Here is a 230686-nt window from a genome sequence, read left to right as displayed (position 1 = left end):
TCATGGATTTAGGCACCAAATGAGTTCAATACTCAATGAACATGGCTTCGAAGGTGATTGGGTGGAGAGGCAGCTTGCGCATCTGGACAAAAGTAAAATCAGAGGTGTGTATAACCACGCCCAATACATTGATGATCGCAAACGCATGATGCAGTGGTATGCGGACTATATTGATTCGATGATAGCTAAGTAAAAGTAAGTGGCGTTATTCAGCGCCACCACCTCATAGGCATCCCTGCCCGTCATCAAATCCTTATCTGTGAAGTGAAAAAATAATGATTATCATTTAAAATAAACCCCATTTATTTGCCATGACACCTTTTTTAGTCTATGACTTAAATTCAATAATTTCTTAGAGAGAAAGAAAGAATGACTATAGCGGGTTTACAGATGCTTTCTGAGGAGGATCGTAAGGATAAGATCTTGCAAGGAATTAACATTACTCTTCCTGGCTTAGAAATCTCCCCATTATATAGGCCTGTAACAGACAAAAAAAAGCACAACGTCTGCTATACCGATTATACATCAGCAGAAGAGTCAAGAATAAAACATGCTGACTATGAGCACCCTGAAATCATGGAATTAGATTTCATTTGGCACCCAAATAACTCATTAATTAGCTGCGTCCCTGATGAGAAGAAATTTGATTGGGCAGTGGCATCGCATGTATTTGAGCATATTCCTGATCCATTAGGGTGGATGCTTGAGGTTTTCGATGTTTTAAATGTCGGCGCCACCTTCTCTCTCGTACTTCCTCATAAAGACCATTGCTTTGACAGGTATAGAAGAGTTACTGAAGTTTCAGATATAATTAACCTATGGCTTCACCAGCAACGAATACCAAGCCCTTATCAATTATATGATTTCCTGAGGAATTCCGCATCAGAAGGTGTAACTGCAAAAAAAGTTGACGAGAATATTGACAGGCATTATACAAAAGAGCAAGCGTTAGAATTCGTGCTAAATGCATGGACAACAGGAACCTACTTTGACGCCCATTGTTCTGTATTCACACCTAAAACATTTTACGAATTATTTAGAGAGATTAGCTCACTTGGGCTTATTTCTGTAGAAATACAAGACCCGATAGATAATGGTAGTGAGTTTTTTATTAAATTAATCAAAACTGGCGAACCATCAATCAGGCACCCAGGCTCGTTTAATGATGGTCAGCAAAACAAAAAACAGGATTTAAACCATGAATTACTACATGCAAAAAAAGCATTTTTAGAAGCGATTGATGTGCAGAATGAGCTAAAAAAACGAATTAATGACCTTGAAAGTGACTCTCTAGGGCTTTTGAAACGTTGTCTTTTAAAGTTCAATAAATAGATTGTGGCCCATGACCTGCCTAGTCGGCGTAAATTCCTTCCATAGATGACGGACTAGGCAGTTTGCAGATATTAAGCAGACTGCCTCCATACCCACGCGGGGATGGTAGAATAGGTTATAGAAATCGTGTCAGCCGGTCTCACTGTCAATTATGGTCTAAAAATGAGCCACAGTTATGCTTTAAAAGTGCACCACTTTAAGACCGGTTTTTGAACCTAAATGATTCATTACCTGTTTCAATAATGTCACAATGATGAACCAGTCTATCCAATAAGGCTGCGGTCATCTTTTCATCGGCAAATAGTTTTACCCATTCAGAAAACACCAAATTAGTTGTGATCATAATACTGGTATTTTCATGCAACCGACTGATTAAATGAAATAATAAAGCCCCTCCTTTTTGACTAAAAGGCAAATACCCCAGTTCATCTAAAATAATTAAATCCAGCTTTGTTAGTTGATTGGTTAATTTAAATTGTTTACTTTCTTTGTCCAGTTCCAGTTTATTGACCAGATCTAATACATTCCAGAAGCGAACTTTAAACCCATTAGTGGCCGCATTTATCCCTAAAGCGGTGGCCAGATGCGTTTTACCTGTACCAGGACCACCAACGAATATGAGGTTGCGTTTTTCTCTGATGTAATCACAGTCATTCAGAAGCTCAATGCTAGGTTTATTTAATGGGCTTTGTTCAAACTCAAAATCAGACAGTGTTTTATGCTGGGGGAATCTGGCTTGATTAATACGGTAACCAATACTGCGGATGTGTCTTTGTGTTTGCTCTGTGGTTAATAAATTTCCAATAATATCCATCGTGGAACGCTTACGGCGTATGCCATCAATAACTACGTCATCAAAGCTTTCAGCCATGGCTGTAAGCTTTAATTGTTTAAGTATTTCAATACATTCATGCCGTTCCATTTGGTACCCCTTTTAATAACGTGTTGTAACGCTGACAATTAGCCTGGGGTGGGATGTGCAGTGGAATATCATTTATTTTGAGCGTAGGTATTACGGGTTCAGTGAGTCGATGAATAATATTGAGTACTGCCTCCACCGTAGGCACCCCTTCGTCTAACGCTATAGCTGCCGCGGTTACGCCTAAATCTTCACCATAATCAGCGATTAAAGACAGCAACTGCACCATCGCTCTATCACCTTTCGGACGCTTGAGCAGATGTTGCTGGAGTTCTTTAACCGGTTTAGGTAAATCCCAATTAATAAAAGGTTCACCGTTTCTTAGGGCCCCCGGTTTCCGTTTTAATGCAGACAGATAATGCCAGGGATTATAGGTTGTTTGGTTTTTAACGAAACTGCGTTGATGTTGAGCGACACACTCACCATCGGCAATAATTTTAATTTCTGTTGCAGTCGTTTTTAATGTCACTTTCTTACCCGCTAAGTCATTGGGAACGCTGTATTTATGCCCATCAAAACAGAATAAGGATAAGGAGTTGATATGGACTATTGCAAATTGCCCTCCCGTATAAGGGAAATAAGGAGCCAGCTGGATTTTCTCTACACAAAATAACTCGTTAATGACTTTGCTTCTGTCTTCTGGGTGTGTGGCGGTTTGGATGATCTGATGACATTGGTCCAATAGAAAACTGTTTAACTCATCAATACTATTAAAAGCCAGGGTCGGTTCAAACAGTTGTTTTCGTAATGTTCTCACTTGGCGCTCGACCTGTCCTTTCTCCCATCCAGACGCTGGCGTACAGGCAACCGGTTCGATCATGAAATGATTCATCATGCTTAAGAATTTATCATTAAAAATTCGTTCTTTACCCATTCCTATATGCTTAACAGCCGTCTTCATATTGTCATAAATACCTCTATTGGGTGTGCCACCAAAATAGGCAAAGGCGTGATTATGAGCATCAATAAGCATATCTAGTTTCTCGTTTGGATACGCTCGAATAAAAAATGCTCTGCTGTGACATAAACGAAAATGGGCAACTTTAAGTTTAACTAATAACCCATTTAATTTGACTGTTTCAAAACTCCAATCAAATTGATAGGCATCTGCAGCACTGAATCGTTGGGGAATAAAAACAACTTGGGGCGTGGGTTGATATTGTTCTTTGAACTGTCTAATAAAAGAGGCAACTGCACAATAAGCGCCTTGGTACCCCTCTGTTCTAAGTTTTTCAAAGTGACGTCTGGCAGTTAATCGTTGTTTGGCAGGGAGTTTGGCCTCATCAATTAACCGTTGTGTTAATGCCGGGATGAATTCACCCAGTTTGGGATAGTGCGTTTGCGTCCGGTTGTATGTTGGCGGTTCTTTGGTTTCGATAGCGAGATATTTTCTAACAGTACGACGAGATATTTGTAGCTGTTTGGCTATGGCTCTCTGAGAGAGCCCCTGTTTAAGAGAAAGCCTTCTGACTTTAAGTATGGTTTCCATGCACAGCATCCAAGGAAATCTCCGTAAAAACGGAGAGTTTATCAATAATCAGGGTGGCGCACTTTTACACCATAATCCCCCGATCCCTTGGTCTACTTTTGCACAATATTTAACAGCAGTATGATGCGTTCTGATGTCGCACCAGAGCAGGTTTTACGCATTAACGCCGCACTACTGGCGGCGGTAGAAGTGATTGAAAAAGAGTTAGCACCGCCTTCGGCTACAACTGATGAAAAAGATCAGGAGAAAAGCTGATGCCGGGATATCGTTATCGCATCACCATTGAGCCGCTGACCGACCGCAAAGGTGACGCTATTGAGAAAACCCCGCTAACGTTCGAAGCCGAGAATCATGACGAGATCCTCGGCATCATCGAACGGTTACAAATGCGGGAAGATATAGACTTCGGCAAAGAGAAAACCGCAGCATTTGCTCTCGGGCTGAAACTGTTTTCAGAAACGATGCTGGAGAACCGTAAACACCCGCTGTTTGCACCGCTGCGCACCGCATTTACCGATTTCATGATTCATCTGAAGAAAGGCCCGCACGATAGTAATGATAGTGCCGGGTAATACGTCATAAGGAGAAAATGGACCCGCTCCCGACTATATTTATCCACTGGGGATATCGGCTATAGACGATATCCCGGCAGATGACTTAATCCAAATCGGCACCGTTACTGGCAATAACTTTTTTGTACCAATAAAAGGATTTCTTTCTCTTACGGGCTAAAGAGCCCTTGCCCTGATCATCACGGTCAACATAAACAAAACCATAGCGCTTGCTCATTTCACCGGTAGAAGCAGAAACCAGATCAATACAACCCCATGAGGTATAACCCATTACCGGAATGCCATCAACAATGGCCTCCCCCATAGCTTTGATATGCTCACGCAAATAACTGATGCGATAATCATCTTCAATCTCGCCTTGCGGGTTAATTTCATCCTTGGCACCTAACCCATTCTCAACCAAAAATAGTGGTTTCTGATAGCGGTCGTACATCATATTCATGGTGATGCGTAAACCTAAAGGATCAATACCCCACCCCCATTCACTGGCCTCAATGTGAGGATTTTTCAGCGATTTTACGATATTCGCCGCACTGCTGTTATGGTCGTTCATATCGGCCGACGCACAGCGGGAGGCATAATAACTAAAGGAGACAAAATCCACTGTATGCTTGAGTATCTCGTCGTCACCCGTTTCAGTAACAATTGAAATCCCTTTCTCCCTGAAAAGCCGTTTGGTATAAGCCGGATAAGCACCTCGGGCCTGTACATCAATGAAAAACAGATTTTCACGGTCTTTCTCCAGCGCGGCCCACACATCCTCGGGTTTACAAGTGCGCGGATAAAAGTTCCCCCCCGCCAGCATGCACCCCACCTGATTATTCGGATTAACCTCATGGGCAATTTTTGTCGCCAAGGCACTGGCAAGCAACTCATGATGAGCAGCCTGATACTTTACTTGCTCCTGATTTTCCTGTTGCTCAAACACCAGCCCGGCGCCAGAGAACGGACTGTGCAGCAGGATATTAATTTCGTTAAAAGTGAGCCAGTACTTAACTAATCCATCAAACGCCGTAAAACATGTGCGCGCATAACGAGCGAAGAAATCAACCATCTTCCGGTTACGCCACGAGCCGTATTCTGTGACCAGATGCATGGGAACATCAAAGTGGCACAGCGTCACCAGTGGCTCAATATTGTACTTTTTACACTCGGCGAAAAGGTCGCGGTAAAATGCAATGCCCTGTGCATTCGGGGTTAACTCATCACCGTTAGGGTAAATCCGACTCCATGCGATTGAGGTACGAAATACGGTGAACCCCATTTCAGCCATTAACGCGATATCATCTTTATAACGATGATAGAAATCGATCGCTTGATGACTGGGATAAAACTCATCATCTCTTAGGGTAAAACGCTTCTCCTGCCCCAGCTTTACTGCCAAACGGTGTGGTCCATGAGGGATCATATCAACCGTCGTCAGCCCTTTTCCACCTTCAAAGCAAGCACCTTCGGCCTGGTTTGCGGCTAATGCGCCGCCCCATAAGAAACCGTCGGGAAATGTTGATACTGGCATTACATACCTCGTATTTAGTTAATTTTTACTGCGCTTGGCGCAACAGCAGAATGGGCGGTATCACTTTCGCTATTTTCAACCGGGATATCTTCAAAACCCAGCAACAGCGTGGTAATAAACGAAATCACGATGGCCAGAATCATCACACCAAACACCCATACGATACTCATTGGATTGGCCGGATCGAAGAACTGGACACTGGTAAATAATCCAGGGGACGCCATCGAATGACTTGCCAGCCCACCGATTCCGGCGACTGCACCACAAATAAAACCACTAATAAGACTGGCGATCAGCGGGCGTTTAAGACGCAATGCCACCCCATAAAGTGCCGGTTCAGAGATACCCGCGACAATCGCTGATGCGGCAGCAGCCAGCGCCGTTTGGCGCAATTCCGGGTTTTTGGTTCGCCATGCGACAGCCAACGATGAGCCACCCAGTGAAAGATTAGCGCCAATCTCTGATGGCATAACCATGCCCTCTTTGCCGGTCTCCGCAATGGTCTGAATAATGGTTGGGGTAAAGACACGGTGCATGCCGGTCATAACCAATAAAGGCCAGAGTGCCCCCATAATCGCTACCGAGAGCCAGCCCAGATAGTCATGAACGGTGTACACTAACGAAGAAATACCGCTGCCGATCCAAATTCCCAGAGGGCCAATAAACATGATGGCAATAGGCGCGGAAATCAGCACAATTAACATTGGTTTAAGGAAGTTTTTGGTCACCGCCGGTGTAATGCGATCCACCCATCTTTCAATATAAGACAGCAGCCAGGTCATACATAATGCCGGAATAACGGTATAGGTATACTTCACCGCCGTGACCGAAATGCCCATAAACTCAACTTGTTGGCCTTGTGCAGCTTTGGCCATTAAATCAATAAAGGCGGGATGAACCAACACCCCGGCAATGGCGATAGCCAGTGACATATTGGTTTTAAATTTGAGTGCGGCAGAAGCAGCAACCATAACCGGAAGGAAGAAGAACGCCCCGTCACCAATGACATTGAGAATAATCAGTGTCGATGAGCCTTTGCCAAAAACACCGGTCATATCCAGAATCATGGCCAACAGTTTGACCATTGAACCACCGATAATGGCAGGAATCAGAGGTGACATGGTGCCAATCAGCGCATCAAGGATCCCCGCGCCGATGCGTTTCAAGGTTATTTTATTTTTTTGCGGCAGCGTATTTTCAGCTACCAGGCCTTCCGGCAGCAGTTTTAGCACTTCAGCATAGGCATATGAAACGTTATTACCAATAATGACCTGACACTGGTTTTCATTGCGCACCACACCCAGCACACCGGTGATGGACTTCAACTTCGCCAGATCAACCGCACTATCATCGTTAAGCACAAAGCGTAAACGCGTCATACAGTGGGTCACCGCCGCGATGTTATTCGCCCCACCAATGGCATCGACTATCGATGCAGATACTGCGGCATAATTCTTTGACATGAGTAGCAACTCCCCGTAATGACGCACGCCGAGCTAAGCAAACCATTTGCCATCGAAGAGGGACTATCCTCACCAGCATGAATGGTAATTAGCTATTATATTCATAGTGTTATTTAAATATTACCTGCCGATACACCCTTGCTTTTAGTTATTATCAGGCAACTAGGTAACCGGTTCCACACGAGAATCTTAAATTACTGACTGCAATTCAATAGATGGAGTAATTAAATTCTTATTTTGTGATAACGATCAGCATTAATTAGGCGTGTTATTGTGCACGACAGTAGTTGTGAGCCTAAAGAACTGAGTATTGCCAGTCAGCCGCCAGTCTATAGCGCATGGGCCAGAACCCAATTGGAACAGCATGTCTACCCGCCCATAGGGTAAGTGAATATTGCTAACAGCCGTGCAGTTTCGAGGGCGAAAGGTATAGAATGACAATAATTTTCAACGGGTAGGAAAGACCTATGTCTACAATGCTAGAAGTGGCAAAAAAAGCAGGTGTCTCGAAAGCCACTGTTTCGCGTGTTCTGTCAGGCAAAGGCTATGTCAGTGAAGTGACTAAAGCGCAGGTATATAAAGCGATTGAAGAGAGCGGATATCGACCAAACTTGCTGGCAAGAAATCTGGCGACCAATAAATCACAATGCATTGGTTTGGTGGTGACCAATACTCTTTATAATGGTAACTACTTTAATGAAATACTGTCTCAAGCGGCCAAAAAATTAGAGAATAATGGCCGTCAACTGGTGCTGGTTGACGGGAAACACAGCGCGGAAGAGGAACAAGAAGCAATCCAATTCCTGCTCGACTTACGTTGCGACGCAATAATAATTTATCCCCGATTTTTAACTGTGGATGATATGGATCTTATTATTGATAAATATAAGCAGCCCATTATGGTGGTCAACAGAAAATTAAGAAAAAACCACAGCCACTGTACTTTCTGCGATCATAAAGGGTCCAGTTATAATGCGACAAAATATCTCATTGAGCGGGGCCATCAGGATATTGCATTTATCACCGGCTCACTGGATTCACCAACAGCGATTGAGCGCCTTTCTGGATATAAAGAAGCATTAAATGCATTTTCTCTTCCGCTGCGCGATAACCTTATTATTCAAGGAAAATGGACCCCGCTCAGTGGTGCAACTGCGGTAGAATCGTTATTAGCCAGCCAACAACCATTTAGTGCGATTATCGCCAGCAATGATGATATGGCAATTGGCGCCATGAAAAGATTAAATCAGGCAGGGATCAGCGTACCTGAAGCGGTCTCTCTTATTGGCTTCGACAATATCCCCATTGCACCTTTTCTAAGTCCATCGTTATCCAGTATTAAAGACCCCGTCAGCGGTATGATAAATGACGTCATTAATCGGCTAATTTCAATGCTGGACGGAGGATATTTATCAACTGAAAATATATTTCAGTCCGAACTGATTATCAGGGATTCAATCAGTGACGGGCCATATTTAAGCCAATTAGCGCTCAACCATCAATAAAGCGCCCAGTTCACTGGGCGTATATTGGGCATAGCAAGGGACAGCTGGTGTTTATAGCCCATCCTCTCGGCGATCACTAGCTATTGGTGGCACCGATGATGCTCTCTCAACCACAATACGGCGGACCTTATAGCCGGTGATACCCAGTATTAGCGTGACTATCGGCGCGGCAATATTAAATACCGCAAATGGCAGATAGCCCATGGTGGATACACCCAATACCGCCGCCATATAAGCACCGCAAGAATTCCAGGGAATCAACGGAGAGGTGACGATACCGGCATCCCCCACCAGGCGTGAGAGATTTTCAGGTGCTAACCCGCGTTTGGCAAATTCACCGTGGAATAACCGTGTTGGCAGCAATAAAGCAATATATTGATCACCCGCGACGATATTAAGCCCAATGGCCGTAGCAACCGCCGAAGCAAAAAGTTGCCCAACAGTTTTAGCCCGCAACAAAATCGGGGTTACCAGTTTATTAAGCAGGCCAAAGTCATCCACCATAATACCGAATGTCACTGCACCGATAATCAACCAGATAGTCAGCAGCATGCTGTCCATTCCCCCACGCGACAACAATGCATCCATCTGTGGAATACCGGAGTTCTCCTGAAAACCATTAGCCATCGCCAACCAAACGCCCTTCACCGCAGCAATGGGTAACGCGGTATCAGGTTCAGCAATAAAGCGCGCAATGGCCTGCGGCTGAATAAATGCTGCCATCACACCAGCCAATAACGCCGCGCTAATAATGGCCAACGGTGCCGGGACTTTACCGACGGATAATCCAAGTAAGAATACCAGTGGCAGTAAATTCCAAGGCGTAATGTTGAATAACTCATCAAATCGGGCTAATTCGGCGTGCGTAATTGTGGCATCAAAGCTGGCTTGTTGATTGATACCCAATATGATGAATGCTACCAAAGCAACCAATGCGGCAGGAATTGTGGTCCAAAGTTGTGCCTGTATATGGCGATACAATTCAACACCATTCAACTGTGCGGCCAACACAGTACTTTCGGATAATGGCGAGATTTTATCACCCACATAGGCACCAGAAATCACGGCACCTGCGGTTATCTCTGGTGAGACACCAATCATATTGGATAACCCAACCAACCCTACCCCAATGGTTCCCGCCGTTGTCCAGGAGCTGCCAATACTTAGAGAAACCCCGACACAAACAAGAAATGTAATGGGGAAAAACCAATTTGGTGTAATCAGAATAATGCCGTAATAAACTAAAGTCGGTATCGTCCCCGACATGTTCCAGGTCCCAATTAATGCACCAACAGCAAGTAAGATAAATATCGCGCCAACCACTGTTGATATTCCCTTACGCGTGGATTGGGCAATATCCTCCCATACATGACCATTCTTCATAATGATTACAGCGGTAATCATGGTGCAAAGAATAAGCGCGACCTGTAATGGTCCATTGACGGCATTTAGGCCAAACAGAGCGACAGATGCGCCGACGAGTAACACCAACGACAACATCGGAATAATGGCATCTAAATAGGAGGGAGGCTTGATAGTGCGCGTTTTTTTGGGAACATTGGCCATATATACCCCACAAACAATTAAATACGACTAGTGAGTCAGATCAATCTTTTAATGATGCTTGCACGCTACGGCTCGTTTTTTTAAGTATAGTCATTGGAAAGATATCTGATTAATTAGTTTAGCATTTAACGCCAGAAGTCAGCGCGAAGTAGCACCCAAAGAAAAGGAGCACAAGGCTCCTTTAGGTCAAACAACGACGGTATTGGTATCGCTCTGACTATTTGGCGCGAACACCTTCGACTGACAAAATCAGTTCGACTTCCTGTGATGCCGGGCCTAAATCAGTGGTGATATTAAAGTCTTTCAGCTTGATAGTACCATTTGCTTCAAAGCCAGCACGATAACCGCCCCAAGGATCACTACCTTGACCAGTCAACTTGCTTTCCAATGTCACCGGCTTAGTGACACCATTTAATGTCAGGTTACCCACGACCGAATAGCCTTCTGCATTTTTCTTAACGTCAGTCGACTCAAACGTTGCCTGTGGGAATTTACCGACATTCAGGAAATCTTTACTACGCAGATGTTTGTCACGCTCTGCATGGTTGGTATCAACACTATTGGTATTGATCACCACATTAACTTTATCAGCGGCCGGATTTTTCTCATCAAAAGTGAAAGAACCGTCAAAATCATTAAAACTGCCGTATAACCAGCTATATCCTAAATGTTTAATCCTGAATTCGATAAAGGCATGCTGCCCTTCTTTATCGATTTTATATTCGGCGGCTACGGCACTGCCTGCGGTAAACATCAGTGCACCTACAGCCAGGCCCAACAGGGTCTTATTAAACATATTTAATTCTCCATAATACAGTTGGTTAATCGGTGCTACGTCCCAGCATCCGCTTAAGGGTTACATCACCATCAATAAAGTGGTGCTTAATCGCGGCCAGTCCATGCAACAGTGAAAGCACGACGACTGCCCAAGCCAAATAGAGATGTACAGTTCCGGCAGTATCTGCCTGGTCAGGTAGATTGGTCAGTGTTGCAGGGACATTGAACCAACCAAATACATTGATTGGTTGCCCATCTGCTGTTGAGATCAAATAACCGCTGAACATGATACAAAATAGGACAATATATAAAATCAAATGCGCCAATATCGCGCTTACCCGAGTTAAGCGGCTATAACTCAATAAGGGTTTGGGGGGCGGCGAAATAAAGCGCCAAATCACCCGAAATAACATCACCGCAAACAGTATGCATCCGATGCTTTTATGTATTTCAGGTGCCTGATGATACCAGCCATCGTAGTAGCCCAGAGTTACCATCCATAAACCCAGGGCAAACAACGCATACACCGTAAATGCCACTAACCAGTGGATAGCAATAGTCATGCGCCCGAACTGCTCCCTGGTATTTTTCCAAAGCATAATGATTCCCTTTTGCTCAATTTACAGAACAATAGTCAAACATTTCGAAACATAAAATCAACACTTATTTTATATAAGATATATTTTTCCAACCGCCGTCAGTTATTTTGCGGGAGTCGATAATTACTCGGTCAGTTTAATTGTTGGACTTTACTTAACCTGACATAAGCACAGTAAGCAAGCAGGTAAATACAGCAGAAATAAAAGCGGTGAATTCATTAAATTAAGCATTTCCAGCGGGAAATAGCAGGAGTTAAAAGCAGAAATAATGCCATTACAAATATTTATAATGGCATTATTTGGAGTGGTATCCGTTGACCATTCTTATCTAACAGTAAGATAGAAGGCCATCAGGTTATACCGTAAAACCGAGATAGAGATAGATTGCCAAAACAATACTTGCAGTTGCAATGGCATAGGGCATTTGTGTTCGAATATGCTCAATATGGTCACAATCCGTCGCCATAGACGCCACAATGGCATCACCAGAGATAGGCGATGTCATGTCACCAAAAATAGAACCTGCAATGGCCGCACCAATCATATATTCCACTGGCATCCCCAAAGAAACCCCAAGCTGAACACCTATGGGGATCATAATGGCAAACGTGCCCCATGACGTCCCCGTAGCTAGCGACATAATTGCACTGATAATAAAAATAAAGCCAATTGAGAATCCAGGAGAAATAACACCGGAGGTGATAGTGGCAATATATTGCCCGGTATTGAGATCAGCAGAGACATTCCCCATCAAAAATGCCAATACCATTATTGAGCTGATTTTCACCATACTGGCGTAACCGATATACAACTCTTTAAAAAAGGATTCTATATTCAGGATCCGTCGCCCACAGAACCAAACAAAAGAAACCGTTGTCCCAAACATCACGGCGCTATATACCGACATAGAGCCGCTGCCTTTAGTGAAATCACCGTCCCCTGTAACATAAAGGGCAACCGGAACCGCAATAACTGTCGATAAGATAGGGATGAGGAAGTTAAGCAATGAATTACACGCCGGATGATCAATGACTTCATCTTTTTCTTTCTCAACGTGCAGATCCTGCTTGCTGGTGAAATTCACCTCAGCTTTTCTCATCGGTCCCCAAGATGCCCCGGAGAAAATATAGAACAGCACTGACGCCAACGAGAACCATGCCATCAGATTCCATACCATCGATCTGGCCAGAATCTCAAAAGGCTGTCCATCAATGTACCCTTTGGCGATCTGGACACCGATAACCCCCATCATTGCCGCCCCCCAACCATTAATCATTGCTGAAGAACAGACCGATACACAGGAGGTTTGGACAATATAAGACATTTTCTCTGGTGATAGACCGTATCTTTTTGCCAGATCTTTGGTCGATGCACCGGCAATAAGTTGGTTGATCGAACTTTCAATGAAAATAATTGACGTAATCACCATCGCCAACAACTGCACTGCTTTTTTATTGGTAACAAACTGAGTTTTTTCTGTTAAGGCGCGAACTAAACTTCGAACGCCCCCGGTCACGACAATTAAGCGCATGATCCCGCCAATCATCACCATAAAAATAACGGTACGAGTATTACCTGGAGAAGAGAATGTATCAATAATTCCATTTAAAGTGCCACTGATCCCCTGAAGTAGATTGTGATCATTAATAACCGTAAATCCAACAACTATCCCCATTAATAACGACAATATTACCTGCCGAGTAAAAATCGCCAAACAAATAGTTACCAGTGGAGTTATAATTGTCCACACGCCATAATCATGCATATGACTACCCTATTAATTATTGTATAAAGGAAAGGGCTTGCTCTGCGTCTGCTATTAAATCATTAATATCTTCGATACCGATTGAAAGCCGTAGTGTTGTATCGTATATGCCTATATTTTCCCTCTCTTCTTGAGACATTGAACCATGCGACATTGAAGCAGAATGGTTAACCATACTTTCAACACCCCCCAGTGATTCGGCTAAAACAAAATAATTTAACTTGGCAATAAAGGTTTTCACCGCTGTTATATCGCCTTTTAACCGGATACTGACTACCGCCCCGCCAGAACGCATCTGTTTTTTACATAATTGATATTGAGGATGAGATTCCAGACCAGGGTAATGCACATCCAGCACCTTAGGATGTTGCTCTAAAAACTGAGCAATTTTTAAAGCATTACTGCATTGACGTTCCATACGAACATCAAGTGTTTTCATGCCGCGCAATGCCAAATAGGCATCAAACGGCGAAGCAATAGCCCCAACGGTGGTTTTACAAAAATCCAGTTGGTCGGCAATATTCTGCACATTGGTAATAACTGCACCGCCAATTAAATCTGAATGCCCACCAATATATTTACTGGTAGAGAGCATAACAATATCAGCACCTAAAGTGAGCGGCCGTTGGTTCCAGGCACTGGCAAAGGTATTATCCACGCAGCTCATTATTCCCCTGCTTTTGGCAACCTGGCATACCGCTTCAATATCAACTAATTCCAACAGTGGGTTAGTGGGCGTTTCAATCCAGATTAAAGCTGTATTCTTCTGAATATGGCTATTTACTGACGCCAGATCGTTAAGATCGACATAACTGAATGTGGTGCCTGAAGTGTGTTTACGCAGACGTTCAAACAACCGATAAGTACCGCCATAGACCCCTTTCATTACTAATACATGGGAATCTTTAGGTAGCAACTCCAATATAAGTGCAGTTGCTGCCATACCGGAAGCGGTCGCTGTGGCATAGATACCACCTTCTAACTCAGCCAAGGCGGTTTCATACGCATATCTTGTCGGGTTACTGCAACGGGAATAACAAAACTCCCCTTCTTCGCCTAAATTGGGTTGAATGAAAGAACTGGCAGTAGTAATTGGTGGAAAAATAGCATTATTGCCCCGGTCAACTTGATCTCCGGCATGGATAACCAGAGTCGCGATCGATTTTGACTTATTCATTATTTGTCCCTTTAAATTTTTACGATAACCCACCGATCATTATTAATAATGACATTAGGCCACGCAGTTAAACCGTAATATTTATTTACGTGTCATTATACTGATAATTTCTTTATCTGTTTGCCTCATCGGCGATAACACTAATTTACATAAATTGTTGATAGAACCTTCAACATTACAAGAAACAATGCCATCACGCTCCCCTGCAACGCTATTTTGTTGCGCCATCAACACCGACTTAAATGCGCAGGCGGTGGCAGTAGACACTTTCATCGCACAACTATTTGATGCACCATCACAAATAATCCCACTGATATCACTGATCATATTACTGACCGCGTAGGAGATAGTCTGAAAATCTTGGGTCAATAACCAACTCATACCTGCCGCTGCGCCCATTGCTGCCGTTGAAGCCGCACACAATGCAGACAATCGGGTATAACGCATATGAATTGAAATTGCAGCCAAATGAGCCAATGCTAATGCCCTGGCCAGGGTTTCATCATCGGTATTTAGATGTCTGGCAAGTGTCACTACCGGCATTGTCACGGTAATCCCTTGATTACCTGAGCCATAATTTGACATCGCGGGTAAGGGTGCGCCTCCCATACGGGCATCTGACGCCGCAGTGGTGTTGATCAACATTTGGCTCAGTAAGTCAGTGCTGATAAAGCCGTTTTTCCTGGCCTGCGACAGCGCCCCACTCACGTTCAAACCATAGCTCTTCCTTTGCCCCTCATCAGAAAGCGCAGTATTAATCTCAGCACTTTTCAACATAAACATAATATCTTTAGCACCAACATCGGTCACAAATTTAAATGCGTCGTTAAGTGAAAATTCGGGTAGTGCGCCCTTTTCATTGTCGGTGATTAAGTCTCGGGCTAATATTTGTTTTATATTATTAATATATACTTGCGTGACATTGGTATGGCCACCTTGAATCACAACCCGGCAGTGTTCATCAAGGCTATATAACGTAATATCAATAAAAATAAAGTCCGCAGCATCTACTGCGTTTAAACACACTTTACCTGATTCATTGAACATATAAGCTTGGGTAATTTGTGCCGCAGTAATGTCTTTCAATACTTCTAAATCGGCATCCGCGTTACCGCCAATAGCCCCTATCGCCGCCGCAAGAGTCACTCCGCAATAAGTTGTTCCCGGGATAGTGACCCCCATCGCATTTTTATACAGATTCTCCGATATCTCCCCCGTTATTTTTAATATCGGTGCGTTGAGATATTTGGCAGCCACCGCAGCAGCATACGCAATAGCAATAGGTTCAGTACAACCTAATGAAAGTTTTACTTCTTTTCTCAACCAATCGAGCAACTGTTGATGCGTAATTTTTTGCATTTGAAATAATTAATCAGTGATTTTATTTATTTTTATCTTATGGTTTTAATGGGAGAAATACTTTTCATATTTTCCTGTTGTTTTTAATAGCTGGAGAATATTATTCTCTTTAATGAAAAATTCAAATACAGATAAATTTAATTAAAAATACATGAAATACAACAAGTTAAATAATTTACTTACCATAAGTACTACACCCAATGAGATACTAGTCACAAAACAATAAAGAGAATATTTTCCCCCTTGGGCGAGATTCTTTCTCTGAATCCATAAACCGCCGATTAAAAAGGCGAGTTAGCTACTGCCAACTCGCCTAAAATAAAACCTAAGCTATCACGATATTCTCGCTTCAACCTGTCCTAGTTTGATAACCCGTGCTACTGAGGAGACTGCTGCATGGTCCAGTTGAGCACTTGGGTGGCTAACTGGTCACTGGCCAGGCCAAAGGCCTGAATCACCTCATTCATCTCGCTACCTGTTATCGGTTGGCGAATTTCAAACTGGCGGGTCGCAATAATCCTACGGTCCGAAATTCTTACCAGCCGGGCATCAAAGCGGATCAGCACTTCGCTGCTACCAACATGATATACCCCTTGGAACGCAGACAAATCACCACTCAACTCCACATCAGCCTGTAGGCTGTCATCATCGCTACTGACTGCGCGGATTCGTCCATCACTACGGAACGCCTGAATAAGACGATTGCGCACCAGAATCGGCGCTGAATCACTCCAACGAGAGTTTTTATAAACTGCAATCTCCTGGCCCTGAGGCTGCACCGCTATGCGTGAGCTATTAAGAAACTGGTTCGTCGCCGGTTGTGAAACCCGTAATGACCAGTTTACTGTCTGCGCGCGCGGCGCACTCACTGCTGGTGGCACCGGCAGAAGATAAACTTGTGATACGGGGGCCGAGGGTAAAATGGTACAGGCAGAGAGCAGTATCGCCCCGCCAGATATCATCAATAGCCACACACGGCGGCCTGCATAGCGCATTAGATTAAGAGAGAGCATTAAGGCGTAAACTCCTGTGTTCTTTCACGGCCGCGCAACAAGGCCGCTGGGTTTTCTTCCAAACGAGAAACGGCGGCACGTAATGTCGCTAATGTTCTGCGCAGCTCATCCACAGCCGGCCCCAGCTCATTCATCCCTTGCATCCCGTTATTGAGTGAGGTTTTATTTTCATTCACCAATTTATTGAGGATGGTACTGGTATTTTGCAACGATGCCATGGTCTTGGCGGCATCATTGACCAGTTGTTTCCCCTGCCCATCCATTAAGCCGTTAGCATTACGCAGCAGGCGATTAGTTTGGGCCAGTGTCTCATTAGCCTGTTTACTGGCCTGCGCCAACTGCTGCAACAGGGTACGAAGATCGCCACGTTGATCAGCCACGGTTTGAGTGACCAGCGCGAGATTATCCAGTGTCGTTATCAGGCGCTGCTGGTTATCCGGTGCCAGCAACTGGTTCAAGCGCACCAACACTTCATTAGCATTGGTCATGAAATTCTCACCGTTAGCCAGTAACTGACTCATCGGCGAAGGGGTGGCAATAATGATAGGAACATCGCCATCTTTGCCTTCCAACAACGGGCTGTCCTGGCTGCCACTGCTGAATTGAATATTTGAAGTGCCGGTAATACCCGCAACTGTCAGGCGGGCTTGAGTATCCTCGCGTATCGGAGTAGATGCAGAGACGCGGATACGTGCCCAAACCTTATTAGGATTCTCTCGGTCCAACCGCAATTGTGTCACCTCACCGACTCGAATCCCGCTGTACTGAACGGTGCTGCCCTGTGACAGGCCACTCACCGGTTCATTGAAAACGATATCGTACAATTTGAACTGGCGGTCAGAACCGGAATTTGTCAGCCATAGGCAAAACAGCAGCGCGGCACTCACCACAATAAGAGTGAACAAACCAATAACAACATGATGAGCGCGGGTTTCCATATTACCACCTCTCTCCACTGTTAATTGCCGCTGCCTGATAAGCAGCCCGGCCTCGTGGGCCATGAAAATACGCCTGAATCCAGGCATCATCAGTCACCGCAACTTTATCCAGAGTATCAACCACCAGCACTTTTTTCTGCGAAAGCACCGCCACACGATCACACAACGTATACAGCGTATCCAGATCGTGAGTTACCAAAAATACCGTCAGATTGAGGGCATCCCGCAGGGTGCGGATCAAACTGTCGAACGCCGCCGCACCGATGGGATCAAGGCCCGCTGTCGGTTCATCAAGAAACAGAATATCTGGGTCCAGCGCCAAGGCACGGGCTAACGCAACACGTTTGACCATGCCACCCGACAGTGATGCCGGATACTTACTGCCAGTGCCCGGCGGTAACCCGGCCAGTGCCAGTTTAACCTGAGCCAGACGCTCAGCCTCAGCCCGGGGTAACCCGGCGTTTTCTATTAATGGCAACGCCACGTTTTCGGTCACGGTTAGAGAGCTGAACAGTGCGCCTCGTTGAAATAATACGCCAAATCGGCGCTCGACCATGGAGCGGGATTGACCTGACAGTGTCATTAAATCTTCACCAAAAACATGAATTTGCCCGTCAGTCGGACGACGTAGCCCAACAATACTGCGTAACAGAACCGATTTACCGGTACCCGAGCCGCCAACCACGCCCAAAACCTCGCCGCGCTTAACATCAAGATTTAACCCTTGATGCACGCACTGTGCGCCAAAGCAGTTAACCAGAGAGCGAATTTGAATAATTGCATCTTGCGTCATTTGGCTCACCACCCCATTTCCATGAAAAATAGCGCTGCCACGGCATCAAGCAAAATCACCACAAAGATCGAATGCACCACACTGGTGGTGGTATGGACCCCGACAGATTCAGCGCTACCCGTCACTTTGAACCCCTCCAGACAGCCAATAATAGCAATCAGGAAAGCAAAAATAGGGGCTTTGCTTATACCCACCAGAAAATGCTGCAACCCATTACTGTTTTGCATAATCGACAAAAACATGGTTGGAGAGATATCCAGTGTTAAGGCGCACACCACCATGCCACCAAAAATACCACAAACCATACCAATAAAGGTCAGCATCGGCAGAGAAATCAATAGTGCCAAGACGCGCGGTAGCACCAGCAATTCGACCGGATTCAAGCCCAGCGTCTGGATAGCATCAATCTCTTCATTGGCTTTCATCAAGCCAATTTCAGCGGTAAAAGCACTGGCTGTCCGCCCTGCCATCAGGATAGCGGTAAGCAGTACCGCAAATTCACGTAAAAAAGAAAATACCACCAAATCGACGGTAAAAATGCCCGCGCCGAAGGTAGTGAGTACGGTGGCACCGAGAAAAGCGATAACTGCCCCCACCAAAAAGGTGAGCAACATAATGATCGGTACAGCATTGAGGCCAATCTGTTGAATATTGGCAATTAATGAGGTAATGCGCCAGCGTGAGGGCCGAAAGAGTGTTCCCAGCAAGGTTTCCAGCGTCAGGCCAATAAAGCCCAATAGTGACTTAATATCTTGCCATAAGTTATCTACCGAACGGCCGGTGTTAGCCAGCATCTCCAGCCAAAATCGTGCGGGTTTTTCTGACGGCTCAGGCGCTAAGTCAGGCAATACATGGCTTACCGTTTCAAGTAAGGTTCGCCGTTCTTCTGGCAATTTAGGCGCAAGTTCGCGTAAATTTGCCACACGATCCTCACCCATAAGTAGAGCTAGCAACGTTGCACCGGCGGTATCTAACGCCCCGAGTTGGTTGAGGTCAAATACTACGCCACTGGGCATATTCGCGCGCAACTGCGCCACTTGGGGTTCCAAAAAGCGATAATGCGCCAGTACCCAATCCCCCCTGATATACACTATGGGAGGCTGAGCCGCGCTATCGAGATCAAGTTGTACGGAGGACGTTTGCTCAGTCATTGCTCAGACCTTACCTATTTCAAACCCTAATGTTTCAAACCCTAAATAGGTATATCACACAGTTAAGTAAGAGTAATGACTGTTTAATTAATGAAGTGTTAACCACCCGCTAATCAGTGAGGTGTGGCACTCTGTTTGCCCAATTGCCGTATTTTTTTCCCCGGCAGGGTAAACCACACCACCACCGCCAGCAGAATTAACAGTGCGCTGGCAGTACCTAATACCAAACTATGCGAGGCAGAAAAGGCAAGTTTGGCGCTGGTCAGTAGATGCTCATTCCCACCAAGGCTATTGACCACCTGAATAGTTTCACTGATAGAAGCACTGGCCTGCTCAACCAGATCAGCAGGTAAATCTGCTGGTAATTCAATAGACGTGGTATAGGCCCGCGATAACATCAAACCAAATATTGCCACCCCGAATCCCGCCCCCAGCTCATAAGCCATACCCTCAACCGCCCCTGCCGCACTGGCTTTTTCCGGGGGAGCCGCACTCATAATCGCCGCAGTAGAAGCTAATAACGAGGCTTCAATACTGAACCCCAGCACTATCATCCATCCCCATGCCAGATAAACTTGCGTGGCAAAATCGGTCCAGGCCAGGCCGAGAAAACTCAATGAGCTAAATGCAATACCCGCGCTTGCGACGGTACGTAACCCCAATTTAGCCACCAGCCAACCGGATATCGGCCCGCTAACACCACTGGCAATCATCAATGGCATTAGAAATATACCCGCTTCGAGTGGGCTTTTACCTAACACAAACTGCAATTCCTGTGTCAGCAGCAATTCAAAACCAACCAGCGTTATCATTGCCGTCATGGCCATTGCCATACCAACAGCGATCACCCGCTGGCTTATCAGGCGAAAATCGATCATTGGAGCTGTCGTTGATAACTGGTGACGAACAAAAGCAAACAGCATCGCGCCCCCGATACACGCGGTTAGGAAAGTTACCCTTATATCTCCCCCACCGCGCAGCCCGGTTTTCGCCGCATAGACCAGCAATAGGATCGCAGTAATCAATACCAGTGCCGGAGCCAATCTCCATGACTGTTCCACCCGCACTGGCTGGCTCGGTATAACCAGCAGCGTGGCAATAACCACTGCAATAATAATAGGGATATTGATCAGGAAGACTGAACCCCAGTAGAAATATTCCATCAATAATCCACCAACCAGTGGCCCCATCGCGGCACCCGTCGTTCCGATGGCAACCCATATCCCCAGCGCCAATGCCCTTTCTCGTTCATCGGTAAAGATATGGCGCACCGCCGACAAGGTTGCCGGCAGGATCATCGCCGCACCTATCGCCAAGAAAGCGCGTGCCGCAATGAGCGCGGCAACCGATGGTGCAAAAGCCGCCGCCAGTGAAGCAAGCCCGAACAGTACCGACCCCAACAACGCCAACCGTTTGAAACCGATGCGATCCCCCAGCGCCCCCATTGGCAGCAGCAAACAGGCCATAACCAGTGAGTAAATATCAATAATCCACAGCAATTCACTGCCCGTGGCTGACAGTGCAATACCCAGCCGTGGGGCGGCCACATGTAATACAGTTGCATCAATAGAAACTGGGAGATACATCAGAATAATAACGTAGAAAATCATCCACTTTTTAGACATACAAAACGCTCAAATAAGGCATATATTAATGTTGAACACCTGTTCAATATGTCAATAATAGCGGAAAGTTGAACTAGCGTCCAATTCATCACATAATGGCTGAAACACTAATAAGTCAGATAAGGAGTCTCTTTGGCCTATTTGAACCGTGAGGAACGCCACGACACCCTTTTGCAGGCTGCGATGCGTGTCGCGATAAGTGAAGGGATGGCGGCAACCACTGTACGTCGTGTTGCCAGCGAAGCCGGCGTGGCTGTTGGGCAAGTTCATCACCATTTCACATCAGTCTCACGACTACGCGCAGATGCTTTTCTACTCTTAGTTAAACAGTCGTTATCTGCTTTTGCGCTAAACAGTCAAAACTTACCTGCCGTTGAACGGATACAGCAAGTGTTGGGCTATCCACAAGATGAAGCCGGCCGAAGAGAAACCCGGTTGTGGAATGAAATTTCAATGCTAGCCGAGCGCGATGAACTTATTAAGGAAGCCTATGCGGCGTCGATGTCAGACTGGCATGCGGCTACCGTGGCGGTGATCCATACCGGCATTACCTGCGATGAATTTCGCTCAGATATCAATGCCAGTGATGTTGCCTGGCGGCTGATCGGGCTGGTGTGCGGTCTGGATGGTCTAACCCAGTTTACCGAGTTAGGTTTTTCAGAAGCAGAAATCTTGCGCCATCTGGCCGCAATGATGAGAAGCGAGTTATTGAAAAACCATTAATAGATTCTCACCTTGGCCGGTACTTAACTCAGAGAGTTTTCCCTGATAGGACAGGCTATAATGATTATCTGATTCCTCAAATCCCCAACGTCATTGGCGTGGCAGCACAGCAACCAATCCCGATGAGCTGACAGAGGTTAGCAATTCAGGTGATAAACATGCCGGGAGCAGCTAACGTCAAGGAAGAAGGGACATATTATAAAGTACATAACATGACTAAACAGACTCCTGTCGCCGACAGTATTTATTACAACGGCACAATTTATACGGCAGATGCTGATAATACGGTTTGCAGTGCCATCGCCATCGGCCAGGGCTATATTCTGGCCACGGGCGGTGAGGAGATCAAACAGCAATTCGCTAGCGCGCATACTCAACTTATCGATCTGGCGGGTAAGTTTATGATGCCCGGCCTGATTGACAGCCATATGCACCCGTTTTGGGGCGGGAAACAACTGATTGGTTGTAACCTCAATTACGCTGCGCTAAGTGTTGAACAGACACTGGATATTATCCAGCAACACCTCGATAGCGATCCTTTTAACGGTGAAAATGACTGGCTGACCGTGCGCGCCTGGCAGCGTCAGGCGATGACACCCGTCGGCGCTGATATGAGCCGAAAGGCCTTGGATTCGCTCAATACCTGCCGTCCAATCGCATTGTTCTCCAATGACTGCCACACGCTGGCGGCCAACAGCCGCGCGCTGGAATTGCTGGGTATTGATGAACACACCCCAGTACCGCCAGATGGCAAAATTGCCCGCGATACCCACGGTAAATTGACCGGTATTTTGGAAGATGCGCCCGCCATGCGCGCCTTTGACAGTATCCCCTCCGCCACAGCGGAAAAGAATGTGCAAATTGCGGCCCATGTGCAGCAAGTACTTAATGCGCAAGGTGTCACTACCGTGATGGATACTCGTGTTTTTGCCGAACAGTTACTGGCTTTCCGTCGCTTGCATGAACGTGACGCATTAACCTTACGGGTACTGGGTGCTAAAGAAGTGACCCCTGATAGCCTGCAAGGCCCACAGGACGCCGCTCGCGTGGTACAAGAGGTGCTAGAGTTCGCCCACCAATGGGGAAGCCAAGCATGGACACCCGCACCGGGTTTCGCCGTCGATCACCTGAAATTGTTTATCGACGGGGTATTGCAACCCCCAACCATGACCGCTGCATTACTGGAGGCGTATCGTGCCAACCAGGGTTCAGCACAACAACCTGACTGGCAAGATACCGAGCGCTATGGCGACCTCTATTTTAGCGCGCCAGTAGTCAATGCCGTGATTCTGGAGTGCGCCCGCGCAGGTCTTCATCCACACACTCATACCGTGGGTGATGGGGCCATCGAGATGGTGCTGGATGCAGTGGAACAGATGCGCGCCGCCTTGCCGGGCAAAGATATCCGCCCAGGATTAGCACATAACGAGCTGGTTGCCCCCCATCAATATGATCGTTTTGCCAAACTGGGAGCAACAGCAGTGCTTTCCTTCCAGTGGGCCGGCTTACCGGGGGTACTAATTGATGAAGAGCGTGAGATGTTGGGCGAGGCCCGTTTCCTGCATATGGAGCCAGCAGCACGCTTCCTTGATGCTGGCGCACGTATTGCGTATGGCAGTGACTGGCCCATTGACCGGCTAGATGAATGGTACAACCTGCAAGTGGGTATGACCCGTCGTGCATGGGATCTCGACGGTCATCCGGCTGGCCCACGGCTGGATAATGATCGTGACCTGACGCTGATTGAAACATTACGTTCTGCCACTATTGATGCCGCTTATATGATTGCCAAAGAGCAATATATCGGCTCACTGGAAGCAGGGAAGTTCGCCGATATTATCATTCTGAAAAATAACCTGTTTGAGCAGTCGCCAAACGCTATTTACCAGACACAGGTGGACTCTACGCTGATCGGCGGTAATGTGGTTTATCAAGCCTAGTGAATGCCCCGCATCATTGATTCACGTCGGTGATGCGGGGGGCAAATCTGTCAGGAGCAGAGTTGAGCACGACAACATAGGCTAAGAAGGAAGTCATTGGCGTTACAGCGACCCTTATGTCAAAATCCGCTCCTTTATGTTCTATAGCTGCATAAAAATGCAGCGTAACGGTGCTTTTTCTCACCAGGAGATGATACGGTAATGCCACAAAATATTCAGTTGCGCAGAGTGCTTAAAACCCCCGCGCTGGTCGCTTTCGGGCTTGCCTATATGGTGCCTTTAGGCGTATTCACTACCTATGGACAGGTGACCGTATTAAGTCAGGGGCATTTGCCCGTTGCCTATCTGGTGACTGTTGCCACCATTCTGTTTACCGCCCTCAGTTATTGCCGGATGACCAGCGCCATGCCGCTGTCTGGCTCCGCCTATTCCTATGTTCAGCGTAGTTTTGGCGGGAAAACCGGTTTTCTGGTGGGTTGGGCGCAAATTTTGGATTATCTGTTCCTGCCAATCCTTAATTATTTAGTTTTAGGCATTTTCTTGCATGAGGCATTTCCGGCTATCCCTGCTCCGGTATTTATTATTGCGTCTATCATCAGTGTCAGTCTGCTTAATATTCTGGGCGTGCGTTTACTCACCTCAGTTAATTTCTCGCTGATCGCAGCACAGATGGTCTTTATCATATTATTTATTGCGCTCTCTTTCAGTCAGGCCGATTTAAGCCCGGAAGCGTTAATGAAGCCACTTCTGGTGAATGCCGGTGACCTATCCGGGTTACTCTCTGGTGCGGCAGTGCTCTGTTTGGCCTTCCTCGGTTTTGATGCCATCGCGACTATGGCCGAAGAGGCGCACGACGCCAAACGCACTCTGCCACGGGCCATTCTCTTTACGGTGATCAGCGCCGGTGCTATTTTTATCGCCGTTTCCTATGCTGCCCATTTGGCCTATCCCGATTGGAAATTGTTGATTCCACATCAGGATACCGCCAGCCTGATTATCTCCGAGCATGTCGGTGGTAAGTGGATGTATAACTTCTTTATGGCCACCTATTTGACCGGCGTTTATGCCTCCGCAATGACCGCGCAGACCAGTGTGTCACGTATTTTCTATGCCATGGGGCGTGAAGGTGTACTGCCACGCAAAGTGTTCTTTCATCTGCATCGCAAATTCCACACACCGTGGCGGGCCATTTTATTCGTTGCCACCATCTCGCTGCTGGCCCTGTTCCTTGACCTGAACTTAGTGGTATCGATGATAAGCTTTGGTGCCCTCGGTGCCTTCACCTTTGTTAATTTGAGTGTGATAAAACATTTTATTATCAATGAGAAACGCCGCGGTACTGCGGCTATGTTTAAGTACGGGCTATTACCCATGATGGGATTCGTCATGTCGGTGTGGCTGTGGGTTCACCTTGAGCAACGGGCGCTTGAAGTCGGCTTATTGTGGCTATTGGCAGGCTTTATCTACTTGCTGTGGCTGACTCGCGGCTGGCGTAAATCGCCGCCATCCGTTAATCCAGATGATATTTCACACCTGTTGTAAGAAGCACCAACCACTAATAGAAAAGGGCCACATCGTAACATGTGGCCCTTTTACTACTTGCCATAACGACGCTAACCGTCGGCAACGCCTTTCACTCACCATTTACTGTATTGAACGTGCCCTGCCTACTGCCTCACCTAGCTGCCATACCGCCATCGCGTAATGGGTGCTGTGGTTGTAGCGGGTAATCGTGTAGAAATTGGGTAACCCGTACCAATACTGATAACCGGTGCCGACATCCAGACGCAGTAAGCTGGCCTCTTGATAACCCTCTAGCGAACCAGACGGACTTAGCCCTGCGGCAGATAACGTCGAGATAGGGTATTTCGTCTTAAAGCCATTATCAAGGTACGGCGCTTGCCCATTAGCGGGCACCGCGACCATCGCACCTTTGGTCCAGCCATGGGATTTGAAGTAGTTAGCGACACTGCCGATGGCATCTTCCGGATCCCATAAATTGATGTGGCCGTTACCATTAAAATCAACAGCATAGCTTTTAAATGACGATGGCATAAATTGGCCGTACCCCATCGCGCCCGCATAAGACCCCCGCAAGCTGAGCGGATCATTACCCTCCGCACGAGCCATCAACAGGAAGGTTTCCAGCTCGCCAGAAAAGTACTCAGCACGGCGTGGATAAGCAAAGGAGAGTGTTGCCAGGGCATCAATGATGCGCGTTTTACCCATCACCCGGCCCCAGCGAGTCTCAACCCCAATGATTCCGACGATAATCTCTGGTGGCACGCCGTAAACCTCATAGGCGCGTTGCAACGCCTCTTGATGTTGGTTCCAGAAGTTAACACCGTTTTGCACATTATCCGGGGTAATAAACTGTTTGCGATAGCGGTTCCACGCACCATTAGGGCCGGAAGGACGGCCTGCCGATGGCGCTTGTTTATCCATCAAGCGGATAACAAAATCCAGTTTTTTAGTTTGGGCTAATACATCATGCAGTTGTTGAGGCTCAAAACCGTGTTCACGCACCATTTTGTCAACAAATCGGGCTGTGTCGGCGTTATAAGCAAAATCACCGTTTTGCAAATGCCCCACATGTTGCGGCTCAAGCAAGAAACCGCTCTGTATCAGGCCCGCCGATGGCTCGGCAGCAACAGGAGGTGTCGGTTTGCTACTACAGGCAGAGAGCAACGTAAGTAAGGGAACAATAATAGCCAAGTAGCGCATCGAATACCCATAAACCATACAAAAAAGTGATAGCTATGTTAAGTCATTGTCTGCCACGAACAAACAGGAAAATTCGAACAATAAAGGAGGTACGATGCATTTATAAATCAGAACCCACGGCCACAACTGGCGATTAAGGAAAGATGACTGGAGCCGCTCAGATTTACCACCAGGCAGAAGATCGAAGTGATCACAGAACTGGGTCAGTTGATCATACAACAGGTACTATGGCTAAGCGTGATTGTAAGTCAGAACAGGCAGCAACTGAAGAAAAAGAAAATAAGCCAATGATTATACAGTGTATTATTTACCTAGTGGCGGTAAAAAGCACCCTCAGCCTAAACTTATCCTAAGCGGTAAGTGGCAGGAAGCCTTGGGATTTACTACCGGCTAGCACGTTACTGTTACCCCCGAACACGGCCAGTTGATTATCCGCACCGCGCCCGCCACGGAGGGGAATGTATGAACATCACTTTTACCCCTGAGCCGATCCCTGAACTGACGATCGAAAGCGTGACGTTGGCCAAGCTCGGTTTTACCGCTGCAACTGACGCTCCAACATCACCAGCTCTGGATCACTGTCGTCACCGACGCCACCACCTGGGACGCGCTGTGCGAAGCCAGCCAAGACCGGCAAGATTTGGGGGCGGATTGGGTGCGGGAGAACGGCGAGGTGATTATCGGTAGGGATTGGATCACCGATTCTGGGATCACTGACGCGGAACAACTGGAGGTGACCGCCGCGCCCGGTGTTATTCGGTTGTGGCGGCGGGAAGTGTGGGGATTTAGGGCTTAGAAGTAGTAACCCCCAGCCAAGGCTGGGGTTGCTACTTTTAGTTGTAGTAGCTTAGACCTGATCTAACAGTCACCACCATTTAGGATAATCATTAAACGCTGCATATATTGCAGATTTCGCATCGTCCGTTAACTTTTCTCTGCCTTTTGATACTGTGGTATATCCATGCAGATCTTCTTTAGCACATGACCATTCAAGCCATCCTAAAACTGGATTTACAATCAACTCAAAACATCCATTCATATCTTTAAGATGGGCTATATCATCATTCCGTATATTGTCGATAAATTCATCAAAGCATTGGCATTCAAGCCATACCTGGGAACTGACATTCAAACTATAACTAAATTTATCTACTTGAATCGCCAGATTAAACTTCAATGATGGAATATGTTCATCAAGTTCTATTACGTCCAATGTGATATTGATCGGACTTGTAATTTCTATATCCATTTAATTTGCCCCTAGATAACGAGCATGAATGACTGTTGGCAACTCACCAGCAGCACGCGGAGGTTTGATTTCCAGTTGCCAACCATCGACTGTTATACGCCCATATGACATACCGTTCTTTGTCGCGGTATCTAACGCAGCTTGAAAACTTCTGAGTTCTGTCTGGCTGGCAAGTCTGACCGCCTCTGGCGTATTAGTTACGGCTTTAGATGCCGCATATTCTGCCATGTGTTCTGTAGCATTGCCATGTACCCACACTTTTTGACCGTTAGGTAGTGTCATTTCAAAAGATTTCGGTATAACAGAACCAGGGTAAACAGGCTGGGTCCCTTTTATAGAATCAAATACAGTACCAGTTTTGCCTATATCAGCAGCAATAGACTCGGCCTTACCAGCAACACCATCAGGTAGTTTCTTGCCTGGTAGAAGAATACCTGCCAGCATTCCACCTGTGGCTTCCAGAGCAAGCTGGTTACCTTGAGCCGCTTCTTTCACCTGTCCTGCAACCGCTGACCAGGTTTCACTCTTCATCAGGGCTTTCAGCGTATCTGCCGCTGCCTGATTTTTACCCGCCAGATCGTTCAATGCCTGAGTGCAGTAACTGTCTCCCATGGCGCATGAGGTGAGCGCCATCGCCGCATCAGCACCGTAATCCGCTCCACCTAATAACGCATCACCGCTATCTGCCGCCGCACCGATAATGCTGTTAACAATAGCAGACAATGTCCCTTCACCAAGTTTATCCCTGACCTGATCTTTCAGGTTGGCCGTCACCTGTTTAACTGTTTCACGCGCCGCATCACCACTCAGCGAGTTATTCTCCACCGCGTTCTTCCCAGCCTGCGCGCCGATGAGAAGGCCGGTGCTGCTATCAGTACTTAAGCCACCCAGGATACCGGCAGTTAAGGTACTAATCGCACTAATAATTCTCTTATCAGGTTCGGACAAATCAGCGATTTTCTTGCCTGGATGCACCTCATCCATATAGATGTTGGCTGCCCACACTACCAGTGGCGGAAATTATACAGACACTGCGCAAAACCTGTAAGTTACCGAACCGTAAGCAGCAGTCCACTGATTTTATTGAGATGATGCTGGCTAAGAAACCGCCTGGCAGGAAGTGGACTTGATGAGTTGACTGGCAGGTAAAAAAATCCCAGCTTGCATTTGTCTGGGATTTTTTATTATGAACCGAGTTACCCATACAAAAAATAGTACTGAAAATGAAACATTTGGTAGCAAATAACGCGAATGATTTTCACTATCATTGTTAATTTCTTTCTATACAATTGCTCTGTTTTGCGGTTGCCTGACAATCTCGTTTTCTTCTTTGAGCTTTTAAAAGGATCTCAGTTTATGAAGTTACGTTTCCCCTCTTTCGGCCCTGTCGCCCTACTGGCTTCCTCAATGATGCTGGCGTTCTCCGTCAATGCCGCATCAAATGATGAAGGTATCGTGATTTATAATGCTCAACACGAAAATCTGGTGAAATCCTGGGTTGACGGTTTTACCAAAGATACCGGCATCAAAGTGACTCTGCGTAATGGCGGCGACAGCGAGTTAGGTAATCAACTGGTTCAGGAAGGCAACTCATCTCCCGCCGACGTTTTCCTGACTGAAAACTCGCCGGCAATGGTGCTGGTCGATAACGCCAAATTGTTCGCACCACTGGATGCCGCCACACAAGCACAGGTTGCGAAAGAGTATCGCCCTGAACATGGTCGTTGGACCGGTATTGCGGCTCGTAGCACCGTGTTTGTCTATAACCCGGATAAAATCAGCGAAGCCGAATTACCTAAATCCATTATGGATTTGGCAAAACCTGAATGGAAAGGCCGTTGGGCTGCCTCACCATCGGGTGCCGACTTCCAGGCCATTGTCAGTGCCATGCTGGAATTGAAAGGCGAAAAAGCCACGTTGGAATGGCTAAAAGCCATGAAAACCAACTTCACAGCTTACAAAGGTAATAGCACCGTGATGAAAGCGGTGAATGCGGGCCAAATCGATGGCGGAGTTATCTATCACTATTACCGTTTCGTCGATCAGGCCAAAACAGGTGAGAACAGCGGTAAAACCAAACTGCATTATTTCAAACATCAAGACCCTGGCGCATTTGTGAGTATCTCCGGCGGCGGTGTTCTGGCCTCCAGTAAGCACCAGAAACAAGCGCAGGAATTCGTCAAATGGATCACCAGCAAATCAGGCCAGGATATATTGCGTACCAACACCGCATTTGAGTATGCCGTTGGTGTCGATGCCGCTTCAAACCCTAAATTGGTGCCACTGAAAGACCTGCAAGCACCGAACGTTGAGCCGTCTAAACTCAACAGTAAAAAAGTTGTTGAGTTAATGACTGAAGCCGGTCTGCTGTAATAAGGACAACCGACTGATAGAATGCATTTTTAGCCCGTCACATCACTATGGCGACGGGTATTTAACAAGCCGAGCGCCTTGACTATTATGGCTAATATAAGCACCGATATTGTATCGGTTCCACTGCATAAGGCAGCCCAACGGCAGTATAACCATCGCCCGGGGTTTGGGATTGTGGCTATTGCGATTCTGTTGTCACTGCTATCCCTGCTGCCATTAGGGTTTGTTATTGGTATCGCTATTGATACCGGTTGGCCAACAGTCAAAGCCCTGGTTTTTCGCCCCCGCGTGGGCGAACTACTGATTAACACCGCGCTCCTGGTGCTCTTTACCTTACCGCTTTGTGCCATTATTGGCGTTGCACTGGCATGGCTGACCGAGCGTACGGCCCTGCCCGGCAGGCGGATTTGGTCACTATTGGCTATTGCACCGCTAGCCGTACCTGCTTTTGTACAAAGTTATGCATGGATTAGTCTGGTGCCATCAATGCATGGCCTTGCCGCTGGCGTGTTTATCTCAGTAATTGCCTATTTCCCCTTTATTTATCTGCCCGCATCCGCTGTATTACGCCGCCTTGATCCCGGCCTTGAAGACGCAGCATCATCATTGGGTAGTCCCCCAACAGTGGTCTTCTTTCGCGTGGTTCTGCCGCAACTAAAATTAGCCGTATGGGGCGGTTCGATACTGATTGCGCTGCATCTATTAGCGGAATATGGCTTGTATGCCATGATCCGTTTCGATACTTTTACCACCGCTATTTTTGACCAATTTCAATCCACGTTTAATGGTCCGGCGGCCAATATGTTGGCAGGGGTTCTGGCGTTATGTTGCCTGGGGCTATTGTTAATCGAAGCCACCAGCCGTGGCTACAACCGCTATGCTCGGGTCGGCTCCGGTAGCGCCAGGCGCCAAACTGCATATTCAATGGGTACAACCATCACACTACTGTGTCTGTTATTGCCATTGGTACTCACTGCACTCTCGCTGGGCGTGCCCTTTATCACGCTGGCCCGCTGGCTCTATATTGGTGGAATTGATGTGTGGCTGAATCCTGAACTATTACCAGCCTTGAAGCAAACACTGGCATTAGCACTGAGCGGTGCGGTTATTATTACATTGTGTGCCGTCCCCATGGCATGGCTATCGGTGCGCTATCCGGGGCGCTTGCACCGTGTGATGGAAGGCTGTAATTATGTCACCAGCTCGCTGCCCGGTATCGTGGTCGCGCTGGCGCTGGTGACCATCACTATCCGTGTTGCTCGCCCGCTGTATCAAACAGAATTCACTATTTTGCTGGCTTATTTATTGATGTTTACCCCACGCGCTTTAATCAGTTTACGGGCCGGGATTGCGACCGCCCCGGTCGAATTGGAAAACGTGGCCCGCAGCTTGGGCAAAACACCCACTCAAGCCGTATGGAGCACCACCATGCGCCTTGCTGCTCCTGGCGCCGCTGCCGGGGCGGCACTGGTGTTCCTCGCTATCTCCAATGAGCTGACCGCCACACTATTACTGGCCCCGAACGGCACCCGAACACTGGCGACTGGTTTTTGGGCGTTGACCAGTGAAATTGATTATGTCGCGGCATCACCCTATGCACTGCTGATGGTGGCACTATCTCTGCCGCTAACCTGGCTTCTTTATTCTCAATCGCAACGTACGGCAGGATTATGAGCACGCTTGAACTTCAGCAAATCGGTAAGTCTTTCCAGTCTGTTACCGTATTAGACCGAATTGACTTGCAGGTTTCCGCCGGCAGTCGCACCGCAATTGTTGGGCCATCCGGCTCAGGCAAAACCACGTTGTTGCGGATTATTGCCGGGTTCGAAACCCCCGATCACGGTAAAGTTATTCTGCAAGGTCATACGGTATTCGACAATTCAACCCACGTGCCAGCGCACAAAAGAGGGATTGGTTTTGTACCGCAAGATGGTGCGCTGTTCCCCCACTTTACCGTCGCGGGCAATATTGGTTATGGACTAACAGGGACCAAGCAGGACAAAGCCCGCCGAATTGATGAACTGATGGAGATGGTCGCACTGGATCGGCGGTTATCACAACTTTGGCCCCATGAGATTTCGGGTGGGCAACAGCAGCGGGTCGCTCTCGCCAGAGCGTTAGCACAGCGGCCGGTACTGATGCTGTTGGATGAACCTTTTTCAGCTCTGGATACCGCCTTACGCGCCTCAACGCGCAAAGCGGTGGCTGAACTGTTGGCACAGGCAAATATTGCCTCCATTTTAGTGACGCATGATCAAACCGAAGCATTATCATTTGCCTCGCAAGTCGCGGTAATGCGGGCGGGTAAACTGGCGCATGTTGGCCCGCCGCAAGAACTCTATTTGCGACCGATTGATGAACCGACAGCGACTTTCCTTGGCGAAACATTGATTCTTTCCGCCAATATTGATACCGGATGGGCTGATTGTGCACTGGGCAGCGTCAGGGTTGATGATGAGCAACGCCATGGATTGAGCCGGATTATGTTACGGCCAGAACAGATTACTATCACCCCTTTGCCCGCAGATCATCACTACACCACTCATTGTCTGGCCAAGGTTATCAATATTGATTTTGCGGGTTTTATCTCAACACTCACCCTATATCTGGTTGAAAGTAATGAAACGGTAGAGGTTAAAACCATCAGCCGCGAAGGTATAAGTATCGGTTTAATGGTTGACCTGACAATTATTGGCCAAGCGCATATTTTTGCTAACTGAGTAACCTCACAGGGCATTACAACCTTGGTTTTTGGTTCGCATTGCTCAGTATGGCCTTCATCTGGCTAAGGGGTTTTATGCTGCTGGCGTAATCTTCGATACTCCAGCAACGTCAACACAATAACCACCACATCCAGCGCAGTTATTACGATCAATAACACCGAGTGAGTGAAGGTATAACGATAGAGTTGATAGATAATGAATAAGCTGAATATGACTATTGCCGCCGGATAATAACCCAGTTTTTTGCGCCATAATCCAATAATGACCCACAACTTAACCACGCCGTGGATGAGCAGATAAAATGCGGCAAAATGCAGACTGCTGATTGAGAGATTTTGTGCCGCATGCAGTAAATAATGGGCTACCACATCGCCACGGTCTTCAATAAATTCAACTTGCGTGATGCGATGCAGAATATTTAGCAAAAACTGCGGCGTCACAAAATAGGTTAAAATACCGCTGATAATCTCCATCACGGCTAAGATTGCTTTCAGTAATAAGCTCAGTTCAAAAACTGCGTGAATATTCCTTTCACCTAAGATGTTGTTACCATCGAATCTGTTTTTCATATTCAACATCACGCTGATTCTCTACAATATAATACTCGATGGAGAATAGCGTAACAGTTTACGTGGTGCCAGTTAAAGCACCACGTCATAGCCGTATTATCTGCAATACAGGCGAAATTTAGAATGTAATAACTGTTTTTAATTCGGTTCCCCATACATCTTGCGTTTGGCTTACCCCTGCTGGTGAGTGCCAATATTGTAGATCAGGTTGTAATTCCAGCCATGAAGTGACACGGAAACGATAATACAGTTCGGCAGCAACCGAATACCCAGCTATTGGAGAGTAACGTGGATTATTATAATCAGAAACATTATTGATTTGATTCAGATAGCGTTGATTATCTTTATAATAATCACTCAGTTTAACCATTGATACGCCGAATCCCAACCAATCTTGTGGGCGGCTATCAAATAAGCCGCGATAACGGATGCCTGCGGAGGTAGCGTAATGCATGTAATTGGTCCGTTGGTCCGCCAACGACATGCTGTAAAACACACTTAAACCACGGTTGGCGTCATCCTGATGTTTTGTTACCTGCTGATTGAATCCACTGTAAAAGAACCAAGTATTATTATGGTAACGATAGCCACCTGGATCAGTCGCTCCGGGAGCACCAGAGACCCCGTTATAAAGATCCCGTTGGTTTCATTATTTTCCATTTTTAGAATAACCCGCACATCTAATAATAAATACTCGGTACTTCCCCAAAAATAAGTCGTGTTGCAGTGAGGCAAAACAGTTGAGAGCTGCTTATATCACTGCAACATACAAACGCCGCTATTAGCGTTTCAATGCCTCGCCATTACTCTGAATCACATCACGATACCAATAGAAGCTCTTCTTACGACGGCGTTCCAATGTGCCATTACCACTGTCATCGCGATCGACATAAATAAAACCATAACGTTTGGATAATTCAGCTTTTGAGGCGCTAACCAAATCAATCGGCCCCCAACTGGTATATCCCATCACCTCAACGCCATCTTCGATAGCCTCACCGACCTGGACCAGATGGTCATTGAGATATTCAATGCGATAGTCATCTTCAATATGGCCATTAACATCCGGCTTATCTTTCGCTCCCAGCCCATTCTCAACAATAAACAGGGGTTTTTGATAACGATCCCATAATTCATTGAGCAAGATACGCAGCCCGTCAGGATCGATCTGCCACCCCCATTCCGAGCTGGCCAGATGCGGGTTCTGCACCATGCTAAGAATATTACCTCGGGCTTTACGGTTTAACTCTTCATCGGCGGTCACGCAGCCGCTCATGTAATAACTGAAGGAGATAAAATCGACAGTCTGTTTTAATGCCAGTTTATCTTCAGCAGTGATTTCAACACTAATGCCGTGCTGTTTAAAATAACGAGCCATATAAGAGGGGTAATAACCGCGAACCTGCACATCGCCAAAGAATAGCCATTCACGATTCTGCTGTAATGTTTCTAATACATCGGCAGGCTTGCAAGTTAGTGGATACATCAGCCCACCCAACAGCATATTTCCGATTCGGCCATCAGGGATAATTTCATGCAATGCAGCAACCGCTTTGGCACTGGCAACCAACTGGTGATGGATAGCCTGATACACGGCACTCTTACTGCTTGCTTGCTCTAATCCTACTCCGGTGAATGGCGCATGCAGCGACATATTGATCTCATTAAATGTCAGCCACAATTTAACCTTATGCTGATAACGCTGAAACACGGTGCGGGCATAATGTTCAAAGAAACCAATTGTTTTACGATTACCCCAGCCACCATAATTCTTAACCAGCCCATAAGGCATCTCATAGTGGGATAATGTCACCAATGGCGTAATGTTATATTTCGCCATTTCATCAAATACACGGTCATAGAATGCCAGACCTGCCTCATTAGGCTGCTGCTCATCGCCCTGTGGGAAAATACGTGTCCAGGCAATGGATATCCGCAAACATTTAAACCCCATCTCAGCAAATAGTGCGATATCCTCTGGGTAGCGATGATAAAAATCGATAGCTAGATCTTTGACATAACTGTCACCACTCACCCTAGGAATGATATCGCCAAAAATACCATGGGGTTGTAAATCAGAGGTAGATAGCCCTTTCCCCTCAGCAAGATAAGCCCCTTCTACCTGATTAGCGGCAATCGCACCGCCCCAAAGGAAATTATCTGGAAATGCATGTTTCATCGGTTTTCTCCTAAATCAGTATTAACGAATTACGGTTAATAACGGGGCTTGCTCAGTAATAGAGGTGCCTTTAGCACACAGGACATCCTGATAATTTTCACTGTTGCTGATAATTATCGGCGTCGTCAGGTCATAACCTGCTCCGGTAATCGCCGCACAATCAAACTCCAGCAGTAAATCACCTGCGCTGACCCGGTCACCGGCTTTAACATGAGCGGTAAAATATTTGCCATCGAGTTTGACGGTATCAATACCAACGTGGATAAGGACCTCAGCACCAGAATCAGATTCAATGCCAATCGCATGGTGGGTTTTAAACAGTGACGCTACAACGCCATTAACCGGTGACACGACCCGCCCTTGTTGTGGAATAATCGCAATTCCCGCCCCCAATAAACCACTGGCGAAAATACTGTCACTGACATCCGCTAGCGCTAACAATTCACCACTGATCGGGCTGAATATCACTTCGCCCATACCACTGTGGTTATCGGTGATGGATGAGGTGTGAGACAAATCCTCTGTTTCTACGGTAGCAACAGTCGCTGGCAGGCCAAAAAAGAAGGTGCTGATGGCAGCAAAGATCAACGCAATCAGGGTGCCAATAATGGCGCCCCATACGCTGGCATCGACACCTGTAGCGGGAATTATCTGGGCAAAAGAGAAGATACTGGCAAGGCCGAATGAATAAACATGGGTCTGGCAGAAACCGACGATGACACCCCCTATCGCCCCGCCTACGCAGCCAAAAACAAACGGTTTTTTCGACGGTAAGGTCACCCCATAAACAGCGGGTTCAGTAATACCGAATATCCCCGCAGTAAATGCCGAACCAGCCAGCCCCTTCATTTTTGCATCGCGAGTACGTAAAAAGACACCGAGCGTGGCCCCCACTTGCCCCATAACTGCGGGTAACAACAGCGGCAACATGGCGTCATAGCCCAGTACACTCAGGTTGTTTATCATCAAAGGGACCAAACCCCAGTGCAGCCCAAAGATAACGCAAATCTGCCATAGCCCGGCCAATACACCACCGGCAACAGGAGGAGCAGCCGAATAGATAATTTGGAACCCCGACGCCAATAAATGGCTAAGCCAGGTTGCCAGCGGGCCAATCAGTAAAAAGGTGGCTGGAACGGTTATTACCAGACACAGTAATGGCGTGAAAAAGTTCTTAATATTGCTGTGTAACACCCGGTTAAACCCTTTTTCTAACCGACTACTAACCCAAGCCGCTAATATGATAGGGATAACCGACGAGCTGTAATTGATAAATGTGACCGGAATACCAAGGAAATAGACCTCAGAAGCCCCAGGTTGCCCGGCTGCGTTAAATGCAGCGAGCATCAAGGGGTGTACTAATGCACCACCAATCGCCATGGTAATAAATGGACTGCCACCAAACTTCTTACCTGCGGTATAACCCAATACCAGTGGGAAGAAATAAAACAGTGAGTCACTGGCAGCAAATAAAATTGTATAGCTGCCGCTGTCGGGTTGTAACCAGCCGCAAACAACACTCAGTGCCAAAAAACCTTTAAGAATACCGGAGGCGGCCAATACACCGAGCAAGGGGGTGAAAATACCCGAAATGATATCGATACAGTGACTGAACAAACTCTCTTTTTGATTACCTGACTTGTTATCATGCTCTTCAGCATCAGCCAACCCCGCTTGGTTCACTAACGCCTGGTAAACCTCACTAACATGGTTTCCGATAACCACCTGAAACTGGCCACCACTTTCCACTACCATAATAACGCCAGGATTATCTTTCAGCGCTTGGGCATCAGCCCGCGCCATATCCTTGAGTTTAAAGCGTAAACGGGTAGCACAATGTACTACGCTATTAATATTACTCTGACCCCCTACTCCGGCGAGGATCTCGCTGGCGACCGTTGTGTATTGCATCGTGTTTTCCTTCGGTAACACTCTTGTTTATACAGGTAAAAATTCGGGCAAAAAAAAAACCTAAACGCACTCCGCACCGCGACCCAGCGACACAAGTACATTCAGGTTTTGCCTGCCGAAGCAGTAACAATCCAGTTTGGCTAAATTCTCTTACTACTTAGAACCCTTCCCTTTTAAATCATTTAATCTGGCAGATTAAAACTTTCCCGGCGAACGCGTTCAATATGGATAGTCAAAAACATCCGCTCTTCTTTGCTCAAATCTTGTTGATACTGCAATTTCATATGCTGCTGAATCTTACCCGCACAGCGGTAAGCCTCGGCATAATTATCTTTCACTGCATCGTGTAAGGAATCATCATCACTGGTGACCCCATTACGGCCCAACATTCGCTGTGAGAAAAATTTCAGATGGGTAACAAAACGGTGATAACTCAGCCCGTCCTCATCATATTCCAGCTTAAATTGGTACTTCACGATATGCAGTATCTCCTGCATTACCTTCGTCACTTGCATTACTTCAGGCATTTCACCCTTCAACTGAGCATTCACCAGATGGAGCGCGATAAATCCAGCTTCATCCTCACGCAATTGCACCCCAAGGCGTTGTTTAATAATCTGCAAGGCTTCACGACCCAAGGCAAACTCTTTGGGATACAACCGACGAATCTCCCACTGCAATCCATTCGTTATATCCAAACCTTGTTTATGCCGCTCAATCGCATAGAAACAGTGGTCAGTCAGCGAAATGTAGAGGTTATCCTGCAACTTACCCAGTTTTGCCGTTGCCTGCGTGATGATACAGTCACAAGCAATCATTACTTCTAATGGAATACAGCTCAGTAACTCACTCAGCCGCGAAACCAATTCATTGTCTTTTAGAGCAAACACTTTTTCGATCAATGTGTTATCTAGCGATTCACCTGGGTGTTTTTGAAAGCCAAGACCACGTCCCATAATGACTTGTTCCTGACCATGCTGATCGAGAACAATAACTACATTGTTGTTAAGTATTTTAGCGATTTGCATGCTTTAGCCCTGAAAACAAAAAAACCTGACTCAGCAGCATTCATCATGCTACTCAATCAGGTTTTGCCCGCCATTGACGGTAACAATCCAACTATTCGGTAAACTACCATGTTAATGCACGACTGCAAGCTGGAAGAGATAAGAATCGTGATGCAGATCTCCTCTTATCTGGATAAATAGATCAGCATGTCATTTTAGCCATTATTTAGTTAGGGTTAATACCACCAACCATTGCCGTTATGGTGATAAAGAATAGCGGTAAAAACAGCCGTTGCTTTATTAAGACTTTTCTTAAGATCATAAAGATAAATTAAATTAACCCATAAAATAATGGAAATAATAACAGCACCCGGTCATTTGAGATTGATTCTTTATTACAACTACTAACTTTATATAAATACATTAATTTTATGTATAGGGAATGGTTAATATCTTACGGTAAATTATTAATAACCTTCGCCTCACTCACAAAAACAGCGCGATATTTCCGTTATATCGTCTTAATTGATTTACATCATATAAAAGTAACAAGTTATTTCCTAAGGTGAGACATTGCCGCTCAACCCTAATTTTCTTATTTTTCATTAAAAAAGTGTCCTCCGCAAAGGTAATGTCGATGAATAACAATAAAAGACCTATCACCGGCTCACTAAGCCGCCGTGAATTTATTCAAACATCCGCCGCAGTCACCGGGGCTGCGGCTATTGCCGGTTCTATCACCCTTCCTTTTTCAGTACATGCCGCGCCAGAAGAGCACGCAGCAACAACAGAGGAAACCGTTAAATACAGTGCTTGTCTGGTCAACTGCGGTAGCCGCTGCCCACTAAAAGTGCATGTGAGAAATGGCGAAATTATTAAGATTGCTAATGAAGCAATTTATGATGACTCTACCTTTGGTGAGCATCAAATTCGCCCCTGTTTACGTGGCCGATCGGTAAGATGGAAAACATATAACCCGGATCGGGTCAAATATCCCATGCTGCGTGTTGGCAAACGCGGCGAAGGTAAATTTAAACGTATTAGTTGGGATGAAGCTACCACTATTGTCGCTGATAATCTAAAAAGAACCATTGCACAATACGGCAACGAAGCAATTTATTATCAATATGGTTCTGGTTCGACCGGCGCTAATTTACAAGGCCGCAATGCCTGTAAAAGAATGCTGAGCTTGCTGGGTGGTTTTCTCGATCAACACGGTACTTATTCCACCGCCCAAATAAATACGGTAATGCCGTATATCTATGGCAATGCAGACGAAACTTTGCTGGATGAAATTAAAAACTCAGACCTGGTGGTTATGTTTGGTCATAATCTGGCAGAGACTCGGATGTCGGGCGGCGGGCAATATATCGAAACCGTTCATGCTCTGGGGCAAAGCAAAGCCAAAGTCATTATTATCGATCCACGGATGACAGACAGCGTAACGACCCTCAACGCAGAATGGATCCCCATCTTCCCAGGTACCGATGCCGCGCTGGTGGCCGCATTAGGACATGTATTAATTAAAGAAAATCTGACTGATGAAGATTTCCTGGCACAATATTGTGTCGGCTGGGATGCCACAACACTACCCGCCTCAGCCCCCGCCAATAGCTCTTACAAAGATTATATTTTAGGTAACGGCCACGATGGGGTAGAAAAAACACCGCAATGGGCCAGTGAGATAACCGGCATTGCACCGACACAGATTATTCAATTAGCCCGTGAGTTGGGAAATGCCCGTGCAGCATGGATATCACAAGGTTGGGGGATTCAGCGCAGTGCTAATGGCGAGCAGGCGGCACGCGCCATTATGATGTTGCCATTGATGACTGGTAATATTGGCCGCGCCGGAACCAATACTGGAGCCTGGGGCGGGAATGTGAAATATCCGGTGCCGGGATTCAGTATTCCGAACCCAGTGAAGACTGCTATTCCCTGCTTTATGTGGACCGATGCTATTTTTCGTGGCACTGAAATGACAGCGAAAAATGCGCATGTGAAGAATAAAGATAAACTTGATACCAATATTAAGTTTATGTGGAACTACGCCAGTAATGTTATCGGCAATCAGCATTCTGATCTGAATAAAACCCACCGCATTTTACAAGATGAATCACTGTGCGAGTTTATTTTGGTGTGGGAAAACCACATGACCAACTCTGCCAAATATGCTGATTTATTACTGCCCGATGTCACCTCAGTTGAATCAAATGATTTAATTGATAACTCCTACGCCAGTGGGGCTTATCACTACGTCACGCGGTTGCAAAATGCGATCGAGCCGCTGTGGGAGTGCCGCCCGTCTTATGATGTGTTAGCCGAAATTGCCACCAAGTTAGGAATTGGCGATGCCTTTACCGAAGGCCATACCCAGCAAGAATGGATTGAAATCAGCTATAACAAAATGCGTGAGAAAAACCCCGCCTTGCCACCTTTTGAACAGACCAACGACCAAGGCATCATCGATCGTATTTATGCCGACAGCAGTCAATATATCGCGTTAAAAGATTTCCGTGATGACCCTGTGAACCACCCGTTGAAAACCCCGTCTGGCAAAATTGAGATCTACTCAGAAGCGCTGGCAACATTGGAAAAAGAGTGGCAACTGGCACCCGGTGATCGCATTACCGCTGTCGCTGAATATTGCCCAACCTTTGAAGGTGTTAGCGATGTAGAAACCATGAAAAACTACCCTTTGCAGATGACAGGCTTCCATATCAAAGGCCATACCCACTCCTCTTATTATAACGTAGCCATGCTGCGGGAAGCGGTACCACATCAGTTTTGGATTAACCCCATTGATGCCCAGCCTCGCGGTATCCAACAAGGGGATATGGTCGAAATTTTTAACAACCGAGGCCGCATGCGTATTGCAGCAAAGGTTACCGAACGGGTGTTACCGGGGGTTATTAGCGTGCCGCAGGGGGCATGGCGAAATACCAATAAGGACGGCATTGATGTGGGAGGGTGTATCAATACCTTAACAACACTGCGACCGTCACCACTGGCAAAAGGTAACCCACAACACACCAACCTCGTTGAAGTAAAACGTATATAAGGAGTTGAATAATGAAGCAATATGGTTTTTTTGTCGACTCCACCAAGTGCACCGGATGTAAGACCTGCCAAATCAGTTGCAAGGATGAGAAGAAGTTGGATCTCGGACCGAAGCTGCGTCGGGTTTACGAATATGGCGGCGGCAGTTGGACTCAGCAGAACAATATCTGGGTACAAAATGTCTTTAACTACTACCTCTCTATCGCCTGTAACCACTGCTCATCACCTACCTGCGTAACGGGTTGCCCAACCGGTGCCATGCATAAACGCGAAGAAGATGGTTTGGTGGTGGTTAATCAGGATCTCTGTGTCGGCTGCCGCTATTGCGAGATGCGCTGCCCGTATGGTGCGCCGCAATTTGATGCCAAGAAGAAACTAATGACCAAGTGCGATGGCTGCTATCAGCGGGTTGCCGCAGGTGATAAGCCAGTTTGTGTCGAATCCTGCCCGCAGCGGGCGTTAGATTTTGATGAAATCACGCTATTGAGGGATAAATACGGTGAAGAGAATGCCATTGCGCCATTGCCGCACGCGCATCTGACACACCCCAATCTGGTTATCAGAAGCCACCGTGATGCCAAGCCATCCGGTGATACATCAGGCTGCATCCAAAATCCGGCGGAGGTATAAAATGCATGAATTACCCTTGGTGTTTTTTACCGTACTGGGGCAAACCGCTGTCGGGTTGTTTGCACTGGTGCTACTGAGTCACAAACTCGGTATGACCACGCCACTGCAACTCAAACAAGCCAATATCATCGGTCTGCTGCTGATGATGGTAGGCCTGATCGTTGGCACACTGCATGTTGGGCAACCATTGCGCACCGCCACCATGCTATTGGGTGTTGGTCGCTCGCCGATGAGTAATGAGATAGTGCTCAGTGGATTGTTTGTCGCCATGGCCTGTGGCACCGTATTTTTCTCAACCATAGCCAAAAATACATTACTGGCAATGCTGTGCAATGTGGCAACGGTTATCTTCGGCCTGGCCTTCGCCTGGTCAATCACCCAAGTTTATCAACTGACAACCGTGCCTAATTGGGATACCTCGTACACCGCCCTACAACTGTGGATGACGGTACTGGTCGGCGGTGGCGCTTGCGCTATTCTGACCGGCGCTCGTCAGCTTGGCGCATCAGCCGTGTTGGTCGGTGCCATTGTGACCTTGGTGAATAAACCGGGTTACCTCAGCTTTCTGGGTCAAAGTTCAGCGGAACTGAGTAGCCAGCAGGCGCTGTTTTGGGGAATTCAAATTCTGCTGCTAACGCTCGGTATCTTTGTTGCTGCCGCAGCATTACTGAAAGACAGGATCCCTCGGGTTACGCTCGCGGTCAGTGCCTCGGCGCTGGTTATCGGTGAGTTGGCCGGGCGTATCGCTTTCTACAATCTCTGGCAAGTGCCAATGTAAATTAACATATTGATTCTATTGGCCTACTGACAAATAGCTGCTTAGCCGTGATACCTGCGGCTAAGCCGTATTGAGATAGCTGGACCTGAAGAGAGAAAATTTTGATGTTACTGAACACCACTCTGCCGAGGATTTTAGGTGCCTGTTTTTACTATCCACCACAGTCCGATACCGTACAGCGCCTTTGGCCACTACTGCCACAGATTGCTGAGATTTTTCCGTGGCCGAATCAGGCTAAAATTGCACGATATTGCCAACAGATGCCGAGTATCCAACCCGAACAACTGGAATATGATTTCTCGATTTTGTTTGAGGGACAAGGTGAAATGCCCGCCCCACCTTGGGGGTCAGTTTATCTGGATAAAGAAAATATCTTGATGGGGGCGAGCACCCTGCAATATCGCCAATTCCTGTCAACATTCGGGTTGGTAAATCAAAGTACGATACGTGAACCGGAAGATCAATTTGGTCTAATGTTATTGGCATGGGTTCATTTAATTGAACAGCAGCCGACAACTAAGCCCCCATCGGATAAAGCCGCGCTAGCACTGCTCACTGAGCATTTACTGCCGTGGGCCTATCGCTATCTTGAGCTGGTAACCAACAGCCAAACCGAGTATCAGGTATATCCGTTGCTGGCAAAAATCACCGAGTGCTACCTGAAAACCTTACAAACTGAACTGGGCCTATTTCCTCAGCCCCGTGAGCTATTTCGGTGATAAAAGACGAGCGCTACTACAAGGCGTATCTGGAAAACCGCACCATCAGTCGCCGTGGGCTATTTCGTGGCTTGCTAAAAAGCGCCCGCCAACAACCACTTACCCTCCCATCGGGGAGCGCAATCAGGCCACCGGGAGCCATTGTTGAAAGTGCTTTCACGCAAACGTGTACGGGTTGTGAAGCCTGCATGCACGTCTGCGGCGAGCATCTGATAGTCATGGTCGATCAACGGCCTGAGTTGGATTTTTCTACCCAATATTGCAGCCGTTGTCTGGCCTGTACCACTGCTTGCCAAACCGGTGCTTTATCACCCTCTACCTACCATATTACGGCGCACCCTCGCGTAGAAAACATCTGTCAAAATACCTATATCTACTGCGACAGTTGCGCCGATTACTGTGATAAACAGGCTTTGGTGTGGCAGCCCCACCAGCCGCCGACACTGGCTTTAGCGCAGTGCGATGGCTGCGGTGAGTGTGCATTCAGATGCCCGGCAAGGGCGCTGGAAATGCGGCTGACATCACCCAAAATGGCCGATTGAATCAAAGTGCTACTACGTTAAATAAGTAACCCCGACCTGCTGATGTCAGTACAATGCCACTACCTTTAGTAGCTTGTACCCCACAGGAGTGACACCGTGTTCCATTACCCAGCCCATTATGCCCTTGATGAAGCCAGCGGCGAGTACCACATCCAGTATCGCGACTTCCCTGAATTGGAATCAGTGACCTACTCTCAGGAGGATATTGAACTGGAAGCACAGGACGGTATTAAGAATGGTATTGCAGCAGAAATGGAAGAGCGCCGCCCCGTCCCCGCCCCCTCAGCGCTGCAACCGGGTGATATTGCAGTTCATGTGCCCATTCTGGTGCGACTGAAAGCTGAATTACACAATGCCATGTTAACCACCAATACCCGCAAAGCAGATATGGCGCGCAAGCTCGGTTTGAATGCCGCACAGATGGATCGCCTGCTGGATGTGTACTACGCTTCCAAGGTTGAAGCACTGGAACAAGCCCTGTATTTACTGGGCTTTGAGGCCAATATCGGGGTAAAAAAAATAAGCTGATTGTCTGGACCTCGACCAGATTGGCTTAGATTGTAACCAAGAGAGTAACAAATTGTTATTTAGCGATAATTTAAAAAAACGTTAATAGCTTCACACTTCAATGCATTGGCTCACAATATTTGCGGTTTATATACGAAAACGTGATCTAATGCATAAAATTACAGTATTGAAAGTTTCTCCCTGTTGGGATTACATTAGCCCGATCCTGTCGTATACCACTGAGTTAGCTCAGGCTGGCACGACAATTCGGATGTATCTCAGATTGATAGCTGGCCAGTTGTGATGAAATGGCTACCATTGATTAAAAACGTGATTCGTCCACATTTAATACCCAAAGAACTTGGCATTACAGTCAGGCAGAACGTGAGTTGATACCGACAAGCTGACATCAATCAGTGACTCGGGTGAGTGAACGTAGCGAACACCACTGTAATTTTAAGTAACAAGGGTAAACGTAGCACAGCAATTTGGATCGTTACTGGCGAGGTAGCTCCAAGGGGAGTTGTTCAGTGAAATATTTCTTTATGGGTATCTCTATTATGTTGGTGGTTTGGGTTGGCACCTTCATGATGATGGTCGAGTAATATTAACTCGAACCATCCACAATCTGACATCGTATAGAGGGCGCATTCGCGCCCTTTATCATTTTCCTGGCATCATTCGGCGTAATGTATCATCCCGGCGAATATAGTGATGATAAAGCGCGGCCAGTGCGTGAGCGCCAATCACAAAATAGCCTAAATTGGCAATTAGCTCGTGAGTCTGCTTAAGATAACCACGCGCGACATCATCCGGTGTTACCCACTGCGGTACCTGCCACCCCAGCAAGAACCAGGTTTTCCCACCATAAGCCTGAGCCAACACCCCCAGCACCGGTAATGATAAGAACATTAAATACAGACCCCAATGCATAATCTGCGCCCCTAACAACTGCCAGTTAGGTAACCTTGGGGTGATCGCTGGTGTTATATTGCGCTGGCGCAACCACAGTCGTACCAACATCAGTAGCCAGACAGAAATACCAAAATTGAAATGCAGATTTTTCACTAATGTACGATCTTCATCCGGTACCGTGTCACTGAGTAACATGGCGGCATAAGTCAGAATGATCATCACTAGCGTCAGCCAGTGCAGGGTTATTTGGGGGAGTGAATAGCGATTTCTCATTGTGGTGCTCCACTGACTTCATCAAGTTAATAATCAGTATGGTGCAAAATAGATGAAGAAAACATTAAGGAGGGCGGATAACGTTTTGAACACAAGGTACTTTATTCTGACCGGACAGCGTGGGTCGCCGATCAGAATAGAGAGTTAGCTATTTAGTTGATGGTAAGCGCGGGGTTAGATACCGTCACCTGAAACCGCTTTACTCGGTTTCAGCAAACCATCAGTACGAAACATACTCTTAATTCCGCGCACCGCCTGACGGATCCGGTCCTGATTCTCAATCAAGGCGAAACGGACATGAGTATCACCGTAATCACCGAATCCTATCCCCGGCGAAACGCAGACTTTTGCCTCAGACAACAGGCGCTTGGCAAACTCGAGTGAGCCTAAATGGGCGTAAGGCTCTGGGATTTTCGCCCAGACATACATCGACGCTTTGGGGTTTTCAACCATCCAACCAGCCTCATGCAACCCACGTACCAACACGTTACGCCGCTGGCGGTATTTTTCAGCGATATCACGAACACACTGTTGGTCCCCTTCCAAGGCAGCAATTGCCGCCACCTGCAACGGAGTAAAAGTGCCATAGTCGTGATAGCTTTTGATGCGAGCCAGCGCATTAACCAATTCCGGGTTACCCACCATAAAACCAATACGCCAACCGGCCATATTGTAGCTTTTGGATAAGGTGAAAAACTCAACCGCAATGTCTTTTGCCCCAGGCACTTGCATGATTGACGGCGCTTTCCAACCATCATATACAATGTCGGCATAGGCCAAGTCATGCACCACCAGCACGTCGTATTGCTTCGCTAACGCCACCACCCGTTCAAAAAATTCTAGCTCCACACATTGTGCTGTAGGGTTAGACGGGAAGCCGAGGATCATCATTTTCGGTTTAGGAATGGTTTCACGAATCGCACGTTCCAATTCACAGAAGAAATCAATGCCCTCGGTCAATGGGACCGAGCGAACTTGCGCCCCTGCAATCACCGCACCATAAATATGAATCGGGTAGCTAGGATTCGGCACCAATACTGTATCACCGTGGTCCAGTGTCGCCAGCATCAGATGAGCCAGCCCCTCTTTCGAACCGATAGTGACAATAGCTTCAGTTTCAGGATCAATATCCACTTGGTAACGCTCGGCGTACCAGTTGGAAATGGCCCTACGCAGCCGCGGTATACCCCGAGAGGTTGAGTAGCCGTGGGTGTCTTCACGTTGCGCGACACTGCACATTTTCTCAACGATATGGGGTGGTGTCGGACCATCGGGATTACCCATACTGAAATCAATAATATCTTCACCGCGACGGCGGGCCGCCATTTTCAACTCAGCGGTAATATTGAAAACATAAGGGGGCAGGCGATCAATACGGGTAAAACGACGCTTAGCAGGGAGTTCAGCCATAATTTCCTCGAGGATACGTTAGCGCCCGGACCGTCCGAGCGACGCTGACCATCAGATGGTCTGTTTATGAACATATCCCAGCGCTAAAGGGCTGTCGAGTGGCTGGTAACAAATATCTAACTCATCGGAGAAGTTACTGAGAATCAAACTCACTCGCCAGCATCCCTAATACCCAGTCATCACACCATTGCCCGCCAAGTTGATAATTATCACGCAACGTCCCTTCCAACTGAAAACCACAGCGTTCCAGTAACCCGCGTGAAGCATGGTTGCCCACAGTAACCGTGGCTTTCATTTTATGAAACTGACATTGCTGGAAACCAAACGCCAATACAGCCAACAAGGATTCTTTGGCAAAACCTTTGCCCTGGCAGGACGGTAACATGGCATAACCCACTTCAGCTTGCTGTAACGGCAACCATTCAGCCAAAAAGCCGGTAAGCCCCATGCTCTGCCCGCTGGCGCGTTCACGAACCACCAGACATAGCCAATGGTTGGAGGTCTTTTCCCAAGGGGTTAAACGTGATTCAAAACGCTCACGAATCTCGGCCATATCCATCGGATCTGCCATATAACGCTGAACCACAGGATCTTGGTATAAGCGTAAAAACAGCGGCCAATCCTGCTCTTTGAGGCTCTCGAGCACCAACTGTGGTGTTCTCAGAGAAATCGGCGAGCTACTGAACATCGGGATCACTGGTGACATTTTTCCCTCGAATTGAAGATGTTAGCCATAAACAGAACGCAGAATATTAAAGAGGAAATTTTTCCATAACCTCATCCCTTTATTCTTCTCCATTTTACTTAAATAATGTTCACTTCAAGATAACAAAAAACAAACAAATGGTCAGCATCGCGCGCGCCATTACCACGGCCCTCCCCTACAGCTATCGGAGAATCAGTATTATGGCTTCATTACAAATAAACGATATTCCCGCAGCAATCAAAGCGGTGAAGCAGCAATTACGTCAGGCGCTGCCTGATTATCAGCAGGTCTTCCAAGCCGTGGAAGAGAATATTCGCCAGCAAGTCACCGAAATCCGCCGTAGTTTGGCGCAGGGTGAGAACCCTGTTCCCCAAATTCATGCCGATGATATTATCAATGGTAACGTCACTGAAGAACAAAAAGCACAAATAAAACAACGAGGATGCTGTGCCATTCTCGGTGTATTCCCAACGGAAAAAGCAGCAGCGTGGAACCGTGAAATCGGTAACTATCTCGAACGTAATAATTTCGTCGAACGCCTGAAAAATGCTGCGGAAGATAACTATTTCGGTACGCTGGCTGCCAGCAAACCGCAAATTTACGGAATTTACTGGTCAACACCGCAGGTTGAGGCTCGCCAGGATCAGCGCATGAATGCGGTGCAGGTATTCTTAAATAATCTGTGGCAAACCGAGAGTAACGGCAAGCAACATTTTGATGCTAACCGGGTGGTGACTTATGCCGACCGGACCCGTCGCCGCCCGCCAAAATCATCGTCACTGGGCCTATCACCCCACGTTGATGGTGGCTCCATAGAGCGCTGGTTGGATGAGAACTTCCGTCATGTGTACCGCCACGTGTTCTCGGGTGACTGGCAGAAGTATGACCCATTCGCCGCTGAAGGCCGCCCACAAGTGCGCGAATTCCCCTCACCGGCAGTGTGCTCGATGTTCCGTACCTTCCAAGGCTGGACGGCCCTGACACCACAGCGAACCCATGCGGGGACGCTGAATGTTATCCCGATCGCTAATGCCATGGCCTATATCCTGCTGCGCGCATTACAAGATGATGTTGCTGACGATGATCTGTGCGGTGCAGCACCAGGGCGCGCTTTATCCGCCTCTGAGCAGTGGCATCCTCTTTTAATGGAAGCCATTTCCCCTATTCCAGATTTGGAAGCAGGTGATACGGTATTCTGGCATTGCGACGTGATTCACTCAGTGGAAAATGAGCATAATGGTGAGTTTGACAGCAACGTCATGTATATCGCGGCGGCGCCATGGTGCGACAAGAACGCCGCATACCTGCCACGCCAGTTAGCCAGTTTTATTGATGGCCGCTCACCACCAGACTTTGCCGCCGATGATTTCGAGGTGGATTTCAGTGGCAGAGCCACCGCCGATAACCTAACCACCCTCGGCAAACAACAGTTGGGTATGGCTGAATAACATTCCTATCAATCCCGTGTTTCTCTGCCAATAAGAACAATATAAATAATCTCCTCAACGTTATCTCTGCTGGCGCGACCCGCCAGCAGACTCCCCTGCAATCCGCCGCATCGATTTACCGGATAACGCGGATAAAGTGGCAGTTGCCGGTCATTTTCCTTATAGTTAGCCGCTTATTCGCCGCCGAATCTGATGGTCCCAAACTAAGATTCAAGGCTGTCGCCAAGAGAAAATAGTGTGCACCAGATATTTGAAATGCTACTGGCGGTGTTTGATCGTGCCGCATTAATGTTGATTTGTTTATTCTTTCTGACCCGCACCCACCTGTTTCGTCAGTTATTGCAAAAAGAGAAGCACACACCACTGGAACTGGCAGCGGTAACCGCTATCTTCTCGTTGTTCGCTATTTTTGGTACTTATTCCGGTATTAACGTCGAAGGTTCATTAGTGAATGTTCGGGTTATTGCTGTCATGTCTGGCGGTATTTTATTTGGCCCGTGGGTAGGTATCATTACCGGACTTATCGCCGGCTCTCACCGATATTTAATTGATATTGATGGAATTACATCAATCCCCTGTCTGATTACCAGCATTATAGCCGGCCTGATGTCCGGCTATATAAATCTGAAAATAAAGAAAGAGCGGCAATGGAGTATCGGTATTCTGGCAGGCATGATTTGTGAGTCACTCACCATGCTATTGGTGATTATTTGGGCCAGGCCGACCGCATTAGGTATTGATATTGTGTCTAAAATCGCCATTCCTATGATCTTAGGGGCGGTTTGTATCGGGTTAATTGTCCTGCTGGTACAGAGTGTCGAAGATGAAAAAGAGGTTATTGCCGCGCGGCAAGCAAAACTGGCACTGGATATCGCCAATAAAACCTTGCCCTATTTTCGCAATATCAACGGCGAATCACTGCGCAGTGTGTGTGAGATTATTCGCACCGATATTAAGGCAGATGCTGTCGCCATTACCGACACCCAACATATTTTGGCTTATGTGGGGGTGGGCGTTGAAGCCTATAATATCGGTCATGAGATCATCAGTGATATTACCAAAGAGAGCATTCAGTGTGGGAAGATTACTATCCGCAATAATGATGAAGTCCATCGCACGCCACAAATTCACTCCCTCATCATTATTCCGTTATGGGAAAAAGGTGAAGTCACTGGCTCACTGAAGATCTACTATTGCCATGCACATAAAATTACCTATTCACTGAAAGTGATGGCGGTCGGCTTGTCACAAATTATCTCAACCCAGATTGAAGTCTCCCGTATAGAACAACTGCGTGAAATGGCAAATAAAGCGGAAATGCGCGCACTACAAAGTAAAATTAACCCGCACTTCTTATTTAATGCCTTGAATGCTATCTCGTCCTCAATTCGTATTAATCCAGATACCGCGCGCCAATTGATCATCAATTTATCCCGTTATCTGCGTTATAACCTTGAGCTGAATGACGAACAGATTGATATTCGCAAAGAACTACATCAAATTCAGGATTATATCGCCATCGAGCAGGCCCGCTTCGGCAGCAAGTTAACTGTGATTTATGATATTGACGACGATATTGCGCTGAAAATACCCAGCTTGTTAATTCAACCCTTGGTTGAAAATGCCATTGTGCATGGCATTCAGCCGTGTCGTGGTAAAGGTGTGGTGGTCATTGCGGTTAAAGACAGTGGCGACCAAATAAAAATTTCCGTAAAAGACACCGGTAATGGTATTAACCCAGAGACAATTGAGCGCGTGGCGAATAATGAAATGCCGGGCAATAAAATTGGTTTACTCAATGTGCATCATCGGGTGAAGTTACTGTATGGGGAAGGTTTACAGATACGCCGCATGGAACCGGGCACCGAGATCTCTTTTTATATCAGCAAAAATGGCGGCAAAATCCATGCTGACCCCCATATTCCAGCCGGAGTCTAATCCGTGAAAGCAATCATTGTTGAAGATGAGTTTCTGGCTCAAGAAGAGTTGAGTTACCTGATTCGCCAGCACAGCAACATCACCATTGAGGCAACCTTTGACGATGGGCTGGATGTGCTTAAATACCTGCAAAACCATCAGGTCGATGCTATTTTTCTCGATATCAATATTCCATCATTGGATGGCGTGTTATTGGCACAGAACATCAGTAAATTTGCCCATAAGCCTTATATTATCTTTATCACAGCCTATAAAGAGCATGCCGTTGAAGCCTTTGAAATTGAAGCATTTGACTATATTTTAAAGCCTTATCATGAGTCTCGTATTGTCACTATGCTGCAAAAACTCGAAGCGCTGCATAAGCGTGAGCACCAAAATAGAGAACAGACCAGCAGTACCAACCACCGTTCTGCGGCGCATACCATCAATTTGATGAAAGATGAGCGCATTATCGTCACTGACATCAATGATATCTATTATGCCGCAGCACAGGAAAAGGTCACGTTGGTCTATACTCGGCGCGAAGAATTCATTATGCCGATGAATATTACTGAATTTTTCAGCCGCCTACCGGAGGAGTACTTCTTCCGCTGCCATCGCTCCTATTGTGTCAATTTAGCCAAAATCCGTGAAATTGTGCCGTGGTTTAATAATACCTATATTCTGCGGCTCAGTGATTTGGACTTTGAAGTCCCTGTCAGCCGCAGCAAGATAAAAGAATTCAGGCAACTGATGCGTCTTTAAATGCATTTCATTCCGCGTGGAATGCAGCTCATTCCCCTTTCGATCTATAGTGATTAGCCCGCCCGTATACTGGTTTCATTCGGCGGGCTGATAACACCTCAAGACAAGATTTCCGGTGCCCCATCAGCGCGTAATCTTTGGCTTCCGACGCGATTGCAAATCATTGTTATGTTCGCAATAGCCATATTCGGGCCACATTGCATTGATGTTTAAGGAGTCCGGCATGAGCAGTAAACCGGTAAATCGTTGGCTAATTGTTGCGGGTACCATCATTGTTCAAATGGGGTTGGGAACTATCTATACCTGGAGCTTATTTAATCAGCCACTGGGAGAGAAGTTCAGTTGGTCGTTAGGGGCAGTTGCAACCACATTTTCCATTACCAGTTTTTCTCTCGCTATTGCCACACTGTTTGCTGGCCGCCTGCAAGAGCGCATCGGTATCCGTAAACTGACGTTACTTTCCGGTATCATTCTTGGTTTGGGCCTGATTGCCAGCTCTTTTGCCACATCATTAGGAATGATTTATCTATTGGCTGGTATCGTGGTCGGTTTCGCCGATGGCACCGCCTACATCACCACCCTGTCGAATCTGATCAAATGGTTCCCGGAACGTAAAGGGCTGATTTCCGGTATTTCAGTGGGGGCATTTGGTACCGGCAGCTTATTGTTCAAATATGTAAATGCCAGTCTGATTGCCAACCAAGGAGTGTCGCTGGCATTCTTCTACTGGGGCCTCATCGTGATGGTATTAGTAGGGGCTGGCTCTTTCCTGCTACAAGAAAAAGCGGTGGCACCACAGGTCAATAACAGCCTGCAAACCGCCCGTGCCGGGCGTGATTTTAGTGTCAAAGAGATGCTGGCGGTTAAAGAGTCTTACTTCTTATTTATCATCTTCTTCACCGCATGTATGAGTGGCTTATATCTGATTGGTATCGTGAGAGATTTAGGCGTACAACTGGCAGGAATGGACTTGGTGACGGCAGCCAACACCGTTTCAGCCATTGCCATCTTTAATACCGCCGGGCGCATTATCCTTGGCGCACTATCAGACAAAGTGGGCCGTTTGCGCGTAATCAGCTTCACCTTGCTGGTCACCACATTAGCGGTATCCGTGTTGAGTTTTGTTCCACTGACTCATGCGCTGTTCTTCTTGTGTGTCGGGGCGATAGCCTTCTGCTTCGGCGGCAATATTACAGTGTTCCCGGCGATTGTCGGCGACTTCTTCGGTCTGAAAAATCACAGTAAAAACTACGGTGTCATCTATCAAGGGTTTGGTTTTGGGGCTCTGGCAGGTTCGTTTATTGCCGCACAACTGGGTGGATATCAGGCGACCTTTATGGTTATCGCGGTGCTGTCAGTACTTTCCTTGCTGCTGACGTTGATAATCAAACCGCCAAAAGGTGCAGCAACCGAGACTGAAAGTACACCAACCGCAACAGCGGGCGTAACTGCCCGTAGCCATGCCTAATAGAGGGTGACACGGCCCACCATAACTAATACAACTCAGCCAGAGTTTGTAAAGTATGGGGGCTGGTTTAAAGCAATGATGTAAAAAAGCAGAGCCTTGGCTCTGCTTTCATATTTCAGCGATAGCGAACAAAAACCTTATAATTCATGTCCTAATGTCTGACGCAAGTAAGCGCCCGCCCCCAGCAAACCTGGTTGCTGATGGGTAATCATATAAACAGGAATATCTTGCAGGAAATCTTTGAAACGGCCTTTATCTTCAAAAGCACTGCGAAAGCCCGAAGCTGTAAAGAAATCCATAAAGCGTGGCACGATACCGCCAGCAATATAAACGCCGCCAAAAGTGCTGAGATTCAATGCCAGATTGCCGCCAAAACGGCCCATAATCACACAAAACAGTGATAAGGCGCGGCGGCAGTCAGTACAGCTATCCGCCAGAGCGCGTTCAGTAATATCTTTCGGTGCCAGATGTTCCGGTAGGCGTGCATCAGAAATCACGATAGCTCGGTATAAATTAACCAACCCCGGCCCGGAAAGTACTCGCTCGGCAGAGACATGGCCCAGTTCCTGACGCAATACCGCCAAAATAGAGTCTTCTTCTTCGCTGTTCGGGGCGAAGTCCACATGACCGCCCTCTCCCGGTAAGCTAATCCAACGGCGGTCCACATTAACTAAATGGGCCACACCCAGCCCAGTACCTGCACCATAAACTGCCACTGGTTTACCCGCTTGAGGCGTTGTGCCACCAAATTGCAACACATCCTGTTCGGACAACACCGGAATCGCCATCGATACTGCCGTAAAATCGTTGATCACCTCCAGATGATCCAACCCCAGGCTTTGCTGCATAGCTGCAATAGAAAATGCCCAAGTATGATTGGTCATCGCCACCCAATCCCCGGTAATCGGGCAAGCAATAGCGATACAGGCATCCTTTACGGTGACTGTATGCTCTGACAGATATTGCTTAATGACATCTTCCAGACTGTCGAATTCCAACCCTGAATATGTTTTTGCTTGTGATATTTCGCCCGTCGCCACAGCGCAAAGCGCCAAACGGGCATTAGTGCCGCCAACGTCACCCACCAGGGCATAGCTTGTCATCAGAAACTTCTCCGTTACAGGGATGCTTAACTTCAACTATGTCCACTGTAAAATCAGGCTGGAGAAACAACAATATCAATGCGCTAAACCCTTTCGCTTTGCGATAAAGATCACATAAAAACGTTTCAGCAACAGCAAAATACCGCTGCTGAAGGTGAAAAATGACGTAAATATTTAGCGTGAATTGCGCCCTTCCTCAGAAACCGGCTGCAATGTCGCAAGCTGGCGCGAGCGGATAACCCGCATCCGCAGGCTGTCATAGGCCCAGTTGTAACATACGGTGTAAGGCAGGAAGAACAAGAAGAAACCGATCTCCAACATAAATGCCTGTAATAGCGAAACACCCAACGTGAAAGCCGCGATAGGTAAGCCTATCAGGATAAAACCACCCTCGAAGCCCAGCGCATGGAGTACCCGCACGAGCAGAGTCTTTGCTACCCGACTGACTGGCCAGAAGTGGTCGAACAGACTGTTGTAAACAATATTCCACAGCATTGCCACTGAGGAGAGGATCAAGGCCAATGTTCCCATTTGCAGTATGGAGCGATCCAGTAACCATGCGCCGACGGGCGCACAAATGGCAACGGCAATCACTTCAAACCCAACGGCATGAATAATCCGCTCCAAGAGAGATCGGTGATGAACTTGCATAAAACACCTACTTAAATTAACTGATGACAGATTGTTAGAGGTGATTATCATCGTTTTTTAAGATAGATTAAAAATAGAACCCATCGATAAAATAGATAGTTTATGCATTATTCTCCCGAAGCCTTAATTGCATTTGTTGAAGCCGCAGCCCTTGGGTCCTTCTCCGCGGCAGCCCGTAAGCTACGCAAAAGCCAATCAACTATCAGCACCGCCATCGCCAATCTGGAAGCCGATCTGGGTTTGACCTTATTTGACCGCCAGGCGCGCCAACCGGTATTAACTGACCATGGTCGCCGGGTGCTATCCCATGTGCAGGAAATTCTGGCGGCCAGCGAACGGCTGGATAATCTATCAATACGTCTGGCAGGTCAGGTTGAAACCCGACTGACTTTTGTCCTTTCTGATACTTATCAACCAACACATCATGAGGACTTACTACGTCGCTTTGAGCAGCGTTACCCTGATATCGAATTTGAGTGCCTGATTGCCGAAGAGGGCGACGTCATTGACCTGCTGCAACTACGGCGAGCGCATATCGGTGTAGTAGAAGTTCAGTCGTACTATCCACCGGATATTGCGGCCAGCCGATTAGCCGCACAGACTGAAATGGCTATATTCGTGCAGCAGGGTCATGCGCTGGCAAAGCTCCCTCAGGTTCACCCCGAACAACTGGCTACCGCCCGGCAACTTTGCCTCAATACTTACAATCGTACTGAGCGCAACCAGTCGCAAGGGCTAATGTGGTCTGCCCCCAGCTACTTAATGTTGTTAGAAATGGCGGAGCAAGGCTTCGGCTGGGCGATTTTGCCACGCTGGCTGGTGGAGCAATACAGCCGTCAAAAACTGGTCGCGTTGCCCACCATTGGTTGGCCTAAAATGATCTCTATTGATGCGGTTTGGTCGAAAAAAAGCCCACCGGGGCCAGCGGGCTATTGGTTGTTAGACCAATTAACCGGTCGTAATGGTATCGATAAACCAGATGCCTAATTAGCTACCACTGTAATTATTTTCTGACATCCCTTTCTCCGCCTTATCTTGTGATCCCGTTAGCTTACGTCGTCGGTGAAAACGCATACACTAAACTGTCGTTTACTCTCGTTAATAAGGGTCATCATGGTCTATCAGGCAGCTTCCTCCCGTTATCAAGAGATGAAGTATCATCGTTGTGGTCGTAGTGGATTAATGCTTCCGGCAATTTCTCTTGGCCTGTGGCATAACTTTGGTGACAGCACGCTGTACGAAAATAGCCGCAATTTAGTGCATCGCGCTTTCGATAGTGGTATCACCCATTTTGATTTAGCCAATAACTATGGCCCGCCGCCCGGTTCAGCCGAGCTGAACTTTGGCCGCATCCTGCAACAAGACCTGCGCCCCTATCGTGATGAACTGATTATCTCTTCCAAAGCGGGATACACCATGTGGCCCGGCCCTTATGGTGACTGGGGTTCGAAGAAATATCTGGTAGCCAGTATCAACCAAAGCCTACAACGTATGGGGCTAGATTATGTAGATATTTTCTACCACCATCGCCCGGATCCTAATACACCATTGGAAGAAACCATGGCCGCATTGGACCTGCTGGTGCGCCAAGGTAAAGCGTTGTATATCGGGTTGTCCAACTATCCAGCGGCGCAAGCCCGTCAGGCCTGTGAAATTCTGGCAAATCTCGGTACGCCTTGCCTGATTCATCAGCCTAAATACTCTATGTTCGAACGCTGGATTGAAACCGGGCTGCAAGATACTTTGGATGAGTATGGCGTAGGATCTATTGCCTTTTCTCCGCTGGCAGGCGGCGTATTGACGGATCGCTATTTGGCGGGTATTCCGCAGGACTCAAGGGCTGCCAGTGGCAGTAAATTCCTTAATCCCGAGCAGCTTACCGCAGAAAAACTGGCCAAGGTGGGCCAGTTGAACGCATTGGCCCACGAACGCGGTCAGAAGTTGTCACAGATGTCTTTAGCCTGGGTATTACGTGGCGGGCGGGTGACTTCAGCACTGATTGGTGCCAGCAAAATCAGCCAGATTGACGACGCGGTTGGTATGCTAGCCAACACTGATTTCAGCACCGAAGAAATCAAACGTATTGAAGATATTCTGGTGTAAACGCTCTCTCCAAAGTCCCCAACAGGGGCACTCCGGTGCCCCTAATCCATCATTATTACAGATAAATCTCAATTTTTTATTTTACAGTTTTATCTGAATCACAGTTGCCGAACCGCAGTTTAAGATAGGCCATAGCCAATAAAGCTGCGCAAGGATAAATCATGTCAAAAGTGGATGTTTTGAAACCAACGATATTTAGACCTATTGCGTTAAGACCACTGTTATTAGTAACGATATTAGCCTGGTTTCCTCTCGTTCCTATGGCAAATGCCGAAAGTATTGAGCTACTCCCCAGTGTTTCATTGCAGATCGGTGAGCAAGATCGCCGTGGCAATTATTGGGATGGTTATGACTGGCGCGATCAACGATGGTGGCAGGATCATCAGGGGCGGGATTTAGGCGAACGAAATCGCCATGGACATTACTGGGATGGGCACCGCTGGCAAAACAGAGACTGGTGGCAAAAGAACTATTATTACCGTGAAGGGCGCTATCAGAAACACGATAAACATTATGACAACCACGGCAAGAAACATCATCGAGGGAAAGGGCATGACCGCCATCATGATGATGACTAATTAAAAAAGCTTCTGGCGGATGATTGGCTATCGATCCGCCAGTATGAAGAAGTTAGAGCAAGCTAATCAACAGATAAGCATTTAATCCAACCACCACTAACACAATCATCTTCCCCAAAATCTGAATCAATTTTGAGTTAACCATCTCTCCCATCAATTCTTTATTGCCAGTAAAGACCAGCAATGGAACTAACGCCAACGCAATACCAAAACTCAGCAGTACCTGGCTCATCACCAAGATCCGTGTTGCATCCATACCCGCCAGAATGACAATAAAGGAAGGCAACATCGTGACCGAGCGTCGCACCCAGATAGGGATATAAAACCGGACAAAGCCTTGCATGACGACCTGCCCTGCCAAGGTCCCCACCACTGTCGATGACAACCCAGCGGCAACCAGACTCAAACCAAAAATAGTGGCTGCGGCATTACCTAACAGGGGTTGTAGTGTGAGGTACGCTTGCTCGATTTCAGCAATACTGCCATAACCATTGAAATGGAAAGCCGCCGCCGCCGTTGCCATCATAGCCAGATTCACAAAACCGGCAATTGTCATGGCAATCGCCACATCCAATTTAGTCGCAGCATAACGAGAAGCCTTGGAGTTTTCTCCCGCCGTTTGCGTCAAGGATGAATGCAGATAAATAACATGCGGCATAATCGTGGCACCTAATACCCCGGCCGCTAGAAACACCGCGTCACGGTTAGGCAAGTCAGGAACCAACATACCGCGACCCAACGCCGCCAGTTCTGGTCGGGAGAAAATAAGTTCGACAATATAAGCCGCCGCTACAAATAACAGCAACCCACCGATAACCAGTTCGAGAGGTTTTTGCCCACGCTTTTGCAGCATAAGAATCAGGAAAGTGGCAATGCCGGTCAGGACAGCACCTTCAAGCAGGGTCACACCTAGCAGTAATTTAAACCCGATTGCCGCCCCAATAAACTCGGCCAGATCCGTGGCCATGGCGATGATTTCGGCTTGTACCCAGTAGGCCCATACCGCAGGCCGTGGAAAACGATCACGGATATGCTCAGCCAGATTTTTACCAGTGGCAATACCGAGTTTAGCGGACAGTAATTGGATCAACATAGCCATGATGTTGGCCCAAACCACCACCCACAATAAGGTATAACCGAAAGAGGCCCCCGCCTGAATATTGGTTGCGAAGTTACCGGGGTCGATATAACCGATGGCCGCGATAAAAGCAGGCCCCATCAGGGAGAGTTTTATCCTCCTTGATGTACGGCGGGATGTATCGACAGCACGGCTATTCAGCATTCAGTATTACCCTTGAAAACTTACGTCTACTTTCTTATCAATAATAATATCTAAATGATAATAATTATCAAGCGCACTTGGCGTGGTAGAACTTATCTCTCTGATAGCTAACACCGTATAATCAGCCGTGTAGCAATCATCCGTGGTAGCTTTCTGAAAAGTTGGGTTAAATGTTCCATCGCCCTTTTCGTAACGAATGACTACAATTGATCAACCTAGCATATTTAAACTACTTCCGTAGCAAATTATTAACATCCTATTTTTTGTGATCCACTCCACTAATTCGTTTGCATTAGTGCAAGTGAATTTCTATATTTGCTGCCTACATCTCGTTTTTAATGTAGCCGTTACATAAAATGTCCACCGAAATCTAGCCTGCCTCAAATTTGGAGCACACATGTCCCATATTCTGCAGTTTGCGTTGGCCTTAGTCGTGGTGGCCATATTAGCTCTGGCGATCTGTAAGGATCGTAAAAGCATCCGCATTCGGTTTGTTATTCAATTGCTGGTAATTGAAGTGTTGTTGGCGTACTTCTTCCTCCATTCGGAAGCTGGATTGGGTTTTGTGAAAGGATTCGCCGGTTTATTCGACAAGTTGCTTGGATTTGCCGCCAACGGTACCGACTTTGTCTTTGGCAATATGGGTGATAAAGGTTTGGCGTTCTTCTTCCTGAGAGTGCTGTGCCCTATCGTCTTTATTTCTGCTCTGATTGGTATTCTGCAATATATCAAAGTTCTCCCCGTCGTTATTCGTATCATTGGTACTTTGCTGTCTAAAGTTAACGGCATGGGTAAGCTGGAATCATTCAACGCCGTCAGCTCACTGATTCTGGGTCAATCTGAAAACTTCATCGCCTATAAAGACATTTTGGGCAAAATGTCTGAAAAACGCATGTACACCATGGCAGCAACCGCGATGTCGACAGTTTCTATGTCAATCGTGGGTGCATATATGTCAATGCTGGACGCGAAGTTTGTGGTTGCGGCGCTAGTACTTAACATGTTCAGTACCTTTATCGTGTTGTCATTGATCAACCCGTATAAAGCAGAGGACGAGGAAGAGTTGCAACTAAGCAACTTGCACGAAGGCCAAAGCTTCTTTGAAATGCTGGGTGAGTACATTCTGGCCGGTTTCAAAGTTGCTATCATCGTTGCAGCCATGCTGATTGGTTTTATCGCGTTAATTTCTGCGATGAATGCCTTATTTAGCTTGCTGTTCGGTATCAGCTTCCAGGGTATCTTGGGCTATGTCTTCTTCCCGTTTGCCTGGGTGATGGGCGTACCGACTCATGAAGCCTTACAAGTTGGTGGCATCATGGCAACCAAACTGGTATCTAACGAATTCGTGGCAATGATGGACTTGCAGAAAGTGGCATCAGAACTGTCGCCACGCAGCGTGGGTATTCTGTCAGTGTTCCTGGTTTCATTCGCTAACTTCTCCTCTATTGGTATCGTAGCCGGTGCGATTAAAGGTTTGAATGAGCACCAAGGGAATGTGGTTTCACGCTTTGGCTTGAAGCTGTTATACGGCTCTACGCTGGTCAGTGTGCTGTCCGCCTCTATTGCGGGCCTGGTACTCTAAGTATCAGAAAAAAATCTCTAAAGAGGCGCTACGGCGCCTTTTTTTATACCTGCGATTCATACCCGGACTATTTACACGGATGATGACTCTTTGAGTAATCAAAGGCTGGACAACTTTAGTGGGTAAGTTTAATGCCGCGACTGATGTGATATGCCCGTTAATAAGCAATAGATGGCGTTCTAAGTGAGGTAGTAAATATAATGGTGGGTCGTGCGGGATTACTCGGTCTCTGACCTCGCCCTTCGGGTCAACGCTCGCGCGTTGCTGTCTCGCTTCGCTCGGCTCGAACCTGAACGCAGGGTCTCACCCACACGATTTCGTGTAGTTTTTGAGTTTTTAGATCTGGGGAAGTTAATACGGTACTTGATATAATGGTGGGTCGTGCGGGATTACTCGGTCTCTGACCTCGCCCTTCGGGTCAACGCTCGCGCGTTGCTGTCTCGCTTCGCTCGGCTCGAACCTGAACGCAGGGTCTCACCCACACGATTTCGTGTAGTTTTTGAGTTTTTAAATCTGGGGAAGTTAATACAGTACTTGATATAATGGTGGGTCGTGCGGGATTACTCGGTCTCTGACCTCGCCCTTCGGGTCAACGCTCGCGCGTTGCTGTCTCGCTTCGCTCGGCTCGAACCTGAACGCAGGGTCTCACCCACACGATTTCGTGTAGTTTTTGAGTTTTTAGATCTGGGGGAGTTAATACGGTACTTGATATAATGGTGGGTCGTGCGGGATTACTCGGTCTCTGACCTCGCCCTTCGGGTCAACGCTCGCGCGTTGCTGTCTCGCTTCGCTCGGCTCGAACCTGAACGCAGGGTCTCACCCACACGATTTCGTGTAGTTTTTGAGTTTTTAGATCTGGGGGAGTTAATACGGTACTTGATATAATGGTGGGTCGTGCGGGATTCGAACCTGCGACCAATTGATTAAAAGTCAACTGCTCTACCAACTGAGCTAACGACCCATTATATAGATTTATTCGACATTTTTAACACGAGTCATGCGGGATTACTCATCCTGCGGATTCGCCCTTCGGGTCAACGCTTACGCGTTGCTGTCTCGCTTCGCTCGGCTCGAACCTTTAACCAATTGATTAAAAGTAACTATTCTGCCAACTGAGCTAACGACCCATTATATGGTAATACGAAGTAAAAGAAGTGGTGGGCGATACCAGATTCGAACTGATGACCCCCTCCGTGTAAAGGAGATGCTCTACCAACTGAGCTAATCGCCCACTTCTACTACCTTGAATCTTAATACTTTTAACAATGAGTGATGAGTGGTGGGCGATACCAGATTCGAACTGATGACCCCCTCCGTGTAAAGGAGATGCTCTACCAACTGAGCTAATCGCCCTCATCTATCTCATTTATTGCATAACACGTCGAGTTTGGTGGGCGATACCAGATTCGAACTGATGACCCCCTCCGTGTAAAGGAGATGCTCTACCAACTGAGCTAATCGCCCCGCCGTGTTGTTGGAGTCGCATTATAGGGATAGTTCGAAGTGAGTCAACGGTTTTTAAAACGAAAACAATCGTTCGCCGCAAATTTAAACAGGATGCGATATTTATCGCCGCTATGAACCTTTATTAAATGATCCCCAAAATATTTCAAGGTGCAGGACGGCGGCAAACAAATGAACCCGATGAGCTTACCCAAGGATGTGATTCGGGTGAGTGAGTGCGGCCAACACACCTGCAATTTGAAAGATGACAGGGATATCATCAATTGCATACCGGTAACATCGTTGAGGAATTACTACAGGGTGGTAGAATGTCGCCTACTTTTTCAAATTTCGAGCAACTGTCAGCTTTTGCTGACCGGCGTAGCGTAATAAGGCATCGATTCCAATGAAGATCAAAACCCGTTTTGCACCCAGTCCTACCGGCTATCTCCATGTAGGTGGCGCACGCACCGCATTGTATTCCTGGCTGTTCACCCGTCATTTAGGTGGTGAATTTGTTCTGCGCATTGAAGATACCGATCTTGAGCGCTCAACTCAGGAAGCTATCGACGCTATTATGGACGGTATGAACTGGTTGAATCTGGATTGGGATGAAGGCCCGTATTTTCAAACCAAACGGTTCGATCGCTACAATGCGGTGATTGACCAAATGTTGGAAAAGGGCACCGCTTATCGCTGCTATTGTTCTAAAGAGCGCTTGGAAGAGTTGCGTGAAACCCAAATGGCCAATGGCGAGAAACCTCGCTACGATGGTCGTTGCCGCGATAGCCAGTGCACTCATGGCGCTGATGAGCCATCAGTGGTGCGTTTTCGCAACCCGCAGGAAGGTTCAGTCATTTTCGACGACAAAATCCGTGGCCCTATTGAATTCAGCAATCAGGAACTGGATGACTTAATCATCCGCCGTACCGATGGTTCACCAACCTATAACTTCTGTGTCGTCATCGATGACTGGGATATGGAAATCACCCATGTTATCCGTGGTGAAGACCATATCAACAATACACCGCGCCAGATTAATATTCTGAAAGCATTAGGCGCGCCAGTGCCTGAGTATGCTCATGTATCAATGATTCTGGGTGATGACGGTAAAAAACTGTCGAAACGCCACGGGGCTGTTGGTGTTATGCAATACCGCGATGACGGCTATCTGCCAGAGGCACTACTGAACTATTTGGTGCGTTTGGGTTGGTCTCATGGTGATCAGGAGATTTTCTCTGTGGCCGAGATGACCGAGCTGTTTACCCTCGATGCAGTCAGTAAGTCAGCCAGTGCATTCAATACTGAAAAATTACAGTGGTTGAATCATCACTATATCAATAGCCTGCCACCAGAGCATGTTGCTGTTCACCTGTCATGGCATGTTGAACAACTGGGGCTTGATACCCGTAATGGCCCTGAGTTAGTTGAAATCGTAAAACTGCTAGGTGAGCGCTGCAAAACGCTGAAAGAGATGGCCGAGTCCTGCCGTTACTTTTACGAAGAATTTGACGAGTTCGATGCTGATGCGGCTAAAAAACATTTGCGCCCAGTGGCCCGCCAGCCACTTGAAGCAGTTAAAGCCAAACTCGCCGCCATCACCGCCTGGACCACTGAAAACGTTCACAACGCGATTCAGGGCACGGCTGATGAGTTAGGTGTAGGTATGGGTAAAGTGGGGATGCCGCTGCGTGTCGCAGTCACTGGTGCGGGTCAATCGCCAGGAATGGATGTCACTGTCCATGCTATCGGTCAGGCACGCTCACTGGCACGTATTGATAAAGCATTAGCCTTTATCAGCGAGCGCGAAGCACAACAATAATACGGTTATTGTGCGTTCAATCAGGCGGCTATTCAGGCCGCCTTTTTATTATTATTCGTTAGATAGTGTGAGCGACATTTAATATTTAATGCTATTTACCCGCTGATTTGGCGGCTTTTTCAGCGCTTAACGCGAGAAATCGAATTAGCCGTTGACACTGTTTCAGTGGTTTCATATCATGCGCCCCGTTCACACGATTTATTATGTGCACATTGGGGCTATAGCTCAGCTGGGAGAGCGCTTGCATGGCATGCAAGAGGTCGACGGTTCGATCCCGTCTAGCTCCACCAAATTTTCTTGTTTGATTGCATCATCAGGCCAGAAAAGGGTGGCATCATAGATAAGTCAGTACGAACAACCACATTTGTGGGGCTATAGCTCAGCTGGGAGAGCGCTTGCATGGCATGCAAGAGGTCGACGGTTCGATCCCGTCTAGCTCCACCACTCTTTAAAAAACCGGCTTATGGCCGGTTTTTTGCTTTCTCGCGCAAGCCTCCCTCACTCTTTGTCATTTATCTCTGTTATCCTGCGAACTAATCAAAGGTATTGATTACGGTGGAAATAGGCATGAATCAGCAGCAACAAATCATACAATGGCTACAGGCTGACCCTCATCGTATGCAGGCTTTGTCGATTGCCCGAGAGCTCGGGTTAAAGCAGTGGTGTCTGGCGGCAGGATTTGTGCGTAATCTGGTGTGGGATCAATTGCACGGGTACCCGTTAGCGACCGCGCTCAATGACATCGATTTAGTCTATTTCGATAAGCAACATGCCCACGAGCAGCATGACTTACAGCGAGAAGCGCAGCTACAGCAAAAGAGTGCGGCTCAGCATCTCTCCTTCCCCTGGTCAGTAAAAAATCAAGCCAGAATGCACCTGTATAGGGGTCGCCAACCTTATACCAGTACCGACGATGCTATTAGCTACTGGGTTGAAGTAGAAACAGCAATCGGTGCCAGGCTCAATGCGAGCGGCGATATTGAGCTGGTGGCTCCACTGGGTTTGGGCGCACTGTTTACCCGAACGATCACCTTGAACCCGAAAAACGGTGAGGTCGATACCTACTACCAACGGGTAAATAGCAAAGGTTGGCTGCAACATTGGCCTGAACTACGTTTGGTAATTTAACGTTTCAGAACCGTGTGGTGGCGTTTAAAAAAACAACCAAGTGATAAGCAAGTGATAAGATTGTGTAAAGCAGCCCTCAAAAGTTAAAGGTTAATATCCTCCCGTCGATAAGCATTACTCCATCCAGGTTTTACTAAGGAATAATGATGTCGAATACTATCTCTGCAGCATCCGTGTCAGTGAGCAGCAGTAGCTCTTCTGACAGCAGTGCGGCGGCACAAATTAAATCCATTAATCAGCAGATCCAAAAACTGACCGAAAAATTAAGTACCTTAAAAGATTCCGGTTTGACTGCAGATGAATTACAAAAGCAGCAGCAACAGATTCAGAGTCAAATTGCAGCGCTGCAAGCTGAGCTTGCCCGTATTCAGGCCAAGGAAGCGGATAAAACCAAAGAAGGTGACAACAATGCGGCAACTGCGCCCGCCGGTGATGGAGTAAACCGCCCTTCCGCACAGAACCAGATTGACGTTTATATTTAATAACATTGATATTCGGTTAAACAGTGATAGGGCGATGGCAACATAACGGCTATCGCCCTGTTTTAGAAAGTAAAATCAACCACGATTGAGGGGTTTTACCAAACCATCCAATCCCTCGATTTTAATGGTCAGCGTCAGCTCCATCAACATACCTAACTTGCCTGGTGGGAATTCCCCTTTGCGGGCGAACCAGAGCAGGTACTCTTCAGGTAAGTCGATTAATACCCGCCCTTGGTATTTACCAAACGGCATCCGGGTATTGGCAATCTCAATCAAATTCTCTTTTTCCATACAGCCCTCTGGCGTTACCACTATTCACCCAGCAGACGAATCATTTCCGCTTCATCAATGACTGTAATCCCAAGCTCCTGCGCTTTCGCCAGTTTTGAGCCAGCCGCCTCACCAGCAATAACCAGATCCGTTTTTTTGGAAACACTGCCACTCACTTTGGCACCTAAAGCAGCCAGACGATCTTTCGCTTCGTCCCGTGAGAGAATGGTCAGTGAACCCGTCAACACCACTGTTTTCCCAGCAAAGGGGCTATCAATCTCTTCGGCAATAATTTGCTGAGGTTCCGGCCAACTGATTACTTTCTCCAGCGCCGCGATCACTTTCTGATTGTGTTCTTCACCGAGGAAATTCCGCACGTGCCTGGCTACCACTTCCCCGACATCTGGCACACTTTTTAATGCATCGATATCTGCCGCGCGCAAATTAGTCAGAGTGCGAAAATGAGCCGCTAAATTAGCCGCTGTCGCCTCCCCTACCTCACGAATACCCAAAGCATACAGGAAGCGGGCAAACGTCGTTTGCTTCGCCTTTTCTAGCGCCGCAATCAGATTTTGCGCCGATTTTGGCCCCATCCGATCTAAACCGGTCAGCTTGCCTGCGGTCAGCTCAAATAGATCCGCAGGGTTCTCGACATACTGCTTCTCTACCAGTTGCTCGATAATCTTGTCACCCATTCCGTCCACATCCAACGCCCGGCGCGAGACAAAATGCTTCAACGCCTCTTTACGCTGCGCTGCACAGAACAGGCCACCGGTGCAGCGGGCAACCGCCTCACCTTCTACCCGCTCGATATCAGAACCACATACCGGGCAGTGCTCCGGGAAAACTATCTCTTTGGTATCCTGCGGGCGTTGTTCCATCACCACACCAACCACTTGTGGGATCACATCTCCAGCACGGCGAATAATGACGGTATCGCCAATACGGATACCAAGACGCTCAATTTCATCGGCGTTATGCAGTGTCGCATTACTGACAACCACGCCAGCCACCTGCACCGGTTCCAGACGTGCGACCGGGGTGATAGCACCGGTGCGCCCCACCTGAAACTCCACGTCGCGAACTTGAGTTATCTGTTCCTGCGCCTGAAATTTAAACGCCGTAGCCCAACGGGGAGCGCGTGCTACAAACCCCAATCTTTCTTGCAAGTCGAGTGAATCAACCTTGATAACCACGCCATCAATATCAAACCCCAAACTGGCACGGTCCTGTTCTACCTGACGATAGAAGGCAATGACCTCATCACTACCGGTGCATAACTTCACTCGATTACTGACCGGCAGCCCCCAGGCTTTAAATTGCATCAGGCGCTGAATATGACTGCGCGCAAGCTCACCGCCATCGAGTAAACCCAAACCATAACAGAAGAACATTAATGGCCGTTTGGCGGTGATGCGGGGGTCGAGCTGACGTAACGATCCGGCAGCAGCATTGCGTGGATTGGCAAAAATTTTACCGCCTTTGCGACGCGCCTCTTCGTTAAGTTGCTCAAAACCGGCTTGTGGCATAAAGACTTCACCGCGAACTTCCACCCGCTGTGGGATATTCTCCCCATGCAGGCGCAGTGGAATGGCACGGATGGTACGCACATTCGCGGTAATATTTTCACCCGTGGTACCGTCACCACGGGTAGCAGCTCTAACTAACTCACCATTCTCATACAATAGGCTGACCGCCAGGCCATCGAGCTTCAGCTCACAGCAGAAGGTCAACGGTTCAGCGGTTTTCAGCCGGTCATGCACCCGTTTGTCAAAAGCCAGGTAGCTCTCTTCATCGAAAACGTTATCAAGAGATAACATCGGCACTTCGTGTCTAACCTGTTCAAATGCATCAAGCGGCGCGGCACCAACCCGCTGTGTCGGTGAATCATGAGTAATCAATTCAGGATGTTGTGCTTCCAGGGAACGTAATTGCTGCATCAAACGGTCATATTCAGCATCAGGGATCTCAGGGGCATCCAACACATGATAAAGATGTTCGTGATGGCGCAATGAGGTTCTTAGTTGATTAATTTGCTGAATTATCGATTCCATGGCTCACCATCAAAGATAAAAAACCCCCGGCATGCGGGGGTTCGGGTTAATTCGATTCATTGCGAGGTAACGTTATCAGGCGCTAGCGTTTGCATCCAGCACTTCACGGATACGCGCCTTATACGTTTCCAGCTTCTGCGGGGTCATCATGCGGCGATCATCATCCAACACTACACCACCGACATCATCAGCAATGCGTTGGGCTGATTGCAGCATTAATTTAAAGTTCTGATTGGCATCACCATAAGACGGCACCATCATAAACATTGAGACACCCGGCGTTGAAAAATCAGACATGGTATCAGGGTCGAAAGAACCCGGTTTTACCATATTCGCCAAACTGAATAATACTGGGCCACTGCCTGCCGGGCTAAGATGACGATGGAAAATACCCATCTCACCAAACTGGAAACCAGACTGAAGAACACTCTGTAGCAGCAACTCGCCGCCAAGAGCGCCACCATGATGCGCAGCAACATGCAGCACCAAAACGGTCTCTTTCAGTTTCTGTGGTTTCACCTCTGCTGCCGGAGCGACAGGCTCTGGTTGTGATTCCACATGTTGTGGTGCCACACGAGGTGCAGGTTCTGCCACATGCTGTGGCTCTGCGTGTCGCGGTTGCGAATACGACTCTTCAACCGATCCAAGCAAAGGATCACGCTGTGATGCATGCGGTGGTTGCTCAACCGATAGCCCACCCAAAAGAGGGTCGTCATAGTCTGTTGGCACTGAAGCAAAAGGCTTGTGACGAGGTTCCGTCTTGACCTGAGCCGGTTTGGTATCAGTATGCTGAATAACCGGCATGTCTTCGTCGTCGTCATCAATATGACTAAACGAAGGCTTCTCCTGTGGATGAGCAGTGCGGACGCGCACTTCTCCTACCCCTTCATCGAGACTCTCGATCGGGGTTTCAACACGTTCTTGTTTCGGACGTTTAACTGGGCGATCGCGAAAAAGTGAAGAGCGTTCTTTACGGCTGGTCCATAAACCATGCAATAACAACGCTATTATGGCGATCGCGCCAACAACGATTAATATCAGACGCAAATCCTGCATCATTACTATCTCTGTTGTTCCAATACATTGCCACCGCGGCAAACATTCACCCTTTAACTCTATTTGCCAACGAACACAAGTGCAAGTCCGTGCTCAATTTTCTTCGAAGAAAGATGATTATGCTAGATGTTTCGCTCGTTTTTTGCACAATATGTGACTATGCAGTGGGAAATCATACCGATATGATACGTGGGTCAATAGACTTACAGAGAACTGAATGGCATGGCGTATACGCAAAAAGCGGTAAAAAAGGTGAGTGGTGTCCATTATTTCGCCCAAGGATGGCAATTAATTTCCCGTCCGGGTATCCGGCGATTTGTTATTTTGCCCTTACTGGTAAATATTCTGCTGATGGGGGGCGCTTTCTGGTGGTTATTCAACCGTATAGGTGATTGGGTTCCACAATTGATGAGCCATGTTCCCGACTGGTTACAGTGGCTGAGTTATTTGTTGTGGCCAGTAATGGTTATCTCGGTGCTACTGGTATTCAGTTACCTGTTCAGTACCCTGGCCAATATTATTGCAGCCCCCTTTAGCGGCTTGCTGGCTGAGCAACTGGAGGCCAGTCTGACGGGTAAACCACTGCCAGACACCGGTATATGGGGAATAGTTAAAGATTTGCCGCGCATCATGGCGCGCGAGTGGCAAAAACTGGCTTACTACCTGCCCCGGGCATTAGGGCTGCTGCTGCTCTACTTTATCCCTGGCATTGGTCAGACCGTTGCGCCGGTATTGTGGTTCTTATTCAGTGCCTGGATGCTATCAATTCAATATTGCGATTATCCCTTTGATAACCATAAAGTGAGTTTCCAGCAGATGCGCAGTGCATTGCGACAAAATAAAGTCGATAACTTGCAATTTGGTGCACTGGTGAGCTTGTTTACTATGATCCCATTCCTTAATCTGGTGATTCTGCCGGTTGCCGTTTGCGGAGCCACCGCAATGTGGGTAGATCGTTACCGCGACCAGTTTACTCAACCACCTCGTTAATCTCCTTTGGGCGTGCCAGCCACGCCCTTAAAGCTATTGGGATTAAAACTTATTTCCTAATAACATATCGATATACTAATTACTTACTTCCATAGCCATACTGTTAGCGTATGCTTTGAACGTTTCCTACATTTTCATAGAGTTAAAGGACGGGCTATGAGCAAGATATATGAAGACAACTCTTTAACAATCGGCCATACGCCGCTGGTTCGTCTGAACCGTATCGGTAACGGGCGCATTTTGGCGAAGGTTGAATCACGCAATCCAAGTTTCAGCGTTAAATGCCGTATCGGTTCCAATATGATTTGGGATGCCGAAAAGCGCGGCATTCTGACCGCAGGCAAAGAGCTGGTAGAACCTACCAGCGGTAATACCGGCATTGCTTTGGCATTTGTTGCCGCCGCTCGCGGTTATAAATTAACCCTTACCATGCCAGAAACCATGAGCATTGAGCGCCGTAAGCTACTAAAAGCGCTCGGCGCTAATCTGGTCCTGACCGAAGGGGCCAAAGGGATGAAAGGAGCCATTGCTAAAGCGGAAGAGATTCAAGCAACTGACCCTGACCGTTACCTGATTTTGCAGCAATTCAGTAATCCAGCGAATCCGGAAATTCATGAGCAAACCACCGGCCCGGAAATTTGGGAAGATACCGATGGTGAAGTGGACGTCTTTATCGCAGGTGTCGGTACCGGTGGTACCCTGACCGGTGTTAGCCGCTACATTAAAAATACCAAAGGCAAAGCGATTATCACTGTGGCGGTTGAACCGACTGACTCCCCGGTTATCACGCAAGCGTTGGCTGGACAGGAAATCAAACCCGGCCCACATAAAATCCAAGGTATCGGTGCTGGCTTTATTCCCGGCAACCTCGATCTGAGTTTGGTTGACCGCGTAGCGTTGGTAACCAATGATGAAGCTATCTCAATGGCTCGCCGTTTGATGGACGAAGAAGGTATTTTGGCCGGTATTTCTTCCGGTGCAGCAGTTGCGGCAGCAGTCAAACTTTCCGAAGAAGATGGCTTTACTGACAAAACAATTGTGGTTATTCTTCCCTCCTCGGGTGAGCGTTATTTAAGCACAGCATTGTTTGCAGATTTGTTCACTGAGCAAGAGCTGCAACAGTAGTCAGGCTGTCGCACTAAATGCTAAAAAAGCACCCTCATGGGTGCTTTTTTTGTGGCGCACTTCAAAGTTTTTACTACATAAAGATTGATTTTACCCTCTGGGTTTAGTATTTAACCGGTCAATTATTTTGATACGCGAAATTAATCGTATCTTGAGTGAATCTCTGGCTGAATCGATTTAACAATTATGCAATGCGACAAAAAATGTCATCACCGAACGTGGATTGAAGACATAACGCAAAGAGAGCATTATTCTTAGATACGACAGTGTCGATTTTAGACCTGAATTCAGGTTGCATCAGAAACTGTCTTTGTGACTTGCCGGTGGTTGAGGCATAGTCATGCGCAAGTCAGATAGTCTTGTTATACGCGCACCAATACAGGCTAAAGTTTGGGTTCTACACTAAACTTTAGCTCCACAACATAAATCCAATAAGTTGGGGAAATACAATGTTCCAGCAAGAAGTTACTATTACTGCACCAAATGGTCTGCATACCCGCCCGGCTGCCCAGTTCGTAAAAGAAGCAAAAGGCTTTGCGTCTGAAATTACTGTGATCTCTAACGGTAAAAGCGCCAGCGCCAAGAGCCTGTTTAAACTACAAACTCTGGGCCTGACCCAAGGTACTGTTGTTACGATCTCGGCTGTTGGTGAAGATGAGAAGAAAGCTGTTGAGCATCTGGTAAAACTGATGGCTGAGCTTGAGTAATCACGCACGCTTTTTTAGTTAACACCAGTCAAGAGTAAGGTAGGGTTATGATTTCAGGCATTTTAGTATCACCGGGTATCGCTTTTGGTAAAGCACTTTTGCTGAAAGAAGATGAGATTGTCATCAACCGGAAAAAGATCTCTGCTGACCAAGTGGAGCAGGAAGTCGAACGTTTCAAATCTGGGCGGGCCAAAGCGTCTGAGCAGTTAGAAGCGATTAAGACCAAAGCTGAAGCAAGCCTCGGCGAAGAGAAAGCTGCCATCTTCGAAGGGCATATCATGCTGTTGGAAGACGAAGAGCTTGAGCAGGAAATCATAGCCCTCATCAAAGATGAGCATGCCTCTGCTGATGCAGCCGCTTATTCAGTGATTGAAGGGCAGGCAAAAGCCCTGGAAGAACTGGATGACGAATACCTGAAAGAACGTGCGGCTGACGTGCGTGATATCGGTAAACGCCTGCTGAAGAACATTCTCGGTCTGACCATTGTTGATCTGAGTGCCATTCAGGATGAAGTTATTCTGGTTGCCACCGATTTGACGCCATCAGAAACCGCACAGCTTAATCTGGATAAAGTGTTAGGGTTTATCACCGATTTAGGTGGCCGTACCTCTCACACCTCGATTATGGCTCGTTCGTTGGAACTCCCTGCTATCGTCGGCACCTCCGATGTGACCAAACAAGTCCAGAATGGCGACTATTTGATCCTTGATGCAGTAAACAACAAAGTCTATTTAAACCCAACTGCCGATATTATTGAGCAGTTGAAAGCGGTGAATACTCAATACATCACCGAGAAAAATGATCTGGCCAAATTAAAAGACCTGCCTGCTATCACCCTTGATGGCCATCAGGTTGAAGTGGTTGCCAACATCGGTACTGTGCGTGATATCGCCGGTGCTGAACGTAATGGCGCTGAAGGTGTTGGTCTGTATCGTACCGAATTCCTGTTTATGGACCGCGATTCTTTGCCTACAGAAGAAGAGCAGTTCCAGGCATATAAAGCCGTTGCTGAAGCGATGGGCTCTCAGGCTGTTATCGTCCGTACCATGGACATCGGCGGCGATAAAGATTTGCCGTATATGAACCTGCCGAAAGAAGAGAACCCATTCCTGGGCTGGCGCGCTATCCGTATTGCTATGGATCGCAAAGAAATTCTGCACGCACAGCTGCGTGCAATCTTGCGAGCCTCAGCATTTGGCAAATTACGTATTATGTTCCCGATGATTATTTCGGTTGAAGAAGTACGTGAACTGAAAGCAGAACTTGAACTGCTGAAAGGCCAATTACGTGAAGAAAACAAGGCCTTCGATGAAACTATCGAGGTCGGTGTAATGGTTGAAACACCTGCGGCGGCGGTTATCGCTCGCCATTTAGCTAAGGAAGTTGACTTCTTTAGTATTGGGACAAACGATCTAACTCAGTATACTCTGGCAGTAGATCGTGGCAATGAGCTGATTTCTCATCTCTATAATCCAATGTCGCCATCGGTATTGGGCCTGATCAAACAGGTTATTGATGCATCTCACGCTGAAGGTAAGTGGACCGGTATGTGCGGTGAACTTGCTGGTGATGAACGTGCTACACTGTTGCTATTGGGCATGGGGCTGGATGAGTTCAGCATGAGTGCGATTTCGATCCCACGCATCAAGAAAATTATCCGTAATACGAATTTCGAAGATGTGAAGGTGTTGGCAGAGCAGGCATTAGCTCAACCAACAGCGAAGGAATTGATGGATTTGATTACCACATTCATCGAAGAAAAAACACTCTGCTAATTCCACGATACTGGAACGCTGCCCGATATAAATACTTAGGAGAAGATCATGGGTTTGTTCGATAAACTGAAATCACTGGTTTCAGATGACAAAAAAGACAGTGGTACTATTGAAATCGTTGCGCCATTGTCTGGTGAAATCGTCAACATTGAAGATGTTCCTGATGTTGTTTTTGCAGAGAAAATCGTTGGTGATGGTATTGCTATCAAGCCTTCAGGCAATAAAATGGTTGCTCCTGTTGATGGCACCATCGGTAAAATTTTCGAGACTAACCATGCTTTTTCTATCGAATCAGACAGCGGCATTGAGCTGTTCGTCCACTTCGGTATTGACACTGTTGAACTGAAAGGCGAAGGCTTCAAACGCATCGCTGAAGAAGGCCAGCGCGTCAAGAAAGGTGATGTGGTTATTGAGTTCAATCTGGCCCTGCTGGAAGAGAAAGCCAAGTCTACATTGACGCCGGTTGTTATCTCCAACATGGACGAGATCAAAGAACTGATTAAGTTGTCCGGTAGTGTCACCGTTGGTGAAACACCAATTATTCGTATCAAGAAGTAATCTCATACGAATAAAAAAACGGCGCCTAAGGGTGCCGTTTTTGTTTTCTGCTATTACCGTTACTGTCAAACTACTCCACTGCAAGCCAACGTGGAATCCGTAGTGTAATCACCAATCCCCCCTGCTCACTATTGCGTGCTTCAACCTGCCCGCCATGGGCCTGAATCACCTTACGCGTAATGGCCAATCCCAAACCATAACCTTTGCCAGACATCGCCGACTTAACGCGCACAAAGGGGTCAAAAATACTGGATAACTTGCTCTCTTCAACGCCTGGCCCTTGGTCAGCAACCTGAATCTGATAACTCTTATCCACCAATGAAAGTGTCACTTTTACCTGTTGCCCATGAACGGAGAAACGCAGCGCATTGCGGACAATGTTATCAATAGCCCGTCGCATCAATTCAGCATTACCTCTGACGGTGTACTCGATAGGGGGCAACACCTGTAGCAAGATCTCAACGCCCGGCACCTGCGCCTCAAAGCGCGCATCATTTACCACCACTTTGACCAGCTCATGCAAATCGAAATACTCGTCATCGTCAGCAAGATCGTGGTTTTCAGCTCGTGAAAGTGCCAGCAACTCACCAATCATCTTATCCAACCGTTCCGATTCATGCTCAATACGTTGTAATGAGCTTTCAACATTGCCAGGATTCTGGTGCGCTAAGCCAATCGCCAGTTGCAAACGCGCCAGCGGGGAACGCAACTCATGGGACACATCATGCAGTAGTTGTTCCCGCGCACTGACTAGAGCTTCGAGCCGTTCGGCCATTGAGTCAAAGTCACGCGCAACTTCAGTCAGCTCATCATGACGCCGCCGCATTACCGGCAGCAATCGTACCGACAAATCCCCCTGTGCCACCCGTTCAAAACCGGCACGCAACTGGCGCATCGGCCGCGTTAGATTCCAGGCTAATAACGCGCTAAAGAACAAACCGCCTAATACGCCCATCCAAATCATAGGGATAGGAATATTCAGTATTTCATGGCGCTTTTCATCGGGGCCACCCTGCTGATTAACGGGGCGCAAGCCATCGATGTCGTAACTGACACGATAGTTTTGTCCATCAGGGCTTTGGGCCCAAGTGGTAACCTCACGACGATAAAACTCAGGTTCACCGCCTTGGGGAATCGATTCCCCGGTAAGCGCCTCTTCAGTCAGCGGTGGCAGCGCCGCCACCGGTAATACAGAAAAATAGGCTTTATCAGCCTCCGACCAGTTAGCTGTCATGGTACTTAGCGCAGGCAAACCACCGGAATGTAATACCGACGCCGCCGAGGCAACCTGTAATTTGGCAATTTGCCGCACCATTTCACGCTCAGGGGGTTCATGGCGATTGCCATAAAAGGAGAACACCAGCCACAGCATCTGGGTCATTAAAATAAAGGTAAACCAAAAACCCAGCAGGATTTTCCAAAACAACCGTCCGCGCATAAGCAATCTCACTCCACCCAAGGCTATTATCTGATGCGATAACCAATACTACGTACCGTTTCAATATTCAGATTGTTCCCCGGCAGGGCTGCAAGTTTTTGACGTATATTGCTGATATGCACATCAACACTGCGGTCATAGGCTTCCCGTGGTCGGCCTAATCCTTTATCGGATAACTCATCTTTGGTAACCACCCGCTCTGGTGAACGCAACAGCAGTTCCAACAAGTTAAATTCCGATGCAGTCAGATCAAACGGTTTACCCTGCCATTCACTGCTGCGCGTTGACGGGTTGAGTGTGAGGTCGCCATGGCTGATGATACTGTCATCGGCTGACGGCACCTCAGGATGTTCATCAAAGCGGCGCAATACTGCGCGCAAGCGGGCGACTAGCTCGCGGGGATAACAGGGTTTAGGCATATAGTCATCTGCCCCCATTTCCAGACCGATAACCCGGTCAATATTATCCCCTTTAGCGGTTAACATAATGATCGGTAAGCGACTTTTTTTACGCACTTGCCGCAAAACATCAATACCACTCATATCAGGCAACATAATATCGAGGATCAAGGCGGTATAGTCTCCAGATAAGGCTGCGGCAATACCCGCTTTACCGGTTAATACCAATTCGGCATTAAAGCCCTCACCGCTCAGGTATTCTCTCAGCATAGTGCCCAGTTCCACATCATCATCGACTAACAAAATCTTCATTTTTAACTCTCCTGCCTGATTTCGGCTATTTTCATGCCTATTTGACTCGCGCGCAGCCGGTTTTACTCAATCCTTACATATTCTTGAATCTCACTTAACTCACACTCATCGGTGTTGGCGGTAAATTATCCCCCTGCATTTGGTTTCACCGTTCTCTTCATTGTGGTTCAAGGATCTTTGATTGATTATGCAACAGGTTACAAGGTCGAAACGACGCTTTATCGGGCTGGCTGTACTGCTGCTGATAGCGGGCGGCGTGCTGCTATTCAGATTGATTTCACCGGCGGATAAACCCGCTTACATCACCGCCGCCGCCGAAACTCGCACTCTGGAACAAACTGTCTTGGCTGATGGCACCATCAAGGCACAAAAACAAGTCACTGTTGGGGCTCAGGTTTCAGGGCAAATCAAAGCGCTCCATGTCACCCTAGGACAGCAGGTTGAGAAAGGCCAGTTAGTGGCTGAAATTGATGACCTGACTCAGCAAAATACCCTGAAAGATGCCGAAGAAGCGCTGAAAAATGTGCTCGCCCAACGAGCGGCGAAAGTGGCAACACAGAAAAACAACCTATTGACCTACCAACGGCAGCAGCAAATTTTGGCCAAAGGTCTCGGCGTACGCGCTGATTTTGATAGCGCCAAAGCCACATTAGAAAGCACTCAGGCGGAAATTACTGCGCTCGATGCCCAGATTGCACAGGCGGAAATTGCCGTCAGTACCGCCAAACTCAATCTTGGGTACACTAAAATCAGCTCACCCATCACAGGTACAGTGGTGGCAATCCCGGTTGAAGAGGGGCAAACCGTCAACGCAGTACAAAGTGCGCCAACGATTATCAAAGTCGCTCAGCTCGACACCATGACGATAGAAGCACAAATTTCTGAGGCTGACGTGGTGAAAGTTAAAGCCGGTATGCCGGTTTACTTCACTATTTTAGGTGAGCCGGAAGAACGATTCAGTGCCACGCTGCGGGCAATAGAACCGGCGCCTGATTCGATCAACGATGAAACCACCACCACCTCATCCAGCTCAAGTAGCAGCTCCAGCTCCAGTAGCACTGCCATTTATTATAACGGCCTGTTTGATGTTGCTAACCCAAATGGCGCGTTACGAATTTCAATGACCGCGCAGGTCTACATCGTGCTCAACAAAGCCGAGAACGCCATCGTTATCCCCGCAACCGCATTAAACAACGTAAAAGGAAAGTATCAGGTCCAAGTGGTGAGCAACAACGGCAACATCGGTTGGCGTGAAGTGACCGTTGGGCTAAATAACAATGTTGATGCACAGATCCTCTCAGGCCTGCAAGCCGGAGAACAGGTGATCGTCAGCCAAGGCAGCAGTACCACCGCCAACAATAAGGCCCAACGTATGGGGCCACCGATGGGGATGTAACTGATGCCAGACCTCAACCACAGTAAGATCTTACTTCAGCTTGATAATGTCAGCCGTGAATTTATTAATGGCGAACAGACGGTTCAAGTGCTGAAAAATATCAATCTAACTATTTACAGCGGAGAAATGGTGGCGATTGTTGGCGCATCAGGCTCCGGTAAATCAACGCTAATGAATATTCTCGGTTGTCTGGATAAACCCAGCGCAGGCGAATATCTGGTCGCTGGCCGGATCCCACAACATTTGGACCGTGATGCGCTCGCCGAACTGCGCCGTGAACATTTTGGCTTTATCTTTCAGCGCTACCATCTGCTAAATGATTTGAGTGCGCGGGAGAATGTGGAAATTCCGGCAATTTACGCCGGTATCAATCGCGAGGAACGTAAAAAGCGAGCCGCCAGCCTGTTGTCTCGCCTCGGTCTGGCCGAGCGGCTGGATTATCGCCCAAGCCAGCTTTCCGGGGGGCAGCAGCAGCGGGTCAGTATTGCCAGAGCACTAATGAACGGCGGGGAAGTTATTCTGGCCGACGAGCCCACCGGAGCACTTGATACTCACAGTGGTAATGAAGTCTTAAATATCCTGAAAGACTTACACCAGCAAGGCCACACCGTGGTAATTGTCACCCACGATATGTCGATTGCAGAACATGCGCAGCGAATTATTGAATTGAGAGATGGCGAGGTCATTGCTGACCGACAAATGCAGTCGACAAAATCAGTAAGTACAGCAACCGTCGAACAAGAACCAGACATTGCCAGTAAACCACTACTCACCTCGTGGAAAGCGCAGCGCGACCGCCTACAAGAAGCGTTTAAAATGGCAATACTGGCGATGGCCGCACAGCGTTTGCGCACCGTACTGACCATGCTGGGGATTATTATTGGCATTGCCTCGGTGGTATCGGTGGTGGCACTAGGAAAAGGTTCGCAACAACAGGTTTTGGCGAATATCAACGCGATGGGGACCAGCACGCTGGAGATTTTCCCCGGCAAGGATTTTGGTGATATGCGCTCAGCGGCAATCCATACTCTACGGGCGACCGATGCGGATGCCCTGGCACAACAAGGTTATATTCACAGCGTGACACCAACGGTTTCGACCAGCACCACGCTACGTTATGGTAATAAATCGGTCAGTGGCACCGTCAATGGGGTCGGTGAGCAATATTTTCTGGTGCGTGGCTACAATATCAACCAGGGAATGGCCTTTAACCGCGCTAGCGTCGATGGCCTGATGCAAGAGGCAGTCATTGATGAAAACACCCGCGATAAGCTGTTTGCCCAAGGCGAAAACCCCATCGGAAAAGTTATCTTACTTGGCGCTCTGCCCTGCCGCGTGATTGGTGTGGCGGCCAAGAAACAAAGTGGTTTTGGTAGCGACGAGAACCTCAATGTGTGGATCCCCTATACGACGGCGATGAAACGTATGCTCGGCCAATCTTATCTAAAGAGTATTACCGTGCGGGTGAACGATGATATTGACCTGGCGAATGCTGAACAGGGTGTAACAAAATTGCTCACTCAACGTCACGGGACACAGGATTTCTTCGTGATGAATACCGACAGTATCCGTCAAACCATTAAGAAGACCACCTCAACCATGACATTGCTGGTATCAATGATTGCGGTTATTTCTTTGATCGTTGGTGGTATTGGAGTGATGAATATTATGTTGGTATCGGTCACCGAACGTACTAAAGAAATAGGTGTGCGGATGGCGGTTGGTGCCCGTGCCAGCGATATTATGCAGCAGTTTGTGATAGAGGCGGTATTAGTGTGCTTATTGGGCGGTGGCCTTGGCGTAATATTATCGCTAGCAATCGGCCTGATATTCAGTCAGTTCAGTAGTAACTTTTCAATGGTTTATTCAACAACATCCATCATGATGGCCTTTATATGTTCTAGTTTGATTGGGATTATTTTTGGTTTTTTCCCCGCCAAACGGGCCGCCGAGATGGACCCTATCAGGGCTTTAGAGCGGGAGTGAAGATGATTGGGGATATTAGAATCATCATCTATATCCCCTTCAATAGACTAACAATCAATACAATCTCGATATTATTTATCGATAAAATAGAGAAACATAAAAATAACAGCAGCCTATATCAACAACAAAGTAAATCATGACCAACCAGAGCATCAGATATAACTCAATCATAACCGCCATATTATTATAAGACAATTCCCACAAAACAAGATTGTTCTTAATAATAGCAAATTAACTTTATTAAATTTAAGCTAACAGCCTGAAGAACCTTTACACCTCTAATTACCTACGGTAATGTGTGGCTATACATATTAAAATACCAGACCATGCTAGGCCTAGTATTATCTATTTTTTATAATACACGTATAAATATCTCTATCCTTTTGGCGTAGTTATTTTCGTCATATTGGTATTCCACAATCTATTTTTGCTTTCAGCATACTGGGTGCTGTAAATCAGGGGCGGTAGCGTGGACAAACCAGATTAAATTTTTGGACAACAACAGATGGCTCGTAGTGGTTTCGAAGTACAAAAAGCTGCCGTTAACGCTTTGTTTCTAAGGGAAATTAAAACTAGATTTGGCAAGTATCGGCTGGGTTATCTTTGGGCGGCGCTAGAGCCTATGGCTCACATGCTCATGCTACTAGGCATTTTCGGCTACATTATGCAGCGTACCATGCCAGATATTTCCTTCCCGGTTTTTCTGATTAATGGGATTGTTCCCTACTTCGTATTCATTAATATCAGTAACCGGTCGATTGGTGCTATAGAAGCCAACCAAGGCTTATTTAACTATCGCCCGGTAAGGCCGATAGACACCATCATTGCGGCTTTGTTGAATAATTCGGATTTAGATAAAAGCGCCTCTCGTCACTGACTTCCTCAGGCAATCCGCACACTTTCTGGCATCCCTGCACGCGTCATTTTGTTTAAGGCACGGATCATGGCCATAGTTTCTCCAACCTGCGCATCGTAATCCCTCAACGTAAGATGCCCACCAAACAGCTGTTTTACGCGGTACATCGCCGTTTCGGCCACTGAACGCCGGTTATAAGCCGTGTGCCATTTCCAGTACGCATTGCTCCCAGTAAGCCGTTGCCTCGCCACCGCCTGATTTCTGTCGGCATACTCCACCGGCCAGTAGCCGGCGCGCGTTCGCGGCGGGATAAGCGCCTTAATTTTCTTGCGCCGCAACTCGTCGTGGCACCGCTTTGTGTCATAAGCCCCGTCGGCACAGGCAGCCCTGATTTTCCTGTGCGTCTGACGGATAAGCCCCGGGAATGCCTCTGCATCAGTCACGTTGTTTAGGGACAGGTCAGCGCAGATAATCTCATGCGTATCAGCATCCACCGCCAGGTGCAGTTTCCGCCAGACGCGGCGCTTTTCCTGGCCGTGTTTTTTCACCTTCCACTCACCCTCACCGAAGACTTTTAAGCCGGTGGAATCGATAACCAGATGGGCAATTTCACCGCGTGTTGGGTTTTTGAAAGGGATGCTGACGGATTTAGCCCGCCTGCTGACGCAGGAATAATCCGGGCAACGGAGCGGGAGCTTCATTAGGGTAAAGATGGAGTCAATGAATCCCTGCGCAGCGCGAAGTGTGAGGCGAAAAACGCGTTTGAGCATCAGAACGGTTGAAATGGCCAGCTCAGAATAACGTTGCGGACGACCGCGTAAAGACGTGTTGGGCTCGTCATACCAGGCCTGAATGGCCGACTCATCAAGCCAGAATGTCAGTGAGCCCCGATTGACAAGCGCCTTGTTGTAGGTGGCCCAGTTGGTGATTTTGAACTTTTGTTTTGCCACGTGATATCGCTGCAGGATCAGGAGTGTGGTGATCTGATCCTAACTACGGCCAAAAGTTCGATTTATTCAACAACGCCCATCATTGCCCGCGCTGTTTTAGAATCATTAATTTATGCGGTAGTTTACATCTTACTGATGGCGATCGTCGGCCTGCTTGGCGAGGAGTTTGAAGTCATTAACCTTATTTCGCTGGTTCTAGTCTGGTTAATGCTAATCATTTTCTCCTGCGGCGTCGGTCTGAGTTTTATGGTGATAGGAAAAACCTTCCCCGAAACCGAGAAGTTTCTACCCATTCTGTTAAAACCGCTCTACTTTATTTCCTGCATTATGTTTCCGCTCCATTCAATTCCAAAGGATTACTGGCCGTACTTACTGTGGAATCCGTTAGTCCATGTCGTTGAGCTATGCCGTGAAGCCGTCGTTCCGGGTTATGTCAGCGAAGGTGCCAACTTATACTATCTGGCCTTCTGTACGTTGGTCAGTCTGTTTGTTGGGCTTGTGTTGTACCGTAACGGTGAAGAGGCGATGCTAACCTCATGATCAGAATTGAAAATCTAACCAAATCTTATCGTACCCCTGCTGGGCGCCATTATGTTTTTAAAAATCTGCATGTCGAGTTCCCTGCTAATAAAAGTGTGGCCTTAATTGGTCGCAATGGTTCAGGTAAATCAACGTTATTACGTGTCATCGGTGGTATCGACCGGCCTGATAGCGGCAAAGTTATTACCGATAAAACGATCTCCTGGCCAGTAGGACTAGCAGGTGGATTTCAGGGGAGTTTGACCGGGCGTGAAAATGTTAAGTTTGTCGCCCGCCTGTATGCAGCAGACCGTGAATTACGAGAGAAAGTAGCCTTTGTTGAAGAGTTCGCCGAGCTTGGCAAATACTTTGATATGCCAATCAAAACCTACTCTTCCGGCATGAAATCCCGCCTGGGTTTTGGCCTGAGTATGGCATTTAAGTTTGATTACTATCTGGTGGACGAAGTCACCGCTGTAGGGGATGCGCGCTTTAAACAAAAATGTGCAGACCTGTTCAAATCCCGCCACCAGGAATCAAGCTTTCTTATGGTTTCCCATAGCCTCGGTTCACTGAAAGAGTTCTGCGATGCCGCGCTATTTATTGGCCGAGATAATCAGGTGAAATATTTCGAGTCAGTAGATGAAGCGATTGCGGTTTATAAAGTGGATGAGAATATTCAGCCTAAATCTTAGCTAATTACTTAAAAAATACCAGGATCGGAGTCAAAATGAAGATTACCATTATTGTGCCTTTGAGAGTTACTGAAGGTGTATATCAGGCAAAGTCACGATTAGAAAGTATAATAAGAAATGTCCCAGTGGAAAAATTCAATATCATAATTGTTGACTATGGTACCCCAAAGAAATTCATGGGGGTTTTAAACGGTTTGGAAAAAAATAACGTCTCGATTCTTAGATATGAATCAACTAAAGAAATATTTAATATTGGGCATGCAAGAGATCTAGGCGTTCAATATTCCAAAGATGATGTAGTCTTGTTTAATGATATCGATTTTTTCGCATCAACAAAGATGTATAATCATATTTATGAAGAAGTAATATCTCGAAATATGCATAACAATGGCTATGATTTTTTCTGCGTCCCGGTATTCTTCCTTTCAGAAGATGGGACTAAAACTAGCCAAGAATTAAGCGAAAACAACCCTTATGCGGATAGAGTAATTCAACGTAAACTGATTGAATCCCATGATGGATTTATTGAATTTCCAGCATATGGTAGCTCTGCTATCGTAGTAAATAAAAATCACTATTTAGGTATCGGTGGACATAGTCGAGAGTTTTTTGGACATGGTGCGGAGGATTATGACGTATTGCATCGGTTGTCATCGTACTACATCAAAGGCCCAAGAACTGCTGATTATTATGTTGATACGAAAAGTAATGATATAAAAAATTATAGAGGTTTTAGAGCTTATTTTGCTTTGTATGGGATCGATATTTTTTCGAAAGGAATATTTTTCCTACATCAATGGCACCCTAAAAGGATTATACCGGGATACCATCAATCAAAAAGAAACTTCGCTCTCTTAGAAAACCTAATGATAAAATTTGACCGAAATAGAGAGCAACCATTACCGTTAAGTAATCTAGCTAGTAATGAAACATCATTAGTTCTCTTGGATACAAAATCGCAGACATTCAAAGCGATTCGTCATGCATTACCTGGCCTCGGTAAGATAACGATCTTATCTGAAACTAATTTCACTAATCCAGAAGATTTTATTAGCTTTATTATAAAAAACGAAATTAATAAAGTTCTTATGCTTAATCCTTATGGCAATGAACATCGTTTATCTTTATATCGTGAATTGAAAACAAAAATATACCATATTTAGTTTTTGATCGAGGGGCACTACCTAATTCATGGTTCTTTGATCCTAATGGATTTAATTATGATAGTAAAAGCTATCACCCAGATTTATGGGATAAACCACTTACCCACGAGCAAAATGATGAGATAGAAGAATATCTTTTCAATTTGAGAAATAGTGAAGATACTCTAGAGCATAATGCACCAAGAAAATCTGCACGGTTCTTACGTGAGCTATATCAGGTAGGGAACAGAAAAATACTTTTCGTACCGTTCCAAAGGCCTACAGATACCGTTACAACATATTTCGCTGGCCCTGCCGAGTCAGTTTTAGATTTTCAAAACTGGGTAAACTACATATCCAACAACCTTCCAAAAAGTGAGTGGGTGATTATTTGCAAAAACCATCCACTGGAGAAAGAGTTACCAAGAATCGATGGCGTAATATATGCAGACAATGATGCGCATGTACATGATCTAATAGCTTTATCGGATAAAGTATTTTTAATGAATTCAGGTGTCGGCCTTATAGCACAGGCTTTCGGTAAACCAGTAATATGCGCTTCACATGCATTTTACTGCCATGATGACATTGCATTCTCAGTATCTACTCAGGAGGAAGCACTAAATAAAATAAAATCAAACCTAAATTTATCACATGAGAAAATAAATAGATTTTATTGGCATATATTGAAAAACGTGTATTCTTTTGGCCAATCAAAATATAGAAAAACCAAAGCAGTCGATGGCACAGATAGAAGTATCGTACAGGAAATAATTTTCGAAGAAATAAGACTTGGTCCTGATAAAATACATTTGGGCTCTGTATTAAAAGGAGTTTCACTTGATGCGCCATTGTTTTCTTCATTCGGTGGAAGAGATAGCATTAAAAGAACAGTAAAAAAACCAGCCCCGATATCTAAACCAGCATCTATAACGAAACCGACCCCTATAACAAAACCGGCACCAAATGCTAAAGTAATCCCTTTGAATAGAAGCAGTTTCAAAGGAAAACTTAACAAGCTAATAAAGAATCCAAGTTTATTCATTAAAGATGCTATTATTAATAAAAAGCAAAAAATTTAAAATTAGCAAGATGGATTTTAAATTATTATTTATCTCATGTTTGATATGGGTATCCATATCAAACATTTAAATTAAGAAATCATGCCAGCCAGAATATATTAAACCAATAAATTATAATATTATTAAAACCTCTGTCACTTGACATATATTCGTAACATCTAAATAAATATTATTTAATAGGTATGTGAAAGAAGCTTATTTTGAGGAAAAAATGTCCATAAAACCAAACAAATCTGTATCAACAATTGCCAAGTCAGCTATAGTTCCACATATTGATAGTGAACAATTCGAACACCCCGTACATATCGGACCAAACTGCGCAGTACGCTCAGAAAAAATTGGGAGGTATACATTTATCAATGCCAATACTATAATTTTTGACATGGTTGAAATTGGTCGATTTTGTACGTTTGCGCGCGGATGTCATATTGCTGCTGTCGAGCATCCATTTCACTTTTTATCTTCTAGTTTTTACCGAATATCAAATAATTGGTTCCCGGATGATCCTATTCATAAAGCAGCAGCGAAAATACGTAATAGACCCGCGCCTGATCGTAAACGTGCAATAAAAACCGTTATAGGAAATGATGTTTGGTTTGGTGCCAATTCATTGATTCTTAAGGGTATTAATATTGGCGATGGTGCTGTAATCGGAGCCGGTGCTGTAGTAACTAAAGATGTTCCACCTTATGCTATTGTTGCTGGCAATCCAGCTAAAATAATAAAGATGCGATTCGACAGTGAAACGATCTCGAAACTTATTTGTATTAAATGGTGGGATTTGGAGTTGTCTATTATTGAAGTATTACCTATGGATGATATTCAAAAATGCATTAAAATAATAGAGGAACTTAAATGATTGCATCAAGTAAAATAATAATTAGCACTACTCTATAGTATTATCTATAGATGCATAAACAAATCTAAACACTAGATTAACCATTTAATTGAAATGTATTTCTGCAAAATGTAAATTGACGAGTCTCATATGACACATTTTTTATAGTAATTATTATTAATCACATTCCCTATGGTTTTTTTCCCTAAAAATTTTTCTCTCATAGAAACTGGTTGTGAAATTTGTTTTTCTGGAATACCATCAAATTTATTGCCAGTTATCTTATTATTATCACCTTCAATTTTTATCGACTGTTTATTTCGGCAAAAAACATTATTAATAACAGCATTATTGTTCGCAAAATCCTCATAATATTTCGATTCAACATCCATTGCCTTATCCCCACAATCCCATTTAGATAAGTTAAGACTTTGCCGAGAAGAAATCCAAATACCTACATCTTCATTATAGAATAAATTGTTTTCTATAATGTTATTATCACTATGTTGCCATCTTATCACTGACTTTCCCGAACTATATTTTTCACTACAGTTCTTATATAAATATATTCCTCCCGTTGCATTTCCAATAAATTCGTTCCCCTCAATTACATTATGAGCTGATGAATCGATTGCTAGTCCTTCTCTACTTTTCTTACCAGAAGAAGAATATCCGTTATTTATGATTTTATTATTAATTACTTTATTATTTTTTGATGACTCTTCTAAGTAAATCCCCACGCCCCCATTATCATTAACAATAGAACCATCTATAATTGCATTTGTAACATAATCATCAATATATATCCCAACCCCACCATTTTTTTCTACATGAGATTTCGAAATTTTAATATCTATTGGGGATTTATGATAATTATCTTCGTAGTCAGTGCTTAATTCTTCCTTTGGAATACCAGAGGAAACACCAATGCCACTATTTTTAAATCCTGTGACACGACAATTTTTAACAGTAACATCTCTTATAACATTTCCTTTCCCGATGATCATAATTCCATTATTTTTTTCCCCATCACCTTCAATTGTTGCACCATTACAATCTAATGTTGTGCCACTCAGTGTAATAGATACATTCGTATGGTAAGTGCAACTTCCATCTAATGTGATTAATCCTCCTCTATCTAACTGTCCTTGGGATATTCTACAATCACTAAGAATATTATCATCAGCGCTCACATTAAATGAGAACGACACCCAAAATAATAAAGTTACAATGATAAACTCAAATAACAAAACATTATTAATATTATTTTTTTCATAAAATTCCTTTACTATTTGAGATCAACAAAAGTACTCTTCTGCATTTTTTAGATCTACAGAGTTTTTTTGGACAGTTTCTTTTCCATAATAAACCGCATTAATCTGGGTGTTTCTCAGTATATATAGCCGGAATTTTTTGAATAACTTCATATCTGGCTTGAAATCAGACTGCCAAAATTGATTGAGGTGCCCCTGAAACGTTAACCCTTTCATGTCATACAGCGCGTTACCCATAACGATCAACGGCTTGTTATGAATAAGGGCTGATAACCCAGCCGTGCTGTTAATCGTTACCACCGCCTTGGCGTGAGTCAGTAATTCCGGCATAGGCAAATCGTGTACATATTTTACCCGCTCGCTGATGTTGTACTGCTTACCGAGTTTACGGATTAATGGCCCGTACAGGCGATGCCCCCGGTCCATAGGGTGATGTTTGATAACTAACCACTGGTCACTACAGGCTTTTTTTGAAAATGAATACATTACGTCATTGATGTAATCACGCACGTCGTTGTATGGGCTGTGGTTGCGAATCTGGCTATCATTGTAGACCTGTAAAACCACCAGATGGTAGCGCTGGTCAAGCTCGCCCTGTAGTTGACTCAGCACTTTTCGTTGCAAGAATCGGTACCACTGTTTACGCGCGGCAGCACGTATCCAGCAACGGGCTTCGTACCAAGGTGAAAAGGATTTATGGTGACGATATTGCGGGAATTGATGGCGGTAAAACCAGCCCGCCAGATAATAACCGATGCAACGGCGTACCCGCAGACTAAAGCATGATGTCAATTTTTTGGCGACCGGTGCTTTAATTTCTGGCAACTTACGGTAGAAATCAGGATTACGTGGCAAGGCGGAAAACGCATTCACCCCGCCCTCTTCGAGGGTAATAAAATGCGGGCGGAGGTAGCCTTCCTCAAACGCCAGAAAACGCACCCCTTTGGTCTGCGCCCAAAGCCTGGCAACTTGGTGTAGCGGGCGGCAATCACCAAAACACAAAATAGTGTCGAAGTGGTAATCTTGCCAGGTATCTTTCAACCAGGTGGGGAACTCTTTCGGCGTCTGCCTGAACACCAAATAGTCACGCTTACGGCAATAAAACTTGTCACCGCCGTTGAATACCACGTTCACCGCTTCGCACCCCTGAGATTCAAGCCACTCAGCGGTATCACTGAAATAAGGTCCCATCGGGCCTTGTAACAGTAGGTACTTCTTGCCAGCAAGAAGTGTTGTCAGTGCACGGCAATCTGTAAGCATAAACACGTCACCATTATTATTTAACAGACTGATTTATAAGTTCATTGTCACTTTAGTTAGCATGAGCAGTTTTCTATAATTACGCATAATCCTGCCCGATTTTTTTTTGCTAAATTGCATTTCAGCACGTGGCTGAGCCGCCAAAATGTCTAACGCCCGTTCTGCGGTTATTGCTTCACGCCGAAGAGGGTCAACATAGGTCGGATAAGCGATCAACGCCTGATATACCAAGTCATCCAGCGTCAATGTGCGCTGCCGGCGTGGTGCAGAATGTTCGTCCTGTGTCAGCCCCCACCCCGCATAAAAAGGTATGCCGTAGCAAAATACCTGCTTCCCATGCAACAGCGCTTCAAAGCCCGAAAGCGACGTCAAAGTATGCAACTCATCCGCAGCCTGAATGCATTGGATGATGTCGGCATCCTGCGCCTGAGTGTTAGCCCAACGCGCAATATCAGCCGCAGGAATATGCCCTTGCCGGTTGCCAACCAATACGTCCGGGTGCGGCTTATAGATAATGAAAGCGTCCGGGTTACGCTGGCGCACCGTTTTCAGCAGTTCACTATTGGTACGAATACTGATTGTTCCGCTCAAAATGGATGCATCGTCTTCCACCTGGCCGGATACCAGCAAAATGCGTTTGCCACTGGCTTGCGGCGGCAGACTGAATGGCGCGCCAATGTTGTATTTACTGATTTTGCCACTGACCAATCGCTGGCGAAGCTTTGCGGCCCGCACTCGCTGTAGGTCAGTTAACCGGCTGCTGTTGAGTAACGACTCAAGATCACTCGGCCGGGTGGCATCGTAGTAAATGCCGCTTTTATCCAGCACCAGCGACAGCGGCGGATGCAAGTCAGAACCCAGCCCCGATGAGCGTATAAATCCATCTTCCATACGCCATACCGGCACTTTTTGCGCCTGAGCCTTTGCTTGCCAGCGCTGTTCGCCTTTATTGCCCCACACCACACAAGCCGTGTTCGATGTTTTACCGTCTCTGAAAGAGACGTTGTTCAGTGTGGTTTTTAAAAACAGTAAAAAAATGCTGCGTTTCCAAAGTGTTAAACCCGGCGCCCATAACTGACCCTGGCGTTGTAGTTGATGGTTTTTTTGCATCAACAAACCGTCTAACACAGCAAATAATGTCGCCGGCTGGCCACTACAGGGATCGATATAACGGCTGTAGCGCAGATAGGCGGCGCTGAATAAATCCAACAAACTGGCCTGCCCACGTCGTGCCGATAACCCATCAGCCTGCGAGTGGCGATCGTCAGTCAATCCCCAACCGGCATACCAGGGTTGACCAAATACCGTGACAGATTTGCCCGCCAGCAACGCTTCAAAACCATATTGCGAAGTCACCACATACACACGACTGACCTGGCGCAATAACGACTGCGGGCTGACATTTTCTGCCAGCAACTTGATGCGTGGATTTTTTGGTATTGCCTTGAAGTAGCCTGCTTTCTTGCCCTGTAAAACATCGGGATGAATTTTCAGCCAAACCTCTGCCTGTGGGTTTTCATTCAGCGCGGCATCTAACATGGCCTCAAAGTCTGCCGCATCGGCATTGCCGTATTTAACCGCCATGTCACCAAAAGTCTGGTCCACGACCAACACCGCATCACCTTGCGCAGGCACGCCGCTGAATGGCGGTGCCAAGTTATATTTCGACAAGTCAGCATCAACAATTAACCGCATTGCCTCTCGGGCATCGGCATAAAGTGGCTGGTTACCGGCCCGGTCAAGAATCAGCCTTTCCAGCGAGCTTGGCCGGCTGGCGTCGTAATAGATACTCTGAGTATCCACCACCATCGACAGTGGTGGGCAGCCTGACACGCCCAACCCCAACGAGCGGATAAAACCGTCTTCAAGACGCACAACAGGCAAGCTGGAAGCTCGCGCCAACGCAACCGCTTTATCACCACTTGGACGATGGCCCCACACCGCCACCGCGCTTATCCCCGGCGGAATTGATCGCAACGATGACAGCTTGCAGCAGGGTTCAGCCAGAAAGTTTTCCAGATGCTCGATGCGATAGATTCCTGCCGAAAAGATGCCTATCATCAGAGTGTTAGCACCACTTTAGCGGCAACTGCCAACTGGTAAAGAATGGTCGAAATCCCCCGCGTTACTTCGATGTTCTTCGATTCAAACTTCGGTAATACCATCAGTTCGTCACCCGGTTGCAGCGTTTTGACGTCTTCAGCATTCAGTGCTTCACCATTCTGTTTAATCAGAATGACTTTGGTGTTACTGGCTTTTTGCGTGTAACCGCCAACCTTGGTAATGTAATCATCCGGGCTAAGACCTTTCTGCCAACTCACCGCATTCGGGAACATTACTTCGCCATGGATCATGACCAGCGAGGTCTTTTCAGGGATCTTAATTACGTCACCGTCCTCCAGAATCACCTGATCAAGATTACTTTCGTTGAGCACCACTTCACCCTTAGGTACCACGTTGCGGGCTTTGGTAACAAAGCGACTGATAAGCTGCGCTTCTTGCATTCGCAGACGGGCCTCTTCTGAAGTGGAAGACTGTGCTGATAAAGAGGCTTCTTCAAGTTTTTGCAGTGACAGGTCAAGCATCTCTTTCTGACGCAGCGCGACCGAGCGGCGATACAGTTGGATCGAGTCCATTTGCGACATGCTATTAGGGCGGATTTTTGCCAGCACCTGACGCATAGTCGCACCATAAGGCAGTACCATGGCATGCTCGCCGGAATGCGCCCCTTCGATTCGAACCTGAATGGTTCCTGAGTAGCGATCAGTGCTGATAATCAGCTTATCGCCATCTTGTAATGAACGCCCCGGTGCAGAGCTAAGTGAATAGTATTCACTGCGCTTAATCGTACCCTGCTGGCGGATAATGGTCATATGTGTGGCCCCCGGCTTAGGGCGTGCCCAACTGAGCGCTTCACTCACCGGAATCGTGCTGTTGCGGAATTCAAAGTCATAGCTGTTGAACACTTCGCCTTCGACACTGAAAGTGTGCTGGCGTGGGCCGACTACGATGGTATCGCCGTCAGCAAACTGTGATAGCCCCAAATTGCCGTTAAGGAGAAAGTCGTACAAATTAACCTGTGAGCGCACGCGGTTACCACGTTTGATGCTGATATCCACATAGCTGCCTCTCTGAGTATCGACACCACCGGCTTTACTGAGATAGGAGAGTAACGAGTCAGATGCCACCCCGCCGTACAATCCGGGGTTATTAACGTAACCGGTGACAAACACTTTGACCGGCTGGGCCTGTAATAAAGAGGCGTAGACATTCACATTCGACTGATAGACCTGTTTGACTTTGGCAGTCACCACACTGTTGATCTGGCTATTCGGGATGCCAACTACTTTCAGCGGGCCAACGTTTGGCAAGAAGATATTGCCTTTCGGGTCCACACTCAGCGCACCTTCAAAGTTAAATGCGCCCCATAACCGTATCTGAATCTGATCCCCCAAACTCACTACGTAGTTTGGATTGAAACCGATGCTGGAACCACTATCTGCCGCCGAGACCGAGGTAAAGAGTTGCGCGCCAAACATCCGACTCATCACCACCGGGATCACCGGAGGGGGGGTATCGTCAAACTGGCTATCGCTATAAGGTCTCTGGCTTTGACCTGAAATAATCGACGGTAACGGTGCGGCCCCGGTCAGGTCATATTGGGATCGGCATTCAGATCAACGGCCTGAGCGGGTGTTGCCTGTATGGCAATAATCAGAAGAACAGATTTCAATAATTTCATAGCATGCTCTGAGTTACTGCCTGCGGTGTCATTCCGACAAGCTAGAAATAGCGTTAAAACGGCGTCAATCTTTATGATCGTCAATCACCGCCAGCAATAATTTGACAGTACCAAAAAGTAAGCCACAAACCAGTAACCAACTGATAAGCAGATACAAACTGTTGGGGAACTTTGACTCCTGCGGTAGCTGAGGAGAGCTGATCACTGACAACATTTTCAGTTTTCTTGCCGCATCAACACGGGTTTTTTCAATCGATGTCAGGGTCAATTTGTAGATATCAGTATCGAACTGTACCTTGGCTTTAATCTCTTCAAAATCTACCGCCATACGGTTCAATTTGTGACCATCGGGCGCAGTAATTTTGCTTTTTTCATTATCAATCTGGCTGGAGAGCGACTTGAGTGCGTTCTTCGCACTGATGACCTGAGGTGCATCTTCACGGAGAAAAGTCAGTAGGTTACGCAATTCTGCTTCCATCTGAATGCGTTGGCTAACCAAGGTGTTAATCAACGTAGTGGCAGCCAAAGCCTGAGCTTCAGGGTCAAGAATATTATTGCTGTTCTGGTAAGTGAGTAGTTCGGTTTTGCTGCTATTCAAACGAACGCGCGCTTCCTGCATTTCGTTTTCGGCAAACAGCAACTGCTCGCGGGCAATTCGGTGTGAGATCTCATTGATAAATCTTTCGGATTCTTTCAAAACAGCCTGATTGAACCGTTGAGCAAATTCAGGCGAGAATCCTTGGGTACCAATGGTGAGCAAACCGGTTTTGTCATCGTAAGAAACGGAGATACGGTTACGGTAATAATTAAGGAATTGCTCGCGAGTGGCACTATCTGACAAATGATAGAAAAAATCCCAGCCGCTATGACCGAATGCCTGACGAAAATCGAGCTGTTTATCCAAGACCGCCAACATATCAGGAGAATTAATATATTCCTTCAGATATAAGGCATCTTCCGCAGAACTAGGGTTGCCAGCACCCATCAGCAAAGCGACATTCAGATTACTGCCATTGATATCGTTGGAATGTTTGATGGCGACTTTAGATTCACTGAGATAGCGTGGTTGGCTAAAAATTAACAAGTAGAGAATCAGCAGCAACATCGGTATCAGAATCATAACCTTACCTAAATGGCGCTGTAGCTTGGACAGAGTTAAGTGTGACATGCGCACGCGCTTCAACATATCACCTGGCCAAGCCGACTTTATTTTTTCAATAAACATGGGTTTCATCATTTGTTATTTGCGCGGGCATTTCCCCATCACGTCTAATGCAATCATCAACAGAAAATTCGAGTAATAAAATGATCATTACCCAGCTCAGGTAAATTAAGTTCGTCGATCGTCCGTATCATGTTCAATCAACACATGTCGCAACATACGACTAGCCCAGAGGAATAAGCCCACATTGGGCTAAAATACAGACGTTTTGCCAGCAAAACTCTAAATGAAGGGGTAAATCAATAAAAATTTCGGCTACAACACTGTTGATAATTATAATTTACATTTAACGAGTTTTAATAAATATTACAACCCGTTAACTTGCTAAAATCAGTGAAATAAATACTCATACAACTAAAACATCAAATAAAATCTATATGTGATTCCAATAGAAAATATAAGCAAAATACGAACAGCAGCAGTATAGGAAGAATATACAGCTAACACCAATTGGTTAAATGTTACAGAATGTAACCATTGATAGCCAAATAAATTAGATATAGTTAGTTGATTTATAAGAAATTTCTCAAAATTAAATTAAAATACCCTTATAACTCATACCTGTAAACAACTCACATTCAAATTCACCACGGAATCAATGAAGCTAATTGTACGAATATTCCTACAATATTTATTCTAACAATGTGACGTGAATTAACTATATTAGCAAAGCAGGCTTGTACTAATAGCCACAGTTGATTGCATAAATTTCATTTACCACTAGATAGCCTCTAGCAGACAATTTGCTTACAGGGAAAGGACAGCAACGGGGTTCTGAGGCTTTTAAATATGATTAATTATAAATCAAAATCTCTGGCACCAAAGCTCCGTTCCTTTTTATAATTTATAGGTTCAAAACTATAAAAGTTGAAGTATTGCGAGGAAGGCAAAATATCATATCAACCCCATCTGATAGCGCGATCAGATAGAGTTGATACGTAACGCTCGGCCTACTTAATCAAAAACACCTGTCGACAAGTATCGGTCACCACGGTCACAAATAATCGCCACGATCACCGCTGCGGGGTTCTGTGCCGCCACTCGCAGCGCGCCGGCAACCGCACCGCCAGAACTGACACCACAAAAAATGCCCTCTTCCGTGGCCAGCCTTCGTGTCGTTTTCTCTGCTTCGCTCTGGGTGATATCCAGTACCTGATCAACCAACTCCGGGCGGAAAATCCCCGGCATGTATCCCGGTGACCAACGGCGGATACCAGGAATACTACTTCCTTCTGCCGGTTGCAGGCCGATAATGGTAACTTGCGGGTTTTGGCTTTTCAGATATTGGCTAACGCCGGTAATCGTCCCGGTAGTTCCCATGCTGGACACAAAATGGCTCACTTTACCCGCGGTTTGTTGCCAGATTTCTGGCCCAGTACCGGTGAAATGTGCGTAGGGGTTATCGCTGTTATTGAACTGATCCAACACCTTACCCTGCCCTTCAGCCTGCATCCTTAGCGCTTCATCGCGCGCCCCTTCCATTCCTTGCTCACGACTAACCAGAATTAACTCCGCACCGTAGGCACGCATTGCGGCCTGCCGCTCTTGACTCATATTTTCCGGCATCAGTAGCTTTAGCTTATAGCCCTTCATCGCGGCGATCATCGCCAGCGCAATACCAGTATTGCCGCTGGTCGCCTCGATCAACACATCACCCGGAGCTATTTCTCCACGTAATTCTGCCTGCCGGATCATGGTTAGTGCCGCACGGTCTTTGACCGAGCCTGCCGGATTATTTCCTTCCAATTTGACCCAAATCTGCGCATCCAGCCCTTGGCTTAAACGTTGCAGTTTGACGAGTGGGGTGTTGCCGATGCATTGTTCGAGGGTTGTCACTGTAAATACCTATTAAATACCCTTCCTCCTTGAAGTGGCAGCTATGTTCACTGCTCTCACGAACCCGAATCACTTACTTATGTAAGCTCATCGGGATTCGCTCGTTAGCTGCCTTGCTGCCACTCCAATGACGTTGGGTATAATTCTATGTTTACCAAAAGAAGAAAAACTTATCAGGCGCTTTGGGCTAAAGCAATGGGTTGTAATAATTGGTCGCCAGAATATAAGCGTGCATTTAACCCGCCCACATAATAACGGTTACCGCGCACCGGGGCGTCAATTTCGCCTTCCGGCAGTACCACGCTGATAGGATCCTGATGCCAACCAATAGGTTGCACCGTCAGTTGCCAGAAGTGACCACGCGGGCTGACTTCAAGCACTTGTACTGGCAGTGGGCAACGATCACTGGCGTGTGTATTGACTTCCATCTCCCACGGACGCAAGAATAAATCAACACTGCCCTGATGCATTGGGGCCAAATCCAGCGGCCAGTGGTGCGCGCCAATATAGAGTTGTGAGCCTCGAATCTCCCCACTCAAGCGATTAACTTCGCCCAGGAATTCCAGCACAAAGCGGGTCGCAGGGTAGCGCCACACTTCATCTGGCGTCCCGACCTGCTCGATATTACCCTGACTCATCACCACCACCCGATCAGCAACTTCCATGGCTTCTTCCTGATCATGAGTGACGAAGACGCTGGTAAATTTCAGCTCTTCATGTAACTGACGCAACCAGCGACGTAACTCTTTACGCACCTGTGCATCCAGCGCACCGAATGGCTCATCCAGCAACAGAATTTGTGGCTCGACGGCCAACGCCCGCGCCAGGGCCACACGCTGTTTCTGCCCACCAGAAAGTTGTGATGGGTAACGGCTGGCAAGATGACCTAATTGCACCATCTCCAACAGTTGCTCCACCTTCTGTTTGATAGCTGCCGCATTCGGCCGTTCACGGCGCGGTAACACCGTCAAACCAAATGCAATGTTATCGAATACTGTCATATGGCGGAACAAGGCGTAATGCTGAAAAACGAACCCGACACGTCGATCACGGGCATGCAGGCGGCTAACGTCAGTGCCATGGAAACTTAAACGTCCAGCGTTCTGGTTCTCCAGCCCGGCAATAATGCGCAGAAGGGTCGTTTTCCCCGAGCCGGAAGGACCAAGCAAAGCCACCATCTGGCCAGAAGGAATATCAAGCCGGATGTCATTCAGTACCTTGGTGCGACCAAAATACTTGCTGATATTATCAATCTCAATGCTCATGCTTTTGCTCCTGTTCGAGACGAACAACCTGACGCGCTAAGCGCCATTGCAGGCCGCTTTTCAGAAAAAGGGTCAATATTGCCATCAGGGTCAGTAACGCCGCGGCGGTAAATGCCCCGGCAGTATTGTAATCCTGATGCAACAACTCAACTTGCAGTGGCAAGGTGTAGGTTTCGCCACGAATAGAACCGGATACCACCGAGACTGCCCCGAACTCGCCAATGGCGCGGGCATTGGTCAACACCACGCCATACAATAATGCCCAGCGAATGTTCGGTAACGTTACCCGGCGGAACATCTGCCAGCCGGATGCACCCAGTAATACTGCGGCTTCATCTTCCTGGCTGCCCTGACTCATCATCACCGGCACCAGTTCACGCACCACAAATGGGCAGGTGACGAAAATGGTGACCAACACCATACCGGGCCACGAGAACATCAATTGAATGTCGTGAGAATCTAACCAGCCCCCCACCACACCATTTGAACCGTAAAACAGCAGGTACATCAGGCCGGCGACTACCGGTGAGACCGCAAACGGAATATCAATTAGGGTCATCAATAGCTGGCGGCCGGGAAATACAAACCGCGTCACCAACCATGCCAGTACCACACCAAACACCAAATTCACCGGCACCGTAATCAGTGCCACCAGCACTGTCAGCCAAATGGCATGCAACATGTCCGGGTCTAATAAATTCTGCCCGACCACCGCTATCCCTTTGGAAAAAGCAGTGATAAAGATCCACACCATCGGGATCACTAACAGTAAAAATGAGAACACCGCGCCGATGGCGATCAGGGTCCATTTACCCCAATTGATGGGTGGGCGAGCTACGCCGTTAAATTCAGTGATATCAGCCATCAGTGCCCGCCTATCCGCCGACCAAAGCGGCTTTGTAACGTGTTAATACCAAACAGCAATACCAATGAAACGGCCAGAATAACGGAAGCAATTGCACTGGCAGCCGGGTAATCAAATTCTTGTAGTCGGATGAAGATCATCAGCGAGGTCACTTCGGTCTTCCAGGCAATGTTACCGGCGATAAAGATAACTGCGCCAAATTCCCCCAAACTGCGGGTAAAGGATAAAGCAGTGCCTGCCAGTAATGCCGGAGCCAGTTCTGGCATCACCACCAGCCGGAAGCTCTGCCAACGGCTGGCGCCGAGAGTTTCCGCGGCTTCTTCATATTCGGGACCCAATTCTTCCAACACCGGTTGTACTGTGCGCACCACAAACGGCAAGCTGGTAAACGCCATCGCCACAGCAATCCCCAACCAGGTAAAGGAGACTTTAATCCCCAGTTCGTTCAACCAGGCACCGTACCAACCGGTGGTCGAAAATAGCGTTGCTAATGTCAGACCCGCCACCGCCGTGGGTAAGGCGAACGGCAAATCCATCAAACCATCCAACAAACTGCGGCCGGGGAACTGATAGCGGGTCAGAATCCACGCCATCAACATACCGAAAACCGCATTAAATACGCTGGCGACGCCTGCGGCCAGTAAGGTCACTTTATAAGCAGCGACCACTTGGGGGTTAGTAATCACCTCCCAGTACTGGGCCCAACTCATCTGTGCAACCTGCATGACTAACGCGCTGAGCGGTAATAATAAGATCAGGCAGGTGTAAAGCAGGCTGCTCCCGAGACTGAGGGTAAATCCGGGCAGAACCCGTTTACTGGATGCCGACAACATTACTGATGCCCTTGCGCTAACAATTTATCCAGCACGCCGCCAGTCACGAAATGGGTACTCATCACCTGCGGCCAGCTACCGAATTGATCTTCAACACGGAATAGTTTGGTTTGTGGGAATTGAGACTTGGCCGCTTCCATTGCCGCTTTGTCGTAAACCCGATAATTAAAGCTGGTGATCACTTGCTGTGCTGGCGGACTGTAGAGATAGTTGAGATAAGCTTTAGCCGCTTTCTCAGTGCCATTCTTCTCGACATTTTTATCCACCCAGGCCACCGGGAATTCAGCCAAAATATCTACCGGCGGGACAATTACTTCGTATTTATCACTGCCATACTCTTTACGGATATTGTTAACTTCCGATTCAAAACTGATCAGTACATCACCCAACCCGCGTTCAACGAAGGTGGTGGTAGCACCACGGCCACCAGTATCAAACACCACTACATTGGTCAGGAAACGCTTCATCCAGTCGCGGGTTTTAGCCTCATCCTTACCATTCGCTTGTTGGGTAGCACCCCATGCCGCCAGATAGGTGTAACGGCCATTACCGGAAGTTTTTGGATTCGGGAACACCAGTTTGACGTCTTCACGCACCAGATCATCCCAGTTGTGGATATTCTTTGGATTACCCTTACGCACCAGGAATGCCATGGTGGAATAAAACGGTGAGCTGTTATTAGGTAACCGCGCCTGCCAGTCGGCCGGGATCAGATTGCCCCGGTCATGTAGGATCTGCACATCGGTGACTTGGTTATAAGTCACCACATCTGCTTTCAAGCCCTGTAAGATAGCCAGTGCCTGTTTAGACGACCCAGCATGAGATTGTTTGATGGTCAGCTTGTCGCCGGGATTTTGCTGCTCCCACTGTTGCTGGAAGCTGGGATTGAGGGCCGTGAATAACTCGCGGGAAACATCATAAGAGCTGTTAAGCAACTCAGTAGCAGAGGCAGTTGCACTGCCGAAAATTAACGCGCTTAATAAGGCAACACGGTGCCATCCTTTACGTGTACCGTTCTTCACTGAAGTCTGTTTCATGCTGCACCTTATTCACTGAGTTCATCCGACAGGCATGTCATTAAATGTGAACAGTGCCTTTAATATCTTCAGTGTATTTATAACTAGGTGCATACCTATAATGCTTTTATATACCGTTTAGTGATGTTCAAGTATCAAATGCTCTAAGCCAGCAACAACGCTGGTCGCAAGCCACTCCCTTTTGCCCATTAAAAAACCCGGCCAACCGGCACCGGGTGATAGAAAAGACTTATTGAGTAAAAATTGTCGGTTGCGAAAAACCGGCCCTTCAGCCTTTCGTCATTACAACGATAATAATTGAGTCAGCGACGGTGCGAAGTAATAACTACCGGTCACTGGCTTACTGAAACCTAATAACAGATCGTGCTTACCGTCTATCGAGCCAAACATACTTAATAATTGTTGTTCGATATTATGTAAGCGTGCGCAATAAGCAATAAAGTACAAACCGTGTTTGCCACTGGCGGTACCGTAAGGCAAGCTTTGACGCAGAATTTTCAATCCTTTGCCATTTTCTTTTAAATCGACCCGGCTAACATGGGAGGTCTCCGGGCGCTTATCTGATGGCAATTCTTCGCTGGCATGCTTGGTACGCCCAACAATTTGCTCTTGCTTATGTTCAGGAATACGCTGCCATTTTTTCAGGTCGTGCTCATAACGCTGTACTAACACATAGCTGCCACCGGCATCTTCTTCACCGTCCGCAATCACCGCCACTTCCGAGCGGCTATCCCCTTGTGGGTTTTCGGTGCCATCAATAAAACCAGTAAAATCACGTTCTTCTACCCAGCGAAAGCCATGTGTCTCTTCTTCAACGGTGATCACATCGCCAAAAGCAGCCATCGCGGCCTGGGCTAAAGTAAAGTTGATATCCTGACGCAATGACTGAATATGAATCAATAAATCGCGTTGTGTTGCGGGGGCAACCATTGGTGCTTTGCCTAATGGCACAAAAGGTTTTAACTCATTAGCCCCTTTACCACCGGATAGGTCATGCCAAATATCAGAACCAAAAGCAATCACAGCACCTAAATACTCGTTAGGAAATTTTTGCTGTAACTCCTGCAATGACTGACAGAATTGTTTGCACCCCTGACGAATAGCATCTAGCTCGCCCTGTACTTTTGCTTCCATAAAAATGGCAAAACGACAATGTTCCATCAGAATGCCACTCTGAACTTGAGTCATGTTTGGTTCCTCACAAAATATCGGTGTTAATTATGGCGAATATAATAGCTGAACCGATTAGGATTACCTTGCGGCAACGCAAAATAAATTTAGGCGGAGGAAATGAGACCAAAGGTGGGAATATTATTAGCTAATTCACAGAAGAGAGCCAAAGTAATGATAAATCTGCCAGAAGCCAATTTGGACGCGGTTTGCAGCGGCCTCACCTTCAGATGCCCAAATAATGGGCCGAGTAATGAGTGCCGCTAACACTGCTATAACGTCAGGAACTAAGGGATGGTTATTCGCCTTTAGCTCGCCAGATAATCTTGCTCACTTTCCAACTTTGCAATGTATCATCGGATGGCATTAAACCTTCAGGACCATGCCAGTCGCCATCAAATAAATAGCTGACGTGTTTGCTGTCCGGTGCCGCACACTCTATTTGCGCACTATCATCACCGCTACCTTTGCGGCAAACACCAAAGGCTTTTTTATATAGTTCACTAAATGGTGTACCAATCGTAACACCCCATTGACTGGGAATAGACTTATCCAAAACATCAATGCGCTCTACCGTGCCTTTCGGTTGCCCTGAGATAACCAGTTTGATTTGGTTCTCTTTCATCGCCTGATAGAAGGAAATCAATTTACCGTCGTTGGTCGCCATACCGCTACGCAGCCGGAAATCGCCTTTTAACCCCTCTTTGATGTCACTCTCAGTCAACGCAGTAGTGGCGGTAATTCCGCCAACACCCTGATCAGTCACCTGCATACTGCTGCTGCCAAACCAATTCAGTGGTGACAGACTGGACCAGGAAAAACCTGACATGGTTGAGCACCCGGCTAACAACAAAGGGGCACCCAGTAATAACAATCTCACCCCAGATAACCGTGGGCGAATATTCATCTAAAGCTCCTTATAAAACCACCGCATCCGGTAAGCTGTTCTGCATTGTACAAGCTACAGAGGGCATCTACATGCGCAGTTTAAAAATGATAACCAGTGGTTTGAGTCCACACAGCTAAAAAAGTGCCATAACACTACCGGCTTTAATTGTTATAACCAATAAATAGGTCTAATCGGATAGACTCGCGGCCATCGTATTGCAATACTTCAGCACGCCTTAACGCAAATTTGGTCTACTATTGGGTACCACAAAGGCTTGTGTAATTTTTGTTTTCAAACCTAATAATTCATGCATTGAAGGAGCAATAAAATGAAGAAATTAACCTTAGCGGCAGCCTTGGTTATGTTATGCAGCACGCCATTGCTGGCACAGAGTGCCACAGCACAAGGGGGCTTCGATGGCCCGGCAGCAACACAGACACAACCGACGACTCAGGGCGGATTCTCGGGTCCAAGTGCGACCAATACCACGGTAGATAAAGTCAAAACCATGCGTGATGACACCCATGTCACTCTGCAAGGGAATATTGTCGAGCGCCTTGGCCACGATACTTACACCTTCCGCGACAGCACCGGTACCATTACCGTTGATATTGATAACAAGCGCTGGAACGGTCAAACCATCTCGCCACAAGATAAAGTCCAAATCGAAGGCGAAGTTGATAAAGACTGGAACTCGGTAGAAGTTGATGTGAAAAGTATTACCAAGATTAAGTAATTAATCTTTACCCTATCCTCTGCGGCTTTATCAGCTTTTGGGGATAGGGTTATTGCCATATTAAGGGTGAGGCCAATAGGGCGACCTCAATATTCCTGATCCACAATCAGCCGTTTGCCCAGCATGATGCTGTCTTGGGTTTCGTAATCGAGCTTTTCATACATACCAATGACCGCGTCATTGTCTTCGCGCACCATGATATTCAGCTTCGGGCAGCCACGGGCGATAAGTTTCTTCTCGAGGCGGCTGATCAGCGCATTGGCAAAGCCACGGCCACGGAAGTCAGGATGGACCCCCAGATAATAAGCCGAGCCACGGTGGCCATCGTAACCGCCCATGATTGACCCTACAATCGCCCCACTCACTTCCGCTACTAAAAACAGTTCGGGCGAGTGATTCAACTTACGCTCAATATCCATTTCTGGATCATTCCAAGGCCGCAGTAAGTCGCAATGCTCCCACAGCAGAATCACTTCTTCAAAATCGTCTTGCTGGAATACGCGGATTTCCATGGATGTTCGCACCCTTGAGTAATATGGATATTCTGATTATCGTGGCAATATTATATCACGCAATATTAAAGTGATATTTCCCACCGTGATAGTGAGTAATGATATTTGAGAAGAAGCAGATAAATCTTGCCGATCTTGTAGCTTAATAGCCGCTAATCCACACAGAAAGTACAATAATGGCGGCGAATCGGGGTATACTTGGCCCCTAAATATTTGCAAGCTAATAGAACCCTCGCTGATGAATTCACCCGATATCACCCAAATCAAAACCTACCTGCTAGCTTTGCAGGATAAAATCTGTGCCGCACTGACACATGCCGATGGCGGTGCAAGCTTCACAGAAGAGAGCTGGACCCGCGAAGAAGGCGGCGGCGGGCGCAGTCGGGTATTGGTTAATGGGGTGGTATTTGAACAGGCGGGGGTTAATTTCTCTCAGGTATCTGGTGCAGCATTACCCGCATCCGCTACTGCGCATCGCCCCGAATTGGCCGGTCGTAGTTTTCAGGCACTTGGGGTGTCGCTGGTGATTCATCCACTAAGCCCTTATCTGCCCACCAGCCATGCCAATGTGCGTTTCTTTATTGCTGAGAAACCTGGCGAAGATCCAGTGTGGTGGTTTGGTGGCGGTTTCGATTTAACCCCTTACTACGGCTTTGAAGAAGATGCTATTCACTGGCATCAGACCGCCCATCAGTTGTGCCAACCTTTTGGTAAAGAAATCTACCCACGCTATAAAAAATGGTGTGACGATTACTTCTATATCAAGCATCGCAATGAAGCGCGAGGCATTGGTGGCCTGTTTTACGATGACTTGAATAGCCCTGATTTTGATACCTGTTTCCGCTTCACTCAGGCGGTAGGTGATGGTTTCCTTGATGCTTATATGCCAATTGTTGCACGGCGCAAAGCATTGAGTTGGGGGGAGCGCGAGCGTCAGTTCCAACTTTATCGCCGTGGCCGTTATGTGGAATTTAATCTGGTGTGGGACCGTGGCACCTTGTTCGGTTTGCAAACCGGTGGTCGTACCGAATCTATTTTGATGTCGCTACCACCCCTGGTGCGCTGGGAATATAACTATCAGCCGGCAGAAGATAGCGCTGAAGCGGCGCTGTATCGCGATTTTCTGCCCGTAAAAGAGTGGCTAGCGACCGGAGAACAGCACTGATGCAAATTTGGGTTGATGCGGACGCCTGTCCGAATGTGATTAAAGAGGTGTTATTTCGCGCCGCAGATCGTACCGGCATGATGGTCACGCTGGTGGCTAATCAGCCATTGAAAACCCCGCCATCAAAATTTATCCGTACCTTACAAGTCGCCTCCGGTTTTGATGTTGCCGATAATGAGATCGTGCAACGGGTGGAGAAAAATGATCTGGTTATCACGGCAGATATTCCCCTGGCCGCCGAAGTGATAGACAAAGGCGGTATCGCCCTGAATCCACGGGGTGAGCGCTATACGCCAGATACCATTCGTGAACGGCTGAATATGCGTGACTTTATGGATACCATGCGCGCCAGCGGTATTCAAACCGGTGGGCCTAACACCTTAAATCAGCGTGACCGCCAGCAATTTGCCAACGAACTGGATAAGTGGTTACAGCAAGCAGCCAGAAGCCTATAAGCAAAAACCCGCCGAAGCGGGTTGAGGTTAGTAATAGGAATACTCAAAGTCATTGGCATTGCAGTCAGGCAGCAGTTGAGTAAATCCCGATGAGCTTACACAGGTAAGTGACTCGGGTGAGCGAAAGCCGCTAACAACGCGGCAATGCCAAGGATAAAGCATATTTATAAAGGCTCGGTTTGTGCTTCAACCACCGCTAACGCCACCATATTCACGATCCGACGCACTGAAGCAATTGGCGTCAAGATATGCACCGGTTTCGCCACCCCCATCAGCACTGGCCCAACCGTCACCCCTTCCGATGATGTCACCCGCAGCAGGTTGTAACTGATACGTGCCGCTTCCATATTCGGCATAATCAACACGTTGGCAGCACCTTTCAATGGGCTGTCTGGCATCAGGTTATGGCGAATACTTTCCACCAGCGCGGCATCACCATGCATCTCACCGTCAATTTCCAGCTCTGGTGCCATCTGATTAACCAATTCCAACGTGCGGCGCATTTTACGCGCGGCTGGGCAGTCTGAGGTGCCAAAGCTGGAGTGAGATAACAGTGCCACTTTCGGTTCAATCCCGAAGCGACGCACAGTTTCAGCGGCCATTAAGGTAATCTCAGCCAACTGCTCTGGTGTCGGATCATCATTGACATAAGTATCCGCAATAAAAGTGTTACCGGTGGGTAGCAACAGTGCATTCATCGCACCCGCCACATGAGCACCTTCACGGAAACCGAATACTTTCTCTACCACATCGTAATGTTCATGGTAGGTACCGATAGTGCCACAAATCATTGCATCAGCTTCACCACGATGCACCATGATCGAACCAATCAGTGTGGGATTACCAATCACTGCACGACGGGCTTGCTCTTGCGAGACGCCACGACGTTTCATGATTTGATAATACTCTTGCCAGTACTCGTTAAAACGCGAATCGGATTCATTGTTAACCACCTCAAAGTCTTTACCTGCTGTAATTTGCAGGCCCAACTTCTTCAGTCGGGTCTCAATCACACTCGGGCGGCCAATCAGAATAGGATAAGCCAGTTCCTGCGAGATCAACTCCTGAGTAGCATGCAGCACCCGCTCTTCTTCCCCTTCCGCCAATACCACCCGTTTCATCTCTTTCTTCGCCTGCGAGAAGATAGGTTTCATAAACAGGTTAGTTTTGTAGACAAACTCAGACAGCTTTTCGATGTAAGCACTAAAATCGGCAATTGGCCGGGTTGCCACACCAGAGTCCATCGCCGCTTTGGCCACTGCCGGTGCAATTTTTACAATCAGACGCGGGTCGAATGGTTTAGGAATTATGTACTCAGGGCCAAAGGAGAGGTCTTGCTCACCATAAGCGGATGCCACCACATCACTCTGCTCAGCCAGCGCCAGATCCGCAATGGCATGCACACAAGCCAGTTTCATCTCTTCATTAATGGTGGTGGCACCGACATCCAGCGCGCCACGGAAGATGAATGGGAAGCACAGTACGTTGTTAACCTGATTTGGATAATCCGAGCGGCCAGTGCAAATAATCGCATCAGGGCGCACCGCTTTCGCCAACGGCGGCAGGATCTCTGGTTCCGGGTTCGCCAGTGCCAAAATCAGTGGGTTCGGTGCCATGGTTTTCACCATGTCCTGAGTTAAAACCCCCGGGCCAGAACAGCCGAGGAAGATGTCCGCACCTGGCATCGCATCACCCAGCGTGCGTTGACCGTTATCTTCAATCGCATACGCCGCTTTGGTTTGTGCCATATTGGCCTCACGGCCTTTATAAATCACACCTTTGGAATCGCATGCAGTGATATTGTGATGTTTTAATCCCAGCGCCACCAGCAGGTTTAAACAGGCAATCGATGCCGCCCCTGCCCCTGATACCACCAGTTTCACATCGCTGATGTCTTTCTTCACTACCCGCAGGCCATTGAGTACCGCAGCGGTGCAGATAATCGCCGTGCCATGCTGATCATCGTGGAATACCGGGATCTTCATGCGTTCACGCAATTTTTGCTCAATATAGAAACATTCCGGTGCTTTGATATCTTCCAGATTAATGCCACCGAATGTCGGTTCCAGCGACGCGATAATATCAATCAATTTGTCTGGATCGAGTTCATCCACTTCAATATCAAATACATCAATACCTGAAAATTTCTTAAACAGAACGCCCTTACCTTCCATTACCGGTTTACCGGCCAATGCGCCAATATTGCCCAGTCCCAGCACCGCAGTACCATTGGAAATCACAGCAACCAGATTGCCGCGCGCCGTGTATTTGTAAGCAGCCAAAGGATCAGCGGCAATTTCTAAACACGGAGCCGCCACACCAGGCGAGTAAGCCAGCGCCAAATCCCGTTGGGTTGCTAGCGGTTTGGTTGGCGACACCTGAATTTTCCCTGGGGTTGGATATTGGTGAAAATCAAGCGCACTCTGTTTCAACTGTTCGTCCATTGTAGGTTCCCTTTGATTTTATTCTTCGAGGTTATACCCAATAAACTTGAAATTGCAGGTAGGCAGCAAGTGAACCAATCCCGATAAGCGCACGATGATAAGTGATTCGGGTCAGTGAACGTAGCTAACACCACGGTGGTTTCAAGGTCGAAGGGTATATATGACCAATAACAGAACCAGTATAGTGAGTGATTTATCACAATCTATGAAGCAGGCCATACTCTGCATAACATTTTTGCTTCAATTGAAGAATTTACTTATCAATCAGAGAGGATGGTCAACAATCGGGGGAGTGAATGCCGCTAACATCACGGCAATATTGGTAAGAAAGGTATTTATTTGAACCAATTATGAATTTGGGCGTATTGCAATAACATAATCGTCTTACCATCTTTAATGCGGCCATCAGCAATCATGGCAATGGCTTCGCTAAACGATAATTCAACCACGTCGATCACCTCATCCTCCACGCCGACATCATCAGTAATTTTCTGATCTGGATGATATTCCGCCGCGAAGAAATAGACGATTTCAGTCACGCCACCCGGCGACATATAAGCTTCAAACAGCTTCTGCACTTTATCAACCTGATAACCCGTCTCTTCCATCGCTTCACGGCGGATACACTCTTCCGGTGAGTCGTTATCCAGCAAACCGGCACAGGCTTCCAGCAACATGCCACTAGGATTGCCATTCACATAGGTTGGCATGCGGAATTGTTCAATCAGTACCACGGCACCCTTCTGGCGGTTATACAGCAGAATGGTTGCGCCGTTACCCCGGTCATACACTTCGCGAATCTGTTGTACCGGAGTCCCGTTATCAGTTATTAAATCAAAGGTGTATTTGTGTAGTTTGAACCAGTTTTTGGATAATAATTCACTCTGAATATTTTCAATTTTGACTGACATAAACCCTTCTCTAATCTGGTTAATAGTCATTAGCGTAATCGGTCACTTGCAAGGTTATACACCTCGCTACGATCTCTTTTTCCTACTGCAACCACAGCAACGATCAACACATCATCGATAACTTCATACACTAATCGAAATCCAGAGGATCGTAATTTAATTTTGTAGCAGTTTTTCATACCACGTAGTTTAGCGCTTTCAATATGTGGATTATCGCTGCACTTTTTTAATTTCTTGGCAAATTGCTGTTGTATCGTCTTATCCAGTTTGTGCCATTCCTTTAGCGCTTCTTCTCTGAACTTAACGGCATAGGTCATAGATAGCTATCCAAATCGATATCAAGCAAGGGTTGATGGCGCCGCCTGTTAACCAACTCAGCTAATTCGTGATCATCAAGCGCTTCCATTATTTGTTCATACAGTTCTGCGGGTACACAATAGAATGCGGGTTGATTGCGGTTCAGGATAGCTACGGGGAAACCGGCCCCAGCGTTCACTGTTGCCATTGGATTTTTTTTCAGTTCGCTCACGCTGGCACTGGTATCAGTCAAAATTATACTTGGCATAGGCACCTCAAAAAGACCTGTTAACAGGTCTCATTATGCGAGCAGTGACACAATAAAGCAATAAAAATGCCCTGTCGACACAACGTCAACAGGGCATCTCAACAGCGAAAAGCACGACGAAAGAGGTCGGTTAGAAGCCGGTAGGAATATCCTTCATATCCGGTAACTTATGGGCTATCCCTTTGTGGCAGTCGATACAGGTTTTCCCTTCGGTTATCGCCTTACTGTGCATTTTCGCCGCGACCGTTTTTTGTGCGGTGAAGTCCATATTGTCAAAATTATGGCAGTTACGGCACTCTTGCGAGCCATTGGCTTTCATTCGCGCCCACTCATTTTCGGCCATGGTTAGGCGGTGAGCCTCAAACTTTTGCGGGGTATCAATCAGGCCGAAAGCCTTGGCATACAGCTCTTTACTCGCTTTGATTTTACGCAGCATCTTTGGCCCCCACTCATGGGGAACGTGACAATCCGGGCAGGTCGCCTTCACACCACTGCGGTTGCTGTAGTGGATGGTCCCCATATATTCCTGATAAACGTTATCTTTCATCTCATGACAGCTAATACAGAATTTCTCGGTATTCGCCATCTCCATGCCGGTGTTAAATCCCCCCCAGAAAATGATGCCACTGACAAAGCCAATTAGCAGTAAAGTCCCGAGCGCCAGCCGGCTTGGCCTGCGCCACCACTGCCATATACGTCTGATAACACCGGGCTTTTTAGTTTCGCTCATAACTTATCTCGCTTATCGCTCATTTCGGTTATTGGCCAAAGCCAGGGGCTGGCTGGAAGCTGTTACCGACAATCGGTGCGGCATCAGTTTGTGGCACATGGCATTGCAGGCAGAAATAGCGACGTGGTGAGACTTCACTCGATACTTTGCCATCACGGTCAATAAAGTGAGTTGGGCTGACACGCGGTGCTCCAGTGGTGCGATAGTGCTCCACACCATGGCATTGCAGGCAACGGTTGGTATTTTTACTGACTTGATAGCCATCCACGCTATGCGGGATCAGCGGGGGTTGGTTAACATAGTTCAATGCCATACGCTGTTGTTGTTTCGGCATTTTCACTTTGCCTTCAGCCGTGCCAGAGACTTCTGGTGATTGAGTCAAGTCCATTTCGACATTGCTGGCAGCAGTGGCTGCACCGGTGATCACCAACACCGCCAGCAGCGATATAACTGACAAAAACCGGCGGTTTAATGATTTAAAAATCGTGTTATTCATTATTTTCTCCTGAGTACACCGTCTTTATCCTGAGCATCCCTGGATGAGGGTATCACTGGCTGCTCATGCCTGCCCCGCAGGGCAGGCAATCTCAATTACGCCACTACCCGTGCCAACTTCACTGCACATTTTTTGAAGTCAGTTTCTTTGGATAACGGATCGGTGGCATCCAGCGTCAGGTTATTGACCAACTGTGCAGCATCGAAGAACGGCATATACACCAGTCCTTGCGGTGGGCGGTTACGGCCACGGGTTTCCACCAATGAGGTCACTTCGCCACGCCGTGAAATCACTTTCACTTTGTCACCACGCCGCAAATCACGGGCTTTGGCATCCAGTGGGTGAATGAATAGCACCGCTTCAGGGAAAGCGCGGTGTAACTCAGGGACGCGACGGGTCATGGAACCGGTATGCCAATGTTCCAGCACACGGCCGGTAGAGAGCCACAAGTCATATTCCTGATCCGGGCTTTCAGCCGCAGGCTCGTAGGGCAGCGCAAAGATTACTGCCTTGCCATCAGGTTTACCGTAGAAACGCACGTCTTCGCCTTTCGGCACGAAGGGATCGAACCCCTCACGGTAACGCCAGAGCGTTTCTTTACCATTGACTACCGGCCAGCGCAGGCCGCGCTCTTGGTGATAACGGTCAAACGGTGCTAAGTCATGGCCGTGTCCGCGACCAAAATCGGCATACTCTTCAAACAGCCCTTTCTGAATGTAGAAGCCGAAATCGCGTGCTTCGTCGTTCAGTTGGTCGGCGGGGATTTCACTCAGTGGATATTTGCTGACCACATCGTTGGCAAACAGCACGTCATACAACGTCTTACCGCGATACTCCGGTTTTTTATCGACCAACTCAGCAGGCCAAACATCTTCCACTTTGAAGCGTTTGGCGAACTCGACAATCTGCCATAAGTCAGATTTCGCCTCACCTGGCGCTGGGACTTGCTGACGCCAGAATTGGGTGCGCCGCTCTGCATTGCCATAAGCCCCCTCTTTTTCCACCCACATCGCAGTCGGTAAAATAAGATCAGCAGCCAGTGCACTGATAGTGGGATAAGGGTCAGATACCACAATAAAGTTGCGCGGATCACGCCAACCCGGCATGCGCTCTTCATTGATATTCGGACCCGCTTGCATGTTGTTATTACACATCACCCAGTAAGCATTAAGGGTGCCATCTTTTAGCGCGCGGTCTTGCGCCACCGCATGCAGCCCCACTTTCTCAGGGATAGTGCCGGCAGGCAGTTGCCACTTGGTTTCAGCAATCTGGCGATGTTTTTCGTTGGTCACCACCATATCTGCCGGTAGACGATGGGAGAAGGTCCCCACTTCACGGGCTGTGCCACAAGCAGAAGGCTGGCCGGTCAGAGAGAATGGGCCAGACCCCGGTTTAGAGATTTTGCCGGTTAACAGGTGCAGGTTGTAGCACATGTTGTTGGCCCAAACCCCGCGGGTGTGTTGGTTAAAACCCATGGTCCAGTAGGAGACTAATTTTACTTTCGGATCAGCATACAACTGCGCCAACGACACCAGTTGGTCCTCCGGCACGCCGCTCATTTTAGCGGTTTTCTCTAGGGTATATTCCGCGACAAAGGCTTTGAAATCATCAAAACTCATCGGCTCGGAGGCATCACTACCCGGATTCTTGGCGGCTTTTTCCAACGGATGGGTTGGGCGCAGACCATAACCGATATCGGTGGCACCACGGCGGAAATTCACATGGCGGTCGAGGAAACCCTGATCAACAGCATTATTCTGGATAATGTAATTGGCGATGTAATTCATGATGGCCAGATCGGTCTGTGGCGTGAAGACGATCGGGTTATCTGCCAGCTCAAAACTACGGTGCTCAAAGGTAGAAAGGACGGCGATCCTGACATTGTCATCGCTCAGGCGGCGGCTGGTCATGCGCGACCACAAAATCGGGTGCATTTCGGCCATATTGGATCCCCAGAGCACGAATGCATCTGCTTCTTCAATATCATCGAAGCAACCCATAGGTTCATCCATACCAAAGGTACGCATAAAACCCACCACCGAAGAGGCCATACAATGACGAGCATTCGGGTCCAGATTGTTGGAACGGAAGCCTGCTTTCAGCAACTTGGAAGCCGCATAGCCCTCCCATACCGTCCATTGGCCGGAGCCGAACATACCCACCGAGGTTGGGCCTTTTTCTTTTAGCGCGTTTTTGAACTTCAGTTCCATGATATCAAAGGCTTTTTCCCAACTTATCGGGGTAAAATCACCTTCTTTATCATACTGACCGTCTTTCATGCGCAGCAGCGGTTGAGTCAGTCGGTCTTTGCCATACAGGATTTTCGGCAGGAAATAGCCTTTGACGCAGTTTAGCCCACGGTTAACCGGTGAGTCGGGATCCCCTTGCGACGCCACGATACGGCCATTTTGTGTTCCGACCAATACACCGCAGCCCGTGCCACAGAATCGGCAAGGTGCTTTGTCCCATTTTATTGCATTTGTTGTTTCACCCACCACGGCTTTAGCGACAGTAGGTATGGTCAATCCGGCGGCGGCGGCTGCGGCTACCGCAGCATTGGCCTTCATAAAATCCCGGCGGCTGAGTTTCATGGCATTTCCTCACCTTGGCTTTCCTGCTGGTGATAAACCAGCGATACAGCCAGCACACCATCCAGATTACGTGCTGACTCAATATGATTCAGGAGCACGTCTGAGCGCGCCGCCTGCATAACCACCACCAACTTGCCCAGAGTGGCATCACTGGTGGGTATTTCTGTTCCCGGGATAGCCAACAGGTCGTCGATCAGTTGTGCAATTCGCGCCGGTTTGGCTTGCAGCACCAATCCACAGACATGCCATTCTTTATCGTCCATCTTCACTCCGGGTAAGGGTTACTGCCTGAACCGGACAACTGGGCACACAGGCACCACATCCGTTACAAGCAGGAAGGTCTAATTCGGGCTGAGCAATGCCGTTTACGCGCGGACGAAATCGAATTGCCCTACTCTCACAGCTATCCTGACAGCTACGGCATTCAATATTGTGGAAAGGTAAACAGCGCTCTGAAATGTTGATTTTAAGTCGCCAGGGCGTCAGAGCTGTTGCGGTAAAAACACCCGCCTCACACACCTGTACACAGGCCTGGCAAAAACTACATTCAGCACGTTGGAAATCTATTTCGGGGAATCCGCCACTGCCAACCACCAATACACCGGTTTCACAGGCAGTCACACAGGCATGACAGCGGGTACAGCCAGCAATAAAATCGGCTTCCATCACCGACCAGGGGGGCCTATGCGCTGAAAGTTCTCGTTTATCTGCTTGCCAAAGGCCAGTCAGCAATTTACGCCGTGATAAATCAGTCATACTGATATCCTTAACATCTACTGGCGCGCCCGCATGTGCGATAGAGAGAGTTCATTCAAAGCCCAGAGGTTTACATTGGCTGGTGATAATAATTCTTATTTTTATTAAAGGATTTCCCCAGTGTTTAGGTATTAGATACAGAATAATGAGTAATAAAATAATTACTCTTTAGGGTTAATCGGTGGTAGATATTGAGCAAGATCAATTAATTTAGTGGTTATTTACGCAGTTTGTCACTGTTAAATCTATTTTCGTTATTACTTTTTTTATATAACGATTTGTTTAATGAGAATAGCTATCAAACAAGATGATACTTTGGTAATTATTTCTTCAGGTAAACTGTTGCGGTTAAATGAATTTGGCCTCAGTTTTGAGGTACACTTAGATCGCAGTTTTACTAACAATAATGGATAACGTAGCCTGCTAAATTGGCTATCGAAAATAATCTGTATTCAACAGCCAAAATATTTAACGTCTATACCCAATAGATTACAAAGTGCAGGAAGGCGGTCAGGAACAGATGTGCTCACCGCTCACAGTGGCCGAGTAACATCAACCGCCAATCCCCCGATGCAATTTGCAAGATAATGGGCATATATCGGTTACAGGGACATTACTTATATGACCAAAAGTCACACCATTATGATCGTTGATGACCATCCCCTTATGCGCCGTGGTATTCGGCAATTACTTGAGATGGACCACAGTTTTGATGTCATTGCCGAAGCTAACTGCGGCAGTGAGGCTATTACCGAAGCGGCCAAATGTCAGCCGGATGTCATTCTGCTCGACCTGAATATGAAAGGGATGTCTGGGCTAGATACCCTAAAAGCATTACGACATGACGGGATTGATGCGCGAATTATCGTGCTGACGGTTTCTGATGCGCGCAGCGATGTATATGCCATGATTGATGCCGGTGCTGATGGTTATCTGCTCAAAGATAGCGAACCGGAAGTATTACTGGAAAATATCCGTCAGGCAGCGCGTGGCGAGAATGTATTCAGCAATGAAGTTGCACAATACTTATCCTCCCGCCATGAAGAGATTAATCCTTTCTCCGAGTTAACCGAGCGCGAATTAGATGTGCTGCAAGAAGTGGCGCGCGGTATGTCCAATAAGCAAGTCGCATTTGAATTACACATTTCAGAAGAAACCGTAAAAGTACATATTCGTAATTTATTACGTAAGTTAAATGTGCGTTCGCGAGTGGCAGCAACCATTCTGTTTTTGGAAAATAAAAAGTACTAACCACCACCCAATTATTTAATAGCCACCAAACTACTCGCTGGCTATCAGGCTACTCAATGGCCGCTAAAATAAAATCATGGTTATCGTATATCCATTTTTTGTTCAGTGGCCCCCAACTATCTAACTGGTAATAACCCGCGTTATTGCGCACGCCACACTGCACAAAAGTCAGAGTGATACCCAAACCGGGTAGCGCCTTCAAGACATCTTGCAAGGTGCGCCGTGGCCAGCCGGTCAATTCCATCAAGCGCGGTACATTAAGCGAGTCACCACTGCTGATTAACCAGCAGAGATAGATACGGCGGGCAAACACTGGATTTAGCTCCATAAAAATTCCTATTTTGAGTGACTGCTATTCCCTACCCATTTAACATCGCAACAAGGCTGCCACGCTAAATTCTTGGGATATAATCAGTTTACCTGATGCCAGAAAAAACACCTGTTTATCATTATTTTCTACATTGAGGTGGATTAACTCAGTTTTATCGAGGTTTTTTACAGGTTCTCCATATTTTCTTCACGTTTCCACCCGCATTCCCGCGTAAAGTGCACAGTAGATTCTGCTGGATATGATTTTTTATTTATAGAGGCTGGCACTGCATGGCTAATTTTTTCATCGACCGCCCGATCTTTGCTTGGGTATTGGCGATAATTTTGTGTCTTACCGGGGCTTTAGCAATCTCGACGCTGCCTGTTGAGCAATACCCGAATCTGGCACCACCTAATGTCCGCATCAGTGCCTCATATCCAGGAGCCTCGGCACAAACACTGGAAAATACCGTCACGCAGGTTATCGAGCAAAGCATGACCGGCCTTGATAAGCTGCTGTATATGTCATCGCAAAGCAGCAACTCTGGCAGCGCATCAATAACCCTGACATTCCAAGCGGGTACTGATCCTAACGAAGCGATGCAGCAGGTACAGAATCAGTTGCAGTCTGCCATTAAAAAACTGCCACAAGATGTGCAACAGCAAGGGGTTTCAGTCTCGAAATCTGGTGATAACACCTTGATGATGGTGGCCTTTGTCTCCACCGATGGCAGTATGGATAAACAAGATATTGCCGACTATGTCGCCAGTAATCTGCAAGACCCACTTAGCCGTATCGAAGGGGTCGGTAGCATTGATGCCTTCGGTTCCCAATATGCTATGCGTATCTGGCTCGACCCCAATAAACTCAATAATTATCAACTGACCACCCAAGATATTGTCAGCGCTATCCAATCGCAAAATAGTCAGATTGCGGTGGGCCAATTAGGCGGAACCCCTTCCGTCGATAATCAGGCATTAAATGCCACCATTAATGCTCAATCTCAATTACAGACACCAGAGCAATTTAGGGAAATCACGCTGCGGGTCAACCAGGACGGCTCGCTGGTCACATTGGGTGATGTGGCTAAAATTGAGATGGGTGCTGAAAGATATGATTATCTGAGTCGCTTTAATGGCCAGGCGGCATCAGGGATGAGTATCAAGCTCGCCTCCGGTGCCAATGAACTGCAAACCGATGAGTTGGTTAAGGCCCGGATAGCAGAACTGGCCCCGTTTTTCCCGCACGGTCTTGAAGCCAAAATCGCTTATGAAACCACACCGTTCGTTAAAGCCTCAATCAAGGATGTGGTAAAAACATTGTTGGAAGCCATTTTGTTGGTTTTCCTGGTGATGTATCTCTTTTTGCAGAATTTCCGCGCCACCCTTATCCCAACAATCGCCGTCCCAGTGGTGCTATTGGGCACGTTCGCAGTACTGTCGGCGTTCGGATTCAGTATTAATACCCTAACCATGTTTGCCATTGTATTGGCGATCGGGCTGTTAGTTGACGATGCCATCGTGGTGGTAGAAAACGTCGAACGAGTGATGAGCGAAGAAGGACTAGGGCCACGCGAAGCGACTCGTAAGTCTATGGGGCAAATTCAGGGCGCATTGGTGGGTATTGCGCTGGTGCTGTCTGCCGTGTTTATCCCGATGGCATTCTTCGGTGGGACCACCGGGGCCATCTACCGCCAATTCTCCATTACCATCGTTTCTGCCATGGTGCTTTCGGTGCTGGTCGCCTTGATTCTAACCCCAGCACTTTGCGCCACCATGCTCAAACCCATTCAGCAGGGCCATCATCACGCCAAGCGTGGCTTTTTCGGTTGGTTTAACCGTATGTTCGATAGTAACACTCGCCGTTACGAGAAAGGTGTGGCTCAGGTGTTACATCATAGTCTGCGCTATATGTTGCTCTATTTTCTGCTGTTGGGCGGGCTGGCTCTGTTGTTCATCAAGTTACCGACGTCGTTCTTACCATTGGAAGACCGTGGTGTGTTTATGGCGCAAGTCCAGCTCCCAGTGGGATCAACCCAGCAACAGACACTGAAAGTGGTTGAAAAAGTAGAGAACTACTTCCTGACGGAAGAAAAGAATAATGTGTTGTCGGTATTCTCAACGGTGGGGTCCGGCCCAGGTGGTAACGGCCAAAATGTGGCACGCCTCTTCATCCGGCTGTCTGATTGGGATCAGCGTAAAGAGAGTAATAACTCTTCTTTTGCCATTATTGAACGCGCCACCAAAGTATTTAATAAAATTGCCGAAGCCAGAGTGTCAGTCAGTAGTCCGCCGGCCATTTCAGGCTTGGGTGGCTCATCAGGTTTTGATATGGAATTACAAGATCACGGCGGTTTGGGCCATGACAAATTGATGGCTGCTCGCGATCAGTTATTACAGATGGCGGCTAAAGAGCCAGCCCTGACCCGGGTGCGACATAACGGATTGGACGATAGCCCGCAGTTGCAAATAGATATCGATCAACGCAAAGCACAAGCATTGGGCGTAGCACTGGATGATATTAATAACACCCTGAAAACGGCCTGGGGTTCGACTTATGTTAACGACTTTGTTGATCGTGGGCGGGTGAAGAAAGTCTATGTGCAGTCTGAGGCCACCGCCCGTATGCTGCCGGAAGACGTTAACAAATGGTATGTCCGTAATAAAAGCGGCAGCATGGTGCCCTTCTCGGCGTTCTCTACTACCCGCTGGGAATATGGCTCACCACGATTGGAGCGCTATAACGGTTATTCTGCACTGGAGATTGTCGGTGAGGCGGTACCAGGTATCAGTACCGGTACTGCAATGGATGTTATGGAGAATCTGGTCAAACAGCTACCGAATGGTTTTGGTCTGGAGTGGACAGGCATGTCCTATCAGGAGCGGCTATCGGGTTCACAGGCCCCGGCCCTCTATGCCATCTCGTTACTGGTGGTGTTTTTGTGTTTGGCGGCATTGTATGAGAGCTGGTCAATACCGTTTTCTGTGATGTTGGTGGTGCCTCTCGGGGTTATAGGTGCGGTGGCGGCCACTTGGATGCGTGGGTTGGAGAATGACGTTTATTTCCAGGTCGGGTTGCTGACCATTATTGGCTTATCGGCCAAAAACGCCATTTTAATCGTCGAGTTTGCCAGCGAATTAAACAATAAAGGTAAAGATTTAGTCGAAGCCACTCTTGAGGCTTCCCGCCAGCGGTTGCGGCCTATTTTGATGACCTCGCTGGCATTTATCTTTGGTGTATTACCCATGGCTATCAGCCAGGGTGCAGGCTCAGGTAGCCAACATGCCGTAGGTACTGGTGTGATGGGGGGGATGATTTCAGCTACCGTGCTGGCGATTTTCTTTGTACCGCTGTTCTTTGTTCTGGTGCGTCGTCGCTTCCCAGGCAGGCCACCGCGCGCGAAAGAGTCACGAGAGCCGCTACCCCCCAAGGATGGGCCGGGTAACGAGAGCCGCCAACACACCTACGGTTTGAAAGATGACATCTGATTATGCCCAATAGATTTCAAGCTGTAGGAAGACGGCAAGCAAGAGAATCCCGATGAGCTGACATCAAGTCAGTGATTCGGGTGAACGAGAGACGCCAACACACCTACGGTTTGAAAGATGACGGGCATAAAAAAGGCAGAGCCAATATGGTCTCTGCCTTTCTGGCGAGCGATTTTTCGCCCCTGGGTGTAATAAGTCAATCGTTAAAACAACAAAAAGATAGTTACTCTTACTGCCGGTTTATTCGCTTATGCCTTACGCAGCATAGCATCGATAAACTCTTTCCACGTGCTTAACTCAAATTCAACCATAACATCCTCTCTAATTATCGCGGCCAATTATACGCCTATTTTTTGAACAGTCAAAATTGAAAGTAAGCTACCTAACGGTTGAAATGAGATCTGTCGCAGAGATCTTGAATTTTGCCCTGTCACTGAGTTTCCTCAGCCAGCATTACATCACTTGCCTGTTTTATCATTCGAGAGTAGCGTGCTCAGATATATAGGGGTAAACGCCGTTTTTGACAAAACCCGTTATTGGCAAAATACAGAGCACAACCATGAAACACTCCATCGACTCATTAAAAGAGCTGGGCCGTTATGATGATGCGGTGGCAATGGCGCTGGACTTACTGCGTCGTTCACCAGATAACGCCAGTCTGCTGTATAAGATTGCCTCACTGTATGATGTGCAGGGGTTGGAGTTGCAGGCAATCCCATTCTATCGGGCCGCTATTGAGCACAATCTGGTAGGTAAAGAGTTGCAGGAGGCTTATTTGGGGCTGGGCAGCACTTATCGCGCTCTGGGGTTATATCAAGAGTCACTGGATACATTTGACCGCGCGTTAGCCCATTTCCCACAAGCGAAAGAGATTACCTTATTCCGCGCCATGACACTGTATAACCTCGGTGAAACCAAAGAGGCAGTCGCTGCGTTATTGATATTGCTGGCTGAAACCTCAAACCATCAGGACATCAGCCTCTACCAAAAAGCGATTCGCCAATATGCCGCTAACCTTGACCGTATTGGCTAAACCAACAGCTCAGTTCTGATTACCGCCGCGCTCAACAACGCATAGCCGTCTGGATTCAAATCACATTTTCCCGCATTATGGGCAAATTGCTCCCCTTGAGCCGGCAGTCGTCTATACGGCTGACCTGATTTGCCATTCTAGCCGAGGTATTATTTTTCCATGTCAGATAGCCTAGCCACTCCATCATTGCGCCTTTATGGCATTAAAAATTGCGATACCATAAAAAAGGCCCGCCGCTGGCTGGAAGAGCAAGGTATTGCCTATCAGTTTCACGATTATCGTGCAGACGGATTGAGTGACGAACGCCTGCAAGGTTTTATCGATCAACTGGGTTGGGAACCATTGCTCAATACGCGCGGTACCACCTGGCGTAAATTGCCACAAGCCCAACGTGATGCAATAACCGATGCTCTGGCCGCCAAAGCGCTGATGCTAGAACAGCCAGCCATAATTAAACGCCCGCTACTGGAAGCCACCAATGGCGAAATGCTGCTGGGCTTCAAAACGGAAAGTTATCAACTTTTTATTCAACAACATAATATTAAACAACACGTTATCGAGGTGCAATAACATGATCTGTCCGGTAATCGAACTGGCCCAACAATTAATTAAACGCCCGTCGCTCAGCCCTTCTGATGCGGGCTGCCAGGCGATCATGATTAAGCGCTTAGAGGCTATCGGTTTTACGGTAGAACCTATGAATTTTGGCGATACCCTTAATTTCTGGGCCTGGCGCGGCGAAGGTGAAACCTTGGCATTTGCCGGTCATACCGATGTGGTCCCCACCGGTGATGAAAGCCATTGGAGCAGCCCACCGTTTGAACCGACCATTCGTGATGGCATGCTGTATGGCCGTGGTGCCGCCGATATGAAAGGTTCACTGGCTGCAATGGTGGTCGCCGCCGAACGTTTTGTCGCGGCTCATCCAGAACATAAAGGCCGGCTGGCATTTATGATTACCTCCGATGAAGAAGCCAAGGCCATTAACGGTACGGTCAAAGTCGTGAATGCGTTGATGGCGCGTAACGAGCGGCTGGATTACTGTCTGGTTGGCGAACCCTCCAGTACTGACCGAGTCGGCGATGTGGTGAAAAATGGCCGCCGGGGTTCTATTACTGCCAACTTGCGTATCCATGGAATTCAAGGGCACGTGGCCTATCCTCATTTAGCGGATAATCCGGTTCACCGTGCCATGCCAGCCCTGAATGAGCTGGTTGCTACACAATGGGATGAAGGCAATGAGTTCTTCCCCGCCACCAGTATGCAGATCGCCAATTTGCATGCCGGAACCGGCAGCAATAATGTGATTCCCGGTGAGTTCTATGTGCAGTTCAACTTCCGTTTCAGTACAGAACTGACTGACAGCATGATTAAGCAGCGAGTAGAGGCGCTGTTGAAACGCCATCAACTAAATTACACCCTCGAGTGGGTGTTGTCTGGTCAACCCTTTCTTACCGCAAGGGGTGCGCTGGTCGATGCAGTAATTAATGCTGTTGAGCACTACACTGAAATCACGCCGCAACTGTTAACCACCGGGGGCACCTCTGATGGCCGTTTTATCGCGTTAATGGGTGCTCAAGTGGTGGAGTTAGGGCCGGTTAATGCCACTATCCATAAAGTGAATGAATGTGTTCACGCCGCTGACTTGCAACTACTGAGCCGGATGTATCAGCGAATTATGGAGCAGCTCATCGCATGACAGCTAATACATTAACACCAGAGATGCTTACCGGCCGTTCAACCGATCATCTGACGGTGTTAAGCGGCAACCATCGCCTGCAACCACAAGCTGTTGCGGCCTTTCAGGCTATGCAACAAGCCGCTAAACGAGCGGGGTTTGATTTACAACCTGCCAGCACTTTTCGCGATTTTGACCGCCAATTAGCGATCTGGAATGGTAAATTTCGCGGTGAGCGACCAGTATTAGATAAAGACAGCCAGCCGATAGAGATTTGCCAACTTGATGCTCAGGCTCGTTGTGAGGCTATTTTACGCTGGTCTGCCCTGCCGGGAGCCAGCCGCCATCACTGGGGCAGTGATCTGGATATTTACGATCCCTCCCTGTTGCCCGCAGAGACTAAATTACAGCTGGAGCCATGGGAATACCAAGCGAGTGGCTATTTTTATCCGTTGACCCAGTGGCTGGATGTTCATATGGCTGAATTTGGTTTTTACCGGCCATTTAGCGAGGATAACGGCGGTATTGCAGCAGAACCTTGGCACCTAAGTTATCGCCCGTTAGCTGCGGCGGCGGAACATTTACTGACACCCAACATTCTACTAGAAGCTTGGCAATCACAGGATGTGGCAGGCAGTGAGTGGCTGACAAGCCATTTACCCATGATTTTTTCGCGATTTATTCATACCCTATAGATTCCAAGATGCAGGAAGTCGGCAAGCGAGAATAAGGTTGATTAATCCCGACGTGCTTACGCAGTCAGGTGATTCAGGTTCTTGAGTGCAGCCACACCGGCAGTTTGAAAGATGACAGGTATATCAACGGAAGGAACTTAACCATGCACTGGTTAGCAGATTATTGGTGGATCATACTTATCCTGCTTGCGGGTATTATCTTAAACGGCATCAAAGAGTTACGCCGTCTTGATCATAAAAGCTTTTTAAAAAACAAACCAGAATTACCACCTCATCGCGATAACAATGCGCAATGGGACGACGATGACGACTGGCCGGATAAGAACAAGAAAAAATAAGTAAAGCTCGAGTCACATCAAACGAAGGGGCCAGCCCCCTTCGTCAGGGTGAATTACCTCGCTGCAATATCGTCACGCAAATGGTCGATAGCCAGTTTGAGCATTGGTTGATTAATACCATGCCCAGTATTGGCATCCAGACTCAGTGTTACGCGGCAGCCCAAAGCCATTAAGCTACTGGTTGCAGCCTTGGCATGTTCCACACGAATCACCCCATCCTGCTCACCATGAATAAAATGGATCACCACGTCAGCGATGGGTTGCTGTGGTAACGTCGCAAAACGGCCACTAAACGCAATAACTTGCCCGGCTAATTGCGGCTGAGCTTTCACCCCCTCCAATGACATAATCGTGCCCTGAGAAAAACCGACCAGGGTGGTCTGCTGTGCCCCAAGGCCACTCTTCTGTTGCCAATAACGTATAATATCAATGAATTGCGACATCACCGCATCAACTCGCTCCTGACGATTATCCTCAGTAACACCTTGCACTGAGAACCACTGACGCCCACTCCCCATGTTGCTGGCGAATATACCATCAACACTGACGACCAGCGCCTGAGGAAAGGCTTGTGCAAAATGGCTACCGACCGGTGCCATTCCAGCGGCGCTATCACCAACACCATGAAACAATAATATTAATTGTTCTGGCGTTGCCGGTTGCTGCACTACGATAGAAGTCTGATTCATCAAGCGGCCTTTAATCATTAAATGACAATAACGTTACTATACGCTGCTGGTTTCGGAGAGATATTGGGTTTTATTGATGGAGTTGGTGGGAATTATTGAAGGTAACGGCGGATGCGGGATCTGACTCGGTGGATAGTCGATTGCTCGAGTAATTTATTATCAACAAAACAGGCCAATTAGCCTGTATTCATTATCATTATAAGCAGATGAGATCAAAGAGGTTTTACTATCACTTCACCTTTGCGCTCAGCAACTTCTTTAGCAGCCATAAATCGTTTGAACATTTCGACTTTGCCATCATGAATCGCTTTAAAATCAATTTTACCCTTCGTGTGGGTAGTGCCGCGTTCGTATCGCATAACAAGCCCCATCATTTAGGTAGGTGAGATTACGCTCTCTGGCAAACCGCTTAACATACCTTGGATATATCGTATTAAGGCTTCGTTCTCAGCAGAGAAATACAGACGTTGTGTGCTTTCAATGTCAGCCACCCTGAGCATGAAGTCAACTAACGCGCTATAGAGATAATGTAACTCATGTAGCAATAGGTCAATTGAGCCTTCAGGCTTTGCAAATATCTGTGTCGGGTTTAGCTCTTCCTGCTGCCTATTGTAAAAACTGGCAACAAAAACGAGTAATCCTCTGATTTTTTTACCAATCATACTGTGCATAGTGACTGCCGCCACAGGATCTAAAGAGGGGGGGGACAGAACATTAGCCTCACGGTGATGGAACGTTTTTCATCTCCCGCAAAAACAAATTCAATATCAATGTACCCCATGCCATCTTCAATTTTTACTAATCCTTCAGTGACCAATCTGTGCGTGTGCATCTAGCCTGGTATCCTCGCTATACTCATCCTGAATATGGCGAATACCTTACCTTAAGAGCCTCTTCGACACATCATGAGAAATTGAGTTTTAAGACAATAAAAGATAACTGTCATCAACCCTCTGCCATCCCCTCGGCTGCCTCTTGCCGCCAACGCGCCACTAATGCTTTTCGCCCTGTGAGGGCTAGATTATTAACAATCTGCGCGGGCGAAATACCTTGCTGTAAATAATACCGTAATGCAGGAAGGGGTAATTGGCTGCGTAATAATAAACGCTGTAGAGCGGGTAAGCTCGCTTCTAACGGCCGAAAAGCAAAGGCAAAACCAGCCAGTTCACGCCAGTCGTCGTCATTTAAGGAAATGTCAGGTTGTTGAGGCGGGGATAACGATAAGGGCGTTGGGATGTCTACCCATTGTTGCAACCAATACCAATCACGCTCTAATTGCTGCCGTGCTGCCTCACAGAGCGATTGCCCCGCCGGACTCAAGGGTGATACCGCCATTGCCGCGTAACAGCCGCTGCTGGCTTCCTTATGGCTACCAATACGCACCAGATGAAAGCCACAGGCACGCCAGAAGCATTCTAATTCGGGGGTATAACCAAAACTGACTGAAATATAATCAAGCCTCTCGCGCAGCCCACACGCAAGCTCGGCGGCAATCATCTGCCGGGCTATCCCCTGCCGCCGCCATGACGGTGCGACGGCGACTCGACTGATTCGCCGCGACCGTAAGGTGGGTGCATGCCATTGCCCACTATGTGCCGCCAGTGACTGAGCCACCAAACTCCCCTTTGGCCGCCGTTTCCCTGCCCAAACGGCATGGGCTAATGCACTGCTAAGCCCCCCCTCATCCACCAGCCACAGTGCACCAATGACTGAATCAGCCACCTTGGCCGCAGAAAAATGCATCCCCGGCGCATCCATCAAACGCCGCAAATCAAGGGGGGTGGTGCGATAATGCGCACTGGCAAGCAAACCATAAAAACGTCGCAGCAATTCGGGGTAGTGCAGCCAATCGCGCTGCTTACAGGGCATAATATCGACTGACGCTGAGAGAGATTCGCGGCACGGTAGCTCATCGTCAAATAGCATAACTTCATCCACGACACGCTCTAGCGGATCACCGCTGGCCCAACGAATAGGGTCTGTTAGCGCCAAAGGGTGCCAATCGTGTAGTGTTGTACAGAACTTCAACAAGAAACCACGCCCGGTGCCTTCGTAACCCTGTACGGTGGTGGTTAATAATGCCCGTGGGAAGTACACCAATAACGCCGATAGGAGTGTGGCAGGGATAGCCGCAGCCTCATCAATCAATAACCAGTCAATGCCGCTGACATCGTTTAACCGACAGTAGTCTAATAGTGCATCCAGCGCCCAGAAGTGCGCTCGTTCTCCCGCGCACTGATTCAGCACTTGTGTGGCCGCTTTACCCGGCCCGGTAACCCAGCAGCGACCGGGCCACTGCGCTACCAACATACCGGCCAGCGTCGATTTACCGCGCCCACGGGCTGCCGTCAGCACCCAAGTGCCGCGTTCTGCCTGCATTAGGCGTTGAAGGATAGTTTGCTGTTCCGTGGTAGGAGAACCGTCGGGCTGCTGCCAGTCTGGGCGAGAGTACACCATAGGCATAGCTAGCGGCTGGTTCTGTTGCCACAAAATAACATCAGGATCAGCCTGAAGTTGACGTTGCAGATGGTGAATAAAATTCGGTGTAGTGATGGGGGTTAGTTGTTCACTCCAGCGCAAACTATCAGCGTCTGGTAAGCACGGCCACCTATCCCACTGCGGCACTAATAGCACCAGCCAGCTCCCAGCTTGCAATGCGCCGGCCAGCACCGCCAGTGCTTCGGTATTCAAACCATCGGTGGCATCAAATACGCCATGTAACCCTTCCTGCCCGAGTAAGGTTTTTGCCGCTGTCGGGTGAATTGCATTGCCAGTGTCAGGGGCCTGTTCTGCTATCCATAACCAATCACCCGGCAATTGCTGACGCAGATTTAATGCCTGCTGGCGCGACCAATCCGCGCAACCGCTGAGGACCAGTAAACGCCGTATCCCCTGCCGTGCCATTAGTGGTTGGCTGAGCACAATTTGATGGATCACGTTACGATTTACCGATCACCAGTGAAAGCAAGCCCGCGGCGATCAACGGCCCAACCGGAACGCCTCTGAATAACGCAACCCCCAGTACCGTTCCGACCAATAGCCCTGCCACCACGGACGGTTGGTGAGTCATCAACGACACGCCACGCCCGCCTAACCAAGAGACCGCAACCCCGACCACAATGGCTAATATCGATTTCCACTGCACAAAGGAGTGCAGCACCTCGCTGGCGCTAATTTTACCACTAGCAATCGGCGTCATCACGCCAATGGTCAGAATCAAAATACCGATGGTTAAGCCATACTTTTCTATCCATGGGAAAAACTGATTTAACGGAGTAATACGAATGGCGAGTAGTGTCAGAATAGCTAATGTGACGGTCATATTGTGGCTAATGATGCCAAGCGCAGCCAACGCCAATAGAATCAATAAAGTTGGATCAAGAGCGGCCATGGTTATCCCTGCCTTGCAATAAATGCCGGCAGCTAGCGTGCCGGTAAGAGGAAAGTGGTCTTATGATAATCTATTTATACTTTTCGTACCTGACGCTACAGCGCTGTTCGCTGTAACGCCAATGATTTTAGCTGATCAGTTTAACGGGTGGAGAACGTGTTGCAGCTATTAGGATCACCGCTATCGAAACCACGTTTAAACCAGGTATAGCGCTGTTGTGATGTGCCATGAGTGAAGCTATCCGGGACGACACGCCCTTGCCTTTGCTGCTGTAAGCGATCATCCCCAATCGCCTGTGCCGCATTTAGTGCCGCTTGTAAATCACCCACTTCCAACACCTGCTGGTCTTCCATCGCTTTGCCCCACACACCGGCAAAGCAGTCCGCCTGCAATTCCATTTTGACCGAGAGACGATTAGCTTCAGCCTGAGATGCACCCTGCTGCTGCTGACGCACTTTAGTATCAATACCCATCAAATGCTGCACATGGTGGCCAACTTCATGAGCAATCACATAGGCCTGAGCAAAGTCGCCCCCCGCCCCCAGTTTATTCTTCATATCTTCATAGAAAGATAAGTCGATATAAACCGTGCTATCTGCTGGGCAATAAAACGGCCCCATAACGGACTGACCGGTACCGCAACCGGTGCGCGTTGCACCACGATACATCACCAGTTTAGGCTCCTGATAGGTGCGCCCCATTTTTTGGAAAATAGGTTTCCAGGCGTCTTCTGTATCCGCCAGAACGACCGAGGTGAATTTGGCATATTGGTCATCTTTAGTGCTGACTGAACTTGGAGAACGTGGCTGTGTTTGAGTTTGTGACATCGGATCACTGCCATTTAACAGCGGGGTCAAGTCAACCCCGTAGTAGCCCGCAACCAACACCACAATCAGAATAACAATACCGCCCTTGCCGCCAATCGGAGGCCGGAACCCACCACCGCCCCCGGATGCGTCCCCGCGCCTATCTTCTACATTGTCACTTTCACGACGACCTTGCCAACGCATAGCAATACTCCCAGATATTTTCCTTACATATTATCGTAGGAAATCTGTCGAGCTAATACCATTAAAAGCTTAAATGATTGGTGTTATTAGGGGAGTTGGGCATTCAAATACATGCTCAAAGTACTTAGCGGCACAACCAGACGGCAAGTGAGAGACAAATCTGTCTGGAGCAGAACTAAACGCTGCTTGCTGCGGCTGGCCCAAAGAGGGGCTGAGTGGTGAACATAGCTAACAATGCTGTAGCGTTAAGAAAGAAAAGCATGGGGGAGATAGCGACTATCTCCCCTGCGCCAGACAAAACGGAATCGATTGCGCGGTTAGTCTAATTTTACGCCGATACGGTGTGCAACTTCTTCGTAGGCTTCAATCAAACCACCCAGGCTTTGACGGTAACGGTCTTTGTCCATCTTGTTCAGGGTTTCCTTATCCCATAAACGGCTGCCATCAGGTGAGAACTCATCACCCAACACCACTTCATCACCGAACAAACCGAACTCCAACTTGAAGTCCACCAGGATTAAACCGGCATCATCAAACAGTTTACTCAACACATCATTCGCCAGATAGCTCAGCTCTTTCATGCGGGCCAATTGTGCTTCTGTCGCCCAGCCAAAGGTCTTGCAATAAGACTCATTGACCATTGGGTCATGCATGGCATCGTTTTTCAAAAACAGGTCGAACAGTGGTGGGTTTAGTTGCAAACCTTCTTCTATTCCTAAGCGTTTTACCAACGAGCCTGCGGCACGGTTACGGATAACACACTCAACTGGGATCATTTCCAGTTTTTTGACCAACACTTCGGTATCTGACAGCAAGCGTTCCATTTGCGTTGGAATACCGGCTTCTTCCAATTTAGTCATAATGAAATAGTTAAATTTGTTATTTACCATTCCCTTACGATCGAATTGTTCAATGCGCTGACCATCCAGTGCTGACGTATCGTTACGGAACTCCAATACCAATAGGTCAGGATTTTCGGTGGTATAGACGGTCTTCGCCTTCCCACGATACAACTCAGCTAGCTTTTGCATCTTATTACTCCAGTGATATGCGATAAACAGACCTTTCGTGCTTGAAGCCGCAGGGTTAGCGCGTTCGCTCACCCGAATCACTTACCGATGTAAGTTCATCGGAATTTGTTCACTTGCTGCCTTCCTGTAACCCCAGTTACTTTAGGTATAAATAAGGAAAGGGGCCGAAGCCCCTTTGATTTTATTTGGTATTTGTAGCACCAGTTTGGCTAAATGCTGCCTGGAACACCGCGACCAGAGCATCGTTCTGAGACTGAGTCAGAGTATGCCCTTTCGGACCGATGAACTGTAAGCTACTGCGGTTATCGAGATCACCGACCTGTAACTTATAATCGCCTTCTGGCAATTCAGGGTCTTTGGCACCCAACGCATCCCAACTGCCGCTACTCATGGATTTATTGGTAACGTTAATCGAACCTTGTGGGCGGCTACGATCAGTAACCTTCATGCCAATCTTCTCAAGGGCGGCTGGCAGACGTTCCCACAATACAGCATAAGGGGCACGTACAATCAGTTGCGGTAAACCAGTATCATCGCTGCCGCTTTGAACATCTAGCGTGCCGACTTTACGGGAAGCCTGACTGCTTTCGCTATCAGAACGCACCTTATCCAGACCTTCGATAATGGCATTCAGCATTGCACCGTTGTAGCGCTGGATTTCGGTATAGCTGGTGACCGGTTGCCCACCTTGCTGTAAAGCAAGAGATTTCACCACTAACACCAACTGATAACCTTGCTCCTGCACGCTTATCTGATAACGGCCTTCAAACTGCACGTCTTCATCTGCACGGTTCCATTTGACCCAGTCAGTTGTCAACGTTTGGCTGGCATCCTGACGGCTGGCTATCGCCCAGTTTTTATCCTGTAGAACGCGGGTAACTTGCGCCCAAAGATTACGGTTTTGCGGGCTATTCTCTAACAATAGCTTGCTGGTATCGTTAGCATTTTCAGCGCGAGAACCGCTAAGCAATGCCAGTGGTTGTACCGGAGGACGGATGTCCAACTGTTTGCCCACAGCACCTTGAGAGTTGACGGAACGGATATCAAACTCACCATTTTGTATCGGCAGAATCATCCCTGCTGGTGAGTTAAGCGGCTTTAGCCCCGGAGCTTCAAGATAAGACTCGTCACCACCAACCTGGCGTTTGTAGCGTTGGTCAGTGGAGCAACCTGCCAGCAGCATTGCCAGCGAAACACCCACTACCGTTACCACCGTCGACTTTTGCAATGTTATTGCCATCAAATTTCCCTAAGAGTTACAGCAAACCAGCGCTTTTCAGCGCATCTTCCACAATCCGTTTAGCCGGGTCAGTCAGTGGGGTCATTGGCAGACGAAGAGTGTCATTCGCCATTAATCCCAGCTTCTTCGCGGCCCATTTCACCGGAATTGGGTTTGCTTCTACAAATAAATGCTGATGCAACGGCATCAAGCGCTGATTCAAACGGCGTGCTTCTGCAAAGTTACCCTGTGCAGCCAAGGCACAAAGTTCAGCCATTTCGCGCGCAGCAATGTTAGCTGTCACCGAAATAACCCCTTTGCCGCCCAGTTGCATGAAGTCCAGTCCGCTCGCATCGTCACCACTGAGCAGGATGAAATCTTCATCATCAACCAGCACTTGGATCTGACTAACCCGACTTAAGTTCCCTGTTGCTTCTTTAACAGCAACAATATTTTTAATTTTGGCTAAGCGAGCAATGGTCGGCGGTAACATATCGCAACCGGTACGCGAAGGCACATTATAGAGAATTTGTGGCAAATCGGTACTTTCAGCAATCGCTTTGAAGTGTTGATATAACCCTTCCTGCATTGGCCGATTATAATATGGCGTGACAGTCAAACATCCCACCACACCGGTATTATTAAACCGTTGGGTGAGAGAAATTGCTTCGGAGGTGGCATTAGCGCCGGTTCCGGCAATGACTGGGATTCGGCCGTCGGCCAGTTCGAGCGTCTGCATGACCACATCGACATGTTCGTCATGGTTCAGTGTTGCAGACTCACCAGTTGTGCCCACGGAGACAATCGCCGCAGTACCACTGGTTACATGGTAATCAATCAGTTTCTTCAGGCTTGCACGATCGACCGCACCTTTGTCGTCCATCGGCGTTACCAGTGCAACTATGCTTCCTGTAAACATTGGACTTCCCGTAAACATTGCCCACCCCCTCCTTAAACAAGTTCCTCATGGTACTTTTGACCTCTATCCAAAAGCAAGCAAACAACTGTGTTGTAAGCGCTTGGCAGCAGGTTTTTTTTATGTTTACCATGGTAACCCCAAAGAGCATGACAGGAAGAGCGATTTTGCCGCAGCTTGATGAACATTATCTGGTCATTACCGCACTGGGTGCTGACCGCCCAGGAATCGTGAATACCATCACCCGCCATGTCAGTAGCTGCGGTTGTAATATTGAAGATAGCCGGCTAGCCATGTTCGGTGAGGAGTTCACATTTATTATGCTGCTTTCAGGCAGTTGGAATGCGATTACCCTACTGGAGTCCACCTTACCGCAAAAAGGGGCAGAGCTTGATTTGCTAATTGTGATGAAGCGAACCAACGCTCAGGACCAAAAAGCAATGCCTGCCACAGTATGGGTAAAAGTTGAAGTCAATGACTCCCCCCATATTATTGAACGGTTTACCAACTTGTTTCATTGTCACAATATGAATATCGCCGAGTTGGTTTCCAAAACTCAGCCGGCTGAAGGCGGCAACCCCCCTCGGTTGCATATCCAGATTAGTGCGCACAGTCCCGCCAGCCAAAACAGTTCGATAATTGAACACGCTTTTTATCAGCTATGTACAGAACTCAACGCGCAAGGCAGTATTAGCGTTGTGAACTATCCACAGCATGACTCACGAATGGAGAGTTAGTAATGAGCCCATTGAAAGCCGGTGATATAGCGCCGAAGTTTAGTTTGCCCGACCAAGATGGCGAGCAGATTAGTTTGGCCGACTTCCAGGGACAACGTGTCTTGGTCTACTTCTACCCTAAAGCCATGACACCAGGCTGTACTGTTCAGGCCTGCGGTCTGCGCGACAACATGGATGAATTGAAGAAAGCGGGTGTCGAAGTGCTCGGTATTAGTACCGATAAACCTGAAAAGCTGTCACGTTTCGCTGAAAAAGAGCTACTGAACTTCACATTGCTGTCTGATGAAGATCATCAGGTCGCAGAGCAGTTTGGTGTCTGGGGCGAAAAAAGCTTTATGGGTAAAACCTACGATGGTATCCACCGTATCAGTTTCTTAATTGATGCCGACGGTAAGGTGGAGCATGTGTTTGATAATTTCAAAACCACCAACCACCACGATATCGTAGTGGATTACTTGCGCCAAAGTGCCTGAGTGATTAGTTAGTCAGAAGAGCAAAAAAAGAGCGCTCAAACGCTCTTTTTTATTCGTCATATCTTCATATACTCTAAATAATTCGAGTTGCAGGAAGGCGGCAACTAAGTGAAGCCCCAAGAGCTTACATAAGTAAGTGACTGGGGTGAACGAAGGCAGCCAACGCAGATGCAGCTTGAAGTATGACGAGTATAAGTTAATCTGCGTCGGGGATAAACTCCTCCGGCCAGGCATGAATAACCGCTTTCACCAGCGTAGCTAACGGGATGGCAAAGAATACCCCCCAAAAGCCCCACATGCCGCCAAAAATGATCACTGACAGAATAATCACCAAAGGATGTAGGTTTACGGCCTCAGAGAACAGTACCGGCACCAGCAAGTTACCATCCAGCCCTTGTACTACCAGATAGGCGATAAAAAGTGTCCAGAAATCGGCCCCAACCCCCCACTGGAATAACGCCACCAACACTACTGGAATAGTGACAATCACTGCGCCAATATAAGGGATCAGTACCGAGAAGCCGACTAACACCGCCAATAACAGCGCGTAATTCATACCCATAACAAAGAACACTAAATACGTGGCGATGCCAACAATCACCATCTCCAATACTTTGCCACGAATATAATTGGTTATCTGCTGGTTCATTTCCAGCCAGACTTGCCCAGCCAGACCGCGATTACGCGGTAAAATACGCCGTACTGCATTCAGCATCTGCTCTTTATCTTTGAGCAGGAAAAACAGCATCAGTGGCACCAGAATCAAATAAATTGCCAATGTCAGTAAACCTATCAATGAAGCGAGAGAGATTTTAACCACGGACTCCCCCATCCCCGACAGCTTGCTTCGCAGATTTTCTGCCATCATATCGACAATGCCGGCATCCACCAGCGCGGGATAACGCGAAGGTAATTTATGAGCAAACGCATTGAATTTATTAAGCATTTTCGGCATATCTGATATCAGATTATTGCCCTGTTGCCACACCGTTGGCGCCACAACAAATACCGCCAGTAGTGTGATACCACCGAAAATCACCAGTACGATACTGGCCGCCCATGGGCGCGAACAACCAATACGTTGTAATCGGGCGGTTGGCCATTCTAACAAATACGCCAACACGATCGCCGCCAGCAGAGGAGCCAAAATGCCACTGAAGAAGTAGAGAATGCAGAATCCAGCCAACAGAATAACCAATAAAGCGATAACCTGCGGGTCGGTAAAACGCCGACGATACCACTGTAACAACAGCTCTAGCATCCGTAATTGCTCCTTAAGTGCCATGAGAGATCGACAAATTAGTCGATCCCTTTAACCGCCCCGACATGCAGGGACATAACGAAGGTAAATTGTTTTCGTCAGACGTTCCCTTATCTCCACATGCTGGCTAAGATAGTTGCGGGCCTCAGCACGGATGTTGAGCTTAACCTTTGACGTATTTGATGCTATTTATGTGATCTATACCCAATTGTACTGGAGAGTAGAGTAAGGAAGAAGAACTCTTACACATCTCGGAGTCTAATTGTCATTACATTAGCAAGGGCAGCCTCGTTTATGACTTATCGGTTAACTAAAACAGGTCGGTTAAGTAAGACAATGATCGCCACACTACTCAGTAGCTTGCTGCTCACTGGCACAATACCTGCCAGCGCTGAGACACAAGACCTGCTGCCCGATATTGGTACCTCTGCGGGTGCCACTTTGAGTATCGATCAGGAAAAGGCAATGGGGGATTTTTATGTCCGCCAAATGCGCGCCAGCACACCGCTGATTTATGACCCGCTATTGACTCAATATATCAATACGCTGGGTAATCGGCTGGTCGCCAATGCCTACTCAGTACGTACGCCGTTTCATTTCTATTTAGTGAATAACGATCAAATTAACGCTTTTGCTTTCTTCGGTGGCAATGTGGTGCTCCACTCTGCCCTGTTCCGCTATACCGAAAACGAAAGTGAACTAGCATCTGTATTAGCACATGAAATATCTCATGTGACTCAACGCCATCTGGCGCGCGCGATGGAAGAACAGCAAAGAATGGCGCCGCTGACGTGGGTCGGGGTACTAGGTTCTATTCTGTTAACCATGGCCAGCCCACAAGCAGGGATGGCGGGTTTGAGCGGCACGTTAGCAGGCGCTCAACAAGGCGTCATCAGCTTTACTCAAGGCAACGAACAGGAAGCTGACCGTATAGGTATTCAGGTATTACAGCGTTCGGGGTTTGATCCGCAGGCCATGCCTAACTTCCTGCAAAAATTAGCCGATCAGTCACGATATACATCAAAACCACCGGAAATGCTGCTGACTCACCCCTTACCAGATAGCCGTTTATCTGATGCGCGTAACCGTGCTAATCAGATGAAACCGCACCCTATCGCGTCATCACAAGATTACTTATTCGCCAAAGTTCGTATTCTGGGCATGTATGGCTCAACTGAGAACAGCCTCACGCCAGACCTGCTGGAAACATTGAGTAAAGGCACGGTGCGCGAGCAATTGGCGGCCAAATACGGTCAGGCCATTTTATGGTATCAGGCCAAAAAGTACGATGAAGCCCGCAATCTGTTACAGCCCCTGTTAGCGCAACAACCGGGCAATATTTGGTTCCTTGATTTGATGACTGATATCGATCTGGGGCAAAACAAAGCCGCCGCCGCCATTGCCCGCCTGCAAGCGGCAACCGCTAAACAAAATGATGAGCCGGTGTTGCAATTGAACCTGGCCAACGCTTATGTCCAAGGTGGCCAACCGGCGGCAGCAGTCAAGATACTAAATCGCTACACCTTTGCTAATCCAAACGACCCTAATGGCTGGGATCTGTTAGCCCAGGCAGCAGCTGCACTGGGTTTACGTGATCAGGAACTGGCTGCTCGGGCAGAGAGCCTGGCTTTGAGCGGCAAATTGCCACAGGCCATCGGCCTGCTCAGCGATGCCAGTGCTCGGGTGAAATTGGGGAGTCTGGAACAGGCGCGTTATGATGCGCGCATTGACCAGTTACGCCAGCTAGATAAGCGCTTCCAGAAATACCAGAAGTCTTAAGGAAATTTATCATGAAAGATGTCACGTTTTATCATAATCCACGCTGCTCTAAAAGCCGGGAAACCCTCGCGCTGGTTGAACAGCAGGGGATTCAGCCACAGGTCATATTATATTTAGACAATCCACCGTCTGTGGCGGGGTTAAAAGCGTTACTGCAACAACTCGGCTTTCATGACGCGCGGCAGCTTATGCGCACCAAAGAAGATCTCTACCGAACACTGAATTTGGCAGATGAGACACTGACTCAGGATCAGTTACTGCAAGCGATGAGCGATAATCCAAAACTTATCGAGCGCCCAATTGTGGTTTATAACGGCCAGGCACGTATCGGCCGCCCGCCTGAGCAGGTGCTTGAGATTTTACCGTAACTTGATTGCAACCCATGATTGAACGCTGCGTATCGAAGCGAGGCCGATGGAAGGACCGAGTCACCAACGCAGCGCCCCCTACCACTTGCCAAAGGAAGGGGATTAAAGGCTAAGAGTTTCTTTTACAAAAGGAATGGTGAGCTTACGCTGGGCGGTGATAGAGGCCCGATCAAGTTGATCCAGGGTCATAAACAGTGTGCGCATTTCCCGATCCAACCGTTTTAGCAAGAAACGGCCGACGTCTTCGGGTAATTCAAAACCACGCAATTTGGCACGTAACTGTAAAGCCTGCAATTTTTCATCATCCGACAACGGCTGCAATTTATAGATCTGCCCCCAATCCAAGCGAGAAGCTAAATCAGGCAAACCGAGATTTAATTGCCGTGGTGGGCGATCACCGGTAATCAATAAACGGGTACGGCCGGTTTCAACAATGCGGTTATAGAGATTAAAGATCGCCATTTCCCACTGCTCATCGCCCGCGATACACTCAATGTTATCAATACAAACCAGCGCCAACTGCTCCATACCATCTAATACTTCGGGTACAAAATAGGCACGTTTATCGAGCGGGACATAGCCTACCGCCTCGCCTTTTTGCGATAACTCCGCACAAGCTGCATGTAATAGATGGCTCCGGCCACCGCCTTCGCGCGACCAAAAATAGATATAACTGCCGTGGGACTGATGAACAGTGGACTGGATCGCCGCTAACAGGGACGGGTTCTCCCCCGGATAAAAACTGGCAAAAGTTTCATCATCGGGAAGATAGAGTGGCAGTGAAAGCTGTGCCGGCGTATTCAGAAGCACCTCAACCAACAAAACGGGCGGGAAAACGTGGCAAGCTTACCACAAAAATTAACAACAGCATAAAAACCTGATCTGAAGCGAAAAACTGGCCGAACCCACAATAACTGCCCGGCCAGATATCACTTTTTATTGCACCGATATTAACGTGTGGACTCGTCTTCCTGGGCGTCAATAATCTCTTCTTCAGGGCGAATCAGACTGATCACTTTAAACAGCAAGCTCAAGCCAATCCCCACAACCGTTGCTAAAGCCATGCCTTTCAGTTCAGTTGCGCCGATGTTCACTTTCGCGCCACTCACCCCGATGATCAGGATAACGGAGGTTAAGATCAGGTTTTGTGCTTTGTTATAATCAACTTTTGACTCGATCAGCACGCGGATACCTGATGCGGCAATAACACCGTACAGCAGTAGTGAAACACCGCCCATCACCGGTACTGGCACCGCTTGAATGGCAGCAGCCAATTTACCGATACAAGACAGCATGATCGCCAGAATCGCCGCGCCACCTATCACCCAAGTACTGTAAACACGAGTGATCGCCATAACACCGATATTCTCACCATACGTGGTATTGGGGGTTGAGCCAAAGAAGCCGGAAATCACCGTCGAAATACCGTTGGCAAACATCGAGCGATGCAAACCAGGGTCACGAATCAAATCTTTTTTCACGATATTAGCAGTCACCACCAAGTGACCGATATGTTCAGCAATAACCACCAGCGCCGCAGGCAAGATGGTCAAAATAGCGAACCATTCAAAACGTGGGGTATAAAACGTCGGTAAGGCAAACCAATGGGCCTGACTAATCGGGGTTAAATCAACCACCCCCATCACGAATGACAAAGCATAACCGACCAACACACCGATCAAGATAGGGATAATGGCGAAGAAGCCACGGAACAGCACCGATCCCAGAATGGTTACCCCTAACGTCACCATTGAAATGATAATAGTGGTTGAATCTACTGTCACACCTTGGGAGGGCAATAATCCGGCCATACCCGCAGCAACGCCAGCTAACTCAAGGCCGATAACGGCAACAATCGCCCCCATCGCCGCGGGCGGGAACAGCACATTCAGCCAACCCGTTCCGGCTTTTTTCACAATCAGCGCCACCAGACAAAACAGCACGCCGCACATGATAAAACCACCCAAGGCAACTTCGTATCCCAAGGGCAATAGCAGCAGTACCGGTGAGATAAACGCAAAACTTGAGCCGAGGTAAGCCGGGATTTTTCCCTTACAAATAAACAGATAGAGCAAGGTTCCGATACCGTTGAACAGCAGCACCGTGGCCGGGTTAATTTTAAATAGAATAGGAACTAAAACGGTGGCACCAAACATGGCGAACAAATGTTGAAAACTCAGGGGGATCGTCTGGAGCAGCGGTGGACGCTCGCTGACACCAATGGTGCGACGGCTCATTTCTCTATCCTCTTAATGGTGTGTTTAAAAATGATTATGCTAAAAGTTATTCAAAAAAAAGCCGACTATCGAGTCGGCTATCATCAGTTATTTGGTTCCGAAAATCTTATCCCCGGCATCACCCAAACCTGGAATGATATAACCGTGTTCGTTCAGGCACTGATCGATGGCGGCGGTATACAGCTCTACGTCTGGGTGCGCTTCTTCTAGCGCTTTGATACCCTCCGGTGCGGCAACCAATACCAACACTTTAATGCTCTGGCAGCCGGCTTTCTTCAGCAAATCGATAGTCGCAATCATCGAACCACCGGTTGCCAGCATAGGGTCAACAACCAACGCCATACGTTCGTTAATATCGGCAACCAGTTTCTGGAAATACGGTACCGGTTTTAGTGTCTCTTCATCACGATAGACACCCACCACGCTAATGCGGGCACTCGGTATATTTTCCAACACCCCTTCCATCATGCCTAAACCAGCACGTAGGATCGGCACCACCGTAATTTTCTTACCTTTAATCTGTTCAATCTCTACCGGCCCGTTCCAACCCTCAATGGTGACTTTCTCAGTTTCCAGATCGGCGGTTGCCACGTAAGTCAGCAAACTCCCTACTTCAGACGCTAACTCGCGAAAACGCTTCGTGCTGATATCATTCTCACGCATCAAACCAAGTTTATGTTTTACTAGCGGGTGTTTCACCTCAACGATCTTCATTATTTTTCTCCTGGTTAGGCGGTTGACGGCCAAAAAAATCGCGAGATTATACCGCCTTTTTTTTTGAACGCCACAATGAATAGCCTGATTCAGATCAATAGAAAATCAATCTTAAGTCAAGAAAGCTAAAAATCAGCGTGATATCACAAGCTACTCGCAAACGTTTGCCTGCGCTGTTAGAATTGTCGCGTTTTCTTCCTATAGCCAAAGTAATTGGCGTTGCAGGTAGGCTGCCAGCAAGCGAACTGCGATGAGCTGACTAAGTCAGTGATTTGGATAAGTTCGTGCAGCGAGCCCTCTTGCGGCTTCAAGTATGAAGGATATAAGCTCAAACAGCCAACCGCCGTGGGGACCTCGCTGTGACCAACAAAACCTCTCTCAGCTATAAAGACGCAGGCGTAGATATCGATGCCGGTAATGACCTTGTTGATCGCATAAAAGGTGTGGTTAAACAAACTCGTCGCCCAGAAGTGATGGGTGGATTGGGCGGGTTCGGTGCCCTGTGTGCTTTGCCACAAAAATACCGTGAACCTATTTTAGTCTCAGGCACCGACGGCGTAGGCACTAAGCTGCGCCTGGCGATGGACCTGAAACGCCACGATACCATTGGTATCGATTTAGTGGCCATGTGTGTCAATGACCTGGTGGTCCAGGGTGCTGAACCGCTGTTCTTCCTTGACTACTTTGCCACCGGTAAACTGGATGTGGATACTGCCGCCAGTGTGATTACCGGTATCGCCGAAGGGTGTAAACAATCAGGTTGTGCACTGGTTGGCGGCGAAACCGCAGAAATGCCGGGGATGTACCACGGTGAAGATTATGACGTTGCCGGTTTCTGCGTTGGTGTAGTTGAAAAGTCTGAAATCATTGATGGCAGCAAAGTGACACCGGGTGATGCGTTGGTTGCCTTAGGTGCCAGCGGCCCGCATTCCAATGGTTATTCACTGGTACGCAAAATTCTGGAAGTCAGCAACACCAATCCTGAGCAAACTCAGTTGGATGGTAAATCGCTGGCTGACCATTTGCTGGAACCGACCAAAATCTACGTTAAATCCATTCTCAGCCTGATTGAGCAGCTTGATATTCATGCTATTGCTCATCTGACTGGCGGCGGCTTCTGGGAAAACATCCCACGGGTATTACCCGCAGGGACTCAAGCGGTTATCGACGAAGCTAGCTGGCAGTGGCCTGCGGTATTTAGTTGGTTGCAGCAAGCCGGCAATGTCAGTCGCCACGAAATGTATCGTACCTTTAACTGTGGTGTCGGCATGGTTGTTGCGCTCCCGGCAGAACTGGCTGATATTGCCGTTGAGTTACTGACCGCATCCGGTGAGAAAGCCTGGAAAATCGGTGTGATTGCGGCGGCGACTGACGGTGCAGATCAAGTCATCATCAATCCATAACATTGCTGACTCAGCCTGCAGCTTCAAAATCCCGATGAGCTGACTCAAGTCCGTGATTCAGGTGACAAATCTGCCGGGAGCAGATTTCAACGCTGCTTGCAGCGGCCTCAACGAGGCGAGGCCCACGGATGGGCCGAGTAATGCGCGCAGCCAACACCCCGCAGCTTCAAGTACGAAGGGTATATGAAAAAGATAGTGGTTTTGGTCTCCGGCCAGGGCAGTAATCTACAAGCGTTGATCGACGCCCAACAACAAGGGCGTATTTCAGGCACCATCAGTGCCGTGTTCAGTAATAACCCTGATGCTTATGGGTTGGAACGTGCTGAATTGGCGGGTATTCCCCACCATGCAGTGGATGCTAAGTCCTATGCGGATCGCGCCAGTTTTGATTTGGCATTGGCGCAAGCCATTGATCACTATCAACCTGATTTACTGGTGTTAGCCGGTTATATGCGCATTCTCAGTGCAGAGTTTGTTCAGCACTATGCTGGACGAATGTTAAATATCCATCCGTCACTGTTGCCGAAATACCCCGGTCTGCACACTCATCGTCAGGCACTGGAAAACGGTGATCCGGAGCATGGCACCTCAGTGCATTTCGTTACTGAAGAGCTGGACGGCGGCCCGGTTATTCTGCAAGCCAAAGTACCGGTTTTCAGTGAGGATAGCGAAGAGGATGTGGTCGAAAGAGTACAAACTCAGGAACACAGCATTTATCCGCTGGTAGTCAGTTGGTTTACCGATGGCCGTCTTGCTATGCGTGATAATGCCGCCTGGCTGGATGGTGAACGCCTACCTGCGCAAGGCTACGCGGCTGAATAAAACAAGTTAATAAATATTGATTAAAGGCGCGGCCATTAATGGTTAGCGCCTTTTTTAATTCCCCTGTGCTTACCTCTTGTGCTAATAGTATAATTTTTAGGGCAGCAACCGCTGTCGCCAATGAGGAATATGTATGTCTACCACTAACAGCGTCAGGTTACGCCCACTGGAACGGGATGACTTGCCGTTTGTTCACCAGTTAGATAACAATGCCAGCGTGATGCGCTATTGGTTTGAAGAGCCTTACGAGGCCTTTGTTGAACTGTCTGATCTGTATGATAAACATATTCATGACCAGAGTGAGCGCCGCTTTATTATTGAAAGCCAGGGGACAAAAGTCGGTCTGGTGGAGTTAGTTGAAATTAACCATATTCACCGCCGTGCTGAGTTTCAGATAATTATCGACCCAGCTCATCAGGGTCAAGGCCATGCAGGTGCTGCCGCAAGACTGGCGATGGAATATGGTTTTTCGGTACTGAATTTGTACAAACTTTATCTGATTGTTGATAAAGAAAATCAAAAAGCTATCCATATCTATACAAAATTAGGCTTTGAAATAGAGGGTGAATTAAAGCAAGAGTTCTTTATCAATGGTGAATACCGTACTGTAATTCGTATGTGCATTTTCCAGCCACAATATTTGGCTAAATATAAAACACCATCGATAAAGAGTGCTTAATCCGCTGGGGCCAGTTCAGTTGGCCCCAATATCAATTCAACATATTCAGTAAAGAAAAATCATCACTTTCATTGACTTTATCTATGTTAGATAACAGGATACTTTGAGCATTACTCTTGTGCAGGTTAAAGGTACTGTATGAATAGACAATATTAATTATATCATCTTCACTCAGTGTGCCATTGTGTATCACAAAAGCGCTAATAACTGATTTTATAATAAAGAAATCTGTTACGTAGGAATTAAAATCCTTATCAATATCATCAATTTCACTGAGTGCAAACTGATTATTGTAAAAATTATATTGAAAAAAATTACGTAGAATATGAGGGTGTTGGTTAAGCAACGGCATAACTCTGTCATTCCAGGTAGTGCTTAACATCGCCATACGTTCTTCTAGTTGGTTAATATCTACTTCATTCATCAAATGATGAATGAGAAAAGCCATATAATTAAATAGCGTTTTATGTCCCCTAGTACCCATAGCGCTAACCGTATTCCTTTGATATATCATTAGGAAATGCCAACGTGCGTTAGCATTAAAAGTGATCTTTGCAACCTCTTCTCGTATATCGCCAGCCTGCAACTTGGATCGAATAGTCTTATATAACTCAAATATCATCTGTGGTTTATCATCAACCGTACTATCGATACTTTTACAACAGTGGATAAACACATGAACCGCATAAATATTCTCTTCAAAATTATCATTCGGCATGGCCACTATTTGGTTGCAATAATAGTGAATAAATTGCCCTTCAGTATTCATTTTTCTATTATTGAAATACTGTTTTTGGTAGACGGTCTCCTCATGCAGAGTAAATGCATGCGGATTAAACAATACCAACCGGGTAACCTCTGGGCAGGAAAGTGTCAGAGTATTAAATTGTTCTGTCTTGTACTGATGGTTTTCGCGTGGATATGTCGAACAAGTATGACTAAGCGCCTCACTCCCCAAACGTTTATGAACTTCACACAGACGAGACTCATCAAGATAAGGGCAGTTGCCATCGCTTTTAAGGCGTATTTTAGCTCAATTGGATGGGTTTGTGCGCGTAACTATAATATTCTTAACTGCTATGTTTCTAATACTTTGGTTTTGGCTATTTTTATATTTTCGGTAGGTGTTTTTATCGAGACTGATACTCCAACCACTGCAACAGTGGTCACGGCAGTCTGACCCAATACAACTGAAATTCTTAACGAATTCAGGTTGGATAATCTGTAATTCCTTCACTGAATAGATCCCTATTAGTTACTGATAATTTACAGATAACAAACGACACAATCCGCCACTAAGTTAAATACTATTTCACGCCAACAACGATAATAATGAAAAATCTTCTTTTAGCGCCCAAGCCATAACGTCTTGTTTAAATTTCTGGCTTGAGCTGTCCGTGGATTCCCGACACGCATGATAAGAATAGATAATACCAATCACGTCATCTTCGGTTAGCTCCCCATGCTGGCTGGCATAGGCTGAAATGAGTGCTTTCAAATAGAAGAAATCTATAGCTTGTAGATTAAATACTGTAACCGCCGCTTGCTCATCCCCCATCGCCAATTGGTCATGATGAATGCGTAACAGAAAATAATTGCGCCATACTGACGGGTATTTGGTAAAAAAGGGCAATGCATACTGTTGCCATGCATTGTTTAATTGTTGCTTATTATTATTTTGCTCAATCAGGTCATTAGTGGCGTAGCTCAGCAACGGTTGAGCATAAGCCGCCAGCGTATTTCGCCCCCGAATATCAGCCAGTTGTGCAATAAAATCAGCCAAGAAATTTAATCGCTCATCACCGATAGTCGGCTCTCTCTTCGCCGCAGCCAGTTCATGGGCTGCTTGCCCCACCATCATGGTGGCGATAAGTTCAGTGCGCAGGTTGTCTATCTCAACCATTTTAATTTTACTCACGTCATCCCAGGCTTGATAATTATGTAATAAACAATTTATCGCCCAAAGATTTTCTTCAATATTCGGTTGCTGGCTGGCTGCAATTGCCGCACAAGCGCGATTAACCAACCGCTCTTCAATAACAATATCCGGTGCTTTGTAATAGTCATATTGGTTGATAGTAGAAAAACGCAACGTTAGCGCGTCATCGGAAAATAACGCCTGCCGGGTTACTTCAGGGCAAGAGAGTGACATGCTTTTAATTTTCTGATTTTTATAAACATGTTCAACGCGGGGGAAAGTTGCGCAACTGTGACTCAGTGCATGAGCGCCGGCATGTTTGTGAATTTGACATAACCGTTGTTCATCAAGAAAGGGGCAATTCCCCTGACTATCTGGGTGAATATTGGCCCAAGAGGCAAGGCTGGCTTGAGTAACAGAAATCTGGTTAATGGCAATACGTTTAATTTCTGCGTAAGGGCTTTTAATGTATTTTTGATAACGATTTCTATCAAGCGTGACATTTTGGCCTTTGCAGCAGTGTTCGCGACATGCTGTGCCGACACAACTAAATGTCTCCATAAAATCAGGCTGAGTTATCAATAGCTCTTTCACTTAACGCTTCCATTCAATAGTCACCTAAATAACGAGCGGCACATGAAAGTGTAAACTTAAATCGCAATTGATAAATAAAGCAAACACCTTAGAAACTGCTGTACTGGCGCTAAATGTTCAACCGTAACGCCCGGTAATATAATCTTCCGTCCGGCGCTGACGCGGTGAAGTGAACAACGCATCGGTATCGTTATATTCCACCAGGCTCCCTTGATGAATGAAGGCGGTGTAATCCGAGACCCGCGCCGCCTGCTGCATATTATGGGTGACCAGTACCACGGTGTACTGCTGCTTGAGTGTGGTTATCAACTCTTCGATGGTTAGGGTGGATATTGGGTCCAGAGCGGATGTCGGCTCATCGAGCAATAACACCTCAGGTTCAATAGCAATGGCTCTGGCGATGACCAAGCGCTGCTGCTGGCCGCTGGAGAGGCGAAAGGCATTTTCCCGCAACCGGTCCTTCACTTCATGCCACAATGCTGCGGCCCGCAATGAGCGCTCAACAGCATCATCAAGCACCCGACGGTCACGAATCCCCTGCAAGCGCAGGCCATATACCACATTCTCATAAATTGACTTAGGGAATGGGTTGGGCCGCTGAAACACCATGCCAACCCGCCGACGCAATGCGGCAACGTCAGTGGTTTTATCGGTGATAATTTCACTACCTAGCCGGATTTCACCCTCAAGATGGCAGTTATCCAGCAAATCATTCATGCGGTTAAAGCAGCGCAATAAGGTAGATTTACCACAACCAGACGGGCCAATCAGCGCAGTAACACGGTGCTTAGGCACATTAAATGAAATATCGTGCAACACCTGTTTGTCACCATAAAATAAATTGAGTTTTTCGACCGCCAGCGCTGTTTGCTCGTCGGTCAATTGCTGCACATCAAGCAGCGGCAGCGAATCTGGCGTCAAAAGTCCCATATTTCGTCCTGCGGGTTAAAAAGTTCAGTCACAACAATAAACCTCGATATTTTTCACGCAAATGATGGCGAATACCAATAGCCGCTAAATTAAGGCCGACCACAATGATCACCAGCAGCAGAGCTGTGGCAAAGACTAATGGGCGAGCCGCTTCCACATTGGGGCTTTGAAATGCCATATCGTATATCTGGAAGCTCAAATGCATGAACTTACGTTCTAAATGCAGGAACGGGAAGATACCATCGACCGGCAAGAGCGGCGCTGATTTCACCACCCCTACCAGCATCAGCGGCGCGGTTTCCCCCGCAGCCCGTGCCACCGCCAAAATAAGCCCGGTAATCATCGCCGGTGCCGCCATCGGTAACACAATATGCCACAGTGTCTCAGCCTTAGTGGCTCCCAGCGCTTGCGAGCCTTGCCGCAAGCTGGCCGGAATGCGTGATAGCCCCTCTTCGGTGGCAACAATCACCACTGGCAACGTCAGCAGTGCTAGCGTTAACGCCGCCCATAAAACGCCAGGGGTACCGAATGTCGGGTTGGGGAGCGCCTCTGGGTAAAACAGTTTATCCAGTGATCCACCAATCAGATAGACAAAGAAACCGAGGCCAAACACGCCATAAACAATAGAGGGCACCCCAGCCAGATTCACCACAGAAATACGGATCATTCGGGTCAACCAGTTTTTGCCGGCATATTCATGTAAATACACCGCAGCAATCACCCCTAATGGCATGACCACGATAGACATCAATATCACCATCAATACCGTACCAAAAATCGCTGGGAACACACCGCCCTCGGTATTGGCATTGCGCGGATTATCGGTCAGGAATTTCTGAGTTTGTGCTGCCCAATGATGTAGTTTTTGCCCGAAAGTCATGTCATTGGGATACCAGGCGCGGTTAATCTGGCTAAGTGACAGTGGGTGGATTTGCCCATTCATGTCGCGCAATAACAGCGTGTAGCGACTTTGCTCGGTTTGTAGCCCGCGTAATGTTTCCATCATGGCTTGATGGCTACGTTGCAGCGCCCCCCACTCCGCCTCGATACGGTCCTGCGATTTACTGTCAAGGTCGCCATTCATTTGTAGCCGTTTCTTCTCTAGCCGCAACGCCTCAAACTGTTGATTGAGCATATTCATTTGGCGGAACTGAATATCCTGCGCGCGCTTGACCAGACCTTGTATCACAGGAATACGTTTTTGCAGTTCCTGAGCCAAATCATTGCCCACTAACGGTTGGCCGTTATCCAACATGCCCGCGAGGAAACCGTATGCCGTACCATTGTTTTGGCGATCCAGCACCAGCAGATCTTTAGGCAAAGTGCGTTGCTGGATATCACTGTCCAGCAGGCGATGGAAATCCTGACTCTGAATCTCACGGTTACCGGTTTTAATCAAATAGCGGGTTACTGTCTCACCGGCCTGCGACGGTAACATCACGCCGGCTTGTTCTAATTGCTGACGTGACAGCGTCTGCTGTTGATAAATTTCACCAATCATTTTGACCGGGCCTGCCGCCGTTTGCTTAAGCTCAAACAGATAGACCGGGGCGGGCCAGAAATATCGCATCCCTTGGCCTGCCAACAATAATATGATCCCAAGCAACGCCAGCAGGCTGATACTGACAGCACTAGCGGTTAGCCAGATCCACGGGGAACCCGATGCAAACCACTTTTTGGTCACGCCAGACACATTAGGCTTAATGTTCATCACGCCGTCCGCTCCATCTGATAGCGTTCACGCAACCGCAGACGAATAGCCTCGGCCAGTGTATTGACTAAAAAAGTGAAGCAAAACAGCACCAGTGCGGTCAGGAATAGCACCCGATAGTGGCCGCTACCGACGACCGCTTCCGGCATCTCGATAGCGATATTGGCGGCCATCGCCCGTAACCCCTGAAAAATGCTGCCATCAATAATGGGTGTATTGCCGGTCGCCATGAGCACAATCATGGTTTCCCCCACCGCACGGCCAAAACCAATCATCAGTGCAGAGAAGATACCAGCGTAGGCTGAGGGCAGAATGACCCGGGTTAACGTCTGCCACGGGGTCGCCCCTAGTGCCAATGAGCCTTGGCTGAGTGACGGCGGCACACTGAATAGTGCATCCTCTGCCAGCGAAAAGATGACCGGGATCAGAGCAAACCCCATGGCGACACCGACCACCAGCGCATTACGTTGAGAGTAGTTGTCACCCAACCACTCATGTAACGGCCCTCCTAGCACCCACTGCGCCAGTTGTGGTCCCAACCATAATGCGAACCAACCGATCAGCAGGATAACCGGCAACAGCACAATCACGTCCCAGCCCGCAGGTAACCGCCATTGTGTCTTTTCCACCAGACAACTACTCCCCCAGCCACACAATAAAATAGCCAGCGCCAACAGCGGCGGAAGTAGCAGAATTCCCGTCAGATAATGTTCAATTACCGGAGCCAACCAAATACCAGCAATCAAACCTATAACCACGGTTGGGAATGCCCCCATCATCTCAATGGCCGGTTTAACCACTCGCCGCAAACCTGGCGACATAAAATAGGCCGTATAAATTGCCCCCGCCAAGGCCAATGGAACGGCGAATAACATGGCATAGGCGGCCGCCTTTAATGTGCCGAAAATAATCGGTACCAAGCTGAATTTAGCCTGATAGCTTTCTTCGGCCGAGCTTGATTGCCAAACATAGGCTGGCTCAGGGTAATTCTCATACCACACCCGTTGCCACAAGCTACGCCAGCCAATGTCTGGATAGCGATTGTCCAATTGATAGGTAGACCAACCGGCAGCATTCTCAAGCAGCAAACTATCGCCCCAAGGGGAGAACGCGGCGTCGGTAACGCCGTCAGCTAATTTATGTTGCAGCAAAGGCGTTGACTGGATACTGGAGAAGAGTGATAGCTCGCCTTGTGGCGATAATGAGGCAAAGACCCGACGCGCGCGCTCCGTGGTCAATAAGCCCTTACCTGTTGGAGTGAAACTGCGTATGCGCGTCAAGTGAAATTGATTATCCGGCCCTTTCTGCACATCAAACCATTGGCTGATTACACCGCCCGGCGCTTGCACCAGCAACGACTTGCCACCTGGTAGCAAAGAGAGGGTCAATGGCCCATCAGACGCATGCTGGTCATCCAGTAACGACACAGTTTCACGCAATTTCAGTTCCGGGCCAAATTGATAGATAGATAACTGCTGGCCGGATAACAGATAGAGCAAACGCCCGTCAGGTGCCAATAACAGTTGACTGACCGTTTTCGGCACATCCGTCAGTTCAGTGACCTGCTGCCCCTGGGCAGTAAACGTCCCTGCCAGCAAGCGGCCATCATCGGTAACGGCGGCAATGGTAAATTGCTGTGGTTGCGGTTCAGCCAGCACCAAATGCTGTAAGCGTTGGCCTTTCAAATCCATAAAACGCGGCTGTTCACCCAGCGGAAATTGCCAGCGTGGCGGTGTGGCTGAGAAATCGGGTTGCAGTAGAGTAAGACGGCCATTGCTCAGGCCAACGCCATACAAAGGTTGCCCATTGGCTGCACGGCTGATTGATACCGGTGGGGGCGATAACCGCTGTTCGCTTATCAGACTACCTGCTGGGGATGCCCCCAGTGCATTGAGCCGAATAAAGTAGCCATAGCCTTGATTATCAATGCGATATCCGATCTGCCCTTGAATATCAATACCCAGCGCGGCCGTCGGCGCACTGCGAGTGACAGCGAACTGATTATGCAAACTGATAGAGGCCGGTTTAAACAACGGTAATACGGCATACAATAGGTAAACGAAAATCAACATCAGTGTCAGCAGCACTAACAAGCCACTACTCGTCACCGCCATGTGCACTAAACGATCAATGGCAGCCCGGCGCTTATCTCTCCCTGATGGTGTTGCTTTGCCTGTTCGCTGCATACTCTTCGATTGCCCCATGCCCCGTCTACTATTATCAATCCAAGCGTATATCTATACCGCCAGATGACCGAGCATCTTATGTCACTTTTGTGGCGTTTGCATGACAATGTTTTATACCCACCATCTTTCAAAATGCAGGTGTGTTGCTCAAACCCATCTTTGACCAATCTGTCTGTTACTTGCCGCTTTCCTGCAACTTAAGATCGATTGGGTATAAGGTTTAACGGACAAAGTTAACTAATGATATCTGTTGGACTTTCTTGTCAAACTTTCGCAATAATGATTGAGGACACTAAATACTCCCACAATAATCTTACTGGAGTTGCAATGGGTCAGGAAAAGCTCTACATCGAAAAAGAACTTAGCTGGTTATCTTTTAATGAGCGGGTATTGCAGGAAGCAGCAGATAAGAGCAATCCACTCATCGAGCGGATGCGATTTCTTGGCATTTACTCCAATAATCTGGACGAATTCTATAAAGTCCGATTTGCCGATCTGAAACGGCGCATTTTGATCAGCGAAGAGCAAGGCTCTGCCGTGACCTCTCGCCATTTGCTGAAAAAAATTCAGAGCAAAGTGGTGAAAGCCGATCAAGAATTTGATGGGTTATATAATGATCTTTTACTGGAAATGGCGCGTAATCAGATCTTCCTGATTAATGAACGGCAGATTTCCGAAAATCAGCAAGCCTGGCTAAAAATCTATTTTAAACAGCATCTGCGCCAACACATTACGCCGATCTTGATTAACCATGACACCAACCTGGTGCAGTTCTTAAAAGACGATTACACCTATCTAGCGGTGGAGATTATCCGCGGGCAGGAAATTGCCTATGCCCTGCTGGAGATTCCTTCAGATAAAGTCCCGCGTTTTGTCAATTTGCCACCAGAAGCACCTCGCCGCCGCAAGCCAATGATATTACTTGATAATATATTGAGATTTTGCCTCGATGAGATTTTTAAAGGCTTCTTTGATTACGATGCGCTAAACGCCTACTCCATGAAGATGACCCGTGATGCCGAATATGATTTGGTCACTGAAATGGAATCCAGCCTGCTGGAGCTGATGTCGTCGAGCCTTAAACAGCGCCTGACGGCAGAGCCGGTGCGCTTTGTTTACCAACGTGATATGCCCGATGAGATGGTGGAATTACTGCGCAATAAATTGGGTATCTCTAATGATGACTCGGTTATTGCAGGTGGCCGTTACCATAACTTCAAAGACTTTATCAGCTTCCCGAATGTGGGCAAAAGCAATCTGGTTAACCGGCCAATGCCGCGCCTGCGCCATATTTGGTTTGATAAATTCCGCAATGGCTTTGATGCTATCCGTGAACAAGATGTCCTGCTGTATTACCCTTATCACACCTTTGAACACGTATTGGAATTACTGCGTCAAGCCTCTTTCGATCCCAGCGTATTAGCGATTAAAATCAATATTTATCGGGTCGCCAAGGATTCACGCATCATAGAATCGATGATCCATGCCGCCCATAACGGCAAGAAAGTCACGGTAGTGGTAGAGTTACAGGCGCGCTTTGATGAAGAAGCCAATATCCACTGGGCCAAAAGCCTGACCGCCGCTGGTGTACACGTTATTTTCTCAGCACCTGGTCTGAAGATCCACGCCAAATTATTCCTGATTTCCCGCCTTGAAGGCGAGGAGATCGTGCGCTATGCCCATATCGGTACCGGCAACTTCAATGAGAAGACCGCCCGAATCTATACCGACTACTCATTACTGACCGCTGATGCCCGTATTACCAATGAAGTACGGCGGGTGTTTAACTTTATCGAAAATCCTTATCGCCCGGTCAAATTCGATAATCTGATGGTGTCACCGCAGAACTCGCGCTTAATGTTGTATCAATTGATTGATCAGGAAATTATTCATGCTCAGGCCGGAGAAAGCGCCGGTATTACCCTGAAGATAAATAATTTAGTAGATAAAGGTCTGGTAGATAGGTTATATAGCGCCTCCAGTGCTGGGGTAAAAATCCGATTATTGGTACGTGGCATGTGCTCGTTAATCCCCAATATGCCGGGGATCAGCGATAATATTCAGGTCACCAGTATCGTTGACCGTTTCTTGGAACATGACCGGGTCTATGTGTTCGAGAATAAAGGCGACAAACTGGTGTATCTCTCTTCAGCTGACTGGATGACCCGTAATATCGATTACCGTATTGAAGTCGCGGTCTCATTGCTGGATCCGAAATTAAAACAACGGGTGCTAGATATTTTAGAGCTGTTATTCAACGACACGGTAAAAGCCCGTTATATTGATAAAGAACTGAGTAATCGTTATGTACCGCGTGGTAATAGGCGCAAAGTACGTGCACAGATTGCCATCTATGATTATTTAAAAGCGCTGGAACAACCAGACGCATCGAGCTAAAACTATGCCGCTATCCAACAGTTCATCGACCACCAAGCCGCAGGAAATTGCAGCTATCGATTTGGGTTCTAACAGTTTTCATATGGTCATTGCCCGGGTCGTCAACGGCGCGCTACAGGTTTTAGGTCGCCTAAAGCAGCGCGTACATCTGGCTGATGGTTTGGACCACAATAACATGCTTAGCGAAGAAGCCATCGAACGGGGTTTAGCCTGTTTGGCGCTGTTTGCAGAACGCTTGCAGGGTTTCTCACCTGATAATGTGTGTATTGTTGGCACTCATTCGCTGCGCCAAGCTGCTAACGCAGAGGCATTCCTCAAGCGGGCGGCGGCGGTTATTCCGTATCCGATCGAAATCATTTCCGGCCAAGAAGAGGCCCGTCTGATTTTTATGGGCGTCGAACACACTCAGCCGGAAAAAGGCCGCAAGCTGGTCATTGATATTGGTGGGGGTTCAACAGAGTTAGTTATTGGTGAAGATTTTGAGCCTCTGTTGGTAGAGAGTCGCCGTATGGGGTGCGTGAGTTTTGCCCAGCAGTTCTTCCCACACGGTGAGATAAGTAAGGCCAATTTCAAACGTGCCCGTCTTGCGGCAGCACAGAAACTGGAAAATCTGGCATGGCAATACCGCATTCAGGGTTGGCAATATGCGCTGGGGGCATCCGGTACCATTAAGGCCACCTATGAAGTGTTAGTGGAAATGGGCGAAAAAGACGGTTTGATAACACCAGAGCGCCTCGAAATGCTGGTTGAGCAAGTGTTACAATTCAAACACTTCTCAGCCCTGAGCCTGCCGGGATTATCAGAAGATCGCCAGTCGGTATTTGTACCAGGCTTGGCTATCTTGTGTGGGGTATTTGATGCGTTAGCAGTCAAAGAGTTACGCTTATCCGACGGCGCGCTGCGCGAAGGCGTGCTGTATGAGATGGAAGGCCGTTTCCGCCATCAGGATATTCGTCAACGCACGGCAAAAAGCCTGGCGGAACACTATAATATTGACCGCGAACAAGCCCGCCGAGTGCTGGAAACAACCGAACAACTTTATACCCAGTGGTTAGCGCAGAACACCAAGTTGGTGCAGCCGCAGCTTGAAGCATTGTTGAAATGGGCGGCAATGTTGCACGAAGTGGGTCTGAGTATTAATCACAGTGGGATGCACCGCCATTCTGCCTATATCCTGCAAAACACCAACTTACCGGGCTTTAATCAGGAGCAACAACTGCTGCTGGCAACGTTGGTACGAATGCATCGTAAAGGCATCAAGCTGGATGAATTACCGCGTTTAAATTTATTCAAGAAAAAGTATTATTTACCGTTAATTCAGTTATTACGTTTGAGTACGTTACTGAATAATCAGCGTCAGTCGACTACCACGCCAGAGAGTCTGCGTTTGATAACTGACGATAGCCATTGGACATTACGTTTCCCCGTCGGTTATCTGACACAAAATAATCTGGTACAACTGGATTTTGAGCGTGAGCAGGCATACTGGGATGATGTAGTAGGCTGGAAGCTGATCATTGAAGAAGAAGAACCAGAAGCAGCGGATGTGGTTACCGTCAAAGAGTAATCAGAATCAATCCCGATGAGCTGACTCTCGTCAGTGATTCGGGTGACAAATCTGCCGAGAGCAGATTTGAACGCTGCTTGCAGCGGCCTCAACGAGGCGAGGCCCATGGATGGGGCGAGTAGTGAGAGCAGCTAACATTAATTGTGACAAACACCGCTGCAACGCCAAGTAATACAGTGTACTACCCAAAGATATTGGTGTTGCAGTAAGGCAGCAAACGAGAGAGTCCCGATGAGCTGACTGTAGTCAGTGATTCGGGTGACAAATCTGCCGGGAGCAGATTTGAACGCTGCTTGCAGCGGCCTCAACGAGGCGAGGCCCATGGATGGGACGAGTAGTGAGAGCAGCTAACATTAATTGTGACAAACAACGCTGCAACGCCAAGAGCGAAGGGTAGGAAGGTAAATGATGAGAAGACGGCCAACAGCACAGCTAACAAAAATAATCCTACTGGTGAGCTTTCTCATTCTGTTTGGCCGTTTATTGTATGCGGCGGTCGCTTCTATTTCCCATCATCAGGAGCGCAGGCAGTCACAGCAACTTGAACTGACTGTAGAAGGCGAACCACCAGGCCCCCATGAGAGCGATCTCAGCCCCTAGATGTTTTGTCGTTAATGTTTTAGTGCCTATCCCTACGACTTCAGGGGCAAAGGGTCGTTTTCGAATTAAGGACACACTATGCCAGTGCCGATTATTCCTGTGCCAATTTCTGCCGTTATAAAGAATAAAACTAAAAATAATACGAAAAAACTGGCTGAAATACGCAACCGGATACTTTCTCTATTATTGAATAATAAGGCTTTGGTTGATGGCATTCTTGGCCGTCAGGAAGAGAAAGAAAAGCTCAGCGATGAACAACTGTCCGAGCAAACGTTAGAAATCAGAAGTCTACTTGATGATCTGCATGCTGCCGACCTTGCTGACTTACTGGAGGCGTTGCCTCATGACGAACGTTTGGCATTGTGGCGGTTGGTCAAAAATGAGAAACGCGGCCAAACGCTGGTTGAAGTCTCTGAAACAGTGTGGGATTCGCTGATTAAAGAGATGAGTGATAAAGACCTGTTGAGGGCCATGCGCACTTTGCATGTCGATGAACAGGCTTATTTGGCTGAATACCTGCCACGTAATTTGATGGGCCGCCTGCTCACCTCGTTGGACCCGGATCAGCGCGCCCGAGTGCGGGAAGTTATCCAATATGCCCGTGACACTGTCGGTCAGATGATGGATTTCGAGCTGGTGACGGTACGTGCCGATATTACGCTGGCAGCCGTGCAACGCTATTTGCGTTATCGGAAAAATATTCCCGATGCCACGGATAAAATCTTTGTGGTTGACCGCAAAAATACCTTGCTTGGCGAGTTACCATTGACCTCTATCCTGCTCAATGCGCCCGATGCTAAAGTATTTGAGGTGATGGATAGCAACCCGACCACGTTCCAACCCGAACAGAAAGCAGAGGATGCTGCCGGTGCTTTTGAACGTTATGACTTAATCAGTGCCGCGGTAATTGATGCCAAAGGCAAACTGATGGGTCGTTTGACCATCGAAGAGATTGTTGATGTGGTCAACGAAGAGAGCGACACCACCCTAAGACGCATGGGGGGCTTAAGCCCGGAAGAAGATGTGTTCTCCCCGGTAGGCCGCGCGGTTCGCACCCGCTGGTCATGGCTAGCAATCAACCTCTGTACGGCATTTGTTGCCTCACGCGTGATCGGCTTATTTGAGGACACCATCTCACAATTAGTGGCTCTGGCAGCATTAATGCCGATTGTGGCCGGTATTGGCGGCAATACCGGTAATCAAACCATTACCATGATTGTCCGAGCGTTGGCATTACACCATATTCAACAAGGTAACGTGACCTTCCTGATGTTCAGAGAATTGGGCGTAGCGTTGATTAATGGTCTGGTATGGGGCGGGATTATGGGGGTAGTAACCTATCTGCTCTATGGCGATCCGGCAATGGGAGGGGTGATGACATTAGCCATGATCCTTAACTTGCTGATGGCAGCACTCATGGGGGTTATTATCCCGATGACCATGGCTCGGATGGGGCGTGATCCGGCTATCGGATCGAGTGTTATGATCACCGCCATCACAGATACCGGTGGTTTTTTCATCTTTCTGGGACTGGCAACTATATTCTTGGTCTGACTATTATGCTAATAAACAAATCATTAATTAAGCACTGAGAAGAGGAATAACACTCTACAGTGTTTATCTATACTAAACTTTTGAATATGACCGTATTTTAACGGCGGTATATTCTTTATGTGATGGGTTTTTCCTATCATAATCTAAAGCTGTATGAGCAAAATAAGGCGTTATATGGATCTCAGTGCGTCCGAAAGACCGGCACCTGACAATAGAACCATTATCCACATTACTATCATCAGCATAGTCGTATTTTTGCTCGCACTCTTTTGTATCCAGCTTTCTGAACGGTCAGAAAACCTTGCCCCATTATGGTTCCCGACGGCAGTATTAATGGTGGCGCTGTTCCACCATCCTATGCGCTACTGGTTATGGCAATTATTGGCCGCAGGGATATGTATTGTTGCTGCTAATTTTATTTTATATGGCCTCAGTTGGTTCCCGTTACCCCTAACATTTATCAACCTGGCAGAGGCATCCGCCGGGGCCTGGTTACTGCGTAAATTCCTGCAAACCAAAGACCCGCTCAATAACCTGCTCAGTTGGCTTAAATTCTCGGTTTGCACTGTGATTGTGGTCCCTCTGGCCAGTGGGCTGGCAGCGGCTTGGTATTTATCCCCACAAAACGGGGGCTTTACCCAAGTGCTCACGGTGTGGTTTATGTCCGAAGCGGTAGGCATGTTGGCCTTAGGGCCGGTCGGGTTACTTTACCGTCGAGGTTACTTCAATATCGCGACCAAATCCAAAGCGCTGTTTGATATGATTTTTATGATGATAATATCACTATCAGCTTGTTATATCGGACTGATTTATCTGCCTTTCCCCTTCACTTTTGTCATCATGACGTTGATCTGGACCTCAATCCGCTTACCGCGTTTTGAGACATTTACCATCTGCTTTATGGCAACATTGCTGATTGCATTGATGCTTAATTTCAAGCTGTATACCATTAATTCCGATACTAACCTGTCAATTCAAGCGTTCTCCTTTATTCCTTTATTAATGGTGTTAATTCCGCCCCATGCCATGGCAATGGTAATGCACTCTTTTCGCATGGAGAAAGAGCATATTATTGAAAGCGAAAACCGCTTTCGTAACGCGATGGAATATTCAGCCATCGGTATGGCCTTGGTCTCACCGCAAGGCCAATGGATGCAGGTCAATCAGGCCTTATGCAAGTTATTAGGCTATTCCCAAGAGACATTACTGACCCTGACTTTCCAGCAAATTACTCATCCAGACGATCTCTCTGCGGACCTGAAATTACTCGACGACCTGTATCATGGCCGTATCCCCAGCTATTCGATGGAAAAGCGCTATATTCGCAGCGATGGTGAAATCGTGTGGGCACTACTGGTGGTCAGTGTGGTGCGGGATCACCAACAGCAACCGCTCTATTTCATCTCGCAGGCTGAAGATATCAATGAGCTGAAAAAAACCGAGATTATTAACCGCCGCCTAATGGAGCGTATTACGCTGGCTAACGAGGCTGGGGGGATCGGTATCTGGGAATTGGATATCAAAACGCAGGTTATCAGTTGGGATAAGCGGATGTATGAACTCTATCATATTCCTTTTAATACCCAGGTTGATGAGCGTGTTTGGCAGAAATACATTCATCATGAAGATATCAATCGGGTTAATCGCGAATATAGCGCCGCCCTCAAGCAGCGCCAGCCATACCGTCTGGAATTCCGGCTGTTATTACCGGATGGTGAAATTGTCCATCTGCGTAATCAAGCCAATATGATATGTGATAAAAATGGCAATATTCTGCGTCTGATTGGTACCACGCTGGATATGACGGAAATCAGAAATCTGACGGAAGCGCTGCACGAAGAGAAAGAGCGACTGCATATCACGCTGGACTCCATCGGTGAAGCTGTGGTCTGTACCGATCAGGAGATGAAGATTACCTTTATGAACCCGGTGGCCGAGAAAATGACTGGCTGGGCAAATACCATCGCATTGGGCCAACCGGTCAACCATATCATCAAGTTGACTAACGGCGTAGACGGCGCGAAGATTGATAACCCGATAGAGCATTGCCTTAATCATCGCCCCTACTCTTCGTTCAATGAGTCAATGGTATTACACCATCGTGATGGCCAGCATTATGATATTCAGGAGTCGGTCGCGCCGCTGAAAACGTTGGAAGGGGACATTGTCGGGGCGGTACTGGTGTTCCAGGATGTCGGCGAATCGCGCGCAATGATGCGCAAACTCAGCCACAGCGCCTCTCACGATAATCTCACAGGTCTGCCAAACCGCGCCAATTTTGAGAATAAATTGAAAGCGGCAATCCAAATTAGCGTCGAACTTAACCAACAACATGCATTGGCTTTCCTTGATTTAGACTATTTCAAAGCCATTAATGACACTGCCGGGCATCCCGCAGGAGACGCATTATTGAAAGAGTTGAGCCAGTTGATGCGCCAGCACTTACGTAACAGCGATTGTGTTGCACGCCTCGGCGGTGATGAGTTTGGCTTACTGATGCTCAACTGCACCCTACCCCATGCCAAAGCCATTACCCAAAGTCTGGTATCACTGATTAATGGCTATCATTTCTACTGGGAAGATAAGCTCTATCGTATTGGGGCCAGCGCCGGTGTGACGCAAATAAGTAGCAATAACAATCAGCGCAGTGAAATTATGGCACAGGCAGATATCGCCTGTTACACCGCTAAACACAGTGGACGCGGTCAGGTTTATCTCTATCAGCCACGGCAAAAGCAGCTATTAGCACGCCAACACGAGCTGTTGAGCAGGGAAGATGTTGAGAATATTCTCAATGATAACCAACTGGTATTGCAACTCACCCCAACCGCGCCCCCCAGAACGCCATTGTCTGTCTGTTTCTATCAAATCAGTTTCGAGGTTAATCGGCCACATGGCCTTAACGTCAGCCAGGCTGAGTTTCAGGAAGCCGCGCTGCTCTATAGCTTGCTGCCGCAGATTGATAATTGGGTCTGTGAGCAACTGTTAATGACACATGCCCAAGCTATCAAACATAAAGGGCTGGCGCTGGCTATCCCGCTGTCAGAGGCGGCGCTGCTCAAAGAAGAGTTTCGCCAATCATTGCTGACCTTGGTGCGGCAAACCGTACTGCCAACACAAAGTCTCTATTGGATGGTCGATGAATCCACCTTACTGCAATACCCCTTCGCGATTGGCAATTTTCTCGCCAAATTGCAACAACTGGGCTGTAAACTCATCGTTAAAGAGTTTGGTCATAACCTGAATGATTTCGAGTTACTGGCGGATCACACTATCGATTATCTTAAGTTTAACAGCGAGTTAATTTCCCATATCCATATTAACCAGATGGATGAAGTGCTGCTCTCTATCATTAATGGTACCGCTCAGCGAGCCAATATCGCCACTCTGGCTGGGCCAGCAGAACTCCCTCTAACGCTCAATAAACTGATAACCATCGGTGTCGATTTAGCTGACGGTGAAACCATCAGCCCGCCGCAACCGTTGTCTGATTTACTCGACAGTGGCTATTTTGCGATTAAATAACCGGCTCGTCATGTTGCATCCTCAACCATGATTAAAAAATCACTAACATGACGATTGCCCCGCTTCCCACTCTCGGGTAAAGTCGCACCCCTTTATTTGGCCTGGGGGGCAATTATGTTCATTGGTTTTGACTACGGCACAGCAAACTGCTCAGTTGCCGTGATGCGGGATGATGCTCCCAACTTACTGGCACTGGAAAATAATGACGTCTATCTGCCCTCCATGTTGTGCGCGCCAACACGGGAAGCGGTCAGTGAATGCCTGCACCGCCACTGGCAGGTACCCACCGGTAGCGACGAAAATCAGCAGCTATTACGCCGGGCCATGGCATTCAATCGCGAAGAGGATATTCCGGTTGCCGCCGACAGTCTGACATTTGGCCTGTCTGCCCTCGCCCACTATATCGAAGACCCTGAAGACGTATACTTTGTAAAATCACCTAAATCCTTCCTAGGTGCCAATGGGCTGAAACCTCAGCAATTGGCGCTGTTTGAGGATTTGGTCTGCGCCATGATGTTCCATATCAAACGTCAGGCAGAATCCGTACTGGCATCAGAAATTAGCCAGACCGTAATTGGTCGTCCAGTCAACTTCCAAGGCTCTGGCGGTGAGGATGCTAACCGCCAGGCAGAAGGGATTTTACTGCGCGCCGCCCAACGTGCCGGTTTTCGCGATATTGCTTTCCAGTTTGAGCCGGTCGCGGCAGGGCTAGATTTTGAAGCGACGCTGACAGAAGAAAAAACCGTACTAGTGGTGGATATCGGTGGTGGTACCACTGACTGTTCGGTGCTATTGATGGGGCCTAAATGGCAGGGGCTGGCAGACCGTCAACAAAGCCTGCTGGGGCACAGTGGTTGTCGCGTTGGTGGTAACGATCTGGATATTATGCTCGCGTTTAAACAACTGATGCCACTGTTTGGCATGGGGGGCGAAACCGAAAAAGGGATTGCTCTGCCGTCACTGCCCTATTGGAATGCCGTTGCGACTAACGATGTTCCGGCACAGAGCGATTTCTACAGCACGGTTAACGGCCGCTTCCTGCGTGATTTGATTCGTGACGCGGCCAATCCACAGCAAGTAGAGCGCCTGCTGAAAGTGTATCAACAGCGCCTGAGTTATCGTTTAGTTCGGGCGGCGGAAGAGAGCAAAATCGCGCTATCCGAACAAGTACAAGTAGCGACTGCACTGAATTTTGTCGAGCCAGAGTTAGGCCAGACTATCAACCAGCAACAGCTTGCTGAAGCCATATCTCAGCCACTACAACGGATTCAGGAACAAGTCAGTTTGGCATTATCCACCAGCCATATCACTCCAGATGTCATTTATCTGACAGGCGGCAGTGCTCGCTCCCCGTTATTGCGAACCGCCCTGCAACAGCAACTACCGGGTATCCCGTTGGTGGGTGGCAATGACTTCGGCTCAGTGACCGCCGGTTTGGCCCGTTGGGCGCAGACCCTGTATCGTTAATGCTATTTTGATTACCCACTGCGCAGTGGGTAATCAAGAAACAGATCACATCACTTAATCGAATATCAACCGCAGCCAAACCCTATCAGTTTTGAATCCTAAAATTATAAAAACCAAAATCCCACATACCCTGACACTACTTCCATATTTCCTCCATTTTTATCCGGTAAATCCCCGCTAAACTAGTAACATATCAATACCCAATTGATTGCATCTATGTGCGCATAACAAAATAAACAAAAAGGACTCCCGCCATCATGAAAGCTCAATCCAAACGCACTTCCAGAGTACTGATGTTACTCGGGGCGGTGGTGGCGATTACTGTTGCTATATTTGCCTGGCGCTATTTTAGCGCGGCCACCAACAACACCGCGCCAGGTGCGCAGCACACCGCTGGCGGGACGACAACAGCCCGCGCCGGTGGCCGACGTAATATGCCCATGTCGCCGGTACAGGCGGCCACCGCCACCGAACAAGCCGTACCCCGTTATCTTACCGGCCTAGGTACCGTGATTGCCGCCAATACCGTCACCGTGACCAGCCGGGTCGATGGCCAATTAATGGCAATCCACTTTACTGAAGGGCAACAGGTCAACGCCGGTGACTTACTGGTGGAGATCGACCCACGCCCTTATCAGGTACAACTGACCCAAGCACAGGGCCAACTGGCAAAAGATCAGGCCACGCTGGACAATGCCCGCCGTGATTTAGCCCGCTACCAAAAATTGGTGAAAACCGGGGTCATTTCACAACAAGAGCTCGATACTCAAGCCTCGTTAGTGCGCCAAAGTGAAGGCAGTGTTAAAGCCGATCAAGGCGCTATCGACAGTGCCAAACTGCAACTGACTTATAGCCGAATTACCGCCCCAATATCTGGCAAAGTGGGCCTAAAACAGGTCGATGTCGGTAATTACATTACCAGCGGTACCACAGCCCCCATAGTGGTGATCACTCAGACACATCCGGTTGATGTGGTCTTTACGCTGCCAGAAAGCGATATCCCCGCTATCATGCAAGCGCAGAAAAATGCGGCCAAAAATAACACTACCGTGCCAGTAGAAGCTTGGGATCGCACCAATAAACAGCGACTGGCGCAGGGCTATTTGCTCAGTATTGATAACCAAATTGATACCACCACCGGCACCATTAAGCTGAAAGCACGCTTTGCCAATAACGATGACATCCTGTTCCCCAACCAGTTTGTCAACGCCCGTATCAAAGTCGATTTACTGCAAAATGCTGTGGTGGTGCCAACCGCCGCCGTACAAATGGGTAACGAAGGGAGCTTTGTCTGGACCCTAAATGATGAAAATAAAGTCAGTAAGCATCTGGTCACTACCGGTATTCAAGACAGCAAACAAGTGGTTATTAGCGCCGGCCTGAATGCGGGTCAACGCGTGGTCACTGACGGTATTGATCGCCTGACCGAAGGCTTACAGGTCGAAGTGGTAACACCACGGGCCGCAGCAGCAAACCAAACGGGTGTCGCAGAGAAAGCAGCCACGGAGGAGAAAGCCACACATCGGGGCAGAAGAGCGACGAGTAACACTGTTCCTGCGGAGAAATCCTGATGCAAGTGATGCCTCCAACACCTGGTGGCGGGCCGTCACGGCTGTTTATCCTGCGCCCGGTTGCCACCACATTATTTATGATTGCCATTCTGCTGGCCGGGATTCTCGGTTACCGCGCGCTGCCGGTTTCTGCCCTGCCGGAGGTTGATTACCCGACGATTCAGGTGGTGACACTCTATCCTGGGGCCAGCCCGGATGTGGTGACATCATCCATTACCGCGCCGCTGGAGCGCCAGTTTGGCCAAATGTCCGGCCTCAAGCAGATGGCATCACAAAGTTCGGGTGGTGCGTCAGTGATTACGCTGCAATTCCAGCTTACTTTGCCACTGGATGTAGCAGAGCAAGAGGTGCAGGCTGCCATTAACTCCGCCACCAATCTACTGCCCAATGATCTGCCTTACCCCCCGATTTACAGCAAAGTGAATCCGGCTGATCCGCCGATTATGACCTTAGCCGTGACCTCCACTGCCATCCCGATGACGCAAGTAGAAGATATGGTCGAAACCCGGATTGCGCAGAAAATATCGCAAGTCACCGGGGTCGGTCTGGTCACTATTTCCGGCGGACAGCGCCCCGCCGTGCGGGTGAAACTGAATGCCCCGGCGGTCGCCGCATTGGGGCTGGACAGCGAAACCATTCGTACTGCCATCAGCAATGCTAACGTCAATTCTGCCAAGGGTAGCCTCGATGGCCCCACCCGTTCGGTGACATTGTCGGCTAATGACCAGATGAAATCTGCCGAGGATTACCGTGATCTGATCATTGCATACCAAAATGGAGCGCCGATCCGCTTGCAGGATGTCGCCACCATTGAGCAGGGCGCGGAAAATAACAAACTGGCTGCATGGGCCAATACCCAGCAGGCGATTGTGTTGAATATCCAGCGCCAGCCGGGGGTCAACGTCATTGCCACCGCGGACAGTATTCGCGAGATGCTGCCGGAGTTGATCAAAAGCTTGCCCAAGTCGGTTGATGTCAAGGTACTAACCGATCGCACTACCACCATCCGCGCCTCCGTCAGTGACGTGCAGTTTGAGTTATTGCTCGCCATTGTGCTGGTGGTGATGGTGATTTATCTGTTTCTGCGCAATGCCGCAGCCACCATTATCCCCAGTGTCGCAGTACCGCTGTCACTGATCGGGACCTTTGCGGCGATGTATTTTCTCGGGTTTTCAATCAATAACCTGACGTTAATGGCGCTGACCATTGCCACGGGCTTTGTGGTCGATGACGCCATCGTAGTGATAGAGAATATCTCTCGTTATATCGAAAAAGGCGAGAGACCGCTGGATGCGGCGCTGAAAGGGGCCGGAGAGATTGGCTTTACCATTATTTCACTCACCTTCTCATTAATTGCAGTGTTGATTCCGTTGCTATTTATGGGCGATATCGTGGGCCGGCTGTTCCGCGAATTTGCCGTAACACTGGCGGTGGCGATCCTGATTTCAGCGGTAGTTTCGCTGACTCTGACCCCAATGATGTGCGCGCGGATGCTCAGTTATGAGTCACTGCGTAAGCAAAACCGCCTGTCACGCGCCAGTGAGAAGTTCTTTAACTGGGTGATCGCCCATTATGCCGTGGCACTAAAAAAAGTGCTTAATCATCAATGGATAACCTTGGGTGTAGCGGTGAGCACACTGGTCCTGACGGTGCTGCTTTACTTGCTGATGCCGAAAGGTTTCTTCCCGTTGCAAGACAATGGTCTGATTCAAGGAACCCTGGAAGCACCGCAATCCGTTTCATTCAGTAATATGGCGGAACGCCAGCAACAAGTGGCCGCCATTATCCTTAAAGATCCAGCGGTAGAAAGCCTGACCTCATTTGTCGGCGTTGACGGTACCAATGCCACGCTGAACAATGGCCGGTTGCAGATTAACCTTAAACCACTCAACAGCCGTGACGATCGCATCCCACAGATCATTACCCGCTTACAGGAAAGCGTTACCGGCGTCCCAGGGATTAAACTTTACTTACAGCCGGTACAAGATCTGACCATTGATACGCAACTGAGCCGGACACAATATCAGTTCACCCTGCAAGCCACGACACTTGAGGAGTTGAGTACTTGGGTACCGAAGCTGGTTAGTCAGTTGCAGCAACAAGCTCCCTTCCAGGATGTCACCAGTGATTGGCAGGACCGAGGATTGGTGGCGTTTGTTAATGTCGATCGCGATAGCGCCAGCCGTTTAGGTATCACGATGGCAGCTATCGACAGCGCACTATATAACGCCTTTGGTCAACGCCTGATTTCCACCATTTATACCCAAGCCAACCAATACCGCGTGGTGCTAGAACATGACGTGCAGGCCACGCCGGGCTTGGCGGCGTTTAACGATATCCGCCTGACCGGCAGCGACGGTAACGGGGTGCCGCTGAGCAGTATTGCCACCATTGAGGAGCGCTTCGGGCCATTATCGATTAACCATTTGAATCAATTCCCGTCAGCCACTATCTCCTTCAATCTGGCACCGGGATATTCCTTGGGTGAGGGGGTAAACGCGGTGACACAAGCTGAGCAGGCAATTCAGCTACCGGCGGATATCACCACCCGCTTCCAAGGCTCTACGCTGGCATTTCAGGCCGCACTCGGTAGCACGCTGTGGCTGATTATCGCCGCGATTGTGGCGATGTATATCGTGCTCGGCGTGTTATATGAAAGTTTTATTCATCCGGTCACTATCTTGTCAACTCTGCCCACCGCCGGTGTCGGTGCCTTGCTGGCGCTGATGCTGACCGGCAATGAGCTGGATGTGATTGCCATTATCGGCATTATTCTGCTGATCGGAATTGTAAAGAAGAATGCCATCATGATGATCGACTTTGCACTGGCCGCAGAGCGGGATCAGGGGATGACCCCGTATGATGCTATCTATCAGGCGTGCTTGTTACGTTTCCGCCCGATTCTGATGACCACATTGGCAGCGCTGTTTGGTGCATTGCCATTAATGCTCAGTACCGGGGCCGGGGCCGAGCTACGCCAACCGCTGGGTGTGTGTATGGTCGGCGGGCTGATTGTCAGTCAGGTACTAACCCTGTTTACCACTCCGGTTATCTATCTGTTGTTCGATAAACTGGCACGCAACTCCCATGGCAAAAATCGCTATCGCCATCAGGATACTGACACACCTGAATTACCCCATGGACAGGAGCAGCCGTGAAATTCTTCGCTCTGTTCATCCATCGCCCGGTGGCTACCACCCTGCTGACACTGGCTATCACCCTCAGCGGAATTATCGGTTTTAGCTTATTGCCGGTATCACCGCTGCCGCAGGTGGATTATCCGGTGATTTCGGTGAGTGCATCGATGCCTGGGGCCGATCCTGAGACCATGGCGTCCTCAATTGCCACACCGCTGGAACGCGCACTGGGCAGAATTGCGGGCGTCAATGAAATGACCTCTACCAGTTCATTGGGCAGCACGCGGATCATTCTGCAATTCTCCCTCAATCGAGATATCAACGGTGCGGCCCGTGATGTGCAGGCAGCGCTTAATGCCGCGCAAAGCTTGCTACCCACCGGCATGCCAAACCGCCCGACCTATCGTAAGATGAACCCGTCGGATGCGCCCATCATGATAATGACGCTGACCTCGGATACCTTTACCCAAGGTCAGTTGTATGATTTTGCCTCTACCAAATTGGCGCAGAAAATTGCTCAAACCGAGGGGGTCAGTGATGTCTCGGTGGGAGGCAGTTCCCTGCCTGCGGTGCGGGTTGAATTGAATCCTGGGGCGCTGTTTAACCAAGGCGTTTCGCTGGATGCGGTGCGACAAGCAATCAGCGCCGCCAACGTTCGCCGCCCACAAGGTGCTATCGATTCCAGCCAACAGCACTGGCAGGTGCAGGCCAATGATGAGATCAAAACCGCAGAGGGTTATCGCCCACTGGTGATTCATTACAACAATGGTTCAGCGGTACGGCTACAGGATGTCGCCACGGTGGTGGACTCAGTGCAAGATGTGCGTAACGCCGGGATGTCCGATGGTAAACCGGCGGTGCTGTTAGTAATCAGCCGCGAGCCGGGGGCAAATATTATCGCCACCGTCGACCGGATTCGAGCAGAACTTCCGGCCCTGCGTGCCTCGATCCCCGCCTCAATTCAGTTGACTATTGCACAAGATCGCTCGCCGACCATTCGTGCTTCGTTAGATGAAGTGGAGCGCTCATTGATGATAGCCGTAGCTTTGGTGATTCTGGTGGTATTCCTGTTTCTGCGCTCCGGCCGTGCCACGCTTATTCCTGCGGTTGCCGTGCCGGTTTCGTTGATCGGAACATTTACCGCTATGTATCTGTGCGGTTTTAGCCTGAATAACTTGTCATTGATGGCATTGACCATCGCCACCGGCTTCGTAGTTGATGATGCCATTGTGGTGCTGGAGAATATTTCCCGCCATCTGGAAGCGGGGGTAAAACCAATAGCCGCCGCCCTGCGCGGGGTGCGCGAAGTGGGCTTTACCGTGTTGTCGATGAGTATTTCGCTGGTGGCCGTATTTATTCCACTGCTGCTGATGGAAGGGTTACCGGGCCGTTTATTCCGCGAATTTGCCATAACACTGTCGGTGGCTATCGGCATCTCACTGGTCATTTCCCTCACCTTGACGCCAATGATGTGCGCCCATTTGCTACGATCACACCCGGTTGGTCAGCAACCCCGGATTCGCGGGTTTGGTAAAATGCTGCTGTCTATTCAGCAAGGTTATGGTCGCTCACTCAATTGGGTACTGGGTCATACACGTTGGGTGATGGTGGTGCTGCTTTCCACTATCGCGCTCAATGTTTGGCTCTATATCAGTATCCCGAAAACCTTTTTCCCCGAGCAGGATACTGGCCGGATGATGGGTTTTATTCAAGCTGATCAAAGTATTTCGTTTCAGTCGATGCAGCAGAAGCTGAAGGATTTCATGAAGATAGTCAACGATGATCCGGCGGTCGACAATGTCACCAGCTTCACCGGTGGCTCACGCACGAATAGCGGGTCGATGTTTATCTCGCTCAAACCCTTGAGTGAGCGCAGTGAGAGCGCTCAGCAAATTATCACTCGTCTGCGTGCCAAACTAGCCAAAGAACCGGGGGCGAGCCTGTTCCTTGCACCGGTGCAGGACATTCGCGTCGGTGGCCGTCAAGCCAACGCCAGTTATCAATTTACGCTGTTAGCAGACGATTTAGCCGCACTACGTGAATGGGAACCCAAAGTCCGCGCCACGCTGGCTAAATTGCCGGAGCTGGCAGATGTTAACTCTGACCAGCAGGATAAAGGCTCGGAGATGGCACTGACTTACGATCGCGAGACCATGGCGCGCTTGGGGATTGATGTGTCCACAGCCAATGCCCTGTTAAACAACGCCTTTGGTCAACGGCAGATCTCCACCATTTATCAACCGTTGAACCAATACAAAGTGGTGATGGAAGTTGCCCCCCAATACACTCAGGATGTCAGTTCGCTCGATAAGATGTTTGTGATTAATAGCAGCGGTCAGTCAATTCCATTGTCTTATTTCGCCAAGTGGCAACCGGCCAATGCACCACTGTCGGTTAATCATCAAGGCTTATCCGCCGCCTCGACCATCTCATTTAACTTACCGGAAGGCGGAAGTTTATCTGAAGCAACCGCCGCCGTTGAGCGGGTAATGACGGAACTTGGGGTGCCTGCCACCGTGCGCGGCACCTTTACTGGTACCGCGCAGGTATTCCAGGAAACACTGAAATCGCAGTTGTGGCTGATTATGGCCGCTATCGCTACGGTGTATATCGTGCTCGGGATGTTGTATGAGAGCTATATTCATCCACTGACCATTCTGTCCACACTGCCCTCTGCTGGGGTGGGCGCGCTACTGGCGCTAGAACTGTTCGACGCCCCCTTTAGCCTGATCGCACTTATTGGCATTATGCTATTGATTGGTATCGTGAAAAAGAACGCCATTATGATGGTGGACTTTGCCCTCGACGCGCAACGTAATGGCAATCTCAGCGCCCGCGATGCTATTTTTCAGGCCAGTTTATTGCGCTTTCGGCCGATTCTAATGACCACATTGGCCGCCTTGTTCGGGGCGCTGCCACTGGTGCTAAGCAGTGGTGATGGGGCAGAGTTACGTCAACCACTGGGGATAACCATTGTCGGTGGGCTGGTAATGAGCCAACTGCTAACGCTGTATACCACACCGGTGGTTTACCTCTATTTTGACCGATTACGCAGCCGCTTTAGTAAGCAGCCGCTAATGAAGCTGGAATAGCCTATGGCGATATACCCAGGCGGCAAGCGAGAGAGTCCCGATGAGCTGACTTATATTTTAAGGTCAAAACCCGTAAGTGATTCGGGTAAGCGAATGCAGTCAACACAGCAGCAGGTTGAAAGATGACGGGTATACGCTGGCAACTGTGGATCGTTGCCTTCGGTTTCTTTATGCAGACGCTGGATACCACCATCGTCAATACCGCCCTGCCCTCGATTGCGGCCAGTTTGGGTGAAAACCCATTGCGTATGCAATCGGTCATTGTGTCGTATGTGTTGACGGTGGCTGTGATGCTGCCCGCTAGCGGGTGGTTGGCTGATCGTGTCGGGGTTAAATGGGTATTTTTCTCAGCAATCATTCTGTTTACCCTTGGTTCACTGATGTGCGCGCAATCTGAAACCCTGAATGAGCTTATCGCCTCTCGCGTGATTCAAGGGGTCGGTGGCGCAATGATGGTACCCGTGGGCCGCCTGACGGTGATGAAGATCGTGCCACGCGAACAATATATGTCGGCGATGGCCTTTGTCACCCTACCCGGCCAGATTGGGCCATTGGTTGGCCCGGCGCTGGGGGGATTTCTGGTGGAATACGCCAGTTGGCACTGGATCTTCTTGATCAACCTGCCAGTGGGGGTGATTGGCGCGTTAGCTACTCTGATGCTGATGCCTAACTACACCATGCGTACCCGTCGCTTTGATATCAGCGGCTTTATCATGCTGGCTATCGGCATGGCAACCCTAACACTGGCGTTAGATGGCCATAAAGGGCTGGGTTTGTCACCGCTGGCAATTGCGGGTTTAGTCTTGTCTGGGATGTTGGCTCTGGCCGGATATTGGTGGCATGCCCGAGGTAATAACGCTGCGCTATTTTCACTGCGATTGTTCAAAAACAAATCCTATGCCCTTGGCCTGACTGCAAGTATGACTGCGCGCATTGGCAGTGGCATGCTGCCCTTTATGACCCCGGTTTTCCTGCAAATCGGGCTGGGATTCACGCCGTTCCATGCAGGTTTAATGATGATCCCGATGATTATCGGCAGTATGGGCATGAAGCGAATTATCGTGCAGGTGGTTAACCGCTTCGGCTACCGGCAAGTGTTGGTCAGCGCGACATTGCTGCTGGCGGTGGTTAGTCTGAGCTTCCCACTGGTGGCACTGATGGGCTGGCTATGGCTACTGCCGGTGGTGCTATTTTTCCAGGGAATGGTTAACGCACTGCGCTTCTCCACCATGAATACCTTAACCCTGAAAGATTTACCAAACCGCCTTGCCAGTAGCGGCAATAGCTTGCTGTCGATGGTGATGCAACTCTCCATGAGTCTGGGGGTCAGCACCGCCGGGATATTATTGGGCGTGTTTGCGCATAATCAGGTGGTAACCAATACCTCGGCCACCCACAGCGCGTTCTTGTACAGCTATATGTGCATGGCCATTATCATTGCTCTGCCCGCCCTGATATTTAATCGCGTGCCACCGGATACCGGCACCAATCGTAATCTGGCCCGCCAACCCATTAAACCAGCCAACCGATAGAACAGGTGAAAACATAATGAGAATCGGCATTACCGGAAAACTGTTTATGGCGATATTTGCTACCTGCATGCTGGTGTTGATCACGATGCACTGGGGGGTTAGAGCCAGCTTCGAGCGCGGATTCATTGATTACATCAAACAGAGCAATGAACAACGTATCGCCATGTTGGGAGACGCGCTTGAGGTGCAATATCAGCGTTACGGTAACTGGGATTTCCTGCGTAATAATGATCAGGTGATTTATCAGATCATGCGCTCTTTCGAGCAGAGCAGTGATAACAGCCGCAATCTGCCGCCACGAGGCTGGCGCGCTCAGTTCTGGGTGGTCGATAATCACAATAATCTACTGGCCGGGCACACCGGTCAGGTGCCGAAAGAAGCCAGCCGTCGCGCCATCAAGGTGAATAAACTCGTAGTGGGCTGGGTGATGTCGACTCCCCCCGAAAAACTGACGCGTAATGCAGATATTAACTTTGACCAGCAACAGCGCCGCACCAGTTGGATTATTGTCGGCTTATCAACCCTGCTGGCGGCAGCTGTGACCTGGATTTTATCCCGCGGGATGTTGGCACCGGTAAAACGGCTGGTGGAAGGCACTCACCGCTTAGCTGCCGGTGATTTCAGCACTCGAGTGGCGGTCAGTAGCCGTGACGAACTGGGCCGTTTGGCACAAGACTTTAACCAACTTGCCAGTTCGTTGGAGAAAAACGAGCAAATGCGGCGCGACTTTATGGCCGATGTCTCGCATGAATTACGCACGCCACTGGCGGTACTGCGCGGCGAGTTGGAGGCGCTACAGGATGGTGTGCGGCAACCAACACCTGAATCCTTGATCTCACTGCAAGCCGAGGTAGGAATTCTGACCAAACTGGTCAACGACCTGCATCAGTTATCGCTCTCAGATCGTGGTGCACTGGCCTACCGTAAAACCCAACTGGATGCCGTGCGTCTGTTACAAATCGCTATCGCCAGCTTCCATGGCCGTTTCCAAAGTAAAAATATCACCATTACTGCCCATCTGCCTGAACAGGCAATAATGTTCGGCGACCCCGACCGATTGAATCAGCTATTTCATAATTTACTGGAAAACAGTCTGCGTTATACCAATGAAGGCGGGCAGCTTGAGATTATCGCACTGCCAGAAGAAGAAATATTAACCCTACACTGGCAGGACAGTAAACCGGGCCTTAGTGATGAACAGCTGCAACGTATTTTTGAGCGTTTTTATCGCACCGAAAGCTCACGTAACCGCGCAAGCGGCGGCTCAGGACTAGGGCTGGCGATATGCCACAATATTGTCGAGGCCCACGGTGGCAAAATCAGCGCCGAACATTCACCTTTGGGTGGCCTGCGGATTACGGTAGTATTTCCGCTATTCCATTCCATAGGGTAATTCATTGTAATGCACGAGCCGCTTCAGTCTGCCAGCCAATCTGGCTCCGTATTGATTGTTGAAGATGAACCGAAGCTCGGCCAGTTATTGGTCGATTACCTACAGGCTGCGGGTTATCAGACCCAATGGCTCACCAGGGGTGACGAGGTAGTGGCGGCAGTCCGTCAGTCGCCACCGGCCATTATTTTGCTGGATTTAATGTTACCCGGTAGCGATGGCATTACCATTTGCCGAGAAATTCGCCGTTTCTCTGATGTGCCGATTATGATGGTGACGGCAAAAACCGAAGAGATTGATCGATTACTGGGGCTGGAGATCGGTGCTGACGACTATATCTGCAAACCCTATAGCCCGCGGGAAGTGGTGGCGCGGGTCAAAACCATTCTGCGCCGCTGCCGACCGCTACCGCAGCAGCCAAGTGATACTGTGCCACTGCTGATTGATGAATCCCGCTTTCAGGCCAGTTATCTGGGCCATCAGTTGGAATTGACCCCGGCAGAATTTCGTCTGCTGAAAATACTGGCAACTCAACCAGGCCATGTGTTTAGCCGTGAGCAACTGCTGAATAATCTGTATGACGATTACCGCGTAGTGACGGATCGCACTATCGATAGCCATATCAAAAATCTCCGGCGCAAGCTGGAATCACTCGATGGCAAGAAGCCATTTATCCGTGCAGTGTACGGTATGGGGTATCGCTGGGAAGCAGAGATCTGTCGTTTACTGTAATGCCGTCTTTGCCAAAGGTGCGTTATGTTGGTGGTGCATAGCGCATTGACCTGACATCCGGTCAACGTTGACTACACTCATTAGAGGTATCACAACCAACAGGAGAACCACTATGACCATGGGTCACTATGAGCTTAATAAGGCAAAGAATGGGCAGCACTATTTCAATCTAAAAGCCAGCAATGGCGAAACTATTCTCTCCAGTGAGATGTACGCCAGTAAGGCTTCGGCTGAAAACGGCATATCATCAGTGCAGAGTAACTCGCCACTGGAAAGCCAATATGAGCTGAAGCACAACGTCAAAAATGAACCTTATTTCGTTTTGAAAGCGAAAAACCATCAGGTTATTGGCGTCAGTGAATCCTACAGTTCTGACGCTGCTGCCAAAAAAGGCATTGCCTCCGTAATAAAAAATGGCCCGACCACCATAATTAAAGATCTGACGCTGTAATTTTTATTTATCTGATAGTGCTATTTTACCTACATTCGTTGCTTAAAGGTACCCGCGCGGGGCGAGTGACCGCGCATCTCATTTCAAACGCTCCTGATCTTCGGTTACCGCTGCAAACTCTTTCGCCAGCATTTTTTTCAATACTTGCTGGTTACGTGGCAATAAACCTATTTTCAAACCAAAAGGCCGAAAAACACGCCCAAGCACAGATAACGTCTGGCCCCCTTTATCAGTTTCAATATCAGACAGAGTACGTCGGCTGATATTAACCAAAGATGAAAACTCGTCCTGAGACATGGTTAGCATCTCTTTTCTAAGTTTGCGCAGTAATTCCCCTGTAGATATCTGTTCACTAAATAGCTGGCTTAGTAACATCAGTAACAAGTTCTCACGCTCTTGCGGTGAAAGTTTCACTTTCATAAATGTGCCCAGCGTTGTAATTTTTCATCCAAATAATCAAAAGCCATTCCCGGCATATTAAGAATGCTGTCCGGTACTCCTCGCATTTTAAGACGAACCTTCAAACCTATTAGATTTTCAGCCACTTGCTGGAATGCCAAAAAGACACTGTCAGGGTCAGCAAGATCAGATAACTCAGTAATAATACCCTTCCAGTCGAAATTCCCTCCCTCTTCATAAGGCGACCCCCATTGAGTCACTCTGGGAATACCTTCAGGATCTGCTTTCATCGGGGCAAAATCATAGATAGGCGAGAGCCAGATCCCCTCAGGCCGTTTAATTAATGCAGTATTGCGGCCATGATTGTCAGAATTACCAAAAGCGACGTTTAATAAATCTCGCTTAATCATTTCAATAACGAGAGCTTCAACATTTAAAGGCCGACCTAATTCATTAACTTGATACTGAGAAGTCAGTTTTTTTACTAAAGTTCGGATTACCTCAAAATGATTTAAATAGCTACCCGAAGCAACATCCATAACTGAATAAAGTGACTCCAGACCATATTGAACTCGCTTATTCTCAATTGAATCAATATCAAAGCGAGGTAACCATAAAGAAGGATAATTATCTCCCTCTATCAGCCTCATCTTTTCAGTCTTTATCGTATCGATACCAATGCTTGCCAGTTCCTGATAAAAGTGATACTCAGCACGTAAAATATCGCAATCAATAGTGCTACGCTTCCCTCTTGGGAATTTAATTAAATAATGAGTATCTTGGTTACTGATGCCATCCTGGAAAGTATCAATCCAGATTTCATCATTATCTGAACAACATAATAGTAGCTTCGGCGCTTCGCCACCGGCCCCTGTCGCCCCCCCTGCCGAGGCCCCTCTTTGCTGCGCATATTCCAAAAAAGATGAGTCACGCTCAACTACGTCCTGCAATGTAAAGCGGATATGGTTTAACTGGCTATCAGGATGTAACTCAGGTATTGCATCTTTTATTCGCATATTGCCAACAGGGGCGATAGTGCCCGTTTTCAGCAAAATATAATCCTGCTCGCTCGCTGACATTGATTGCAGACCAAGTTGGTTAACCCAATAGCGGCGGCTTGCGCCTGCGGGCATTATATCGTCAATAAAAGCAAACCAATGCTTAGACGAATAGGTGTGAGCTAATTCAACCGGTAAATTTATGCTACAACTGAATTCATCATCACGATACATCCGCTCAATAGCATAATCGCCGTCATAGCCTAGCACTGCCGCGCCTTGCCTTCCACGAGCCGGCTCTGTAAAAGTCAGTTCAGCAGCATCATGCCAAAGGCCGTGATTGAAGATCTGTATCGTTAGTTTAGCCACAAACACCTCTTGAGCAAAAAACTGCTCATATAAAGAATAAATCAGTATTTATGTGCAAAATATTACTCAAAGAAAATCATTTAGTCAAAAAATGAGCAAAAAATCGCTCAATTAACGAATTTTTCCTTTATGCTCCAAGACATTAAAATCCGCTTAAACTGATCCAGATCATTTAAACCCTACAAAAATTGTGCGATGGCTGATTTTCCTGATTGGCAAGGTTACAATCCCCGGCTTTTAACCACCCCTTCGGGCGTGGTTCTGACTTGAACTCAGACTGAGAGCCACTTATATGTCTTCATCTATTCCTTTTACCACGGAATTATTATCGCCTGCCGGTACCCTTAAAAACATGCGTTATGCCTTTGCTTATGGGGCAGATGCGGTTTACGCCGGCCAACCACGTTATAGCCTACGGGTGCGTAATAATGAATTTAATCACGAGAACCTGGCATTAGGTATTCAGGAAGCGCATGTCCTCGGTAAGCGCTTCTATGTGGTCGTAAATATTGCCCCCCACAACTCCAAACTGAAAACCTTTCTGCGTGATTTAAAACCGGTGATCGATATGGGGCCGGATGCACTGATTATGTCGGATCCCGGCTTGATCATGATGGTACGTGAGGCATTCCCGCAGATGGATATTCATCTGTCAGTACAAGCTAACGCCGTCAACTGGGCTACCGTCAAATTTTGGCAACAGATGGGGTTGACCCGCGTTATTCTCTCCCGCGAGTTATCACTGGAAGAAATTGCAGAAATACGCGCACAAGTCCCTGATATGGAACTGGAGATTTTTGTCCACGGCGCACTGTGCATGGCCTATTCCGGCCGTTGCCTACTATCTGGTTATATCAATAAACGCGACCCGAACCAGGGAACCTGCACCAATGCCTGCCGCTGGGAATATAATGTTCAGGAAGGCAAAGAAGATGAAATCGGCAACATCGTGCATATTCACCAACCGATTGCGGTAAAGAATATCGAGCCAACACTGGGTATCGGTGCACCAACCGATAAAGTGTTTATGATTGAGGAAGCACAGCGCCCTGGTGAGTACATGACCGCCACCGAAGATGAGCACGGCACTTACATCATGAACTCAAAAGACCTACGCGCTATTCAACATGTGGAACGCCTGACGCAATTAGGTGTGCATTCACTGAAAATTGAGGGTCGGACTAAATCCTTCTACTATTGCGCGCGTACCGCACAGGTTTACCGCCGTGCTATCGATGATGCCGTTGCGGGTAAACCTTTTGATCCAACCTTGTTGACCACACTGGAAGGCTTGGCTCACCGGGGTTATACCGAAGGCTTCCTGCGCCGTCATGTGCATGAAGAGCAACAAACTTACGATTACGGCTATTCAGTTTCTGAACGCCAGCAATTTGTCGGTGAGTTTACCGGAGTGCGTCGTGACGGCTTGGCTGAAGTGGTGGTCAAAAACAAATTCTCGGTTGGTGATAGTGTTGAGCTGATGACGCCAAACGGCAATATCCAGTTTATTCTCGACAGCATGCAAGATAAAAAAGGTCAGCCGGCAGATATTGCACCGGGTAATGGTCATATCATGTATTTGCCCATCCCCGCGGACATTAACGTGGAATATGGCTTACTGGTACGTAATCTAAATGGGACAAATAGCCGAAATCCCCATGAAAAAGCGTAACGTAAAGCGATAAAAAAATAATGCCATCGCCAAGATGGCATTTTTAGCAAATATTAGAAATGGATCACATCAATTATAATTACGCTGGGGTAGCATAGCTCGAGTACAATCAAGAACTAAAAAAGTTTTACAGCAAGACTAGGAACCACCTCCTTGGCTAGCCCAATCTCCCTTGGGCTGGCCTTTTCTTTTTTATGGCCCTATCCATCTGATTACTATTAATTTTTCCTAAATTTTATTATTAATGATTCTTGTTAAGCTATTAACTAATAATAAGAAAGCCTGTTTTATGAATAACCTCACCATCAAATAATAATTATCTCCGTTAAATAAATATCCCAACAAAAATAAAACCTCTTTTTATTAAACTTAAAGATAATTGATATTTGCAATATTGTCGGAATAATCTCATATAGCTAAAGAAGCCAAACCCACTACCAGCAAGTGATTCGAGCTGCATTTATGCTAGCCCCTCACTAATCCTGATGAGCTTACGCAGTCAGGTGATTCGGGTGACAAATCTGTCAGGAGCAGATTTGAATGCCGCTAACCCCGCTGCAAGTTCAAGTAAGAAGGGGATAGGTAAATTAAACAGCTATGGGTTACTGTTACTCCTATCGCAGAAACGATTGGAGCACGTTATGACCTCAATGCCACGTACCCTTCTCATCTTGAACGGTAAGGAATCGGGTAATCTTGAAGTTCGCAATGCCGTCAAGAACTTGCGTGATGAAGGCATTATGCTTCATGTTCGAGTCACTTGGGAACACGGGGATGCGAAGCGTTATGTTGGCGAAGCTGCCGGTCTGGGGGTCGATACGGTAATTGCAGGCGGGGGAGATGGCACTATTAATGAAGTCGCCAGTGCGCTGATGGCCCTGCCCTCCTACAATCGCCCCAATTTAGGTATTGTGCCCTTAGGTACAGCCAACGATTTTGCCACCAGTTGTAACATTCCCCTGCACATAGAAAATGCATTTCAATTGGCAGTCAAAGGCCGGGCGGTCACCATTGATATCGCGCGAGTAAATAGCGAGCACTACTTTATCAATATGGCGACCGGTGGCTTTGGCACTCGCATTACCACTGAGACACCGGAAAAACTCAAAGCCGTACTGGGTGGGGCTTCATACTTTATTCATGGCCTGATGCGCATGGATGCGATTAAAGCAGACAGTTGTGAAATACATGGGCCGGATTTCGAATGGGCGGGTGATGCACTGGTAATAGGTATCGGCAACGGTCGGCAAGCCGGTGGTGGACAGCCTCTCTGCCCCGATGCACTGATTAATGATGGCTTGCTGCAATTGCGGTTGCTGACCGCAGAAGAATTACTTCCTGCCCTACTGACCAGCGTGTTCAGTGGTGAGAAAAATAAAAATGTAGTGGAGGCTACCTTGCCTTGGCTGGAAATCACAGCCCCCCATGACATCACTTTTAATCTGGATGGCGAACCACTGGCAGGCAAGCATTTCCGTATCGAAATAATCCCCAATGCGATTGGCTGCCGTCTGCCGCCAAATTGTGAACTGCTGGGCTAAATATCAATCTGTGGGCTATCTTCGGTTAGCCCATGATTCTTCTAGATTTTATTACCCTTATCGCTCTGCCTAACTCAACGTTGACCTGGCTTTAGCTCGAGTTAACGCATTTTCTTACGCAAAAACCTTTCATTTCAAACCTCTTTTCTTTTACATTTAATTTTCACTTTGAAAGGTTTTACTTTCAAAGTGTGATCCATATGCAATAAATAGATCTAAAAAATGATTATGGTAGTTCACATGGCGACAGACAAGATGCTGAAGTCCATTCTGGAACCTCAGTATTTTGAATACCGCTTTATCACGCGGTTCCTGAAGTTTCTTTTCAAAACAAAAGTTTATAAAAACAGCCATAACCTCGATTACAGGAGAAAAAAATGATTGAACTCATAACCCATGGAGCCGAGTGGTTTATCGGACTCTTCCAAAAAGGGGGCGAAGTTTTTGTTGGCATGGTCACCGGGATCTTACCTTTATTAATCAGTTTGTTAGTAATCATGAATGCACTGATCAAGTTTGTTGGTCAGGATAGGATTGAACGATTGGCTCAACGCTGTGCCGGTAACCCTGTTTCCCGTTACCTGTTGCTGCCGCTGATCGGTACCTTTGTATTTTGTAACCCGATGACCTTAAGTCTCGGGCGTTTTATGCCAGAAAAATATAAACCAAGTTATTACGCGGCCGCCTCTTACAGTTGCCACTCAATGAATGGTTTGTTCCCACACATTAACCCAGGTGAGTTGTTCGTGTTCTTAGGTATTGCCAGTGGTTTAACCACACTGGGCTTACCCCTCGGCCCGCTGGCTGTTAGCTACTTCCTGGTTGGGTTGTTCACCAACTTCTTCCGTGGCTGGGTTACCGATCTGACGACCTCCATCTTTGAACGCAAAATGGGCATCCGTCTGGACCGTAACGTACAACTTTAATATGTAAATTAAATACATACTGTGTGGAGCAGAGCATGAGTGAATTCATCAGGATTGAAAAAGGCGAAGGCGGCTGGGGTGGCCCATTAGTGTTGCCAATCGTACCGGGTAAGAAAATTGTCTATATCACCGCGGGTACCCGCCCGGCCATTATTGACCGTATCAGTGAACTGACTGGCTGGGAAGCGGTGGATGGGTTCAAAGAAGGTGAACCACCAGCCGAAGAGATCGCCGTGGCGATTATTGACTGTGGTGGCACCCTGCGCTGTGGCCTGTATCCGAAACGCCGTATTCCAACCGTTAATATCCATTCAACCGGTCAATCCGGGCCGATGGCGCAATACATACTGGAAGATATTTATGTTTCCGGTGTGCGTGAAAAAAATATCCATAAAGTCAGTGGAACCGATCACGCCACCGCAACGGCTGCACCAGCAGAACCGGCAACCGCAACCGCAACCGCAACCGCAAGCAAAGCTGGCCGTGATTACGATACCAGCAAGAAAATTACCGAACAAAGTGACGGGTTACTGGCGAAAGTCGGGATGGGGATGGGGTCTGTTGTGGCGGTATTCTTCCAGTCAGGCCGCGACACCATCGATACCGTACTGAAAACTATCCTACCGTTTATGGCCTTCGTTTCGGCGTTAATCGGCATCATTATGGCATCCGGTTTGGGCGACTTTATCGCTCACGGCTTAACACCGCTGGCCAGCAGCCCGATAGGCTTAGTGCTCTTGGCACTGATCTGCTCCTTCCCGCTGTTGTCACCGTTCTTAGGCCCAGGGGCCGTTATCGCACAAGTTATCGGCGTATTGGTTGGGGTACAAATTGGTTTGGGGAATATTCCACCGCAATTAGCCCTGCCAGCGTTATTTGCAATTAATGCCCAAGCAGCATGTGACTTTATCCCAGTAGGTCTGTCTCTGGCCGAAGCGAAACAAGATACCGTTCGTGTCGGTGTCCCTTCGGTTCTGGTTGGCCGTTTCCTTACCGGAGCGCCAACAGTATTGATTGCCTGGGCAGCATCAGCCTTTATCTATCAGTAAGCACTAAATACAAAATTATCTGTAATACATTCAACGGTTAAGGATGTACGTATGAATACTATTTATCAGACAACTATTACCAATATCGGCGACAGCGCCCGCGAGGCGCTGCTTGATGACATGCTTATCACCTTCCGCGAAGGGGCACCCAAAGATATTGAAGAGTTCTGTTTTATCCATCAGCACAGCGACACCGATGGAGAGCTACAGGCTGGCAACATTATGGAACTGGCTGATCTGCGCTATGTCATCACCGCAGTTGGCGAGGTGGCAACTCAGAACCTGCGTGAATTGGGTCATGTCACCATTCGTTTTAATGGTGATAAGCAACCTGAGTTCCCCGGTTCTATCCATGTAATAGGGCCAACACCCGATGATATTCCTATCGGTAGCTCACTGAAATTTATTCGTTAATTTATTCATTTATACCCGATGTCATTAGCATCGCAGTTAACCCTGTGACAGCTTCAAGTACTAAGGGTATTAGCCGAAGTAATTGGAATTGCAAAGGAAGTAGACGAACGAATCCCGATGAGCTGACACTCGTCAGTGATTCGGGTGAGTGAGTTCGACTAACACCGCTGCAGCTTCAAGTACTAAGGATAATTTTGGAGGTAGTTATGTCACAAGTAGCAGTAGTTATTGGCGGTGGACAAACATTGGGCGCATTCTTGTGTCATGGTCTTGCCGAAGCAGGGTATAAAGTTGCAGTTGCTGATTTAAATTCAGATAACGCACAGTTAGTCGCTGATCAGATTAATGCCGAATACGGCGCAGATAGCGCCCGTGGTTTTCAGGTTGATGCCACCAATGAAAGCAGCGTGCAGATGCTGGCAAAAGCAGTAGATCAAAGTTTCCATCAAACTAACCTGCTCGTTTACAGCGCAGGCATTGCCAAGGCCGCACCGATTACTGATTTCCCACTGGATGATTTTGACCGCTCACTACAGGTCAATCTGGTCGGTTACTTCTTATGTGCTCGTGAATTCTCTCGCCTGATGATCCGTGATGGCGTTGCCGGGCGAATTATCCAGATCAACTCCAAATCAGGTAAAGTGGGCAGTAAACACAACTCGGGTTACAGTGCTGCCAAGTTTGGTGGCGTTGGTTTGACCCAATCATTGGCTCTGGACTTGGCTGACTACGGTATCACTGTGCATTCCTTGATGTTAGGCAATCTGTTGAAATCACCGATGTTCCAATCTCTTTTACCGCAGTACGCTGCAAAGTTGGGTATTCAACCGGAAGAAGTTGAAAAATACTACACCGATAAAGTGCCACTAAAACGGGGTTGTGATTATCAGGATGTGCTTAACATGCTGTTGTTCTACGCTAGCGATAAAGCCGCCTATTGCACCGGACAATCAATTAATATTACCGGTGGTCAGGTGATGTTTTAAGTTTGATGTTGTCTGAAAAAACAGTTTGTCATCCCAGCAAGCGAAGGGGACTGTTTCTAGCGGTCTCACAGAGGCGAGGCCCAAGGATGGGCCAAGCAACGAACGCAGCTAACACTGCTGCAACGTCAAGTAAGAAGGATAAAAATATGTCTCCAACATCAGCACTGATCACTATTGTTATCATCGCCTGGGTGCTGCAAATCATGCTTGGCTGGTGGCAAATCAATCGGTTTAACCGTGCTTTTGATCGCCTGTGTCAGCACAGTAAATCAGTTGGTGTTGGCCGATCTGGTGGGCGCTTTAAGCCCCGCGTGGTAATGGCGCTGGCTTTCGATGAGAATATGCGGGTCAGTGACAGCATGATCATGCGTGGCATTAGCGTTTTCGCCCGCCCACGCCCATTACCTCAGCTTCATGGCTTACATCAGCAGGATTTAATCCCGGATGTGATCTTCCCTACGGATAAAGCATGTCAAACTGCACTATTATTAGCGATTAAACCGAAATCATGATATTTTCACAATGAAAGCTATTCTTTTTCATGTGAAAGTTATGCCTGAAAAAGAGGCAATGGAAATACTTGAGCGGGGATCGTTATGAAGCCAAAGCAGCGACAGGTTGCAATACTGGAATATCTCCAACAACACGGAAAGACGGCCGTCGATCAACTCGCCGCACATTTTTCAACCACCGGTACCACAATTCGTAAGGATTTAACCAGTCTTGAAAATGAAGGGGCGGTTATCCGTACCTACGGTGGGGTTGTATTAAATCGTGATGATATAGAACAACCCATTGACCGTAAAACTCACATTAATACCGATAAGAAAAAGCAAATTGCTCAAGCTGCCAGCAAACTGATTAAAGACGGTGATAGCCTGGTTTTTGATGCCGGTAGTACCGTGTTGCAAATGGTTCCCCACCTGACAAAGTTCAACAATATCACGGTGATGACCAACAGCCTGCATATCGTCAATGAACTGGTTGAGCTGGATAACGATCAAACTATCTTGATGCCGGGTGGCACTTACCGTAAAGGTTCAGCCTCTTTTCATGGTAGTCTGGCAGAATCTGCATTTGATAATTTTAGTTTCGATCAACTGTTTATCGGTGCAGATGGTGTCGATCTGAAAGCAGGTGTCACCACGTTTAACGAAGTTTATCATGTTAGTACGGCGATGTGCCGTGCCGCTAGCCGCATTATTTTGCTGGTCGATTCCTCCAAATTTGGCCGTAAAAGCCCAAATGTAGTGTGCCCGTTAAGTGCCGTTGATATCCTGATTACAGATAAAGGTATTAGCCCAGAATATTTGCAAGCGCTACAGGACATGGGCATTAACATCATTCTGGTTGATAAAAATGACTAATCCATTGATTACCTATGCCCGTGAAACACTGGAAATTGAACTGACAGAAGCGCATAAGCTGCTGTCACGTTTAGATGATAATTTTATCCGCGCCTGTGAGTTATTATTAGCCTGCACCGGTAAGGCTGTAGTTTCAGGGATTGGCAAATCTGGCCATATTGGTAAAAAGATTGCCGCATCACTGGCCAGCACTGGCACCCCCTCCTTCTTTGTACATCCGGCGGAAGCATTGCACGGCGATTTGGGCATGATTGGCCCTCAGGATGTGGTGATTTTTATCTCCTACTCAGGGCGCGCCAAAGAACTGGACCTGATTCTGCCCTTGTTGGCGGATAGCCAGATCCCCGTGATTGCCATCACTGGCGGCAAAGAGTCCCCGCTGGCGCTGGGTGCAGCCTGTGTATTGGATATCAGTGTCGAACACGAAGCTTGCCCGATGGGATTGGCTCCTACCTCCAGCGCGGTTAATACCCTGATGATGGGGGACGCTCTGGCAATGGCATTAATGCGCCATCGCGGTTTCGGTGCAGAAGATTTTGCCCGCTCACATCCTGGCGGCAGCTTGGGCGCAAGGCTACTTAATCGAGTCCATCACTTAATGAGAACCGGTGATCGCCTGCCGATGGTGAATGAATCCGACAGCGTAATGGAAGCCATGTTAGAACTGAGCCGTACAGGACTAGGGCTGGTGGCTGTATGTGATCCGGAGCAACGGGTTGTGGGGGTATTCACTGACGGTGATTTACGCCGCTGGCTGGTAAAAGGTGGCACCTTACAGCAACCCTTAGAAAATGCCATCACACGGCCAGGCTACCGATTACCTGAGCAATGGCGCGCAGGAGAAGCGCTGGAGGCACTGCATCAGCACCATCTCAGTGCCGCACCGGTGGTGAATCTGGATGGAAAACTGGTCGGAGCCATTAATCTGCACGACCTGCATCAAGCTGGCGTTGGTTGATATCCCTGTCATCGTTCAAGTTGTAGCTGTGTTGGTTGCATTCACGATTCAGGCCTCGCTGCTGCGAGGCCGCTGCAACCAGCATTCAAATCCGCCAGTGACATCTTCATCAATATAATCAATTAATCTAGATAAATTTACTTATTAGCGGCCTGCCTGCAATCAGTGCCAATTAGGATCTTGCTGTAACTGCTTTTTGAGCATGGCCTGGATACTGTCATTGGGACGACCGAGCCATTGATAGGTCGCGAACTCACTCGGTTTATCAAGTGCTTGTGGCTTGTCTGCCACGGAAATACGCATTCCCCATGCCTGCCATACTTGTTTTTTATCCTGACTAAACGCCACCCACATAAAGTTATTACTGCAATCATGAGGTTTACAAATTCGCCCCACCTTATATTGCTGCCCTTGCCAATTTATCACCTCATAAGGTGCTGACGTCCCCACCCCTTTGCGTGCCCAGGCGGGGAGATTCTTTTGGCTTTTCACCATTTTTTGCCAGCTATTTTTATACACCGGCTGTTGCAGCAGATCCGCCGTGGTCGGGCGGCTTTTGACAGGAGAAGTCTGGGCAACTGACGTGGCTGTGACAGTTGTGGTGGCTGGCTGCGCGAAAGCCCAGGCGCTGACACTGAGCATCACCGCAGCCACAAGACAATGGCGGGTTTTGTTACCTTTCATTATCGAAATCCTTATTATCTGATTAATCTACTCGCCGGACAGTGAGCCAGGCTCTGTGCAACGGCTTAGCGGGCGTGGTATTAGCTTGCCTGTCTATGACCATCAACCGGCGAAAAAGTTGATCCATAGCACGAATTTTCATCCTAATTCCAGTTATATCACAATCTGTATGACAGCTTGAGTTAAGCTATGAACCAGATAGCTATCAGCCGAGCCCACCCGATAAAAGGCCATGCCATGTTAACCGTTGAGTTACCCGAAGAACCCGAGAAGCTGTATTACTCTGCCGGGGATGCCCACCCGCTGGCTAAGCTTGAAACGGATAAAATTATCCAGATGGTTATCGATCTGGATGTTGCCAATTCCGACAGCGAGCATTATGTCACTGGCTGGATGGGGCTAAATAGCGTGGTGGTGGTACGTAATTACCAAAATAAGCGCGGTACAGCCAATGGTTTTGTGGTGAATAAAGGCGATCGCTATCGTCTGAGCATTCAATCCATTGAATTTCGCATTCCGAAGGCCGTGTTGTGGATGAGCTTTCGCCGTAAACCCCGCACCATGGAGTTAATCACCTACGAAACATTGGGCGAACAACCCAGCGGTATGCAGCAGTACCGTAATATCCTCGATGAAGAGTTGCTACAGCAACTCGATGCCGATTGGCGCGAATTGAATGATTATCTTGGTGCAGCCTGCTGGCAACTTGAAAATGACACCCCGCTGTGGCAACAAACCCGACAACAGATAACGCCCGAGACTATCCGTCAGTTAGTCGATGCGCCTATTTTTCGCACCAAACATCTACAGGCTGATGGGGATTACGCCGGGTTCTGGGCCGGAGAGTACTTTTTTGCCGTTCGCCAACCTAGCGCAGGCAACCCATTACCTGCGGTACAAATCTCCTGGCGTGAAGATGAAAAAGATATCGGCAGTTATCAATTTGATCTGATTAACGATGAAACAGGCGAGCCAAAACTCTCACTGTGTATCCGCCCACGCAAAGGCGCGGACAGCTATCTGCTTAACCGTTTTGATGCCCATCACTTGCAACGTGCTATCGCGATGTTTGCGATGACTCAGCGCTATTTATTGGCATAAAAATCTCTGCCATTTCAATAAATAAGGCATGCACTTCGTCATTGGAGCTACAGGTAGGCGGCAAGTGAACACATCCCGATAAGCTGACTCAAGTCAGTGATTCGGGGGGTGAGCGCAGCTAACACCCCAGCGACTTCAAGGACGAAGGATCCCCAAAGTCATTGGAGCTACAGGTAGGCGGCAAGTGAACACATCCCGATGAGCTGACTCAAGTCAGTGATTCGGGGGGGTGAGCGCAGCTAACACCCCGGCGACTTCAGGGACGAAGGATCCCCAAAGTCATTGGAGTTGCAGGTAGGCGGCAAGTGAACACATCCCGATGAGCTGACTCAAGTCAGTGATTCGGGGGGGTGAGCGCAGCTAACACCCCGGCGACTTCAAGGACGAAGGGGATTACCACCACCGGTGAAAATGATGCACCGGCCCGACCCCCTGTCCGACTTCAAGGGTATCGGCTTGTTCTAATGCACCTTGCAGATAGTGTTTGGCGGCATTCACTGTATCTGCCCAATCGTGGAGCCGTGGCCGTAAGGCCGCCAATGCGGCCGATAAGGTGCAGCCGGTGCCGTGGGTATGGCGAGTATTTACTCTGCGGGTAACAAAACGCTGTTCGCCTTGTGCCGTAAACAGCCAATCGGGGCTATCTTCACCGCTCAAATGCCCTCCTTTCATCAATACTCCCTGACAACCCAGAGCCAACAGTGCTCGCCCCTGTTCACACATTTGTTGCTCATCGCGCGCAGGCTGGCAATTGAGTAGCGCGGCTGCTTCTGGCAGATTCGGGGTAATCAAAGCCACTCGCGGTAACAGCAGTTGACGTACTGCGTCTACGGCCTCTGGTGCCAATAATGGATCACCGCTTTTGGCGACCATAACGGTATCTAGCACCACAAATGGGATGGGATAACGTTGCAGTTGTGTGGCAACAATCTCGACAATGTCAGCATTAGCCAACATACCGATTTTCGCGCTATCGATGCGCACATCACTGAGAACAGAATCGAGTTGAGCTGCAACAAACGCCGGTTCGATGGGATAAACTGACTGCACACCACAGGTATTTTGTGCCACCAAGGCGGTGATCACACTGGTGCCGTAAGCTTGCAAAGCAGAGAAAGTTTTCAAATCAGCCTGAATACCGGCCCCACCGCTAGGGTCAGTTCCGGCAATCGTGAGTGCATTAATTCGCTTCATGAATATCTCTCCACACTCATATCAATGGGAGATCGAATAGCAGCAACAGCGAGAATAGCTAAAGAGAAAACGGCAGGTTGAACGAACATATTCCTCCTAACCGGCGGTCAAGAAGGCGGAACCCTAAGGTGCCGAGACTTCCCTACGCTGGCATAATCCAGATCAGGTAATACGGGTAATATCTCAGCCATGCCACTGTTTGTGGCAGGCACCCCGAGTCAGAATTGTTATTATCATGGGCAGGTGGTAGAAGATCAATCATGTATTGGCTCAACCAATGATCAATTTCGCGAAAGCACCCTGTTTTGGAGGTATAACCATAGGATGAGTATCAAGATTCGTCAGTATCAGGAAAGTGACCGGCCATTCCTGCGCACCTTGTATCTGGCATCACGTAAAGCAGCCTTTACCTGGCTGGACGTTGAACACTTTAGGCTGGAAGATTTTGATCGCTCAACCATTGGTGAAACTGTGCTGGTCGCCGTTGATGGCGATCAACACTTAGGTTTTGCCTCAATTTTTATGGAAGAGAGTTTCCTGCATCATCTGTTTATTGCCCCTGAACTACAACAGTCCGGTACGGGAAAAGCCTTATTGCAGGCAGCACAACAGCTATTTACCAGCCACGGCTCACTCAAATGTCTGGCAAAAAACCAGCAGGCGCTGGCGTTTTATCAAAAACAGGGGTGGGTAGCTATTGCCACCGGCATCAGTAATGATGGCGAATATACATTAATGCATTGGCATAATGAGAAGGTTAAATAAGAACAATATTGATAATATTAGTTAAAAAATAAAATTTAATATCTAACTTACTATCAAACATCGCTGCATCGTTATATGGGTTATTTTCCCCTCACAGATAAATCAGAAATAAGCACAAGGGAACTGGGTTTCCTTGTGCTTATTTTCTATTCCCCGCGCAGCGCCTTCACATCATCGGCTTTTATATTCAGTGCCGGTTGTCCGAATTGCTGTAGCAGATAATGACTCAAACTAACAACCTGCTCATCGGTTAAGGTGTTAGCAAATCCGGGCATAAAGACTTCACCGTCATTGGTTTTGCGTGACACACCGTGGAGAATCACATTAATTAGGTTATTGGGCTCGGATGCCCCGACCACCGAGTTTTTCATCAATGAAGGGTAATAACCGTCTTTCACGCCCTCACCGGTGAAACTGTGGCAACTGGCACAGTTCCCCAAATACAGGCGCGCGCCGTCAGTGTTGTTATCTGCCGTGAAAGGTATACCGCGTAGGGAATTAACACTACTCGCCGCTTGCCCCCAATCCGAACGACTCCTGGTTTCGTCATCTGGATTTAATGGCTCCAGGGTACGCAGATACACCGCCATGGCATTGAGATCACTCTCGCTCAGGTGGCGAGTACTGTTCTCAATAACTTCAGCCATCGGCCCGGCAGCTTGTGCTTTACCGTCAACATGGCCGGTGCGCAGATATTGCACCACCTGCTGCTGACTCCAGCCGCCAATACCGGCATGTGGATCAGAGGTAATATTAAACGCCGTCCAACCATTAATCTCTGCCCCCCCATAGGCTTTGCTCTCTTTCATCCCCATGGTGATATTACGCGGGGTATGGCACTCAGCGCAGTGCCCCAATGCTTCAACAAAGTAAGCACCCTGATTCCATTGTGCATCTTTAGTGTTGTCCGGCTGAAAGCGCTCCCCCTCGAAATTGACCAAATTCCAGAACCACAATCCCCAACGCTGGTTGAATGGGAAAGGCATGTCATTTTCGCGGTTAGCTTGATGCACTGCTGGCAGACTAAACAGATAGGCTTTAATGGCTTTGACGTCAGCATCCGTCAACAAGGTATATGAGGTGTAAGGGAATGCTGGGTAGAGATTCTCACCATTTTTCCCTTTCCCTTCATGTAATGCGCGCAAGAACTCTTCATCCGTCCAATTGCCAATTCCGGTCTCTTTATCGGGCGTGATGTTGGGCGAATATAGCGTGCCCATCGGCATCTTGAAGGCAAGTCCACCGGCAAAAGGCTTACCGTCTTTGGTGGTATGGCAGGCCACACAGTCAGCGGCCTTAGTCAGGTACTCACCACGTGCAATTAGGTCAGCATCAGCACTGGCATACCCAGTTACGGCTAAACCTAATGCGATAAGCAGGAGATTCACTGAACAGCCCAAGGTTTGTTTTCTCATCTTACACCTCGGCCTTTAATGTTTCAGCGATACGCAGCGAGAGTGCGGCAATCGTCAAAGTACAATTAACTGAACCGACAGTTGGCATCACACTACTACTGGCGATAAACAGGTTTTTATGGTCATGGGTGCGACAATCGCTGTCCACTACCGAGTCTTTCGGGTCACTGCCCATAATGGTGGTACCCGTAATATGATTGTTATTGGCGAAGTTATTGTTGAATTTAACCTCGGTTCCCCCCATCAACTTTGCCGCCTCGGCATAGACCTGCTGAGTGTGTACCGCACTTTTTCGCACATAATCATCCATTGCATAGTAAAACTCGGGTTTCGCAATGCCGATGGCGTCTTTCTCGCTAGCGCTGGGGATAATGCGATTTTCGACATGAGGCAAAATCTCGTGGAAGCTGTCGAATTGTACAAAACGCGCGGCCCTGTCACGGATTTTGGCCTCAAGCTGTGGCCCGAGTTGCAAATCCCCCTGTTTGAGTAATTCAATCGTGACTTGATCGGTACGTGACAAATTGGATAAATGAATTTTTTTCGCTGCAAAATCAGCACGAAATGCACCATCACGGAAGCCGATCATCGACGTCATTTCCTGCGGCCCACGCCCTGGCCACAAGGGTTCACTGGCCATAAAAGTCACCCCGGTTCCGGGGTGATCCATTAGATTGCGCCCCACCATATCGGAACTATTACCCACTCCCCGTGGATTTTTCTCATCGGTGGACATCAGCATCAGTTTCGGAATTTCAATCCCATTAGCGGCCAGTACGAAGTATTTACCCTCAGCCCGATGCTCATTGCCTTGTTCATCTTTAAACAGTGCCGCAGTAATCTGTTGTTTATCATTAACTTCTAACTTATAAACCACAGCTTTGGGGCGCACGACTGCCCCCGCCTGCTCGGCTTTTTCGACATGAGTGATACCGTTATACATGGCGCCAATCGGGCAAATAGGCATGCAGTTGTTATTACCACAACAGGTTGGCCGGCCATCATAAGGTCGACTGTTACGGGCGACCGGTTCAGTGACCACATTGAAACTTCCGCCGTTAAAGCTGCCACCGTTAAAAACATGGCTATTTAACACCGTCTTGATGCGCTGTTCATTCCACGATAATGGCAATGGTGCCATCGGATAGGGTTCACTGCGGGGTGATCCTAGATCTTCATCACTTGGCCCCCAAACACCTAATTCCTGTTCAGCGCGCAGATACCACTTTTCCAACACGGCATACTCAATTGGCCAATCTCGCCCGACGCCATACACGGTTTTCAGTTTGAAATCGTTAGGCAAAAAGCGCCACGCAGAAGCCGCCCAGTGCCAGGTTGTGCCACCCACTGCGCGGATATATTGCACATCATACGGATGTTCACCCTTTTGAATCAGATAGTTATTATTTGGGTTAGATTCAGGATGAGGCGCATACGCGGTGGAAGGATATGGCGCCATGTTGTCTGATTTATCCGGCTGATTACGGAAGTTTTCTACAATTTCCCAGCGAGAGAGGCGCGGACCTGCCTCTAAAACCAGTACTGACTTGCCAGCCATGGCCAGTTGATGGGCAACCAGCCCTCCTGCAACACCCGAGCCAATAACGACGATATCCGCCTTTAGTGTGTCAGCCATAAATGTATTCTCCAAAATTATAAGGCGACATCAGGCTTTACAGCCCAGTATCCGGGTTTATTCGGGCAATAAGAGCGAATAACCAACACATCGGATACCGCATCGAACATCAACGCATTCTCATAGCTGATTACCGCCGCATCGGTTCCCTCACCGATCACGCCGATATACCAGCCTTGCAATATTTGCCGGGCGATTTGTTGTTGCAGGGGTAGCCATTGCTGAGGTTCACCCGAAGGCAACGGTTGTAACAAGGAGAGTTTTTGGTCAAAACCGCCTATTTTCCCGAGCAGAACCTGATAGATTCGTTGACCAATCTGCGCATTAAGCTGGCGCTTACCGGTCAATGCGCGTGATACCAACATGAATCTTTCTAAATTCTGCGGCGAGGTTTGGGTCGATGCCGCGAAAGCATCTAGTGAAAGGGGACTCATCAGGCTACTGACTAGCCCGACGCCGATATATCCCAGCAGACGGCGGCGTGAAATACCCCGCACCTGAGGTATCGGAGAGAGATTTACCGACATGTTTTTTCTCCACAAAACAGCACGCACGCAGTATTCATCCGTTGTATTTAGGAACATGCTGCTAATCGGCATGTGCTAACAGATGCGGGCTACTGCGAGCTAAACTACCCTGCGTTTTACACAGCGGCAGTGGCAATCTTGACTAATAATGAATGGACTTCTCGTCTTATTGACGATGTAAGTTATGAGATGCGGATGTTAAATATTTAGTTGAGTTGTAAAGATTCGTCAAGATTATACCTCATCAGTGAAGGGGTAAAGCAAAACGTGATTCATATCACATTTTGTAACTATAGAGCCGGATCATGCCTTCACCTCAATCATTACTTCAATACGATTAAGGACATATGCCACTTGATGCCAAACTTGCTGATATTCGGTTGAGTTATAGGTACGTAAAAACTCCACCAGCAGTGTTTTGGTTTGTTGCCATATTGCATCATCGACCGGATGCTCTTTATTTGTCTCAAAGAAGGTTTCCAGTGTTTCAACTTTTTGCAGGTAAGCATCCAACGCAGCAGTCCATTCACTTGTATGCAACTTGTGAGAAATTTGCGCCAGCAGCCAGGGCATATAGTCGCGACTGAGGCTAACATCCCAAGTATCAGCATCTGTTACAGACCATGTGGCACTTAGATCACCACAATGTGTGCCTTGATCATCGGTAAATCCGTGCAATGCACAAATAGCCTTTTCTACATCAAGCACATAGCCTAAGGCCGGATTATTAATGAATACAGCATCATGAGGGGTTCGCTCATTAAAATTCACTACAGCACCTATATATTCACCTAATTTTGGCCCCGTCAGCACACCTTTGAAGTTAATATATGATGTTTTTTCATTCATATAAAAATGCAAAAGTTTATTTTTATATCCATTAACCAGATAATGATATTCCCAGTCAGCCATAAAGTACCATTTTTTGCTGTATATATTATAAGCTACTCCATTATCACAACGGTACTCTAAACTATTATCACTGTAGTTACTGCGATGGTAGGTAAAGCTAATCGCCGAAGGTTGGTCAGTGCCATCATTCAATAATGAAAGGCACGAGGACTCTATTAACGCTTTACCCTCACTTAATTTATTATAAGCCATCAGTAATTGAGTTTCTGCATTATAATAAATATGATTCCTACCTTTTTTACTCCCCAAATAAATATAGGTATCATCTGGTTGGTCCAAACGATGGGTTATTACCTCACGTTGGTCATTTACACCCCTTGATTCAAGCGTTTCCTTATATTGTAAAAAGGGTCTTACTGCCTTTTCCTGCCACGTTTCAATAGTAGACGCATCAAACCATAGAGTGTATTTATTCACGGTCCCCTGCTGAGAATGTTGTTCCCTGCCATGTAGAATATTAATCGGGCTAGTATGTAAGCTCACATAGAAACCGATTTGATCTAATGATAACGCGGTACCCGTCCCTTGATTGACTAATCTTATTTCATTTTCTACCACCTGAGGGAACCAATACTGGCCAGAATTATTAAAATCACAATAGGTAAATGCCACATCAGCATCAAGCTGGGAACTACGCCGAACCACCGGTGACAAACAGTAAAGGTTGCGATCAAACCCTTGCCCGATAAAGGCCGTCATTATCTGCCCTGCATGACTATAAAAGAAGTAAGAACTTTGTCCATCAGCACCAATAGGCTGACTTTGCTTGGTTAAAAAGATGCTATGACCATTGTTAACATAATAATCATAGCTGAAATATTTTTCAGCTAAAATGTCTGAATGGTAATTGAATGTCACCCTCTTATTCTCAGGATATAAACTCTTTGGTAATACACGATAAGAACTGATATCTGCTGTTAATCCATACTGAGCCAACTCAGCCGCATTGGTGTTTTTATAAAGCGAAGCAGACTTCCCCAAAAATGAATAATCACTAAAAACCTCAACCCGTAAATTTAGCGGAATTTTTATTGATGCAATATTATTATTCCATTGGCTAAATAGCCATTCATCCTCGGTATAATAAGGCACGCAAAATTTTGTGCCGTCCTCCTTTTCAGAGTAATTATCTTTTGAATAAAAACAGACATTATCTTCATTATTATGCTCTGCTATTGTGGATATTGATATAAAGATCCAAGGAACAATCAAAATACTAATTTTAGCATTCATATTTCACCTGTTAATCATAAAGAAACCAAATATAATCTTTCACATCAAATGGGAAGGTAAGCGTTACAATTTTTATATTCACATATAGTAATCTTACCTAAAAGCGATACTCACAAAAGCATCGTTCATTTTTTATTTATCCGTGAAGGTAAAATATAAATTTTTATTTCATCGCAGCCAAAATAAAAAGCCCCCGAAAGTTCGGAGGCTTAATTAATGTCAGAACACTATCTTATCGACGAGTGATAGTATTTATTCCCACTCAATGGTAGCTGGTGGCTTGCCACTGATATCGTAAACTACACGGGAAATACCATTCACTTCATTGATAATGCGGTTTGAAACGCGGCCCAAGAAGTCGTATGGAAGATGCGCCCAATGTGCGGTCATAAAATCGATGGTTTCTACTGCGCGCAGTGAAACCACCCAATCGTATTTACGCCCATCGCCCATCACACCAACAGAACGCACTGGCAGGAATACGGTAAAGGCTTGGCTCACTTTATTGTACAGATCAGCTTTATGCAGCTCTTCGATAAAGATGGCATCAGCGCGGCGCAGCAAGTCACAATACTCTTTTTTTACTTCGCCCAGAACACGTACACCCAAACCTGGACCTGGGAATGGATGGCGATATAGCATGTCGTACGGCAGACCTAATTCCAGACCAATTTTGCGTACTTCATCTTTAAACAGCTCTTTCAGTGGCTCAACCAGCCCCAGTTTCATCTCTTTCGGCAAACCGCCCACATTGTGGTGAGATTTAATTACGTGTGCTTTACCAGTAGCAGACGCTGCTGATTCAATCACATCAGGGTAGATGGTGCCTTGTGCCAACCACTTCACTTGATCTTGCTTACACGCTTCTTCATCAAACAGTTCGACAAACACGCGACCAATGATTTTACGCTTCGCTTCAGGTTCATCGACACCAGCCAGCGCTGCAAGGAAACGATTTTCGGCGGCAACATGAACAATATTCAGGCCGAATTTATCACCGAACATTTCCAGCACTTGGTCGGCTTCATTCAACCGTAGCAGCCCGTTATCGACAAACACACAAGTCAGGCGGTCACCAATAGCGCGATGCAGCAGCATTGCCGTCACAGAGGAGTCAACACCACCGGACAGGCCAAGAATCACATGGTCTTCACCAATTTGCTCACGCAGACGAACAATGGCGTCTTCGATAATGGTGGCCGGGGTCCATAAGGCTTCGCAGCCGCAGATATCCAACACAAAGCGCTCTAACAGGCGTTGGCCTTGTTTGGTATGTGTGACTTCTGGATGGAACTGCACGCCATAAAAACGCTTCTCTTCGTTGGCCATAATGGCAAACGGGCAGGTATCGGTGCTGGCAACCGTCACAAAATCAGCAGGGATGGCAGTGACTTTGTCACCATGGCTCATCCATACATCCAATATTGCTTCGTTGGCTGGATTGATAGCATCTTTGATATCGCGGATCAGTGCGCTGTCAGTTTTGATTTCCACCTGCGCATAACCGAACTCGCGCTGATTTGAACCTTCAACTTTGCCCCCCAGTTGCATCGCCATAGTCTGCATGCCGTAGCACACACCTAATACCGGGACACCCGCAGTGAACACGTAATCAGGCGCGCGTGGGCTGTCGTGCTCAGTAGTGCTTTCAGGACCGCCAGAAAGAATGATGCCGCTTGGATTAAATTCGCGGATCTGAGCTTCGGTTACGTCCCACGCCCATAGTTCACAATAGACACCGATTTCACGAACGCGTCGCGCCACCAGTTGGGTGTATTGCGAGCCGAAATCAAGAATAAGGATGCGATGCTTATGGATATTTTTTGTCATGTGCGGCGTATTCCACAGAGAAATAATAAAATTAAATAGTTACCATAATTATTTATGAATCATTCCAGTCGGCGAAGCCAAAAAGTTAGTTACCGCCCGCAGCACAGCATACGCAGTTGACACTAAGTCAATGAGCAATGCGAGCCGCGAACGATGACCAAATTCGCCGGTTTAAGCCCCTGGAATTAGCCCATGCGATAGTTAGGGGATTCTTTAGTGATAGTCACATCATGCACATGGCTTTCTTGAATCCCTGCACCACTGATGCGCACAAACTCAGCTTTGGTACGCAATTCATTGATAGTGGCACAACCGGTAAGCCCCATGCAGGAGCGCAAGCCCCCCATTTGCTGATGTACAATCTCTTTCAACAAACCTTTGTATGCGACACGACCTTCAATACCTTCCGGTACCAGTTTATCGGCAGCATTGTCAGTTTGGAAGTAACGGTCAGAAGAGCCTTTGGACATCGCGCCCAGTGAGCCCATACCACGGTAAGATTTGAATGAACGGCCCTGATAGAGTTCGATTTCGCCCGGAGACTCTTCAGTCCCTGCCAGCATAGACCCCACCATGACACAGGAAGCACCCGCGGCAATGGCTTTAGAAATATCGCCAGAGAAACGGATACCGCCATCGGCAATCACCGGAATACCGGTACCTTCCAGTGCTTCGACTGCATCAGCAATCGCCGTGATCTGTGGCACACCTACACCAGTCACAATACGGGTGGTGCAGATTGAACCTGGACCAATCCCTACTTTTACGGCACTTACACCGGCATCAGCCAAGGCTTTTGCACCCGCGCCCGTCGCAACGTTACCGCCAACTATTTGCAGGTTAGGATATTTGGCACGGGTTTCACGGATTCGTTGCAGAACACCTTCAGAGTGACCATGGGATGAGTCAATCAGTAAAACATCAACACCCGCGGTGACCAGCGCGTCGATACGCTCTTCATTGCCAGCACCGGCACCCACAGCAGCCCCAACACGCAGACGGCCATGCTCGTCCTTACAGGCGTTAGGCTTGCGCTCTGCCTTCTGGAAGTCTTTTACAGTAATCATGCCGCGCAGATGGAAGCTATCATCAACAACCAATGCTTTCTCGACACGTTTTTCATGCATTTTTTGCAAGACAATTTCACGAGCTTCGCCTTCCTTAACGGTAACCAGACGCTCTTTCGGTGTCATCACCGCCGTCACGGGTTGGTCTAAGTCAGTCACAAAACGCACATCACGGCCAGTGATAATGCCAACCAGCTCATAATCTTCGGTTACCACCGGGTAACCTGCAAAACCGTTACGGGCAGTCAATTCTTTCACTTGGCGCAGGGTGGTGGTTGGGGTAACAGTCTGCGGCTCGGTAACAACGCCACTTTCGTGTTTTTTCACGCGGCTGACTTCTTCAGCCTGGCGCTCAATGGACATATTTTTGTGAATGAAACCTAAACCGCCCTCTTGTGCCAGCGCAATGGCCAGACGAGCTTCGGTAACGGTATCCATGGCTGCGGACAGCATAGGGATATTTAGGCGGATAGTTGCGGTCAGTTGAGTGCCAAGTTCGGCCGTATTAGGCAAAACTGTGGAGTGGGCTGGAACCAGGAGAACGTCGTCAAATGTCAGAGCTTCTTTCTTGATACGTAGCATGGGCAATATCTCACCAAGGTGGATGTGAAAAGATAAAATATTGCCGTGGCATTATACAGAGCGTAATCGGTTGCCTCCAGCACTTTCTCATAATTTTTCTTGCCAACCGGTCTGAGGTAGGTAATATCGATCAATTAAGTGCTTGTTTTAAAATTTGATCCAGGTCACATGTCACAATCTTCCGCATCAACAATTTTTACTGTTAGCCGTCTTAATCAGACGGTGCGACAACTGCTGGAAATGGAAATGGGCCAGATTTGGCTCACGGCCGAGATATCCAATTTCTCCCAACCGTCATCCGGTCACTGGTATTTCACCCTAAAAGACGCCCAAGCGCAGGTGCGTTGCGCGATGTTTCGCAACACTAACCGCCGTACTACGTTTCGCCCACAAAATGGTCAACAAGTGTTGGTTAGGGCATCGATTACCCTGTACGAGCCGCGTGGCGATTATCAGTTAATTGCGGAAAGCATGCAGCCTGCCGGTGACGGATTGCTGCAACAACAGTTTGATCAACTCAAGCAACAACTGGCGGCAGAAGGGCTATTTGATCAGCATCATAAACAACCGTTGCCAAGTCCTGCCAGGCAAGTTGGCGTCATCACCTCTGCCAGTGGTGCGGCGCTGCATGATGTTCTACAGGTTTTGCAACGCCGTGACCCATCATTGCCAGTAATTATTTACCCAACAGCAGTGCAAGGCGTTGATGCTCCATTGCAGATAGTCCGTGCCATTCAGTTAGCTAACCTACGTGCCGAGTGCGATATATTAATCGTCGGGCGCGGCGGCGGGTCGCTGGAAGACCTGTGGAGTTTTAACGACGAACGGGTTGCCCGCGCTATTTTCAATAGCCACATCCCAATAGTCAGTGCAGTCGGCCATGAAACCGACATCACTATTGCTGATTTTGTTGCTGACTTGCGGGCGCCAACACCGTCTGCTGCCGCAGAATTAGTGAGCCGTAACCAGATTGAGCTGGTCAGGCAAATTCAAGGGCAGCAGCAGCGGATGGAAATGGCGATGGATTATTATCTGGCGCAGCGCGGCCAGCAATTCACCCGCCTTGAACACCGTTTACAGCAACAACACCCACATTTGCGACTGGCACGTCAGCAGACCCTGTTATTAAAGCTGCAACGCCGTCTGGAAGAGAGCGCGCAAAACCAAATCCGCTGGTTAAGCCGGCGCACCGAACGGCTCCAGCAGCGCCTCGCGCAAGTGCAACCGCAAGGGCAAATTCACCGTTACAGCCAACAAGTACAGCAGCAGGAATACCGTTTGCGCCAGGCATTAGAGCGCCAGCTTAATGGTTATCGGCAGCGTTTTGGTATCGCCTGCTCGCAGTTAGAGGCCGTCAGCCCATTAGCAACCTTGGCCCGTGGCTACAGTGTCACGCAGACTCCGGCTGGGGTAGTGCTGAAAACCACTAAGCAGGTGCAGGCTGGTGATAAGCTGACCACCCGATTGCAGGACGGTTGGGTAGAAAGTGAAATCACCCAAATCAATGTGGCGAAGAAGGCTCGTCAACGGAAAGCGGCAAAAGAGTAACGCCGCCTGGCTCAATTGCTGCCAGTCAAATCGTCGGCAAGTAACTAAAGTGAACGCGGCTTTTCGAAATGAGTCCGTGACCGTGCTGGCAGAAATAATCAATCGCGCCACACGCCTTCAGTACCTGCAACGGTTTGACGCAATCAGGGCACTCCGCCTGTTGCTGATAGTTGCCATGGCAATTAGAGCAATGAAAGTGGCCACTTACTTCGGTCATCAGTTTTTGGCAAACTGGGCATAATGCATCCATCGACTTCTCCTTAAAAACTACATCACCCCGAGCGATCGTAGGAAGTAAATCCCCAGCGCGGTGGTAAAGAATGAACCGACCGTGGTGATGGCAATGATATTCGCCGCCAGGGTGGCATTGCCTCCCATGGCGCGGGTCATAACATAACTGCCAGCCGCCGTTGGGGTGGCAGAGAACAGAAATATAATCCCTAATGTCGCCCCACGAAAGCCCATCAACAAGCCACCAACGGTCATCAATATTGGCACCACAAATAATTTAGCTGTTGAAGATAACGCTGCCACATTGGAAGAACGGAACATCGCGTGCCAGTCGAGGCTCGCTCCGGTGCACAACAGAGCCAATGGTAATGCCAAAGCAGAGATATAACTCCCCGTCTGGACAATCACCTGAGGAAGAGGTAATTGCGTTTGTGCGTAGAGTAAACCGCACAGTAGCCCAATTATCAGCGGATTAGTCACAATACTGCGTAACAGTGCCAATTTACTGATTTTGCCGCCCTGCCCAGCTTGCAGACTGCGAGTCAGGGTGATCACCGACAGCATATTAAATAAAATCACTGTCACCGTCAGATACATCGAGCCGAGTGCCACCCCTTCGGCACCATATGCCGTCATGGCAAAAGCCAACCCCACGATAGCGGTATTGGCTCTGAACCCTCCCTGCACGAATACACCACGCTCTTTTGGGTCTTTTACCAACCACTTGGCGGCGACTTCCAACAGCAAGAAGGTCACCAACGTACCAATAGCGCCATAAACAACCAAGGGTAGGTTATCCAATAAGCTGACATGATTGGTCGCGACACTAAAAAACAGCAGACAAGGGAGGGCGAGATTGAAGACCAGCTTAGTGGCACCATCGCAGAAGCGATCATCCATCAAGCCAAAGCGCCGTAACAGCACACCGAGTAACATCATCAGCAAGTTAGGCATCGTAACACTAAATGCAAAACTCCAGGTTTCCCAAGACATGACTGACTTTCAACTCCCTTTGTTTACGGTTAAGCGGCCCAAGCTGCGTTTTACTGACGGCGGTCGTTAAATGTGCAAAAAGCGCGGAATGCCCGCGCTTTGCTGTTACTACTTACCTTTTTTCAGGTGCGACATCAAACGTTTACGTTTACGCATCTGATTTGGTGTTAATGGATTGCGCTTACCCGCGAATGGGTTCTCGCCCTCTTTAAACTGGATGCGAATTGGCGTACCCATTACTTTTAGTGAACGACGGAAGTAATTCATTAGGTAGCGTTTATACGAATCCGACAGGTCAGTAACCTGGTTGCCGTGGATTACGACAATCGGCGGGTTGTAACCCCCAGCATGGGCATACTTCAATTTGACGCGACGGCCACGCACCAAAGGAGGCTGATGGTCTTCTTCAGCCATCTGCATAATGCGGGTCAGTAAGGAAGTGCCCACACGTTTGGTTGAGCAGTCATAGGCTTCTTGAATAGATTCAAACAGATTACCCACGCCACTGCCATGTAAGGCTGAGATAAAGTGGATCCGCGCAAAATCGACAAAGCCAAGACGCAGATCCAGCATATCTTTAACCTGCGCACGCGCTTCTTCTGTCATGCCATCCCATTTGTTCACCGCAATAACAAGTGAGCGCCCACTATTGAGAATAAAGCCCAACAGCGACAGGTCCTGATCCGAAATACCATCACGAGCATCAATAACCAACAGTACAACATTGGAATCTTCGATTGCCTGCAAGGTTTTAATTACTGAGAATTTTTCCACCGTTTCGGTGATTTTGCCGCGTTTACGCACACCCGCAGTATCAATCAGGATATATTCACGCTCATCGCGGGTCATAGGAATATAAATGCTGTCACGCGTGGTGCCCGGCATATCATAAACCACCACCCGATCTTCACCGAGAATGCGGTTGGTTAGTGTGGACTTACCTACATTAGGACGCCCGACAATTGCCAGTTTGATTGGCAGAGTCCGTGGGTCAAAATCATCTTCTGCGTCATCTTCAGGAACAGCGTCGTCCTCAGCTTCCTGTGCGGCCCAATAAGCCGCATTCGCTTCTTCATCGGTCAATTCAACTTCAGACTCTACAGCATCCATATAAGGTGCCATAACATCTTCAATCAACTGAGTCACACCACGACCATGGGACGCCGCGATAGCATGAACTTCACCTAAGCCCAATGAATAGAAATCTGCTGTAGCAGTATCTGGATCAATACCATCAGTTTTGTTGGCAACCAGGAAAGTCGCTTTTTCACGACTGCGCAGATGCTGGGCAATCCCCTGATCCGCAGGCATCAAGCCTGCGCGGGCATCAACCATAAACAGGACAATATCGGCCTCTTCAATCGCCAATAACGATTGACCTGCCATCTTGGTTTCTACGCCATCTTCTGTGCCATCAATACCTCCGGTATCGATAACAATAAACTCATGCCCCTCGACCTCGGCACGACCATATTTACGGTCACGCGTTAGCCCGGGAAAGTCCGCAACTAACGCATCACGGGTGTGCGTTAAACGGTTAAATAGAGTGGATTTACCCACATTCGGGCGCCCGACCAGCGCGATGACAGGTATCATTGTTGAAGCCTCATTACTTAATTTTCAAATCATTACAGCGCTGTACCAAACCTGCAACAGCGCAGTTTTTAGAAGACAAACGGCCCCTGAATCTCAGGAGCCGCTTAAAACCCTGCGTTTTGAACGTTGCTGCGATATTAGCGGCATTCACTAACCCGAATAACTGACGGTATCAGTTCATTAGGGTTCATTCGTTTGCTGCCTTGCTGCAACACCAATAACTTTGGGTATTGACCTATTATTGGCCTGTTAAACAGGCACTAAATCAGGATTAACGGGTGAACGCGTATACCGTGCCGCCTCTCGCCTGAACCAGCAACTTATCGCTGGCAACCACTGGCGCACTCAGGAAGCCGGAGCTGTCTACGCTCTGCTGAGCTACAAAACGGCCATCATCGGTATTCACCCAGTGCAGATAACCTTCGGCATCACCTACAACCAGATACCCATTATACATCACAGGAGCTGTCAAGTTACGATGTAATAAATCGCTTTGACTCCAAAGGGTTATACCGCCATCTGTTTTCAGCGCAACAATTCGGTCATTTTGATCGACCAGATAAATGCGACCCGCGTCGACAATGATGTCATTCACTGATCCCATTTCACGCTTCCACAGGATCTGGCCGGAACGCAGATCTAATGCAGTCAAGTTACCATTGTATGCCAAAGCATAAACCACACCATCAACAACCACAGGCGTGGTATCAACGTCGTTCAGGCGGTCAATTTCAGTGGTACCTGTCACTTGGGAAATACGCTGTTGCCAGATCAACTGGCCCTGTTCCATCATTACCGCACTGACGCGGCCATTGTCACCACCGACAATCGCTGCACCGAATGCGACTGCTGGTGCAGATTCACCGCGCAGAGACAGCGCTGGTGTATCGAGGTTTAATGTCCACTTAATCGCACCGTCTGATTCATTCAGTGCTTGCAGCATGCCATTTGATGTATGGATCAGTACCACCCCATCGCTGACAACCGGACGAGATAATGCTTCACCCGCCACCACGGTCTGCCATGCAACCTGACCATCATCGGAATTAAGCGCATAAACTACCGCTTTCTCGCTGCCGACATACACATGGGCACCTGATGCAGTGACGCCACCAGATAACATTGCAGAACGGTTGCTGGAAAGGAAGTTGGTTTTTTCAGACAAATCGGTTTGCCAGATTTGCTTACCGCTGTCGGCGTCCATGGCTTTCACCAAGCCTTTACGGTCGGCGGCAAAGACAGTCGTCCCCTGCCAGGCTGGGCGCAAATGGGAGTAATAATCACCGACACCACCACCTACTGAGGTACTCCACACTTTAGTTGGTGTGAATTGATTCTCAATTTTTGGCAGTGGTGACATGGTAACCACATCTTCTTCACTGTTAAACAGTGAACAACCGCTCAATAGGGCAACAGATACCAGTCCTACTAAGAGTGTTTTACGCAATTGCATGGGAATACCCCTTAGCTGGACAAATTATTCAATTTCATGCGCAGCAAAGCTTGCAGCGCCTGAGAAGCATTTGATTCGACGCCTTTGCTGTAAGCAGCTCGCGCACCGGCGGTATCACCTTTACTCAATAGCGCATCGCCACGGACATCCTGAGCCATCGCAGTCCAACCATCACCCTGCACCGCATCCAGCGTTTTCAATGCGTCGTCTGGTTTCTTCAATTGCAATTGCAGACGTGCAAGACGCAAATTAATCAGTGACAACAGATTTTCATCTTTGGTCTGACCCAGCGCCTGAGTGAGTTGTTGCGCCGCTTTATCAAACTCATTTAGCTCAACAAAGTGATGAGCCAGCTCTAACCCGGCCAGTACGCCGTAGTTATTGCTATTGCCCTGAACAAATTTTTCAGCAAGAGCAACACCATCAGCACTGTTAGCTGACAAAGCATCACTGGCTTGCTGATAGGCAGAGGAGGCTTCCGTCAAGACAGTGTTCTGATGACTCTGCCAGTAACGCCAACCCACTAATGCACCAATCCCGAGCACCACACCCACGGCCAGCGCTTTACCATTCTCACTAAAGAAACGGCGCACTGCATCAACCTGGTCATTTTCAGTGGTATAGACTTCCACGGTGTCTCTCTCCTTAACCCAACATCAAAGCCAGACGCGCAGCAACATCCGCTTGCGCCAGCGTTTCTTGTTCACCATTTCGCAAATCTTTTACGACCACTTGCTGTGCTGCTACTTCGCTTTCGCCAAGCATTAATGCAACACGGGCACCCCACTTATCAGCGCGGGTAAATTGCTTTTTGACATTACCACCGCCGTAATTGGTCATTAATTTCAGCGTTGGCATGGCATCACGCAGGTTCTCAGCAAGTAGCATTGCAGCACTTTGCGTATCCTGACCAGACGAAATGACATAAACATCTACTGTCGCTGGTACCTGGAAGTCAGCATTTACGGCCTGCACTAACAGAACCAAACGCTCAAGGCCCATGGCAAAACCAACCGCAGGCGTTGCACGCCCACCGAGTTGTTCAACCAAACCGTCGTAACGCCCACCGGCACACACAGTGCCCTGGGCGCCCAAGCTATTGGTGACCCACTCAAATACCGTACGGTTATAATAATCTAAACCACGAACTAAACGCTCATTGACGGTATATGGGATGCTGGCCTGGTCTAAAAGTTCACACAGACCTGCAAAATGTTGTTTTGACTCTTCATCCAGATATTCAGATAGCTTAGGCGCATCATTTAGCAGCAATTGAACATCGGGATTTTTGGAGTCCAGCACTCTCAGCGGATTACTGTACATCCGGCGCTTACAATCTTCGTCCAGTACCTCAACGTGTTGCTCGAGGAAAGTCACCAGCGCTTCACGGTAATCAGCACGCGCATCCAATGATCCAATGGAGTTCAGTTCAAGTTGCACATGCTCTGAGATACCTAAAGCACGCCACCACCGGGCAGTCAGCAAAATTAATTCGGCATCAATATCCGGCCCTTGCAGACCGAAAACTTCCGCACCCAACTGATGGAATTGACGATAGCGGCCTTTCTGTGGGCGCTCATAGCGGAACATCGGACCGATGTACCACAGACGCTGTTCCTGATTGTACAGCAGACCATGTTCAATACCTGCACGTACACACCCTGCGGTTCCCTCAGGACGCAGTGTCAGACTTTCGCCATTGCGATCATCAAAGGTATACATCTCTTTTTCAACCACGTCGGTGACTTCACCGATCGCGCGCTTGAATAACGGGGTCTGCTCTACAATCGGCATGCGAATTTCGCTATAACCGTAGCCTGCAAGTACTTGCTTCAAGATACTTTCAATGCGCTGCCATACTACCGTATCGGCTGGCAGGTAGTCGTTCATACCACGGATGGCTTGAATGTTCTTTGCCACGTCTGTTCTCTGTAGTTTTATACCCTATTTACTTGAAGCAGCAGCGCCGTTCGCAGCCACTCTAATTACTTTGGGCATGGTGCAAAAAATAAAGCCGATTATAGAGGCTTGCCACCCATATATTCAATGATGACAACTTGTTACCCCTACAGGCGCAATGTAAAGCGGGCTAAAACCCGCTTTTGTGCTGACCGACAACCCATGACCAACGATGTTTATTCATCATCCAATTGATTGATAACAATCCGATTATTAGCATCAAGCATTGATGCTTTAGCCCGAATTTTGGCTTCCAACTGGTCAATCATATTTTTGTTATCAAAGCGTTCTTTTTGACGAACACCATCTTCGTAGAAACCGCTTTTGTTATGAGCACCGGTCACACCGATAGTCGACACTAAAGCCTCACCCGGGCCATTGACCACACAACCGATGATAGAGACATCCATAGGTGTAATCAGATCTTCTAACCGCTGTTCTAAAGCATTCACAGTACCGATAACGTCAAACTCTTGGCGCGAGCATGTTGGGCAAGCGATAAAGTTAATCCCACGGGCACGGATACGCAAAGATTTAAGAATATCGAAACCGACTTTGACTTCTTCAACCGGATCAGCCGCCAGCGAGATACGCAACGTATCGCCAATACCTTCAGACAGCAACAAACCTAATCCAATGGCAGATTTAACTGAACCACTGCGCGCACCACCCGCTTCGGTGATACCCAAATGCAAAGGTTGGTCGATTTTTTTGGCTAACAAACGATAGGAGTTTACCGCCAGGAAAACATCTGAGGCTTTAACACTGACTTTAAACTGATCAAAATTGAGGCGGTCAAGAATGTCGACATGCCGCATCGCGGATTCAAGCAGGGCTTCCGGCGTAGGTTCACCGTATTTCTCCTGAATATCTTTCTCCAGCGATCCACCATTGATACCGATACGGATAGGGATGTTGTAGTGGCGAGCGCTAGCAACCACGTCTCGGATACGGGCTTCGTTGCCAATATTACCGGGGTTAATACGCAAGCAATCAACACCGTACTCAGCCACTTTCAGGGCGATACGGTAGTCAAAATGAATATCGGCAACCAGCGGCACAATGACGTCTTTATGCTGCTTGATTAATTTAAACGCCTCAGCCGCTTCCATGGTGGGTACTGAGACTCGCACGATATCCACACCAACACGTTGCAATGCTACGATTTGGGCAACAGTCGCAGCAACATCCGTGGTTTTAGTATTGGTCATCGATTGCACTGCAATCGGCGCACCATCACCAATTGGCACTTTACCGACGTAAATCCGGGTAGATTTACGTCGGATAATTGGGGGTTCGTTATGCATTACACACTCTCCTTTACAGTCGTGTAGTTTATACAACAAAGCAGTTTTTCAAAACTACAGTGGCGGTTTAGCTGAACCACAACATAGTTTGTCAAAACCACAATATTACTCTACACCGACAGTCAGGCGGGCTACGCGATTAGCCTTAATAAACTTACTCAAATCAACCGGATTACCCTGATATGTGATTGTCAGCGCACCAGGTGCACCGATAGTCAGTTTATAAGGGGATTTCCCCGATAGGTTGAGGGTCGCGCCTCCTTTTTGGATACCGCTAAACAATGTTTTTCCACTCGCATCAACAACCTGTAACCAGCAATCAGCTTTGAAGTTCATTACCAATGAACCCACAGATGATGCCGCACCATTTACCCCAGCGTCTGCTGTAGGTAGTGGTGATTGCGCGGTAGAAGCATCAGGCACAACTGCCTGACTCGGGGAAACGACCACAGACTCCGCCGGAGTCGCTCCCTGATTAGTTGCTGTCTCGACACGGTTATTTACCGTATCCACAGGTGCTGTACTGTTTGTTACCGGTGCAGTACCACTTGCCGTAGGTGTAGAGGCAGGCTGACTATTCGCAATCGGAGCCTGGGTATCGGTCGGCGCGTTAGGATCGCTATTCTCATCAGACAGCGGCACAGATTGCCCGCCATTTTGCAACAGCTGGGCAGAGGATTGATCAGCCATAGTGGCTATCTCTGCTTGCTGCGCCTGATGATTTTGCCACCACCATGCTCCTGTCAACCCCAGCACAACCAACACAATAAGCCAGGTGAAACTCATCAACCAGCCATCACGTTTTTTATGCTTTTTCCCCAATGAAAAACTTTGCATTGGGGCCACTTTTGTTGCCCTGATTGGTGCTTGTTTTTCCAACATGGGTAACAGTTCATCTTCAGGGAGGTGAACCAATTTGGCGTAAGAACGAATGTAACCACGGTGGAATGTCGAGGCGAGATTAGCTTGCGCTTTATCCTCCTCAAGATCACGGATTGTGGATACCTTCAGACACAGACGTTCTGCAACCGTCTGCTGAGTTAGCCCTAGAGCTTCGCGGGCTTGACGCAGGCGCACACCTGTCGTCTCTGGAACTGTTTGATCTTGGGAGGCTTCAGTATTCATTAGCTAGAAAATGCTGGTACTGTTTGGATTGTGGAAAACTTCGCGCAAGCTGCTTGCCATAGCGTTGAACACTATCTTGACGGCCTGCTAGCGCGGCGAAACGAATTTGTAACCATAAACTTTCAGCACTGGCCGGAAGTGTATGTTGGTAAACATCCAGTAATAGTTGCGCCTGAGCGCGATTCCCTTCTCCAAAATGCCTTTGAGCTTCTGCAAGCAGCGGCTCACCTTTATCAGGATCATACTTCAATGCCCGACTCAACAGTATCCGAGCCTGGTCATTTTGATTGGCCCGTAAAAAGCAATATCCAGCGTTTTCCAGACTATCTGCCACCTGACCGTAATCGGGCAGCAGCGCTGCTGCGCTAAACTGTTGTTGGGCCGGTACATACTGCCCTAAACCACACAGAAACGCACCGTAATTATTCAGTACCGTGCCATTTCCAGGTGCCAGTTTCATCGCTTGCTGATAACGCTGCTCTGCGGCACTGTTTTCACCGATACGTTGTTCGTAAAACGCCATACCCAATTGAGCGCGATAATCCTGTGGATCAGCCTCTACAGCCTTCTCAAGATTCTGCCGCGCGGCATTAAGATCACCCTGCGCCAAATACTCTAAACCCAGTTGTAAACGCGTCTGCCCGGCGGCGGGTTGGCTAACCTTTTCCGGCGATGAACCGGAACAACCAGCCAATACGGTCGCAATCAGGCAAACTCTCCACAGTCTTGTCAGCTTCATGCTTTCTCAATTGTCCTTATATGTGAAGATACCCGTCATACCTCAAGCGTCATGCACGTTCGCAATACTCACGACTTGAATTATTTAGGGTATAGCTTTTTCAGTATTGAGCATCTAACAAATTATAAGTTAAATAACAATTAGTTATATAGAACAAATCAATACTTTCAATCAGACTGTCTTAATAGCGATAGGTTCACCGGCCATTTTCTTTTTCAAGGTACGCTTGGTGCGGTCAATCACCTCACCCGCTAACTGCCCACATGCAGCATCTATATCGTCACCACGCGTTTTACGAACAATGGTGGTAAAACCATATTCCATCAATACCTTAGAAAAACGATCCACCCGGCTGTTTGAACTACGGCCATAAGGTGCGCCAGGGAACGGGTTCCATGGGATCAAGTTAATCTTACATGGTGTGTCTTTCAGACATTCCGCCAGTTGATGAGCTTGTTCCACGCTGTCATTGATGTGATCCAGCATAACGTATTCGACGGTAACCCGCCCGCCATTGGCTTTGGATTTATCCAAATAACGCCGTACCGCAGCCAGGAAGGTTTCAATATTGTATTTACGATTGATTGGCACGATTTCATCGCGGATATCATCGGTCGGCGCGTGCAATGAGATAGCCAACGCCACATCAATCATATCACCCAGCTTGTCCAACGCCGGAACCACGCCGGAAGTAGACAAGGTCACACGGCGTTTAGATAAGCCGAAACCAAAGTCATCCATCATGATATCCATGGCCGGCACCACGTTATTCAGATTGAGCAAAGGTTCACCCATCCCCATCATCACCACATTGGTGATTGGGCGGATACCGGTGGCTTTTACTGCGCCGATAATTTTGGCCGCACGCCATACCTGACCGATGATTTCCGATACCCGCAGGTTACGGTTAAAGCCCTGTTGTGCCGTGGAGCAGAATTTACACTCCAGTGCGCAGCCTACCTGAGATGACACACACAGCGTTGCGCGGTCGCCTTCTGGGATATAGACGGTTTCAACTTGCTGATCACCCACTTTGATGGCCCATTTAATGGTGCCATCCGTTGATCGCTGCTCTTCAGTCACTTCCGGTGCACGGATTTCTGCTACCCGCTGCAATTTGGCGCGTAGCACTTTATTAATGTCGGTCATTTGCTCGAAATCATCAAAGCAATAGTGATATATCCACTTCATGACCTGATCTGCACGGAAAGGCTTCTCGCCCATTTCAGCAAAGAATTGGCGCATTTGCTGGCGATTTAAGTCGAGCAAATTAATTTTGCCAGTGACAGGCGCGGCAATGGCGGGCGCGTTGTCTGGCGTAGGGACAGCATCAATTGGTGCTGATGAAGTTAATAATTGTTCAGACATGAGTTGTCGTGGCCTCGTTGTTACACTTTACGGCGCTGCGTGTTAAACCGGATAGGCTTTCGAAACGGCGATAAATAAATAATAGAACGCCCCGGGAGAGATGTCTCCACCGGGGCGCGGCATTGTACGAATTTTAGAGCATGGATTCCATGATTGGAAAGGCGTCCGGGCAACTTTATTGTTTCAGTTGATTAAATCCTGGCCATTTCTACACAGAATCAACTCATTAGCGACGAGAAATAATCTCATCCGCAGCGAAGAAATAGGCAATTTCACGCTGAGCTGATTCAACCGCATCAGAACCGTGTACTGCGTTAGCGGTAAAACTGTCGGCAAAGTCAGCACGCAGAGTGCCTGCTAGTGCGTTAGCTGGATTAGTTGCCCCCATGATATCACGGTGGCGCTGAACGGCATTCTCACCTTCCAGAACTTGTACCATAATTGGGCCAGAGGTCATAAATTCAACCAAACCATCGAAGAACGGGCGGCCTTTATGTTCTGCGTAAAAACCTTCTGCTTGTTCTTTGGTCAGGCGCAGCATTTTTGCAGCAATGATTTCGAAACCAGCACTTTCAAAACGCGCATAAATAGCACCAATGTCGTTATTGATAACAGCATTGGGTTTGATGATGGAGAAAGTACGTTCTAAAGCCATGATAACCTCTATTGAATTTCTAATATTGACCGGACGTGGAACCCGCCCCGCTAACTACCCTAAATAAGGATATAAACTTGGCTGGCGAACGGTTCCTTTACTACAAAATTATGCCGACCCCTGTACAGTGGCCGCCGATTATAAGTGCGCGATTAACGCTTGCATACGGGAATCACAACATTTCATTAAAAAATATTTATCTTAATTACTCATTTTTGCGTACAACTCACACTTTGCATAAAAACCCGTTTGCCATACTCGCAGTGCTTTGCAGGTAAAACGTTATTAATATCAAAGTTCATTGATAAATTGAAAGCCCACCTTCTTTTTCACAATAGCTGAAGGTTGGCTGATCACATCCGATACCAGTGCGCGTTTCCCTTTTTTGGCTAAATAGTTGGCTAATGCTCTGATAGCCGCTGTACCTGCGCCTCTGATAACGCCTTCAGCCGTTGGATATAGCACATAAGCTGGATGAGTCAGCGAGCCGGCGACACCAACATCAAACTCATTAATATCAACGGCCAGCGTGATGCTAATAACCTCTCCTGATAGACGAACGATCACATAGATATAATCATCACGGGGTGTTATTAGCCAACTCAGCACCACGTCACTCACCAAATTCGAGGCAGAAATAACCACATCCATCCCCTCATACGGATTGAGATTGCCAATATTTTCAATATTCGTTGCGCTTTTTAAGGTCTGCGCGGCCTCACTGTAGCGCCGTTGCCATTCTTCGATATCCGCGAGGACATGTTGCCTGGCAGCCAGCGTGCCTTCGGTTGCGCCGCTAATGATTTCAATATCAAAGTGCATTTCAGGCTGTTCTAACCATTGATTGTGTTGCCGTCTTCTGGGGATGGTTTCGACAAACTCGAAATTTTGCAGTGCCAACTCATAGCGCCCTTGAGGTAGTAGCTGTGCTACTTGTGGTGTTTCGACATTAAAATCCAGATTATTGTGATGTAAATAAACAGCATAGCTAAGTTGTGAAAAATCAAATGCTGTCTTTAACAGGGCGATATTATCAATATTCTCCGCGATATAGGTTCGGACACTTTCAATAAACCGCGCATCGGTCGCTGTATCTAATGCCGCATAGCCGGTATCACCTGAGCTGATAATCCGCGCAATAACCCGACCAAAATTTTCAGCGTTCCAACTATCAAGACTGTCACCAAAGAGCAGTGTAAAATCAGTCAAAATATTCAATGTCCAATCAATGCAGGGGGGAATAAGCTGGCGGCGAAAGCGTAAATGAGGGAGCACTTCATCTTTCATTGAAACTTTACAGGCCCGTGCACTGGCCGGTACTGTCAATGATTTACCGTTCATATCAGAATTAATTTGAGTCAATATACCGACCGGCTCAGTTGACAACTCCGTCAAAAAAACATCAGCAGACAACGCTTCATTCGTCATTAATTTAGGGAAGGGCTTCGAAGAACCGGATACTTGTAATATCTTATTGTTACCGCCATTGAAAAAATCATAAGCATTAGTGACAAACCGGTCTACCTGATTACACCGCCCTTGGATAACATAATTATAAATATTAAGCAGGGGAACTAACCAACAAGCGGTTTTTCCAACCAGACTTCGCCCTGACCTACTTTTATTTTTTTCAGCCGTCAACACTATTTTATTTATAATTAATGGTTCAGTTTCATTTGCGTTATTAATAAAAAATTTAACACTCGTTTTATCCGCATCAAACAAATAGGTGATCAGTGGATAGTAATAGACCACCTGTTCACCAATAGACTCCATAAATTGAACTTCGAAATAGCCACCATTAAATGTCGATAACATTGACAATGTATCGCTTTCATTGCTCAATTTGAATATAGAACTATTACTTCTGCTTTCATGAATAAAAAAAACCTCACGATGTCTTATTTTAAATATACCACCGCCGATTATTTCTATAGAATAATCACCTTGATCATTCAAATCAAAACTGACCAAAGCTTGTTTTGGACCTATTCGTTCATCACCCCAATATCGACCAAAGGTATATTGTATCGGGATAATAACTCTATCTTTTACAACACAATATTGATCGCAAATAAAATATTCTTTCTGAGAAACATGAATACTGCTAATTCCATTATCCATGCCTATTTTTTTAAGTCAAAAGTTAAGTAATCATCAGTCAGAGTATAGTAATCGCCGCTATAGTTATCATTTTTATAAACTGTCACTTGGGTATTTTGTGGTAGTTTTATCGAACTAATTTGATCATTAAGTGGGTTTAAAATATGTGATTGCTTCCTACGGCGATCAGTATTATTAAACAGATCAACGTACTCGTTACCAGAGAGGCAAATTGATTCACCTAAAAAGTTATCTTGCTCATAAAAACAGGCAGCGCTTCTAACTCTAAAGGAACTAATCTCATTATTTAAATCAGCCCAACTGCGAGAGGAAAATAAATCAACATCATCTCTAAATGTCAATAATTTGCCTGAGAAATCATTATTTTCATAAACCGTGACAATCATACCTGAGGGAACAAAAATAGATGATATTTTGTCATTCCATTCATCCTTAAGATCACTTACTTCTTGCCCCTGCCCCGCGCAAATTGATTTCCCCGTATAGTTATTATTAGCAAAGAAACACACTTCCCCCTGTTGAGCAGAAACGTTTTCAGTTAATATTAGCGTGAAAAATATTATTAAGTAATTATGGTTCATCTAATAATCCCCAGCAATAAGCAGCAGTGCTAAAAACCATGATGTAATTACTTTATCTGGCTAATAAAAGCATTGATATCATTTTATTTATCACAGGGATGTTATTTTAATGATAAATACAAAAATTAATTAGCCATTGTTATTAATTAGTTTTATCAGTATGACTATTCCATACGGAACATTATATTACCCACCTGGCCACTTTCATCCAATACATTAAGCTGATAGCCGCCCGGCACAGATAAGTTTTGTACCCATGACTGATTATTCTCGGTCACCGCCACCTGCTCCCCATTGAGGAACCACCAATGTTGACCTCTCCCGCCTTGCGCCACCAGGCGCAGATCAAGGCTATTATGACCAGGTAAGCGCTTAACTACAGCACCATCACGTATACCTAAAATCAGCAATGGCGCAGCACTGCCTTCCCCTTGCGGTGGACATTGCTGGCTTGCTGCGGGTAACCGTTGATTACGCCGTTCAGCCAGTGGCAACCATGGCTCCAGTGGCAGTGGCCACAAGGCCACTTGCGTTGGCTTGGCTCCTAAGCAATCCGCGGCAACCCGCTCGCCTTGCTGATTTAGCCAGATACTGAGTTGACTACCCTGCATATTTTCCTGGCCGGGTGCGGTCAGTGTGGGCGGTACCGTGCCATCGAGCACCCAGCTTTGACGCCGCTGTCGACAGTTGCTATCACCAACCGCTAGCGGTTGCCCACCCGGCCAACAAATCTCTTCCCGACTGACTGACGATGGCCTTGGATCTGACGGTAACCTGCGAATGCTTTGCTGTAACCCTGCCATCAACAGGTTATTGACCTGATTAAGTATCGGTATCGCAGTAGCATAACCAAACTGCCCGGCAACCGGAGTGCCATCTGGACGCCCCACCCACACGCCTATTGTATAACGCGCATTGATGCCAATAGCCCAAGCATCACGATAGCCGTAGCTGGTACCGGTTTTCCATGCCAGTGGCACGGTAGCTGGCAAAATGTCATCCGGTAATGGCCTGGCTTCACCGGCCATAATGCGCCGGGTAATCCATGCTGCTCCCGGTGAGAATAGTCGCCGTTCTTGTATTTGTTGCTGCGGTTCAAAACGCAATGTTGCTGCCATTCCGCCACGGGCGAAAGCGCTATACGCGGCAACCAATTGATCCAACCGTGAACCGGTTCCGCCTAAAATGACCGCCAGACTGGGTTCACTGTGAGAGGGGAAACGTAAGTTCAGACCACCATTGCGTAAATTGGCGGTAAAACGTTTTGGGCCGTAGGCTTCCAGTAATTGAACTGCCGGTAAATTCAGCGAACGCACCAGAGCTTCACTGGCACTGACCGGCCCATGGAATCCGGTATCAAAATTGCCAGGCCGGTAATCACCAAAGCGACGTGGCACGTCCTGAAGCAGAGATTCAGCATGGATCAGGCCGTCATCCAGTGCCATGGCATACAGGAAAGGTTTGAGTGTCGACCCCGGTGAGCGCCATGCACTGACCATATCCACATGACCAAAGCGGCTGTTGTCCTGAAAATCCACCGACCCAAGATAAGCACGCACCTTCATCGTGGTATGGTCAACCACCAGCAAGCCTAGCGAGGTTTTCTCAGGTAATTGATGACGCCAACTCGCCGCCATATCTTCCAATTGGCGCTGTAATCCGGTATCAAGTGTGGTGTGGATCACTTCGCGCTGATTACCACTGGTTAAACGGCGAGCCAGTAAAGGAGCCAATTGTGGCATCTGACGCGGTGCCAGCCAGACCTCTTCTTGTTTAATATCAGCCACATCCTTTGCTGTCCAAACCTGATAATCCGCCAGTCGGGTTAACACTTTGTCTCGAGCAGCCTTTGCCCGTAGAGGATAGCGATCGGGACGTAGCCGACTAGGGGCTTGCGGTAATGCTGCCAGCAATGCGGCTTCTGCCGCGGTTAATTGAGAGGGCGGCTTAGCTAAATAGGTCCAACTGGCAGCGCCAATCCCTTGTAGGGTGCCACCAAATGGAGCGCGATTAAGGTAGATTTCGAGAATTTGAACTTTGGAAAAATGCCATTCCAACTGAAAAGTACGCCAGACTTGACGCAATTTGCCAGCTAACGTGCGCGGATGTGGGTCGATCAAGCGGGCAACCTGCATAGATAGCGTGCTGCCACCTGAAAGTATCTTACCAGCGCGCAGATCCTGCCAGGCGGCACGCGCTAGCGCCAATGGGTTTACCCCGGGATGAAAGTAAAACCAGCGGTCTTCAAAAGTGAGCAGTGCTTGCAGATAATACGGCGAAACCTGACTCAACGTTACCGGATAACGCCATACGCCGTCAGCATCGGCAAAACGCCATAACGGTGTACCATCTTCACCAACCACTACCCGCGCGACCTGGACCTCGGCCAGAGGCAATGGCCAAAGTCTATCTGCCAGCCAAAGAGTGGCCGGAAACAACACCAAGATAAGCACCAACGCCCAGCCCATACGCCGATAGCGGGAATAGATATTTTTGCGCATGAATCGTATTACTTCCCCCGACAACTGTTTCGTCGCTCAGGGGAAGTGAGTATTCACTTAACGATTTCAAGCTGCGCTGGAGTACTCCCTAGCGCACGCCAATCGGGTACATACATCGATTCTACTTGTGGCGCAGGTACCTGGTAGAGGCCTGGCGTGACCGCCCGCGCCAGATAGAGCAACGTGGTGTGACGGTAACCATCGACATTGACGGCAGCGACATAACGGTCATCACGAAACTCCTGATGTTTGATATCCGATTGCTGCATATCCTGTAATAGCTCAGTCACGCTGCTGGCACTCTCTCCCAAACTGGCGCTGCTATCGCCCAGATTCTGGTTTTCCAGTTCCAGACCAGCAGGCAGCAAATCAACCACCAGCGCATCCGGTACCCGCCTATCGGCCCAAACATCCAGATGCACCAAGACTAACTCACCACTTTTCAGTTGTGATAACTGCAACGGATTGCCATCTAGCCCAATGTAACTCCGGGTGATATGCAAATTATTACTGAATGGTGCCGGGGTTTGCTGCGGATATCCCACCACTGCAACGCGGCTATACAATGGTGTATCACCCCGATTTTGCAGTTGCATCCCCGCAGCCAGTTGTGATGCCGACCAGTTTTGGTTTAACGCGGTACTTTGGGTCAGCGTCACGCTATCCGCAATTGGCTCAGCTTGTGGCGCGATAGCAACCTGCCACGGCGTTTCAGCGCCATTCATCAAGGTGCGCCCCGCAAGGAATATAGCATTGCTCTCCTGCGTTGACAGGTAGTTGCGGCTGGTCAAGGCATCAGACAGGGCCAACAGACGACTATCACGTGCTTGCGGCAGTAGATTGTTGTCGGTTAACAGTGCCAGAATAAGGGCATCATCGCGTATCGGGCTACCGTAATCCTCCAGCCCGTAATCCTTATCACTGCGTATGGTATTTAGCCCCTGAGTGATGGCTTCTTTGGCACGCGGCATGTCGCCCATCAATTTCAATGCCACACCCAACTGCACCAGTGGTAAGCCAGAACGCGCTTCACTATTGCGGCTATATAACTGCCGTAATGCGCCGAGCGAAGCCTGCTGCTGCTGCGCCAATACCAGCCCCGCATAGGCTTGCACCGCAAAGCGGGTATGCTTGGTTTGCTCGCTGTAGCGAATTTCAACCTGATTAGGATCCTGTAAATAACGCTGTAATCGGGTATTCGCCGCCGTCAGTGCCGCCGCAGGCACGCTGTAGCCTTGTTGGCTGGCACGATACAGGAAGTCAGTGGCATAGGCGGTTAGCCAGAACTCTTCCGGGCTGTCGTTGCTCCACAAACCAAAGCCGCCGTTGTAGCGCTGCATACTGAGCAAATGCTCAATTCCGACATCAATCGTCTGTCGCCGTTTTTCATCGCTATCGGCCTTAATACCCAGCGCAGTCAACTGTGCATGGTTGCTGTACAGTGAGGGATACAGTCCACTGACTGTCTGCTCCAGACAGCCATAAGGATAGGCGTATAACTCGCTGATATAACGAGCCAAGTTGAGAGGTGGGCGGCTGGTTATCAGCAGTTGACCTTGCAATGTTTCAGCACTCAATCCCGCCGTAGCCTGCTCAGGCAGGCTCCAGCTTTCACCACTGCGCAGCACATTAGCGAAATGGCGCGTTTGGGCCGGATAGGCTGGCCGCACGCCAATTTTCCAATGATGCTGGTAATCTGGCAGTTCTTCATTTGGCAGTACCATGCCACTGATCGTCAGACCAAGATCACCCTGCCCAAACCCGTTCAGCGCCCGAACCGGGATCAGTACCGTTTTACGCTCACCGTTCGCCAGCGTAACGGACTGAGTTTGCGCGCCATTTAGCGCCAGTAAATCACTGGCGGCCAATTTCAGCGCTAAGGTTTGTGCCTGACCAGATAAATTACTTAAGTCCAGAGCCAGTTGGGTACTGTCGCCACCGGCCAGAAAACGTGGCGCTGCCAGTTGAGCAATCAATGGTGCTGCCACCACCACTTTCGACTCTGCTTTGCCAAAATCTTCATCACTCCAGGCTTGGGCCATTAAACGTAACTCACCGTTAAAATCTGGAATCGCCAGCTCAACGGTGCCTTCACCCTGTGCGTTTAATGTCACCGGTTGGGCTTGCTGCGCTACAATAGTCACTTCGGTAATGGGTTTCTTGCCCCCACGGGACAGCGCATCTTCCTCATCACCATCACCACCAAAACGTAAGCTGGCTAAACGCCCTTGCCCTTCGATCAATTGCCCATAGACATCATAGCGATCGGCGCTGTAGCGCTTACGGCCAAAAAAGGCATCGTAAGGATCTGGCGTGGCGTAATCCGTAATATTCAAGATCCCGCTGTCAACGGCTGACAGTAAAACTTGCACTTTTTCCGGTAACGGCGCGCCACTGCGGCTGGCCTTCACTTTTACCGTTAAAGTTTGATTGGGCCGGATACGCTCGGGGGCATCCAATTGCAATGCCAACTTGCGGGTTTCATCCACCAACGGCAGATGCAATAAACCAATCGCTCGTTTTGGCGTCGCCTGTTGTGATTTATCACCCGGGCGAATCACTGTGGCACTGAGATACAGGTCATGCCGATTCCACTCTTTGTTAATCGGCACTTCGACCTCTGCACCACCCGCAGGAATAGTCACTTCCTGCCACCACAGCGGGCCGTCGCTGGATTCCACCAGCAGATAGCCATTACCCGCCGCTGGCGCTTCAATATGTAACTTCACTTTTTCGCCTGGGCGGTAAGCGGGTTTATCCAATGTTAATTTGACCTGATCAGGACGCACCGCACCACTGCCAGCGGTATTATCCTGCCAACTGTAACCGGCCCAGAAACGAGAACTGCTGATCAATTCATTATCTGGGTTACTCACCTCAATGCGGTATGCGCCCCACTCCACCGGGAAACTGACTTTAGCGCTCCCGTTGGCGGCGATATTCACGCTTTGCTCTGCCAGAGTCAGATCTTTTTTATCAAATAACGACTGCCAGCCATCACTTTCTGACCACTGCCAGTAGTAATCACGCCGCTCACGTACCAACTTCACTTTGATGCCATTGGCGGCCAGCTTTTCGCCGTTGGCATTTGCATAGATAATTTCAAAATCAGCCTGCGTATCCTGATCCACCATCGCCTGTGATTTATAGCTGTCACTGCGGTAATCATAAACCTGCTGTTTATTGAACAGCGGGCGAATCCCCACCAACGCCTCAGCAGGCCACACTGCTTGCTCCGCACGGCGAGTGACTGGCCGGCCCCCCGACTCCAACAAGCTGGCCTGTAATATCAATTTCAGCGGCGATTGGGCATGCTGCCAACTGTTATCCACCGCAATATCTGTCTGCCCCTCGTTATCTAAGGTGGTATCAAACTCATCTAAGGTGCGGGAGAGGTTCTCTTCGATAATCGAACCAAATTCAAAACCGGGCAGTGTGGCAACAGCTTCACGCAGTGGGCGCAGGAATAATTGGCCTTGCAGACGGTTGCCCGAGGCCGGGGCACCGTATAAGTAACGGCCAGTGACGGCAAAGTTAGCCTCACTGTCAGTGGCGATCGGTTCTTTACTGGTGGCAATATCGAGCGCCATACGCTCTGGCAGAAAATCCTCTACCTTGAATTTGTACAATCGTGGCTGGTTATCACCCACATTCAAGCGTAGTGACCACTCGCCAGTTGGGCCACCTTCAGGTATGGCATATTGGTATTGATACAGGCCATCCTGTGGTTGCCAGGTAAAGCTGCGCACCACTTGATTATCCGGTTTGAGGATATCGACTTTAACTGGTTGGGTTGTTAGGGGTTTACCGTCAGCATCGCGCAGTAACCCATTAACAATTAAGGTTTCACCTGGCCGATACAGGTCACGGGGGCCAAAGACAAAGAACTGCTTCTGGAAACCCTCTGGACCGGCAATATCAAACTCGGCCAGATCTAAAGCGGGCGCATTAAGGTCGATCAGACTGGTCTGCCCATTTTGCGCGGCGAGTAGCAGTTTGGCGTTAGCGTTTTTTTCCAACTGCGCATGGCCCTTGCCGTCGGTTTCGGCCTGAGCCAACACCTGGCCTTTATCATCTAACAGTTGCAGTGACACGCCTTTCAACGCCGCACCACCGGCTAATGCCTGAGTGAACACATCCATCTGGTTATGGTAGCTATGTAGCGAAACACCGATATCACTCAGGGTAAATAGGGTTGCAGCATTGGTATAGCTGTAGTGACCGGCTTGCTGCATGACAGCCAGATAGACGCCAGATTCTTGTAACGGCTTGATATCGGCTAAGGGCAGCAACAGCTTTTCACGGGTATTAACCGCAGGATTGAGATCAAAACGGCCGGTATAGACTAAATCAGCCATTTTCAGCAGTTCGTCCGATTCCCAGTTAGAGAGCGCACTGCGGTTCTGCCAGTTAGCGAGGAAATTAGCCAAGCTGCTTTGTTTAATGCGAAAGAAGTTAACATCGACGTTATCAACATTGAGCGCCATCACCGGCAAGCCCTGCGCCAGTTTGCCCGGCAGCAAAGAGCCTTTGCTGGCAAAGCCGACACTCGGTTTAATATCACGCGTGGTGATTTGTTGCTGTTGTTGTGCACCCAGTTGCGCGCCACCTACCCCTTGCAGCGTGCTGTCGACAGTCAACAGCAATTTACGCTCCGGTTTGAGATGGCGTAAACGCAGCTCCATTAGATTATCGGATAGCTCCCAGGCACCGTCGATGTTGCCACTGACAGTATCAACCAAATGCACCTGCGCGGCGAAGTCCTGATTTGGATTCAGTGGTTGCGAGAAGGTCAGTACCATGGCACTGGCCCCGTCAAGTTGCAGCTCAGAGGCATCCAGCAAGGTGAGCGGCTGACCAGCATGGCGTTTTGCCAGCTCCGCCAGTACCACCGTATCTGTGGGTTTACTCGCCGGTGTTTTTGCCGCCGAGGTACTGGCTTGAGCCGCAGGCGGTGTGACCACGCCCTTATTATTGCTGTCATCACAAGCGGCTAATAACAACGCCGCAGCGAGCAATATAGCCGCCCGCCCCCCCTTAATTCCTGACATTAACCGACGCAAACCATTGTGATTCATATCTTGCTCCCTGGCTGATAGCAAGATTATAGCATTGGTATGAAAGGGAATATAGGGAGGGAAGAGTCAAGTGATTATCTTCATAAAAAATGCGCATTGGCTCGCATTTATATCGCCCTTTCTAAACAACGCACACCAAAAACCTATTTAATATTTTTTTAATAAAAATTAAATTATTCAATCCGCCAATGAAAGACAAGGCAGAACATAAAATAAAAACCAATAAAATCAACATAAAAACAAGGAAATCCTCACAAAAAAATAAAATTAAAAATCAAATTAATATAAACCACCCGAATTAATATTTTAATAAATAGGAATGGGTAGCTTACTTCTTTATATTTCATCCAACATTTTGTCGTTATTACCCCTCTTGAGTATTTCGTCTTTTAAATTCATCTGTAAATAGGAATGTATAAAACCATGGGTCATCGCAACACATTAAACACACGTTTATTGCCGTTATCTATTTTGGTCTCATCATTGATATCTGGTGGGGCAATTGCTGCGTCAACATCTACGTTTATACCCGGTGCAACTCTCGGTATGGGCAATGCTGGCAGCTTTTCCATACCCGCTAACACCCCGGTGGTTAACACCAAAGCCCCTGAAGATATCTTGCTGGAAAGCATCTTTCCTGAAAGCCCAAAAATTACACCAAAGATGATTGCCGAGGCTGAGTCGCAAATTACAACAATGCGACAGGATCACCAGCAGCAGATTAAGGATATTGAAACCAACATTGCTGCATTAGCACCGGCACAAAAAGAACAAGCGAACAAAGAACTAGACTCATTTAAAGGTGTATTTGAAAAAAATATCACGCAGTTAGAAGCCGTTGTTGCTTATGCAAAAGACGATACCGAAGACAACAAGAACAAACTCAATGCAGCAGCAGCAGATGCTTTTACAGCCTCGCTCAATAGCAAAGCACCGGGCCAGTTCACCGCTGAAGAAGCCAACTCACTGTTTACTGCGTCATTAACCAACGATAACTCAGCTATTTCGCCAGAACTTAAGCAAAAAGCCACGGCAGTTACACAGCGGCAACAAGCAAGCCAAAATACTCTGACTAAGGTACAAAACTACCTGACTCAAGGTGTGATTAGCCAGGAACAAAAGGAAAAACTGGCGGCTTATTTTGCCGATAAACAAGTTAAGTTCAACGAGCTGGCTGTTGCTGAACAGGCAGAGGAAGAAGCCAAAAAAACAAATACCAAGGCAAAAGCTGATGCTGCAGTCCTGAATGTTAAATCCGTTCTTCTTAAGACAAGTGTTGAAAACGCTGAGAAAGAAAAAATTCAAGCTGAAGATAACTTAAAACAACTTGATACTGAAAAAACCACGGCAATTAAAGCTGTCAATGCAGCCTGGGATGATAAGACACCAGATCTCGTCAACGAGCTACAAAAACTGATTGATGATACAAGCACGCCTGTGGACAAAAAAACTGAGGCTGAAGCCGCGCAAAAGGCCATCAAAAATGCAGCGGCAGCACAGCAGGTAGCTGATGACGCAACCAAGAAACATCAGTCTGCCGACGCTGATTTTAATAACATTGAGCTTAAGGTTACTGCTGCCAATAAGATTAAAACTGACGCTGCGGATAAGCTCGCCACCAGCGCCACAGAAATGAACAATGCGGCAGCAGCATTAGCTAATTTAGAGACAGTAACGACTACGACTATTGATATACCTGCATTTGAGCAAAAAATTGCCAGCACTGAGCAGCAAACCGTCGCTACCGGAACCTTTGCAGTCGATACCCAAGTATCAGGCGGCACACAAAATGTGGAAAAAGACGGCGAAATCATTAACAGCGTGATTAGCGAAGATGGCACCGTAACGTTGGCGCTTGGCGCGTTGGCAAATAGTACTGTTATCACCAAAGGCATTATGGAAAATAACGGTGGTACGGATAAAAATACCAATGTTGGTGCAGAAGGTCAGTTAAGCCTTAAAGGGATAAGTGAGACTGAACGAGCCAAATCAGAAGGGGCTATTGTTGCCAAAGGCGGCCAGGTTACAGCGGGAGATTATTCTTTTGTCAGTGATATGGTCAGTGAAGGTGATATTACTGCCAAAGATAAAGCTGTTATTTCTAAAGCCATCATCAACGGTGGGAACTTAACCCTGCAAAGCCAAGCTATCGCAGCAGATACCACGCTGAATGGCGGTGTTTTCACCGTTGAAGCTGGTGCGGGAGCGATACGTACGACTATCAATGATGGCGAATTCGCGGTTAATGACAAGGCGAGTGCTTATAAAACCACACTTGAGAACGGTACCTTCACTTTGGCGAGCGGTGCCACAGCAGAGTATACGACGGTTAATGGCGGCAAGTTCATTGTTAACGATGGTGCCACGGCCGAGCATACCGAACTGAATAACAGTCATTTCGAGCTTGCTGGTAGCGCAAGCGCCCATCATACCACGGTTAATAACGGTGCAGAATTCACCGTTATTGGCGATGCGAAAGCTGACAACACCACGGTAAACGGCGGTATCTTGAAGCTTAAGTCGCGCATGCAAGCCAATAAGATATTGGTTGAAGACGGTTATGCGCTGATCTACAGTTCGCTGAAAGACGCGGAGTTAAATGGCGGTACCACCATTTTCACCCAAACTGCCGCAGTCGAAGGGACTATTGATGCCAGCCAAGGCAGCTTCCTGAGCGTCCATGACGGTGCAGTAACCCAGAATGCAGACCTGAATTTAGCCGGTAACATGGTGCTGGTGGCCGAAGATGCACCTTATGTCAGGCTACACCCAACTTCCCGTGCGGCCTTTAGCGCCATGAATGGCAAACCCGCTAAATTCGCCTTTAAAGATGTCACGCTAGCGGGCGGCTCTATCGATATGAGCCAAACAAAAGCGCAACTGACCATGAACTCATTGGCAGGTAACGGTAGCTTTAACTTAGGTTCAGCCCTGCACAGCCATACCACGGCACCACTGAATGTAACGGGTGATGCCAATGGTGATTTCAACGTTCAGATCGATGCCAGCGGTGTTGCTCCGGCTAACCTGAATGTCGTTGATGTACAGGGTACCAATAACGCGCGCTTTGCACTGGCTAATGGCCCGGTAGATCTGGGTAACTATAAGCACAACCTAGTCAGTAATGGTCAAGGCGGCTTCAAACTGGTAGCCGATAAAGCAGCTCTGACACCAAGCACCGCGGGTGTGCTGGCTGTCGCCAATACCATGCCGGTTATCTTTAATGCTGAGTTAAGTTCAATTCAGAATCGTTTGGATAAGCAAAGTTCGTCAGCTAACGAAAGCGGTGTGTGGCTCACTTACCTGAACGACAGCTATAACGTGAAAGGCACAGCAGCCAACTTCAACCAGAAGTTGAATGGCATGACTTTAGGTGGCGATAAAGCCATTGATTTAGGTAATGCCGTATTCAGTATCGGTAGCTTCGCCAGCTACAGCAGCTCAAATATCAAATCTGATTACCAGAGCAGCGGCAGTGTGGAAAGCAACTCATTGGGTGCTTACGCGCAATATTTGGCTAACAGCGGTTATTACATTAATGGTGTGCTGAAAACTAACCAGTTTAAACAGAACCTCAGTGTAACCGCTAAAGGCGGCAGCGCCACCGGCAATACTAACTTCTCCGGTCTGGGTCTGGCCATGAAGGTAGGTAAACATATTAATATCAATGAGATGTATATCTCTCCTTATGTCGCGCTGAACACCTTTAGCTCCGGCAAGAGCCAGTACCAACTGTCTAACGGCATGGAAGCACAGAGCCAAGGCGCACGTTCTACCACTAGTACTTTGGGGATGAACACCGGTTATCGCTTTGTGTTGAATGGTGGTACTGAAATTAAGCCTTACGCTATCTTCTCAGTGGATCATGACCTGATGGCCAGCAACAAGGTGATGGTTAACAACGAAATGTTTGATAACAGCCTGAAAGGGACCCGAGCTAACGCAGGTGTGGGGGTCAATGTAAACCTGACCTCTAACCTGTCAATCGGTTCTGAAGTGAAAGTCTCTAAAGGTAAAAACATTGCGACCCCAATGACCATTAATATGGGCGTTGCTTACACCTTCTAAATAACACGTTAAGTTCTTCATGTAGCAATGAGAATGGTGTGTCAAAAAAGGGAGCCTGTTACGGCTCCCTTTCCTATATCTAGCTAACCTGACCCGCCAACAGCGAGTTAATGGCTGGTCGAGGGAATCACATTTCTCAGCCAACTGCCCCAGCGGCGCTGATAAAACGCCTGCGTAAGGGTCATCAGATAGTGGCTTACCCCACGCTCTTTCTCATTAACCAGACAGAAATCGACCGGGCGATCATCCGGTGCATGGTCACTGGCCACATTGCCCGCTTCCTGAATTAGCTGGTCTATCTCTTCGGGCGAACCATCCACTTCTAACCCAATCAGTAAGTTAGCTTGCTCATCCACACTTTTATCATGCATCAATGCCAGAAAAGCACGCCGCACCGGTTTGCGCTGGCTGAACAGTTGGATCAACGCATCAACCATCGCCGCCGGATACTCTTCCGGCTGGCCCAACAAGATTTGGCTCTCTTTATCCACCATCATTTCAGCCGGTTGGGCTAAACCGCCATTTTCCAATAGCATCGCCACTTCTTGCGGCCAAAACTCTTTGCCATGTTCTGATTTCGGGTTCAGGAACAGATGTGCACCCTGTGTCATTTCAAATAACACTCGTACTGGCATAGCAACAAAAGGCTGCTTTTCGAGGTCAGTTTGCTCATCCTCAGCCTGGCTCAGCGCCTGTTGCAATACTTCTGGCGAACTGAAGAAAGGAATAACTGATTCACCATCCTGCTTTTCCCAATGCAGAATATTGACCCCATTGCCCGCAGTGAAGGTCATCTCGCTATCCTCACCGCCCGGTTCTGAGCCGGCCACCAGCACTAACACCGTGGCGTCCAGTAACGTGCGGAAAAAAGCAGTGCGATAAATTGACTCAGTTGCCGCCAATTTTAGCAACGACTCCAGACTCTGGTCCTCATCATGGTGGTGATCATGGTTATCATCGGCAGGTGGTTGTAGCAAACTCATCTTGTACTCCGAAAAACGTCAAGCAGATCGAACAAAGGGACGTAAATGCGCCCCATTAGTAGCTTACAAAGCCAAACGAAGGGGAAGCGCGCCGTTCGGGTCGTAGCGGCATGAGCCGCCGGAGTGCCCGTGGGTGTGCTAGCCCCTTCATTCACCAAACTTACTGTTTTGCTTTCGCCAACAACAAATTAGCAATGGTACGAACACCTAAACCTGTAGCACCGGCAGACCATTGTTCAACCGCACTTTTACGGTAAGTGGCAGAGCAGTCAATATGGAGCCAACCTTGTTGGTAGTTTTTCACAAAATGCGACAGGAATGCGGCGGCAGTACTGGCACCCGCACTGTAGGCAGCGCCCGCCACATTATTCAATTCAGCAAAGTTAGATGGCAACTGGCTGCGATGGAATTCCGCCAGCGGTAAACGCCAGAAAGGTTCATGTTCACTTTGCGCGCTGTTCAGCAGCGCTTGTGCCAGTTCATCATCAAAGCTGAACAGAGCATGGTAGTCGTTACCCAATGCCGTTTTGGCCGCACCGGTTAAAGTGGCAGCATCTATAATCAGCGGTGCGTTTTGTTCAGCGGCATCAATCAGGCCATCAGCTAGTACCAGACGCCCTTCAGCATCGGTATTCATGATTTCTACAGTTTTACCATTGCGGTAACGGATAATATCACCCAGTTTAAAGGCATTACCGCTAACCATATTGTCGGCACAACACAGATACAACTTCACACGCTGTTTCAAGCCACGCGCCGCCGCCAGGGCCAAGGCTCCCGTCACGGTGGCTGCACCGCCCATATCGGATTTCATCGAGTCCATGAACGCACTCTGCTTCAGGCTGTAACCGCCGGAATCAAATGTAATTCCTTTACCTACCAGACAGGCCATTACCGACGCATCAGGATTACCGGTTGGGTTATAATCCAAGGCCAGCAATACCGGTGCACGATCAGATCCACGACCCACGGTATAGATCCCAGCATAACCCTGCTCGCGTAGATCTTCGCCTTTGGTAATACGGTAACTGACCGCATCGCACGAGACGGCACACATCAAATCAATGGCATTTTTAGCCAATTGCTCTGGACCTAAGTCTTCCGCCGGTGCGTTGATCGTGTCGCGCACCCAATCGATAATTTTTATGCGTTGTTTCAGTTCAGTTTTTTCGTTCTCTGGCAGTTCTGCCCACTCCACGCTGCGCTGACCTTTTGGCCCACGGAACCCTTGCCAAAATGCCCAACTTTGCTCCAACCCCCAGCCCTCGCCAGCCAGTTTTATGTGCTTAATTCCCTGCCCATCTATTTTGCGCGCAGCACGTTGAATCGCACCTAATTGACCGTTGTCCGTCAGGTGGATAGTCATCCCTTCAGCATCGGTACTCAACAGCGCTTTCTCGCCCCAACGGGCATCTGCCGGATTATGCGACAGGGATACTTGCATCAATTCTGTTGTCATTATTACCTCGTTATTATTTTTTGCTGTCATTCAGCTAGTTATACGCAGCCCTGTGTTGACTGCGGCGGACCCAATAATATTTCTTTGTATAAGGTATCAGATCAGGTACAAAAAAGGCCGCTTTCGCGACCCTACGATACTCACTCAAACTCATCCAACCACACTAATAGAATGGCCTCTAGCACTTTTTCATTCGATTTCTGCGGATCGTCGTCAAAATCTTCCAGAGAGCAAATCCATTGATGCATATCGGTAAAACGCACAGTTTTCGGATCGGTATCCGGGAATCTGTCGTAGAGTGCTTCACCGATTTCCCGAGTATCTTGCCACGTTAAGCCCATATCAATGCTCCCGCGCATGGTTAATGGTATAACGCGGGATCTCAACTACCAAGTCTTCGTCGGTCACTCTGGCTTGGCAGCTCAGGCGACTCTCCGGCTCCAGACCCCAGGCTTTATCCAACATATCATCTTCCAACTCACTGCTTTCTGGTAAGGAATCGAACCCTTCACGCACCACGCAGTGGCAGGTGGTGCAGGCACAGGATTTCTCACAGGCATGCTCAATATCGATCCCATTGCGCAAGGCAACGTCGAGTATCGTCTCACCTTGGGTTGCTTCCAGTACTGCACCATCCGGGCAAAGGTCTTTATGGGGCAGAAATACTATTTTGGGCATGATTAAACCTCATCCACTGAATGACCAGCCAACGCACGGCGAATGGAAGCATCCATCCGGCGCGCAGCAAAATCTTGCGTTTGCGCATCTAACGCTTTGATCGCAGCTTCGATTGCGTGTGGGTCGTTACCCTGCATCTGCTGCTGTAATAAGGCCATCGCCTGAGCGATAGCGGTACTTTCTTGCTCACTGAGTAATGCTGCATCTTCTGCCAATGCGCCTTGTAAACTCTCCAGCACACGGGATGCTTCGACCTGTTGTTCCGCTAACTTACGCGCACTGACATCACTTTGCGCATTCGCAATCGAATCTTTAATCATATTGGCAATTTCATCATCAGATAGTCCATAGGATGGCTTAACCTGAATCGATGCCTCAACACCGGTGGACTTCTCCATCGCGGTAACACTCAATAAACCGTCAGCATCTACCTGGAAAGTAACACGAATATGCGCACCACCTGCAGGGAGTGGCGGTAGGCCACGCAAGGTAAAGCGGGCTAATGAACGACAATCTTGCACCAATTCACGCTCGCCTTGCAGCACATGGATGTTCATCCCACTCTGCCCATCTTTAAAGGTGGTGAACTCCTGCGCGCGGGCCACTGGAATAGTGGTATTGCGCGGAATAACTTTTTCCACCAGGCCGCCCATGGTTTCCAGCCCCAATGAGAGCGGGATAACGTCAAGCAGCAGCATGTCACTATCGGGCTTATTACCCACTAAAATATCGGCCTGGATGGCGGCACCGATTGCCACAACTTTATCGGGATCAATCGAGGTTAGCGGCGTGCGGCCAAAGAATTGCCCGACTTGCTCACGCACCAGCGGCACACGGGTTGAACCACCAACCATCACCACTTCCAGCACCTCATCAGGAGTCACTGCGGCATCTTTCAACGCACGGCGACAAGACATTAATGTCCGTTTGATTAACGCTGCAATCAGCGATTCAAACTGCCCACGGGTTATTTGCCCCTGCCAGCCAGCAACAGAGACATCTACAACCTCGGCGTCACTCAACGCGATTTTAGCCGCGATCGCGGCATCAAGTAATTGCCGCTGAATACCATGATCATCACGGGAGTCAATACCTGCTCGTTCACGCAGCCAATCGGCTAATAGATGGTCAAAGTCATCGCCCCCCAGGGCAGAATCACCACCGGTTGCCAACACTTCGAACACACCACGGCTCAAACGCAAAATAGAGATATCAAAGGTGCCACCGCCAAGATCATAAACGGCAATCACCCCTTCCTGACCTGAATCCAGGCCATAGGCAATTGCCGCTGCGGTCGGCTCATTAAGCAGACGTAATACATGTAGCCCCGCCAGACGTGCCGCATCTTTGGTACCCTGACGCTGAGCGTCATCAAAATACGCCGGCACAGTGATCACGACACCATCCAGATCACCACTCAGTGCCGCTTGGGCACGTGCAGACAATACTTTAAGAATATCAGCAGACACCTGGATCGGATTCACCAACCCGCTGGCAGTCTGGATCATCGGCAAGCCATTTTCGCTGGGCTGGAATTGGTAAGGCAGATTAGGATAGCGCTGTACGATATCTGCCAAAGAGCGACCTATCATACGTTTAATTGAACTGATGGTATTGACTGGGTCCAATGCCGCCAAATTGCGGGCATTCCAACCAACATCAATACTATTTGCTTGATAATGAACCACTGAGGGCAAAAGATCCCGCTGTTGCTCATCAACCAGCGTTTGTGCTTTACCGCTACGCACGGTGGCGACCAATGAATTGGTCGTACCTAAGTCTATGCCTGCGGCCAGCCGACGTTGATGCGGCTGCGCAGTTAAACCAGGCTCACTAATTTGTAATAAGGCCATGTTGAGCTTCCATCAATCTATACTCGTCATACTTCAAGCTGCATATTCGTTGGCTACGTTCGTTACTCGGCCCATCCATAGGCCTCGCCTCTACGAGGCCGCTGCGAGCAGCGTTCAAATCTGCTCCCGGCAGATTTGTCACCAGAATCATTGACACCCGTCAACTCATCGGGACTCATTCACTTGCCGCCTTCCTGCAACTCGAATTATTTAGAGCATATAAAAACGTTAGTGACGCGCCCTAATAAGAAGTAGCTGGGCATTGCAGTCATCAATAAATTGAATTTTATTTATTCTTATCAATTAGATACAATTTCATTACCTTATCAGGCACTCAGGAAAAGTCATCAAACAGGCGCTCTTCAAGTTGTTCAACCTGCTGTTGTAACTTATCCAAAAAACGCAATTTACGCACAGTATCAGCCGCCAGTTCCCACTGTTGCTTATCCAGTTGCTCCACCATTTGCTGACTGCGCGTTTGTGTCATCAATGCTAAGCGGCTACCGAATGCAGCAAGCTGCGTTTCAGCATCGGGTTTGCGTTCAATCTCATCAAGCTCTTCACGCAGTTCCAACTGCTCTATCAGAAACGCAGTATCACGCATGGTGTGCTGTTCATTGCCTAAATCAAAACCCTGCAAAGATAACATATACTCGGCACGTTTTAACGGATGCTTGAGGGTTTGGTAAGCGTCATTGATGGTTGCGGCTTGTTGCAACGAGGCTAAACGCTCGCGTTCAGGCTGGTTAGCAAAACGGTCAGGGTGGAATTGACGTTGTAATTCCTGATAGCGGGTAGTGAGTTGGTTGCCGTCAACCAGATAGCGGGGCGGCAGCCCGAACAATGTGAAGTAATCCATAGCATGCTCTGGAATATAGTGATGACTTAGCAAATATTATACAGCCCTCTTGTTATGCAAGAGAGCTGTATGAAGCACAAGTGCCTGAGGTAGAAACAAAAACAGGAGTCAGACGTTAAAGCTTTCACCACATCCGCACTCACTTGAGACATTCGGATTGTTAAACTTAAAGCCTTCGTTCAGCCCTTCCTTGACGAAATCTAATTCGGTGCCATCAAGATAGACCATGCTTTTGCCGTCGATGATCACTTTCACACCTTTGTCTTCAAAAATGACGTCATCGTCGTTCATTTCATCAACAAATTCGAGTACATATGCCATACCAGAGCAGCCCGATGTCCTTACGCCCAAGCGCAGACCCAAGCCTTTACCACGGTGATTTAAAAAGGCACTGACCCGTTGTGCAGCACTGTCGCTGATTGATATCGACATACACCTTCCTCAACTCTGCTAACAATTGATAACCTATGTTACAACTACTTGGCAGTATGTTTGCTTTTGTAGTCGGCGATAGCTGCTTTAATGGCATCTTCTGCCAGAATCGAGCAGTGAATTTTGACTGGCGGTAACTCCAGTTCTTCAGCGATTTGAGTATTTTTGATCGCTTCAGCCTGATCGAGAGATTTGCCCTTCATCCATTCAGTTACCAGAGAGCTGGAAGCAATGGCTGAACCGCAACCATAAGTCTTGAAACGAGCATCTTCAATAATACCGGCTTCGTTGACTTTGATCTGCAATTTCATGACATCACCACAAGCGGGTGCGCCAACCATGCCACTACCAATAGTAGGGTCTGCGTTGTCGAATGAACCGACGTTGCGTGGATTTTCGTAATGATCGATTACTTTTTCGCTGTAAGCCATGTGATTACTCCTGAGTCTTAAAGTCTGGAATTAATGGTGAGACCATTCAATGCTGCTGATATCCACGCCCTGTTTGAACATATCCCATAACGGGGACAAATCACGCAGACGGCCAATAGATTTACGCACCAGTGCAATGGCGTAGTCTACCTCTTCTTGAGTGGTGAAACGCCCCAGAGAGAAACGAATTGAACTGTGAGCCAGTTCGTCGTTCATCCCCAACGCACGCAACACATAAGAAGGTTCCAGACTCGCGGAGGTACAGGCTGAACCTGATGAAACAGCCAGATCTTTCAGTGCCATGATCAGCGACTCACCTTCAACATAGTTGAAGCTAATGTTCAGAATGCCAGGTGCGCCATTCTCTAAATCGCCATTCAGGTAAACTTCTTCAATATCTTTCAAACCATTCCACAAACGCAGGCGCAGTGAGCGCAGACGCGCAGCTTCGCTTTCCATCTCTTCTTTGGCGATACGGTAAGCTTCACCCATACCGGCTATCTGATGGACTGGCAAGGTGCCTGAGCGCATACCACGCTCATGACCACCACCGTGCTGTTGTGCTTCGATGCGAATGCGTGGTTTACGGCGAACAAACAGCGCGCCAATGCCCATCGGACCATAAACTTTATGGGCTGAGAAGGACATCAAATCAACTTTCAGTTTGCTCAGATCAATCGGTAATTTACCAACACTTTGCGTTGCATCGACGTGGAAAATGATCCCGCGACTGCGGCACATTTCGCCGATTTCAGCGATATCCTGCACCACACCGATTTCATTATTCACGTGCATGATAGAGACCAAAATGGTGTCTTCACGCATGGCCGCTTCAAGCTGTTTCAGGTCGATAATACCGTTTGACTGTGGTGCCAGATAAGTCACGTCGAAGCCTTCACGCTCCAGTTGACGACAGGTATCCAGCACCGCTTTATGTTCGGTTTTACAGGTGATGATGTGCTTGCCTTTCTTTTGATAGAAATTAGCCGCACCTTTTATTGCGAGGTTATCAGACTCAGTTGCACCGGAGGTGAAGACAATCTCACGAGGGTCAGCACCTACCAGAGCAGCAATATCATTACGTGCAATATCAACGGCTTCTTCTGCCTGCCAACCGAACTTATGAGAACGCGAGGCGGGGTTACCGAAAATACCGTCCAGAGTCAGATACTGCATCATTTTTTCAGCGACACGAGGGTCTACCGGGGTAGTTGCTGCATAATCCAGATAGATCGGTGTCTTTATTTTTGATTCGGTCATTGCTCTTATGCTCCGTACATCACTTCCAAAACGTAAAATTCCGCAGATTCTGCTTATGCGCGCAGATTGACGTTAATCGTCTCTTGCGGTCGGCCATTAGCCGTACGGCGCGTATCGTTATTCTGACGATCCGCAACCTCTAGGATATCTTGGTTATTCACCAGCTCTGCCAGCGTAATATTGTTGAGGAAGCTGCTGATGCGCTCACTCAGATCACGCCACAAGGTGTGAGTCAGGCAACGATCACCGCCCTGACAGCCTTCTTTACCCTGACAACGGGTAGCATCGACAGATTCGTCTACGGCGGTGATTACTGCACCTACCGCGATTGCTGATGCATCTTTGCCCAGCAGGTAACCGCCACCTGGACCACGAACGCTGGCAACTAAGCCATTTTTGCGTAACCGTGAAAACAGTTGTTCCAAATAGGATAATGAGATCCCTTGGCGTTCAGAAATATCTGCCAGAGGAACTGGCCCGTCCTGGGAATGTAATGCCACATCAAGCATGGCGGTCACGGCATAACGGCCTTTGGATGTCAGTCTCATAGCTAAAATTACCTGTTGGTGAAAACAAGCCAGAATTCTGACATTCTTGACTGTTTTAGTCAACTATTTAACCTAGTAATTTACTCAAGTATTATTAACCTATTCCATTTTGAATAATATGGCAGGATTTTAATAATAACCAATTGATATAAAACCTTATTTTTTGTTATCTAACGCACTTTCACC

Annotated in this window: 191 protein-coding genes, 6 tRNA genes, 5 other RNA genes, 7 pseudogenes and 1 riboswitch (2 of these 210 cut by a window edge); of the genes and pseudogenes, 89 read left to right on the top strand and 120 right to left on the bottom strand. The window is 47.9% G+C overall.

The features are described from left to right. Window positions 1-193 carry the final stretch of a tyrosine-type recombinase/integrase gene (locus V1955_RS06175; RefSeq protein ID WP_442820648.1) on the top strand. 986 nt of this gene lie to the left of the window's left edge, so the window shows 193 of its 1179 coding nt (coding positions 987-1179); its start codon lies beyond the left edge, outside the window; it ends in the stop codon at window positions 191-193. 176 nt (window positions 194-369) lie between these two features. Next, the gene (locus tag V1955_RS06170) at window positions 370-1332 is read left to right on the top strand and encodes a methyltransferase domain-containing protein (protein ID WP_442820647.1); all 963 of its coding nucleotides are present in this window, start codon (window positions 370-372) and stop codon (window positions 1330-1332) included. 196 nt (window positions 1333-1528) lie between these two features. Here V1955_RS06170 and istB read toward each other — a convergent pair whose 3' ends face one another. Together istB and istA are read right to left on the bottom strand one after the other, a co-directional pair. Then, window positions 1529-2254 (bottom strand): IS21-like element ISYen2A/ISYen2B family helper ATPase IstB, encoded by a 726-nt coding sequence (istB, locus tag V1955_RS06165; RefSeq protein ID WP_442820646.1) that lies wholly within the window; start codon window positions 2252-2254, stop codon window positions 1529-1531. Then, a complete protein-coding gene (gene istA, locus V1955_RS06160) occupies window positions 2241-3749 on the bottom strand; it encodes an IS21 family transposase (RefSeq protein WP_442820645.1) in 1509 nt (502 codons plus the stop codon). The genes istB and istA overlap by 14 nt, the downstream gene beginning before the upstream one ends. Window positions 3750-3845: 96 nt before the next feature. Between istA and V1955_RS06155 the strand changes: the two are divergent. Together V1955_RS06155 and V1955_RS06150 are read left to right on the top strand one after the other, a co-directional pair. Beyond that, window positions 3846-3995, top strand: a pseudogene (locus V1955_RS06155) (PadR family transcriptional regulator); the annotation flags it as partial. Beyond that, the gene (locus V1955_RS06150) at window positions 3995-4312 is read left to right on the top strand and encodes a DUF3861 domain-containing protein (protein ID WP_083158193.1); all 318 of its coding nucleotides are present in this window, start codon (window positions 3995-3997) and stop codon (window positions 4310-4312) included. The pseudogene V1955_RS06155 and the gene V1955_RS06150, both read left to right, overlap by 1 nt. Window positions 4313-4397: 85 nt before the next feature. Here V1955_RS06150 and V1955_RS06145 read toward each other — a convergent pair whose 3' ends face one another. Further along, a complete protein-coding gene (locus V1955_RS06145) occupies window positions 4398-5828 on the bottom strand; it encodes a 6-phospho-beta-glucosidase (RefSeq protein WP_083158192.1) in 1431 nt (476 codons plus the stop codon). Between the two features lie 14 nt (window positions 5829-5842). After that, window positions 5843-7291: a PTS cellobiose/arbutin/salicin transporter subunit IIBC gene (gene ascF, locus V1955_RS06140; protein WP_193784621.1), complete on the bottom strand. Its 1449-nt coding sequence runs from the start codon at window positions 7289-7291 to the stop codon at window positions 5843-5845. A 467-nt stretch (window positions 7292-7758) separates the two neighbouring features. On the opposite strand from ascF, the gene V1955_RS06135 reads away from it, so the two are divergent. Then, window positions 7759-8796, top strand: a complete 1038-nt coding sequence (locus tag V1955_RS06135; RefSeq protein WP_083158190.1) for a LacI family DNA-binding transcriptional regulator — start codon at window positions 7759-7761, stop codon at window positions 8794-8796. A gap of 51 nt (window positions 8797-8847) precedes the next feature. Here V1955_RS06135 and V1955_RS06130 read toward each other — a convergent pair whose 3' ends face one another. From V1955_RS06130 to V1955_RS06080, 11 genes are all read right to left on the bottom strand, one after another. Next, window positions 8848-10362 (bottom strand): Na+/H+ antiporter NhaC family protein, encoded by a 1515-nt coding sequence (locus V1955_RS06130; RefSeq protein WP_083158189.1) that lies wholly within the window; start codon window positions 10360-10362, stop codon window positions 8848-8850. A 217-nt stretch (window positions 10363-10579) separates the two neighbouring features. Beyond that, window positions 10580-11158 (bottom strand): YceI family protein, encoded by a 579-nt coding sequence (locus V1955_RS06125; protein ID WP_083158188.1) that lies wholly within the window; start codon window positions 11156-11158, stop codon window positions 10580-10582. 25 nt (window positions 11159-11183) lie between these two features. After that, window positions 11184-11738: a cytochrome b gene (locus V1955_RS06120; RefSeq protein ID WP_420072867.1), complete on the bottom strand. Its 555-nt coding sequence runs from the start codon at window positions 11736-11738 to the stop codon at window positions 11184-11186. A gap of 355 nt (window positions 11739-12093) precedes the next feature. Continuing rightward, complete coding sequence (locus V1955_RS06115; protein ID WP_442820644.1) at window positions 12094-13503, bottom strand: Na+/H+ antiporter NhaC family protein; 1410 nt, start codon at window positions 13501-13503, stop codon at window positions 12094-12096. Window positions 13504-13519: 16 nt separating this feature from the next. Beyond that, the gene (locus tag V1955_RS06110; RefSeq protein ID WP_420073899.1) at window positions 13520-14680 is read right to left on the bottom strand and encodes a trans-sulfuration enzyme family protein; all 1161 of its coding nucleotides are present in this window, start codon (window positions 14678-14680) and stop codon (window positions 13520-13522) included. An 81-nt stretch (window positions 14681-14761) separates the two neighbouring features. Then, complete coding sequence (locus tag V1955_RS06105; RefSeq protein WP_083158184.1) at window positions 14762-16039, bottom strand: L-cysteine desulfidase family protein; 1278 nt, start codon at window positions 16037-16039, stop codon at window positions 14762-14764. A gap of 377 nt (window positions 16040-16416) precedes the next feature. Further along, complete coding sequence (locus V1955_RS06100; protein WP_442821424.1) at window positions 16417-17034, bottom strand: ABC-type transport auxiliary lipoprotein family protein; 618 nt, start codon at window positions 17032-17034, stop codon at window positions 16417-16419. Between the two features lie 17 nt (window positions 17035-17051). Continuing rightward, window positions 17052-17990, bottom strand: coding sequence for an MlaD family protein (locus tag V1955_RS06095; RefSeq protein WP_442820643.1), 939 nt, complete (start codon window positions 17988-17990; stop codon window positions 17052-17054). A gap of 1 nt (window position 17991) precedes the next feature. Further along, window positions 17992-18783 carry an ABC transporter ATP-binding protein gene (locus V1955_RS06090; RefSeq protein ID WP_442820642.1) on the bottom strand — a complete coding sequence of 264 codons (792 nt, stop codon included), beginning with the start codon at window positions 18781-18783 and terminating at the stop codon, window positions 17992-17994. A gap of 5 nt (window positions 18784-18788) precedes the next feature. After that, entirely contained in the window at window positions 18789-19934 is a 1146-nt protein-coding gene (locus V1955_RS06085) for an MlaE family ABC transporter permease (protein ID WP_372569413.1), read from the bottom strand. A gap of 113 nt (window positions 19935-20047) precedes the next feature. Continuing rightward, complete coding sequence (locus tag V1955_RS06080; protein WP_442820641.1) at window positions 20048-21559, bottom strand: SmvA family efflux MFS transporter; 1512 nt, start codon at window positions 21557-21559, stop codon at window positions 20048-20050. A 132-nt stretch (window positions 21560-21691) separates the two neighbouring features. Between V1955_RS06080 and V1955_RS06075 the strand changes: the two genes are divergently transcribed. The 3 genes from V1955_RS06075 (at window position 21692) to V1955_RS06065 (ending at window position 25764) form a co-directional block, all read left to right on the top strand. Continuing rightward, window positions 21692-22282 carry a TetR family transcriptional regulator gene (locus tag V1955_RS06075; protein ID WP_083158179.1) on the top strand — a complete coding sequence of 197 codons (591 nt, stop codon included), beginning with the start codon at window positions 21692-21694 and terminating at the stop codon, window positions 22280-22282. A gap of 212 nt (window positions 22283-22494) precedes the next feature. Further along, window positions 22495-24222, top strand: coding sequence for an amidohydrolase (locus V1955_RS06070; protein ID WP_442820640.1), 1728 nt, complete (start codon window positions 22495-22497; stop codon window positions 24220-24222). Between the two features lie 201 nt (window positions 24223-24423). After that, window positions 24424-25764, top strand: a complete 1341-nt coding sequence (locus V1955_RS06065; protein WP_083163522.1) for an APC family permease — start codon at window positions 24424-24426, stop codon at window positions 25762-25764. A 102-nt stretch (window positions 25765-25866) separates the two neighbouring features. Here V1955_RS06065 and mltB read toward each other — a convergent pair whose 3' ends face one another. Then, window positions 25867-26946, bottom strand: coding sequence for a lytic murein transglycosylase B (gene mltB, locus V1955_RS06060; RefSeq protein WP_372559546.1), 1080 nt, complete (start codon window positions 26944-26946; stop codon window positions 25867-25869). A 298-nt stretch (window positions 26947-27244) separates the two neighbouring features. Between mltB and V1955_RS06055 the strand changes: the two genes are divergently transcribed. Continuing rightward, on the top strand, window positions 27245-27340 hold the full coding sequence (locus tag V1955_RS06055; protein ID WP_420073283.1) for a hypothetical protein: 96 nt from the start codon (window positions 27245-27247) through the stop codon (window positions 27338-27340). Window positions 27341-27408: 68 nt separating this feature from the next. Further along, window positions 27409-27742, top strand: a pseudogene (locus V1955_RS06050) (hypothetical protein). Window positions 27743-27811: 69 nt separating this feature from the next. Here the strand turns inward: V1955_RS06050 and V1955_RS06045 are convergent. Both V1955_RS06045 and V1955_RS06040 read right to left on the bottom strand, forming a co-directional pair. Next, a complete protein-coding gene (locus tag V1955_RS06045; protein ID WP_372569416.1) occupies window positions 27812-28195 on the bottom strand; it encodes a hypothetical protein in 384 nt (127 codons plus the stop codon). Continuing rightward, a pseudogene (locus V1955_RS06040) lies at window positions 28196-29104 on the bottom strand (VENN motif pre-toxin domain-containing protein); the annotation flags it as partial. Window positions 29105-29551: 447 nt separating this feature from the next. Here V1955_RS06040 and V1955_RS06035 point away from each other — a divergent pair. The 3 genes from V1955_RS06035 to V1955_RS06025 all read left to right on the top strand — a co-directional run bounded on the left by V1955_RS06035 (window position 29552) and on the right by V1955_RS06025 (window position 33288). Then, window positions 29552-30568, top strand: coding sequence for an iron ABC transporter substrate-binding protein (locus V1955_RS06035; RefSeq protein WP_083163516.1), 1017 nt, complete (start codon window positions 29552-29554; stop codon window positions 30566-30568). Window positions 30569-30655: 87 nt separating this feature from the next. Next, window positions 30656-32242, top strand: a complete 1587-nt coding sequence (locus V1955_RS06030) for an ABC transporter permease (RefSeq protein WP_083163514.1) — start codon at window positions 30656-30658, stop codon at window positions 32240-32242. After that, on the top strand, window positions 32239-33288 hold the full coding sequence (locus tag V1955_RS06025; protein ID WP_442820639.1) for an ABC transporter ATP-binding protein: 1050 nt from the start codon (window positions 32239-32241) through the stop codon (window positions 33286-33288). The genes V1955_RS06030 and V1955_RS06025 overlap by 4 nt, the downstream gene beginning before the upstream one ends. 65 nt (window positions 33289-33353) lie before the next feature. Here the strand turns inward: V1955_RS06025 and V1955_RS06020 are convergent, their stop codons facing one another. The 5 genes and pseudogenes from V1955_RS06020 to licT all read right to left on the bottom strand — a co-directional run bounded on the left by V1955_RS06020 (window position 33354) and on the right by licT (window position 38978). Next, window positions 33354-33869, bottom strand: a complete 516-nt coding sequence (locus V1955_RS06020) for a DUF2127 domain-containing protein (RefSeq protein WP_083163509.1) — start codon at window positions 33867-33869, stop codon at window positions 33354-33356. A gap of 109 nt (window positions 33870-33978) precedes the next feature. Beyond that, window positions 33979-34503 (bottom strand): annotated as a pseudogene (locus tag V1955_RS06015) (carbohydrate porin); the annotation flags it as partial. A 138-nt stretch (window positions 34504-34641) separates the two neighbouring features. Then, entirely contained in the window at window positions 34642-36039 is a 1398-nt protein-coding gene (locus V1955_RS06010) for a glycoside hydrolase family 1 protein (protein ID WP_372569417.1), read from the bottom strand. 21 nt (window positions 36040-36060) lie between these two features. Beyond that, the gene (gene bglF, locus V1955_RS06005) at window positions 36061-37950 is read right to left on the bottom strand and encodes a PTS beta-glucoside transporter subunit IIABC (RefSeq protein ID WP_442820638.1); all 1890 of its coding nucleotides are present in this window, start codon (window positions 37948-37950) and stop codon (window positions 36061-36063) included. 182 nt (window positions 37951-38132) lie between these two features. Continuing rightward, window positions 38133-38978, bottom strand: coding sequence for a BglG family transcription antiterminator LicT (gene licT / locus V1955_RS06000; RefSeq protein WP_083163501.1), 846 nt, complete (start codon window positions 38976-38978; stop codon window positions 38133-38135). A gap of 616 nt (window positions 38979-39594) precedes the next feature. Here licT and V1955_RS05995 point away from each other — a divergent pair. From V1955_RS05995 to ypdK, 7 genes are all read left to right on the top strand, one after another. Then, window positions 39595-42018, top strand: a complete 2424-nt coding sequence (locus V1955_RS05995; RefSeq protein WP_442820637.1) for a DmsA/YnfE/YnfF family dimethyl sulfoxide reductase — start codon at window positions 39595-39597, stop codon at window positions 42016-42018. A gap of 11 nt (window positions 42019-42029) precedes the next feature. Then, window positions 42030-42647 (top strand): DMSO/selenate family reductase complex B subunit, encoded by a 618-nt coding sequence (locus V1955_RS05990; RefSeq protein ID WP_083163495.1) that lies wholly within the window; start codon window positions 42030-42032, stop codon window positions 42645-42647. 1 nt (window position 42648) lies between these two features. Continuing rightward, window positions 42649-43425: a dimethyl sulfoxide reductase anchor subunit family protein gene (locus V1955_RS05985; RefSeq protein WP_442820636.1), complete on the top strand. Its 777-nt coding sequence runs from the start codon at window positions 42649-42651 to the stop codon at window positions 43423-43425. Between the two features lie 104 nt (window positions 43426-43529). Further along, window positions 43530-44144 carry a TorD/DmsD family molecular chaperone gene (locus V1955_RS05980; protein WP_442820635.1) on the top strand — a complete coding sequence of 205 codons (615 nt, stop codon included), beginning with the start codon at window positions 43530-43532 and terminating at the stop codon, window positions 44142-44144. Beyond that, window positions 44141-44686, top strand: coding sequence for a 4Fe-4S dicluster domain-containing protein (locus V1955_RS05975; RefSeq protein WP_372569423.1), 546 nt, complete (start codon window positions 44141-44143; stop codon window positions 44684-44686). Before V1955_RS05980 ends, V1955_RS05975 begins: the two co-directional genes overlap by 4 nt. A 96-nt stretch (window positions 44687-44782) precedes the next feature. Further along, window positions 44783-45214 carry a hypothetical protein gene (locus tag V1955_RS05970; RefSeq protein WP_042568372.1) on the top strand — a complete coding sequence of 144 codons (432 nt, stop codon included), beginning with the start codon at window positions 44783-44785 and terminating at the stop codon, window positions 45212-45214. Window positions 45215-45723: 509 nt separating this feature from the next. Then, entirely contained in the window at window positions 45724-45798 is a 75-nt protein-coding gene (ypdK, locus tag V1955_RS05965) for a membrane protein YpdK (RefSeq protein WP_098057507.1), read from the top strand. A gap of 58 nt (window positions 45799-45856) precedes the next feature. Here the strand turns inward: ypdK and V1955_RS05960 are convergent, their stop codons facing one another. From V1955_RS05960 to V1955_RS05950, 3 genes are all read right to left on the bottom strand, one after another. Beyond that, window positions 45857-46381 carry a cytochrome b gene (locus V1955_RS05960; RefSeq protein ID WP_083163483.1) on the bottom strand — a complete coding sequence of 175 codons (525 nt, stop codon included), beginning with the start codon at window positions 46379-46381 and terminating at the stop codon, window positions 45857-45859. A gap of 174 nt (window positions 46382-46555) precedes the next feature. Continuing rightward, window positions 46556-47791, bottom strand: a complete 1236-nt coding sequence (gene alaC / locus V1955_RS05955) for an alanine transaminase (RefSeq protein WP_083163481.1) — start codon at window positions 47789-47791, stop codon at window positions 46556-46558. A gap of 133 nt (window positions 47792-47924) precedes the next feature. Next, complete coding sequence (locus V1955_RS05950; protein ID WP_193784875.1) at window positions 47925-48437, bottom strand: GNAT family N-acetyltransferase; 513 nt, start codon at window positions 48435-48437, stop codon at window positions 47925-47927. Window positions 48438-48697: 260 nt separating this feature from the next. Here V1955_RS05950 and V1955_RS05945 point away from each other — a divergent pair, with 260 nt between their 5' ends. The 4 genes from V1955_RS05945 (at window position 48698) to V1955_RS05930 (ending at window position 54095) form a co-directional block, all read left to right on the top strand. Continuing rightward, window positions 48698-49945: a DUF1479 domain-containing protein gene (locus V1955_RS05945; protein WP_372569425.1), complete on the top strand. Its 1248-nt coding sequence runs from the start codon at window positions 48698-48700 to the stop codon at window positions 49943-49945. Window positions 49946-50182: 237 nt separating this feature from the next. After that, window positions 50183-51883: a sensor histidine kinase gene (locus V1955_RS05940; RefSeq protein WP_083163474.1), complete on the top strand. Its 1701-nt coding sequence runs from the start codon at window positions 50183-50185 to the stop codon at window positions 51881-51883. A 3-nt stretch (window positions 51884-51886) separates the two neighbouring features. Then, window positions 51887-52627 (top strand): LytR/AlgR family response regulator transcription factor, encoded by a 741-nt coding sequence (locus V1955_RS05935; RefSeq protein WP_083163471.1) that lies wholly within the window; start codon window positions 51887-51889, stop codon window positions 52625-52627. A 223-nt stretch (window positions 52628-52850) separates the two neighbouring features. Further along, complete coding sequence (locus V1955_RS05930) at window positions 52851-54095, top strand: L-lactate MFS transporter (protein WP_442820634.1); 1245 nt, start codon at window positions 52851-52853, stop codon at window positions 54093-54095. Window positions 54096-54232: 137 nt separating this feature from the next. On the opposite strand, the gene glk is transcribed toward V1955_RS05930, so the two are convergent. Continuing rightward, the gene (gene glk, locus V1955_RS05925; RefSeq protein WP_442820633.1) at window positions 54233-55198 is read right to left on the bottom strand and encodes a glucokinase; all 966 of its coding nucleotides are present in this window, start codon (window positions 55196-55198) and stop codon (window positions 54233-54235) included. A 174-nt stretch (window positions 55199-55372) separates the two neighbouring features. After that, window positions 55373-55849, bottom strand: coding sequence for a multidrug/biocide efflux PACE transporter (locus tag V1955_RS05920; RefSeq protein ID WP_083163464.1), 477 nt, complete (start codon window positions 55847-55849; stop codon window positions 55373-55375). Window positions 55850-55951: 102 nt separating this feature from the next. Between V1955_RS05920 and V1955_RS05915 the strand changes: the two genes are divergently transcribed. The 3 genes from V1955_RS05915 (at window position 55952) to V1955_RS05905 (ending at window position 58530) form a co-directional block, all read left to right on the top strand. After that, the gene (locus V1955_RS05915; RefSeq protein WP_083163462.1) at window positions 55952-56836 is read left to right on the top strand and encodes a LysR family transcriptional regulator; all 885 of its coding nucleotides are present in this window, start codon (window positions 55952-55954) and stop codon (window positions 56834-56836) included. A 126-nt stretch (window positions 56837-56962) separates the two neighbouring features. Then, the gene (locus tag V1955_RS05910) at window positions 56963-57952 is read left to right on the top strand and encodes an aldo/keto reductase (RefSeq protein WP_442820632.1); all 990 of its coding nucleotides are present in this window, start codon (window positions 56963-56965) and stop codon (window positions 57950-57952) included. Window positions 57953-58113: 161 nt separating this feature from the next. Continuing rightward, the gene (locus V1955_RS05905; protein WP_372569427.1) at window positions 58114-58530 is read left to right on the top strand and encodes a DUF2502 domain-containing protein; all 417 of its coding nucleotides are present in this window, start codon (window positions 58114-58116) and stop codon (window positions 58528-58530) included. Window positions 58531-58582: 52 nt separating this feature from the next. Here V1955_RS05905 and V1955_RS05900 read toward each other — a convergent pair whose 3' ends face one another. Next, window positions 58583-59812, bottom strand: a complete 1230-nt coding sequence (locus V1955_RS05900; RefSeq protein WP_420073378.1) for an Nramp family divalent metal transporter — start codon at window positions 59810-59812, stop codon at window positions 58583-58585. Between the two features lie 397 nt (window positions 59813-60209). Between V1955_RS05900 and V1955_RS05895 the strand changes: the two genes are divergently transcribed. Beyond that, window positions 60210-61394 carry a NupC/NupG family nucleoside CNT transporter gene (locus V1955_RS05895; RefSeq protein ID WP_083163451.1) on the top strand — a complete coding sequence of 395 codons (1185 nt, stop codon included), beginning with the start codon at window positions 60210-60212 and terminating at the stop codon, window positions 61392-61394. A gap of 201 nt (window positions 61395-61595) precedes the next feature. Here V1955_RS05895 and V1955_RS05890 read toward each other — a convergent pair. The 9 genes from V1955_RS05890 to V1955_RS05850 form a co-directional block, all read right to left on the bottom strand. Further along, a non-coding RNA gene (locus V1955_RS05890) (RtT sRNA) lies at window positions 61596-61721 on the bottom strand. A gap of 45 nt (window positions 61722-61766) precedes the next feature. Beyond that, a non-coding RNA gene (locus tag V1955_RS05885) (RtT sRNA) lies at window positions 61767-61892 on the bottom strand. Between the two features lie 45 nt (window positions 61893-61937). Further along, a non-coding RNA gene (locus V1955_RS05880) (RtT sRNA) lies at window positions 61938-62063 on the bottom strand. A 45-nt stretch (window positions 62064-62108) separates the two neighbouring features. Then, a non-coding RNA gene (locus V1955_RS05875) (RtT sRNA) lies at window positions 62109-62234 on the bottom strand. A gap of 45 nt (window positions 62235-62279) precedes the next feature. Next, window positions 62280-62355 (bottom strand) — tRNA-Lys (locus tag V1955_RS05870). A gap of 43 nt (window positions 62356-62398) precedes the next feature. Beyond that, window positions 62399-62490: non-coding RNA, RtT sRNA (locus V1955_RS05865), on the bottom strand. Window positions 62491-62549: 59 nt separating this feature from the next. Then, a tRNA-Val gene (locus V1955_RS05860) sits at window positions 62550-62625 on the bottom strand. A 46-nt stretch (window positions 62626-62671) separates the two neighbouring features. Further along, window positions 62672-62747 (bottom strand) — tRNA-Val (locus tag V1955_RS05855). A gap of 35 nt (window positions 62748-62782) precedes the next feature. Beyond that, window positions 62783-62858, bottom strand: a tRNA-Val gene (locus V1955_RS05850). A gap of 385 nt (window positions 62859-63243) precedes the next feature. Here V1955_RS05850 and gltX point away from each other — a divergent pair. The 5 genes from gltX (at window position 63244) to V1955_RS05825 (ending at window position 66269) form a co-directional block, all read left to right on the top strand. Then, entirely contained in the window at window positions 63244-64659 is a 1416-nt protein-coding gene (gltX, locus tag V1955_RS05845) for a glutamate--tRNA ligase (RefSeq protein WP_372569428.1), read from the top strand. 214 nt (window positions 64660-64873) lie between these two features. Then, window positions 64874-64949 (top strand) — tRNA-Ala (locus V1955_RS05840). A 78-nt stretch (window positions 64950-65027) separates the two neighbouring features. Beyond that, a tRNA-Ala gene (locus V1955_RS05835) sits at window positions 65028-65103 on the top strand. A gap of 123 nt (window positions 65104-65226) precedes the next feature. Continuing rightward, window positions 65227-65787 carry a nucleotidyltransferase family protein gene (locus tag V1955_RS05830; RefSeq protein WP_083163446.1) on the top strand — a complete coding sequence of 187 codons (561 nt, stop codon included), beginning with the start codon at window positions 65227-65229 and terminating at the stop codon, window positions 65785-65787. A 146-nt stretch (window positions 65788-65933) separates the two neighbouring features. Continuing rightward, the gene (locus V1955_RS05825) at window positions 65934-66269 is read left to right on the top strand and encodes a FlxA-like family protein (protein ID WP_083163444.1); all 336 of its coding nucleotides are present in this window, start codon (window positions 65934-65936) and stop codon (window positions 66267-66269) included. A gap of 75 nt (window positions 66270-66344) precedes the next feature. Here the strand turns inward: V1955_RS05825 and V1955_RS05820 are convergent, their stop codons facing one another. The 3 genes from V1955_RS05820 to zipA all read right to left on the bottom strand — a co-directional run bounded on the left by V1955_RS05820 (window position 66345) and on the right by zipA (window position 69652). After that, window positions 66345-66560: a DUF3820 family protein gene (locus V1955_RS05820; RefSeq protein WP_442820631.1), complete on the bottom strand. Its 216-nt coding sequence runs from the start codon at window positions 66558-66560 to the stop codon at window positions 66345-66347. Between the two features lie 20 nt (window positions 66561-66580). Beyond that, on the bottom strand, window positions 66581-68593 hold the full coding sequence (gene ligA / locus V1955_RS05815) for an NAD-dependent DNA ligase LigA (RefSeq protein WP_442820630.1): 2013 nt from the start codon (window positions 68591-68593) through the stop codon (window positions 66581-66583). 75 nt (window positions 68594-68668) lie between these two features. Further along, entirely contained in the window at window positions 68669-69652 is a 984-nt protein-coding gene (zipA, locus tag V1955_RS05810; RefSeq protein ID WP_442820629.1) for a cell division protein ZipA, read from the bottom strand. Window positions 69653-69871: 219 nt separating this feature from the next. On the opposite strand from zipA, the gene cysZ reads away from it, so the two are divergent. The 5 genes from cysZ to crr all read left to right on the top strand — a co-directional run bounded on the left by cysZ (window position 69872) and on the right by crr (window position 74804). Further along, the gene (gene cysZ, locus V1955_RS05805) at window positions 69872-70639 is read left to right on the top strand and encodes a sulfate transporter CysZ (RefSeq protein ID WP_372559579.1); all 768 of its coding nucleotides are present in this window, start codon (window positions 69872-69874) and stop codon (window positions 70637-70639) included. A gap of 156 nt (window positions 70640-70795) precedes the next feature. After that, entirely contained in the window at window positions 70796-71764 is a 969-nt protein-coding gene (gene cysK / locus V1955_RS05800) for a cysteine synthase A (RefSeq protein WP_083163436.1), read from the top strand. Between the two features lie 449 nt (window positions 71765-72213). Then, complete coding sequence (gene ptsH, locus V1955_RS05795) at window positions 72214-72471, top strand: phosphocarrier protein Hpr (RefSeq protein ID WP_083163435.1); 258 nt, start codon at window positions 72214-72216, stop codon at window positions 72469-72471. Window positions 72472-72518: 47 nt separating this feature from the next. Continuing rightward, window positions 72519-74246 carry a phosphoenolpyruvate-protein phosphotransferase PtsI gene (gene ptsI / locus V1955_RS05790; RefSeq protein WP_372559580.1) on the top strand — a complete coding sequence of 576 codons (1728 nt, stop codon included), beginning with the start codon at window positions 72519-72521 and terminating at the stop codon, window positions 74244-74246. A 48-nt stretch (window positions 74247-74294) separates the two neighbouring features. After that, entirely contained in the window at window positions 74295-74804 is a 510-nt protein-coding gene (gene crr, locus V1955_RS05785; protein WP_004392561.1) for a PTS glucose transporter subunit IIA, read from the top strand. A gap of 70 nt (window positions 74805-74874) precedes the next feature. Here crr and V1955_RS05780 read toward each other — a convergent pair whose 3' ends face one another. Together V1955_RS05780 and V1955_RS05775 are read right to left on the bottom strand one after the other, a co-directional pair. After that, window positions 74875-76242 (bottom strand): ATP-binding protein, encoded by a 1368-nt coding sequence (locus V1955_RS05780; protein WP_442820628.1) that lies wholly within the window; start codon window positions 76240-76242, stop codon window positions 74875-74877. Between the two features lie 26 nt (window positions 76243-76268). After that, on the bottom strand, window positions 76269-76952 hold the full coding sequence (locus V1955_RS05775) for a response regulator transcription factor (RefSeq protein ID WP_083163427.1): 684 nt from the start codon (window positions 76950-76952) through the stop codon (window positions 76269-76271). Between the two features lie 187 nt (window positions 76953-77139). Here V1955_RS05775 and V1955_RS05770 point away from each other — a divergent pair, with 187 nt between their 5' ends. The 3 genes and pseudogenes from V1955_RS05770 to V1955_RS05760 form a co-directional block, all read left to right on the top strand. After that, entirely contained in the window at window positions 77140-78348 is a 1209-nt protein-coding gene (locus tag V1955_RS05770; RefSeq protein ID WP_083163425.1) for an efflux RND transporter periplasmic adaptor subunit, read from the top strand. 3 nt (window positions 78349-78351) lie between these two features. Continuing rightward, entirely contained in the window at window positions 78352-80334 is a 1983-nt protein-coding gene (locus V1955_RS05765) for a MacB family efflux pump subunit (protein ID WP_442820627.1), read from the top strand. A 505-nt stretch (window positions 80335-80839) separates the two neighbouring features. Then, window positions 80840-81163 (top strand): annotated as a pseudogene (locus V1955_RS05760) (ABC transporter permease); the annotation flags it as partial. A 53-nt stretch (window positions 81164-81216) separates the two neighbouring features. Here the strand turns inward: V1955_RS05760 and V1955_RS05755 are convergent. Further along, window positions 81217-82140 carry an IS5 family transposase gene (locus tag V1955_RS05755; protein WP_226717630.1) on the bottom strand — a complete coding sequence of 308 codons (924 nt, stop codon included), beginning with the start codon at window positions 82138-82140 and terminating at the stop codon, window positions 81217-81219. A gap of 33 nt (window positions 82141-82173) precedes the next feature. Here V1955_RS05755 and V1955_RS05750 point away from each other — a divergent pair, with 33 nt between their 5' ends. The 5 genes from V1955_RS05750 to V1955_RS05730 all read left to right on the top strand — a co-directional run bounded on the left by V1955_RS05750 (window position 82174) and on the right by V1955_RS05730 (window position 86437). Next, on the top strand, window positions 82174-82680 hold the full coding sequence (locus tag V1955_RS05750; protein ID WP_442821423.1) for an ABC transporter permease: 507 nt from the start codon (window positions 82174-82176) through the stop codon (window positions 82678-82680). Further along, complete coding sequence (locus V1955_RS05745) at window positions 82677-83354, top strand: ABC transporter ATP-binding protein (protein ID WP_420073965.1); 678 nt, start codon at window positions 82677-82679, stop codon at window positions 83352-83354. The genes V1955_RS05750 and V1955_RS05745 overlap by 4 nt, the downstream gene beginning before the upstream one ends. 35 nt (window positions 83355-83389) lie before the next feature. After that, window positions 83390-84517, top strand: coding sequence for a glycosyltransferase (locus tag V1955_RS05740; protein WP_442820626.1), 1128 nt, complete (start codon window positions 83390-83392; stop codon window positions 84515-84517). A 143-nt stretch (window positions 84518-84660) separates the two neighbouring features. After that, window positions 84661-85578, top strand: coding sequence for a capsular polysaccharide export protein, LipB/KpsS family (locus V1955_RS05735; protein WP_442820625.1), 918 nt, complete (start codon window positions 84661-84663; stop codon window positions 85576-85578). A 211-nt stretch (window positions 85579-85789) separates the two neighbouring features. Then, complete coding sequence (locus tag V1955_RS05730; protein WP_442820624.1) at window positions 85790-86437, top strand: CatB-related O-acetyltransferase; 648 nt, start codon at window positions 85790-85792, stop codon at window positions 86435-86437. 125 nt (window positions 86438-86562) lie between these two features. Here the strand turns inward: V1955_RS05730 and V1955_RS05725 are convergent, their stop codons facing one another. The 12 genes and pseudogenes from V1955_RS05725 to V1955_RS05670 form a co-directional block, all read right to left on the bottom strand. Then, window positions 86563-87609 (bottom strand): right-handed parallel beta-helix repeat-containing protein, encoded by a 1047-nt coding sequence (locus V1955_RS05725; protein WP_442820623.1) that lies wholly within the window; start codon window positions 87607-87609, stop codon window positions 86563-86565. A 105-nt stretch (window positions 87610-87714) separates the two neighbouring features. Further along, window positions 87715-88950 carry a capsule biosynthesis protein gene (locus V1955_RS05720; protein ID WP_420073820.1) on the bottom strand — a complete coding sequence of 412 codons (1236 nt, stop codon included), beginning with the start codon at window positions 88948-88950 and terminating at the stop codon, window positions 87715-87717. A 33-nt stretch (window positions 88951-88983) separates the two neighbouring features. Beyond that, window positions 88984-91011 (bottom strand): capsular polysaccharide biosynthesis protein, encoded by a 2028-nt coding sequence (locus tag V1955_RS05715; RefSeq protein ID WP_442820622.1) that lies wholly within the window; start codon window positions 91009-91011, stop codon window positions 88984-88986. Continuing rightward, window positions 91011-92692 (bottom strand): annotated as a pseudogene (locus tag V1955_RS05710) (polysaccharide biosynthesis/export family protein). Before V1955_RS05710 ends, V1955_RS05715 begins: the two are co-directional and overlap by 1 nt. Before the next feature lie 64 nt (window positions 92693-92756). Beyond that, window positions 92757-93929, bottom strand: coding sequence for a capsule biosynthesis protein (locus V1955_RS05705; RefSeq protein WP_372569441.1), 1173 nt, complete (start codon window positions 93927-93929; stop codon window positions 92757-92759). Between the two features lie 939 nt (window positions 93930-94868). Next, complete coding sequence (cysM, locus tag V1955_RS05700) at window positions 94869-95750, bottom strand: cysteine synthase CysM (RefSeq protein ID WP_083163406.1); 882 nt, start codon at window positions 95748-95750, stop codon at window positions 94869-94871. A gap of 173 nt (window positions 95751-95923) precedes the next feature. Then, window positions 95924-97015, bottom strand: a complete 1092-nt coding sequence (gene cysA, locus V1955_RS05695) for a sulfate/thiosulfate ABC transporter ATP-binding protein CysA (protein WP_083163403.1) — start codon at window positions 97013-97015, stop codon at window positions 95924-95926. Further along, window positions 97005-97880, bottom strand: a complete 876-nt coding sequence (gene cysW, locus V1955_RS05690; protein WP_083163401.1) for a sulfate/thiosulfate ABC transporter permease CysW — start codon at window positions 97878-97880, stop codon at window positions 97005-97007. The genes cysA and cysW overlap by 11 nt, the downstream gene beginning before the upstream one ends. Further along, window positions 97880-98713 carry a sulfate/thiosulfate ABC transporter permease CysT gene (gene cysT, locus V1955_RS05685; RefSeq protein ID WP_372559594.1) on the bottom strand — a complete coding sequence of 278 codons (834 nt, stop codon included), beginning with the start codon at window positions 98711-98713 and terminating at the stop codon, window positions 97880-97882. The genes cysW and cysT overlap by 1 nt, the downstream gene beginning before the upstream one ends. Next, on the bottom strand, window positions 98713-99750 hold the full coding sequence (locus tag V1955_RS05680; protein WP_442820621.1) for a sulfate ABC transporter substrate-binding protein: 1038 nt from the start codon (window positions 99748-99750) through the stop codon (window positions 98713-98715). The genes cysT and V1955_RS05680 overlap by 1 nt, the downstream gene beginning before the upstream one ends. Before the next feature lie 282 nt (window positions 99751-100032). Then, complete coding sequence (locus V1955_RS05675; protein WP_083163393.1) at window positions 100033-100938, bottom strand: Dyp-type peroxidase; 906 nt, start codon at window positions 100936-100938, stop codon at window positions 100033-100035. Window positions 100939-101218: 280 nt separating this feature from the next. After that, the gene (locus tag V1955_RS05670) at window positions 101219-101827 is read right to left on the bottom strand and encodes an RpoE-regulated lipoprotein (protein WP_083163391.1); all 609 of its coding nucleotides are present in this window, start codon (window positions 101825-101827) and stop codon (window positions 101219-101221) included. 310 nt (window positions 101828-102137) lie between these two features. On the opposite strand from V1955_RS05670, the gene V1955_RS05665 reads away from it, so the two are divergent. Continuing rightward, window positions 102138-102545, top strand: a complete 408-nt coding sequence (locus V1955_RS05665; RefSeq protein ID WP_372569443.1) for a YgiW/YdeI family stress tolerance OB fold protein — start codon at window positions 102138-102140, stop codon at window positions 102543-102545. Window positions 102546-102631: 86 nt separating this feature from the next. On the opposite strand, the gene V1955_RS05660 is transcribed toward V1955_RS05665, so the two are convergent. Then, entirely contained in the window at window positions 102632-103057 is a 426-nt protein-coding gene (locus V1955_RS05660; protein WP_005183815.1) for a GNAT family acetyltransferase, read from the bottom strand. Between the two features lie 238 nt (window positions 103058-103295). On the opposite strand from V1955_RS05660, the gene hemF reads away from it, so the two are divergent. After that, the gene (gene hemF / locus V1955_RS05655; RefSeq protein WP_083163361.1) at window positions 103296-104222 is read left to right on the top strand and encodes an oxygen-dependent coproporphyrinogen oxidase; all 927 of its coding nucleotides are present in this window, start codon (window positions 103296-103298) and stop codon (window positions 104220-104222) included. Further along, on the top strand, window positions 104222-104677 hold the full coding sequence (locus tag V1955_RS05650; protein ID WP_083163358.1) for a YaiI/YqxD family protein: 456 nt from the start codon (window positions 104222-104224) through the stop codon (window positions 104675-104677). The genes hemF and V1955_RS05650 overlap by 1 nt, the downstream gene beginning before the upstream one ends. A gap of 164 nt (window positions 104678-104841) precedes the next feature. Here V1955_RS05650 and maeB read toward each other — a convergent pair whose 3' ends face one another. The 9 genes from maeB to napF form a co-directional block, all read right to left on the bottom strand. After that, complete coding sequence (gene maeB, locus V1955_RS05645; RefSeq protein WP_083163356.1) at window positions 104842-107121, bottom strand: NADP-dependent oxaloacetate-decarboxylating malate dehydrogenase; 2280 nt, start codon at window positions 107119-107121, stop codon at window positions 104842-104844. A 335-nt stretch (window positions 107122-107456) separates the two neighbouring features. Further along, window positions 107457-108032: a GDP-mannose pyrophosphatase NudK gene (gene nudK / locus V1955_RS05640; protein WP_442820620.1), complete on the bottom strand. Its 576-nt coding sequence runs from the start codon at window positions 108030-108032 to the stop codon at window positions 107457-107459. A gap of 29 nt (window positions 108033-108061) precedes the next feature. Then, a complete protein-coding gene (locus V1955_RS05635; RefSeq protein ID WP_042568392.1) occupies window positions 108062-108349 on the bottom strand; it encodes a type II toxin-antitoxin system RelE family toxin in 288 nt (95 codons plus the stop codon). Beyond that, window positions 108346-108597: a type II toxin-antitoxin system Phd/YefM family antitoxin gene (locus tag V1955_RS05630; protein WP_032905973.1), complete on the bottom strand. Its 252-nt coding sequence runs from the start codon at window positions 108595-108597 to the stop codon at window positions 108346-108348. The genes V1955_RS05635 and V1955_RS05630 overlap by 4 nt, the downstream gene beginning before the upstream one ends. A gap of 130 nt (window positions 108598-108727) precedes the next feature. Continuing rightward, the gene (napC, locus tag V1955_RS05625; protein ID WP_372559613.1) at window positions 108728-109327 is read right to left on the bottom strand and encodes a cytochrome c-type protein NapC; all 600 of its coding nucleotides are present in this window, start codon (window positions 109325-109327) and stop codon (window positions 108728-108730) included. 28 nt (window positions 109328-109355) lie between these two features. Beyond that, complete coding sequence (napB, locus tag V1955_RS05620; RefSeq protein ID WP_102970546.1) at window positions 109356-109823, bottom strand: nitrate reductase cytochrome c-type subunit; 468 nt, start codon at window positions 109821-109823, stop codon at window positions 109356-109358. Between the two features lie 95 nt (window positions 109824-109918). Next, on the bottom strand, window positions 109919-112414 hold the full coding sequence (napA, locus tag V1955_RS05615; protein ID WP_083163347.1) for a nitrate reductase catalytic subunit NapA: 2496 nt from the start codon (window positions 112412-112414) through the stop codon (window positions 109919-109921). Continuing rightward, the gene (gene napD / locus V1955_RS05610; RefSeq protein WP_083163344.1) at window positions 112411-112677 is read right to left on the bottom strand and encodes a chaperone NapD; all 267 of its coding nucleotides are present in this window, start codon (window positions 112675-112677) and stop codon (window positions 112411-112413) included. Before napD ends, napA begins: the two co-directional genes overlap by 4 nt. Continuing rightward, a complete protein-coding gene (gene napF, locus V1955_RS05605; protein WP_083163341.1) occupies window positions 112667-113170 on the bottom strand; it encodes a ferredoxin-type protein NapF in 504 nt (167 codons plus the stop codon). Before napF ends, napD begins: the two co-directional genes overlap by 11 nt. Before the next feature lie 621 nt (window positions 113171-113791). Between napF and narP the strand changes: the two genes are divergently transcribed. Next, on the top strand, window positions 113792-114421 hold the full coding sequence (narP, locus tag V1955_RS05600) for a nitrate/nitrite response regulator protein NarP (RefSeq protein WP_442820619.1): 630 nt from the start codon (window positions 113792-113794) through the stop codon (window positions 114419-114421). A gap of 49 nt (window positions 114422-114470) precedes the next feature. On the opposite strand, the gene V1955_RS05595 is transcribed toward narP, so the two are convergent. Then, the gene (locus V1955_RS05595; protein ID WP_083163336.1) at window positions 114471-114749 is read right to left on the bottom strand and encodes a winged helix-turn-helix domain-containing protein; all 279 of its coding nucleotides are present in this window, start codon (window positions 114747-114749) and stop codon (window positions 114471-114473) included. Window positions 114750-115021: 272 nt separating this feature from the next. Here V1955_RS05595 and acrD point away from each other — a divergent pair, with 272 nt between their 5' ends. The 6 genes from acrD (at window position 115022) to V1955_RS05565 (ending at window position 121963) form a co-directional block, all read left to right on the top strand. Then, a complete protein-coding gene (gene acrD, locus V1955_RS05590) occupies window positions 115022-118219 on the top strand; it encodes a multidrug efflux RND transporter permease AcrD (RefSeq protein ID WP_442820618.1) in 3198 nt (1065 codons plus the stop codon). 559 nt (window positions 118220-118778) lie between these two features. Continuing rightward, entirely contained in the window at window positions 118779-119252 is a 474-nt protein-coding gene (locus V1955_RS05585) for a tetratricopeptide repeat protein (RefSeq protein ID WP_083163331.1), read from the top strand. A gap of 159 nt (window positions 119253-119411) precedes the next feature. Further along, entirely contained in the window at window positions 119412-119822 is a 411-nt protein-coding gene (locus tag V1955_RS05580; RefSeq protein WP_083163324.1) for an ArsC family reductase, read from the top strand. Window position 119823: 1 nt separating this feature from the next. Next, window positions 119824-120951 (top strand): succinyl-diaminopimelate desuccinylase, encoded by a 1128-nt coding sequence (gene dapE / locus V1955_RS05575; RefSeq protein ID WP_083163321.1) that lies wholly within the window; start codon window positions 119824-119826, stop codon window positions 120949-120951. Then, window positions 120948-121625: a M15 family metallopeptidase gene (locus V1955_RS05570; protein WP_083163318.1), complete on the top strand. Its 678-nt coding sequence runs from the start codon at window positions 120948-120950 to the stop codon at window positions 121623-121625. Before dapE ends, V1955_RS05570 begins: the two co-directional genes overlap by 4 nt. Window positions 121626-121768: 143 nt before the next feature. Beyond that, window positions 121769-121963, top strand: coding sequence for a YpfN family protein (locus tag V1955_RS05565; protein ID WP_083163315.1), 195 nt, complete (start codon window positions 121769-121771; stop codon window positions 121961-121963). Between the two features lie 53 nt (window positions 121964-122016). Here the strand turns inward: V1955_RS05565 and ypfH are convergent, their stop codons facing one another. The 9 genes from ypfH to dapA form a co-directional block, all read right to left on the bottom strand. Beyond that, a complete protein-coding gene (gene ypfH, locus V1955_RS05560) occupies window positions 122017-122652 on the bottom strand; it encodes an esterase (RefSeq protein ID WP_420073149.1) in 636 nt (211 codons plus the stop codon). A gap of 212 nt (window positions 122653-122864) precedes the next feature. Next, window positions 122865-123011, bottom strand: coding sequence for a hypothetical protein (locus V1955_RS05555; RefSeq protein WP_005183905.1), 147 nt, complete (start codon window positions 123009-123011; stop codon window positions 122865-122867). Between the two features lie 15 nt (window positions 123012-123026). After that, window positions 123027-123323 carry a hypothetical protein gene (locus V1955_RS05550; protein WP_442820617.1) on the bottom strand — a complete coding sequence of 99 codons (297 nt, stop codon included), beginning with the start codon at window positions 123321-123323 and terminating at the stop codon, window positions 123027-123029. 274 nt (window positions 123324-123597) lie between these two features. Next, window positions 123598-125556, bottom strand: a complete 1959-nt coding sequence (locus V1955_RS05545; RefSeq protein ID WP_442821422.1) for a tRNA(Met) cytidine acetyltransferase TmcA — start codon at window positions 125554-125556, stop codon at window positions 123598-123600. Window positions 125557-125590: 34 nt separating this feature from the next. Beyond that, window positions 125591-126043 carry a DUF441 domain-containing protein gene (locus V1955_RS05540; protein WP_004876835.1) on the bottom strand — a complete coding sequence of 151 codons (453 nt, stop codon included), beginning with the start codon at window positions 126041-126043 and terminating at the stop codon, window positions 125591-125593. 140 nt (window positions 126044-126183) lie between these two features. After that, complete coding sequence (ypfJ, locus tag V1955_RS05535; RefSeq protein ID WP_083163309.1) at window positions 126184-127053, bottom strand: KPN_02809 family neutral zinc metallopeptidase; 870 nt, start codon at window positions 127051-127053, stop codon at window positions 126184-126186. A gap of 317 nt (window positions 127054-127370) precedes the next feature. Next, entirely contained in the window at window positions 127371-128084 is a 714-nt protein-coding gene (gene purC / locus V1955_RS05530; protein WP_083163306.1) for a phosphoribosylaminoimidazolesuccinocarboxamide synthase, read from the bottom strand. A 181-nt stretch (window positions 128085-128265) separates the two neighbouring features. Next, window positions 128266-129324, bottom strand: a complete 1059-nt coding sequence (bamC, locus tag V1955_RS05525) for an outer membrane protein assembly factor BamC (protein ID WP_420073150.1) — start codon at window positions 129322-129324, stop codon at window positions 128266-128268. Between the two features lie 16 nt (window positions 129325-129340). Beyond that, complete coding sequence (dapA, locus tag V1955_RS05520) at window positions 129341-130222, bottom strand: 4-hydroxy-tetrahydrodipicolinate synthase (protein ID WP_083163301.1); 882 nt, start codon at window positions 130220-130222, stop codon at window positions 129341-129343. Window positions 130223-130386: 164 nt separating this feature from the next. Between dapA and V1955_RS05515 the strand changes: the two genes are divergently transcribed. After that, a complete protein-coding gene (locus tag V1955_RS05515; RefSeq protein ID WP_083164144.1) occupies window positions 130387-130956 on the top strand; it encodes a glycine cleavage system transcriptional repressor in 570 nt (189 codons plus the stop codon). A gap of 2 nt (window positions 130957-130958) precedes the next feature. Next, window positions 130959-131429, top strand: a complete 471-nt coding sequence (gene bcp / locus V1955_RS05510; RefSeq protein ID WP_083163299.1) for a thioredoxin-dependent thiol peroxidase — start codon at window positions 130959-130961, stop codon at window positions 131427-131429. Window positions 131430-131625: 196 nt separating this feature from the next. Here the strand turns inward: bcp and V1955_RS05505 are convergent, their stop codons facing one another. Then, complete coding sequence (locus V1955_RS05505; protein ID WP_442820616.1) at window positions 131626-132690, bottom strand: AI-2E family transporter; 1065 nt, start codon at window positions 132688-132690, stop codon at window positions 131626-131628. A gap of 336 nt (window positions 132691-133026) precedes the next feature. Between V1955_RS05505 and V1955_RS05500 the strand changes: the two genes are divergently transcribed. After that, on the top strand, window positions 133027-134469 hold the full coding sequence (locus tag V1955_RS05500; protein ID WP_372559934.1) for a beta-barrel assembly-enhancing protease: 1443 nt from the start codon (window positions 133027-133029) through the stop codon (window positions 134467-134469). Window positions 134470-134480: 11 nt separating this feature from the next. After that, window positions 134481-134837, top strand: coding sequence for an arsenate reductase (glutaredoxin) (gene arsC, locus V1955_RS05495; protein WP_083163291.1), 357 nt, complete (start codon window positions 134481-134483; stop codon window positions 134835-134837). A 102-nt stretch (window positions 134838-134939) separates the two neighbouring features. Here the strand turns inward: arsC and hda are convergent, their stop codons facing one another. The 3 genes from hda to upp form a co-directional block, all read right to left on the bottom strand. Further along, window positions 134940-135647, bottom strand: coding sequence for a DnaA inactivator Hda (gene hda, locus V1955_RS05490; protein WP_032906019.1), 708 nt, complete (start codon window positions 135645-135647; stop codon window positions 134940-134942). Window positions 135648-135787: 140 nt separating this feature from the next. Further along, window positions 135788-137074 (bottom strand): uracil permease, encoded by a 1287-nt coding sequence (uraA, locus tag V1955_RS05485; RefSeq protein WP_083163289.1) that lies wholly within the window; start codon window positions 137072-137074, stop codon window positions 135788-135790. A gap of 87 nt (window positions 137075-137161) precedes the next feature. Next, window positions 137162-137788: a uracil phosphoribosyltransferase gene (gene upp, locus V1955_RS05480; protein WP_005183956.1), complete on the bottom strand. Its 627-nt coding sequence runs from the start codon at window positions 137786-137788 to the stop codon at window positions 137162-137164. 359 nt (window positions 137789-138147) lie between these two features. On the opposite strand from upp, the gene purM reads away from it, so the two are divergent. From purM to speG, 3 genes are all read left to right on the top strand, one after another. Then, window positions 138148-139191 carry a phosphoribosylformylglycinamidine cyclo-ligase gene (gene purM, locus V1955_RS05475; RefSeq protein WP_083163287.1) on the top strand — a complete coding sequence of 348 codons (1044 nt, stop codon included), beginning with the start codon at window positions 138148-138150 and terminating at the stop codon, window positions 139189-139191. 183 nt (window positions 139192-139374) lie between these two features. Continuing rightward, window positions 139375-140013, top strand: coding sequence for a phosphoribosylglycinamide formyltransferase (gene purN, locus V1955_RS05470; RefSeq protein WP_442820615.1), 639 nt, complete (start codon window positions 139375-139377; stop codon window positions 140011-140013). A gap of 133 nt (window positions 140014-140146) precedes the next feature. Then, window positions 140147-140692, top strand: coding sequence for a spermidine N1-acetyltransferase (gene speG / locus V1955_RS05465; protein WP_083163283.1), 546 nt, complete (start codon window positions 140147-140149; stop codon window positions 140690-140692). 31 nt (window positions 140693-140723) lie between these two features. Here the strand turns inward: speG and fliB (V1955_RS05460) are convergent, their stop codons facing one another. From fliB (V1955_RS05460) to V1955_RS05440, 5 genes are all read right to left on the bottom strand, one after another. Then, window positions 140724-141719 (bottom strand): flagellin lysine-N-methylase, encoded by a 996-nt coding sequence (gene fliB, locus V1955_RS05460; RefSeq protein WP_442821421.1) that lies wholly within the window; start codon window positions 141717-141719, stop codon window positions 140724-140726. A gap of 285 nt (window positions 141720-142004) precedes the next feature. Next, entirely contained in the window at window positions 142005-143204 is a 1200-nt protein-coding gene (gene fliB / locus V1955_RS05455) for a flagellin lysine-N-methylase (RefSeq protein WP_083163279.1), read from the bottom strand. A 117-nt stretch (window positions 143205-143321) separates the two neighbouring features. After that, window positions 143322-144134: a phosphate ABC transporter ATP-binding protein PstB gene (gene pstB / locus V1955_RS05450; protein WP_083163277.1), complete on the bottom strand. Its 813-nt coding sequence runs from the start codon at window positions 144132-144134 to the stop codon at window positions 143322-143324. A 28-nt stretch (window positions 144135-144162) separates the two neighbouring features. After that, window positions 144163-145845, bottom strand: coding sequence for a phosphate ABC transporter permease PstA (pstA, locus tag V1955_RS05445; RefSeq protein WP_442821420.1), 1683 nt, complete (start codon window positions 145843-145845; stop codon window positions 144163-144165). Further along, a complete protein-coding gene (locus tag V1955_RS05440) occupies window positions 145845-148031 on the bottom strand; it encodes an ABC transporter permease subunit (RefSeq protein ID WP_442820614.1) in 2187 nt (728 codons plus the stop codon). The genes pstA and V1955_RS05440 overlap by 1 nt, the downstream gene beginning before the upstream one ends. Window positions 148032-148358: 327 nt before the next feature. On the opposite strand from V1955_RS05440, the gene ppk1 reads away from it, so the two are divergent. The 13 genes from ppk1 (at window position 148359) to V1955_RS05375 (ending at window position 171046) form a co-directional block, all read left to right on the top strand. Continuing rightward, window positions 148359-150428, top strand: coding sequence for a polyphosphate kinase 1 (ppk1, locus tag V1955_RS05435; RefSeq protein WP_083163271.1), 2070 nt, complete (start codon window positions 148359-148361; stop codon window positions 150426-150428). 4 nt (window positions 150429-150432) lie between these two features. Next, complete coding sequence (gene ppx / locus V1955_RS05430; RefSeq protein WP_083163269.1) at window positions 150433-151995, top strand: exopolyphosphatase; 1563 nt, start codon at window positions 150433-150435, stop codon at window positions 151993-151995. A 408-nt stretch (window positions 151996-152403) separates the two neighbouring features. After that, window positions 152404-152595, top strand: coding sequence for a YfgG family protein (locus V1955_RS05425; protein WP_083164142.1), 192 nt, complete (start codon window positions 152404-152406; stop codon window positions 152593-152595). 78 nt (window positions 152596-152673) lie between these two features. Beyond that, a complete protein-coding gene (gene mgtE, locus V1955_RS05420) occupies window positions 152674-154149 on the top strand; it encodes a magnesium transporter (RefSeq protein ID WP_083163267.1) in 1476 nt (491 codons plus the stop codon). Between the two features lie 174 nt (window positions 154150-154323). Beyond that, on the top strand, window positions 154324-157674 hold the full coding sequence (locus V1955_RS05415; RefSeq protein WP_442820613.1) for a diguanylate cyclase: 3351 nt from the start codon (window positions 154324-154326) through the stop codon (window positions 157672-157674). A gap of 114 nt (window positions 157675-157788) precedes the next feature. Next, on the top strand, window positions 157789-159141 hold the full coding sequence (yegD, locus tag V1955_RS05410) for a molecular chaperone (RefSeq protein WP_442820612.1): 1353 nt from the start codon (window positions 157789-157791) through the stop codon (window positions 159139-159141). 257 nt (window positions 159142-159398) lie between these two features. Next, the gene (locus V1955_RS05405; protein WP_372569454.1) at window positions 159399-160712 is read left to right on the top strand and encodes an MdtA/MuxA family multidrug efflux RND transporter periplasmic adaptor subunit; all 1314 of its coding nucleotides are present in this window, start codon (window positions 159399-159401) and stop codon (window positions 160710-160712) included. After that, window positions 160712-163870 carry an MdtB/MuxB family multidrug efflux RND transporter permease subunit gene (locus V1955_RS05400; RefSeq protein WP_442820611.1) on the top strand — a complete coding sequence of 1053 codons (3159 nt, stop codon included), beginning with the start codon at window positions 160712-160714 and terminating at the stop codon, window positions 163868-163870. The genes V1955_RS05405 and V1955_RS05400 overlap by 1 nt, the downstream gene beginning before the upstream one ends. Then, window positions 163867-166941: a multidrug efflux RND transporter permease subunit MdtC gene (gene mdtC, locus V1955_RS05395; protein WP_442820610.1), complete on the top strand. Its 3075-nt coding sequence runs from the start codon at window positions 163867-163869 to the stop codon at window positions 166939-166941. Before V1955_RS05400 ends, mdtC begins: the two co-directional genes overlap by 4 nt. 122 nt (window positions 166942-167063) lie before the next feature. Further along, window positions 167064-168473, top strand: a complete 1410-nt coding sequence (locus V1955_RS05390) for an MFS transporter (protein ID WP_083163255.1) — start codon at window positions 167064-167066, stop codon at window positions 168471-168473. Between the two features lie 16 nt (window positions 168474-168489). Then, window positions 168490-169866 carry a two-component system sensor histidine kinase BaeS gene (gene baeS / locus V1955_RS05385; RefSeq protein WP_442820609.1) on the top strand — a complete coding sequence of 459 codons (1377 nt, stop codon included), beginning with the start codon at window positions 168490-168492 and terminating at the stop codon, window positions 169864-169866. A 9-nt stretch (window positions 169867-169875) separates the two neighbouring features. Continuing rightward, on the top strand, window positions 169876-170595 hold the full coding sequence (gene baeR, locus V1955_RS05380; RefSeq protein WP_083163251.1) for a two-component system response regulator BaeR: 720 nt from the start codon (window positions 169876-169878) through the stop codon (window positions 170593-170595). Window positions 170596-170707: 112 nt separating this feature from the next. Continuing rightward, the gene (locus tag V1955_RS05375) at window positions 170708-171046 is read left to right on the top strand and encodes a YegP family protein (RefSeq protein ID WP_083163248.1); all 339 of its coding nucleotides are present in this window, start codon (window positions 170708-170710) and stop codon (window positions 171044-171046) included. Between the two features lie 78 nt (window positions 171047-171124). Here the strand turns inward: V1955_RS05375 and V1955_RS05370 are convergent, their stop codons facing one another. Together V1955_RS05370 and V1955_RS05365 are read right to left on the bottom strand one after the other, a co-directional pair. Then, window positions 171125-171466 carry a helix-turn-helix transcriptional regulator gene (locus V1955_RS05370; RefSeq protein ID WP_050084756.1) on the bottom strand — a complete coding sequence of 114 codons (342 nt, stop codon included), beginning with the start codon at window positions 171464-171466 and terminating at the stop codon, window positions 171125-171127. Then, window positions 171463-172812, bottom strand: coding sequence for a type II toxin-antitoxin system HipA family toxin (locus V1955_RS05365; RefSeq protein WP_442820608.1), 1350 nt, complete (start codon window positions 172810-172812; stop codon window positions 171463-171465). The genes V1955_RS05370 and V1955_RS05365 overlap by 4 nt, the downstream gene beginning before the upstream one ends. A gap of 292 nt (window positions 172813-173104) precedes the next feature. On the opposite strand from V1955_RS05365, the gene trhP reads away from it, so the two are divergent. The 9 genes from trhP to gutQ all read left to right on the top strand — a co-directional run bounded on the left by trhP (window position 173105) and on the right by gutQ (window position 181725). Next, the gene (trhP, locus tag V1955_RS05360; protein WP_442820607.1) at window positions 173105-174484 is read left to right on the top strand and encodes a prephenate-dependent tRNA uridine(34) hydroxylase TrhP; all 1380 of its coding nucleotides are present in this window, start codon (window positions 173105-173107) and stop codon (window positions 174482-174484) included. 650 nt (window positions 174485-175134) lie between these two features. Beyond that, complete coding sequence (gene yegS, locus V1955_RS05355; protein WP_083164140.1) at window positions 175135-176025, top strand: lipid kinase YegS; 891 nt, start codon at window positions 175135-175137, stop codon at window positions 176023-176025. 377 nt (window positions 176026-176402) lie between these two features. Next, entirely contained in the window at window positions 176403-176951 is a 549-nt protein-coding gene (gene srlA, locus V1955_RS05350; protein ID WP_004877312.1) for a PTS glucitol/sorbitol transporter subunit IIC, read from the top strand. A 35-nt stretch (window positions 176952-176986) separates the two neighbouring features. Then, window positions 176987-178000, top strand: coding sequence for a PTS glucitol/sorbitol transporter subunit IIB (srlE, locus tag V1955_RS05345; protein WP_442820606.1), 1014 nt, complete (start codon window positions 176987-176989; stop codon window positions 177998-178000). Between the two features lie 51 nt (window positions 178001-178051). After that, complete coding sequence (srlB, locus tag V1955_RS05340) at window positions 178052-178414, top strand: PTS glucitol/sorbitol transporter subunit IIA (protein ID WP_083163238.1); 363 nt, start codon at window positions 178052-178054, stop codon at window positions 178412-178414. A gap of 206 nt (window positions 178415-178620) precedes the next feature. Then, on the top strand, window positions 178621-179400 hold the full coding sequence (gene srlD / locus V1955_RS05335; RefSeq protein WP_083163236.1) for a sorbitol-6-phosphate dehydrogenase: 780 nt from the start codon (window positions 178621-178623) through the stop codon (window positions 179398-179400). 146 nt (window positions 179401-179546) lie between these two features. Next, on the top strand, window positions 179547-179912 hold the full coding sequence (gutM, locus tag V1955_RS05330) for a transcriptional regulator GutM (protein ID WP_083163234.1): 366 nt from the start codon (window positions 179547-179549) through the stop codon (window positions 179910-179912). Window positions 179913-179996: 84 nt separating this feature from the next. Continuing rightward, on the top strand, window positions 179997-180767 hold the full coding sequence (srlR, locus tag V1955_RS05325) for a glucitol operon DNA-binding transcriptional repressor SrlR (protein WP_083163232.1): 771 nt from the start codon (window positions 179997-179999) through the stop codon (window positions 180765-180767). Continuing rightward, window positions 180760-181725 carry an arabinose-5-phosphate isomerase GutQ gene (gene gutQ, locus V1955_RS05320; RefSeq protein WP_083163230.1) on the top strand — a complete coding sequence of 322 codons (966 nt, stop codon included), beginning with the start codon at window positions 180760-180762 and terminating at the stop codon, window positions 181723-181725. The genes srlR and gutQ overlap by 8 nt, the downstream gene beginning before the upstream one ends. A gap of 162 nt (window positions 181726-181887) precedes the next feature. Here gutQ and V1955_RS05315 read toward each other — a convergent pair whose 3' ends face one another. Beyond that, window positions 181888-182409, bottom strand: coding sequence for an inhibitor of vertebrate lysozyme family protein (locus tag V1955_RS05315; RefSeq protein WP_420073620.1), 522 nt, complete (start codon window positions 182407-182409; stop codon window positions 181888-181890). A 237-nt stretch (window positions 182410-182646) separates the two neighbouring features. Between V1955_RS05315 and V1955_RS05310 the strand changes: the two genes are divergently transcribed. Beyond that, window positions 182647-183510, top strand: a complete 864-nt coding sequence (locus tag V1955_RS05310; protein WP_193784874.1) for a hypothetical protein — start codon at window positions 182647-182649, stop codon at window positions 183508-183510. Window positions 183511-183903: 393 nt separating this feature from the next. On the opposite strand, the gene thiD is transcribed toward V1955_RS05310, so the two are convergent. Then, window positions 183904-184704, bottom strand: coding sequence for a bifunctional hydroxymethylpyrimidine kinase/phosphomethylpyrimidine kinase (thiD, locus tag V1955_RS05305; RefSeq protein WP_083163226.1), 801 nt, complete (start codon window positions 184702-184704; stop codon window positions 183904-183906). 122 nt (window positions 184705-184826) lie between these two features. Then, a riboswitch (TPP riboswitch) is annotated at window positions 184827-184930 on the bottom strand. Between the two features lie 98 nt (window positions 184931-185028). Here thiD and V1955_RS05300 point away from each other — a divergent pair. Further along, window positions 185029-185469, top strand: a complete 441-nt coding sequence (locus tag V1955_RS05300; protein ID WP_083163224.1) for a GNAT family N-acetyltransferase — start codon at window positions 185029-185031, stop codon at window positions 185467-185469. Window positions 185470-185615: 146 nt separating this feature from the next. Here the strand turns inward: V1955_RS05300 and V1955_RS05295 are convergent, their stop codons facing one another. The 6 genes from V1955_RS05295 to guaB all read right to left on the bottom strand — a co-directional run bounded on the left by V1955_RS05295 (window position 185616) and on the right by guaB (window position 194671). Continuing rightward, window positions 185616-186884: a c-type cytochrome gene (locus V1955_RS05295; protein ID WP_442820605.1), complete on the bottom strand. Its 1269-nt coding sequence runs from the start codon at window positions 186882-186884 to the stop codon at window positions 185616-185618. Window position 186885: 1 nt separating this feature from the next. Further along, the gene (locus V1955_RS05290) at window positions 186886-188520 is read right to left on the bottom strand and encodes a GMC family oxidoreductase (RefSeq protein WP_083163222.1); all 1635 of its coding nucleotides are present in this window, start codon (window positions 188518-188520) and stop codon (window positions 186886-186888) included. 17 nt (window positions 188521-188537) lie between these two features. Next, entirely contained in the window at window positions 188538-189047 is a 510-nt protein-coding gene (locus tag V1955_RS05285) for a sugar dehydrogenase complex small subunit (protein WP_193784798.1), read from the bottom strand. Window positions 189048-189350: 303 nt separating this feature from the next. Next, entirely contained in the window at window positions 189351-191192 is a 1842-nt protein-coding gene (locus V1955_RS05280) for a hypothetical protein (protein ID WP_442820604.1), read from the bottom strand. A 252-nt stretch (window positions 191193-191444) separates the two neighbouring features. Continuing rightward, the gene (guaA, locus tag V1955_RS05275; protein ID WP_083163218.1) at window positions 191445-193022 is read right to left on the bottom strand and encodes a glutamine-hydrolyzing GMP synthase; all 1578 of its coding nucleotides are present in this window, start codon (window positions 193020-193022) and stop codon (window positions 191445-191447) included. 185 nt (window positions 193023-193207) lie between these two features. Then, complete coding sequence (gene guaB, locus V1955_RS05270; protein WP_083163216.1) at window positions 193208-194671, bottom strand: IMP dehydrogenase; 1464 nt, start codon at window positions 194669-194671, stop codon at window positions 193208-193210. Window positions 194672-194839: 168 nt separating this feature from the next. On the opposite strand from guaB, the gene xseA reads away from it, so the two are divergent. Then, window positions 194840-196219: an exodeoxyribonuclease VII large subunit gene (xseA, locus tag V1955_RS05265; protein WP_372569463.1), complete on the top strand. Its 1380-nt coding sequence runs from the start codon at window positions 194840-194842 to the stop codon at window positions 196217-196219. A gap of 25 nt (window positions 196220-196244) precedes the next feature. Here xseA and V1955_RS05260 read toward each other — a convergent pair whose 3' ends face one another. From V1955_RS05260 to V1955_RS05195, 14 genes and pseudogenes are all read right to left on the bottom strand, one after another. Continuing rightward, window positions 196245-196469, bottom strand: coding sequence for a zinc ribbon domain-containing protein (locus tag V1955_RS05260; RefSeq protein ID WP_083163211.1), 225 nt, complete (start codon window positions 196467-196469; stop codon window positions 196245-196247). A 17-nt stretch (window positions 196470-196486) separates the two neighbouring features. Next, window positions 196487-197443 carry an AEC family transporter gene (locus V1955_RS05255; protein ID WP_083163209.1) on the bottom strand — a complete coding sequence of 319 codons (957 nt, stop codon included), beginning with the start codon at window positions 197441-197443 and terminating at the stop codon, window positions 196487-196489. 108 nt (window positions 197444-197551) lie between these two features. Beyond that, the gene (gene der, locus V1955_RS05250; protein WP_083163207.1) at window positions 197552-199039 is read right to left on the bottom strand and encodes a ribosome biogenesis GTPase Der; all 1488 of its coding nucleotides are present in this window, start codon (window positions 199037-199039) and stop codon (window positions 197552-197554) included. A 271-nt stretch (window positions 199040-199310) separates the two neighbouring features. Further along, window positions 199311-200492, bottom strand: coding sequence for an outer membrane protein assembly factor BamB (gene bamB / locus V1955_RS05245; RefSeq protein WP_083163205.1), 1182 nt, complete (start codon window positions 200490-200492; stop codon window positions 199311-199313). 11 nt (window positions 200493-200503) lie between these two features. Then, complete coding sequence (locus V1955_RS05240) at window positions 200504-201124, bottom strand: YfgM family protein (protein WP_083163203.1); 621 nt, start codon at window positions 201122-201124, stop codon at window positions 200504-200506. A gap of 13 nt (window positions 201125-201137) precedes the next feature. After that, window positions 201138-202412, bottom strand: a complete 1275-nt coding sequence (gene hisS, locus V1955_RS05235) for a histidine--tRNA ligase (protein WP_442820603.1) — start codon at window positions 202410-202412, stop codon at window positions 201138-201140. 215 nt (window positions 202413-202627) lie between these two features. Then, window positions 202628-203758 (bottom strand): flavodoxin-dependent (E)-4-hydroxy-3-methylbut-2-enyl-diphosphate synthase, encoded by a 1131-nt coding sequence (gene ispG / locus V1955_RS05230; protein ID WP_083163199.1) that lies wholly within the window; start codon window positions 203756-203758, stop codon window positions 202628-202630. Window positions 203759-203863: 105 nt separating this feature from the next. Beyond that, the gene (gene rodZ / locus V1955_RS05225; RefSeq protein ID WP_083163197.1) at window positions 203864-204883 is read right to left on the bottom strand and encodes a cytoskeleton protein RodZ; all 1020 of its coding nucleotides are present in this window, start codon (window positions 204881-204883) and stop codon (window positions 203864-203866) included. After that, on the bottom strand, window positions 204873-205622 hold the full coding sequence (pilW, locus tag V1955_RS05220; protein ID WP_372559663.1) for a type IV pilus biogenesis/stability protein PilW: 750 nt from the start codon (window positions 205620-205622) through the stop codon (window positions 204873-204875). The genes rodZ and pilW overlap by 11 nt, the downstream gene beginning before the upstream one ends. Window positions 205623-205793: 171 nt before the next feature. Continuing rightward, complete coding sequence (locus tag V1955_RS05215; RefSeq protein WP_083163193.1) at window positions 205794-206990, bottom strand: bifunctional tRNA (adenosine(37)-C2)-methyltransferase TrmG/ribosomal RNA large subunit methyltransferase RlmN; 1197 nt, start codon at window positions 206988-206990, stop codon at window positions 205794-205796. 226 nt (window positions 206991-207216) lie between these two features. Then, on the bottom strand, window positions 207217-207645 hold the full coding sequence (gene ndk, locus V1955_RS05210; RefSeq protein ID WP_083163189.1) for a nucleoside-diphosphate kinase: 429 nt from the start codon (window positions 207643-207645) through the stop codon (window positions 207217-207219). Window positions 207646-207936: 291 nt separating this feature from the next. After that, window positions 207937-210350, bottom strand: a pseudogene (locus V1955_RS05205) (peptidase inhibitor family I36 protein). 164 nt (window positions 210351-210514) lie between these two features. Next, window positions 210515-212851 carry a peptidoglycan glycosyltransferase PbpC gene (pbpC, locus tag V1955_RS05200; protein ID WP_442820602.1) on the bottom strand — a complete coding sequence of 779 codons (2337 nt, stop codon included), beginning with the start codon at window positions 212849-212851 and terminating at the stop codon, window positions 210515-210517. A gap of 53 nt (window positions 212852-212904) precedes the next feature. Then, window positions 212905-217929: an alpha-2-macroglobulin family protein gene (locus V1955_RS05195; RefSeq protein WP_442820601.1), complete on the bottom strand. Its 5025-nt coding sequence runs from the start codon at window positions 217927-217929 to the stop codon at window positions 212905-212907. Between the two features lie 423 nt (window positions 217930-218352). Between V1955_RS05195 and V1955_RS05190 the strand changes: the two genes are divergently transcribed. Beyond that, window positions 218353-221997 carry an autotransporter outer membrane beta-barrel domain-containing protein gene (locus V1955_RS05190; protein ID WP_442820600.1) on the top strand — a complete coding sequence of 1215 codons (3645 nt, stop codon included), beginning with the start codon at window positions 218353-218355 and terminating at the stop codon, window positions 221995-221997. 107 nt (window positions 221998-222104) lie between these two features. Here the strand turns inward: V1955_RS05190 and sseB are convergent, their stop codons facing one another. The 11 genes from sseB to trmJ all read right to left on the bottom strand — a co-directional run. Further along, complete coding sequence (sseB, locus tag V1955_RS05185; RefSeq protein WP_442820599.1) at window positions 222105-222980, bottom strand: enhanced serine sensitivity protein SseB; 876 nt, start codon at window positions 222978-222980, stop codon at window positions 222105-222107. A 160-nt stretch (window positions 222981-223140) separates the two neighbouring features. Next, complete coding sequence (gene pepB / locus V1955_RS05180; protein WP_442820598.1) at window positions 223141-224439, bottom strand: aminopeptidase PepB; 1299 nt, start codon at window positions 224437-224439, stop codon at window positions 223141-223143. A 140-nt stretch (window positions 224440-224579) separates the two neighbouring features. After that, window positions 224580-224780, bottom strand: coding sequence for a Fe-S cluster assembly protein IscX (gene iscX / locus V1955_RS05175; protein WP_083163179.1), 201 nt, complete (start codon window positions 224778-224780; stop codon window positions 224580-224582). A gap of 1 nt (window position 224781) precedes the next feature. After that, window positions 224782-225117 (bottom strand): ISC system 2Fe-2S type ferredoxin, encoded by a 336-nt coding sequence (gene fdx / locus V1955_RS05170; RefSeq protein ID WP_004713939.1) that lies wholly within the window; start codon window positions 225115-225117, stop codon window positions 224782-224784. A gap of 2 nt (window positions 225118-225119) precedes the next feature. After that, on the bottom strand, window positions 225120-226970 hold the full coding sequence (gene hscA / locus V1955_RS05165; RefSeq protein ID WP_442820597.1) for a Fe-S protein assembly chaperone HscA: 1851 nt from the start codon (window positions 226968-226970) through the stop codon (window positions 225120-225122). A 334-nt stretch (window positions 226971-227304) separates the two neighbouring features. Beyond that, window positions 227305-227829: a co-chaperone HscB gene (gene hscB / locus V1955_RS05160; RefSeq protein ID WP_083163175.1), complete on the bottom strand. Its 525-nt coding sequence runs from the start codon at window positions 227827-227829 to the stop codon at window positions 227305-227307. A 108-nt stretch (window positions 227830-227937) separates the two neighbouring features. Then, complete coding sequence (gene iscA / locus V1955_RS05155; RefSeq protein WP_005192709.1) at window positions 227938-228261, bottom strand: iron-sulfur cluster assembly protein IscA; 324 nt, start codon at window positions 228259-228261, stop codon at window positions 227938-227940. Window positions 228262-228305: 44 nt separating this feature from the next. Next, complete coding sequence (iscU, locus tag V1955_RS05150) at window positions 228306-228692, bottom strand: Fe-S cluster assembly scaffold IscU (protein ID WP_005159510.1); 387 nt, start codon at window positions 228690-228692, stop codon at window positions 228306-228308. Window positions 228693-228722: 30 nt separating this feature from the next. Further along, window positions 228723-229937: an IscS subfamily cysteine desulfurase gene (locus V1955_RS05145; RefSeq protein WP_083164132.1), complete on the bottom strand. Its 1215-nt coding sequence runs from the start codon at window positions 229935-229937 to the stop codon at window positions 228723-228725. Window positions 229938-230005: 68 nt separating this feature from the next. Beyond that, window positions 230006-230500 (bottom strand): Fe-S cluster assembly transcriptional regulator IscR, encoded by a 495-nt coding sequence (gene iscR, locus V1955_RS05140; RefSeq protein ID WP_004707916.1) that lies wholly within the window; start codon window positions 230498-230500, stop codon window positions 230006-230008. Window positions 230501-230656: 156 nt separating this feature from the next. Then, a protein-coding gene (gene trmJ, locus V1955_RS05135; protein ID WP_372569471.1) for a tRNA (cytosine(32)/uridine(32)-2'-O)-methyltransferase TrmJ crosses the window boundary here: on the bottom strand, window positions 230657-230686 show its 3' end. 744 nt of this gene lie beyond the right edge of the window; the window shows 30 of its 774 coding nt (coding positions 745-774); its start codon lies off the right edge, out of view; its stop codon occupies window positions 230657-230659.

It is taken from the genome of Yersinia sp. 2545 StPb PI (assembly GCF_052217125.1).
In the GTDB taxonomy this organism is placed as follows: domain Bacteria; phylum Pseudomonadota; class Gammaproteobacteria; order Enterobacterales; family Enterobacteriaceae; genus Yersinia; species Yersinia enterocolitica_E.
Note: the sequence above shows the minus strand (reverse complement) of the source record. Positions and strands in the feature narration are given on the sequence as shown.

Excerpts from the sequence above, each read along its gene's own strand:
- uraA (WP_083163289.1), bottom strand. The coding sequence starts at position 137,074 with ATGAGCCGTCGCACCATTGGTGTCAGCGAGCGTCCACCGCTGCTCCAG.
- gutM (WP_083163234.1), top strand. The coding sequence starts at position 179,547 with ATGTCTCCAACATCAGCACTGATCACTATTGTTATCATCGCCTGGGTG.
- V1955_RS05765 (WP_442820627.1), top strand. The coding sequence starts at position 78,352 with ATGCCAGACCTCAACCACAGTAAGATCTTACTTCAGCTTGATAATGTC.
- V1955_RS05930 (WP_442820634.1), top strand. The coding sequence starts at position 52,851 with ATGAGCAGTAAACCGGTAAATCGTTGGCTAATTGTTGCGGGTACCATC.
- guaA (WP_083163218.1), bottom strand. The coding sequence starts at position 193,022 with ATGACAAAAAATATCCATAAGCATCGCATCCTTATTCTTGATTTCGGC.
- thiD (WP_083163226.1), bottom strand. The coding sequence starts at position 184,704 with ATGAAGCGAATTAATGCACTCACGATTGCCGGAACTGACCCTAGCGGT.
- ptsH (WP_083163435.1), top strand. The coding sequence starts at position 72,214 with ATGTTCCAGCAAGAAGTTACTATTACTGCACCAAATGGTCTGCATACC.
- bglF (WP_442820638.1), bottom strand. The coding sequence starts at position 37,950 with ATGCAATACACAACGGTCGCCAGCGAGATCCTCGCCGGAGTAGGGGGT.
- V1955_RS05370 (WP_050084756.1), bottom strand. The coding sequence starts at position 171,466 with ATGAAAGTGAAACTTTCACCGCAAGAGCGTGAGAACTTGTTACTGATG.
- V1955_RS06020 (WP_083163509.1), bottom strand. The coding sequence starts at position 33,869 with ATGTTGAATATGAAAAACAGATTCGATGGTAACAACATCTTAGGTGAA.
- cysT (WP_372559594.1), bottom strand. The coding sequence starts at position 98,713 with ATGTTGTCGGCATCCAGTAAACGGGTTCTGCCCGGATTTACCCTCAGT.
- V1955_RS06025 (WP_442820639.1), top strand. The coding sequence starts at position 32,239 with ATGAGCACGCTTGAACTTCAGCAAATCGGTAAGTCTTTCCAGTCTGTT.
- napF (WP_083163341.1), bottom strand. The coding sequence starts at position 113,170 with ATGACTGATTTATCACGGCGTAAATTGCTGACTGGCCTTTGGCAAGCA.
- V1955_RS05595 (WP_083163336.1), bottom strand. The coding sequence starts at position 114,749 with ATGGAGCTAAATCCAGTGTTTGCCCGCCGTATCTATCTCTGCTGGTTA.
- V1955_RS05825 (WP_083163444.1), top strand. The coding sequence starts at position 65,934 with ATGTCGAATACTATCTCTGCAGCATCCGTGTCAGTGAGCAGCAGTAGC.
- ispG (WP_083163199.1), bottom strand. The coding sequence starts at position 203,758 with ATGCATAACGAACCCCCAATTATCCGACGTAAATCTACCCGGATTTAC.
- V1955_RS05905 (WP_372569427.1), top strand. The coding sequence starts at position 58,114 with ATGTCAAAAGTGGATGTTTTGAAACCAACGATATTTAGACCTATTGCG.
- cysZ (WP_372559579.1), top strand. The coding sequence starts at position 69,872 with ATGGCGTATACGCAAAAAGCGGTAAAAAAGGTGAGTGGTGTCCATTAT.
- yegS (WP_083164140.1), top strand. The coding sequence starts at position 175,135 with ATGCCACGTACCCTTCTCATCTTGAACGGTAAGGAATCGGGTAATCTT.
- pepB (WP_442820598.1), bottom strand. The coding sequence starts at position 224,439 with ATGACAACAGAATTGATGCAAGTATCCCTGTCGCATAATCCGGCAGAT.
- V1955_RS06105 (WP_083158184.1), bottom strand. The coding sequence starts at position 16,039 with ATGCAAAAAATTACGCATCAACAGTTGCTCGATTGGTTGAGAAAAGAA.
- maeB (WP_083163356.1), bottom strand. The coding sequence starts at position 107,121 with ATGGACGAACAGTTGAAACAGAGTGCGCTTGATTTTCACCAATATCCA.
- trhP (WP_442820607.1), top strand. The coding sequence starts at position 173,105 with ATGTCTTCATCTATTCCTTTTACCACGGAATTATTATCGCCTGCCGGT.
- V1955_RS05980 (WP_442820635.1), top strand. The coding sequence starts at position 43,530 with ATGTTACTGAACACCACTCTGCCGAGGATTTTAGGTGCCTGTTTTTAC.
- V1955_RS05740 (WP_442820626.1), top strand. The coding sequence starts at position 83,390 with ATGAAGATTACCATTATTGTGCCTTTGAGAGTTACTGAAGGTGTATAT.
- V1955_RS05315 (WP_420073620.1), bottom strand. The coding sequence starts at position 182,409 with ATGAAAGGTAACAAAACCCGCCATTGTCTTGTGGCTGCGGTGATGCTC.
- V1955_RS05995 (WP_442820637.1), top strand. The coding sequence starts at position 39,595 with ATGAATAACAATAAAAGACCTATCACCGGCTCACTAAGCCGCCGTGAA.
- V1955_RS06110 (WP_420073899.1), bottom strand. The coding sequence starts at position 14,680 with ATGAATAAGTCAAAATCGATCGCGACTCTGGTTATCCATGCCGGAGAT.
- V1955_RS05425 (WP_083164142.1), top strand. The coding sequence starts at position 152,404 with ATGAGAAGACGGCCAACAGCACAGCTAACAAAAATAATCCTACTGGTG.
- V1955_RS05770 (WP_083163425.1), top strand. The coding sequence starts at position 77,140 with ATGCAACAGGTTACAAGGTCGAAACGACGCTTTATCGGGCTGGCTGTA.
- srlE (WP_442820606.1), top strand. The coding sequence starts at position 176,987 with ATGAGTGAATTCATCAGGATTGAAAAAGGCGAAGGCGGCTGGGGTGGC.
- V1955_RS05635 (WP_042568392.1), bottom strand. The coding sequence starts at position 108,349 with ATGACCTATGCCGTTAAGTTCAGAGAAGAAGCGCTAAAGGAATGGCAC.
- V1955_RS05565 (WP_083163315.1), top strand. The coding sequence starts at position 121,769 with ATGCACTGGTTAGCAGATTATTGGTGGATCATACTTATCCTGCTTGCG.
- V1955_RS06100 (WP_442821424.1), bottom strand. The coding sequence starts at position 17,034 with ATGCGCTATGCAGGCCGCCGTGTGTGGCTATTGATGATATCTGGCGGG.
- srlA (WP_004877312.1), top strand. The coding sequence starts at position 176,403 with ATGATTGAACTCATAACCCATGGAGCCGAGTGGTTTATCGGACTCTTC.
- cysW (WP_083163401.1), bottom strand. The coding sequence starts at position 97,880 with ATGGCTGATATCACTGAATTTAACGGCGTAGCTCGCCCACCCATCAAT.
- napB (WP_102970546.1), bottom strand. The coding sequence starts at position 109,823 with ATGAATAACACGATTTTTAAATCATTAAACCGCCGGTTTTTGTCAGTT.
- iscA (WP_005192709.1), bottom strand. The coding sequence starts at position 228,261 with ATGTCGATATCAATCAGCGACAGTGCTGCACAACGGGTCAGTGCCTTT.
- V1955_RS05775 (WP_083163427.1), bottom strand. The coding sequence starts at position 76,952 with ATGAAGATTTTGTTAGTCGATGATGATGTGGAACTGGGCACTATGCTG.
- V1955_RS06080 (WP_442820641.1), bottom strand. The coding sequence starts at position 21,559 with ATGTCTAAAAAGTGGATGATTTTCTACGTTATTATTCTGATGTATCTC.
- pstA (WP_442821420.1), bottom strand. The coding sequence starts at position 145,845 with ATGAACATTAAGCCTAATGTGTCTGGCGTGACCAAAAAGTGGTTTGCA.
- V1955_RS05705 (WP_372569441.1), bottom strand. The coding sequence starts at position 93,929 with ATGATGAAACCCATGTTTATTGAAAAAATAAAGTCGGCTTGGCCAGGT.
- V1955_RS06035 (WP_083163516.1), top strand. The coding sequence starts at position 29,552 with ATGAAGTTACGTTTCCCCTCTTTCGGCCCTGTCGCCCTACTGGCTTCC.
- V1955_RS05255 (WP_083163209.1), bottom strand. The coding sequence starts at position 197,443 with ATGTCTTGGGAAACCTGGAGTTTTGCATTTAGTGTTACGATGCCTAAC.
- V1955_RS05895 (WP_083163451.1), top strand. The coding sequence starts at position 60,210 with ATGTCCCATATTCTGCAGTTTGCGTTGGCCTTAGTCGTGGTGGCCATA.
- V1955_RS05675 (WP_083163393.1), bottom strand. The coding sequence starts at position 100,938 with ATGACTCAAGTTCAGAGTGGCATTCTGATGGAACATTGTCGTTTTGCC.
- V1955_RS06150 (WP_083158193.1), top strand. The coding sequence starts at position 3,995 with ATGCCGGGATATCGTTATCGCATCACCATTGAGCCGCTGACCGACCGC.
- V1955_RS05945 (WP_372569425.1), top strand. The coding sequence starts at position 48,698 with ATGGCTTCATTACAAATAAACGATATTCCCGCAGCAATCAAAGCGGTG.
- V1955_RS05665 (WP_372569443.1), top strand. The coding sequence starts at position 102,138 with ATGAAGAAATTAACCTTAGCGGCAGCCTTGGTTATGTTATGCAGCACG.
- dapA (WP_083163301.1), bottom strand. The coding sequence starts at position 130,222 with ATGTTTACAGGAAGCATAGTTGCACTGGTAACGCCGATGGACGACAAA.
- V1955_RS05730 (WP_442820624.1), top strand. The coding sequence starts at position 85,790 with ATGTCCATAAAACCAAACAAATCTGTATCAACAATTGCCAAGTCAGCT.
- acrD (WP_442820618.1), top strand. The coding sequence starts at position 115,022 with ATGGCTAATTTTTTCATCGACCGCCCGATCTTTGCTTGGGTATTGGCG.
- napA (WP_083163347.1), bottom strand. The coding sequence starts at position 112,414 with ATGAAACTCAGCCGCCGGGATTTTATGAAGGCCAATGCTGCGGTAGCC.
- V1955_RS05910 (WP_442820632.1), top strand. The coding sequence starts at position 56,963 with ATGGTCTATCAGGCAGCTTCCTCCCGTTATCAAGAGATGAAGTATCAT.
- V1955_RS05405 (WP_372569454.1), top strand. The coding sequence starts at position 159,399 with ATGAAAGCTCAATCCAAACGCACTTCCAGAGTACTGATGTTACTCGGG.
- V1955_RS05670 (WP_083163391.1), bottom strand. The coding sequence starts at position 101,827 with ATGAATATTCGCCCACGGTTATCTGGGGTGAGATTGTTATTACTGGGT.
- bcp (WP_083163299.1), top strand. The coding sequence starts at position 130,959 with ATGAGCCCATTGAAAGCCGGTGATATAGCGCCGAAGTTTAGTTTGCCC.
- ypfJ (WP_083163309.1), bottom strand. The coding sequence starts at position 127,053 with ATGCGTTGGCAAGGTCGTCGTGAAAGTGACAATGTAGAAGATAGGCGC.
- V1955_RS05550 (WP_442820617.1), bottom strand. The coding sequence starts at position 123,323 with ATGCACAGTATGATTGGTAAAAAAATCAGAGGATTACTCGTTTTTGTT.
- V1955_RS05505 (WP_442820616.1), bottom strand. The coding sequence starts at position 132,690 with ATGCTAGAGCTGTTGTTACAGTGGTATCGTCGGCGTTTTACCGACCCG.
- V1955_RS06085 (WP_372569413.1), bottom strand. The coding sequence starts at position 19,934 with ATGACTGAGCAAACGTCCTCCGTACAACTTGATCTCGATAGCGCGGCT.
- V1955_RS06070 (WP_442820640.1), top strand. The coding sequence starts at position 22,495 with ATGACTAAACAGACTCCTGTCGCCGACAGTATTTATTACAACGGCACA.
- gltX (WP_372569428.1), top strand. The coding sequence starts at position 63,244 with ATGAAGATCAAAACCCGTTTTGCACCCAGTCCTACCGGCTATCTCCAT.
- ligA (WP_442820630.1), bottom strand. The coding sequence starts at position 68,593 with ATGGAATCGATAATTCAGCAAATTAATCAACTAAGAACCTCATTGCGC.
- purN (WP_442820615.1), top strand. The coding sequence starts at position 139,375 with ATGAAAAAGATAGTGGTTTTGGTCTCCGGCCAGGGCAGTAATCTACAA.
- sseB (WP_442820599.1), bottom strand. The coding sequence starts at position 222,980 with ATGAGTTTGCTACAACCACCTGCCGATGATAACCATGATCACCACCAT.
- licT (WP_083163501.1), bottom strand. The coding sequence starts at position 38,978 with ATGCAAATCGCTAAAATACTTAACAACAATGTAGTTATTGTTCTCGAT.
- V1955_RS05585 (WP_083163331.1), top strand. The coding sequence starts at position 118,779 with ATGAAACACTCCATCGACTCATTAAAAGAGCTGGGCCGTTATGATGAT.
- hscA (WP_442820597.1), bottom strand. The coding sequence starts at position 226,970 with ATGGCCTTATTACAAATTAGTGAGCCTGGTTTAACTGCGCAGCCGCAT.
- mltB (WP_372559546.1), bottom strand. The coding sequence starts at position 26,946 with ATGCGCTACTTGGCTATTATTGTTCCCTTACTTACGTTGCTCTCTGCC.
- dapE (WP_083163321.1), top strand. The coding sequence starts at position 119,824 with ATGATCTGTCCGGTAATCGAACTGGCCCAACAATTAATTAAACGCCCG.
- nudK (WP_442820620.1), bottom strand. The coding sequence starts at position 108,032 with ATGTCAGTCAAAATTGAAAATATTCAGAGTGAATTATTATCCAAAAAC.
- V1955_RS05900 (WP_420073378.1), bottom strand. The coding sequence starts at position 59,812 with ATGCTGAATAGCCGTGCTGTCGATACATCCCGCCGTACATCAAGGAGG.
- V1955_RS05570 (WP_083163318.1), top strand. The coding sequence starts at position 120,948 with ATGACAGCTAATACATTAACACCAGAGATGCTTACCGGCCGTTCAACC.
- guaB (WP_083163216.1), bottom strand. The coding sequence starts at position 194,671 with ATGCTACGTATCAAGAAAGAAGCTCTGACATTTGACGACGTTCTCCTG.
- srlB (WP_083163238.1), top strand. The coding sequence starts at position 178,052 with ATGAATACTATTTATCAGACAACTATTACCAATATCGGCGACAGCGCC.
- V1955_RS06120 (WP_420072867.1), bottom strand. The coding sequence starts at position 11,738 with ATGCTTTGGAAAAATACCAGGGAGCAGTTCGGGCGCATGACTATTGCT.
- ascF (WP_193784621.1), bottom strand. The coding sequence starts at position 7,291 with ATGTCAAAGAATTATGCCGCAGTATCTGCATCGATAGTCGATGCCATT.
- V1955_RS05300 (WP_083163224.1), top strand. The coding sequence starts at position 185,029 with ATGAGTATCAAGATTCGTCAGTATCAGGAAAGTGACCGGCCATTCCTG.
- V1955_RS05660 (WP_005183815.1), bottom strand. The coding sequence starts at position 103,057 with ATGGAAATCCGCGTATTCCAGCAAGACGATTTTGAAGAAGTGATTCTG.
- V1955_RS06125 (WP_083158188.1), bottom strand. The coding sequence starts at position 11,158 with ATGTTTAATAAGACCCTGTTGGGCCTGGCTGTAGGTGCACTGATGTTT.
- napD (WP_083163344.1), bottom strand. The coding sequence starts at position 112,677 with ATGGACGATAAAGAATGGCATGTCTGTGGATTGGTGCTGCAAGCCAAA.
- pbpC (WP_442820602.1), bottom strand. The coding sequence starts at position 212,851 with ATGCGCAAAAATATCTATTCCCGCTATCGGCGTATGGGCTGGGCGTTG.
- V1955_RS05190 (WP_442820600.1), top strand. The coding sequence starts at position 218,353 with ATGGGTCATCGCAACACATTAAACACACGTTTATTGCCGTTATCTATT.
- V1955_RS05960 (WP_083163483.1), bottom strand. The coding sequence starts at position 46,381 with ATGAGAAATCGCTATTCACTCCCCCAAATAACCCTGCACTGGCTGACG.
- fdx (WP_004713939.1), bottom strand. The coding sequence starts at position 225,117 with ATGCCCAAAATAGTATTTCTGCCCCATAAAGACCTTTGCCCGGATGGT.
- V1955_RS05215 (WP_083163193.1), bottom strand. The coding sequence starts at position 206,990 with ATGTCTGAACAATTATTAACTTCATCAGCACCAATTGATGCTGTCCCT.
- V1955_RS05500 (WP_372559934.1), top strand. The coding sequence starts at position 133,027 with ATGATCGCCACACTACTCAGTAGCTTGCTGCTCACTGGCACAATACCT.
- glk (WP_442820633.1), bottom strand. The coding sequence starts at position 55,198 with ATGACAAGCTATGCCCTGGTGGGTGACGTTGGCGGCACTAATGCCCGT.
- V1955_RS05780 (WP_442820628.1), bottom strand. The coding sequence starts at position 76,242 with ATGCGCGGACGGTTGTTTTGGAAAATCCTGCTGGGTTTTTGGTTTACC.
- rodZ (WP_083163197.1), bottom strand. The coding sequence starts at position 204,883 with ATGAATACTGAAGCCTCCCAAGATCAAACAGTTCCAGAGACGACAGGT.
- V1955_RS05415 (WP_442820613.1), top strand. The coding sequence starts at position 154,324 with ATGGATCTCAGTGCGTCCGAAAGACCGGCACCTGACAATAGAACCATT.
- iscR (WP_004707916.1), bottom strand. The coding sequence starts at position 230,500 with ATGAGACTGACATCCAAAGGCCGTTATGCCGTGACCGCCATGCTTGAT.
- V1955_RS05830 (WP_083163446.1), top strand. The coding sequence starts at position 65,227 with ATGAATCAGCAGCAACAAATCATACAATGGCTACAGGCTGACCCTCAT.
- V1955_RS05650 (WP_083163358.1), top strand. The coding sequence starts at position 104,222 with ATGCAAATTTGGGTTGATGCGGACGCCTGTCCGAATGTGATTAAAGAG.
- bamB (WP_083163205.1), bottom strand. The coding sequence starts at position 200,492 with ATGCAATTGCGTAAAACACTCTTAGTAGGACTGGTATCTGTTGCCCTA.
- baeR (WP_083163251.1), top strand. The coding sequence starts at position 169,876 with ATGCACGAGCCGCTTCAGTCTGCCAGCCAATCTGGCTCCGTATTGATT.
- ppk1 (WP_083163271.1), top strand. The coding sequence starts at position 148,359 with ATGGGTCAGGAAAAGCTCTACATCGAAAAAGAACTTAGCTGGTTATCT.
- V1955_RS06130 (WP_083158189.1), bottom strand. The coding sequence starts at position 10,362 with ATGGCCAATGTTCCCAAAAAAACGCGCACTATCAAGCCTCCCTCCTAT.
- V1955_RS05985 (WP_442820636.1), top strand. The coding sequence starts at position 42,649 with ATGCATGAATTACCCTTGGTGTTTTTTACCGTACTGGGGCAAACCGCT.
- istB (WP_442820646.1), bottom strand. The coding sequence starts at position 2,254 with ATGGAACGGCATGAATGTATTGAAATACTTAAACAATTAAAGCTTACA.
- V1955_RS06030 (WP_083163514.1), top strand. The coding sequence starts at position 30,656 with ATGGCTAATATAAGCACCGATATTGTATCGGTTCCACTGCATAAGGCA.
- bamC (WP_420073150.1), bottom strand. The coding sequence starts at position 129,324 with ATGGCAATAACATTGCAAAAGTCGACGGTGGTAACGGTAGTGGGTGTT.
- pstB (WP_083163277.1), bottom strand. The coding sequence starts at position 144,134 with ATGGGACTTTTGACGCCAGATTCGCTGCCGCTGCTTGATGTGCAGCAA.
- V1955_RS06010 (WP_372569417.1), bottom strand. The coding sequence starts at position 36,039 with ATGAAACATGCATTTCCAGATAATTTCCTTTGGGGCGGTGCGATTGCC.
- purC (WP_083163306.1), bottom strand. The coding sequence starts at position 128,084 with ATGCAAAAGCTAGCTGAGTTGTATCGTGGGAAGGCGAAGACCGTCTAT.
- upp (WP_005183956.1), bottom strand. The coding sequence starts at position 137,788 with ATGAAGATCGTTGAGGTGAAACACCCGCTAGTAAAACATAAACTTGGT.
- narP (WP_442820619.1), top strand. The coding sequence starts at position 113,792 with ATGACCAAAAGTCACACCATTATGATCGTTGATGACCATCCCCTTATG.
- napC (WP_372559613.1), bottom strand. The coding sequence starts at position 109,327 with ATGAGCGAAACTAAAAAGCCCGGTGTTATCAGACGTATATGGCAGTGG.
- V1955_RS05400 (WP_442820611.1), top strand. The coding sequence starts at position 160,712 with ATGCAAGTGATGCCTCCAACACCTGGTGGCGGGCCGTCACGGCTGTTT.
- V1955_RS05920 (WP_083163464.1), bottom strand. The coding sequence starts at position 55,849 with ATGCAAGTTCATCACCGATCTCTCTTGGAGCGGATTATTCATGCCGTT.
- cysK (WP_083163436.1), top strand. The coding sequence starts at position 70,796 with ATGAGCAAGATATATGAAGACAACTCTTTAACAATCGGCCATACGCCG.
- pilW (WP_372559663.1), bottom strand. The coding sequence starts at position 205,622 with ATGAAGCTGACAAGACTGTGGAGAGTTTGCCTGATTGCGACCGTATTG.
- V1955_RS05375 (WP_083163248.1), top strand. The coding sequence starts at position 170,708 with ATGACCATGGGTCACTATGAGCTTAATAAGGCAAAGAATGGGCAGCAC.
- V1955_RS05630 (WP_032905973.1), bottom strand. The coding sequence starts at position 108,597 with ATGCCAAGTATAATTTTGACTGATACCAGTGCCAGCGTGAGCGAACTG.
- V1955_RS06145 (WP_083158192.1), bottom strand. The coding sequence starts at position 5,828 with ATGCCAGTATCAACATTTCCCGACGGTTTCTTATGGGGCGGCGCATTA.
- V1955_RS06065 (WP_083163522.1), top strand. The coding sequence starts at position 24,424 with ATGCCACAAAATATTCAGTTGCGCAGAGTGCTTAAAACCCCCGCGCTG.
- iscU (WP_005159510.1), bottom strand. The coding sequence starts at position 228,692 with ATGGCTTACAGCGAAAAAGTAATCGATCATTACGAAAATCCACGCAAC.
- arsC (WP_083163291.1), top strand. The coding sequence starts at position 134,481 with ATGAAAGATGTCACGTTTTATCATAATCCACGCTGCTCTAAAAGCCGG.
- ppx (WP_083163269.1), top strand. The coding sequence starts at position 150,433 with ATGCCGCTATCCAACAGTTCATCGACCACCAAGCCGCAGGAAATTGCA.
- mgtE (WP_083163267.1), top strand. The coding sequence starts at position 152,674 with ATGCCAGTGCCGATTATTCCTGTGCCAATTTCTGCCGTTATAAAGAAT.
- hemF (WP_083163361.1), top strand. The coding sequence starts at position 103,296 with ATGAATTCACCCGATATCACCCAAATCAAAACCTACCTGCTAGCTTTG.
- xseA (WP_372569463.1), top strand. The coding sequence starts at position 194,840 with ATGTCACAATCTTCCGCATCAACAATTTTTACTGTTAGCCGTCTTAAT.
- V1955_RS05285 (WP_193784798.1), bottom strand. The coding sequence starts at position 189,047 with ATGTCGGTAAATCTCTCTCCGATACCTCAGGTGCGGGGTATTTCACGC.
- hscB (WP_083163175.1), bottom strand. The coding sequence starts at position 227,829 with ATGGATTACTTCACATTGTTCGGGCTGCCGCCCCGCTATCTGGTTGAC.
- crr (WP_004392561.1), top strand. The coding sequence starts at position 74,295 with ATGGGTTTGTTCGATAAACTGAAATCACTGGTTTCAGATGACAAAAAA.
- alaC (WP_083163481.1), bottom strand. The coding sequence starts at position 47,791 with ATGGCTGAACTCCCTGCTAAGCGTCGTTTTACCCGTATTGATCGCCTG.
- baeS (WP_442820609.1), top strand. The coding sequence starts at position 168,490 with ATGAGAATCGGCATTACCGGAAAACTGTTTATGGCGATATTTGCTACC.
- gutQ (WP_083163230.1), top strand. The coding sequence starts at position 180,760 with ATGACTAATCCATTGATTACCTATGCCCGTGAAACACTGGAAATTGAA.
- V1955_RS05290 (WP_083163222.1), bottom strand. The coding sequence starts at position 188,520 with ATGGCTGACACACTAAAGGCGGATATCGTCGTTATTGGCTCGGGTGTT.
- V1955_RS05280 (WP_442820604.1), bottom strand. The coding sequence starts at position 191,192 with ATGAATGCTAAAATTAGTATTTTGATTGTTCCTTGGATCTTTATATCA.
- V1955_RS05820 (WP_442820631.1), bottom strand. The coding sequence starts at position 66,560 with ATGGAAAAAGAGAATTTGATTGAGATTGCCAATACCCGGATGCCGTTT.
- ndk (WP_083163189.1), bottom strand. The coding sequence starts at position 207,645 with ATGGCTTTAGAACGTACTTTCTCCATCATCAAACCCAATGCTGTTATC.
- V1955_RS06115 (WP_442820644.1), bottom strand. The coding sequence starts at position 13,503 with ATGCATGATTATGGCGTGTGGACAATTATAACTCCACTGGTAACTATT.
- V1955_RS05310 (WP_193784874.1), top strand. The coding sequence starts at position 182,647 with ATGTTAACCGTTGAGTTACCCGAAGAACCCGAGAAGCTGTATTACTCT.
- ypfH (WP_420073149.1), bottom strand. The coding sequence starts at position 122,652 with ATGAATCAGACTTCTATCGTAGTGCAGCAACCGGCAACGCCAGAACAA.
- der (WP_083163207.1), bottom strand. The coding sequence starts at position 199,039 with ATGATACCTGTCATCGCGCTGGTCGGGCGCCCGAATGTGGGTAAATCC.
- speG (WP_083163283.1), top strand. The coding sequence starts at position 140,147 with ATGTCTACCACTAACAGCGTCAGGTTACGCCCACTGGAACGGGATGAC.
- V1955_RS05440 (WP_442820614.1), bottom strand. The coding sequence starts at position 148,031 with ATGCAGCGAACAGGCAAAGCAACACCATCAGGGAGAGATAAGCGCCGG.
- V1955_RS06045 (WP_372569416.1), bottom strand. The coding sequence starts at position 28,195 with ATGGATATAGAAATTACAAGTCCGATCAATATCACATTGGACGTAATA.
- iscX (WP_083163179.1), bottom strand. The coding sequence starts at position 224,780 with ATGGGCTTAACGTGGCAAGATACTCGGGAAATCGGTGAAGCACTCTAC.
- V1955_RS05915 (WP_083163462.1), top strand. The coding sequence starts at position 55,952 with ATGCATTATTCTCCCGAAGCCTTAATTGCATTTGTTGAAGCCGCAGCC.
- cysA (WP_083163403.1), bottom strand. The coding sequence starts at position 97,015 with ATGAGCATTGAGATTGATAATATCAGCAAGTATTTTGGTCGCACCAAG.
- zipA (WP_442820629.1), bottom strand. The coding sequence starts at position 69,652 with ATGATGCAGGATTTGCGTCTGATATTAATCGTTGTTGGCGCGATCGCC.
- V1955_RS05545 (WP_442821422.1), bottom strand. The coding sequence starts at position 125,556 with ATGGCACGGCAGGGGATACGGCGTTTACTGGTCCTCAGCGGTTGCGCG.
- V1955_RS05720 (WP_420073820.1), bottom strand. The coding sequence starts at position 88,950 with ATGCTTACAGATTGCCGTGCACTGACAACACTTCTTGCTGGCAAGAAG.
- V1955_RS05555 (WP_005183905.1), bottom strand. The coding sequence starts at position 123,011 with ATGCGATACGAACGCGGCACTACCCACACGAAGGGTAAAATTGATTTT.
- srlR (WP_083163232.1), top strand. The coding sequence starts at position 179,997 with ATGAAGCCAAAGCAGCGACAGGTTGCAATACTGGAATATCTCCAACAA.
- srlD (WP_083163236.1), top strand. The coding sequence starts at position 178,621 with ATGTCACAAGTAGCAGTAGTTATTGGCGGTGGACAAACATTGGGCGCA.
- V1955_RS05295 (WP_442820605.1), bottom strand. The coding sequence starts at position 186,884 with ATGAGAAAACAAACCTTGGGCTGTTCAGTGAATCTCCTGCTTATCGCA.
- V1955_RS05390 (WP_083163255.1), top strand. The coding sequence starts at position 167,064 with ATGACGGGTATACGCTGGCAACTGTGGATCGTTGCCTTCGGTTTCTTT.
- V1955_RS06090 (WP_442820642.1), bottom strand. The coding sequence starts at position 18,783 with ATGACGCAAGATGCAATTATTCAAATTCGCTCTCTGGTTAACTGCTTT.
- V1955_RS05580 (WP_083163324.1), top strand. The coding sequence starts at position 119,412 with ATGTCAGATAGCCTAGCCACTCCATCATTGCGCCTTTATGGCATTAAA.
- V1955_RS05260 (WP_083163211.1), bottom strand. The coding sequence starts at position 196,469 with ATGGATGCATTATGCCCAGTTTGCCAAAAACTGATGACCGAAGTAAGT.
- ptsI (WP_372559580.1), top strand. The coding sequence starts at position 72,519 with ATGATTTCAGGCATTTTAGTATCACCGGGTATCGCTTTTGGTAAAGCA.
- V1955_RS05680 (WP_442820621.1), bottom strand. The coding sequence starts at position 99,750 with ATGAAACAGACTTCAGTGAAGAACGGTACACGTAAAGGATGGCACCGT.
- V1955_RS05715 (WP_442820622.1), bottom strand. The coding sequence starts at position 91,011 with ATGATAGGCATCTTTTCGGCAGGAATCTATCGCATCGAGCATCTGGAA.
- V1955_RS05745 (WP_420073965.1), top strand. The coding sequence starts at position 82,677 with ATGATCAGAATTGAAAATCTAACCAAATCTTATCGTACCCCTGCTGGG.
- V1955_RS05990 (WP_083163495.1), top strand. The coding sequence starts at position 42,030 with ATGAAGCAATATGGTTTTTTTGTCGACTCCACCAAGTGCACCGGATGT.
- V1955_RS06095 (WP_442820643.1), bottom strand. The coding sequence starts at position 17,990 with ATGGAAACCCGCGCTCATCATGTTGTTATTGGTTTGTTCACTCTTATT.
- V1955_RS06135 (WP_083158190.1), top strand. The coding sequence starts at position 7,759 with ATGTCTACAATGCTAGAAGTGGCAAAAAAAGCAGGTGTCTCGAAAGCC.
- V1955_RS06170 (WP_442820647.1), top strand. The coding sequence starts at position 370 with ATGACTATAGCGGGTTTACAGATGCTTTCTGAGGAGGATCGTAAGGAT.
- V1955_RS05195 (WP_442820601.1), bottom strand. The coding sequence starts at position 217,929 with ATGAATCACAATGGTTTGCGTCGGTTAATGTCAGGAATTAAGGGGGGG.
- istA (WP_442820645.1), bottom strand. The coding sequence starts at position 3,749 with ATGCTGTGCATGGAAACCATACTTAAAGTCAGAAGGCTTTCTCTTAAA.
- V1955_RS05540 (WP_004876835.1), bottom strand. The coding sequence starts at position 126,043 with ATGGCCGCTCTTGATCCAACTTTATTGATTCTATTGGCGTTGGCTGCG.
- yegD (WP_442820612.1), top strand. The coding sequence starts at position 157,789 with ATGTTCATTGGTTTTGACTACGGCACAGCAAACTGCTCAGTTGCCGTG.